This window comes from Dickeya aquatica (genome assembly GCF_900095885.1).
GTDB lineage: Bacteria > Pseudomonadota > Gammaproteobacteria > Enterobacterales > Enterobacteriaceae > Dickeya > Dickeya aquatica.
This window is the reverse complement of sequence record NZ_LT615367.1, coordinates 2,479,625-2,710,310: the sequence shown is the minus strand read 5'-3', so window position 1 is coordinate 2,710,310 and position 230,686 is coordinate 2,479,625. Positions and strand designations below refer to the sequence as shown.

The following is a 230,686-nucleotide window of genomic DNA, read 5'->3' as shown; positions in this document are numbered from 1 at the left end:
ACCGCGGAACGCAGGCCATGCGTCACCCCGGCCAGCAAACCGAGCAGGATGCCCACCAGCGCCGCTCCCAGTGTGACCACCAGCGCCGAGCCAAACGTGGGGGCGGTGCCGTACAGCAACCGACTGAGCAGGTCACGACCCAAATCGTCCGTGCCGAGAAAAAACGACACTTCGCCGTAACGTGACCATGACGGTGGCAACAACTGGTAGCCAAGAAACTGTTGATCGACGGCATACGGTGCCAGCGTACCACCAAGCAGGCATAGCGCCAGCAGCATCAGAAAACCATAAAACCCTACCATCGCCATGCGATCCTGATAGAACACTTGCCAGGTATCGCGCCAGCGGCTGGGAACGGCTTTTTCGCTGTAGAGATTATCGGAGTGCATACCACTCCTTATGTTTAAGCGGGTTGGTCATGGCACCCCAAATATCCGACAAAACGTTAATGGTGATCACCACCGCGCCTACCACCATGACACCGGCGGAAATGGCGGCAAAATCCTGCTGACGCAGCGCGTTGACCAGCCAGCGCCCGATGCCCGGCCAGTTAAAGACCACTTCGGTTATCATCTCAAGCGTCAGCATGGTCGAAAACTGTAACCCAAGCTGGGGGATGATAGGCGGCAGCGCGTTATGCAGTACGTGACGGCGGATGACGGTTGCGCGTGGCAGGCCACGAATGACGGCGGCTTTGATGTAGTTGCGGCTGCCCACCTCTGTGGTGCTGATACGCATCAAACGAATCACTTCCGTGGTGGGGGCAACCGAGAGCACCAGCACCGGCAAAATTAAATGATGCAGGGCGCTGATGATCATTTGTTCCCGGTAAGGAGAATCTGACAGCCAGGCATCGATCAGCGCAAAACCGGTCACCGGCGTGACGGGGTAGAGCAGATCAAAGCGGCCGGATACCGGCAACCAGCCCAAATGCAGTGAGAAAAACAGCGTCATCAGCAGCGCCAGCCAGAAAACCGGTAAAGAGAAGCCCAGCAGCGCCAGCGCGCTGATCACCCGGTCTGCGGCCTTGTGTTGCATGACGCCGGTCGTAATGCCAAGCGGGATGCCCACCATCAGTGAAAGCGAAAACGCCAGCAAACAGAGTTCGACGGTAGCAGGCAGCACTTCACGCAACTGCTCGCTAATTGGCTGGCCATTAATGCTGGAAACACCAAAGTCGCCCTGCAACAGGCTGACAAAATAGAAGCGATAGGCATCCTGCAAGGCGGCACCGTTGAGCGGTGCATGGGGCGTGTAATAGAGCAGGCTAAACCCTATCAACGAGAGTAAAAACAGTGTCACCAACAGTAATAACAGGCGGCGTAACGTAAAAATAATCACGGCTGTTCTCCCTGATTTGGCGTGGTGGCAGGGTCTGATGTTTTCGGTGGCTCCTTGCTACCATCATCACGATACACGCCGGCAAACGAGGCATTGCCAAACGGGCTTAACACCAGTCCTTTCATGTCATAACGATAGGCTTGCATCCGCAGTGATGAGGCCAGCGGCAGCACCGGTAGCTGTTCGGCCAGAATATGGTGGGCGACCCGGTAATATTCCATGCGGCGCGCAAGTTGCTGGGAAGAGAGCGCATCTTGTAGCACTTGATCGAACGTCGGGTCACACCAGTGGGCGTAGTTGGTTTGTGAACGAATCGCGGCACAACTCAGCAGTGGCCGGAACACGCTGTCCGGGTCATTACTGTCGGTGGCCCAGCCTGCCAGCGTCAAATCGTGATTCATTTCCATCAGGCGCGCTTCCTGAAAACGCCCCTCTACCGGCACAATGGTCACCTTGATGCCGACCTGTGCCAGGTCAGCCTGAATCAGTTCGGCGGTTTTCACCGGGCTTGGGTTATACGCTTGCGACGCGCTGGGCACCCACAGTTGCAGCGTTAAATGGGTGATGCCCATTTCTTTGAGCAACCGGCGTGACTTATCCGGGTTGTATTCGGTCACTTGCGCTTCGTTATCGTAAGCCCAGGAGGCGCGAGGTAAAATCGACGCGGCCGTTTCTGCGGTGCCGTAATAAATGGATTGCATCAGCCTGTCATTGTTAATCGCCAGTGCGATGGCATGGCGCAGGCGCGAATCATTCAGCGGTGGTTTGCGCACGTTAAATGCCAGATAGGCCACGTTCATACCGGGTCGCAGGGAAAGCCGCAGGCGTGGGTCATTACGTAAAATCGTCAACTGACTGGCGGCTGGATAGGCCAGCACATCACACTCGCCGGTCAATAATTTCGACAAACGCCCGGTGCCGCCAGTGCCGAGATCAACCACCACCTGTTCCATGCGCGGCTGGCCACGCCAGTACGCATCGTGGCGTTTAAGCCGCACATACTGACCATAGCGGTACTCATCGAGCCGGTACGGGCCGGTTCCCACCGGCTGGCGGTCAAGCAATTCACGCCGGTCCTGGCGGGTTAATTGCCGGGCATATTCCGCTGAGAGCACCGGTGCATAGTGGGTGGCCAGATGCCACAAAAATGAGGCGTCCGGGCTGTTGAGCCGAATTTCGATGCTGTAGTCGCCAAGCTTGCGCAGACTCTGCACGTTATCCGCCAGTTGCAGGCTGTCAAAATAGGGATACTCGCCACCGTTGACATCATGAAACGGATGCTGTTTATCCAGCATGCGTTGGAAGCTAAACAGCACATCGTCGGCATTCAGCATTCGGGTAGGGGTAAACCAGGCCGTTTGCTGAAACGGGACATCACGGCGCAAGGTAAAGCGGTAGGTCGCACCGTTGTCGGTCACTTCCCAGTGCTGCGCCAGTTCCGGCATCAGCCGGTAAGTGTAAGGGTCAACCCCCAAAAGCCGGTCATAAAGCTGAGCCGCCAGGGTGTCTACCATCAACCCGCTGCGTGCCATCTGGGGATTGAAGGTGCTGAACACATCATTCACACAATAAACAAAACCGCTGTGGCGAATGGCTTGCTCAGGCGTGAAGGTAGCAGGCGGTGTGAGCGCCAGCGCCGGTAATGACAGCCCGGCCAGCGCCAGTGCGAGTGTATATTTTCCGAACATACGGTTTTTTTCAGGCAGAGTGCGATACACAGAGTGTACCGCACTCTGCCATTCCGCCCAATTGCTTACGTGTGTCTGCTGTTTTTTTGCTCGCTTTGACACCAGCAAGGCAGCCCGGCCGCGCCCCAATCTGCCGTCATCGCTCCCATACTGGCCGGGCTGAGGTGTTGGTGGTGTTTACATTTGGTAACGCGGTATGTCTTTTTTAGCGTGCAGATGGCAACCTCAGATGCGTTTTTTGAAAAAATCAGGCCTTTTTAAGTTCTTTTATTTTCGATAGTGATCGTTTTTGTGTTATTGAATGTAAGATTTGGCTACTGAGTAAGATTTTTCTTACGTTTTCTCATGGAGTGATGGCATGTCATTGAAAACACGCATCGCATTATTATGCGGTACTACGCTTCTGGGGCTGATTGTGTTGTCGGCGGTGGCGCTCAATACGCTGTATCAGTCGATGATGAAAGAACGCACCCAGCAATTATCGACGCTGGTCGAGCTGGCACAGGCCGCGGCGCAGCAATTCTACGATTTAGAAAAAGCCGGGCAGATGCCATCAGAGCAAGCACAGGCCGAAGCCAAACGGGCGATCGGCAGTTTTCATCAAAACGATCGTTACTTCTTCGTGCGTGGCTATGACAACGATGTAAATTACGTCCATCCCAACCCCAAGCGCGTCGGGATAGTCGATGCCAACGGTGGCCGTGAGGCGGGGGTACGCTACCGGGCGGCGTTACAGGATGTGCGTATTGGGACGGTGACAGCCAAAGGCACGCGGCCCGGTGCAACACAGGAGGTGGAAAAACTCTATGCGGTAGTGAAGTTTGAACCCTGGAACTGGATAATCGGCTATGGCGATTACATTGATGATATCCAGAGCGCATTCTGGCGCAGCGCTTTGTTGCTGCTTTCCCTCGGGGCGGTCTTGTTGTTGGTCATTTCGCTGCTGGTCTGGCAGATGATGCGCACCTTGCTGCGCCAGTTGGGCGGTGAGCCTCAGTATGCGGTGGATGTAGTACAACAGATAGCCGATGGCAATTTAACGGTGAACGTGATGCTGCGCCCGGGCGATCAAAGCAGCATTTTGCATGCCATTCGGCAGATGCGCGATAACCTGTCGGAACTGGTCGGCCAGGTTCGTGGCAGCACCCATGCCATAACCAGCGCTTCGGCGCAAATCGCTTCCGGTAACGAAGACCTTTCAGCCCGCACCGATTCGCAGGCCAGCGCGCTGGCGCAAACGGCGGCGGCAATGGAGCAGTTAACGGCGACGGTGCAACAAAACGCCGATAACGCCCATCAGGCGAACCAGATGGCGCGAACGGCTTCCGATGTCGCCGTGCGCGGTGGCGCGGTGGTGCGTCAGGTTGTAGATACGATGGCCTCAATTGATGCCTCCTCACGTAAAATCGTCGATATCATCAGCGTGATTGATGGTATTGCGTTTCAAACGAATATTCTGGCGCTCAATGCCGCCGTCGAGGCCGCCCGTGCCGGTGAGCAGGGGCGCGGCTTTGCGGTGGTGGCAGGAGAGGTGCGCACGCTGGCCCAGCGCTCGGCTTCCGCCGCGCGGGAAATCAAAAACCTGATTGATGACTCGGTATCGCGTGTCGATGAGGGCACCGACCTGGTGAAACGGGCCGGAGAAACCATGGAAGAGATTGTCAGCAGCGTACAGCGTGTCACCAGCATGATGGTCGAAATCAGTACCGCCAGCAGTGAGCAGGGCAGCGGGATTGCACAAGTTAATCAGGCCGTATCACAAATGGAGCAGAGCACGGAACAAAATGCTGCGCTGGTGATGCAGGCGCTGGCTGCCGCGCGCTCGCTCAATCAGCAATCCGGTGAACTGTCGCACACGGTAAATCGCTTTCAGATTGACGATGCCGCGGCTACTTACTTGCCTGCGGCGGCTGGCTAACCCATGGCAGCATGATGAGCCGTTAGTGCGGCTCATCACGCGCCAGATCGTGTTTTTTGAGCAGCCCGCGAAACTGGTGGTAGGTCACATGCAATGATTCTGCGGCCTTGCGCTGATTAAAGCGCGCCAGCGCCAGTGCGCGCTGCACCCACTCCCGCTCTTGCTGATGCTGCCAGTCGCGCAGGTTAAACGGCAATACCGGCAAGTTATCGTGATGCTCTGGCGCGTTGATCGCAGGCGTTGCCTCTGCCAGTGGTTTGAACGGATTGATGATGATGCGGTCTACCGGCTGCGGGTTATCACCGTGACGGTAGACGGATCGCTCCACCACGTTTTTCAGCTCGCGAATATTTCCCGGCCAGGCGTAATCCCGTAGTACCTGCTCTGCCTGCGGGCTGAAACCGGGAAACAGCGCCAGGCCAAGTTCCCGGCACATTTGCACCGCAAAGTGGTGTGCCAGCAACATGATATCTTGCTGGCGTGCCCGTAGCGGTGGCAGGTTCACCACATCAAACGCCAGCCGGTCTAGCAGGTCAGCACGAAAGCGGCCTTGCGCTGCCAGCGCAGGTAAATCTTCATTGGTTGCGCACACCAGCCGAACATCCACCTGAAGGGATTGCCCGCCGCCAACCCGCTCCAGCACACCGTATTCAATCACGCGCAGCAGTTTTTCCTGCACCAGCATTGGTGCGGTTGCCAGCTCATCTAAAAACAGCGTGCCGCCATCAGCGCGTTCAAAGCGGCCCAGATGGCGTTTTTGTGCCCCGGTAAAAGCCCCGGCTTCATGGCCGAACAATTCCGAATCCAGCAGATTTTCATTGAGTGCGGCGCAGTTAAGCGAAATAAACGGCCCCTGCCAGCGTGGGGATAAGTAGTGTAACCGGCTGGCAATCAACTCTTTACCGGTGCCGCGCTCCCCAATGACCAGCACTGGTTTATTGAGTTGCGCCAGTTGCGAAACCTGCTCAAGCACTTCCAGAAAGCGGTTGGCTTCCCCCAGAAGCGATTCTTGCTCATGCGCCATGATATAGCCCTGTATTTTTCACCATTTATTGGTAAATTTGACCATAGCAAAGGCTTTGGACATTGTACATCTCTGGTTTTATTGTGTTATTTATCATTCACTTAGTCTTTATTTAAATGTTGGCATGGAATTTGATTATGTCTCTGTGTCATCAGACTACCGCTGATGGAGAACGCATCGGGCGTCGCTGACGCCGGAAATGACTGAGGAGTAGAGTATGGGTATTTTTTCCCGTTTTGCCGACATCGTGAACGCCAATATTACCGCTTTGCTGGATAAGGCCGAAGATCCGCAAAAACTGGTACGGCTGATGATTCAGGAAATGGAAGACACACTGGTTGATGTGCGCTCGACATCGGCACGGGCGCTGGCTGAAAAGAAACAGCTGTCGCGCCGTATTGATCAAGCGCGTGCCCAGCAGGAGGAGTGGCAGGAAAAAGCCGAGCTGGCGTTACGCCGCGAGCGCGAAGATCTGGCACGCGCGGCGCTGGTGGAAAAACAGAAACTGACCGAGCTGATTGCGGTACTGGAGCAGGAAGCCGCCGCAGTGGAAGAAACGCTTGACCGAATGAAGCGAGAAATTGGCGAGCTGGAAAATAAGCTGACGGAAACCCGCGCTCGCCAGCAGGCGTTAACCTTGCGCCATCAGGCTGCCAGTTCATCGCGCGATATCCGCCGCCAGTTGGATAGCGGTAAACTTGATGAAGCCATGTCCCGCTTTGAACAGTTTGAACGCCGCATTGATTCGCTGGAAGCCGAAGCGGAAAGCGTTGGCTTGGGTAAACAGAAATCGCTGGATCAGCAGTTTGCTGAACTGAAAGCCCGCGATGAGATTGATGCCCAACTGGCGGCCTTGAAGGCGAAAGTCAAACCGGTTGAGTAATCGCCACGGGCTGTCGTGATGACGGCCCCTGCTGCATCACCATAATAATGAAGGAGAAAAAATGGGTGCTCTGGTAATAACAATGATTCCGCTGACAATTTTTCTGCTATTCGTGGCACCGTTATGGTTATGGCTGCACTACAGCCAGCATCGTAACCGTTCGTCGCAGTGGGATCAGGCGGAGCGGCAGCGGCTTGAGGCATTAACTGAAGAAGCACAGCGCATGCGTGCGCGTATTGATACGCTGGAGCAGATTCTGGATGCGGAGCATCCTAACTGGAGGCAATCCTGATGAGTGCACATGATGAGAAAACCCTCTATCGCCTGCCGGAAGAGGGCATGATCAAAGGGGTGTGCGCCGGGCTGGCGCGTTATTTTGACGTACCAGTCAAACTGGTACGCCTGATTGCCGTGTTATCGATTTTCTTTGGCTTATTTTTAATTACTGCAATTGCCTATATTGTGCTGAGCTTTGTGCTCGACCCCGCGCCACCACAGCCGCAGGGAAGCGCCGCGACAGCCGGGGCCGCCCCCGCTGCACTGCTGGATGAAGCTGATGTGATACTTAAAGCCAGCGAACAGCGCCTGCGTGATATTGAGCGCTATATCACCTCTGATGCCTTTGGCGTGCGCAGTAAATTTCGACAGTTGTAGTACCGAAAGAGAGATTGATGCACGGGGTTTGTGTCTGCACAAATCCCGCTGCTTTAGCGCGCTGGCTGGCCGCCAGGGCGTATCGTCATCTGAGCGTATCCATACCGTGCCTTGCCGGGCAGAGACAGGGCCGGGCGGTAGTCAGCCGCGCTGTTGCCCGGTGTGCCCGGTGAAAACAGGAGTGTCATGGCCTATTCCCTTCCTTTTCATCGCTTACAGCATGAACTGAATGCGCTGGTTAATCGCAGTGCAGATCGCCACTTGCGGCTGGCCGTGACCGGCCTGAGCCGCAGCGGAAAAACGGCATTCATCACCTCGCTGGTCAATCAGTTACTGAATGCCAATCATGGGGCGCGTTTACCGTTGTTTTCGGTGGTGCGTGAAAACCGCCTGCTGGGGGTGCGTCGGGTGCCACAGCAGGATTTGGCCATTCCCCGTTTTGCCTATGATGAAGGGATGACTGCACTTTACGGTGACCCGCCGGCCTGGCCGACGCCGACCCGGGGTGTCAGTGAAATTCGTCTGGCACTACGCTATCGCTCGCGTGACAGCCTGCTGCGCCATTTTCGTGACACGGCGACGTTATATCTGGATATTGTCGATTATCCCGGCGAATGGTTACTGGATTTACCGCTGCTGGAGCAAAACTATGCCGATTGGTCGCGGCAAATGTCCGGGTTATTGCACGGTGAGCGCTTAACGCTGGCGCAGCCCTGGCTAACGCTGTGCGAGGGGCTTGACCCGCTGGCGGCGGCCGATGAAAACCAACTGGCTGCAATATCGCAAGCCTATACCGGGTATCTGTTGCGCTGTAAGCAAGAGGGATTGCATTTTATTCAGCCGGGGCGGTTTGTGCTGCCGGGGGAACTCGCCGGTGCGCCAGTCTTGCAGTTCTTTCCCTGGCCGTGGCCGGATGACAGGCTTGATACGCTACTGGCGCAGGCGGCGGATAACACGCTGTTTGGTATGCTGCGTCGCCGGTTTGATTATTACGGCCAGCAGATTGTCCGGGAGTTTTACCGCCAGCATTTTGTGCGTTTTGACCGCCAGATAGTGCTGGTCGATTGCATGCAACCGCTCAATCGTGGGGTGCATGCCTTCAATGATATGCGCCAGGCGCTGACACAACTGATGCAAAGCTTTCACTACGGCAAACGCACCTTGTTACGGCGTATGTTCTCACCGTGTATCGACAGGCTAATGTTTGCTGCCACTCAATCCGACCATGTTACCGCCGATCAGCATGGCAATCTGGTTTCACTGCTACAGCAACTGGTGCAGGAAGCGTGGCGCAACGTGGCATTTGACGGCATCGACATCAATTGTGCGGGGATAGCCGCCGTACAGGCGACGCAAAACGGCATGGTGTCGCATCAGGGGCAACCGCAGGCGGCGTTGCGAGGCCGACGCTTGTCAGATGGCGAGCCGATAACCCTCTACCCCGGTGATGTGCCAGCGCGCTTGCCGCAGGCGTCATTCTGGCATGAGCAGGGGTTTCATTTTGAACCGTTCCGCCCGCAGGCGATGCAGGTGGATACCCCTTTACCGCATATTCGTCTGGATGCGGTGATGGAGTTTTTGCTGGGAGACAAATTGCGATGAGTGAAACACAGGAGACGAACCACCCCTTGAAGCCGCGCATGACGTTTGATGACACCCCGATTGCCCCCTCGGCTGCCGGTTTACATCCGACGTTAACGTTTGATGAGCATGATGCTGCGCACTTTACGGTGCAGGCCAGCGAGCCAGATAGCAAGCTTAGCGAAGACGATGAAGCCAGTCAGATAGTGACGCAGGCGCTGCGTCCGCGTCGCAGTCTTTGGCGACGCATGTTCGGTCTCGGTCTTGCGTTATTGGCGCTGAGTGTGTGTGCTCAGGGCGCGCGCGCCCTGTATCTGGCCTGGCAACAGCAGGACTGGATAGCGCTGGGGGGCGTTGCCGCTGCATCGCTGATGGTTGCAGCGGGTGTCGGGGCGCTGTTGATTGAATGGCGACGCTTATACCAGTTGCGTCAGCGCGCACAAACCCGCGATCGGGCGTGCGAGCTGCTTGAGAGCCACGGTCATGGCAAGGCGCGCGCGTTTTGCGAGCAACTGGCGCAGCAGGCCGGGCTTGTTGCCGGGCATCCGGCACTATTGCGCTGGCAGGCGGCGCTGCATGAAACCCATAATGACCGCGAGGTGACGATGCTCTATGCCCAATGGGTGCAGCCGGTGTTAGATGCCCGAGCCAGACAAGAGATAAGCCGCTCGGCGGCGCAATCGGCACTGATGATAGCCGTCAGCCCGTTAGCGCTGGTAGATATGGCGTTTATTGCCTGGCGTAACTTGCGACTGGTTAACCGGATAGCGCGGTTGTATGGCATTGAGCTGGGCTATTTTAGCCGTTTGCGCCTGTTTCGGCTGGTGTTACTGAATGTCGCGTTTGCCGGGGCCAGTGAACTGGTGCGGGAAATCGGCATGGATTGGATGTCGCAGGATTTGGCCGCACGCTTGTCAGCCCGTGCAGCACAAGGACTGGGGGTGGGATTGCTCACGGCGCGACTGGGCATTCGCGCCATGGAGTTATGCCGCCCGTTGCCCTGGATTGACGACAAGCCCAGGCTGGGCGATTTTCGCCACGAATTACTGGGCATTATCCGCGCAAAACCCGCGGCAACCGGCAGTGAGTGAGCGCGAACTATGCGAAACCCAGCGCTGTATTGCGGCGAGCGGAACATTTGCCCGCACCATTTTTTGCGCAACAGCAGAGGTTTTTGCCGAATAACACACGGTGTTTTGATATAGCCCGCATTCCTGTGCCTCGAAACATGATGATCTCTACACAGATTCTCTACAATCAAGGATAAGTGCGGCAGATGACATAATGCATCAGTGCTTTAGTCGATGAGCGATACTGCCGATAATCAGGTGATGGAACATCCTTTTTCCCCTTGCTGGAAGGATACTTATGATGCTTCGTGGCAACATCTCTGTGTTAGCGGGTGTACTCAGTGCGCTGATGATGTCCGGCTCTGCCCAGGCGCAATGGGTGATGACCCCTGTCGATGCCCAACGATTCGCCCAGGCCAGTTTCCCTGAATACTTTGATGCGCTGGCGCTCAGTAATGATACGGATATCGCTGCCGATATTCAGCGTAACCTCAACTTTCTGGACAAAGCCTTCCAGAAGCGGGGGTTTAGCACCCAGCAACTGGCTAACGGTGCGCACCCGATGTTGTATGCCGAACTCGGCCCAATGCAGCCCAACCGCCCGACAGTATTGTTTTTGATGCATTTTGATGGTCAGTCGGTGACGGCGTCAGAATGGAGCAGCGATCCGTGGAAGCCGACGCTGAAAATCAAAGATTCGCGCGGTATCTGGATGCCGCAGGGCAATGAAAAATTGCTGCAACCGGGGCTTGACCCGGAATGGCGAGTGTTTGGCCGTTCGGCATCGGATGGCAAGGGCGTTATTCAGCTGTTTTTAACGGCGGTGGATGCGCTGAAAAGCGCGAATACCGCCACCACCGTCAACATAAAAGTGCTGCTGGATTCCGAAGAGGAACGCGGCTCGCCCCATTTAACCGCGGTGATTAATCAAAATGCCGCGCGATTAAAAAACGACGGGGTAGTGATTTTTAACGGGGCCGTGAACACCAACAATAAACCGGTCATCACGTTCGGCTATCGCGGTTCGATACAGGTGGACATGACCGTATTCGGTCCCGATCCGGCGGCACACAGCGGGGCGTTTGGTAATGTGATTATCAATCCGGTGCAGCAGTTATCTTCATTGCTGGCAGGGCTGAAGGATACCAACGGCCGCGTGACGCTGCCGGGTTTTTACGATCGCGTGAAATTGTCTGACGAGGAGCGGGCCCAACTGGCCTCTCAGGCACCAAAACCGGGCACCATCGAAAGCCGTTACGGTGTCACGCAACTGGAGAAAATGGCCGCTAACCCGGTTGAGGCCGTGCAGTACCCTTCGCTGGATGTGATTGGCCTGAGAGCCGGTGACACCGGGCGCAAAGCCATCTACGCCATTCCGTCTACGGCAACGGCCAGCATTAACATTCGTACCGTACCGGAAACCTCGCCGGATTATCTGTATGATTTGATAAAGAAATATGTCATCGCCAACGGTTTTTACATCGTCCGGGCGGATTCACCGTCGTTGCAGGAACGTAATCACAACCCGAAACTGATCTCGCTGAGTATGATGACCTCATCCGGCAGCTCTTTTGCTGTGCGTACCCAGTTAGCTTCGCCGCTGGCAAAGTGGGCGGTTGATGGTGTGAAAGCACCGCTCAAAGGGGAGCCAGAAAAAAATCGGATGCTCGGTGTTTCCCCCCCTATCAACGGCGCACTGGCGGCGCTGAAAAATGCGTTCGCCGTCGTCTCGCTGGTCAATGCCGACAACAATGCCTACGGCAGTGATGAAAATATGCGTATTGGCAACTATGTGGAAGGGATTCGTACCATCGTGTCAATGCTGACCACGCCTTTCCCGGCGGAGGAAAAAGCCAAATAGCGTGCGCAAACGCGCTGGGGTGTCAACATTTGCTGACACCCCACTTCATCCCGTGGCGGTGACAAGGTATGATGCAGCTCTCGTCCCTGCCGCGCCCGTGAAGAAGGTTGTATTGATGCGTCTGGAAGTGTTTTGTGAAGACCGGATTGGTCTGACCCGTGAGCTGCTTGACCTGCTGGTATTGCGCCAGATCGATCTGCGCGGTATCGAAATTGATCCGGCAGGCCGGATCTACCTCAATTTCACTACCCTCGGTTTTGATGAATTCAGTGAACTGATGACGGAAATTCGGCGTATCGCTGGTGTCAGCGATGTGCGCACCGTGGCCTTTATGCCTTCTGAGCGCGAGCATCGGGCGCTGAATGCGTTGCTGGAATCGATGCCAGAGCCGGTATTGTCGCTGGATCTGAAAGGCAAAATTGAACTTATCAACGCCGCCGCGCTGACTCTCTTTGAGATAACCGCAGACAAAGCACGAACGTTATCCATCAGTCAGTTACTCAGCGGTTATAACTTTACCCGCTGGCAGGAATCCGGTGGGCTGGCGGAGACCTCGCGGGTGGTGATTCGTAATCAGGACTTCCTGCTGGAAGTGGTGCCGGTGCATCTGGATGATGATAAAGGCAAATCCACCGTTGCCGGTGCGCTGGTGACGCTGAAATCCGCGGTGCGGATGGGGCGTCAGTTACAGGACACACCGATTAATGATGAACGCGAGTTTGATCATATTGTGGCGGCCAGCCCGCGTTTGCGTCAGGTGGTGGAGCAGGCTCGTAAACTTGCCATGCTGGATGCACCACTGCTGCTGGTCGGCGAAACGGGCACCGGTAAAGATATGCTGGCACGCGCCTGCCATCTGCGCAGCCATCGCGGTAAGAAACCGTTTCTGGCACTGAACTGTGCCGCACTGCCTGATGATGTGATGGAAAGTGAGCTCTATGGCCATGCGCCGGGGCTTATCCTAATGCGCTGGAAGGGAAAAAAGGCTTTTTCGAACAGGCAAATGGTGGGTCGGTATTGCTTGATGAAGTGGGGGAAATGTTCGCCGCAGATGCAAACTAAATTGCTGCGCTTTCTCAATGATGGCACCTTCCGGCGTGTAGGCGAAGAACATGAGGTGCATGTCGATGTGCGCGTTATCTGCGCGACCCAGAAAAATTTGCTGGATCTGGTGCAGCGTGGCCTGTTTCGTGAAGATCTCTACTACCGTCTGAACGTATTGACGCTGTCGTTACCGCCTTTGCGTGAGTGCCCGGCCGATGTTATGCCGCTGGTGGAATTGTTTATCGCCCGTTTTGCTGATGAACAAGGCATTGCCCGGCCGCGTGTTGCGCAGGAAGTCCATAATCTGTTGCCACAGTATGGCTGGCCTGGCAACGTGCGGCAGTTGAAAAACACCGTGTATCGTGCGCTGGCGCAGCTTGATGGTGATGAACTGCGTCTTCACGACATCGACTTACCCGCCTTTCAGCCGGAAGTCGTTACCCACAGCGATGAGTTGCTGGAAGGCTCGCTTGATGACATCAGCAAACGTTTCGAGCGCTCGGTGCTCACCCGTTTGTACCAGGCGTACCCGAGCACCCGCAAGTTAGCCAGGCGACTGGGCGTTTCTCATACGGCCATTGCCAATAAGTTGCGCGAATATGGCCTGAGCGGCCGCAAAGTGAGCGAAGAAGACGAAGCATAATGATTATCGGTGAGACACAGTATCATCGACGGGGCATCACCTATACCGTGCGTTCGGCGCAGCACCGTGATGCGGTATTGCTTTCGCCGCTGCGACTGGCGATTGATGGCGAGACGGAATATCTCGACCGCGAGCCCGGTGAGGCATTCATGAGTGTGGCTGATTTTGAATCGCTGATTGCGACAGACAGCCGCGCGCCGGGAAATTTGTTTTTAGTGGCTGAGGTTGATGGCCAATTGGTCGGGTTTTCGCGTTGTCAGGGCAGCGACCTGCGGCGACTGTCGCATAAAGTGGAGTTTGGCGTGTGTGTACGTCAGGCATTCTGGGGCTATGGGATTGGGCGTGCTTTGCTGGCGCAATCGATAGACTGGGCTCAGGCCAGTCACATTGAAAAAATCGCCCTGAGCGTGCTGGAAACCAACCAGAAAGCCATCGAGGTTTACCAGTCTGCGGGGTTTGAGGTTGAGGGAAGGCTAAAAAACGATAAAAAACTGGCGGATGGCCGCTACTGCGCAACATTGATAATGGGCCGTGGCTGCAAGCCAGCAGCAAAATAGACCGGCCGGGTGATAGCGCTCTAGCCGGGTGTCTGCGGGCAACTACAGGCTTTGGTGCGAGAGTGTATCGCCAGGCGTCAGCGAGTAGAGTGCGGCCGTCACGGGCTGGTCATGAATGATGATTCGGTTACGCAGCAAGCCTTCAAACTGTGCGCCCACTTTCTCTGCCACACGGCGACTGGCGTAGTTCTGTTCAGCGGCGATAATTTCCAGCCGGGTTAACCCCAGCGTACCAAAACCAAACGAGGCGATTTCCCGCACCGCTTCGGTCATCAACCCTTGTTGCTGCGCTGACTGGCGTATCCAGTAACCGATATTTCCGAGACGCTCGGCCCTGTTTATAGCGTTTATGGCAACCGAGCCCAGAAAATGCCCGGCGGTACGATCAACCATCACCAATTCAAAGGAATGACCCTCATGACGTTGTTGGTCGCAATGGGTTATCCACCCTTGTGCGGTATTCAGGTCATAGTCTGCGGCGCACCAGGGCAACCAGCGGCCTACGGAGTCGATGGATTCATGAATGGCTTCATGCAGTGTGATGGCATCAGTGGCAACAAACGGGCGTATACATAAACGGGGTGTCAGTAATGGGAACATGTTTTCTCCTGAAAAAGTCAACAACGGGAACGCAGGCTGATAAACAAGATAGCGCAACCGTTTTGAGTCAGCGGCCATTATTGCGCGCATTGCATACAGATAATACAGAAAATCTACATATTCAAGAGGAGGGGAGATGAGCGCGAAACGCTGGTTAATCGCCGTTGCCGCCTGCCTGGCAGTCAGTGTGGCGGTGCTCGCGGCCCTGATGACCGGGGCGCTGTACTTAAGCCTGCCGCAACAGTCAGGTGAACTGCACCTGCCGGGCCTGCACGACCGTGTCACTATCAGCCGTGATAGCGCCGGGGTGCCGGTAATTCAGGCACAGGACGTGACCACGGTGGCGTTTGCGCTCGGCTTTGTACATGCCCAGGAGCGCTTTTTCCAGATGGATTTGCTACGGCGCAGCGCTGCGGGAGAATTAGCGCAATTAGTTGGCGACGTTGCCCTGCCGCTTGATAAAAAACGGCGGTTATTTTTACTGCGAAAACAGCTTGCCGCGCGCTGGCAGCAACTGCCTGAGATACAACAGCACGTATTACGTCGTTACGCCGAAGGGGTTAATGCTGGGCTGACAAGCCTGAAACTGCGACCTTTTGAGTATCTTTTATTGCGAACCGAGCCGCAGCTCTGGCAGCCGGAAGATACCCTGCTGGTCGTTGGCGCGATGTATTTTGACCTTCAGGATAATCAGCCTGAGCGTGAGTATGCCCGCGGCTGGATAGCACGGCACAGCACGCCGGAGCAGTCCGATTTTTTGCTTCCGGCAGCCAGCGTCTGGGATGCGCCGCTGGCCGGCCAGCCACCCTCTGAGCCACCAGCACCGCTACAGGCACCGCGCTGGTGGCCTGCGTCTGGTCAGGCGCAGTCTGTCGATGACAACGCTCCCGGTGAGGCACTGGCACAAGAGGCTAAAGGCAGTAATGGCTGGCTGGTGAGCGAGCAAGGTAAAGCAATACTGGCCAATGATATGCACCTGGGGTTGCGTTTACCCACCGTGTGGTATCGCGCGCAACTGCGTTACACTGATGACACCGGCCCGGTTGTCGCCACCGGACTGACGCTGCCGGGCGCACCTGCAATAGTCAGTGGCAGTAACGGCACTCTGGCATGGGGGTTTACCAATAGTTATGTCGATACTTTTGACTGGGTGGCATTAAAACCCGGGGAAGGGCAGCGCCGTGAGGTGCAGGAAATCCTGAAGGTGAACCATGCAGACCCGGTGCCGCTAACGGTACAGACCAGCGACTGGGGGCCGGTGGTGGAGACAGAACTGGGGCCGATGGCGATGCATTGGGTGATTCAGTTGCCCGGTGCCATTGACTTGTCGCTGATGTCGCTGGCACACGCCCGTTCAGTCGAGGCGGCGCTGGTCGTTGGCCAGCAGGCGGGGATACCGGCACAGAATCTGCTGGTGGCGGATAATCAGGGCCATATCGGCTGGACGCTGGCAGGCACACTGCCAGACCGGCTCACGCCCGGTGAGCAAAATAGCCTGCCGTTACTCTCCCCACAGGCACGCTGGCGTGAGGCCGCATTACCGGCACAACAGCACCCGCAACTTATCGACCCGCCACAAGGGGTGATTGTGGCGGCTAATAATCGATTACTGTTTGATGAACAGGGTGACAATCTGGGCGATGGCGGTGCCGACCCCGGTGTACGGGCCAGTGCTATTCATCAGGCGCTGGCGCAAACGCAGGCGCTGGGCGTCTCAGAGATGCACCGCATTCAGCTGGATGACCGTGCGTTGCTCATCGCCAGCTGGCGTGACTATGTGCTCGAGTGCGACAGCGCCGAGCCTGTGCAACGTTCTGCCCGTCATCAGGCTATCGTTGCACAATTACAACAATGGCACGGGCAGGCCAGCGCAGACTCCACGGCATACCTGCTTTTAAGTCGCTGGCGTGAAGCACTTTATCAACAGGTGTTTGGTTCCCTTGATAAAGCGCTGGGCCAAACCCAGGTGCAAGCGAGCTACCGTGCCGCTAACCCGCGCTGGGACAGCACGTTACATCAATTGATGATCGACCAGCGCTGGGTGCCTGCTCCGGCGACAAGCTGGTGCCAGTTGGCCTGGCAGCAACTGGAAACCCTCTGGCAGCACAATGATAATGGCCGCCTGCGCTGGGGCGATATGAATCGCAGCCATATTGCCCACCCACTGGCGGCATCGCTGCCCGTGGTGGGGGCCCTATTGCAAGCGCCTTCGGTGCCATTATCCGGTGATAATCATGTGCCCCATGTTAACCGCCCGACGTTTGGCGCATCTGACAGGCTGGTGGTCACACCGGGTGATGAAGCTCACGCCACACTGGCGATGCCCGGCGGGCAGAGCGGCAATCCGTTAAGCGGGTATTGGCTGGCAGAATACAGTGACTGGGTTAATGGGGTGATGCGGCCACTTTTGCCGGGGCAGGCGGTGAGCCAGTTAACCCTGATGCCGGAAGGCCCCATCGGGCATTGAATTAGCCGCATTGGACGCGTACGCAGCAACCGGATGAGTAAGATGAACAATAAAAAAGGAGAGGTACTGAATGTGCCTCTCCTTTTTGCATAACACCCTTTGGTTTGAGTAAAACCTGCGACGACAGCGGGTAGGTGACGTATCTTCGCGCGGTGGGTTTACCCAACCATAACCTCAGCCAGTGTTACCGGGGTTATTTCAGTACCGCCAGCGCGGCATCGTAGTTTGGCTCATTGGTAATTTCGTTAACCAGTTCGCTGTGCAGGACGTTGTCGTTCTCATCCAAAACCACTACGGCACGGGCGGTCAGGCCTTTCAGTGCGCCATCAGCAATTGCCACACCGTAATCTTGCTGGAATGAGGCACCGCGCAGCGTGGAAAGCACCACCACGTTGTTCAGGCCTTCCGCACCGCAAAAACGCGCCTGAGCAAACGGCAGGTCAGCGGAGATGCACAGGACAACGGTGTTCTCAAGTTCGGAGGCTAACTGGTTAAATTTACGCACAGACGCCGCGCACACGCCGGTATCAATGCTTGGGAAAATGTTCAGGACTTTGCGTTTGCCGGCATAGTGGCTCAGTGCCACATCAGACAAGTCTTTGGCCACCAGTGAAAAGGCAGGTGCTTTGCTGCCTGCGGCCGGGAAGGCTCCTGCAACCGGTACCGGATTACCCTGAAAGTGTACATTCGTTGACATGCTTACGTCCTTTATTACAGGTGATTAACATGCTGGCTAGTGTAGGGCAACAAGTGCAACATTGGTATAAAAAATTACTGGCCCGGTGCAGGGTGCGTGAGTAAACGGGTGAATGCTGACAGATAATCTCGATTGGCGCAGTCTGGCGAGATGGCAGGCAGTTCGGCGGTGATACAATGCAGCGCGTTATCCGCACACCAACTGCCAAATGAACCGGGCGTGGCGTAGCCCACCGAGCGAACCAGTGGCAGGGCAAAGGCATCCGCAAGCCAGGCCCCCGGCGCGGACAACAGCGGGTCTTCAATGCACGCCAGCGGCTCATGAAATGAAATCACCCACGGCGGCGACAACTGCGTAATGAGCTGGCATAACGCCTCGGTTTCCGGTTCGCATCCCGGTGTTGCCCCGGTGCCAAGTTGCACATCGCGCACCGGGGTGTCTTCACTCCAGCGATATTGCGTCTCGGTAGCCTGCCAGTTAGCCGCCGGGAAATTGCGATTAAGGTCAACCCCCCAGGCATTAGCGCGGGTGCCGAGCTGACAGCCATCAGGATTGACGGCCAAAATCACATGGTGTGCCTGCGTTTCGGGCCGCAATGTACGTAATGCACATGACAATGCCACGACCGAGGCCGTTTCATCGCCATGTGTCCCGGCGATGATCAACCCGCTGCGCTTACTGGGTTGACTTGCGGCAAACCACAATAACGGCGCGCCCAGCCGGGAGCGGCCATATTCCTGTGGTCTGGTGCAAAATCGGCCCCGTTCCGGGCGCGGGCGATGCGGTGTCTGGTCATGAGTCATGAAATGTCCTGCCTGTAAAAAGCGCTCACCTTGCAATACGGCGGCGGCATAGGGCCGTTGCGTGTGATGATACCAAAAAAATGGCTGGCTTCACGCCGGTGTTACGGGAATTGCGTAGCGCTTCGCAGAGTGCCTTCGTGGTAATGACACTCTCGCGTAGCGCTTCGCAAAGACAGGGCATAGCACTGGTTGAAGAGGCGGATTTGCGACTATGATAATCGCCAGCGTAATGAAAGGTGGCCGAGGTTGTTTTCATCGGTTTATGGGGTCGTACCGGTACGCGCCAGCAGGATATAACGTGTAACCGTTTCTGTTTGAAGGACATCACATGCACTTGGGGTATTTGGGCATTTCTGTACGGGGTATTTCCATCGCTGCAATGGTTTCAGTCACGCTGGCAGCCAGTGCCGCACAGGTTCCCCCGGCGTTGAACTGGCCGCCACACAGACTATCGTGCGGCACATCAAAGATGAACCCGCCTCACTGGACCCGGCCAAAGCCGTGGGCTTACCGGAAATTCAGGTTATTCGGGATTTATTTGAGGGGCTGGTGAATCAGGATGCGCAGGGCAATCCGATGCCTGGCGTGGCCGAGCGCTGGCAAAGCAGTGATAACCGGACTTTTATTTTTACCTTGCGCGCCGATGCCCGCTGGTCAAACGGAGAGCCGGTAACCGCGGGAGACTTTGTTTATAGCTGGCGCAGGCTGGTTAACCCGCAAACTACGTCACCGTTTAGTGGTTTTGCCCGTCTGGCGGGGATTGTCAATGCCGATGAGATTCTGGCGGGAAAATTACCGGTAGATAAACTCGGTGTGGTGGCGGTTGATGACCATACGCTCAAAGTGCAGCTCAGTAATCCGGTGCCGTATTTCATCAACCTGATGGCAAATTTCAGTTTGTATCCGGTACATCAGGCCACGGTTGAAAAATTTGGTAATGACTGGACCAGGCCCGGTAATTTGGTGGGTAATGGCGCTTTTGTACTGCGTGAACGGGTGGTCAATGAGAAACTGGTGCTGACGTCCAACGCTTACTATTGGGATCATGCCAATACCCGCCTGACGCAGGTGACGTTTGTGCCGATTAATCAGGAATCTCACGCTACCAACCGCTATCTTGCGGATGATATTGATATTACAGAGTCATTCCCGAAGAACCAGTACCAGAAGTTGCTGAAAAAACTGCCCGGTCAGGTGTTTACACCAAACCAGCTTGGCACCTATTACTACGCCTTCAACACCCAGCGCGCGCCGACCAGTGATGTGCGGGTACGCAAGGCGCTCTCCTATGCGATTGACCGTACCATCATTGCTGACAAAGTGCTGGGAACCGGGGAGAAACCGGCCTATCGCTTTACCCCGGATGTGACGGCAGGCTTCCCGCCGATGCCTTCGCAACTGCAACAATACTCGCAGGCGGAGCTGGATGCCCAGGCCAAAGCGCTGATGGCCGCCGCCGGATATACCCCGGCAAAACCGCTAAAACTCACGCTGTTGTACAACACGCAAGAGGTGCATCAGAAAATCGCTATCGCCGTGGCATCGATGTGGAAAACCAAGCTTGGCGTAGATGTCCGGCTGGTCAATCAGGAGTGGAAAACCTACATCGACAGCCGTAATACCGGCAATTTTGATGTGATACGCGCATCGTGGATAGGAGATTACAATGAACCCTCAACGTTTTTGTCTCTGTTAACATCTGAACACAGTGGCAATATCGCCCGCTTTCACTCGCCAGATTATGACCGCGTGATGGCGGATACTCGTGGTCAAACTCATCCGAAGATACTGCGTGACGACTACCAGCGTGCCGAGCAAATTCTGGCCGAGCAGGTGCCCATTGCGCCTATCTATCAATACACCAACGGGCGGTTGATCAAACCTTGGGTCAAAGGCTATCCGATAACCAACCCGGAAGATGTGGCTTACAGCCATACACTGTATATCCTGAAGCATTAAGTGCATTAACGCTGGCGGCTATTCTGATTGCATGCATAAACGCAGGCAGTAAGATGGCCGCAGCCAATCTAGCAGGAGAAACGGTGTGAGTGTGATGGAAGGGGGGGCAGTCCGCCATACTGGCGCGGTTTTTGCGTGTCAGTTAGATGGAAAAGGTGGCATTACGCCGCTTTCTGGCAACACGTTGACGGCAACCGCCGATACACCGGCCTGGTTGCATCTGGACTCAACGCAACCGGCCAGTGAACGCTGGCTGCACGAAACCACTTTATTGCCTGATAGCGCGCGCAATGCGCTTTCCGGTGAGAGCGCCCGGCCACGCGTGGTGCGTTTAGGCGAAGGCACGCTGGTGACGCTGCGCAGCATTAATTACAACCCCGATGCCCGGCCAGATGAGTTGGTTGCCATTCGGGTGTTCATTACCGAGCGGTTGATAGTCTCTACCCGGCGGCGCAAAGTGGCGGCGATTGATGAAGTGATGAGTGACCTGAAAGAGGGTAACGGCCCGGCAGACAGCGGTGACTGGATGGTGGCTATCGCAGAGGCGCTGACCGATCACACCAGTGAGTTTATTGATGAACTGCACGAGAAAATAATCGACCTTGAAGACGCCTTGCTGGAGCAGCGCATTCCACCGCGCGGCGAGCTGGCGCTAATTCGCAAGCAACTGATTGTACTGCGCCGTTATATGACGCCGCAGCGTGACATCTTCTCACGCTTGTCCGGCGAGAAATTTAGCTGGATGCGAGATGATGACCGCAGGCGCATGCAGGAAATAGCCGAACGGCTGGGGCGCGGGCTGGAAGATTTGGATGCCAGCATCGCCCGCACGACCGTCATTGCCGATGAAATCACCACGTTAATGGCGGATGCCATGAACCGCCGTACCTATACCATGTCACTGCTGGCGATGATTTTCTTGCCGACCACTTTTTTAACCGGGCTATTTGGCGTGAATCTGGGCGGGATGCCAGGGGCAAACAGCGGCGTGGGGTTTACCGTGTTTTGCCTGTTGTTATTATTGCTGGCAAGCGGAGTTGCCTGGTGGTTAAAACGCAGTAAATGGTTGTGAGGTTTGCATCGTAATTACTGTCTGAGTTGTCACACAATTGCCCGTGTAGCGAAAAACCGCTGCCGATATTGAGCAACATCAACATTTTTGGTCTACGCCTGCGGCACTATCCTTTCCGCAGGTGAATGCAACGTCAAGCGATGGGCGTTGCGCTCCATATTGTCTTACTTCCTTTTTTGAATTACTGCATAGCACAATTAATTCACACCATGCCGACTTCGTTGTCGGCTTTTTTTTGCCTGTTATTTAACCAGTTCCTGACTTGTCGCGCCGAGCTTGTACGGTTGCATGCACTCGCATCAGCCGCCTTGCCGTTGCCTTTTCGCTGACGGGCACGGTAATACTGGCGGCAGGCACCGCCAGTATGCTGCTGTAATGGCCGTTAGCGGATTTCCACCACGTCCAGGCGCTCCAGTGGCCGGGTGTCATCATCGTCATCAGCTTGCCAGCCAACCGGTTGCAGCGGGATCTCTTCGCGATCAAACGCCAAATCGCCGCCGTCTACTACCTCGCTGCCCTGACGGATGGCTTTAAAATCAAATAATCCGGTATCAGACAGGTGTGACGGCACCACATTTTGCATCGCGCTAAACATGGTTTCGATGCGTCCTGGGTAGCGTTTATCCCAGTCGCGCAGCATGTCTTTAATCACCTGGCGTTGCAGGTTCGGTTGCGAACCGCACAGATTACACGGGATTATCGGGAACTGGCGCGCCTCGGCAAAGCGCTCGATATCTTTTTCCCGGCAATACGCCAGCGGGCGGATAACGATGTGCTTACCATCATCGCTCATCAGTTTGGGGGGCATCCCTTTGAGTTTGCCGCCGTAGAACATGTTGAGAAACAGGGTTTGCAAAATGTCATCGCGGTGATGGCCAAGAGCGATTTTGGTGGCACCGAGTTCGGTGGCGGTGCGGTACAGAATGCCACGGCGCAGGCGAGAGCACAGCGAACAGGTGGTTTTCCCAGCGGGGATTTTCTCTTTAACGATGCCGTAGGTGTTTTCTTCGACAATCTTGTATTCCACGCCGATGCCATCGAGATACTGCGGCAGCACATGCTCGGGAAAGCCAGGCTGTTTCTGGTCAAGGTTGACGGCCACCAGCGAGAAATTCACCGGTGCGCTCTGTTGCAGGTTACGCAAAATCTCCAGCATGGTGTAACTGTCTTTGCCGCCAGACAGGCACACCATAATGCGATCGCCTTCTTCAATCATAGTGAAATCGGCAATCGCTTCACCCACGTTGCGGCGCAGGCGTTTTTGTAATTTGTTGAGATTGTATTGCTGCTTAGGTGTAACGGATTGATTTTCTGACATTTTATCCTGTATCTATATCTTAAAAGGGCACTAAAGGGGCAAAACCCATTTTAAACTTAGAGCCGTTGATTCAACATGTTGACCTGATCCCCGCTCATCTCCTCAATCCATCTACCATAGATCTCGAATACCATCTGAGCGTTTTCGTGGCCCATTTGGTTCGCGATGAACGAGGGATTTGCACCGGCTGACAGCAACCAACATGCGTAAGTATGTCGTGTATGGTACGGATTACGGCGTCGAATGCCAGATAGTTTTACGGCGGCGTTCCATGACTGTCCAATAGACGAAAGTGAGTAGTTTTTCTCTTTCCCTTTTTGTTTGCGAGGCTGGAAAACGAAAATGAGGTTCTGTGTTTCAGTTAGACCATATTCCCTGTGATGGTAGATGATTTTTTGCTGCTGCCGATACCCGGTAATGTCTTTTTGCGCGGACAGTGCCTCGATAGCATGACTTAATAGTGAAATTGTGCGAACGCCGGCCCGTGTTTTGGGAGGGCCAAAGTGTCCCAGGGTGGTTAGGTTGCGAGATACATGAATAACGCCCGCGTCCAAATCAATATCTTCCCATGCCAAAGCGCACAATTCACCATGCCTCATTCCCGTGTATACTGCTAATTGCCACAAATTTCTCGCCTGCCCAGACAAGTGACTGATTAACTGCTCAAACTCATGCTTGAGTAAAGGATCTGGGCGTGGTCGGCTTTTCTGTAATTTTTTTATTCCTTCGAATGGTCTTCCCGTAATAAGATCTGAGCGGTAGGCAAATCGCAGTAGGGAGCACAGGAGCGAAATATAATTGTCAACTGTCCGAACGGTTCGGCCTTGTTTATTGCTACGAACGGATTCACTGTAGTATGTCTCGCCATGCAGAAGTTGATAGCGATATGCTAAAATATCGTTTTGGTTGATGCTATTTATTTTAGTATCTGTGCCGATAATCTTTAGCAAGGTATTTATTTGTGAGCCAGTTTTACGCAACGTGTTGGCTGTTAGTTCAATTTCCCTAACTTTGAGCCAAACGTTAGCCAGTTCACCAAAAGTGGATATTTTTCTTGTATCGCAGTCTTTTAATTTTTTTGAATTTGGAAATCTCTTTTGATAATCGAATTCCCCTAAATTTATTTCGCTTACCACTATATTACGCAAGCTTCCGGCCTTTTTTATATTTGCGGGTGTGTTAGACCAGCCGATTAGCACTTCTCTGCATCGCTCACCGTGATACATAAACCAAATGCAGATACTTCCGCTTCTTATTTCAACGCCAGTAGGAAGTTTTGACATGTATGCTCCTTGGTTATGCCTCTTGGATAAGCTGATTTATTGCAGGGTGGTTGTACCATGTGATACCGCGCTGTGTTTTTTCGCCTGAAGGGGATACCCGCTTAAAATGAACGCCCTCGATCCAACATCCCTGGCGGTATCGTTCAATCTGACGCTCATCGAGACCCGTCAGATCTTTTAGTGCATCCTCAACAATCCATTCATGGTTAAAAACAATATTATTTTTGGTCATTGGTCAGTCCTCGGAAAAAGGGCATGCCAAAGACACGCCCTTATTTTGGTCGTTTTATTTGAGTAAGGAAGGGGCTGTGGTTAGTAGAAAATCCAGTTTTCTGTTTCGGCATTATGGCCGAGATTGTATTCAATTTGCGCGGATGAAAAATCCAGCTTTGCCATTTCTTCAACGACTGTGGTGATAATGGCAATGTCCTGCTTTAGCCGCATTAGATGATATCTCTTCCGGCGCAGCAGACTTTCTAGCGCTAATTGCTGTGATGGGAAAGCAAAAGATCGCTCTGCTGATCTTGCAACTTTCTTGATCGCGTATCGCATATATTTCTTTTTCCATCCGTCGAGCCATCGCGCCTTATCCCGATCGATATCGTAATCCTTAGCCCAGTGAGCAGGGCATAGAAAGGCATAGCTATTAGTCTGGTGGAAGGCAATATACTGCTCGGCGATAACTTCAATTCCCGCCGCTTGAACGGTTTCAAAATATCGCCAGTAGACAGGATATCCGTTATGTTCTGTTTTCGATTCTGGGAACGGAACTGACCATGATTGAGGCATGTGTTTCTCCTAAGTTTAGGTAATAAAAAAATCCGCTGATTAGGCAGATCGGTTATTCGCCGTCATTAGTATATTCGAGCCGGTCTATTAAACCTCCCGAGCCTTTAACATGGCATCAGCCATTTCATAACTGTTGTCAGCCCAGCGGTTCATCATATCTTCCATCTCTTCTGGTGCTATCTGCGAAAGCCAGGCTTGCATTGCCTTTGCTGCAAAGTAATCGCGTAACGTCATGCCGGTGAACTGGTAAAGGTAGTTATCTCCAGTCTGATGCATGCCTGCTTGCATACTGATTGGGTTAAATTGTGTTTCAACAGGAAACGCTGGCCCACCTCCTTTTGGCATCATAAATCACCACTCATTTTTATTGTTTGGATCATGTTATTCAGCCCTCCATGAATGGCCGACGATTTCAAAATTATCTCTGCACGGATTATCCAATTTCATGCTGTTACACTGAGCGAATTCAACATCGACGAAACCAGAGATATCCTCTTCGGCTGCTGAAGCTGGAATGTCTAATTCCAGGGTAACGATTATTGTCTTTGTTAAATCGGTCACTCCTTTTCTCCTTTGATAAAACAAACCCAATGCGTATTGCTGCGCTTACCGGATAAGTGGCCAAACGCTGGTTTTTGGTCAGTCAGTGCCAGCACTTCACGGATAGGGATTTGCGTTTCATTCCACTTAAACACCAACACGCCGAGCGGCCGCAGTACCCGGAACGCTTCAGCGAATCCAGTGCGCAGGTCATCACGCCATGTATCCCTGTTCAATGCGCCGTACTTTTTGCGCAGCCAGCCATTCTCTCCGGCGCGTAGCAGATGGGGCGGGTCAAAAACGACCAAAGCAAATTGCGCATTGTTGAAGGGGAGGGCGCGGAAGTCGGCGACAATATCGGGATTTATCTCCAGGCTGCGGCCATCGCAAAGGGTGTGCTGCTCCCGGCGAATGTCTGTGAATACTGCCCGGGCATCGTGGCTATCAAACCAGAACATCCTTGATCCGCAGCACATATCAAGAATAGGGCGTTGGGGTGACATAGACATTTACGGCTCCCAGCAATCAATTTCAGCATCAATGCTGTCGTCAATCTCTTCGATGGTGATCTCGCCAGTCAGAAAGTGGAGCGCCTCTTTGGTGTAGCGCTCACGGTTTTCATCAAAATAACGAGAAAACTCTGGTGTCCAGCCGTATGGATTACCTTGCCCGGCAAAATCGGCCTTGGCGTTGTTTTCTGCCATTTCAGCAACCAGGCAATCAGCGGTGATTTTTCCATTCTCCCGCGCAAACGGCTTGATGTCAGCTTTACACCAGTAAGGGGAAATCTTTGAGTCACCCCATGGTTTCAGGCGAATGCGCCAGCGCCGCTGGCAACGTTTTATCAGGGATTTACTCATCGTTTTCGCTCCATGCCGGCATGATGGTATCAACGGGCAGGCACTGGTATTCAGTGGGCAATTTCTGCGCCCTGATATCCGCCTCGCAATTTTTCCGATCTGGATATACCCAGCCCTGCGGCTCGTATTGGCACGGCTGGAATGTGTAACAGACAAAAAGAAATAGACCGAACAAAGCGGCCTCCTTCGGGTTTCATTGAATCAGGGGGGGATTTACCGCATCACGGTGAGGATGCGGTGATATTGGGATTAATAGTCATTGGGATAGTTGATGTCGTCCGCTTCGTCATCGAGCACCAGCAGGCTATCACCGTAATACAATGCACCTACCATTTTCTCGAAGGTGCTTCTGAACTGAACCGGCTTCTTACCCAGCGCATCGTTAAATTCGAGCTTACCGTTGAAAAGCGAATAAACAGGGCTCCCTTCGTGCATAACAGGATTGTTGTTGCGCCCATCTCGAACGGTCTTCTGATGAAAGCCCAGATAGACCTCGCACTGATGCGCTTTCTCTTTCTGCTCTTTGCTCTGGTAACGATAGGATCTTTCGGAAGCGGGTTCCTTTTCAAACCCGATGTAGAAAAAGCCGTCACGGTCGTCATTAACAACAACCTGCGGGCGTTCCCATCCCTCTTGCTCGGCTTCTTCCTGATACTGTTCAACATAGGCCCGCCACAGGTCAGATGCCTTGATGAACTTCGGCAACTGGTCTTGTTCGATGAAATCCTTCACCAGTTCCTGCATCTGCATTACCAGGCGTTCGCTAACTTCATTGGTCTTCCACTGCTCATCAAGGGCGCGAGCCAGCAGCAGGTTATAGCGCGGCAGGTCAGCGATTTCGGTGATGTTGCCGGGTAATGCCTCTTCGAGAGCCTTCTTCACCGCATCGGGAAATCTCCCCCAGCGGAACGTATCTTCAATGGTTTTTTCATACAGCGCCCGGACGTGCTTATGGATCATGTCACGGAACTCTTCAGATGCTTCAAACTGACGGCAGTGATCATTGATAGCCATCGCCAGACTGGTTGCGTTAACGGAGGGTGCTGCTTCTGTAATATGGGTCATGGGTCAGTCCTCAAATAAAAAAACCGCATAGCGCGGTCAAATGTTGTCAGGCGGATTAAGCCTTTCTGGTAAGTGGGGTATTTGCCGTTTCAATACTGCCGTTTTTCATAAGTTCAGCCATAAGTAGTCATATTCAATGGCAAACTTCGCAACCAGCAGGCCCAGAGCAAAACCGATGGCAAACCCGGCATCAAACGCCCCTGCAATAGAAAAAAACCGTTTCATTCAAAACTCCTTTCCCAGCCGCCCCAAGATCACCGATTTGGATGGCAATGGCAGTTGATGGGCTCGTTGCCATTGCTTGCGTTGTGTTTGGGTTTTTTGGGCCAGCAATTTGCGAACATCACCAACAGGAATGCCGGTATCTTTGGCTATCATGTTTTCATTGATGCCTAGCCGGTGAAGCTGGTACACCGCCAGCATAATGGTTGATGAGTAGTAGCGGCGCGCACCGATGCGTGGCATGGGGGAGGGCATCCGGGTGAACGTATTACCGGTATAGATTGGCTTGGGCTCAGGTTTATACGGTTCGCCCAGTCGAATTGATGACCGCGCCCGCATGCGATGAATAATGACGTTCAGCCAGTTGCAGCGATCGTCTTCCGGTTTATAGAGGACGCCTAAATGCAATTCTTCCATATCAGGCGGCCTCGCTGCGTTTTTGTGCCTGTTCCCAATCCTTCACCAACCCCATGCATTTGGCGTGCACCTGGCGCGCGGTGGCGAGCCCGAACCCTTTCACCTTATCGGCCAGCATTTCCGGTGTGCGGCGCACAATGTCGAATAACGAATAGATGCCAGCGGCGCTGAGGAGATCCAGATACTGCTCTTTCAGTGGCAGCGTGCCGGATAGCACTGATTCGGCCCATTCAGCGCGGCGCACCAGGTGAGGGTGGGTTTCTTCCAGTAGCTCGCGGATGCGTGCTGTGACGGCTTCATTTAGCCCTTCCGGCCAGGCATCCTTGAAACTCTCAATAATGGGATACATCGGGACAGCCCAATCTGTTACAGACACGATCATGCAAATGCCGATGGTGCTACGGATTTCCAGGTGCCAGTCGATACCATTCAGGATTGTTACGTCATATTCAGGGGAGCGGAGCTCCAGCCCCCACTGGAAGGTGTAGAAATAAAACCGCACGCCATTGCTGGCCTGCCAGTAGCGTGGCGCCACGTCGCCGTCGGCACGCCGTAACCGCGCCTGAACATCGACCAGATGCCGGTTTAGCTCGTCGTTGAGTTGCACCATGCCTGAGAGCCGACTTGTCTTGTCGGCCAGTTCTTTTTTTAGTCGGCGGATTTCCGTCAACTGCTGGTCACGCAGTTTCCGGCTGTCGGCCAGCTCCTCTTTAAGGCGCACAAGTTGCGATTTCATGCGCTCTGGATTGAGCGATTTCAACTGATTCCGCTCGTTTGCCAGCATGGCATTATCGGTAAGCGCCAGCTTGTACCTGGCGGTGATGCTGTCACGTTCAGCCATCGCTTCAGCGGCACTCAGTTCAGCGGTTTCGATGCGTTCCTGAATCTGCTTCAGCGCCAACTCTTTGGTGGTTAAGGCGCTACCTGTAGTCTCCAGTCGATCAAGCAAAGCGTTGTATTCGTCAGTCTCCTGGTTGATTTGCTCAATACACAGGGCCTGTGCTTGATTCAGCAGAATTGCGGCGCTCTCTATAGAACGCTGCGCCATGCCGGTGGTTTGGGATGTCGCCAGATCAAGCTGCGCCCGAACAGGGCGCAGGGATGACTCCAACACGTCGGCGACGGTTGTTGTGGTTGTCATAAATAATTTCCTGATGTGATTAGTTGGCGTTAGCCTGAACTGACTGGATGTGTTGCAGCAATGCAGTGCAGATGCGTGAAAAATCGCGCTCGTGATACAGTTTTGCGGATTTGTCCGTAGCGGCATGCATGATGCCAAGACGCGCCAGACCATCAACAGTCAGAGAGACTGGTGCCAGACGGTCGTTGATTTGCCCCAGACGCAACGCAGGTGTTTCATCCGGCTCAATCTGCTTGCTGCTGCTCATTGCTATGCGACACGGTGCCGACGGCGCCATGATTGTCGTGCTTTCCGTTTCGCTGGGGGCTCTTTCTGCTGGCGTTGTTCTGCTTCCAGTCGCGCCGCTTCCTCTCGGCGGATGCGCTCACGTTCCGCTTCCAGTCGGGCTTCTTCCGCTTTTTTGTGTGCATCAATGCGCGCCGTTACCGCCAATTTGAAGTCATCAAATGGCTTGGCAACCAGTTGTTGCAGGTCAGCCAGTAGCGCGCGATAGTCGGCGGCGTTGGTATCCAGCCATGCCAGCTTCGTGCGCAGGTCGGCGGCCTGTTGGTCAGCCGCGATTTTGCCATTCGCCAGTGCGGTGTCTAGCTTGTCCTGAATGCTGGTCATGGTTTTCAGTCCCTTTATCGCACCTGCAAAATCCGGCACAACGATATCAAGGCGGACACCGCTAATTTCGCGCTGTAGTTCAGTGACGTGATCGGCAAATGCCTGACGTGCCGCGACGACTTTCTCCGTGCGCCGGCGTTCTTTCTCACTGGCCAGCAGTTTCTCGGCCATAAGCCGATTGTCGCGCACCAGCCTGGACAGCATATCTTTCTGGCGTTTTGCCTCATCAACACGCTGAATTTGCGCGAGCATCATAGATTCTGCTGCATTCAGTGTTTCCTCTGCCTTTTTCATAGCCTTGATTTGCAAATCAAGATCGGCAAAGTCCTGATCGGTCTGTGGCTCTCTGATCAATTTGTTTTCGATGAAATCGCGCAGAGCCACTTCGAAAATCGTGAAGTTTTCGCGCACCTCAATCTGGCCGTTAACTTGTACCGTCACCGCAGGCAGATCTTGCACCGCCTCGGCCACAACAGTCGGAGCCGGGGTGGGTAACGTGTATTCAGCCAGATCGCGATCGAACTGAGCCCAGCCAGCCCGAATGCGCTCGAACCAATTAGCATCAGGCAGCACTTCCATCCAGACCAGGCGCTCGGGTGTGCCATCAGATACCGTAAAAATGACGCGCTGTGCGCCCGTAACCAGCATGATTTGCTGGCACTGCGGCATGTGGTCGTCGGGGAGCACATTGTTAGACACAGAAGCAGCCAAATCGGTATTCCACTGCTTGTGCTCAAACGCAGTGTCTTCAAGCAATGTCAGGCCGTCGCACGATGCCGATAATTTCCCGCCTCCATCTTCGTCAGAGCAGGTGACAGGATAGAGGTCATCACCAATGATTTTCTCAACCAGCGGGCGGGCAAGTGCCTCAACCTCATGCCCGTAATCAAGAATATTTTTCTTTACCCAGTCGGTGAATGCTTTAGGCGTCCCGGTGTGTTTAATGCGCAGCAACTCAGATCGTGCGACTTTTTTTGACAGCCCCAGCATGGCGGCTGCTTCGCTGGCGCCGTGGTGAGTTAGGCGGAAGGCCGCCCACTCATCAGTGCCCTGGACAAGGTGGTGAATTTTCATTGCCGATCGCTCCCATTGTTTACCCAAGAGGCAATCTCCATGCGCTGCGCGTCGGTGAGTTGCTCTTTTGTCTGAATCATGGCGATCAGGTCATCGGCCGCTTTGCCACCGTCAATGGCCTTGCGCCATCCCGCTTTTTTCTTCTCGAAAGCGGCATCACTGCATATGGGAAGGGCGTTCGCGGAAGAGGTGGTTGAATGAGCCTGTTCAGCTTTATTTTCCATGACGCTTTTCCATGAGGCTTCACCGTCACGAATTGCGCCATAGATACCACGCAGGTTAACCAACTCTGAGGGCGAGCAAGTATCAATGCTGTGGCCTAAAAATTCAGTCAGCTCTGACGCTTTAACGCCGATTTCTGCGAAGGCATCGGCGATACGCTTGCGCTCGGTGTCGGGGTCGCGTGCCGCTTCATCTAATCGGATAGCCTTGATGATGGACTCTGCTTCATCTTGCAGATCGCCAGGGATGATTCGCAGCCCTAGGGTGCGAATGGCTTTTGAGATTTGCGCCGATCGCTTGTTCAGCAGGTCGTCATCGGTGGCGGGAACGGTGTAGACGTTTTTATTGTAGCTATTCTTACGCACGCTAATGTAACTGCCGTCATCGCAGGGCTTTGACCGTTCAACTGTTTTGGTTACGCGCACATCCAATGGATAGGTCAGATTGGATTCCAGGTCGGTCACAGAGACGCGGTGTATCTCTTTGTGGTCATCCTCAAAAATCATACTGGTTTCTACCAATACGTTCGTCATGCAGCGCAGTGCTACCTCAACGAATCGGATGCCCAAACCTTCAACGCCGTTGCCGATGGGTTTACGGTAATACGCGCTTTTGTTGTTGGCAAAGCTGGGGCGTCGGCATTCCTTCAACAGGTCTTGGCGTACTTGATCCCACTGGCGTGGGCGGCGAAGTGCCATGATGTAGCGGGCTTCAACCATCGCCTTCGCTTGTGCTGCCACCGCAGTGGCAGATGTTTCTGGCGCTGCCAGGGTATTGCTGACGCCGCCAAAATCCTGACGTACAGTCAGTGCTTGAGAATCAGTGAAAGTCATGGTCAGTCCTTAATTACAGAATCAATGACAGGGCGGAAAACGCGGCGAGTACGATGATCAAAGGGAACATCACACCGTTCTTCTGCTGCGGGTGGTGGTGAATATTGTGGCTACCGATACCGTGCCGGTATTGGATGTGTTTAACGTAGCGGGTGGTCATGGTATTCTCCTTGCGATCGGATTGGTCTCCGATCAACTGCTGATGACCCTTGTGGTCATTGGTCAGTCCTTAAGGGTTGTGCGGTTTGGTCGCTGCACAACCGGGATAGCCCCGGCGTCAGCTGGGGCTTTTCTCTTTTCAGGCGACAATACTCAGCCCGGATAACTCCATTGCTCGCTCGATCATGGTGACGCGACGGAATATCTCTTCCTGCACATCGAGCAGATAGTTTTCTGTCTGAGGTAATTCGACCATCGCACCAATGGGACGGTCATCGGTGCCAGCGATGTGGCAGCGATTTTTCAGTAATACCTTCATATCACCGATAAGCCGTGCGTTGCGGTGCATATTGGTGATGCGTTCGGTCAGGATTTGCTGTTCTTCCGGGCTTTGCTCCAGCCTGCTCTCGTATTCCTCCAATATTTCTTCAATCATGCGTTGATGGTTGTAATCGTTCATCAGTGCCTCCTTGTAAGTGGCCTCACTCATGCGCCCGCCGGAGCGGACGCAGGGGGAAAAGCTGCTTATTTCTTGTCTTCGTTGATGCGCTGATAGGGGAAGCGATCAGTGTGGGGCTTGATGTTCTTGTAGAAGTGGGAGCCGACAGAATCCGCATCTTTGAATGCGGCGAAATCGTCGGCACTCACATTGCTGTAGTGGTACAGGCTGCCCGGCACGTTATTGCGCCCATTGAAACGAATGGCCAGAGTGCTGGTGGCTGGGTCGTGGCCGATGCTGTGGATCTGGGATGATTTAACGGGGGTCATGTTAATGGTCATTAGTGAGTCCTCTTAGTTTGCGTACATAGTTCATGCAGTAGGTCGGGCTGCATGTTTTCCATTCGTTTTTGTGTTGCATTCTCTGGCTGGGTGGGTAATACGCAACTGTTCCTTGCGGTGTGCGGAATATCAGCGTGTTATTCCCTTCCTCCAGCTCTATGCCGTTTCGGATAAAAAACGCTTTAATGCGTTTATGTGCGCCATCACGGGCTTTACGGCGGTTTTCTTTTAGAAATGGCTTGATATCCCTGAAGTAGTCACCAACATCACCCATCTGCTTTACCCTTGAATTTGGTGCCGCAGAATGGGCAAAAATTGATGGCGATTTTTGTGTCACCATTCGTGCAACGTTGTTCGAGATCGCCATTTTTCTTACGCTTGCGGTAGCGGAAGCGGTAAGAAAGCATGACGCCACAGTAATCACCTTTTTCGAGGATGATTACCCTGTTATCGAAGTCAGATTCATCCACTTCGGCACAATCGCTTGCTGCTGCATCGCGCAATCTTTTATCCATTGCCTTCTTGGTTTCTTGAAAACACTTACAGGCCATTGTCCGCTCCCGATTTGTTCAGTTTTTCCGTTAACTCCGCGATACATTCCTGCGCTGCGCGCTTATAAGCTGCGCCTGCACTACCGCTGCCGTACTTCTCGGTGACACGGTTCTCAAACACATCGAGCGGGCCGAAAAAGCAGCCTGCGGCAATGTTGAAGTTGCCCTGCGTCCAGACCGCGAAGATCGTGCGATTGCTGTAGCCGCAGTTTTTGCGCCAGGAGATATTCTGGATGTGCTCAACATCCAGATAGAGAGATTCGCAGGTAAGGTTATCGGGCAGCGCGGTAATCTGCGTGCCGCTCAAGTCCAGCCCGCCGCCGACGGTAAGGCTATCGGGCAGCGCGGTAATCTGCGTGCCGCTCAAGCGCAGCCAGCTGCCGACGGTAAGGTTATCGGGCAGCGCGGTAATCTGCGTGCCGCTCAAGTCCAGCCAGCTGCCGACGGTAAGGTTATCGGGCAGCGCGGTAATCTGCGTGCCGCTCAAGTCCAGCCAGCTGCCGACGGTAAGGTTATCGGGCAGCGCGGTAATCTGCGTGCCGCTCAAGTCCAGCCCGCTGCCGACGGTAAGGTTATCGGGCAGCGCGGTAATCTGCGTGCCGCTCAAGTCCAGCCCGCCGCCGACGGTAAGGTTATCGGGCAGTGCGGTAATCTGCGTGCCGCTCAAGTCCAGCCCGCCGCCGACGGTAAGGTTATCGGGCAGTGCGGTAATCTGCGTGCCGCTCAAGTCCAGCCAGCTGCCGACGGTAAGGTTATCGGGCAGCGCGGTAATCTGCGTGCCGCTCAAGTCCAGCCCGCTGCCGACGGTAAGGCTATCGGGCAGCGCGGTAATCTGCGTGCCGCTCAAGTCCAGCCAGCTGCCGACGGTAAGGTTATCGGGCAGCGCGGTAATCTCTCGACACCCCTCTAAATCAAGGTGATAAGGGATAGTTACAGAACCGTTAGCATTAACGATGTGTTTAATACCGCGTCTTTTTAGAAGAGAAACGAAGTCAGTCATTGAAATTTTACCTTTTTTCAAGCAATAAAAAGGCCACCCGAAGGTGGCCGGTGTGTTGCCCTGGTGAGGCGTAAAACTCGCTTTTCAGGCGAAAAAAAAGCCCACCGAAGTGAGCTTGATTTAGGTATTTAGTAAACCCCGTGAGGGATGGTGCTACATCCGCGCATTTTCTGGCGACCAATGGCCGTGTAGCCGGTATGTCGTTCAGGATTTTCACTGCTTTCGAGCGCTTTCTTCGGCGCAGGGCAAACCTGCATCTTTTTGCAGCACTCGGCGAGTAGAATAGCCTTGCCCACACGATCGCTTTTGCGTTTGGCGATACGTTGGATTTTTTCCATGCACTGCCTGGTCATGGCGGTGCGACGTTTTTTACGTGGTTTGGTCATTGGTCAGTCCTTAAGGGTTGTGCGGTTTGCTTTGGGGTGTGGTGGCCGGTACTGATATCCGACTCAGGGCTGCGCGCCGCTTTTCATAGCAGATGCCAGTTGCTGCACCCTAGGGGGTCTACCAGCCCGGTTGTTTCCATTCGCCGCGCATCAGCCTGCGCATTCACCACACCCCAAAAAAAACCAGCCACACTCCGCAGTGGCCGCGCCCATGCCCTTGGGTCAGTCATCGCGGTTCGTCTCTGCTCCCCGCTTGCTATAACCAGTACGTGATTGGCCGCCACGTTGCGTACCGGTGCTTCTTTTCTTATTAACCCTCACCAGATGCAAAGCTGGCTCCCTCTGGGGACTCGGAGCGACATCATTACTGTCACATTGGCACAACTTGCCGCAGTCTATCTGCGTTACTACTTCATTTTTGCTATCCTCCTTTGTGTCGGTAACTCACATGTTTAGCCGTAGCCGTCGCACCGGTACATGCAGACCGTTGGTGTGTGCGACTTAACCTGACTGTTAAAGAGCGTATCCGGTTGGGATATGGAGTAGTTTATTGAATACTTAACTTTAGTCAAGTGTATGCTTTTTGATAAACTGAAAATTTCAAATATCATTTTGTTTTTAAATGAAAATTATTCTATGAGCGATATGTGAAATTCATCGAATCTGCGATAAAGAGGGGGGCACCAGCTCGATGAGTGGGCGATAAAAACTATTGAGTAGAGGTATAACAAAGAGGGATTGGGTGCGTTGCAGGAGAGGCTTACCGCAACGAGTTGATCAGTCAGTTCCTTTGATGGATATGGGCCTTGGCAGAAATATCCGGCCTGGCATTAAGAGTTATCCATACAATTTTTACACCATAATGTAAAACCATCAGCCCGGTTCCCATTTTTATAAAAGCTTGTTTTCATTTTTCTTTTTTTACATTTAGGGCAATACTTCATATGTTGAGTATTGCGTGGCGCGCTCAAACATTCATCACACCAGGTTGTATAACCCCCCTCGTGCTTGCTGGATTTCCTGAATTTATCATAGGCAAGATTTCTGCTGCATCGTGGGCAAACTTTCTTACCTGCATTCGCAGATGATTCTGCGCTGACATTATCTGTTGTTACAGGGCGTTGGGTAATGGGTTTTGATGCTGGACGCATAGGGTGAGTGATTGTAATTTTAGGTGCGGCCACTTCCTTCTCCTCTTTCATCTTGCGAGCGAACTCGTCTTCGAGCTGGCTGAGTGTTGAGCGTTTTTCTGTGCTGACCTCAGTAATGGTAGGGATTGGGGCTAATGGGGCTGCTTTCCCATACGGCGCGGCATACTCAGTATGCTCATGTTTGATCGTCTGGGTGCGTTCAATACGGATTTCCCCCGTACTGGTTTTAATAGTGTTGGTTTGCCGAATAACGGTTTCGTCTGTGATTTTGGTCTTTTTTTTGTTTACCAGATAGATAACCGCAGCTGCAATCCCTATTACGATCCAAAAATCCATAATTGATAACCTATTACTTGGTTTGCCTGTCCTTCCTGGTCGTGTTATCCGGGCAATTTAAACTCAGGCAAATCGACGATATTCTACGGTCTGGCCTATCAGCACTTGTGCGACAATGTGGAATTGATCTTCGTCGCCCGCCTCGATAAACCATGGTTTGTATTTTTCGTTATCAGATAGCACGGCCAATTTGTCTTTCATCATTTGCAGCCGCTTGACGTGCAGGGTATTTCCGAACACGAAAACGTAAACTCCGTCACCGTTAAATGCATTAACCGACACATCGACAAATGCCTGGTCGCCGGGATTGATGGTTCCAGCCATGCTATCGCCTGAGATAGTTATCATCTTGATAACCTCAGATATACGACCTCCAAATAACTGGCGTGCTTGCTCTGTCGTGAATTCAACTGCGGTGATGGTTTCGATATAGTCACCGGTGACAATGACACCGGGGCCTGCACTAGCCCTAATATCCATGACATCCACACGATAATGTTCTACAGAATCGCCTGATTTTGATACGTAAGATTTTGACAGCTCCATGTCTAAATAACCGGATGGCATCGCGTAATCACGCTCCAGCCTTCTGGCCGCTTTTTCGCCAAAAGACGCCTTCCCACTTAAAAGCTGGGATATAAAACTTTTCTCTTTTTCGGGGATCGCTCTCTCCGAAAACCATTCTTTGAGGCGAGCACGCCTGATCTCTTTGATATCCATAAAGACATTTTGATTAGTATTCATTAAACAAGCAAACTCTTGACTTTGGTTTAGTGATAACTAAACTCGGCTCTAAACAAAGAAGAGGTTTCCTTCCATGGAGTTAAAAACATACATCAAAAATTTGGAGCGAGGTGGTGCTAAAAAACTGGCAGCCACGCTCGGTATTTCACAATCGCATTTGTCGCAAATTGCCTCTGGGCGCTGTCCGATATCACCAGAACGATGTGTTGATATCGAGGTGGCGACAGCAAAATGCGTGAGCAGACAAGATTTACGCCCCCATGACTGGAGCAGGATATGGCCCGAGTTAATATCTCAATAAACCTGGTTCTGACCAAACCAGAAAAACAGTAACGTTAAGGACTGACCAATGACCACAATACATCGACCTGCCGGTGATACGGCAGGGGCTGCGATCGCGTCCGGTGTTCGCAAGGAATTGCTTTCACGCAAAAAAGTGGGCAAGGCTGGCTTGCCGTTCCACGACGTGCGCGAAGACCAGATCAAAACCCGCTGGACGGAGAGCGAGGCTGCCACCATCAAAAGCGTGGCGGGTGCCATGTCGTCCAATCCTGCCGTTGAAACCAATACCGCAGCGATCCGGGGCTTTCTGGCGATGTTCGCCGAATCACCAGACATGCTCACTCATGTTCACCGCGAACTGATTGCCGCCGGTTTGCCAATCCCCGATTGGTTGCCGCCGTTGCCGGAGAGGGCGCCACGATGAAGCAATCCTACGAAACCCAAATCAGCACCACACAAAGCGTGGATCTTGTCGCCAGCATCGTTGGCGGCAAGCTGGATATCGCCGGGGAAGAAACCCGGCGTCTGGCCATCACAGGGGCTTTGTCTCACGTGACGCGCGCGTTTTATTCGCGTCAGGTGGTGACAGTTGAGTTGAAACGAACGCGGCGGTGAATCATGGAAATAACCAAACCCCTTAATCGCCGCTACCGGGATAAAAACGGCGTGATTGTGCATGTCACAGGGTATGAGCCTGCAACCCAGCGGGTGATTTTCACTCGCCCCGGATATGAGCATCCATGCGCCCGCCCGCTGTGGCAGGTGCAGAAGTATTTCACGAGGCTTGATGTATGAGTAGCAAGCTGCGTTGGCTATTCGTGGATGTATTTCATCCGCAAGATCTAGAGGGACGCCATGAGCAGAATCTTCAACATCGTCAGTGAATTGACGGGGCAACGTAATAGCATCGTTATCCCTAGGCCACTATTGCGGTTCTTTTCGCTCAAGGGCGAACAGCAAGCGGCACAACTGGCTATGGTGCTTGGGCAGTTAATTTACTGGTCTGGTAAATCCAAGCTGGCGGATGGCTGGTTTTACAAAGAGCACGCCAAATTAGGTGAAGAACTTGAGCTTAGTGCACGGCAGGTTCAACGCATTGTGGAAAAGCTGGAGCTTCACATGCCTGGCGTTCTGACAACTGGTACTCACCAGTTACCGAGTGGCAAGACAGTCAAGCACTACCATCTGGATGGTGAGGCACTGATAGGGTTGATTTTCCCTGAGCAAAAAACCATCGATAAACCGGACGAAAACCCACCGACATTGCCGGTTGGGAATTCCGAAGATGGAAATCCGGGAATTCCGAAGATGGAACTGGGCGATTCCGAAGTCGGAATTCCCTATCTCTATGCAGTTAATTACATACAAAGAGATGATCTAACGATCATCTCTAAATATTCGTCTCAGCGTTTTTCGCAAGCGAATGAGGCGACGAAAGCGAAAGCCGATAAGTTTATCTCGCACCACCCAGACGCGGTGATCTTCACGCCAGCAGGGAAAGCATGGGGAACATTCGAAGATGTCAAAGCCGCCGTCTGGATGTACGAAAAAATTCTGACCTTGGACGCTTCAGCGAAAACGCCCAACTGGCCAGAATGGGCTAACACCATCCGCCTGATGCGGCAACAGGACGGGCTTACACACCGGGAAATCTGTGAAGCCTTCCGCTGGGCAAATACGCATGAGTTTTGGCAAAGCAACATCCTCAGCCCCGCAAAGCTGCGGGTGAAATGGGGTGCGCTGAAAATCCAACGTACAAACCAGATCGGTAAGCAACACCGTGAAGAGCTGGATTGGGACAGCACTGATTGGGCTGACGGGCTGGGGGGGCTGATATGAAAGGGATTCAGTCAATCCAACGCCATATCGGTAATCGCAACGGCGCAGCGCTGGCGGCTATGTCGGCACCGCAGCAAAACGCAATCTGCTTTGAACCGGATGCCAATGTACGTCAGCTATTCAACAGCCTGTTTCAGCAACTGCGGGTGATCTTTCCGGCGGTGAACGCGCATATCAAGACGCAAGCCGAACTGGACGAATTGCGCCAGCAGTGGACGCGAGCATTTGCCGAGAACGGTATCAACAGCCCAGCGCTGATCCAGATGGGATTACGGCGAGCGCGCCTGAGTGAAAGCCCATTTCTTCCATCACCAGGCCTGTTTATCGCTTGGTGTCGTGAAGGTGGCTCTCAGCTCGCCGGCCTGCCGGATGTCGATGCGGTGATGGAGGAATTTCAGCGCTATAGCGCCCAACGCGGATTCTACGCCACACCAGAATGCTTCCCTTGGTCGGCGCCGATCATGTTTTGGCTGGTGACGGATATGCGCCGTGTAATGTTGCAGTACAACCACACGACAGGTGAGATGCGCAAAGTGGCAGAACGCCTGCTAAAGCAATGGGAAAAGAAAGTCATGGCGGGGCAGCCAATCCCAGCCCCGAAGACGCAACTTGACGACTTACGACGTCCGCCAACCATAGGGGCCGAGCTGGGCATCGCCACGGCAGAAACTGATGTGAGGGGGCAGGAATTTCTAAATGCGATCCGGGCGCGTTACCCCCGGAGAAACACAACGACCAATGAGGACTGACCAATGACCATGATTTTCAAGAATGCGCTGATTTATCGCCTGACCCGCGATATCGCATTCGATGATCTGAACGACAAACTGGCTGTTTTTACCTTTGCGCCATGTGGCAGCCAGGACAGAGCGAAAACCGGCTGGATATCGCCGCTGGGAGTGGGCTATAGCGAATTAATCCACCAGGCTAACGGGCAGATCCTCCTCACGTTGCAGCGTGAAGAAAAAATCCTGCCTGCGCCAGTGATTGCGCGTGAGCTGGCAGCGAAAATCGACAGTATGGAAACCGTGCAACAGCGTCGCCTGAAAAAAACCGAGAAAGATGCGTTGAAGGATGAAGTTATCCAAACGCTCCTGCCGCGTGCGTTCAGTAAATACCATACCACCCAAATCTGGATTAACGCAGGGGCCGGGTTAATCATCGTTGATGCGGCCAGCGCCAAAAAAGCCGAAGACGCGCTGGCACTGCTGCGCAAGACGCTGGGATCATTGCCTGTTGTGCCCTTGATGCTGGAAACCCCCATTGAGTTGACACTGACGGAGTGGGTACGCTCCGGTGCTGCGCCTGCTGGCTTCGCCTTGCAGGACGAAGCCGAGCTAAAAGCGGTGCTGGAGGACGGCGGTATTCTGCGCAGTAAGCATCAGGATTTGGTCACAGATGAAATCGCCGGGCATATCGAAGCGGGCAAGGTGGTGACTAAGCTGGCACTGGACTGGCAGGAGCGGATCAACTTTGTGCTGGGTGATGACGGTAGCCTGAAGAAACTGAAATTCTCCGATGTTTTACTCGAGCAGAACGACGATATCGACCGGGAAGATACGGCACAGCGATTTGACGCTGATTTCGTACTACTGACGGGGGAATTGTCGGCGCTGATCAACAGTTTGATTGATGCGCTGGGAGGGGAGGCTGACCGTGTGGCACCAGAGCCAGAAAACCACGATTTGCAAGATGATCGGCTTTACCCAGAGGCTGTTCAGTTTGTGCAATCTTCGTGCCGGGCGACAATATCCGGTCTCCAGCGCCATTTCCGCATCGGGTATAACCGTGCGGCGCGCTTGATTGAGGCGATGGAAAGCAAAGGTGTAGTCTCTGCGCCGACGCATGACGGCACACGGACAGTGATCGGGGAGGCGGTGCAATGAATACGCCTATCGTGATTGCCAATATCGCCATTCGTCGCGACACTGATGGCCGTTACAACTTGAATGATCTGCATCGTGCGTCTGGCGGAGAAAAGCGCCACGCCCCAAGCTACTGGCTGGCGAACAAGCAAACCATAGCGCTTATCGCCGAGCTGGAAACTACCGAGATTCCGGTAGTTAGGCTTGAGGGCCGCAACGGTGGCACCTTCGTGTGTCGAGAACTGGTTTATGCCTATGCCATGTGGATTAGCGCGTCATTCAACCTGAGGGTGATCCGCACTTTTGATGCGGCCGCTAATCCGAACCCGACGGCGGAGAATGTCCGTGAGCGAGTTCAGGCGGGGATCATGATCGTAGAGTCTGCCGCCCGAACACTAAACCTATCTAACAGCTCAAAGCTCGGTGCATATCAAAAACTACAATCCATTATCGGCATCAACCTGATGCCTAACTACGCCATTGATGCACCCAGTGACGCGGCGGACGGTTCCAGCCGGACAACAAAAGCGCTTACCGATTTGTTACGCCAGCACGGTTTCACCATGACGGCGGCGATCGCCTATCTGCGGCTTGAGGCGGCGGGAATTGTTGAACGTAAAACACGCTCCAGCACGGGCAAGAAAACCAAATCGTTCTGGTCGCTGACATCACAGGGGCTGCGTTACGGCAAAAATATGACCAGCCCGGCTAACCCGCGCGAGACACAGCCACACTTTTTCGAATCTCGGGCTGATGATCTGTTGGCAATCATTGCGGGGAGGGATGCGGCATGACTGATTTCTCCCAAACCGAGTACGTGCAGGCACTGAATGCTCAGAAAGCTGAAGATGCGCATTTACTGAAAGATGTAGGCGATCAATGGCGTACACCGGATACCCTTTTTTGGGGTATCAATGCCATGTTTGGCCCGCTGGTGCTTGACCTGTTCAGCGACGGGGAAAACTCGAAGTGTCCGGCGTATTACACGGCGGAGGATAACGCGCTGGTGCAGGACTGGTCAGCGCGTCTGGCTGAACTGAACGGCGCAGCGTTTGCTAACCCACCGTACAGCACAGCGAAAATGCATGAGGGTGAGTACATCACCGGTATGCGCCACGTTATGGCCCACACCGCCAAAATGCGGGAACGTGGCGGGCGCTATGTCTTTCTCATCAAATCAGCCACGTCTGAAGTCTGGTGGCCGGAGCACGCCGATCACGTTGCGTTCATTCGCGGGCGTATTGCGTTTGAGGTTCCCGCCTGGTTTAAGCCGAAAGACGATAAGCAAATTCCCAGTAGCGCAGGTTTTGGCGCAGCTATCGCGGTTTTTGATAAAGAATGGCGTGGCCCTTCAGTTAGCTACATTCAGCGGGAAAAACTGCTGGCGACGGGTGACGCGTTCTTGGCACAGATCCGGCGAGAAGCGGGGCGGTTAGTACCTCAGCAGTCGATCATCATTCCAGAGACAGAGAATACTGTCTGGCCATCGGAAGTTAATTTCCTCTTCGAGCAGATCCCGGCAGCGATCACGCTGCCTGCTGGCCTGCAAAACAAACTCCGCAGTCATATCAACCGCCTGAAACTCGAAGGCGTACCGGATTCGGCAATTATCACGACCGCAGAAACATTATCCGTAGCCATGGGAGCAGCAGCATGAAAAATAACAGGGAAATCGTCGTTGATAACTTTGCAGGTGGCGGCGGTGCTTCAACTGGCATTGAGCTTGCGATTGGTCGCAGCGTTGATATCGCGATTAATCACGATCCGAATGCGATTGCGATGCACGCCACGAATCACCCAGACACGCTGCATTACTGCGAATCGGTATTTGATGTTGACCCGGTGGCGGCGACGGCTGGTCGCCCGGTGGGGCTGGCGTGGTTTTCGCCTGACTGCACTCACTTTTCAAAAGCGCGCGGCAGTGCGCCCGTTAAAAAAGAAATTCGGGGACTGGCCTGGGTAGTTCTGCGCTGGGCGCTGGCCGTGCGCCCGCGTGTCATGATGCTTGAAAATGTGGCCGAATTTAAAACCTGGGGGCCCTTGCTTACTGACGCGGACGGCACACGTCAGCCAGACCCCGTGCGATCAGGGGAAACGTTCGCGGCATTCGTCGGCATGCTGTCTGATGGCGTAGCCGCAGATCACCCAGCGTTAGCAGAATGCTGTGAATTCCTTGGAATCACCATTGATAGCGAGCCTGCGCAACGGTTGGTGCGTGGGTTGGGGTATAACGTAGATCACCGCGAATTACGAGCTGACAATTACGGTACGCCGCAGCGTCGGAAGCGGTTTTTTATGGTGATTCGCTGCGATGGTCATCCTATCGTTTGGCCTAAACCTACCCACGGTGATCCGAAATCTCTGGAAGTACAAGCGGGGCAACTGAAACAGTGGCGGATGGCGGCGGACTGTATTGACTGGTCGATTATGTCCACATCAATATTTGAACGGAAAAAATCTTTAGCCACAAATACGTTACGCCGCGTAGCCAAGGGATTGTGGCGCCACGTTCTCACCAATGCCGAACCGTTCATTGTTGGAGCTGGTGGCCCTGAATATTCTGGTAAGCCAGTCGCTATCAATCAGCCTTTCGGCACTATTGCTACTGAAAATCACCGTGCGGTGGTAACGCCATTATTAACACCATTCATCAATGAGCACGCGAATGCGAGCAGTCAGCGTACAATGCCTATTGATGAGTCCATGCGGACGCTCTGTGCTCAAGTAAAAGGTGGCCATTTTTCCGTCGTGGCACCAACGATGATCCCACTGCGTGGAACGAATGAGCACCAACTTTTTGGGCATAGCATAGAGCGCCCATTATCAACAGTAACAGCCAGCGGTGCACACCATGCGCTGATTACCGCCAGCTTTGGAGAATTGTGCGGTACAGGTGCGCGGCGCTGGAGTGATGGTATTCGCTCGCTGAAAACACCACTGAACACGGTTACAGCCAGTGCTGCGCCGAGCGCACTGGCAATGGCGCTATTCGAGCAGGCAAACGGCGGATTCTACGACGGCGACGGACATGCGGCAGACACACCAGTATCTACGCTCACTGCCTCCGGCAGTAATCAACGGCTGGTGACAGCCTATGCGGTCAAGTACTACGGCACTGGAGATAGAGGGCAATCCGCTGACGAACCAATGCACACAATAACGACTAAAGACAGGATAGGGGTTGTTAGTGTGGTGACGGTTCCCGCTGACTGCCTATCGCCGGATCTTCGGGAAAAGGCGCGATGCTGTGCGGAACTACTGCATAAATTCCTTCCAGAGCATTTTTGTGAACTTGTCGAAATGGTGCTGATGGCATACTGCGGCACATGGTATGTACTAGTTGACATTACACTGCGTATGCTCCAACCGCAGGAATTGTATGCGGCCCAAGGGTTTCCTAGTTGGTATGTCATCGACATGGACTATCGCGGCGTGCGGCACACGAAAACAGCCCAAGTCGCACGCTGTGGTAATGCGGTGCCGCCGCAGTTTGCCGAAGCGCTGGTGCGTGCAAATCTGCCAGAAATGTGCGCCGAGCGTGAAGAGGTGGCCGCATGACAACCGCTACCCGCACCAAATCACCTAAGAAGCACAAAACCGAAGCGCTGGGCGTACTGCTGCCCGGCGGTGGTATCAAATACTGTACTGATCATGACCGCGACGTAATGAAAGGGGTGCCAATCGGCACCCCGATCTCGCTCACACCTATCGGCGACCGCCGCAGCATCAAGCATCACCGCAAATTCTGGGCTCTGCTGGATCTGGGGTTTTCGTATTGGGAGCCTGCGTGGTCGTTTGTCAGCGATCGGGAGAAATGGATAGCTCATGAGGTGTCTAAAGAAGTCGCTCAGGAGGCGGGTGATCCTTCTTTGTATGACAACGTTACGAGGATTATTGCTGAAAGAGTTCTGGAGCGGCTAACGGCACAGCTTAAGCGCCGTTTTGATCCCGAAGCAGTTAAAACCAAAGATGCCTACCTGAACCACGTGATGGTAAAGGCTGGATTTTACGACCTGGCACCGAATCCCGACGGCGGCACGCTGAAACAGCGCTGGAGTATCGCGTTTGTGAACATGGGGCAGGAGAAATTCGACAAGGTATATCGAGGTGTATTTGGTGTGATCTGGAATGAGACGTTGAACCAGTATTTTGCTGATGAAGCAGAAATGGAAAACGCCGTTAACCAGTTGATGAATTTTTGAGGACTGACCAATGACCGATAATGTGGATTTTCCAGACGATAGTGACAACGTTTTGCAGTTTACCAGGCGTTTTGATGACAATGCTGACATCAAAGAGATGCGAAATTTTGTTGAGGCACCAAAGCCAGAAGGGCGGACATGTCGCCATGAGCGGGTTGTGGTTTCTGAACATGAGCGTTCAGTCAGTTGCCGCTTGTGCGGCGCAGTGCTGGAACCGTTTGATCACCTGCTGGCTTTGGCGAAGAAAGAAACCCGTATCGAGTGGGAGCTAACCGGGTTACGCCATGAAATAAAGTCGCACAGAGAGGGATTGGAAAAGCTGAAGCGAGAAGAGGCGAATTGTAAAGGGCGACTCCGCAACGCTCAAAATCGCCTCAGTGATATCAACGGGCAGATCCATGCGGCGAATCAGGAACTGCAATTTGTGCTGAAACGGGTCGGTGACATAAGAGCGATCAAGGAGAAAGGCCATGCTTAAGTCCCCGGCCTATCGTTCTAAATCCCTCCGTGATTCTGCTTGTGGGCTTGCCTGTACATTGCAGATCCCAGGAATTTGTAACTGTAACAGAGAAACAACAGTGCTATGCCACTTACCTAGCCTAACGCACGGTATGGCTTATAAGTCGGATGACTTCTTTGCGGTATTCGGCTGTTCCTCTTGCCATGATGTGATTGATGGACGCGTGCCATATGGCTGGCGGCCGGGTGAAAAAGAGGAAACGTATCTGGCCGCGCTGCACGCGACGTGGCGCATCTGGTTTGATGAAAGCCTGCTGGTGGCAAAAGGAGGTCGGTTTGCGTAATTCAATTGACGCTCTGGCGGTGGTTGGCAGCCGGGCAAAACTTGAGATGCATGGTGGTGGCGTGTGTAAGGTTTGTCACCAGCCCGAACTGGAGGAGCAGGCGGCACTTATCCAGTGGGCGAAACTGGCTACCATCAATGGCATTCGCCCTGGTAACTACCTAATCCACATTCCTAATGAGGGAAAGCGCGGGCCAAAAGCGGCGAGAGACGCCAAACGACTGGGGATGAGGTCGGGGGTTCACGATTTATTCCTGGCATTGCCATGTGGTGGATATGCTGGCTTATGGATCGAGATGAAGGCGGCAGGTGGTCGGCCGACGCCGGGGCAATTGGAATGGCAAGAGTTAATGCGCATGGCTGGTTACAGAGCTGAAATTTGCTATGGATTTGATTCCGCACGCAATGAGATAGAACGATATTTGCAGAATATGAAATGTTCTGCTGTTAATCCCTGATTTTGCAACGCTCGTTCATGGTCTATAGAATCAGCCTGTGACAAATAATTGCAGGACTGACCAAATGACCATAGCCATAGAACAACTGATTAAAATGCACGATCCGCGCTGCATGAGTATTGAATCACTCAACGTCGGGCGCGGACGTGCGTCCCTGTCCAAAGATCAAATCTTGGGGGCGCTCGCGACCGCGCAACGCCATAACTCAACAGGCTATGATGTGCTGATGGCGAAATACCGCCACGACAATCAGGCCGAGCAGCGGATCCGTGCCGCAATTACAGATTGGGCAAAGACTCATTCCGATTTAGAGCATGCAGAGAGTGCCTGTCAATTGGCACTTAATATGATGCTGGAGCGTAATTTGCCAGCCCAGATAAATCACATCAGTAAATTGTTGTGCAAATACGGGCCGAGATTTTCGCAGGTGCGCAAGAATATTGATTTGCTGCGTGCTGAAATTAAGCGCCTGGAAAAAGCGCGCAGCCAGGCGAAAACCGCAGATAAGGAATATCATCTGATCGGTCAGCAAATTGTCGCATTGTCAGCAAGGGTCGATGCGGAACGCCAAGGGCTGAAGGCATGGGCCACCCAGCAGGCGATGCGCAGTAATCTCTGCCCCCGGTGCAGCGGTACTGGCCGGACGCATAGACCGGTGATTGCACTCTGTAATGAGTGTGGTGGTGGTGGGCGCATTACGGCAACGTATGAGCACTTGCGGGCGTCGCTGGCTAACATAGGGGCTGTGATAACAACGGGAGAATGGCCGCAGTATTTGGCGCTGGTGAAGCAGTGCTTGCGTTGGTTGTATGTTGAAGAGTCTGGTGCATTGGATATTTTGAAGATGCGGCTTAGAGATGAAATAATTCAGTAAAAATTTTATTTCTTGCAGGGTAAAACATGAAAAAATGGATTCTATCACTGGCATTTTTTTCGATGGCAGTTTGTTAATCCGATGACTAATTGCCTCAACAATTACACAATTCCCAGGATTGCAGAAAAAACGTCACCTAAAGAGATCGTTGATGAAGCTTATGCTGTCTGCAAAAAAGAAGTAAAGACATGGCAGGAAGGGCGACGGGATTTGTCGGAGGAGATGCAGGTTCAGCATAATAAAGAAATGTATGATTTTTACATCAGAATGATCGAAATAAGGCGCAAGGCAACTCATAACCCGAATTGACCTCATCACGCATACGCGCTAAATTTGCGAAAGATACCGGAGTGTGCCTTAAAAAGCTGCTCCGGTTTTTTATTGGTCAGTCCTCAAGCCGCATGGTTCGCCCAGCGGCTTTTTTATTTCAGACAGCGCGCCGACCTCAGGGGAGGTGGAGATCGTGAAGATGCAAAACAATGTTCATACCTGGACGGACTTCTGGGATTTGCTCCGTATGTGGTGGAACGGTGATATGCCGCTCGGCGGCGTACTGTTGTCCATCCTGATTACCGTTCTGCGGGTTGCGTATATGGGCGGTGGCCACAAAAAAATGCTGTTGGAGGCGGCGCTGTGCGGTGCGCTGACGCTGACGGTGATTTCATCACTGGAGTATTTCAGCCTGCCGCGAACGCTCACTGTTGCGATTGGCGGCAGCATTGGCTTTATCGGCGTTGAGCAGATCCGCACGCTGGCGCTGCGCATTCTTGGCAACCGCTTTGGCGGCAATAACCCACAGGCGTAAATACCATGACTCAGAATCCACCACGGCATAAAAATTTATCCGCATTTCTGGATATGCTGGCCTTTTCCGAAGGCACCGCCACCCACCCACTGACGCGTAACCGTGGCTATGACGTGATAGTCACCGGTCTTGATGGCAAACCGGAGATCTTTACTGATTACCACGATCACCCGTTTGCCAATGGCCGCCCGGGAAAAATTTTCAGCAAACAGGGGCTGCGCTCCACTGCTGCCGGGCGCTATCAGCAGCTCTATCGTTATTGGCCGACGTACAAAGCGCAGCTAAAACTGCCAGATTTCAGCCCCGACTCTCAAGACTCGCTGGCGATTCAGTTGATTCGCGAGCGCCGGGCGCTTGATGACGTGATCGCGGGCCGCATTGAGCGTGCCATTGAAGCGTGCAACAACATTTGGGCTTCGTTGCCGGGTGCTGGTTACGGCCAGCGCGAGCATAAGGTTGAGAGACTGATTGCCGCTTATCAGCAAGCCGGTGGGGTATTAGCACAAGATTGATTGCTTTTTGTTCGAAAGTGGTGGCTCTACGTGAAATCTGCGCTGCTCGCCTTCATCAATCCTTTCTGATTTCAACAGGACAATCATGTTAACCACGAAAATGAAAGCGCTGCTGTTATGCGGCGGGTTGGCTGCTGCATTCGGCGCGGGCTGGTATGTGCAGGGGGTGCGCTGGGATGCGGATATTTCGGCCCGGGAAACGGCGGCTGCACAGGAGGCAAGCACCGGGCAGCAGGCCGTCATCGCAACACAGGCGCTGACGTTTCATCGTTTCAACGAAATCGCCAGACAAGCCAACCAGTACGCTATCAACATTAAGGCAAAATCAGATGAGAAACAGATTATTTACCGCACCATCGTCAAGCGCGATCCGGCTAGCCGTCAGTGCGTGTCTGATGATGTGGCTAACAGGCTGCTCGACTACGCGCACAGTCTACGTGCCAGCACAATGCACACCACTGCCAGCGGAGTTGACCCAGCCGGTACTGGTGCCGCTGCCTCCGCCTGCCGATTGACGTATGGGCAGGTGATTTACTGGGTTGATTCGCTGCTGGCAGTAATTGAGCAGGCAAATGGGCAACTGGCTGGGATTCGAAAAACAGAATAAAAGATGTTCTGTAAAAAAAGTAGGGTTTTCTTCGATATTAGATGTGGCAATAATATCTTTCTTAATGGCTTGGACTTAGGCTTATATGGAAATTGATATTGGCAATTTTACACCAGTAGATGGCGTGAACGATAAAGCGGTTTATGCTGAGGCCACCATCTACACAGATCCTGCGCAGGGTGGTGAAAACGTATCTCTGTACCTTCGTCTCCCGTACGACCCAAATTTAACGATAGGAGACTTGCAACGGCTGACAAAATTAGAAGCTATAAAGAAAATGCGAGCTGCGGCTGACTGGCTCTCTGAGACTGAATAGCCAAAAATGCCGGTATTCCGAGTAAACGCCAGCGATACCTAACGTTAGCAAGTAAGATTTAGCAACCATTTCATACGCCTCAGCATCCGCTGGGGCTTTTTTTCGCCCCAACAAAAGGTAAACCCATGACACAGACCAGCGTATTACCACGCTACCGCTGCCATAAAGTTGTTCAGGCAGCGAAAATTATTGATGTGAACCCATTAGATAACGGTAAATCATCGCTCACTCTGGATGGTGATATTTTGCTTTTTGCCGAGCGCGGGTACATCGAAAAACATAACCCACAGCCTGGTGGATATTTTGTTCTCTATGAGGACGGCTACCAAAGCTATTCGCCAGCAGCGGTATTTGAGGCGGGCTATAACAGACTCCCCGAACTCGGCGGCGACGTTGGTGACAACCAGCAGGAGATTGAGAACCGAAACATCGAGCGCGCCGCGCGTGCTGCCCACGAAGTCAATCGGGCGTACTGCGCAGCCCTTGGCGATGATAGCCAACCAGCCTGGGAAGATGCACCCCAATGGCAAAAAGACTCTGCTATTGAAGGCGTGGTATTCCACCTCACAGGTGATCACCCGCCGGAGGCTAGCCATAACAAATGGCTGGAGTTCAAAAAACAGGAAGGCTGGAAATATGGCCCAGTGAAAGACGCAGAGAAAAAAGAGCATCCGTGCTTTGTCCCGTATGAGCAACTTCCCAAAGAGCAGCAGGTGAAGGATTACCTGTTCCGCGCTGTAGTCCACGCATTCAAGTGATTCAGACATTACAGAGCTACTTCCCAGAGGTGGCTCGCTAATGCTCATTCAGTAGGACGTTATGGCGAAGTACGATTGGAAAAAACTGCTGGCCGATTATGCCGCTGCATACTCAGCAACGGGAATATCTCCAGTTGAGTGGTGCGCTCAGAATGAGGTGCCCTATAGCTCGGCGAAGCGTTACATCACGATAAAGGCTGCAACGGATTTCATTGAGCTGAATTCGCAAATTCGCAGTTCGCAAAAAAGTGATTCGCAGATTCGCAAAGAGAAAGGCGCGAATCGCAAAAGCGAGAAAAAGCGCGATGATTCTGGTGATAACGATATGGAGGAATCAGCAGGCACAGACAACAGTGACACTGGCGATTGTCCGCCTGAAACGAAACCGCAACGGGATGCTAGCGGGCGCTTTGCTGAAGGGAACAAGCTGGGTGGGAATTATGGCGTTCCGGCTAATGCGTTCCAGCCTGGCAATCAAATCCCGCGCAAACATTCCGCCTACGCCAAATATCTGGACGCCGATGAACTTTTCGATGCGGCCAAAGAATCCGATCTGCGCGACGAACTCGTATTCACCCGTGCCCGTGCGCTCTCTGTCACCAAGACGTTGAACAAAATCATGGAGGATTTGCACAACGCACCGGATGTTGAAACCCGCATCGAACTATATGACAAGTTGCTCAAAGCTGAGGCGGGGCTGGATCGCAATATTGCCCGCATTGAATCGATTGAGAACAGCCTGAGCCGATTACAACTGGATGCGGTGAATGTGCCACGCCTGAGTGCTGATACGCTGCGCATTAAAGCGGCCACCGCCAAGCTGAAAGCCGAGACCGAGAAGCTGACAGCAGAAAGCAAAGACGTGACGACACCGCTAACTGATGTGGTGCGTGATATTCACGCGATGCCGGATGATGGAATGCTGGCGCAATGACGACACCGCAATATGACGCCGGTTTGGTGGATGACGAACTGGATGGCATGACCGAGGCGCAGCAGCGCCTTTTTATTTTGTCCAAATTGAGCAATCCGTGGTGGCGGCTCAACAATCTGTACAAGATAGAGAACGAAAAGGGCCAGTTGGTCACGTTTCGGATGCGCCCGGCGCAGCGTCGTCTGTTCCAGGCCATGCATTACCGCAACGTCATTCTCAAGGCACGCCAACTGGGTTTTTCCACGGCGATTGATATCTACCTGCTGGATCAGGCACTGTTTAACACCAATCTCAAGTGCGGGATTATTGCGCAGGATAAGACCGCCGCAGGCGAAATCTTTCGTACCAAGATATCGATACCGTTCGACAATCTGCCAGGCTGGCTACGCTCGACGTTCAAAATCACCGAGCGGCGCAGCGGTGCGAATGGCGGTTATATCCTGTTTTCTCACGGCTCCAGCATTCAGGTGGCCACGTCGTTTCGCTCCGGCACCGTCCAGCGGCTGCACATCTCGGAGCATGGGAAGATCTGCGCAAAGTACCCGGCCAAAGCCAAAGAGGTGCGAACCGGTACGCTGAACGCCGTGCATGACGGCTGTATCGTGTTTGACGAATCCACAGCGGAAGGCGTGGGCGGCGATTTTCATACCATGAGCATCCGCGCGCTTGAACTGGCGCAATCCGGTGTCAGTCTGACGATGCAGGATTACAAGTTTCATTTCTATCCGTGGTTTGACGATCCGAAATACGTTGCGCCAGTGCCGAAAGGTGGCCTGCGCCTGAGTAAATACCATCAGGAATACTTTGCTGCGGTTGAAGCAGCAACGCGCGTCACGCTGAGTGATGAGCAAAAGCAGTGGTATATCCGCAAAGAGGTCGAGCAGGGCGAGGAAATGAAGCAAGAGTTTCCTTCCACGCCACAGGAAGCATTTCTGACCTCTGGCCGTCGCGTGTTCCCAGCCATCAACGTGATGAATGCTGAATCTGGCTGCTGCCCGCCGCGTATTGTTTACGATATCGATCCGGTAACGGGCAAACGTGAGAAAGTTCAGGCGTTACGTGCAGGTGGTCAAGATGAGCTGCAACGCACGTTGCTGAATCACCTGCTGGTGTGGGAGTTGCCCGACCCTGACGGGGATTATGCTATCGGTGCTGACGTGGCAGAAGGCCTCGAAAACGGCGACCGATCGTCGTTTGACGTCGTGAAGAAATCCGACGGGGAGCAGGTAGCGCACTGGTTCGGTCATCTGGATGCGGAACTGTTCGCGCAACTGCTGGCACACGTCGGCACGTGGTACAACACCGCCTACGTCGGGCCAGAGCGCAACAACCACGGCCATGCCGTATTGCAGAAACTGCGCGATATCTACCCGCCCCGAGCTATTTACGCCGAGCAGCACCTTGATCGCGATAACGACGATGAGACGCCGAAACTGGGCTGGCTGACGACCAAACAAAGTAAGCCGATTGTCACCGAAGGGCTGAAAACGCTATTGCGTGAAAAGGCCAGCGGCATTCGCTGGGTTGGCACTATCAACGAATTGAACACCTACGTCTATGACGCCAAAGGCAGCATGGGCGCACAAACCGGTTGTTTCGATGATCAGGTGATGAGTTACGCCATTGCGCAAGAGATGCGCGCCCGCATGCCGACCAGACCGAAACTGAAACCTATCGACCGCTCTAAACCCACTCACTGGATGTCACATTGATGAATACAGCCGCTATTGAAGCTGTGGCCGAGCCTCAGCCGCAGGATAACCGCGATCGTTTTACTCAGCGCCAACTGCTGGATATCTCATCGGACATTGACGCACAGCCAGACTGGCGCACCACGGCGAATAAAGCCTGTGCGTATTACGACGGCGATCAGTTGGCACCGGAGCTGGTGGCAAAACTGCGTGAGCGCGGGCAGCCGCTCACCATGCATAACCTGATTGCACCGACCATTGATGGCGTGTTGGGCATGGAAGCCAAGACGCGTACCGATCTGATGGTGATTGCTGACGACCCGGACGAAGAAATGGAGCAACTGGCCGATGCCGTCAACGCCGAGTTCGCTGATGTGTGCCGCCTGGCGAATATGAACAAAGCGCGCTCTGATGCCTATGCCGAGCAGATCAAGGCCGGGTTGGGCTGGGTAGAGGTGCGGCGCAACGGCGATCTGTTTGGTTCCCGCTATAAGGTCGGGACGGTGCACCGCAATGAAGTGTTTTGGGACTGGCACAGTCGGGAAGCGGATTTAAGTGATTGCCGCTGGCTGATGCGCAAACGCTGGCTGGATGTGGATGAGGTGAAGGCAACCTTTCCCGGAATGGCCGAGGTGATTGATTACTCGATCAACGCGTGGCGGGGATTTGTGGATACCGATATTGCCGAAGGGCAAGAATCGGCGCTGATTAGCGCGTATGAGGAATATCAGCAGTGGAGCCGCAAGGATACCGAGTGGGTGTCTTCCAACCGCAAACGCGTCTTGCTTCAGGTGATTTACTACCGCACGTACCAGCAATTACCGGTATTAGAATTGCCGAATGGCCGGATGGTGCAGTATGACAAAAACAACCTCATGCATGCGGTGGCAGTGGCATCCGGGCGCGTGTCAGTGGTGATGTCACGCGTCAGCCGGATACGTGAAGCCTGGTTTGTCGGGCCGCATTCTATTGGGGATCGGCCATGCACGGCACCGCAAGGCATGTTTCCGCTGGTGCCATTTTGGGGGTATCGCAAGGATAAGAGTGGTGCTCCGTATGGTCTGGCCTGCCGTGCTATCCCGGCGCAGGATGAAGTGAATTTTCGCCGCATCAAGCTGACCTGGTTGCTTCAGGCCAAGCGCATCATCAAAGATGCCGATGCGGTCAACATGACAGACCGGCAACTACTCGATGAGGCCGAACGCCCGGACGGGCTGATTACGCTGAACCCCGATCGCAAAAACAAAACGACTGCCGCTGATGCCGTTAATATTCAGCAGGATTTCCAGGTGGCACAGCAGCAGTTTTCGGTGATGCAGGAGAGTATGCGACTGATTCAGGATGGCATGGGGGTGTATTCGGCATTTCTCGGGCAGGACTCCAGCGCGTCCTCTGGTGTAGCGATCAGCAATCTGGTGGAGCAGGGGGCCACGACGCTTGCAGAAATCAACGATAACTATCAGTTTGCTTGTCAGCAGGTGGGGCAATTGCTGCTGTCTTATTTGCTGGAGGATTTGACCCGCCGCCGCAATTACACGGTGGTGGTGAACCGTGATGACCCGCGCCGCCGGCGAGCAGTCACCATCAATCAGGAGTCAGAAAACGGCAACGGTATGACTAATGACGTATCACGTCTGCGTGCGCACATTGCATTGGCTCCGATTCAGCAGACACCGGCCTACAAATCGCAACTGGCGGAACGCATGTCTCAGGTAATTACCGGCTTGCCGCCGCAGGCGCAGGCGACAGTGCTGGATATGTGGGTGGAACTGCTGGACGTGCCGCGCAAAGCCGAGTTCATTGAGCGCATCCGCAGCGCGCTGGGCACGCCAAAATCACCGAATGAAATGACCCCGGAAGAACAGCAGGCCGCACAACAGCAACAGCAATTGCAGGCCCAGCAGCAGGAACTGGCGATGCGGGAAATTGCCGGAAAAGTGGCAAAACTCGAAGCCGAGGCGCAGCGCATTGCCGCCGCCGCCCAGCGCGAGCAGGTGTTAGCGAATAGCCAGCGTTTTGATGATGCCAGAACACAAGCGGAAACCGGCCGCATTCTTCAGGAGATGGAGAGCACGACGCGGGAAATGGATGCGCTGCACGGACAGATAATGCAGACAATTCAGGCACAGATCGACGCGATTGCCGTCTAGATATTGCACTGAGAGGGGATACGCGCTAAATTCGCGAAAGATGCCGGAGCATGCCTTAAAAAGCTGCTCCGGTTTTTTATGCCACAAAATCAGCGCCCGCCATTCGGTGGGCGTTTTTGTTTGTGCGGGTAAGCGCCTTGGTGACAGGGCGCTGATTCGCACAGGCAGCGATACGCCTCAATCCCTCGGATCTATCCGACAAATAGACAGGCAGGAGTCATAAAAGTGGAACTCGATTTAACAGGTAATGAAACCCCGGAAGAATTGGAAGCGTTGCTGGAAAAGATTGGCGAGGTGACTGTCGATGATAAAACGGCACCGGGAAACACGTCAGCGGCAGTCACTGATACTACAGTCACTGGTACTACAGGTGCGCAAACGGCGACAACTCAGGCAGCGGCCAGTCAGCAAAATACGGGCGATAACGGTAGTAACACGCCGACGCCGGGCGTGGCTGTAGGGCAACGAAGTGCGGCTTCAGGTCAGGCGACTGACACAGAGCAAGCGACGGCGGCCAAAATCCTGCTCAGTAAGGACGGCAAACACGCTATTCCTTACGACGTGCTGGAAGCGGAACGCGCTGAAAAGCGTCGTCTTGCGGAAAGCAATCAGCGCACCGCTGCTGAACTGGCAGAAGCCCGGCGCCAGCTTGAGGTGTTCACGCGCCAGATTAACGCCGCCGGTTTGCAGCCCGCGCAATTACCTGAGAAATCGCAGATTACTCAGGAGCAACTTGATGTTTTACGCGAGAGTTTTCCCGATGTTGCTAACGTCATCGATGTACTGGCGCAGAAAGTGGAACACTTGCAAGCCGTGCAACCAGTACCTGCTGCCACGCAATCTAATGAGAGTAATCCTGTGTCAATGGCGCTGGACGCTACACCGGATTTGAAAGCCTGGCAGAGTGATGACCCGGATCGTTTCACGTTGGCAATCCACATCGATGAAACGCTGAAGCACGACCCTGCATGGAAAGACAAGTCATTAACTGAGCGATTCGGCGAAGTCGTGAAGCGCACTCGTGCTGCCTACGGCGAAACGGTTGAGAGTACACCTCAACAGTCCGCGCCAGCAGGACAGCCAGCACAACCGACGCCCGCCGAACTTCAGCAGAAAGCCGCAGATGCGCTGGCAAAGGCAACCGCTGCCGCGCAGCTCCCGGGCTCACCGTCAGATGTCGGCCAGGCTGCAACGCAATCTCCCTCGCTACTGGAGCAAGCCGCTAACGCCAGCCCGGAACAACTGCACGCCATGTTTTCCGGTATGACGGATGCGCAGATTGAGGCGTTACTGGAACAAGCCATCTGACGAACACCGTAATCCTATAGCCCGCCATCGTGCGGGTTTTTCATTTTTAGGGAATCAACATGACAACGATCACTTCATCTCAGGCGAATAAGTTGATGCAGGTTGCGCTGTTTACCGCAGCCAACCGCAATCGCTCGTTCGTCAATATCATGACCGAACAACAGGAGGCACCCAAGGCAGTAACGCCCGATCAAAAAGGCGTGAAGCAAACCAGCTATACCGCGCCGGTGGTGCGTATTACCGATTTGCAAAAGCAAAAAGGTGATGAGGTGGACATGCAAATCGTCCACAAGCTGTCAAAGCTCCCGACCATGGGCGATGAGAAGCTGGCTGGACGTGGTGAAAACCTCGCATTTGCTGACTTCTCACTCAAAATCAATCAGGGCCGCCACCTGGTAGATGCCGGCGGCAAGATGAGCGAGCAACGTTTCAAGCACAACCTGAACAAGACCGCGCGTGTTTTGCTCGGGACTTACTTCAACGATCTGCAAGACCAATGCGCTACGGTTCATCTGGCTGGCGCACGCGGTGATTTCATTGCCGATGACACTATTTTGCCGCTGGCCGGTCACAGTGAATTCGGCAAAATCATGATTAATGATGTGCTGCCGCCAACCTATGACCGCCACTTCTTCGCCGGTGACGCCACCAGCTTCGAAGGGCTGGACGCCGCCGACCTGTTTACGTTAGGTGTGGTCGATAATCTGTCACTGTTTATCGATGAGATGGCGCACCCGATTCAGCCGATCAAAATGTCGAAAGACGAGATGGCGAACGAAGACCCGTATTATGTGCTGAACGTGACGCCGCGCCAGTGGAATGACTGGTACACCTCAACATCTGGTAAGGACTGGCAGGCCATGCTGTCGCGTGCAGTCCAGCGCTCCAAGGGCTTCGATCACCCGCTTTTCAAAGGGGAGTGCGCCATGTGGCGCAACATTCTGGTACGCAAATACACCGGGATGCCTGTCCGTTTCAATACCGGTTCGCAGGTTGCGGTATCCAACAATGACCTGGCGGCAACAGTTGCGCTGAAAGAGGCAAAAACCACCATCGACCGTGCGCTACTGCTGGGCGGTCAGGCGCTGGCGAACGCCTACGGTTCGGGTGAGGACGGCGGGCACTTCGGCTACAACGAAGAGAAGGTGGATCACGGCAACGGCACCGAGGTTTCTATCCGCTGGGTTAACGGGTTGAAAAAAATCCGTTTCAAGCAGAAAGACGGTCGCATCAATGACCACGGCATTATCGTGGTTGACTCTGCGATTACCACGCCTCGCTAACTACTCATTTTTTGGAGAGATGATATGGCAATAATTAAGTCGCCCTCGTTACGTGATGCTATCTATCAGGGGGCCGAAGGGAATTTCTCTATCGCAGAGAGCCAGGTGGTTCTGAAAGCCGCTGCTATCAATGATGTTGTCGAGCTGCTTGAAATGCCGATCGGTATGCGCATTTACGGCGTTGATGTTATCAGTGACGCACTGGGTGCAAACGTAACGCTGGAAATCAAAAGTGGTGACAAAGTGCTTGTTGGCGCGGCGGCACATTCGGCAGCGGTCGCGAAATCAGTCCCCGTGACACCGTATACCACGCAGACTGACCGAGAGAAGGTTATCGCAACCATTGCCGGCGGTGTTGCTACCGGTAGTCTGATTGTCCTCGTCAAATACACCGTTGTTGGTTATTGATGTGTTATCACCAAACCCGCTGCAATGGCGGGTTTTCTGTTTTAAGGAGTGGATTTTATGGATACCATCTCGCTTGTGTACATCGGCAGCAAAGACAAGAAGCGCGACACCATAACCAATAGTCGGCTAATTTTTCCGCGTCTTGTCCCGGTTGATGTTGATAGCGCGATAGCTCACCAGTTGCTCGCGTTTCCTACAGTATGGGTACGGGAGTCAGATGCTGGCGCTGTGCTTAAACAACATGAAGAGGAAGAAGCGCTAAAGACAGCGCGGATGGCCGAAGAGCTGGCGCGGTTGCAAGCTGAGGCTGACGCCAACAGTTGGGTAGTGACGGTCGGGAATGATGATGTTGACCTGGCGAAACTGACCACCGTCCAATTAAAAACACTGGTTGAAGCGGAAGATCTGGATTTGAAACAGGGTGCGCAGGAAAAAGCCGACGCATTCCGTGTTCGTGTTCGTGATGCCATCAAAGCAAAGGCCACAGAATAATGGCAGCGCTTGACGTTTTTCTCCCGTCTGTCCGTAAGCATATTGCCGGCCCGCTGGATATCATGATGCGGCAATCAATACGCGAAGCAGCGATCACCTTTTGCCGGGAATCATTATTCTGCCGTGATATCGTGTTGCTGACGAATGTACAGCCTGGCGTTGCGTATTCACTAACCGGGAGCCCGCTGGTGAAATGCGTCAAGCGTTTACTCATAACCAATCTAAGCAGCCCCGATACACCCAGTGAATTGGATGCCGGTACGGATTTTACGGTGATGTCAGCCAATCATCTGGTATTCAGCCGTGCATATAGCAGTATTTCTGTGCTATTTGCGGTAGAGCCCCGGCGTGATGCTGATGAAGTGCCTGACGCATTAGCTGATGATTATACTGACGTGGTGGCGGCCGGAGCGCTGGAAGACTTGTATATCATGCCGGGCAAACCATGGAGCGATCCACAGCGTGCCGCCTATTTCCGCGCCATTTTTACTGAGGGGTTTCGCCGGGCTTACCGCGATGCTCTTGATAACTCTCCCGTTACCCGCACTCGAAATCCTGTTCGACGACATGAGTTTTACTGATGATCACAATCAATGACGTTATTGGCCGGGCCAATGCCCAGCTTGTTGATACACATTGGCTGCGCTGGTCTAAATCTGAGCTGTTGGATTACTTCAATGATGCGATTAACGCTGTCATTATCATTCGCCCTGATGCTGGCGCATCGGTAGAGGTATTTGCCTGTCAACCGGGAACACGGCAGCAGTTGCCTGATGGCGCGCTTCGTCTTTTAGATGTCATACGTATTGTTGGTGGGCGAGCTATTCAGGTGATTGCGCGCAATATGCTCGACTACCAGTATCCAGACTGGCATACCTTGTCTGGGCCAATTGAGCGCTATTGTTATGATGAGCAAACCCCGCGCACGTTTTATCTGTTCCCCGGTGCCACATCAGGTGTTTCGCTTGAGATTAGCGTATCGCGCCTACCTCAGGCTGCTGCCATTGGTGATTTACGGGCTGATGTTAGCAGGGCATTTCCCCTCGATGAGCTCTATATCAATCCGGTGCTGGAATGGATTCTGTTCCGGGCATACGGCAAAGACAGTGAAAATGGCAACTACGCTATGTTGTCCTCTCAGCATTACCAAACATTTGTCGATCTGCTGGGCGTTAAGGCGCAGACCGATCAGGCAATGGGACAGAAAAAACAGGTGCAATCTGGCGGGGGAGCTCAATGAGCGTATTGATAAGCGGTGTGTTAATTGACCCGGCTGGCATGGTTATCCCTGGCGCTGAAATCACCTTTACCGCTATAACGAATGGGCATTCTGTCCTAAATGGTTTTTCGGCCTCTGCCACGACCAATGGCCGAGGCGAGTACGCCATTTCACTCGAGCTATGTGATTATTCCATCTCAGTTCAGTACGCGGGTAATAACGCCGTTTACGGCTCAGTGTCTATCAACAAGGATACCACGCCGACAACCATTAACGACTTGCTGGAAAAAACGAGGCTGGAGCAAGCCGTTACGCCGCAAATTATTGTCTATTTCCGCGAGATTCAGGCAGATGTTAATCAGAAGCTTTCTGTCGCAGGAAACGCAGCATCATCGGCGGCGAACAGCGCGAATGCATCGGCGGCATCAGCGGCATCAGCATTGCAAGCTGCAAACAATGCAAGTAATGCAGCGGGTATCGCATCCAACGCAGCATCATCGGCAGCCGGTAGTGCAGCAACGGCTCAAAAATCTGCCACGCAGGCTGAGGTGTGGGCAAAAACAATTGATGTGTCGAATTTTGCACAAAAAGATGGCACAGGAATTAATGCTGCCAGTTTTCGCAATAATTTAGGGTTGGGGAATAGCTCAACACGTAATGTGGGGACATCAAGTGGGACGGTTGCTGCTGGTGACGATGCTCGTCTGGGAACAATAGGCGGTCGAAGCGGTGGAGCGGTAATAGGAGAGGTTATCGCCGGTGGCGCATCTCCTGCATCAACCCCAGTGGCGGGAACATACAGCAACGGGGTTGCGGTGGGATCGAGATTTTTATCTGGAGTGTATAGTGACGTGTCATTTTTCATCTATCCGCAGGTTGTTCAGCAAGCAGCGGCGGCGGCAAAGACGGGAATACTCCAACTGAGTCACGACAACACGTATGTGGCCTGGATGTTTAATAGCTCGGGTGTAGCGACTGGCGCATCGTGGTCTCCAACATCTGATGAACGGTTAAAAAATCTGGATGGCCCGATCACCGAGCCACTGCAAAAAATGCGGCGGATGCGCGGCCAGACATGGACATGGAAAACAAACGGCGCGTTCGGTATCGGGATTACTGCACAAGATATTCAGCGCGTATTTCCTGAGGCCGTAATTGAAACAAACGATGTTAAATTACCGAACGGCGATGTTGTGGAGCGGGCTCTATCCCCTGATACGTATGGCGTAGCAGCTGCGCTGCATCACGAGGCGATACTGGCGCTGGCTGACAAAATCAATGAGCAAGAAAGTTTAATTGAAGCGCTATCGGTACGGTTGTCTGAATTGGATGCACGCTAAATTCCCCAAAGATACCAAGCCTCGCCTGACAGCGAGGCTTTTTTGTTTCCTCCTCGCACCAACTCCAGGGCTTTAGCATGGCAACCATTGATATCACAGCGATGCGTGGTGAAATGCCACGCGTTGTCGAACACCTATTGCCTGATGCCAACTCAACGTTAGCGCAAGGCTGCCATTTCAGGCATGGCGTTATCACCCCTATGCTGGATGATGTCGATCAACAGAAGAGTTTCGCCATCAAACCGGAAACGCTCTTTCGTTACCGTGACAATTTTTGGTTTGCCTGGAATAAGGCTGTTGATGTGATACGCAGCCCGGTGGCGAACGATGATTATGGGCGTGTTTATTACACGGATGGTGATTTTCCGAAAGTAACCAGCGCGTTAATTGCCACAAAGGGAAGCGGAAACTATCCCGCCGCATTTTTTCGCCTTGGCATTCCCGCGCCTGCCAATCCGATTACAGTCGGTGCGGTGACACCACCAGCAGGCGTTGGCAGTAATGATCCGAAAGATGATGAAACGCGGTATTACACCGAGACCTATGTAACCGCATACGGCGAAGAAGGGCCGCCGGGCCCCGCATCGGCTGAATTGACGATCGCCTATTCGGGGAGCTCGGTGGAGTTACGGCTACAGCCACCCGGCCAGCAAAACCACAACATCACCAAGCGGCGGATATACCGATCTGCGACGAGTAGCGAGTCGGCTGATTTTTTGCTGGTTGCGGAATTGGATATTGCTGTGGCGACATTCATCGACAACCTGTCTGAATCCCAACTTAGCGCGTCACTGGAAACCTACGGCCATAACATGCCCCCAGATGGCATGATTGGTCTATGTATGATGTCGAACGGCATAGCCGCCGGGTTCATGGGCAATCAGGTGATGTTCAGTGAGGCATATCTACCATACGCATGGAAGGACGCGAACAAGCAAACGACGCGAGATGAGATCGTTGCAATCACGCCAGTGGGCACGACGCTTATCGTGGGTACGAAAGGGATACCGTATGTGTTCTCGGGGATCACGCCATCCAATATCACGTCCAGCCACTCCCTGATCGCGCTGTCCTGTGTATCGCGCAAAAGTATGGTCACAATGGACGGCTTTGCCTTATATGCTTCGCCCAACGGACTGGTTTCAATCAGCGCCGACGGAGCCGCTGCGATCGCCACCGCCAATATCATAGAAGCGAAACAGTGGCGGCAGCGCTTTAACCCGGCGTCTATCCGGGCGTGGCGGGTGGAAAATGAGTATTTTGCCCTGTATGACACGGATTCCGGTGTTGCCGGGTTCATCTTCGACCCGGTAAATATGGATATTCGCTATGTGGCGACATCATTCGATGCAGCCTATAACGATGAATCGGGCGATACGCTTTACATTGTCAAAGGCCGCCAGCTTTATACCTTAAATACGGGCGTGCCGGTGAATTTCCGTTGGCGATCTAAACTGTTCCTTGCGCCATCAAATACCTCATTTTCGTGCCTGCGTGTGATGAGCGATATCCTGCCATCCATCGGTGTAATTCTGTATGCCGATAAGAAAGTGGTGATGCAATTGCCGCCGGGCAGCCTGAGGGAGACATTGCTGAAATTACCGCCAATGCGTGGCAAACGCTGGCAGATTGAAGTGTACGGCAATGCGCAAGTTGACCGCATTACACTGACAACGTCAATGCAGGAGATGCCAGCATGAGCAGCACCAAATTCAGGGCCGGCAGAGACCAGGAGGCGGTTGTTGAAAATATTGAGACGTTAACCGGGCAGCGCGGTGATGGACGAAACCGGGCAGTTACGTATGGTGATTTGGCAGGGCTTGGGCTGGCGAATCTGCGTCAACTGGGTGGCGGCAAAGTCGCATTATCACCAGGCAATGGGCTCGGCGGTTCAGGCTCGGGGGGCGGAGTGCAGAAGCCAACTAAACCGACAGGTTTCAAGGCGACCGGTGGGTTTGCTTATGTCTTGCTTGAATGGGATATGCCGAATTATCGTGGCCGGTCATTAACCGAAATATACCGATCGCCTGATGATAATTTGGCTGACGCGGTGCTCGTTGCCAGCTCGGCAGCTGGTGTATACGGCGACCCGGTAGACCCCGGCTGGAGTGGTTATTACTGGGTTCGCCATGTCAATTCTGAAGGCGACCCCGGCCCATTCAACGATGTTAAAGGGACTCATGCGCAAACGCATCCCGACCCTGCTGTGATTATTGATGTTATTCGCGATCAGTTAAATGCCTCGCCATTGATAGAAAATCTGTCGCGAAGCATGGAAGAAAATAAAGCTGCCGTTCAGACAAACAAAGAAATTATCTCACGAATAGATAAAAACGGGTCGGCCGCATATCAATCACTGTGGAATACCAAAGCACAGGCGGGTGATATAAAGGCGGGTATTGGCATTGTTGCAGGTCGTGATGCGAACGGTAATACAATCAGTCAGGTTGCCGTGGCTGCCAGTCAGTTTTTTATTTTCGACCCTAATAACCCGAATGACAAAAATACATACGCTATTCCGTTCGCTGTCTCAGATGGCAAGGTTGTGATTGATGAGGCAGTGATGCGAACTGCGGTTATAAAAATACTGGCCGCCCAGAGCATTATTGCCGATAGCGTGAGGGCGGGTATTCAAATTGTGTCGCCGTACATTAAAACGGCACGAATAGAGAGTGGTGGTTTTACGGTAGATCCATTGGGAAATGCAACGTTCGGTGAGTTGGTACGTATCTCTGCATCAGGAGAATTGAGCATTCGATCATCTGTAGATGGTCGAGGAATGAATATATCTAATAATGAGATCAGAATTATCGATAAAAATGGTGTCGAAAGAATCACAATCAGTAGCCGTGACAGATAGCGGGAGGAGTGCATTGAATCGTGCGCTGTTGCAACTATCCCGACGAGTAGAGTATGAGTCTGGGGATACTAATTTATTGAGTAATATCCAAAACGCCTGCCGTAAAAAGCAGGCGTTTTGCTTTGGTACGGAGGATACGCGGATTGTCCTCAGGCCCCGTAGCTACCACGGTATTCCGTATGTGGTGGTGTGGTTGGGTGTCAGCACCAAAAAAGATGCGCTGGCGTATTGGCTGCCCCATGTTCAGGAACTCACTCGTATGGTTGGCGGGCGTTGGGCTGAATTCTATACGGTCAGGAAGGGGTTTATCCGGGTGGCGCAGCGGCTGGGTTTTGAGCGGTTGCCAGACGAGTTTGGGCTGATGAAATTCAAAATAGCTGTATGAGGTGATGCATGGGTAAAGGGGGCGGTGGTAGCACCGAAGTTAAAGAGACGACGCAACAGATGGCTGCGGCAGAGGTGGCCAGCAAGCAATGGAATCTTTATCAAAATGAACTGAAGCCTTATGAAAATTTGTTCATGGAGAAAGTGGACTCCCTAAATGACGGGCAGAAGTACGGAAATATCGCAGGGGATGTCAATCTTGGCTATCAGCAGGAATTTGCGCGAACGCGCCGGCAGGCCGCTGACGGCCTGGCATCCGTTGGGGTTGATCCGAGTAGCGGGAAATTTCAGTCGGCACTGAAAGATATTGCCACTGACCAGGTGGCGGGAACGATTGACGCAACTAACCGGGCACAAACCGATCAGCAAAATAAGTATGTTGCTGGGTTGCAGGATGTTCAGGCGATGGGATCGGGGCAGAAGGCCGAAGCATTGCAGGGGTATCAGGGGATCGCGGCGGCATCGCAGCAGAAGGCGATTTCTGATGCACAGAGCGCACTATCTAAACAGCAGGCCAGCAAAGGATTGATTGGTACGGTTGGCGGCGCGCTGGTGAGCAAAGGATTATCCAGTTTTCCGGCAAAAACACCCACAACCACATTAAGTAGTGGTAACTCCAGTGGCGTATTTGGTGTTTCGGATGTGCCTTTTATGAGCTCGAATTTTAGAAATGTAGGTGGTTAATCATGGGCGTAGCGTCAGACACATTCGCAGATATTACGCGCAAACAGTACGACGACTGGATGCAGCGTTACTACCCTCGGCTGCAAGGGTTGATGGAGCTATCAACCAGTGGGCAGTTGATGAATAACCAATTGGCCAGAGCGGATGCCACACAACAGCAGGCGCTAAACACAGCAACAGTCGGTGCAGCCAACCAACAGGCCCGCTATGGCGCAACGCAGCAGAATGGCACGGATAATAGCCTGGGGCTAAAAACAGCGCTGGCAACGGCGGGTGCCAAGAACGGCATTCGGGATGCAGAAACCGATCGGCAGATGAGCATATTAACCGGCGGCTCTACAGGGCTTCGCGAGCTTCTCAAAATCGGGAGTGAAACATAATGGGATATGGACTGATAGATATCGCAGCACAGACGCGCCAGCAAGGTATGCAAGGTATGCAGCAAGCCGCTGAACAGGAACAGCAGCGTGAAGCAGCGAATGAGCAGTTAAAAGCCCAGCAAAAGGCAGCAGCAAACCAAACGAAAGGTGCGATGGCTGGAATGGGGGCGGCGGGTGGTGCGGCTTTAGGTGCGTCATACGGTTCATGGGGTGGCCCAATTGGCATGGGAATTGGGGCCGCCGTTGGTTTAATTGCTGGCTCATTGTTTTCGTAATTGGGGGATTTATGGCGGATGTGCGGGGATTGGCTGATGGTTTTCTGGCCGGGTTTAACACGATGGACGGTGCGCTACAGCGCAGAGAGGAATCAGAGTTACGTCGCTTACAAATGCAACAGCAACAACAGAACGCAGATCGCAGCTTTGGATTGGCGCAACAGCAATTTGATTACGGAAAGGAAACTGATAAACGGAATTTTGACAGGCAGACTGGTCTGGATAAAGAGGATGCGCGCCGTTTTGGATTGAATCAAGCGCTGGAGCAACAGAGACTGGGCATTCAGCGTGCCGGGGTAGGCATACAGGCGCAGGAGCTGAGTCTGCGACGCGATGAACTGACGTACCAGCGAACAGAAAGGGAGCGTCAGCGCCGAATGACCGAGCAAATGCCAACCGTTCAGGCATTCTATGATCGGCTGAAAACCAACAATGGCCAATGGGATGAGGATGCATTACGTCTGGCCGGGCAAATCTCAGATGACAACCCGTACAGCCCCAAACGATTTGTTGGCCCGGACAAAATCCAGACCGTTCGCGACATGAATAAAATCATGCCACAGGTGATGAGCGGGCAGGTGGATTACAATGATCCCAATTCGTCAGTGTGGCTGATAAGGTTCTGGCACCGTACATCAAACGTGGGCTAGGTGAGAAAGACCCCAGCACGGGGAAAACCATTAAGGACAAGGAATTGGCCCATATTGGGCTCACTGAGGATGGAAACGGCATTTTCCTGTCCGTGAATACCAAATTTGATGATGGTTCAGTTTCAAAAATGAAGCCAATGACGCGATATGCCTCATCAGATCCGCAGGATAACGTTGTGGTTATCCCTCTTGATAAGGCTATGGCACAATTCAGAGGTTATGGGCAGATGGTGGGAGCGATAAACAGCGACCCGTCAACGGCGCAATTCATGAATCGTCTGGTAAACGGCAGTTCTAAGCAAGATCGAGCGGAAGCAAAGGAATATCGCACCCAGGCCATTAACTCACAAAAAGAACGTGCGAAAGCACTGGCGAAAGACCCGGATAATGCCTCAACAATTAATACCCAGTTTGACAAGCTGGATGACCAGATTGCTGAGTCATTTGGGCAAAAAACCAAGAATAGAACGGCCCCAGCCTTACAACAATGGGCAGGTAATGATCCCGGCAAAGTGGCGTTTGCGCAGAAAGCGTTATCTGCTGGCGCGTTTACAGGTGATATAAACCCTGCACAACTGGATACGAAATATGCTGAATATCAAAAAGGCGTCTCGGTACCTAATACTCAGAATAACCAGCCAAAAAACAATGACAGCTACACGGCTCAATATTTGCGAGGAATGCAGAAGGTAGAGCAAGGTAATAGGTTTTTTGTAGTATGGTAATTTTTTCAACTTCATAGAGTGGTTAAATGAAAAAGATAGCTTGCTTATTCTTTGCTATATCTGTACTTGCTGGTTGTTCAAATCATGGTCGGGATGATAATCAGGCGTTGAGATTGAATGCGGCATATTCATCTGATTATTATCTTCCACAGAGTGTATCCATCCTTATTGCTGAGTCGAAGGTGTTAAGTGAAACACTTGTTCTTGCTGTTGATTTAAAGCGAATTAACGACATTAGAGGCACATATCGTGCTTCACGACCTAAAGTTACTGTTAATTATAATGTTTCGCCTGTCGATGAGAGCAAGTGCCGTATTACATATAGCGGCACAATTAACTACCTGTCGTCATTAAATATTCACACTTATAATGGGCTCACGACAATTGGGGGTAATGCTATCCAGAACGTTAATATCCCAACCAGAACAGCAGAGGTTCAATATGGAAAGAATGTTGAGTTCGCCTTGGATGAAAATGTTAAGTTGAATCTCTCAGTCGAGAAAGAAACCAAGTAGTTTATTTACGGGGTGGGCACTGGCGGTGCCACTCATTAATGTGCAGATTAATAAAAACATACGTGGCAGTTAAAATTTAATGGCGTTTCTCATAGTGATTTCCTGTTCTGGGATTATAGTATTTCCCGCCTTTATGGGATGAACCATGTCCACCAGCATAATGCCCTCCCTTAGCGAATGATGCAGCGGGGGAAAGTAACACCATTACTATAAGAGAGATGATGATTTTGTTCACAATGTTTTCCTTGAAAATAGTAGCAATGAAATAATTAGTAATAGCCCATTAAATGGGGAAAGAAAAATAGCACCATGCAATATACACATTCATAAATAGATGTGAAGTAATTTTATGGATACGCGTTGGGTTATATAACGTTGTTTTCTGATGTATCTGATTTGTTTATTCTCTGCTCCTAAAACCACATCGTTAACAGACTTCCCACGAGAGCCAATACGCGCTAAATTCCCCAAAGATACCAAGCCTCGCCTAAAAAGCGGGGCTTTTTTTATGCCTGAATTCTGGAGTGACAATGGCCTACGATCCACAGCAGTTACAGCAGCAGCGCCCTGAACAGCAAACGGCGAACAATAACCGGCAGGGACTGAATATTCAGCAACCCGGTGAGCTATCCGATTTCGATCGCCAGTTCTTTTCTCCTGAAAACTGGAACAAAAAGCCGGTCGAAGCCAGCGTGACGCTTGGCGATATTGTGAAAGCGGCAGTCGCCGCGCCACTGGATATGGTGTCTGCCGGTGGCGAGCTGTTCAGAGCAGGCAACCAGCTTCTTGATGATAAAGCAGATGCTCAAGCGCGGGAGTACCAAAAACAATATGGCATTGATGACCAAACCATGGCGGTTATGCGCCAGACTGCGGGAAACCCGTTATCCCGTGCGGGCAGTGCCATTATTCAGGGCGTCGGCAGTCTGGCTGGCGCTGCGTCACAGAAGATCAAAGACTCCTACAGTGACGGAGCAAAAAAAGCGGCCTCTCTGGATTTTGTAAGCGCAGAACGGAACAAGGAAGGCAATATTACCGGGTTGCGTGCCGGAGAAGGGTTGTTCGATAAGGATACCTGGCTAATCAATGCCGTGCCGACCATCGCGCAATTGATTAGCGGTGGGGCTATGTCGAAAGTTGGGGCCAGCGCTGCGCGAGAGATGGCGGAGCGCGCGGCTTTCAATCGTCTCAGCAAATCTATGCCGGAAGAGGCTGCCCGTCAGTTAGCAAAGGAAACGGCTGATCGTGCGGCCGCCGTTGCAGGTAAAAGCACTTTTGTTGGCACCATGGCGGCGTCTGCTCAGGGGCAGGGTGGCATTGACATGCGCAACGAAATCAATGCCCTTTCATTTGACGAACTTACGCAGAGCAAGACATTTCAGCAGGCGTTTTCAGACGTTGATTCTGATCCGCAGTATGCCAGGCTGGATGATACGCAGAAATTGACGCTTGCACGCAACATGGTAGCCGATCGCGCGGCTACGGCGGTGACGGCAGACCCACGACTGCTGGCGGTAAATATCGCCGCCTCCACCCTCGGAGATCACACCCTGCTGTCATTGTTGACGAAGAAAGGGGCAGCCAGTGGCGTGGCATCAGGTGTTGCGGCTGGCGCTCTCTCTGAAGGGGCGACTGAATTTGCTCAGGGTGCAGGGCAGCGCTATGTCCAAAACCAGCAGTTGATCGGCACTGCCGGGCAGAAAATCGACCCGATGAAAGATGTGTTGGAGGTCGGGGCGAACAATGCCGTTGTAGGGGCGGGCATGGGTGGGGCTGCTGGTGCTGTTGGGGGATGCGTGGGCACCACGCCAATCAATCGCCCGATAGCACGGTAGATACACCTGAATGGAAAGCATCATACCAGGAAGGAAATCAGGATAATGGCTCTTCTATCCCGGTAGTGAAAATGGGTGATGATGCGCCCCCACCTGGGTATACCGGTGAATGGCGTGATGGTGGCCCGGTTATCTCCGTAACAGAGGGGCGGAACAACCAGCATTATCACCCTATGAAGAGGCAAGGCAGCGGTATGCAACACAAGATCGTGCTGCCATGCTGCGAGAGTATGCCAGTGCGGATTTGACCAATAACAGTGAATTGAAACGGGCGGCAAGTGAACGACTCGATGAACTGGATCAGCATGAAAAAATTGCTCAAAAGGTAGAGGCATTCAAGCAACAGTCCGATGATGAACTGTTGACGACATACCGCAAATTGAATGAAAACCCTAAGCGCTCTGAGGAAGAACAATTGCAGCATGAGGCTGTACGCACCGTGCTTTCAGAGCGTCTCGGTATTGATGCCAAAGGGAAGCAGCAGCCTGCGCCCCAGCCCCTCCATCAGCAGTCTGCACCTGAAGTGGAGTCGCTGCAATCAGCCACACCAGATAATCAATCACCAAATGGCATTCCCCCTGGGCGTATGGACGCATTCCGTGATACGCCGGCGTATCTGCGCCAAGACTCACGCATTCAGGGGTTCGCTGACGATAGCGATGTCCAGCGCGCGCTGGCAGAGCAACAATACGCGCCAACGGCTGAAGAACTCATTAGCCAACAAATGGGGCAGGGCGATCAGGGATATACGCCAGAGGAGCTGGCCATTATTGAGCAGGCTGAAAAAATCCGGGCAGCACGCACACCTCGACTGCCAGCCCCCGGGCAAACATCTGTTATCGCCATGCCCGGGGAGCTTCACCCGATGATGAGCGATGAACGGGCTGCGGGCAGCGGGCCGCAGTTCGATGCCGGGCGGCAGGTGCGCGGACAGTCTTTTATTCCCGCCGAACGCCCACAGGCGGGCAATGAGGTGGGGCGAGCCAGCCAAACCTATGACAGCGAGACGGTGCCGACACATGCTATTGAGGATAAAGGCATTATTTTTTCTGGTTCACCGACAATTGATGAGGGGCAGACAGCGCAGCCGCCACAATTTACATCTGGGGAAACACGCACTCAGCGCAAGACGCGAGAGTTTACCGAGGCAATGGGGGGCAATAATCAAGCCGCGTTGCCCGACCAGCGCCACCGTGTTGCAGGTGTGCCTGTCGATGCGACAACGGAAGCCTATGCGCGCGGTGAACCTGTCGGTGAATTGAAGTTCTACACGAAAAATCGCCCCTTCACGAGTGAGCCTCTGGCCCGTCACTCAAAGTGGGGGAAAATGCCAGGTGCCACGGTCGAAGAGGTTGAGGGGGGGTATGCGGTACGGCTTCCTGCTCCAGAATATGGACAACAAGGAAAGGCTGCCGGTTTCGGTGAGGAACCGCGTGGCACCACACAGAATAGCGGTAAACCGGCAAAGATTGAGGTGTTTCGTCGTCAGGCCGATGGGCAGGTGTTCTTAGGATATAAAGACAGTACACGGGTATTACCGTTAAAAGCCGGGTTTAAAGACAGCGCAGAGGCGCGGGCCTATCTGAAAGATAACCGTGCCGAGTTGGATGAAAAGCTGGAGAAGCTACGCAAGACCCTCAACGACAACGCCTCCAAAAATGGGGGCGTTGCTGTTTCTGGGGTGGATATTGGCGGGGGCAACATTATTCACGATGGCAGTTTCAGTAGAGACGGACACAAACCAGAAACGGGAATGCTGCGCGACCGGGTGCAACTGGCCTCCGATCTGTTCGTCTCTCACCTGAACGGCGCAGCTAAAATCAAAGTGAAGGCCGTGCAAACGCAGGCCGAAGCGGCAGCTATGATGCCAAATGGTATCCCGGCGGAATTTGGCACTGTGCACGCTATCTATCAGCCAGAACTCAGCCGGGTGATCGTCATCGCCGACAATATTGCAGGCCCGCGTGAGCTGCGCGCCAAGCTGAGCCATGAAATCATCGCCCATCATGGGCTGGCGTCGGTGATTGGTGATGTGGAATATGACCGCATCATGCGGGTGCTGCACCAGACGCGTGAGAGCAAGAACAAAACGATTCAAGAGGTATGGCACCAGGTGGAACGTTCCTACGGCAACGAATCGCTGGAGGAGCAGGCCAATGAATTTCTGGCGCATATGGCAGAGCGCAGCGAGCTCACCGGGCTTGGGGGCATGTGGGATCGCTTTATCTCACTCCTGACCACCGGGCTTCGAAAAGCAGGCGTAATCAGCCATGCCGACATCACGCCGGCGGAAATCCGCAATATCCTGCGCACCATCACTGGCCGCTTTAAGAAAACGGCGATGTATGCCAATGAGAAGCCCGGTACGCGCGAGTTTGAGGATACGTTTTCACGCACTGATGCGCTGTATTCGAAAGCAGACGACACCGATCCGCTTCGACCACTGCCGGAAGAGGCAGAACAGTACCGAACTGAACTGGGTAATGCCATGCGGTCGATGCGGTCTGGGGACATGTCCATCAGGATAGGCAGAACTCCCCCAGTGTTACGTGCTTTGGGCGCGCCGAATCTGGACATGTATATCAATCGCGATACGGTGCGCAAAGCCACTAATGGGGTGAAACATGACGTCCCTTTATCGGTGATCGAACATCTCCCCGAACTCATGCACGATCCCATTACTATATATCGTTCAGCCACACAGGATAATGCTGTCGTTGCGTTGCTCGAAGCAAATGATATGAACGGAAACCCTGTTGTCTCAGCGGTTCATATGAGCGCAGCACAACGGCGTATAGAGGTAAACCGGATCGCGTCGGTTTATGGCACAGAAGAAGGCAAGAAGATCAAAACAATGGAGAGGGAAGGTTTGGTCTTGTATCGTCGCAAAAAAGAAAACCCTGATAACCCTCATTCACAGGGGCTCCAATTGCCCAAGGAGGAGCGTTCTTATCAAGGTTCAGATCAAAATATACTCTCATCCGCCGATATCCGCAAGAACAAGGCCCTGTACTCACGCACCGGCAACCCGGCAATGGATGCAGAAACCAGCCGCAAAATGGGCTTTAACGTTGATAAAGGTTGGTTTGATAAAGCCAAGGACTTCTACCAGATGGCTGCCGACAGCGATCGGACGGAACTGAAACAGTGGTGGCGCGAAACCTTCCGCAAACTGAACACCCGCACCTTTGATGGCCTGGCACCGCTGAAATACGCTGAAGACGCGGCGGGGGATTTTGACGCCAGTGTGTCGGGCTACACCGCCGCTCGCATGGCAGCCGGTGCCGGTGCGGTTTCGGGCGTGGTGTGGGAGCACGGTTTAGTGCGGTACAACAAAAAAGAGGGCGTTACCGAGCGTATCCCGGGAACGGGCAAAGCCGATTCATTGATGGGGATATTCGACGCATTGGGCAACCAGCGTGAAAACTTCCTGAAGTGGATAGCCGGGCACCGCTCTGAACGGCTGATGGCGGAAGGACGCGAAAACAACTTCACGGCAGACGAAATTGCGTACATGAAAACCCTGAATCGGGGTAACGAAGCGTTGTTTGCCGATCAGAAACGCAAATATGATGCCTTTATCAAGTCGATTCTGGATCTGCAACAGGACATGGGGCTGATTGATCCTGAAAGCCGGGTGATGTGGGAGGATGCCTGGTATCTGCCGTATTTCCGAGAAGCCGAGAACGGCGAGGCACACGGCCCCTGGACGACACGCGGCGTGGCCAACCAAAGCAGCACGGTGCGCAAGTTGAAAGGCAGCGAGTTAACTATCAAAGACCCGATTGAAAACCTGTTTAACTATGTGGCGAAATCGGTCGATGCCTCGATGAAAAACGAGGCGATGCGCCGGTCAGTGGTGAATCTGGCGGATACCGGCGTCGTTGAGGTGATCGAGAAACCGAACAAAATAGATTACGAACGCATCGGGAAAAATGTGGTGAAAGTGTACGTCGATGGGCAGGAGCAACTGGTGCAGGTCAATGATCCAGACCTCTATCGCGCGTTCACCATGATTGATATGGAGCGCAGCAATTCCGTGTTCATGAAAGCGGCGCGCCAGGCTAAACGGGTGTTGACCATCGGCACGACGGCGATGCCGGACTTCATTTTGCGCAACTTTATGCGTGACTCCCTGCATTCCTGGGCCATCAATAAAGATGGTTTTCGTGCCGGGATATCCTCGTTGCAGGGGCTACGCAAAGCGCTGGCCACGGATGACACACTGGTGGACATGATGGCCGCTGGCGCTACGTTTGGCGGTGGTTATCTTAACGCTTACGATCCGACAGGGTCGGCAGCCAACATCCGCAAAGTGCTGCGCCGCAAAGGATACAGCGACAGCCAGATGCGTGAATTCGAATCGACGCTGGTACGCAGCGGCAAGGATGTACTGGATAAGCTGGAAACCGCATGGGAGAAATACCGGCATATCAGTGAAGGGGCGGAAAATGCTAACCGCGTGGCCACCTATGATGCTGCATTAAAATCCGGCAAAAGTAAGGCACAGGCGGCGTTTGAAGCGCGCGACTTGATGGACTTCAGCATGATGGGCTCGAGCAAACTGATTATCGGTCTGACCGATGTGGTGCCGTTTCTCAATGCCCGCCTGCAGGGGATGAGCAAACTGGGTAGGGCGATAAAGGACGATCCACGAGAGGTATTGAAGCGAGGGGGTATATCGCTGGTTTGTCTTTAGCTCTTCTGGCGCTGAACTGGGACGATAAGCGCTATAAAGAACTGCCTGACTGGGATAAAGATGCCTATTGGCATTTCTTTTTAGGTGATCAACACGTTCGTTTCCCTAAGCCCTTTGAAATCGGCCTGATGTTTGGCACAACGTCGGAGCGTTTCGTGCGTATGCTGGGCGGTGAAGATTCCCCCGGTAAGTTCGGCAAAGTCATCGCGAGAAATTTTCTTGAAACGATGGCATTCAATCCCATCCCACAGGTGGTGAAGCCGATGGCAGAAGCCTATGTGAATTATGACTTCTTCCGTGGCGGCCCTATCGAGAGCATGGCAGACAGTAACCTGATTGCTGCCGCGCGCTACAATGACCAAACCAGCTTACTGATGCGTGAAATCGGCGCGGCGACCGGGCTGTCTCCCAAGATGCTGGATCATATTGTTCAGGGGTATACCGGCACGCTGGGGGCGTATGTGTTGGGGGCAACCAATATTGTTGCGCGGCAGTTCAGTGATGCCGGCGAAACGCCAGCACTGCGGCTGGATGAATTGCCGGTTATCAAATCGTTTCTGCGCGGCTCTGACCCTGCCAAATCAACGCAATTCGCCGATGATTTCTACCGCATGATGAACCAGGCCAATCAGATTAGCCGCACGATTAATGCCTATCGGGAACAAGGGCGTAAGGATGATGCCAGCACCCTGAAGACAGAAAGTGCCGGGCTGTTATCAAAACGGAAAATGATGACAGAAACACAGAAAGCGGTTCGCCAACTGAATGATCGTATCGAGATGGTGCGTATTGATCGCACGCTATCGGCAGACGAGAAGCGAGAGCGCATTAACCGCATGATGGCCCAGCGAAACACACTCTATCAGCAGGCAGTAGAAAGAGTGAATCCGTATTTTGACCGATAAAGGTGGGGGATTGGCGTGGCAGTTTTTATCATCAGGGATGCGGCGGGTAATATTGTACTGGATCTGTCAAATAGCATTACAAAAACATTGGGATATTTTACGGTTGAACCGGGAATATCTCAGTCCATCACCATCCCGGATCTTTATGGTGGACGACTGTGGGTGTCTGTCTCGGCAGAGCAAATAAAATTCGATATTGGCGTTTGGAGCACACCTCCCTCGGCGGTAATTAACGGGAATACCATCACAGTGGCAACGACCAGGGATGTTCGTTGCTTCTGTGTTTACGGGATTTATTAATAATGGCATTTGTTCGGGTTGTAAACGACAGCGGTATAACGCTGATCGATTCTGAGGTGTTTAATTTATATTTATCTCAGAAAGGGCAACTAACTATGAATTGGGATGTGAATATTGGTGATTGCATGGTTATAACCTATAATGCAAAATCCAATCTCCCGCCACTGCTAGCTATATCCTGTTCTAGTCATCACGCGTCACTGCTTTCGGTTAAGAAAAATGGAAATGTATATACCTATACTATTATTTATGTTGATTCATCATCTGTTAATTCAGCGGTGATTGGTGACTATTATATCTTTGATGTCGGGATATTAACGAGGTCTGGTACAGGTGGGTTAATAATCAGAAATAAGGATGGTTATGTTACGTTTGACAGTGATAATCAATACTTGCGAGTACATTCAGTGGAGAGTTATGCACCATCAGGTTGGGATGAGTTATCTGGGCCAGTGGGTGCAGATTCTGTCAGAGGGTTGCCAATGGGGAGGCGGTTTGCGGCAGTCACGAACAAAGTAGGGTATGTTTACACAGAAAGAATTAATGGCGGTGAAGTTATGTCAACATGGTACTATGACGGGGTGAGAATAGCGAGTATAGGAGGAAATATGTCACGACATATGGAACTCTATCAGCAGTCACTGTATGAAAGTGGCGGAGCTAATCAAACGCGAAATAGCTCCGACTCACAGTATATGATTGTGGATGTTACGGGATACTGATAAACCATTTATTACTGCGGAAATCTGTTCTCACAGTCTGATAAATTTTTGAATTTGCTTCCTTCAACCCATGTATATTTAAATGCATCACCAACCAGATATTCTGGCTGTTTAAAGCCTGCTCTTTTTTCATATATTGGCTGGTCGTATATATGCCTGCCTATTTCTATTTTCCCCCAGCATGTGGGGGGCTTTGGCGGGGTGCATGCTGAGGTTAGTAAAATGACAGGAATCAAGTGAAATAGTTTATTCATATTAGTTACCTTGTGAATTATTATATCACTAATGAAAGTCAGTGTGAGTTGCTGCCGAGAGTTTATCTTATTGTGCTCCTGATGCACATTGCCAGCGTCAGAAGTGCAATAAAACCAATAATCCCCAAAACGATACTTCCATCGCTATTCAAATCCATTCGGCATTTCTTCGCTATCATCAGCGCAGCAGCACCGAACGGAATGGCAAGAGCGGGGTGAATGGTCATCATAATGGCAGTCAGAATGAGGCAAAAAATAAAGATAGTGGATGACATATTTCCTCTTGGTTTAGGGGCAAGTTTAGAGGCAAAAAAAGAGAAAAGGGCAAAAAAAGGGCAATAAATGTGTAGTAAAAGGTATCTCATGGTGGAACTTATAATAAAGCAACATCATGAAATATAAATAAAAATTAAAACTATCAGTTATTTATATTTCAAGATGATACTTGTTGAGATTGTACTGCTGTTTAGGTGTAACAGATTGATTTTCTGACATTTAACGGTAACTCGTGTTCATGGGGCCGGTGCTCCAGCATTGCTGGGGGCTAAGTGTACCATTAAGTGCGTGGCAGGCCACATGGCAAGCGAAAGCTTGGCTACGGTTAACAACAGCGAGGCCTGCGAGAGTGCCTGCCTGCGAGAAAATACAGTGCAGAAATCAGATGAGGGTGATGTATCTGTGAGATTCTCTTCTTAGAGAACGATGTTTTTCATGTGGTTATAGTATGAAATACGCATACTGAAAGCGCGAGTGTCGATAGCCACAAATATCCTGCCAGCGGCCCTTTTTTCCCGCTATCAAACCGGGCTATCACTGCTATGCTGTGGGCGCAGTCAGGGCGGGTGTGACGCACTCAAGCACCTTGTCGCTGGAGACGGGCCTTTATCCGGGTGAATGTGTTGGTGAAAAAGAGAACCATACCCATGAAAAAATTGCTTTTGGCCGTGGTGGCCACGGCGATGTTGTCAGGCTGTTCCGTGTTTAGCACGAAAACGACCAGCCTGAGCAGTACCTTTGTTTCGCCTTACTATTTTTCTTACACCACTGCCCATGTGTTGCAGAAAAACACCAATTGGGTGGAGAACGTGTATTTGTCGGGGAATCCTGCCCGCTGGGATGAAATCCGTGGCACGTACCGTGCGGCGTTGCCGAAAATCACGCTGACTTACCGGGTTGAGCCCTCAAGTAACGGTTATCGGATAACGTATAACGGTGCGGTGAATTATCTGCTGCGGGCGCAGCACGGCGTCGAGAATGGCAAGGATATGGTTGAAGGTGAGAGCGTGCGCCAGTTCCTTATTCCTCAGCGTAGCGTGGAAGTGACGCCCGGTAAAAAAACCTTGCTGACACTCACCGATGATATCAAGGTTGAAGCGTCGCTGGAGCAGAAAGTCGAAATGCATTCGATAGAAGACCGCTAACCGGAATGGGCTAACGGGGATGGTGGCATTGCACCCGCCGAACCCGTCAGCTTCGTGCTTTCGATAGCGGGACAAATATCTTACGACACAGCATGTTTGGAAACTCATAATAAGACTCAGGAGCAGGTGACATCATGACGTTGCCGCAATGGCTGATAACAACAGCCGCAATGATGTTGGTAGCTTGCAGTAGCGAGCCGGTGGACAAAGGGCAAAGTCGCGCCACGGTGACAGCACCGCGCGCCTTCCAAGGGCAGGGAACTCCCGCAGAAGTAAACTGTATGCTGGCTGGCGGGCGCATGGGGTTATCGCGTCAGCTAAGCGGAGCCAGCATTGGCACATGCCTGCTGGCAAACGGCAAGCGCTGTGATGAAACCGCACTGCTGAATGGCCGCTGCCCGGCGGGTTGAGTGACGCAGGCAGGGCCAGCAACGTGCCTAGTGGTGCGTGGTGAATAACCGTTTAGCGGTGGCAACAGGCCACCGCCAACGCCCGTTACCCGGTGACCTGATTAGGGCAGGTTTCGCCTGCCATCAGTTGACGGATATTTTGCAACGTCGTGTGTGAAATGCTGGTCAGCGCCTCTTCGGTCAAAAAGGCCTGATGGCCGGTAAACAGCACATTGTGGCAGGCAGATAAACGGCGGAAAACGTCATCCTGGATCACGTCGTTAGATTTATCGCTAAAGAACAGATCGCGCTCGTTTTCGTAAACATCCATCCCCAGTGAACCAATCTTTTGCTGCTTGAGTGCATCGATGGCCGCCTGCGAATCAATCAGGCCACCGCGGCTGGTATTGACGATCATTACGCCGTTTTTCATGCGCCCGAATGCCTCCCGGTTGAGCAGATGGTGGTTTTCCGGCGTCAGCGGGCAGTGCAGGGAAATGACATCGGCAGCGGCATACAGCGTATTGAGGTCAACATATTGCGCACCCAATTCAAGCGCTTGCGGGTTCGGGTAGGGATCATGTGCCAGCAGTTTCATGCCAAATCCTTTGAGGATGCGCAGCGTAGCGATACCGATTTTACCGGTGCCGATCACCCCGGCGGTGCGCTGGTACATGTTAAAACCAATCAATCCCTCGAGAGAGAAATTGGCGTCGCGGGTGCGCTGATAGGCACGGTGGATGCGCCGGTTCAGGCTCATCATCATGCCAACGGCGTGTTCCGCCACTGCCTCAGGCGAGTAAGCCGGAACCCGCACCACCTGAATACCCAGCTCGCGGGCGGCGTCCAGGTCAACGTTATTAAAGCCAGCACAGCGCAAGGCCAGTATCTTGATGCCGTTGTTTGCCAGTTCGGTGAGCACGTCGCGTCCGGCGTCATCGTTCACAAAGATACAGACAGCATCACACCCTGCTGCCATCTTGACGGTGCGCGGGCTGAGCATGAAATCAAAAAACTCCAGCTCGTAGCCGAACTGTTGGTTTACCTGCTCAAGGTATTTGCGGTCATACTGTTTGGTACTGTAAATTGCCAGCTTCATGATTGTTTCTCCACAGGTATGGTCAGCCACGCTTGCCATCACGGCAAAAACGCGCAGCCCGATTAAGCTAGCAGAAAACCCTAAGCAGACAAACTGTTAGCGTAAATCATCAGAAAATAGGCGCATTGATAGCGAAAAACTTGCGACAGAAGCATGGCTGACAGCCCGGCGGCGGCAAGAGAAGCCGGGCTGTCAGTGGCGGGTTATCGGGATGCGCTAAACACCGAGACCGCCTGCGCCATCGTGGCTATCTGTTGTTGCAGATGATCGGTGGCTGAGTGCGACTGGCTGGCCAGCGCGGTATTTTGGTGAGTCAACTCATCGATACGGGTAACGGCGTCGTTAATCTGCTGCAACCCCTGCGACTGCTCTTTGGTGGCCTGGCTGATATCGTTCATCAGATGCGTCACTTCCTGCACTTTCACCAGAATATTGTTCATCGAGCGGTTGGTGTGTGAAACTTGCTGATCGCCGGTGCGAATGCTGGCCAGCGTGTTGTCGATAAGCCCGGCAATGTCTTTGGCTGAGGCGGCGCTACGTTGCGCCAGCGAGCGCACCTCGCTTGCCACCACCGCAAAGCTTTTCCCCTGTTCACCGGCATGTGCGGCTTCCACCGCCGCATTAATCGCCAGGATGTTGGTCTGGAAGGATAAATTATCCAGCACACTAATGATATCGGTGATGCGCTCACTGGCCCGGGTGATGGCTTCCATGGTGCTGGCCACCTCGCTGACCGCCTGCTCACCGACATTCACCACCTGATTCACATCCTCGGCATATTGCGAGGCACGCAGGGAGGCATCGGCATTCGTTTTAATGGTGGCATTGAGTTGTTCGACGGACGCGGCCGTCTGTTGCAGGCTCTCTTCGGTTTTTTCACAACACTCGGCCAGAATGTGGTTCCCCTGGGCAATTTCACCGCAGGCCCCTTTCAGCTCTTGCAGATTGATATTGACATCATCAACAAAGGTTCGGAAATTCATGCCGGACTGATTAACGGCGCGCATCAGCATGCCGATTTCATCGGCTCGATTCAGCGCGGCCAAACTGTTGGCCTGACCTGAGGCGGAACGCATTGCTTGTGCCAAAACCTGCTCTGTCGGTTTAGCCACATGCAGTACCAATAGCTCACACAGCAGGCCAGCACAGGCCATCAGAGTGGCAAACAGGCTCCAGACCAGTGCGGATTTAGGCAACAAAGCAAAGGCAATGGCCAGCGGCAGTAATCCTAACAGCCCGAAGTAACTGCGGATGCGCCAGCGTAACGCCATGGTTTTGAACATGCTGAGCCATTTTAGCGGCCCGGTATACACCAGCAGGCCGTGGTGAAAAGCCTGGTGCCTGAGCTGGCCTGTGTTGACTTTATCGTACAGCGCCTGCGCCTGGTCGATTTCATCGGCCGTGGCGGCGGTGCGCACCGACATATAGCCTATCAGTTTGCCCTCGCGCTTAAGAGGCGTGGTGCTGGAGCGTACCCAGTAATGGTCGCCATTTTTGCGACGGTTCTTCACCACGCCACACCAGATCTTGCCCGCTTTTAGCGTATTCCACATATCGGCAAAGGCTGACGGCGGCATATCCGGGTGACGGATAATATTGTGTGGCTGATTCATCAACTCTTCCGGCTCATAGCCGCTGACGGTGATGAAATCGGTATTGGCGTAGGTGATGTGACTGTCAGGTGTCGTTACCGACATCAGTTTGGTTCTGGCATCCAGCGAATACTGACGTTGACTGACAGGATAATTTTTACGCATGACGTATCCCTTTTGCGATATTGAAGGGGAGAGCAGGTTCGTATTGTTTGAATAATCAACCAAATCTGATGGTTGTGAATCACAGCGTTATCTGGCGATGTGTAATGCCTGGCATAACAATGGCACCGTGTTTGCCGGTCATCGTGCATCACGCAATGCTGTATTTATGTAAAAATTTTATCACAATCAGGTAATTGGTATGTACGGGTTTTGCGGTGGAATGTGAACTGAATGGTGAACAGGTGTGCAATATTTATTAAATTGCGCACTGAATGGCAACGCGGCGGCAGAAAAATCTTGTTTCAAACATCACGAGTATTGAAGAGAGCGCACGGTTGCTGAGGTGTGCTATTTGAGACGTGCGACTGGAATATTAAACGGGGAAGGCCGAACGGGTTGGTGTTGCGCGGTTATCCTGCGAAAAACAATTCGGCCGCACCCAAGGGGTACGGCCGGAATGTGATCAGCAAGGCGCGATTAGGCTGAAGCCAGACCTGAGATCGATTCCTTGGCTCCCGCCAGCGCTTTCTGCGCCATTTCCGGGCCATAGGCAAGGCCTTCAGCGAACACAAATTCTACGTCGCTGATACCGATAAAGCCCAGGAACAGACGCAGGTAAGGAGCCAGGATATCGCTTGGGGTATCTTTATGGATCCCGCCACGGCTGGTCAGTACGATAGCGCGTTTGCCTTTCACCAGGCCTTCCGGGCCCTGTTCTGTGTAGCGGAAGGTGACGCCCGCACGCGCGATCAGGTCGAAGTAGTTTTTCAACTGAGTCGGGATGTTGAAGTTGTACATCGGTGCGGCCAGTACAACCACGTCATGAGCCTGCAATTCGGCAATCAGCTCGTCAGACAGCGCCTTCGCTTCTTGCTGACGCGGCGTTAGCGCAGCGTCAGACGGGCGCAGCATGCCAACCAGTTCGCCATCCAGCACCGGCAGCGGATTAGCGGCCAGGTCACGTACCGTAATGGTATCGGCAGCGTTAGCCGCCTGCCAGGCAGCGGTAAAGTGATCGGCCAACTGATTAGACTGGGAATAACCTGCCAGAATACTTGATTTCAGAACGAGAACTTTGCTCATTGCCAATTCCTTGTTAAGTGTGACAAAGCGACGACTGTCGCCGGATGAATGCATCATAAGCGCGTTAATGACAACACGATAGTGCAATATTTCGAGTTCTTTGTTCGATTTTATTGAATGATAGAATCGGTCATGGAAATGGGGACGGCGCTTATAGCCTGTGCCAGCAGTGTGATACCATGCCCGCCGCAGAATTTGCGCCGTTTTCCGGTGCCGTGTTGGTTCTGGGTGTCGCGTTATTTGCGATATCGATAAGCAACCGGCACCGACTGCGATACCCGCAGCCCCATCAGGGCGGGTAACGTGCCTGTTGCCAGACGAGTTAAGGAATTGCACCGTGACATCACCTCTTCATGCGTTAGAACCCGAACTGAATGCCCTGATGCTGCGCGACCGCCAGCGTTTGCGCCGCCGTTTACAGGGGGCGATGAAAGTGGGCAACCCCCAGGCACAAGCGGCAATCGCGCAAGAAATCAGCCAGGAGATAGCGCGAGCCCGCGCCTATGTGGCGCAGCGCCAGGCATCACGGCCTGCGATCCATTACCCGGAGTCATTGCCGGTCAGCCAAAAGCGTGAGGAGATTCTGGCGGCAATACGTGACCATCAGGTGGTGATCGTCGCCGGTGAAACCGGATCAGGTAAAACTACCCAGTTGCCGAAAATGTGTCTGGAACTGGGGCGAGGTGTCACCGGGTTGATAGGCCACACCCAGCCGCGGCGGCTGGCGGCCCGCAGCGTGGCCGATCGCATTGCCGCAGAGCTGGAAACCTCGACCGGTAGCACGGTGGGGTATAAGGTGCGTTTTAACGATCAGGTCAGCGAGACGACGCTGGTCAAGCTGATGACCGACGGTATTTTGCTGGCGGAAATCCAGCAAGACCGGCTGTTGATGCAGTACGACACACTTATCATCGATGAGGCCCATGAACGCAGCCTCAATATTGATTTTATTCTCGGTTACTTACGGCAACTGTTGCCAAAACGCCCGGATCTCAAAGTTATCATCACCTCGGCCACCATTGATCCGCAGCGTTTTTCCCGTCATTTCAATCAGGCTCCTGTGATTGAAGTTTCCGGGCGAACCTATCCGGTAGAGGTGCGCTATCGCCCGGTGGTTGATGAGGCGCAAGACAGCGATCGTGACCAGTTGCAGGCCATTTTGGATGCCGTGGATGAACTCTGCCACGAAGGGCCGGGCGACATTCTGGTGTTTATGAGCGGTGAGCGTGAAATTCGTGACACGGCAGATGCGCTCAATAAGCTCGACCTGCCTCACACCGAGGTATTACCGCTCTATGCGCGGCTCTCCAGTCAGGAGCAAAACCGGGTGTTTCACTCCCACCACGGGCGGCGCATTGTGCTGGCGACCAACGTGGCGGAAACCTCGCTGACGGTGCCGGGTATTCGTTATGTGATAGACCCCGGCACGGCGCGCATCAGCCGTTACAGCTATCGCACCAAGGTACAGCGCCTGCCTATCGAGCCGATATCACAAGCCTCGGCCAATCAGCGTAAAGGGCGCTGCGGGCGTGTCGCGGCGGGTATCTGTATTCGCCTGTACTCCGAGCAGGATTTTCTCTCGCGCCCGGCCTTTACTGACCCGGAAATTCTGCGCACCAACCTGGCGTCGGTCATTTTGCAGATGACAGCGCTGGGCCTTGGCGATATTGACGCCTTTCCCTTTGTTGAAGCGCCGGATAAGCGCAACATTCTTGATGGCGTTCGCCTGCTCGAAGAGCTTGGTGCGCTTGAAACCCGCGAGGATGGCCCGTACCGGCTGACGCCGCAGGGGCGGCAACTGGCACAATTGCCCATCGACCCGCGTCTGGCACGTATGGTGCTGGAAGCCCGCCAGACCAGTTGTGTGCGTGAAGCGATGATCATTACCGCTGCGCTGTCGATTCAAGACCCGCGCGAGCGCCCGGCAGAGAAAAAGCAGGCCGCGGAAGAAAAGCACCGTCGCTTTGCCGATAAAGAGTCGGATTTTCAGGCTTTCGTTAATCTGTGGGATTACCTGCAAGCGCAGCAAAAAGCGCTCTCTTCCGGTCAGTTTCGCAAACTGTGCCGCACCGAGTACCTGAATTATCTACGGGTGCGCGAATGGCAGGATATCTACACCCAGTTGCGTCAGGTGGTAAAAGAGCTCGGTTTCCCGGTGAACAGTGAACCGGCGGATTACCGCAGTTTGCACTGCGCACTGCTGACCGGGCTGTTATCACACATCGGACAAAAAGATGTCGAAAAGCAGGAGTTTAGCGGTGCGCGCAATACCCGTTTTGCCCTGTTCCCCGGCTCCGGCTTATTCAAAAAACCGCCCAAGTGGGCGATGGTGGCCGAACTGGTGGAAACCAGCCGCTTGTGGGGGCGCATTGCCGCGCGCATTGAACCGGAGTGGGTGGAGCCGCTGGCCCAGCATCTGGTGAAGCGCAGTTACAGTGAGCCGCACTGGGAGAAAGCGCAGGCGGCGGTGATGGCGCAGGAGAAAGTGACGCTGTATGGCCTGCCGATTGTGGCGGCGCGTAAAGTCAACTACGGCACGATTGACCCGGTAGTATCGCGCGAGCTGTTTATCCGCCATGCGCTGGTGGAAGGTGACTGGCAAACCCGGCATGCGTTTTTGCGCGCCAATCAGGCGCTGCGCCAGGAAGTGGAAGAGCTGGAAAACAAATCGCGCCGTCGTGACATTTTGGTCGATGACGACACGTTATTTGCGTTTTACGATCAACGTATTGGGCAGGATGTGGTGTCCGGGCGTCACTTTGATAGCTGGTGGAAGCAGGCCTCGCAAGCGAACCCTGACCAGCTCAATTTTGAAAAAACCATGCTGATTAAAGACGGTGCACAGCGGGTCAGCGCGCTGGATTACCCGAATTACTGGCAGCAGGGGGAGTTGCGTTTGCGCCTGACTTACCAGTTCGAGCCGGGAGCCGATGCCGATGGCGTGACGGTGCATATTCCGCTGCCGGTACTCAATCAGGTGAAAGAAGAGGGGTTTGAGTGGCAGATCCCGGGGCTGCGAAACGCATTGATAGTGGCGCTGATAAAATCACTGCCCAAACCGGTGCGGCGTAATTTTGTCCCGGCTCCCAACTATGCCGATGCCTGTCTGGCGCGGGTGACGCCGCTGGAAAAACCACTGCTGGATGCGCTGGAGCGGGAATTGCGCCTGATGACCGGCGTGAGCGTTGATCGCGACAGCTGGCAGTGGGATCAGGTGCCGGATCATCTGAAGATGACCTTCCGCGTGGTGGATGATAAGCACCGTGCGCTGCGCGAAGGGAAGAGCCTGCGTGCGCTGAAAGAGCAATTACAGGATAAGGTGCAGCAAACGCTGTCAGCGGTGGCGGATGACGGTATCGAACAGCGTGATTTGCACATCTGGAGTTTTGGCTCGCTGCCGGAGTGCTATGAGCAAAAGCGCGGCGGTTATTCGGTAAAAGCCTACCCGGCATTGGTGGATGAGAAAGACAGCGTAGCCATTCGCCTGTTTGATACGCCGCATCAGCAACAGCAAATGATGTGGCGTGGTCAGCGTCGTTTGCTGCTGCTGAACATTCCATCGCCGATCAAGTACCTGCACGAAAAACTGCCCAACAAAGCCAAACTGGGGTTGTACTTTAACCCGTATGGCAAAGTGCTGGAGTTGATTGATGACTGCATCGCCTGTGGCGTGGATAAACTGATGGCGCAGGCCGGTGGCCCGGCCTGGCAAGAAGCGGATTTTCGCCAGTTGCATGAGCGGGTGCGCGCTGAGCTTAACGAAACCGTGGTGGATATTGCCCGTCAGGTTGAACAGATTCTGACGGCGGTGTTTACCATCAATAAACGTCTTAAAGGCCGGGTGGACATGGCGCTGGCGCTGGCTCTCGGTGATATCAAAAGCCAGATGAACGGGCTGGTGTTTCGCGGTTTTGTGACGGATAACGGCTGGCAACGTCTGCCGGATGTGCTGCGTTACCTGCACGCCATTGAGCGGCGGCTGGATAAGCTTGCACAGGATGTTCACCGCGATCGCGCCCAGATGCTCAAAGTCGGGCAGGTGCAGCAAGCCTGGCAGCAGTGGTTAGGCAAGTTACCGCCGGAGCGGCGTGAAGAGGAAGAGGTGAAAGCCGTCCGCTGGATGATAGAGGAACTGCGAGTGAGCTATTTTGCCCAGCAACTGGGTACGCCTTACCCCATCTCTGATAAACGTATCGTGCAGGCTATGGAGCAGATTGACGGGTAATGCACGGGCGGTTTGCCGCTATCGGCCGGACGTGCGCCGGTAGCGGTCTGCCCTCGTGAGAGTGTGCTATGTCAGGCGGGTATTTACCGCCCGATACCTTTCGACATCGCTTCCAACGAGTGATAAATCGCGCTCACTGCGACAGCGCGGTTGTCGTCTTCGTTGCGCTCGCTGGCATCCGGGGCGGAGCTTTGCACACCAATGAGCACCCAATTTCCGGCCGTTTTCAGCAACAGCGGCGAGCCGCTATCACCGGGTAAGGTGTCACACTGGTGCGCCAATACCGATTCATCTACCCAGCCGGTTATCAGGCAATTCTGATGACGATACAGCTCATCTTGGTGATCTTCAGGATAGCCGGCCTGAGTCACGCGCTGTTCTGCCTGTGCCAGTGCGGCTTTGAGTTCATCCTGCGTTCCCTGCCAAAGCGGTAAGGGGCGAATGCCCGGCGGGGTGTCTTTGAGGTGAATTAAGGCAAAATCCCACGGTGCGGCCTTGGGCGGCACTATCCAGCCCTCGCCATCGGCTTTGAGCATTTTGCCGAGCTTTTTATTCGACAGTGCGCTGATGTGGCTGGTTTCATATTTCCACCCCTGTTCAGTTGCCATAAAACGCAGGGCAACCGGTTTATCCGGCACACCGGGCGGCGTCACAAGACAGTGACCGGCGGTGAGTGCCAGGTGGGGCGAAATCAATGTTGCGGTACACAGATTGCCGCTGGTGGTTTCCAGTTGACCGATTGCCTGCCAGGGCCATTGGGTGGTATCTGCCACCGGGTCACGATCGTCATGATTAAAAAACAGGGTCTGTTTTTCTTGTTCCGTCATGGTTGACGACGGGGCGCTGTCGGCCCAGACGGCAGGGGTTAGCGTGGTTAAGGAGCACAACAGCCAGGCAGATATACGCATGAAGAACGAGCCTTTAAAAAATGAGATACCGCATATTGAGTCATCAATCCGGTATTCACGCAACCTGCCTGAATCAGGCAAAGAAAAGGGCTGGTTTGTCAGGCTCGTGTTGGTCTGATGAATTGAAGACCCGGTTTGGGTGCGCCAGTGCGTGCATCCAGTTACAGGAAAAACACGACTGTGACCAGCGCACAGATGAGCAGGAAGGACAGCACTATTTCGAATGAGTAACGCCGCAGCATTATTCAGTCCCCCATGAAACAAACACCCGGCGAACCGGGTGTTTGATAACGCTAGTGTCATGTCGGCAGAGTGAAACGCGTTCGAGCTACCGCTGAGTCATGACCATTGATGATAAACCGGGTGAATTAAGCGGCTGTCGGAGCAGCTTTTTTCGCTTTTTTCACTTTTTTGTGTTTTTTAGCAGCCTGCGCTTTCTGGGCAGCCGGTTTTTTAGCTTTTTTCACTTTCTTGGTAGCCTGCGCTTTCTGGGCGGCAGGTTTTTTAGCTTTTTTCACTTTCTTGGTGGCCTGTGCTTTCTGGGCAGCCGGTTTTTTAGCTTTTTTCACTTTCTTGGTAGCCTGCGCTTTCTGGGCGGCAGGTTTTTTAGCTTTTTTCACTTTCTTGGTAGCCTGCGCTTTCTGGGCGGCAGGTTTTTTAGCTTTTTTCACTTTCTTGGTGGCCTGTGCTTTCTGGGCAGCCGGTTTTTTAGCTTTTTTCACTTTCTTGGTGGCCTGCGCTTTCTGGGCGGCAGGTTTTTTAGCTTTTTTCACTTTCTTGGTGGCCTGCGCTTTCTGGGCGGCAGGTTTTTTAGCTTTTTTCACTTTCTTGGTGGCCTGCGCTTTCTGAGCGGCAGGTTTTTTGGCTTTTTTAGCTTTTTTCTTTGCCTGAGCTTTTTGTTCAGCCTTTTTCTTCTCTACTTTTTTAACCGGTTTTTTCGCTTCGTCAGCTTTAGCCGGAGCAGCAGCAGTCGTTGCTGCGGCAGGAGCAGCAGCCGGAGCAGTCGTACCCGCTGCGAAAGCGACAGAGGACAGACCCAGAGCCGCACCTGCGATCATCACTAAAAACTTGTTCATCTTAAATTCCTCATTATCCGGTTTAGGTTTCGAACCTTTAGGTGGCCCGATGAATGAAGCATAGGAGAACATAAGCTAGCGATCTGTGAGTGTTTGGTTTCCGCGTGTAACGGATTGTACAGCGCCCTCGGATGTGAGCGTGGCTGCCGGTTTTTGCTCGATAACCGGCCAGCAGAATTGAAAGCGCGCCCCGCCCAACGGGCTGCTATCAACCGAAATCGTGCCGTGGTAAGCGCGGACAATCGCGCAGACAATTGCCAGCCCCAGCCCGCAACCACCGCTGCTGTTTTCTATCCCGGCGGCGAGGCGGATGAAGGGTTCGAACACCGCCTGACGATCTTCCGGCGCGATGCCGGGGCCATCATCTTCGACTTGCAGGCAAGCGGTGCGTTCATCCAGCGTTAACCCGACGCGCAGGCGCTGCTGACAAAAACGCAGCCCGTTATTAACCAGATTATTCAGCACGCGCTCCATCAGCCGCAGGTCTACGTAACCAAAATGGTGATGACTGGCGACATCCAGCTCGATGTGTTTGTCATCATGCACCAGTTGAAAGTCGTCAATCCGTTTTTGCAGCCACTGAGACAGGTCGATGGCATCGAGGTGCAGCGTCACCTGCGGACGGTCAAGGCGAGCGTAGGTCAGCAGTTCATCAATAAGTGCTTCGAGTTGCCCGACATCCCGATTGATGGCTTCCTGTTCGTCATCGCTCAGGTTATCACTCATGGCCAGACGGTAGCGTAACCGTACCAGCGGCGTGCGCAGTTCATGGGCAATATTGTCAATAAGCTGTTTTTTACTGCTGATTAATTGGTTGAGATTATCCGCCATGCGATTGAATGCCACCCCGAGGCGAAACAGGCTGGAGGTGTTGTCAAAATGGGTGCGCTCTTCAAGATGGCCATCACCGAGGCGCTGGGCGGCACTCTCCAGTTGCAGCATGGCTCGCCAGTGCGGGCGCATCCATAAAAACACTGGCAGCGCCAGTGACAAGCCAATCAGCACCAGAAACAGCAAGTTAACCAGTCGAATCTCGTGCAAAAAGAACAGATACGGGATAGGCCCGACGGCCAGTACATAGTGGCTTGCGGGAATGCGCTGAATAAAGGTGTACTCGTCATCCAGCGCGACAATTTCGCCCTGAATCAGCCGCTGCTGCGCCTGATTACTCAGGTGGTACTTGCTGATGGGTTCGATGTGCAGCTTAAAAGAGAGGTTAAGATCCATCTGGTTGATGGTTTTGTGCCACTCGCGCGGCGGGATAGATCGCAGCTCGTTATTAATCAGGTACAGCGAGCTTTTCATCAGGTCATCCATTGACTGACGACCGGCCCGCTCTGCGGTAACTTTGTACACTAGCCCGACCATCAGCGTCATGACCAGAAAGCTTGCAAACAACAACAGAAAGAACTGTACGAACAGTTTTTTCATGGTGTGCGTGTCTCCCAGGCATTGGGGGCAAACAGATATCCCTTGTTGCGTACGGTTTTGATACGCACTGGCTCCAGGGCGTTGTCGTGCAATTTTTTGCGCAGCCGGGAAATCGCCACATCAATACTGCGATCCATCCCGTCGTAGCTGACGCCTCGCAGGGCTTTTAGCAACGCTTCCCGATCCATAATTTGCCCGGCGTGCGTTGCCAGTAGCCAGAGCAAATCAAAATCCGAAGTAGACAGGGCGATATTTTCATCAGCCAGCGTGACATCGCGGTTAACCGGGTCGATACATAGCAAGCCAAAATGCAGTGATTTGTGCACCTGCATCTGGGTTTGTACCGGTTCATGCTTTTCTGCTGCTGGCTGGGGCGTGTTCGCGTACTGGCGAAAATGCAACCGCAGGCGGGCCAGTAACACGGCGGGTGGCGTGGTTTTCAGAATATAGTCATCTGCGCCCATCTCCAGCGATAAAATATGGTTCATATCGCTATCGAGGGACGTCAGCAGCACGATCGGGCCATTGAAGCGGGGGCGCAGTTCACGGCAGAGCGTCATACCGTCTTTACCGGGCAGCATGATGTCCAGCAACACCAGATCCGGTTGTTGTTGGTCGATGAACGCCAGCGCGTTGTCACCGCGTGGCTCAATGCGTACGTCAATATCATGTTTACCCAGATACGCGGCGATAAGTTTGCCTACTTCTGGATCATCTTCAACAAAAACAACTCTATACATGACATTCCACTCAAAACAGACTGCCTGACACATCAGCAGATATTAGCGCATGGCGGCTAAACCATGATTAAAGCATCCACACGGTATAAAGGCTCTGACGCAAGGTGCGCTGGATCGCATTGCCAGCAGAAAAGTCGTTGCTTTCGCCGGATCGCTCTACAATTATCGGTGACACTATACCTTAATAATCCTTTTTACGTTGTAATGGTTAAGATGAAATGGCGTAACACCACATGGTTTGACGCAAAGGAGATAAAGGATGGAAGAGGCTCACTACGGGCCTGCGGGCTCCGTGGAAAGGATATGTATCGACTATACCGCCTACCTTGGCGCATTGTGCCGTAAACGCTGGCGTTTTACGGATGCGCTGTACGGGGTATTGCCTGTTTTCGGCATGGTCACAAAATCCGCTGTGCACCAGCAGGCGACCCGCAATGATAAACTGCATGAGCTGGCAATGCAGGTGCTGTCTACCCAGGCCAGTGATGAAACCAATCTTTCGCGCCTGATAGCACTGGCGCAGCAGCAGGGTGTAACCGAACTGGATATCCGGCTGCCTTATGCGCTCTCTGGCGAGCAATTACAGGCTATCGATACGGCCTGTCGAGATTATACTCTGGCATTAACGCAACAGGCGGAGTACCTGTCTGTACGCCAGACCCCGGCTTTTGCTCACGAGTCACATGGCGGTTAATACCGGCATGTGTGCTGACGATAACTCATCCCATCAGCAACCATCCCGGCGTGCCTGATGGCTGGCTGTCACGGGGTAGCCGCTGTCATTGTATGACCACCGGAGCCGGTAGCGACTCCGGTGCGATTCAGATATCGCGCTCGGCATCGACTTGTGTGTCATTGAGCGCTTGTTCCAGCGTAGCGCAAAACACCAGCCGATTGGCGATGGGCGAAATATTGGCCCGTGCCAGCGTCTTTAACGGCTGGAATGGAATATCGGTAATAATCAGCTGTTTCTCCGCTGGCAGTAATTCGACAAACCGCCGAAAGGCATTGAGCCCGCCTGCATCGAGCACCGAGACGGCATCCCATTGTAAAATCACGGTTGGATAGGGGGCCGCCCGCTCCATTAACTCGCTAAACAGGCGCTCGGCGGCGGCAAAAAACAGCGGCCCATTGATGCGCAGCACCAGACGGTGGTCGGGAAGGGTGCCCGGCAGTTCGCTAAGGCGGGTCATGCGTGCGACGTTACCCATAAACAACAATGAGGCCAATACAATACCCACGGTGATGGCAATCACCATGTCGAACAGCACGGTGAGCGTCATGCACAGCAGGAGCACCAGAATGTCATCGCGCGGCGCGCGGCGCAGAATATCCACCACTTTATGCGCTTCACTCATGTTCCAGGCGACCAGTAACAGCAAAGCAGCCATTGCCGAGAGCGGCAGGTAGGAAAGCCAGGGAGCCAGCACCAGCAACGACAGCAGCACCAGCAGCGCATGAATCACGGCCGCCATCGGCGAGCTGGCCCCGGCGCGCACATTGGCGGCCGAACGGGCGATAGCGGCGGTGGCGGTAATGCCACCGAAAAATGGGGCAATGAGGTTACCGAAACCCTGCCCGAGGAGCTCACTGCTGGGATGATGTTTACGACCGGTCATGCCATCCAGCACCACCGCACACAGCAGTGATTCAATCGCACCGAGCATCGCCATCGAAAACGCCGCAGGCAGCAATTGCGACACGGTGTGCCAGTCGAGCACGGCGGGATGACCATCGGCGGCCGGTAGCTGCCACGGCAGGACAAACTGCGGCAGGATAGCTGGGATCCCTTGCCCACGCGAGCCATCGGCCAGCAGGTAGCTGAACTGGGAACCAATGGTCGCGACGTTGATCTGCACCGATGACAGCGCCGCCATTACGGCGGTTCCTGCCAGCAGCGCGGGCAGGTGCCCTGGCACGCGGATGCCGAATTTTGGCCAGACAATCAGCACCAGCAGCGTGGTCGCACCTATTAATGTGTCACCAGTATTCAGCGTGGGGAGTGCGTTTACCAGTGCCACCACCTTGTCGGTGTAATGTTCAGGCACATGGGCAAGCGTCAGGCCGAAAAAGTCTTTTACCTGCATGGTCGCTATCGTAATGGCAATACCCGAGGTAAAGCCCAGCGTTACCGGTAGCGGAATATACTCAATCAGCCGCCCCAGTCGGCACATGCCCATCAGCAGCAGGAAGACGCCGGAGAGCAGGGTCGCGAGCAGCAGCCCGGAGAGGCCAAATTGCTGAGAGACGGGGTAAAGAATGACTACGAATGCAGCGGTCGGGCCGGATACGCTGTAACGCGAGCCGCCGCTAAGGGCAATCACCAGCCCGGCAATGGCTGACGTATAAAGGCCGTATTGCGGCGGAACGCCACTGGCGATCGCCAGCGCCATGGCCAGCGGAATGGCGATAATCCCGACGGTAATACCGGCAATAACATCATGGATGAAACGAGGCAGCGTGTATTTTTCCCGCCAGCAGGCTTCAATTAGCGCACTGAACGGTCTGATACCGTTAATTCGGTGTGATTTCATGGAAAAACAAGACCAGGCAATGAAAAACAGGCGGGTCGATAGCGGCCCGTCACGGCCAGAGCGAATACCCGCAGCGCGTAGCATCAGGCGGTGAGCCTGTTCAGCCCGGCCAGCGGTACCGTTCAACGCCGATACCATACGCCTGTTTTTCAATGCAGATCCAGCGGTAAATCAAGGGAAAAGCGCTTTTTTACCCCCCAGTTATCGGCGAATGGGCCGATGGTGTGGATAACCACACCGGCCAGCCACTCAGAGCATGATAGTCATCAGATAGGCGACGAATAACGCCAGATGTGCGCTGCCGTTCAGCACATTGGTACGCCCGGTGGAAAATGAGATATGGCACAGCACCAGCACCGTGAGCATCACCACAATGTGCGGCAGGTCGAGTGCAAAATCGAGCGTGCGGCCGGTGAGCGTGGCTATCAGCGTAACGGCGGGCACCGTCAGTGAAATGGTTGCCAGCACCGAGCCGAAAAACAGGTTCATGGCACGTTGTACCTGATTACGCAACACCGCAGTAATCGCGCCCAGTCCTTCGGGTGAGAGAATCAACAGCGCCACCAGAAAGCCGGTGAACTGTGCCGGTGCATGCATCGCTTCCAGTAACCCTTCAAGTTGTGGCGAGTCCATTTTGGTGACGCTGATAACCGCCACCAGATGCACCAGCAGCCAGCCTGCGTGCCAAAGCGAGCTGTGGGCCGAGGGTTTGCCGTGATGCGGGTCGCCGTCATCGCCCTCATCTTCATGCTCATAAACAAACAAGCTTTGGTGTGTTCGCGTCTGAATAAGCAGGAATACGCCGTACATCATGGCGGAAATAAGCGCAATAATAATGGATTGCGTAACAGAAAAATTGCCTTCTGGTAGCGCGGCAGGGAACACCAGCACCAGTACCGTCAGCGGGAAAATGGCCATTAAATACTGCTTGATACCACCCAAATTAACGTATTGGGTGGCGAATTTTCGCCCGCCCAACAGCAGTGCAAAACCCACCAGGCCGCCGCTGACTATCATGATGATGGAGTAGAGCGTATCGCGCATCAGCGTTGGGCCCGCATCACCGGTTGCCATCAGTGCGGAAATCAGGCTGACTTCCAAAATCACGACTGACAGGCTCAGGATAAGTGAGCCATAAGGCTCACCAAGCCGATGGGCCAGCACGTCGGCGTGGCGCACGACGCTAAATGCGCTTGCCAGAATGCCTATTAGCGCCAGCAGGTTGATGCCCAGCATGGCAACCAGTGTGCGGCTGTCGCCCCACAGCGCGAGCACCAGTAGCGCCAGCAGCGGAAACAGCAGAGTGTATTCATGGTGGCGGGTTTTTACCGACTCCGAGGAGATTGGCATGATTGGCGCTCCTTAATCATCGTGGCTGACTGTTGCCTGAATATTCATCGTATTTTGGCAAATGTACTGCCAGAATACCTTTAGTCCTGATTTTTTCATCTGTTAATGCGGGGGTGATTTATCTTTTTCTGGTTTTATGTTTTTTAATTTTTATTTGATTTTATCATTTTGTTTTTTATGATTTATTTTTTATTTCTTTAAGGGTAATTAACGCTTTAAATTGTTTTAATATGTTATTTTTATTGTATTTTTACGGTTTTGGTTATTTTAATCAAACCAAATGTCGATTTTTACAAAATTTGACATTATTGCATCAATATTCGTGCGCCTGACACGGATAGCGGGCGACCGGTCACCTCAGCCCGAGATTATGTATTTCACCTTTCTGGTAAAGATTAGCGATTTTTTGCCGTAGAAATAAGCAATACCTGCGTTGATTACAGGGTTGAATATCGGTCAGAATAAACGCTGACGGTATCGTCAGAGAACGAGCATGTTTTTGGTGAGGGCAGTAGGCAGTGTTGACGCGTGATTTTTTGCAAAAAGCAGATTGTAAAACCTCGTTTGGCAAGATTGATGAATCCTTATTGCTGACCCCTCAGCAACGTGCCGCCTCGCTGGCGTGTACTCTCGCCTCTCGCCCTGATCAAAGCCCTGTGTGGGTATTTGGTTACGGCTCATTAATGTGGAATCCGGTGTTTGATGCAGAAGAGGTGTGCGTGGCCACCCTAACCGGCTGGCATCGCACGTTTTGTTTGCGCCTGACTGCCGGGCGCGGTACACACAGTCAGCCAGGCCGGATGCTGGGCTTAAAGCCTGGGGAGAAACCACCGGGCTGGGCGTACCGGTTGCCGGAGCGCTCCTTGCATGAAGAGCTGGAACTGTTATGGAAGCGTGAAATGCTCACCGGCTGTTACCGCCCGTTATGGTGTGAATTACGGCGACACGGCGGCGAGCCGCTGACTGCGCTGGTGTTTGTCACCAACCCGGATCACCCGCTGCTGGAAGCCGACACCTGTGTTCATAGCATTGCCCCACTCATTGCGCGTGCCAGCGGGCCGCTCGGAACTAATGCACAATACCTGTTTGCGCTGGAGCAAGAGTTGCAGCATTACGGCATGGCGGATGCCAGCCTGACGGAACTGGCGCAGCGGGTGCGGGAGTTGCAGGGTGGTTTTTCCGCCGATTGTCCCTGAAAGGCGCAAGACCGCCAGCAACGGTGGCTGTGTATCGCGCCTGATGTTCAGCGCTCAGAGGTGACTGGCGCTGGTTTGGGGGAGCCTTTCCTGGGCTCACGGCAGTCCGGCTGATACAGCCTTCAGGTGGCGGGCTTTCAAGGCGATTTTTCCTGCTATGCGCAGGTACCGGATAGTGGGTAATACGGTTTCGTTGTCTATACCGGACGACGGGCAGTGGTGATACCATGCTGCCAACGTGTCACGTCCCAGGGTTGCCGTTCTGGCAACAAGGCCTGCGTCAATGAATTTATTTTTCCAACAGCGATGGGGAGCGGTGTTTCGTCCCGGCCGGATGCTGGGTGGTGTGGTGTCATTATGCCTGACGCTGTTCGGCTTGCTGTTTTTTACCTTCCTGCTCACCCATCTGGCACCGATTGACCCGGCACTCCCGGTGGCGGGCGAACACGCCAGTGAGGCAACGTACCAGCAGATTCGTCAACAACTGGGGCTGGATCAATCGTTGTCAGCGCAATTCTGGCATTATCTCAGCGCGTTATTACAGGGCGATTTCGGTGTATCCCGCACCACTGCGCAGCCGGTATTGCAGGATTTACTGCGCACGTTTCCCGCCACCTTTGAACTGGCCAATTGCGCAATCATTATCGGATTCGTCGGGGGAGTAACCCTGGCCTTGATCTCGGCGCTCAAGCCCGGCGGCCTGGTGGATCACCTGATGCGTTTTATTGCGCTGATAGGCTACTCCGTGCCGGTGTTTTGGATAAGTTTACTGTGTCTGTGGCTGTTTTATGCCCGCCTGCACTGGTCTGCGGGGCCGGGACGGGTTGATGATATTTACCAATACAGTGTGGAGTGGCCGACGGGATTTATCCTGCTGGACAGTTGGCGAAGCGGTAATCCGGCGCTGTTGCGCAATGCGCTGGCGCATCTGTGGCTGCCAGCCTGTGTATTGGGCCTGGTCTCAATGGCCGGTATTGCCCGAATGCTGCGCACCGCTATTCTGGAAGAGTGTGGCAAGGAGTATGTGATGCTGGCGCGTGCGCTGGGGGCCAGCCCGCTGCGTATCCTGCTGTTCCATGTTTTGCCAAACATTCATGCGGTGATGATAACCGTGCTCATGCTCTCTTACGCCAGTTTGCTGGAAGGGACTATCCTGGTGGAAACCGTATTTTCCTGGCCGGGGGTCGGGCGTTACCTGACTACCGCGCTCTTTGCTGCCGATATTCCGGCAGTATTGGGTGCAACACTGCTGATTGGTGTCTGTTTCATTGTGCTTAATGCATTGGCGGACGCGTTGATTTTTTTGCTGGATCCCCGAACACGATGAGATATTTGTCGCCGCTGCATCGCACCCGCGCTGCACACCGAACCTGGCATCGGGTGGTGAACGGCCTGAACGTCTGCCTGATGTTGCTGGCGCTGTTGGTGTTGGTGGCTCTCTTCGCGCCCTGGCTTGCTCCGGCTGACCCTTACGTACAAAACGTGATGCACCGGTTGCATCCGCCCGGTGCGTCCTGCTGGCTGGGAACCGATGGTTTTGGCCGTGATGTGCTCTCCAGAGTGATTTATGGTACCCGGCCAGCATTAATGATGGTCACACTGATTTTGGTGATAACCATTCCTGTCGGGTTGGTGGTTGGCATTGGAGCCGGATATCTGGGCGGATGGGTAGACCGGGTCTTGATGCGCCTGACAGATATTGCGCTGGCCCTGCCCGGACTGGTGATTGCGCTGGCCCTGGTTGCGGTGATGGGGTCGGGAATATGGCATTGTGCGCTGGCCCTGGCCTTAACGGCCTGGCCGCAATTTGCCCGACAGGCCCGGGCCGAGGTGATGGCGTTGCGGCGCAGTGATTTTCTGGCCGCTGCCCGTATGCAAGGTATTGATGGATGGCGCTTGATGTATGGGCACGTATTACCATTGTGTTTGCCCGGCGCGCTGACCCGGGCGGCGATGATGCCCGGCAACATGATTCTGGCTGCCGCGGGTCTGGGTTTCCTGGGTGTAGGAGCCCCGCCACCGATGGCTGAATGGGGGGCGATGGTTGCCGATGGCAGCAGCGTGATGTTCGAACAATGGTGGGTGGCTACCGTACCCGGCGTGGCGATTTTTTTCACCAGTTTACTGTTTAACCTGCTGGGCAACGCATTACGTGATCGACTGGACCCGCGCTATGACAAAGGCTGAACCGCTGCTGCTGGAAGTCGAAAACCTGTGTATTTACAGCGATGTGCCTGATGCTGCGCCCCTGGTGTCGGGCTTATCGTTTACGATGCAGCGTGAACGGGTTGCGCTGGTGGGAGAGTCAGGTGCCGGTAAGTCGTTGCTGGCCTGCGCGCTGATGGGGCTGTTGCCGGTTTCATGCCGTATGCAGGCTGACCGGTTGGCGCTTGCCGGGCAGGATGTCATGCAGCTCACCCCCCGGCAGTGGCGGCAGTGGCGGGGACGGCGTATTGCCATGGTGATGCAAGGCCCGAAACAGGCGCTGAATCCGATGCGCACGATAGGCTGGCAGGTTGAGGAGCCACTGCGGTTGCATACTTCGCTGTCCCGGCGCGAGCGGCGCGAGCGTGTGCTGGAGGGGCTCAATGCCGTGGGCCTGACAGGGTCGGGTGACGTCCTGCAATGTTATCCGCACCAGATATCCGGTGGCATGGCGCAGCGTGCCATGCTGGCAATGGCGATGATCACCCGGCCAGATTTATTGATTATTGATGAGCGGACCTTCGCGCTCGATAGAGAAACCCGGGTACAGGTGCTGTCGCTGCTGGATCACCTGCTGCATGAGCATCGTATGGGGTTGCTGTTGATAAGCCACGATCTGCCACTGGTGATGCACCACTGCACCCGAATCATGGTGATGCAGCGAGGGCAGTGGGTGGATGAACTCCCTGCCTCGCAGTTACCGCAAGCCACACACCCCTATACTCAGGCACTGTGGCAATCCCGCCCGGGGGGCATACCCGCGGGCAACCGCTCGGCCCGCAACCGCAAGAGGCGTGGCATGAGTAACGCAATGGCGGTCGTGGTGCAGCAACTGTGTGTGGCGTATGGTGAGCAGAGGGGGCGGCATCAGGTCATAGAGGATGCCAGTTTTAGTCTGGCTCAGGGCGCATGTCTGGGTATTGCCGGGGAGTCAGGCAGCGGGAAATCGTCGCTGCTGTGGACACTGGCGGGATTAAATGCGTACTGGTCAGGTGTGATGACGCTGCTCGGGTGTCGCATTGTGCCCGGAAAGCCCTTTGGCAGCGCGCTGCGTTGTCAGGTACAAATGGTTTTTCAGGAGCCTTATGCGTCACTGCATCCCCGTCACAGCGTTTATAAAACGCTGTGTGAGCCGCTGCGACGGCTAGGAGAGCAGGGCATTAACGGGCAAATCGCGCGACTTGCCGACCCGCTTGGTTTGCCGTTGTCACTGCTGACCCGTTATCCCCATCAGTTATCCGCTGGACAGTGTCAGCGAGTGGCGCTATTGCGCGCGTTATTGCTGCGACCGAAATTGCTGCTGCTTGATGAAGCGACCTCTGCGCTCGACACATTGAGGCAGGCGCAGGTGCTTAATCTGCTGAACGTGCAGCGTGAGCAGGAGGGGTTGACGATTATTCTGGTCAGCCATGATTGCCATGTGGTGCACCACATGTGTGACCAGCTGATTTGGCTGAAAAACGGGCGTGTGCAGCGCCTGTGAGCAAACTTCACTCCGTCACAGCGGCTAAGGCAACATTGGTGGCAGCACCAGGGAGTGTGCCTGCGAAGGCGTCGATATCAGTCAGGATAGACAGGAAAAAGTCATGATGAAGGCATGGGCAGCTATAGCGCTGATAATAACATGGCTGGGGGTCGCACCGGTCAGGGCGGTAACGCCGGATAATACGCTGGTCATTGCCATTTCGCTTAATGGCATTATCAGTTTTGATCCGGCGGAGAGTTTCGAAACCATCAGCAACAGTTGTCTGGACGCGCTTTATCAGGGGCTGGTGAAAAGCGACCGCACGCAGCCGACCGCGCTGGCGGCGGATTTAGCCTTGTCCTGGCATGAAGGGCGCGATCCGCATAGCCTGATTTTTACCCTTGACCCGAACGCCGTGTTTGCCTCCGGTAATCCGGTGCTGGCAGATGATGTTGTCTACTCATTGCGTCGGGCGATAAAACTCAACAAGACACCGGTGTTTATTCTCAATGAACTGGGGTGGCGGGCTGAGAATATCGATGAGCAGGTGCGCAAAATTGACGAGCACCAACTGGAATTGCGCTGGAGCGGCAACCTTGGCAGTGAGCGGGTGCTGTATCTGCTGTCCTCCCCGGTGGCGCGCGTGGTGGACAGCAACGTGCTGCTACAGCATAACCAGGCAGACGACTTTGGGAATGCGTGGCTGAAAACGCATTCAGCTGGCAGCGGCAGCTATCAGATTCGGCACTATCTCCCGCAGCAGGCGCTGTTGCTGGAGAGTAACCCCTATGCCAGCCGTCCGCCCCGGCTGGCACAGGTCATTTTGAAAGATGTCACAGACCCCGGTGTGCGGCGGTTGCTGTTGCTGCAAGGCGACGTGGATATTGCCTATGATTTGGGTGCAGACCCGTTCAGTGCGCTCGAAAATCAGCCGGGAGTGAACGTCAATGTGGCCGAGGGGGCGAAAATTTACTATCTGGGGTTCAACACTCAGGACAGCAGCGCCGCTTTTCTTGGCCATCCGGCATTCTGGCAGGCGGCACGCTGGCTGGTGGATTACACCGGCATCGCCCATCGGTTATTGAAACACCAGTATCAGGTGCAGCAGAATTTCCTGCCGCGGGGTTTCGAGGCGGCAGCCAGAGACAAACCCTTTCATCTTGATGTCGAGAAGGCGAAACGAATTTTGGCACAAGCCGGGATCGCCGCAGGCAGCCGCTTCACCCTGCTGGTGGCGAATCAACCGCCTTATGTGGAAGTTGCTCAGGCACTGCAAGACAGTTTTGCTCAGGCCGATATTCGTATTGATGTACAGGTTGTTGTGGAAAGCGAACTGTGGACACGCATGCGCAGTGGGCGTTTTCAGGCCGTTCTGACCTACTGGGGGCCGGATTATATTGACCCCAACAGCAATGCCAGCGCCTTTGCCTACAATCTGCCTGGGGGCCCGAACACACTGGCAGCCCGCCTGGGCTGGGTCACGCCGGAGCTGAGTCAGCTCACGCGTAAAGCCTCGGCAGAGCGTGACCCGCAGCTGCGCCGGGAACTGTATTTACAGCTCCAGCAGGCAATAAGAGAGAACTCGCCCTTCGTTGTTATGTTGCAGGGAAAGCGGCTGGTTGCGGTGCGTAATCATGTGCTGAATGTGCGCCAGAGTATCGCTAACTCCATGCTCTATTTTGATGAGATAGAGAAAGAGGCTCTCAAATAGAAAAACCGGTAGCTCCGTCAGACCGGTATTATCCCGTCTTCTCACGGAGCCGCAGTGGCGGCTGCGGCCGTTTGCTATCGGGTGTGGCTAAACAACGCACTGTGTTGCTCAAGCCATTTTCGTGTGACTACGGCACCGGTGATACACAGTGCAATCGGCACAATAAAATCTTCCTGAAGGCGCGTAAGCTCCATGATCAGCACCAGGCTGGTCAGCGGCATATTCATTGAGGCGGCCAAAAACGCCGCTGCCCCAATCACTGCGTAGGCACCGGGCGGGTTATGCGCGAAGAGTAGCGACCAGGCGGCTCCTAACACCAGCGCCAGCAAGGCTCCGTTCGCCAGTCCCGGTGTGAGTAAGCCACCGTGAGCCCCTGCGCGCAGGCTACTCCACTGGATAAACACTTTGCAGACCAACACCACCAGCGCCAGAAAGGCCGGAAGCTGGCTGGTAAAACTCAGCTCGGCAGGCCCCTTACCGTTGCCAGCCAGTTGCGGCAGGATAACCACCAGCAGGCCGAGCAGGGCAAAATTAAGCAAATTGGTCAGGATCAGACGGGCGTGCCGGGGAGCCTGCTGACGCGCCTGCCGCGTGATGCGCACAAATGCGGTGGCCGCCAGCCCAAAAATCGGGCTGGTCAGCACCGCCCAGACAAGCAAATCACGCGAGACATTCAGTGTCATCGTCAGGTGATATTGGTATTCATTGCCTAACCCGAAACGCGCGACTAACGCCGCCAGTGCGCAGGTAAACAGCGCCGCCAGGCTGGCTTTGAGATGAAAGCGCGCCAGCATGACTTCAAGCACGAACAGCGCTCCCCCCAGAGGGACATTATAAACCGCTGCCAGCCCGCCGCCGGCCCCACAGGCAATTAACAGCCGGGTGTCCTCTGACGAGAGTTTTAGCCAGTGGCTCAGGCGGCAGGCAGCAAGTGCGCCGAGCTCCCGTGGCGCGACTTCTCGGCCCAGAGGCGACCCCAGCGCCACCGTGATGATTTGCAACAACGCGTGGATAACCGTTTCTGCCAGCGGCATTCGGGGTTTATCTGCCTGCAATGCAGCCGTAATACTGACCCGCTTGCGCCCGTAGCGAGACAGCGCGTACCAGCCGATACCGGCAAGCGCACCACAGCCCAGCAAGGCCAAAAAACGGCGTAAGGGGTGCGCCTGCGTCACGCCCTGTAAAAAGCTCTCGTCGCTGATGACCTGTGTCAGGCTGTAGCCGTAAGCCAGATGCTGTACGGTGTGTAACAACAGCGCCAGCAGCATACCGCCAAGGCCGGACAGGAGCCCGGTGAGAACCAGTGCCGCCAGCATACGTAACGCGCTCACGAGGCGTAAACGCGGGGAGATAATCACATCAGACATAACCATGCGCCTCGAATAAAGAATGTGGTCAGACAGGCATTCAGGTCTGCCGCTAAAGAACCGCAAACGGTGCGAGGCTGTCATGTTACGGATGCTACCTCAACCAAGTGTCTCTAAGCCGCCATCTGCCCGAATAATGCCCGCGCCAGAGCCTGAAACCCTGTCACCAGCAATAGGTATCGTGATTATGTATTGAACTCACCCTGTGGTTTTTTTCGTTTCGGTGCCGCGAACGGCATAGGGGAATGGCTGCTGGGGCCTTACTGATAACAGAAATCCCCGGATAACAAAATAGGGTGGATGAAGGCCGGGCGCGCCCCGTGGTTCTCAGGGCGCATCCCGGCCGGGGCATTATCGAAATACGTGCAACGCTTGTTCCAGACGGTGGGCCTGTTGCTTGAGTTGGTCTGATGCCAGCGCACAGGTGTTGACCTGCGTGGCGTTTTGTTGGGTTATCTGCTCGAGTTCCTCGACGGCCCGGCCGATTTCAGATAAACCGACGGTCTGCTCTTTGGTCGAGTCAGCTATGTGGGCTATCAACTGGCTGACGCTGTTCACCCGCGAGACGATATCCTGTGTGCTATCTCCCGCTTCACGGACATGGCTGGAGCCGTAGCGCACCTGCGCAACGCTTGCTTCAATCAACTGCTTGATTTCACCTGCGGCACTGGCGCTGCGCTGCGCCAGGCTGCGCACTTCACCGGCCACCACGGCGAAGCCTTTACCTTGCTCACCGGCGCGGGCGGCTTCCACGGCGGCGTTCAGGGCCAGAATATTGGTCTGAAACGCAATGTTATCAATGATGGAGGTAATGCCGGCAATTTTCTCCGAACTGGCGACGATGCTGTCCATGGTCTTTTCCATTTCGTTGATGACCTTACCGCCGCTGATGGCGGCATTGCTGGCGGTGGCGGCCTGCTTGCTGGCTTCACTGGTGGTTGTGGTATTGGTCTGTACCGTGGTGTTGATTTCGTTCATCGCCGCCGCCGTCTGTTGCACGTTGGCTGCGGTGCGTTCGGCGTGGCTGTTCATGTCTTCACTGCCGTGAGCCAGCTCATCACTGGCGGAGCGAATACTCAACACCTGCATACTGATATCATCCACCAGCCAGCGGAACATTAACCCTAACTGGCCGATAGAGCGTTGAATCGCGCCAATTTCATCCGCTCTATCTTCATACTGGATGGTGTTAGTGTTACCGGTGGCGATATCCAGCGCCTGCTGTTTGACCCGTTCAATCGGGCTTATCAACTGCCACTCCAGCAGTGCATCAAGCACCAGCATCATGCCCGTCATAAATGCGCTGGAAATGTAGAAATCCGAGTCGAAATCGCCATGAATAGCCCAGAATGTGAAGTAACTGATGAGTGTCGCCAGCACCATAATACCGCGCAGTCGCCAGCGCATGGAGATCAAACGAAAGCGAGAGAAAAGGCCGGTCAGGCCGCGTTTAAACAGCACGCCTTTATGCAATTTGAGTTTACCGCGGGTATCCTCACGCATGGTTTGATACAGCTTTTCCGCCGCCTCAACCTCTTGACGAGCAGGCTGGGTTCGCACCGACATATATCCGGTTGTCCGCCCCTGACGCACGATAGGGACGGCGTTTGCCCGCACCCAATAGTGATCGCCATTTTGGCGGCGGTTCTTCACCAGTGCCGTCCACGGCTCCTGATGTTTTAGCGTCTCCCACATATCACGAAACGCTTCGACGGGCATATCCGGGTGACGGACAAAATTATGTGGCTGACCTTCGATTTCGTCAGGGTGAAAGCCACTGACTTCAATGAATGCATCGTTCGCGTACACAATATGGCTGTTCACGTCAGTAACTGACATGAGTGTCGCATCCTTGTCAAAAATGTATTCCCGCTGTGTGACTGGCTGATTATTACGCATTTCAAGTCCTCTTAAAGATTATTTTAGTCTGGACATCAGGTATTGCGATTTGAAAACAGACAGCACAGTCGTTATTCGTCATCGATTATCGAAAGGGGCGAATACAGCAACATAACCTGTGCTTAATGCAACCACCTCTTTATTGACAGGCATCAACCGGCGAGCGAAATCATTGCTGTGTGTACGCTATGGTGAAACATCCGCCATCATTCGTGCGAATCATTTGCAGCACCAGTAGTGATGAGGCCTTTTTTATTGTGGTTATTTTAAATCTAGCACTTGTATGGGGAATTTCATTTTCAAATCAAAATAACTATTCGCCATCACAATCTTATAATTAAAAAATAACATTTAATAAACACGGCCGGGCGTCACCCGCACGGCATGAGGGTATGTGCTGTCAGGGATGCCGCTAAAACCCATCGGCAATCAAAAAGAGATACTCTTTAAAATGTGACTCTCATCACGAGAAAAACATATATAGCGAAATAATGTTGTGAATAGCTAAATAGTGAAAACCGTGTGACTAAAGGGCGCGTATCTCTTTACGTTAATCTCTGGCCGGTATTTTATTATTTTCGAATAATGCAACGAATAAAGAATAATCAATGAAACATATTAGTATAAATAGTTCTTATCGCGTGCTCTCTGGCGATGCACAATCATCTCAACCGCCGATGTGGCTAAAGCAACTGCCTGCACCTTAATTCATGCAGGCAGAGGTATTCGTGCAAGAGTCTCGGGCATTAACCCAGCATGTGGCGGCGTTTGGCACGGTACATGGCGGTGTCGGCCTGGCGAATGAGCGCATTGGCATCCAGTGGCACCCCTTTAGGCAAAATGGCATGACCGATGCTTGCTGATAAGGTGATGAGCTGATTACGAATGGTAACGGGTTTCTCTATCCGCTCTTTGAGTTTTTGCGTAATGATGCGGATCTCACTCAGCAGGTTGCGCTGTTCGTGGATGATCATCAAGAATTCGTCGCCGGATAAACGGCCGATAAAATCATACGAGCGGGTATGTTTGCGCAACAGTCGGGCAAAGGTTTTAATAACCCGGTCGCCAAAGTCGTGACCAAACCGGTCGTTATAACTTTTGAAGTTATTGATATCAAAAAATAATAATGCCAGTGCGCCGCGCCGTTTCTTACTGGCCTGACGATTAAGATAACTGATTACTGCGCGCCGGTTGGGCAAACCGGTCAGGTGGTCGTGGTTGGCCTCGAAAGCCAGTTGATCGCGCAATACTGTCAGGTGCGTGATGTCGGTAGAAAGAATATAAGTACCTAATTCTAAAGAGGTAGCTGGCACCAGCTCGGTGTGAAAGGTAATCGGGTTACCGTCCGGCATATCAAGGACATGTTCGAATGATAAGGCCTGCTGTTTTTGCCGTGACTCTTCCAGTTTGGGCATAAACAAGCCAAGTTCCTGGGGGCGAAACAGCTCATGAATATCGCGCTCAAAAGGGGGATTATGGCCAGTCAGCTTTTCCAGCAGCTTGCGCAGGTGACGGTTAGCAAACGACAACCGGTTATCCGGTGTGATGCAGGAAATCATCGCCGGGATATTGTCAGTAAGATCCTGAATGAACCGATTACGCTGGCGCAGTTCAGCGGTACGCTGATCCACCCGCTTCTCCAGTTCCTGGCTGAGGTCAAGCAGGGTTTGTTCGGTGGCTTTTTGCTGGCTGAGGTCAGTGAGCGCCAGCAACAGGCCGAATTTACTGCCGTCCGGCTGAAACAGGACAGATATGGAAACCAGAGCCCACAAGTCGCTGCCATCGGCACGAACGTAACGCCGCAGTTGGGTGCTTTCCGACAGGTCGTTGTCGATAAGTAAGCGGTGCTCATGGTTCAAGGTAGGCATGTCATCCGGGTGTACAACGCTTTCCACCGGCAGGGCCAGCAATGTGGCCTCATCGTAACCGAGCATGTCACAAAAAGCCGGATTGAACTTGAGGGGGCGCTGGTCAGGGGCTACCAGCGCCAGGCCAATGGCCGCGCGTGAAAAAATCTGCTGATTGATATAGTCCGACTGATAAAGCTGTTCCTGCGCAATTGCTTCGCGTGCCTGCATCTCCACTTTTTGCAGCCCGGTTTGCACGATGAACGCCAAATCGCTGAGCTGTTGTAGTTCCTCTTCATCGAATGTTCGCGGCTGATCGTGGTACAGACACAGTGCACCAAGCGGCACATCCGTGGTTGAGCGCAGCGGGTAGCTGGCATGAAACCGAATCGCCTGTGGGCCGCTCACCAATGGGTTACTGGCAAAACGTGCATCCAGACGGGTATCAGGAATGACCAGCGGGGTATTGGCCGTGACAGTATGAATACAAAAGGAAAATTCAATGGCCGGTTCCTGGTGGGGGAAATTGGCGCTGGATAAAAACCACTGCCGCTCGTGATTCACCAGCGAAATCACCACGCTGTTAATCTGAAAAAAACGGCGGGTAATGCGCGTGAGCCGCGTCATTTCTTCAGCGGGCTGTGCATCAAAAATAGCCAGCATGCGCTCGAGGATCTGTTGCTGGTTTTCGTTATCGCGATGGCGTGAGGGAATCATGATGAAACCTTACTGATAATAATGATTGGCGGGTGAGCAAATATGCCCAGCCCAATGTGCCGCCATTCCGCAACTGGCTGAAACCCTTCTCCGATGTGGTTCAAAGACTGTTATCGGTAAGTGAGGCCCACAACGTTATTTTTTTTAATAAATTGTGTGAAGGATCACCCTATAGGGCGATGTATCTCAAAATTTCCATTCGGTATTGATTATAGCTATCACCTCAGTTAAGCCAGCAGGCAGCGGCATTTTTTGCCTAATACCGCCTGCCGGGAGGCAGGGGGCACGTCAGGTTCGTTGGTAGGCACAACGCCCCTTTATATAAGTTGCCCTGATATTTCTGTCATCACCTTGCATCATCAGGGCGAACAAGCGGTCATCCGGTGAGGTGGCGTGCTGCTGGCGCAAGTGCTGTAGCGGGGTGGCGGCCCAGTCCAGCACCACAAAATCGGCCGCTTTTCCCGGCAGAAAATTGCCCAGTTGATCATCCAGCGATAAGGCGGCCGCTGCGCCAAGGGTGGCCTGATAAAACCCTTCGCGCGCGGAGAGTTTTTCGCCCTGTAGCTGTTGTACTTTGTAACCATCACTGAGGGTTTGCAGCAGTGACAGGCTGGTGCCCGCCCCCACATCCGTGCCGATGCCAATGCGTATGCCGGCGGCTTTAAGCGCGTGTAGCCGGAACAGGCCGCTGCCTAAAAACAGATTCGAACAGGGGCAAAAGGCCACGGCAGACTGGCTTTGCGCCAGCAGCTCGACTTCATCCCCGTGCAGATGAATGGCATGGGCGAACACGCAGCGGCGTCCCGTCAGGCCGTGGTGGTGATAGACATCAAGGTAGTGACGATGCCCGGGAAACAGCGATTTCACCCAGGCTATTTCGTCCTTATTTTCTGCAAGATGGGTGTGCAGATAAACATCCGGGTACTCCCGCAACAGTTTTCCCGCCAGTGCCAGTTGCTCGTGGCTGGATGTCGCGGCAAAACGCGGCGTGACGGCGTAGTGCAGCCGCCCGCGCCGATGCCATTTTTCTATCAGCGCTTTTGATTGCGCGTAGCTCTGCTCTGGCGTATCGCACAGGTCATCTGGAGCATGGCTATCCATCATCACCTTGCCTGCAATCAGGCACATGTCTTGTGCCTGTGCTGCCTGAAACAGTGCCTCGACCGACTGCGGATGAACCGTGGCAAACACCAGCGCTGTGGTGGTGCCGTGGCGCAGCAGTTCATGGATGAAAAAGTCGGCCCGCTCGCCGGCGTAGTGCGCATCGGCGAATTTACGCTCGGTGGGGAAAGTATAGGTATTCAGCCAGGATAACAATTGCTCACCGTATGAGGCTATCATCTCCAGTTGCGGAAAATGAACGTGGGTATCGATAAAGCCCGGCATCAATAAATGCCCGCGATAGTCAATCATCTCCAGCGAAGCGAGGCGGTGATTGTCCATCTGGCTGTAGGGAAGGGCCTGCTCAATGTAACCATCACAGACAATCAGCAACCCGTCGTCGATAAACTGGGTGGCCTGCGGGTTGTGAAGCGGGTCGGCCGTAAAGTGCAGCAGGCTGGCACGGTAGGCTTGTCGCACGCGGTCTGGCGAGTGCTGCCGGGCAGCGGTAATCGGGTGTGGGAGGGAGTCCATGAGTTATCTCCTGAGTCCGTCTAGATCAAAACGAGGGGGAATACGTCTGATTTTTGAGGGTCGGAAAGGGCACCCTCGTCACGGCAGGATTCATTCCCTTGCGATATGGTGATGCCAGCGCAAGTGACTGAAAATCAGCAAAAGCGTCCTGATACTAAAATCCACCGGCGGCCAACGTCAATAAGAGGTTTTTCTTATCGCAGGCTCAGTAGTGATAAAACACTTTTTGTGTATATCCCGCCGTGTTCATGGCATAAAAAACCCCGCCGGGCGGCGGGGAAAGACGGTCAGAGAAAGTCAAAAAACGCGTGACGCGGAGTGGGAGTCAGTTATGGGCGGCGTTCGCTTTCAACCGGTTCGGTTTTACCTGGCACCATGATGGAGCGGGTAATCGCTTCCATGGTGACAAAGGTATGGCCGCAATTTACGTTAGTGCACTGATGGTAGCGCTCCTTGGTGTTCTCCGATAAATAGCGGCTGGAACGGGCGTGAGCGGCATGACGGCACAGAGGACAATGCATCATTGTTGAAATCACCTTATGTGTACGGGTTAGTGAAACGTCTTACACATATAGTACACTTCAAATTCGAATTTGCAAACTTCAAATTCGAAAAAGGAGTTATTTTTTTACGGGCTTCAAATTAACATCGTAACTGATGGTGTATTCCACTTCCTGAGTGGCAATCTCGAGAGTCAATGAAGTTAAAAAACCCTTTGCATTCAGGTTATGCACCACGGTTTTTATCGACCAAAGTTTTTCGTCAATGATATTTTTAAAGCCTTTCACCCGCACTAGTCCACCGGGTTTAAGCGTGGTTACTCCCTTTGCCAGGTCGACGGAGAGTTTGACCCCTTGCCGCTGTATCTCTCGCCATCGACTCAGTGCTGCTTGCATTGCCTCCTGTTGTGAGGCATAGGTCTGTTGTAGTGCCTGTTGGTTATTCTTGTTACCCGCTGTGTAGTTTGGCTGGTCAGTTGATGCGTTATTCTCCGGTGTTTTCGCCGCCGGATGCACCGTCTCTGTGCGGGGTTCCGCCGCATATTTACGACTGATCTTCACATTATGTGTTTTTGCATCACTGGTGCTGTGCCAATTGGCGACTACGGCACTGGCAAGTGGCCTGTCTGCCAGTTCGAATTCAAACTTATCACCATCACTGCGTTCAAGAGAATAGGGTGTCGGGGTGTCGCCGTGGCTACTGATACCTTTTCCCTCAATGAATAGGATCAACGTATCTTTTTTAACCGTTGCTGTTCCCGAGTGTTTCTTCGCCAGTCGGGAAATGAAAACCACATCGGACTCTCGTGATTGATGTTCACTGATAATCGAAATTTTCGATAGTGATTCATCGATTGAGTAGAACAGGTTATTTCTTTCTGCAATGGTGCGGGCGATATCGCCTAACGTAGTATCATGGTAGGAGGCTTCTATTGGTGTCGTGAATGAACCGCGAAAATCAACGCTATGAGCGGTAATATCCAGGATGGTTGGATAACCAGAATACTTAACCGTATCGACGCAATAGCTTCCCATCAATGTTAATGGTTGATTTTTCCAACCAATGCTGACGATTAACTTTTGGCCTCTTTCCGGTAATAAAAGCCGCCCATCACTATCATCCAGGGTAAGGGTTAATTGGTCAGCCTGAGTGCCAGCATTATCTGTAATAGATAATTTTACTAATCTGTCATGTAATTTAAATTCAGTATGTTCAGCTGGCGAAGCATTGTTTTTTTCATTAGTTGATCTGTCAAGTGTGATTTTGACATCAGGCGCAAGACTGGTGCCGATTCCAATACGATTATTAACAATCATAATGATATTTTACTCACTGAGTCTTTAATGGATGCGAGTGCCGGTGAAACCTTACTGTCATATAACTCTTTAGCCTGGCCGTATAAATCACCAAACATATCGATGAGTGAATCATCGACTCGTTTTAAAGAGAGTGTGAAGTCAATACTACGTGCGCTACCGTTCGAGAATAAATCACTATTAGTGTAATTAAATCCATCGACGATAAACATACCATAAATTTTCCCGCTTCCCTCAATTAAAGGCCAGGCTCGACCAGAATCAGCCATAAATTCCAGGGCAAACATCGATAATTGGCTGGTTATTCCTGAAACTTCTGGGATTATTTTCCCCGATAGGGTAATTGTATCCGTGCCTTTACCTAAATATTGAAATGCAGCTCGATAGCCAAAGCGGTTGTTTTCGGACCATCGATATTTCACATCTCTTTTCAGTGAGGAATATGGCAATGTTTTTAGGTGAAATACAAAGAGCCCTAAAGTTAACATCATGATAGTTGTCCTCTTTATCCTAGTAATTCAGCACTCATCATGCTTTGGCTGTAATCTGTTTTGCTTTGTCTCTGATTCTGTAGAGATTCATCAACGTGTTGTTTAATTTGATCTGGATTGCTCCCCGCAGGCACATGAATCTGAACGTTGTTGTTAATAACGCTATTATCTTGGAAGTTTTTATTATCCCCTGATTTGATTGGCGTATATTTTTGACCGATGGTTTCTGTATCAGGTTTCGATAACTCAGAATTTGCATTCGCGCCATTTTCCCCTTCTTTTTTATCTTTATCATTTCCACCGGAAAAGGTATTCTTTGCTGTATTTTTCAACCATTCTGCGCCATCTAGCATTTTGTTGACTAGCTTGAATGGTGCCATTAATACCTCACCGAGGAATTTTCCAACGTATTCGCCTATCTTTCTCAATTTTTCTAGTTCCTCTTGGGACATTTTTATTGGCGCAATCATCTCTTTGAAATAAGAGACGATACTACCTACGATACCCAGTAAACCATCAAAAATAGATTTGACGCGAGCGAATAGTTCCTCAACAGGGCCTAATGATTGAATGAATCCATTGAATACACTGGAAAGGAAATTTCCAATTGGTTCCCAGTATTTATATATTAAAGCTGCGCCCGCCGCGACTAATGCAATAATACCAATAATGGGAAGGGTAAGTGTTGATAGCGCAGCAGTAATCGCACTGCCAATTGCCATAAATATCGGAGAAAGGAACTCGAAAGCTGCAATAATACCACCAACCCCTTCTGATACTGTACCGACCAGGGTGCCAATTGAACCAATGACACCAAAAACACTTTCACCCACAGATAACACACTGATTATCGTATTGATAATACCTGATGACGACTGACCACAATTCTCAAGGCTGGATTGGCATTGTTGTGCGGCATCACTCAGTTGACGAACGCTATCTACTTGTGGTGCCGGGGTATTATTACCTGCATTACCTGCATTACCTGCATTACCTGCATTACCTGCATTACCTGCATTACCTGCATTACCTGCATTACCTGCATTACCTGCATTACCTGCATTACCTGCATTACCTGTATTACCTGTATTGAGCGCAGCGGTGGGTGCAGCATTGATACCGGTGGCGGCGATAGCGGTACTTTGTTCATGTGAACATATGCAGTTAACGGTAATGACGGGGGTCAGCAAATTAGCCAGTGTCTCTTGAAGAAGGTTTGTTTGATCACCGCTCTGGTTCTCTGTGTTTGCTGATATCGTGCTGATGTATATGTTTTCCTCACTCTGGCTTTGTGTGGCAGGATTTAATATTGCATCAGGTGTGTTGAGAAGGCTGTCTTCGCTTGGGATTGTTAAAGGCGTCACTGGTTGTTGTGCCGGTGTCTCGCGCAACAGATTGAGCATTGACTGCGTTTTATTGATCCCAAGTGCAGCAGATTTTGCTGCGGGATCTACGGTGGATATTGAAGAACGAAACTCTTCAACGGATGTCTGGTTGTGACCCAGCACGGACATCACCGTATTGCTGAGATAGGAAAGTTCAGATCGTAGCAGGGCAATAGCCAGACGAGCCTGCAATGCAGGGACACTGATGGTATCGCTTCCATTTGATGATAATGGTGAGGCTGATGTTACTCTTTCAGCAGGAGATGCATCATCGTCAGCAGGGGGCGTTTGCTGACGGGTTATTGGCTTCGCGAGCGATTCCGCTAGCTGTGAAGATGAAGATTCGCTATTGCTGGTATTGGTATTGGTATTGGTATTGGTATTGGTGCTGTTGGTATAACTCGTTGAGTTAGCGGATGTTACTCCATTAACCTGGGTATTAGCCTCTGGTGAAGGGGTTAACGATGCCTTAGTGCTGGCCTCTGGTGCGAGTGGGGTATCTTTGGCTGGAGCAAATATTTCCCCCAGTTCAGTCACTTTATCCTTCAAGCTTTTGGAGAGTTCAGCCCCTTTTTCGCCGAAATCCTTGACCATCTCACCCGATTTCGCGGTTTGAGAGAGCGTCTTACGCAGCTTTTGTGTAGGACTGCGTTTGGTTGCTACGGGCTTTTCTGTGTCCGGTTCGCCAGATGTTGCATCATCTGGTGCAGTTTCGTCACTTGGCGGATTGTTCTGTTTGGCCGCTTTCATGCGGCGAAGACGTTTTAAGGCCTGATAACGGCGGCCTACTTTTTTGCCTGCATCTGCGGTTTCTTTCGCCTGATCGGCAATGTTTGATATGTCCTCAGCTTGTTTTGTTGCGCCATCAATCAATGAAGCCAGCGCATCCATACGCTGACTGGCGGTACGCTCATCTTCCTGGGTAGAGTCCACACCACTTTGTGCCTGGTATAGCTGACTTCCCATTTGCGCGGCTTTCGCCAACAGGCCACTGAGACTGGAGAGTTTACTCATTGGTTTGTCCACTTCGTTCTAATGCTTTGGCCCGCCAGCGAACGAGCTCTGCCAGGCCCATGGGATAAAGTTCTGATGGCGGCCAGTGGAAAACCACGGCGATGTCCGCCATCAGGTCGTCAACGGTGAGGCCCTTCGGCAACGTTACCGTGCCGAGTTCGGAGCCAAAAAACCGATCACCTTACCGGCGAACAGCAGTAGATCCGACAGATCCAGTGCAGCAACATCGGCCTCGGTAAGAGAAGGGTAGGTCATGCGTGGTAGCACTTTTATCAATGCTTCAACGTCAGCATTTGCCAGCGCAGCCAGGCCGATGCCTCGCAAAGTGCCAGCGGTTGGCTTAATCACAGTAATAGTTTCGAGCAGAGTTTCACCTCGTTTAACCGGGGTGCTCAGGGTTATCACGTTGTCTTGTACAATTGCGTCAGCCGTCATAATAAAAACTCCTGTTTAAGGGGGAAACAGGCCAGCCTTGGCTGGCCAAAAAGGGTGAGATCGATTAGACCGATTACAGGCCGATATTACGGCGGTGCTGTGCCAGACGGTCAACGCCGTTGACTTTTTCAATCATGTTAATGGTGTCGATTTCGATCATTTCGACGCCATCAATAATCAGTTTGTAGTAAGTGCACTGGGTGGAAATTTTCACTTCAGTCTCTTCACCCTGCTTGGACTCGCCACTGTCGATAGACTTGTGACGACCACGCAGTACGATTTCAACGGCAGTGACATCACCGGTGTCATCGCGCTGGTAAGAACCGGCAAAGCGCAACGGAACTGCATCAGCGCCCGGCAGGGCATACTGGCTCCAGAAAGTGGTATCCGGCAGACCGCCCATGCTCCACTCCAGCATCAGTGCTTCATCGTCCAGACCGAAGTCTACCGGTGCGGCGCCATGCATACCGCCGCCACGGTAGTTTTCCAGTTTGCGGGTCAGTTTCGGCAGGGTGACAGAGTGCACCTGGCCCATGTAGCTCATACCGTCGTTGAACAGGTTGAGGTATTTAAGTTTGCGTGGCAGTGCCATGAGTCAGTCGCTCCTTAGCTTTTAACGGATGCGGCCAGGTTCACCAGATACTTGTCGGTGATGCGCTGACGCAGCGTGAGGTTTTCCAGTGGCGGCACCGGGGTATATTCGTAATCGATATACAATTTGCCGGCCTTCAGCGTGTCTTTATCGTTGGCGTTTTCATCGAACCAGCAGTCTGCATCGATGATGTAGCCGTTGGATTTCAGTTCGCGGAATTTGGCTTTAATGCCTTCAACGATGTCACGGATAAGCGTTGCGCTTACCGGTTTGTCCACCGCCCACATGTGGGCTTCGGCCATGGTGTCAGCCAGTACCTGGGCAGTACGGGTGTAGTTTTCAAACAAGAACAGCGGATCGCTGGAGCAGGTGCGGTTGCCCCAGAAGCGGAAACCGTCTTTACGTACCAGCGTGGTGACGCCCGCTTCGTTGAGCAAGTCAGCGTCGCTGCCGATGGTTTGCAGATCCCAGTACACGCTGGCAGAAATGCCGGTGACACCGTTCACGCCGACGTTAGACAGGGTTTTGTGCCAGCCGGTTTCCTGGTCGATTTTGGCACGCAGGCCCAGTGCACGAGCGGTCGCGTATGCGGTGTTACTGGCATTGGCCGCGGTATCCCAGGCGATAAAATCAGGCCAAATCACCATCAGTTCACGCTGGCTGAAGTTGCCACGGTATTTGATGGCATCAGACTGCGTTTTACAGCCATACGCACTGACGTAGCCAAATGCACGCAGTGACTGGCAGATGGAGGCCAGTGCGGTCGCAACTGGCAGTGAGTCCAGACCGGGAACGCCCAGAATCCGAGGTTTCACGCCCGTGACTGCCTGCGCATCCAGCAGCGCTTTCAGGCCGGTATATTTTCCGTTGGCATCGGCACCGCCGATGATGTTGGACACGGTTTCAGCTTCGTTCGCGCCGGTGGCAACGCGCACAACCACCGTTACCGGTTTGGTTTGGTCGCCGATAGCTTGCAGCGCAGCGGCCAGCGTACCGGTTTTACCTGCTTTACCAACGGCGGCCAGTACATCGGTAATCAGTACAGGGGTGTTAAGTGGAAAAGTGGTGGCGTCTGCGTCCGGTGCGGTGCAAACCATACCGACGATCGCCGTTGATACTGTTGAAATGACGCGGGTTCCGTCGTTGATTTCGACGACCTGCGTACCGTGATGATAATCACTCATCAAGAATGTCTCCTGTTGTGGGGTGCGAGTCATAGTGCCTTGTTGCGAAACAGAAGGCATGCGAATGGGGTTTGCTATCCGATGGCACAACAGACATGAACAGTTATTTTTTTTATTTTCAAATAAAACAATGGGTTGTGGTTTTTTTCGGTATCACAGGCGGGGAATACAATAAAAAAACGGATGCCGCGCATCAGGCAACGGCATCCGTGGAGGAGGGGGAAACGCAGAGGTTATCAGGCAGGCATGGCAGGCCAGTCAATGTCCGGTGCGTTTGAGACATCAATCCGGTTTAGCTGAACCCGATAGGTTTTCCAGGCTTTCAGTGCAGCGGTTTCTTGCTCGGTGGCGATATTCAGATCAACCGCATCCTGCAATACGACCAGTTGCTGCTGCGCACGGGCAAGGTACTCACTGCGTTGAGCGCTGGCGGCGTTAACCTGTAGCGCCTGCATGGCCTTGGTATCTGTTTGCCACTGTTCACCTTGCCAGACATCACACTCGGTTTGCGGCACCAACAGTGTCAGGTTATCCGCTAATGCACCCGGTTGAGTGAGGGGAGTGGCCTGACGCGTTTGTTTGTCATAGGCTGTGCGACCACGGTAATCCACCACGCTGTCCCAGCCCAGGCCATCCTGACTGCGCACGATAGCCTGCTCTGGCGTGGCATCCGGCGGTGCATCGGCAAAACTGTGTGCCGGGATACCGACCCCCTCCATCAGGTATTCACGGCTGCTGCCGATATATTCGCGCGTTTGTGGGTCAATGTGGTAGACCTGAAAATACCCGGCATGGGTACTCAGCCCCTGTTCATTAAGTTCGGTGGTATTGCCATTAGGTATTGTCATAATTAGCCTGCTTTGACGATATAGCTAAAGGCGACATTGCGCGGGCGGTTTTCAGCAGCAGTAGGAACGACGCGAGAGGCATCAAAAATGGCAGGTGCCCATGCATTCGCTACATTGCTGTTAGTCCATGACCCGTTATTTTTGGTGTCTTTTACTATTGCCTTGAGGTCGTAATACAGTGCGCCGCTGAAATAGCTTTCATTGAGCGGGCCGTCAGCATCCACCCCGTAATACAGATTGCCTGTGATATTACGAATCGCATCCGTTTGTTCAGATAAGAGCTGACGATCAGCATCTATACTTCGTGCGTCATCCCAGCCACGAATAAACTCACCGCGTAAATCGGGTAATTTTCCGGTGGGGTAGAGTTTCGCCAGCTGTGGATATTTTGCAGTATCAAAGGCCTGGCCATTACATTTCAGCCAGCCTTCCGGCGCGTCTGCCAGCGGCCAGGGTTGCGGCATACCGATAAGATCTTTCAGGCTTTCAACCGGTGTTACCGGGGCTGGCGTCACCGCGTTATCATCCTGACACTTGCAGCAGGCAAGTGATACGGTGCCAATATGGATGTGGTTATCTTTATACAGGCTCTCTTTACCGAGGGTTAAATTGAGCGAGCGAGGGGAGTGGTATTTTTTCATATTTTCTCTCTTGGTTAATTAACCCGACATGGGTGTGTTTTACCTCGCTATTCTTTCGTGAAAATACCTATAACTCATTATAAGGTTGTTGTATCAGGCAGGAGTGACGTTATTTTTAATATCCAAATAAAGGTGATATTTTAGCCGGAAATATAATTTCCGTCTAAATATTCCCCACCGGAAAATATTTATAAATGGTTTTTTCTGATACACCAATAATATTAGCGATTTGCCAGCGAGTGGCACCGTTATCCAGCAGCATTTTGGCCCGTTCAAGGGTTTCAGGCGTCATAATACGCCGCCTGCCGCCAATACGGCCTGCTGCCCTGGCTGCGGCCAGCCCGGCACGGGTGCGCTCGACAATCAGCTCACGTTCCATTTCTGCCAGCGCACTCATCACATGGAAAAAGAAGCGCCCGGCGGGTGTTGAGGTATCAATGGCATCTGTGAGGCTGCGAAAATGAATGCCTCTGGCTTGCAAGTCCGACACCATGGTTATCAAATCACGCACGCTGCGCCCGAGCCGGTCGAGCTTCCAGACGATAAATGTATCTCCGGGTTTGAGTTTGCGCATTGCCCGTTTAAGGCCGGGCCGACGCGCGTGTTTGCCGCTGGCCTGGTCTTCAAAAATCAGCTCACATTTTGCGCTGATTAATGCATTTTTCTGTAATTCAGTATTTTGATCGCTGGTGGAGACCCTGGCATAACCAATCAACATTCTCTAACCTCCTGAAAAAACTGATTGTATTTCTCTGTTTGTGTTCTCGCAAACCTGGGTTTAAGCGATGTATTAAAAACAGGGGATTTGGCCGGTATCCCGTTACCGTGGCCACAGGCAACCCCGCCGCCGGTTGGTTGAAATGTAATGGTCAAGCGTTTGATAAAACCCTTTATCCGAAATTGGCACGGGCCTATCCTGCTGGCGTGCTGCCAGACCTGCGAGGAGAATTTATTCGTGGCTGGGATGATGGGCGCGGTGTGGATGCGGGGCGGGTGTATTATCCGCACAAAAAGCGACCCATTTGCGTACGGCAATGATGGATTACAATGGCTCTGATATACATGGCTCGAACGTTTCTATCGGTATGCCATTTTCAGAGCCAGACAGTATGGCTACAGGTTTTTCTCCCAATAATAGCAAGTGTTATGCTCCCAATTCTTTGGATATAACATCAACGGTATCTGTCGATAATGGCGTTTCTGGCACCTCTAACAATATGGTCTTTAATAGTGACAAACCGAATTGGATCAGCATTCGCCCCCGCAACATCGCCTTTAGCTACATCGTAAAGGCTGCCTGAGTCTTCAGGTGAGTTGAGGTCACAAGGCATACCGATTAGCCTATCAATATTACTCACCCCATACACCATGAGCGCTCCCCATCGTGTATGGGTATTGGCTGAAAGCGAGGTGATATTTTTTGTGGCCCTCGTTATAGTAGCGGCAGGTTGCCCCACGCAGGAGAGACATGATGCTTCCAGAAGAAAAAGCCCTGTTTATGAATGAGATGGGTGATGTCAAACCGCTGAAACCGTCCGTCACCGTTATGCACCTTAAACCCGCCACTGCAAACGCACAGGTGCATCGTGTGCCAGAGCCGGAGCCAGACAATGTTTTGATTACCGGATTTCTCGACCTGTTTTCATGTGATACGCCGCTGGAGTTCAAGCGAGAAGGTGTGCAGCAAGGTGTGGTGGATAAACTGCGCCAGGGAAAATACACGCTGGATGCCAGCCTCAATTTGTTGCGAAAACCGGTTGCAGATTGCAGACAATTGTTATTTACGTTCATGCGACAGGCGCAGCATGATAGTTTACGTAATCTTTTGATTATTCATGGTAAAAGTAGTCGTGATAATGCGCATAACAACGTGGTGCGCAATTATTTGTTCCGCTGGCTGCAACAGTTTGACACGGTGCAGGCGTTTTGCCCGGCACAGCCGTTTCACGGCGGGTCTGGCGCGTGCTATGTGTCGCTGCGAAAATCGGAGCAGGCGAAGCTTGAAAACCGTGAACGACATGCCAGGCGATGTCGCTGATATGCTTAATCGTTGATTGTCTCAACGCGCCCGGCCTGGCCGGGCGTTTACTTAACAGCAGAGGAATACGATACCGTTGCGGCAGTATCAAGCCAGCCCGGTAACAGGCCGTGAGTGATAGCCAAACTGGCCTTTTGCTAAAATCATCAACGCGGTCAACAAGGCAGGGATTGCCAGAACGGCAAACAGCGTGGTTAACCCCCAGCCCATACTGACGACCTGAGCCCCGACAAAAGCACTCATGATAGCGCCCATACGTCCGATGCCATGCATCCAACCTGACCCGGTGGCCCGCGCAGATGTTGGATAATAACGTGCGGATAACGCATTCATGCCTGTGTTTGCGCCGTTGAGGCAAAAGCCGCTGCTAAACGCAACCAGCGCCAGTAACACGAAATAATCATGCGTAACGCCAATCATGGCGGTGGCAACACCGCCTGTGGCATAAATTATTCCCAGGGCCCAATGCGGGTTCACCTTATCCATCAGCCAGCCCGCAAACAGTGAGCCAAACGTGCCACCGGCTTGATACAATGCCGTAATTATCGTTGCCTGGGTGACACTCATTCCTGCGTCTTTGATAACGGTAGGTAACCAGCTTCCCAGCAGATACACCATAAATAAACCCGCAAAAATAGCCGCCCACAGCATAAAACTGCCGAAACGATAAGGACGCGACAGCACCAGTTGCATGGCAAAAGCGGCTTCTTTACGCGTGGCAGGCATCACAAATTGACTATCAGGCAGGCTGGCTCCCGGCGCGACCTTGTTGATAATCGCATGAATTTCGGCAGAAGAGGCGCGTTTGCTGACCAGAAATTGTACTGATTCCGGCAATCTGGCCCATAAAAAAGGCAACAACAGTAAGGGTAATATTCCCCCCATCAGTAATACGGAATGCCAGCCCCAGTTTGGGATCATCCATGAAGCCGCAAAACCGCCGCTTGCCGCGCCAAAGCTGAAGCCGCAAAACACGACCGTGATGATAAAAGAGCGTTTTTTCTCCGGTGCAAATTCGGATACCAGTGTGCCGACGTTCGGCATCGCCGCACCCAGCCCAAGACCGGTCAGAAAACGAAACATCACCATGTGGTGCACATTCTGTGAAAATGCAGCCAGTAGAGTCCACAGACCGAACAACAGCACGCTGGCGATAATAATCATTTTGCGCCCGCGCCAGTCCGCCAGTGGCCCGGAAACCATGGCACCGATAGCCAGGCCAATGAGCGCGGCACTGATAACCACCGCCAGCTCTGCATTACCCGATCCCCAGGCCGCTTTAAGCGACGGGGCGATAAACCCCATAATGGCAATGTCCATGCCATCCAGCGCAATAATACAAAAGCAAAGAAAAATAATCAGTTTCTGGTAAGCCCCGACCGGGCGCAGATTAATCAACTGGCGTACATCAATTGCGCTATCACCTGCCACGCTGTTACTCCCATCAAGCCATCAATGTTCAAAATGGCTTACACTGTAAACAATTATTTCCGATGGGGAAATACTTTGGCTAAATAATTATAGCGAAAGATGTTTCACCGGCATGGGGCCAATGCAACAGAGAGGGGGATATCCGGTGAGAAGGCGAAACCCGTGGCAGGCATGACGAGAGAGAAAAAACAGCCTGAAGGTCAACTCCAGACTGTTGTTCTGACAGAATCAGAGTCCCGAAAAGAGAACGCTATTGTGCAAAGCCGTTCAATGGGAATGGTGGGGTTCGGTAATCCGTGGTGTAAGCCGCATCACCGTAAAATTTGCCATCAGTTGGATTGTAATATGCGCCAGGCTGTGCCGGGTTTTCCTCGCTGATTTCAATCAGATAATAACCTTGTATCGTAAAATTTTCATCGGCAACAAGGGTATTTTCCACATAGTAGCTGCCATTTTTTATCAGGGCGTATTTTTTGATCATTATGAATACTCATGAATAATAACAATGCCATCAGCACCAGCACCTGAGGGTTTGGCTGATGTATTAACTGTACCGCCGGGTGCGCTGCATGTTCCGCCGCCACCAGCTCCTGGCCCCGCGATTGCACCATTACTTCCAGAATCTGCATTACCGGTCATCATGCCATTTCCCGAGAAGTGACTGGCACCGCCATATCCACCTAATTGACCAGACGGCCCCAGATACCCCCAGCCACCATAATGTCCATTTTTTGCCGTAATTAGTACATACCCTGTTTCGGGTGCAAAAATGCCTCTACCTGGATTACCCGGAAAAGATACGGTACTTGGGCCATTAACTGCATAGAACTGCTGTGACAAATAACAAATGTTACCTGTGGCTCCACCTGTAGCAGCTTGCTTACCAAACCAAGAGATCCCACCTGCATTACCATTTGATCCTGTAACGGATGCGCCGCCAGCGCCAATAGTGATCGTAGTGTTTTTGAGGGTGATTTGTTTAAGATCAACTAAAAATTTCAGATAGCCACCGCCACCGCCACCGCCGCCTGAGGCGGTATAGGTGTCGGCATTAACCGTTGGCGCACTGGCACCGCTCGCTCCCCTCCGACCATTTCGACAATGATTTTTTGCGTGCCTGGACTCGAGGTATATTGGCCGGAAGCGGTGTATTTAATGGTCTGTAAATAGCGCCCGGCGAACTTGTCGCTTAAACCCAGGTTTGCGAGAAATGCGGTTTTATCGACGATATCCGCACCGTTTTGCTCTTTAGTCAGCGCGGTATTTTTGACAAACGCGGTTGTGGCCAACTGGGTTGAGTTACTGCTTTTATCGGCGGTTGGCGCAGTAGGCGTGCCGGTCAGTGCGGGGCTAAGCAGTGGCGCATACTGTGGGTGAGGGTTGGTCGCTGCAAGGTGATCGGTGAGTTTGCTGTCGGTATAGGCTTTGACCTCGATAGTTTTATCATCAACATATTTACGCGTTGCCAGCACCACCGCGGGGTCAATTTTTAGCGTGACGGTATCGGCATTGTTGACTATCAAAATCATACGAACGGTTTGCACCCGGCCGGAGCCTTCCTGCATTTGCGGTTTGTACGTTTCCGCACAGTTTGCCACCGCCACCATATCGCCATCGCTGTCATACAGACCAATTTCCCGAATCCACCAGCCGCCCTCGTTTTCAGGGATAACCTGCTCAGCGATGATTTGGTTAGTATTTTTGGGGTCGATACTCAAGGCATTGAGCGGAGCACGGCGTTTTTCATTGACCAGACTGGTCTGGCTGGGTGATGGCGTTGGCAGGCTGCCACCTCCATCACCGATGGCCATCTGCGTAATCGTCAGATGGCCACCTAGCGCGGTGGCATTCGCCAGCTTTGCCGCGCCGGTGTTAGTCAGTAAAGCAAAGTATTTTGTACTCATGCAGATTACTCATATGGTTAACAAGATAGGATGCTGTCAGGCAGCATCAGGAAGCCGGGTTCATGACCGATATTGGCCGCACGGTGAACCGGCTGTGGTTGGGTTTTGTCAGTATGCGTGGGGGATAATCAGTCCGCATCTGTTCGACGTTTATACAGATTCAGGACAACAGGCGGGTTTTATGCGTAAAAAAAGCCAGCGGCGCTGGCTTGTCGGCATACATGGCGTTACCCCCCGCTGACATATAAGTCATCGATAAGGTGTACCGCTCCCCCCGTGAAGGTGTCGCCAGAAACATTAATAGTTTCAGGGAAATAGGGGTAGATGGTGAGTTCATCGCCGCTGTAAGAGCCGGCACCGAGCGAAACGCTGCCGGTGGTATCGAGATTGATGTTCAGCCCCAGTAGCTGGCGGCTGACTGGCTTGGCATCCGCAATCAGGCGCTCAAGCTCCTGAAATGACGCCTCGGTGATACCCGACTCCTGAATACCGATGTCCAGCCTGAAGGTGCCCGGCGCATCACCCGTTTGCCACCACTCTTTGATGCGAATCAGGTAGCCCAACGGTTCGACAACCCGACGAAGTGCTCCGATAGTGCCTTTGTGGCGATGAATGAAAAAAGCATCTTTGATGACTTTTCGCTTGATGGCCTCAGACCAGCTCTCGTCCCAGCGGTCAACGGAGACTGTCCAGGCCAGATACGGTAACAGTTCGACCGGGCAGTTGTCTGGGTTCCAGAGCTGTCGTAGCGGGAGCGGGAGTTGCTCCAGACTGGCTCCGGTGACGGCAACGTTATGTTCCAGCGACGAGGAGCCCGGTGGTAATAAGGGGCTTTTACTCATCCGTTCCCCCAGCGTCAAGGCATAACCGGTGCAGTATGAGGCCTGGGTATTGTCCAGAACGATATCTGCCGCCGGCCGGGTCAGTTCGACACGCTGTACCCCTTCAACATGCAAGGCGGCGTAAATCGCTGAACGGCGAATATCGCGGCCTAAGCGATGCTGACTGCTGACGTAGGTCTGGAGTTTTTTCTCGGCCGCCGCACGGATAGGTTCAGCTTCCGGCCCTGGGTAGAGATAGAGCGTGGCACTGATATCATAAGGCACTATCACTGCGGATTTGACCGTAACCCGGTCAGCGACCGGGCGTACGTCCTCGGCGTTCAGTGCCGTGTTGACGGTCGCAATCAGCGCATCACTGGCAGTACCGTCTTTTTCTCTTGATAACACCGAAACCAGCACCTGAGCCGGGCCCGGGCTGATGACTGAAATATCAGCAACCTGCCCGCTGGCGCTGCGCCCATGAAACTGATAGGCACCGATAGATCCTGCGACACTGAAGCCTTCATAGGCTTGCTGGATGCGCAAACGGAAATCGGTGTCCGATTCCAGCACCGCAGCGGTTGGCGGTAAGGTGCTGGTATCTGCCGGTGTAATAACCAAACGTGTGACGTTAACGTTAGCGCCCAACTGGTCAAGATCGTTGCCCAGGGCGAACGCCAGCATTCCGGCCTTGGCCGCTTCGTTAATGCGCTGGCGCAATAACAGCTCCCGATAGGCATTTTCCTGCAACAGCTTGACCAGTGGCTCTGACTCCAGCGTCAGGGCCCGGGCGATGGCCTCTCGCTCATCGGCGCTATAAAGAGAGAGCAACGTTTCCTTTCGGGTTGCCAGCAGGGTTTCATAATCCAGCGTTTCGACCACGCTGGGGGCGGGTAATTGACTTAAATCGATAATAGGCATGATCTCAACTCACGGGAATAGTTAATGAAAGTGGGCTGCCGCTGTCAGACAGGTAGCCGGAAATATCCACAATCAGCTGGCCGTCATAATGGCTCTCCATGGCAATTGACGTCAGCGTCAGCCGGGGTTCCCATTTCAGCAGTGCCACATAGCAGGCGGCCTGAACCTGTAATTTCAGCGCCGGCGTTTGTGGCTGGTCGATGAGTGTGGAAAGCAATGAGCCGTAATCGCGGCGCATCACCCGGCTGCCCTGTGGGGTTATCAGGATGTCACGCACGCTCTGGCGCAAATTTTCCACTTCGCTTAATTGCATACCGGTATTGCGGTTCATACCGCTGTAAGACGCACGCGTCATAGCGGCCCTCCTGTTGTATCGCCACCACCTTTCACACCACTGTGCTGATGGGTATGTACCACCACGCCGTTCGAGCTGAAACTTCCGCCGGAGTGGGTCACGCTGCCGGTGATGCTGCCACCTTGCTGCACAATCAGCTTGCCGGTACAGACCACTTCTGGTGTATCGAGCCGAATACGTTCGCTGGCCTTGATGGTGACATTACGGGTGGTAACCGAGACCGATTCGGATGCCACCACGGTGGCGGTTTTGATGCCTGTCACGGTCAGCGCGCTGGTGGCGGGTTCATATTCCAGCACTGCGCCGTCAGGAAAGTGGATGTGGCAGGCGTCTGCGGATGTTGATGGCGCGGGGTGCTGCTCGCTGTAAATACCCGGTAAGACGAATGCGCTATTCAGTTCACCTCCAATCGAAAGGATGAGTACCTGTTCACCCACCGACGGTGCCCACCATTCACGGGAACTTCCCGCACGACGAGACAGCCAGTGGAGCCATCCGGTGACGATGCCACCGGTTTGCACGCGGCAACGCGCCTGTTGGGTATCGACATCAGTGATAACGCCAATACGGATCAGGTTGCGCAGTGCGCGCTGGATTTCGGAGAGATATTCGTATGTATTCATGGTTAGAAGCATGCGTTTTCCCACAGGGGCAAACAATATTCCGGTGTTGTGCAGCGCCGGGGACAACCCTTGGCCGCGTGCTCCGGGGTGGAATGCCGGGTGGTCGATAGGTCATGTCGTTGTTAGCGTCAGCATACGGCTGCCTTGCATCGCAACTGACAACGGTAAGATGAAGCCGGTGTGGGCTTAGTTGCTGCGCCACTGGCTGACGAGTTCGCCGCCGATGTACAACGAGGTTGGCCGTGTTACCGGTTCTGGTGGTTGCGGTTCTGGCTCGTAGTTAACACGCAGTGTCTGGTTTTCTTCCCGTACACGATGACGTTCGGTCAATTTCAGTCGCACTGACAAGGAGGAAGAACCGTCCGGGTTGTGGTCGATAGTGAAACTGATACCTTGCTGGCGAATACTGTCACGCGTTAACAATTCGGGCTGGTTCTGGCGCACCCATAACAGCACGGTGACAAACAAGGTATCGGGATTGTCAGTAAAGTTGCTCAGCGTCAGCAGTAGCTGGTAACGGTACTCGAATGACAGTGAAGGTTCCTGTAACGCGGCAATTTCGCCATCCTGAATACGGAATTGAAACTGCGAGCTTAACGCAGGCAATGCTGTTGTCAGCGCGAGTTTAAGACTTTGCGGTTTTTGCATATTGTGGTTCCCGGTGTAATAAAAAGCGGCACAAGCCTGGTGTGTCATGGTCAGGCCGACTGTCGCTATTCCCAGATGTTGATACTTTCCTGTGTGTCGGACACCGTGATATCCGGCAGGATAACGGCGGTGCCATGAGGCAATACCGGGCCGAAGTCAGCCAGGCCGGGATTGGATTGCAGCACCGTTTCGACTACCTCGCGTGTTTGACCGTAATAGCGGTAGCACAGCGCATCGAGGGTGTCGTCCTGATGGGCGTAAACTTTCATACAGAACCCTTATAAACAGCGCTACCCGTCACCGACGGATAACCAGTGAGGCGGTTTCGGTTATCCGTCGGATTGCGGGTATCAGCATGATGATAAAAATAGCCAGACCAGAGTCAGGCGGAATATTCACAGCCGAAAAACAGCGGGCCGGGTTTTATCATCCTGCGGCGTATTGAAGGGCTCGACAATAATGGACAGGTGGCTGACGGATGGCACAACACGATATGCCGCTTTCCAGCGGAAAGGGGAGATAACACGGGAAATGGGCAATGAGAAAAAAGGCGGGAAATAAGCGCAGGATTGTCGGGAGACAACATTTCCGTTGGTGAAAGTCATGCAACGAAATTATCGTCTGTTATTCCCGGCAATCCTGTAACGGTGCTACCGATTTTTATTTATCCTGTCGTTAATTTTAACGTGCAGAAATAGGCGGACAGAAATCCATTTTACATGGGCAGATATCCTTAATTCCGTGTTGCCGTTGCTGTGTAAAAATCATTTTAAAACAGGTTCGCACTGGGTCAGGCATGGTCTTTACATCAATGTATACATATCCTGCTGGGTATTCTTAACCTTTATTCTGTATACCTGGTTGCACTGGTGTGGGTTGCGCGATTTACGTTTGGTGACTGATAGATATCAGTGCCTGGGTATTAGCGCTAAGGTCGCTTTCCTGCAACACAAATTATTTAAGGTATAGTCTGTTAGTGTATAAAAAATTTGCTGCTGTGTATTTGTCTGGCACTGTCGCCACAGAGAATATCCATTCATTCGCCCGGCGTGTTGCGCCAGGGGCCAAAACGTTTCCTTTGGATCATCACTCATCATAATTCCTCACAACAAATGTTGTTCGAACCATGCTTTTAGCCGTTGTCCATCACCGCTGAGCGTCAGAAATTGAAAGTAATCCTCTGTGGTCAGTTCACCGTGAGACAAGTCGGCGATTAACGACATGGCTATCTTCATTTCATCAGGGTTGCATTGTGATATCAAAGACATATCAGCAATTAATCTAATCCTTGACAAGGTCAGGTCTCTGTTTTCAGTCTGTTCCACGGTACCTCTTCCATTGTGAGACTGTATTTATATACAGTATTTTATTCAGTAGTCTTCGTCAACCCATAAGTGCAGAACCTGTGACGCTATCATGCGCTTTTCATCAAAAGCGGATATAGCTTTATTCCTAAATTCATCAAGCAGTTGACCATTAATTTTTACCTGAGCCCCCCGTGCCAGCGCCTCGCGTTCAACGCGCGATGTTTCAATGCCATCACGGCTCAGGCGCGGGCGCAACGAGGCCAGATAATCGCGCTGAGAATAGGTTAAGCGGGCTGAAGGATGACGAGGCGTATCGCTAAATGCACACACAGGTTCCGGTGTGTTTCCACAGTTATTGACAGAACTCCAAGGGCGAGCGGTGTGTGACGGTAATGTCGGTTGGCTATCAGCCTTTTTCGCCACAATGCGCCATTCGTCCGGCCGGGTGGTGAAAAGCCGCTCGCTGCCTGCCTTGGCAGAGCGAATGCCAACAGTGCGTACCTGTGGTTCATCATAAGCATTCAGGCGATCGCTGGTTGCCCGGGCAATCCGTACTGATTGCTGTTTTCGGGAAACGTTGGCTCCGCCCTGTGCCTCAATGTAACCGGCAAAGTCACCCTGGTCGGCGGCCAGCCTCACGGCTTCAGCATGCTCACCTAACTCCTCTTTGATGGAGCGGCTGCGAATGCGTCGGCATTCGCGATAAACGCCAATCCCCGGCAGGCCAATAAAATGGAACTGAGGGATACGCCAGAGCGAAGCCCAGGCGCAGGCGCTGGCAGCCATTTCACGCAGTGGTTTACCGGTTTCATTATCCTTTTCGCCATCCAGCGCGTAGCCGTCAATATTCTTGGCGATATATTTTGCGATGTAAGCCGTTGCGCCGCCGCGATTGATATGCTTGCAGTCGAACTGGCGGCTGGCGTGTGGTGCGAGAGCATTCTTCCCCTGGCTGTAACGCCGCACGATATCGATAACCGATTGCCGCTGTGCCCGCTCGCAGTAAAGCATCAGGTGCCAGTGCGGCGTACCATCGTGATGCGGCTCCACCACGCGTAGCCCGTAAACCTGTAGGGCGTTGTCTTTAAAGGCGGTACGCATTTTCCCCCACTGCCTGACCAGGTAGTGTTGGGCCCATTTTGGGGTAGGGCAGTCAGGTAACCAGCGGGGATTCGGCAATACCTGCCGTTCACCGTGGATGCGTGTCGGGTGGAAGTGGCCGGGCGCGGTGATCGTTATCAGCATACCGATATGATGGTGCTGGATAGCGTAGTGCTCGATACCCGCCAGCATGGTCATTAATTCCATCCGCCGAATCGCCGGGTTGGCAATGCTCGCCATAACGGTATCATGCAAGTCAAGGCGTTCACCACTGCGTACATTTTCCAGCTCACGGCTTTGCAGAAAATCTTGTGTGGCCAGGCGACGAGCATGAATTTCCAGCATCGCCTGACGGCTCAGGCATGGCGTCGCCGCCCGGCTGACCTCGCCACTGGCTATCCACAACGCTTCACGCCAGCGGCTGCGCTGAATTTTTAGCTGGCGCTCCCACCACTTTGCGTTAACCAGCCTGACGAGGCCCGCAAAAGCCTGCTGGAGCGTTAGCGTGCGGCTGTGCAGCCTCTGCCAGTGCAGTGGCGTGACGTGTAAGGCGTGTGCCTGTGTGGCCAGTTGGCTGTAGAGTTGTGACTGGATATCCTCACGCAGTAATGTCGCCTGACCGGCCAGCGGGTGCGCGTCGCAACGGGCGTTATAGGCATCAAGCATGTGTGCGGCAATTCTTGCAGCAAAACGGGTCAGCCGTTTGTCTGGCATCTCGGGCAACTGGTTATAGTCTTCACTTTCGCCAAGCCATGCCGGGCAACGTGCCGTATTCAGTTGGTGTTGGGCGATAACGGTTTCAATGCGCGGTAATAAGCGTCGTGCCACGACTGCCAGCAGGTAGTGAAAGGCGGCATACAGGCCGCGCTGTTGCCGGAGATAGTCAAATCGGCGACGAAAATGTTGGGCCAGAAAGCGTGGTAATTGCGCCAGTCGATACAACACCGCTTGCCCTTGTTGCAGCATCGGTGCTGACACCTGCACGGACTCTGCGGCAATCGCCGGACGTGGCACATTCCAGTCGTAGGCCCAGTGTGGTTCTTCGCGAGCGTTTTGGCGGTCTGACTTGCCGGCATTGAAGTGGGATTGCATGTTATTTGCCAAAAGCGAGTGTGTCATGGTTTGCCGCAGCGTGGGGAATGAAAGCGTGTGAGTGGGTAACTAAAGTCATTAACTGAGCACCGCCGTGGTTAAACAAAAAACGCATCACGCATGGAAAAAGGTAAATACCGCTGCGCCAGGTCGGCTATGGCCCGGCGCAGCCGGTCTGTCACAATGCCGGACGATAGTGACGTTGCTGATGTTCGCGAATTTCCTGACAGGTGACGCAACAAACCACGCCGGGGATGGCCTGACGACGGGCTTCTGGAATCGGTGCATCACAATCCTCACAGACATGGGCGGTGGTGACAGACACGGTTTTGCGCGCCTTGGCAATTTGTGCATCCAGCAATAGCGCCTGCTGTTCCTGAGAGATATCCATGCTGTCGGCCATCAGTGCGTCTCCCACAGGTGGTGGCGGATTTTTTCTGCTTCTTGTTCTAACAAGGCGACCAGCTCGTCGGCAGACAGATTTTCCTGCCCGGCGTGCTGCGCCAGACGCTCCAGATGTTCGCTGTAGCGGCAGGCCAGTGCCTGCTCGGTGTCACGGATTAACAATGTGTGGTTAAGGTTGTTTTTCATACATTTTCCTGTGTCGGAGGTGCGAGTATCCCGGCAGCCTGATGGCCGCCTGTTGCACGCGTTATGTGAATCAAAAATGTGCGGTCACTGCCCCATTGCCGGTAACGTGCGCGCAGAGGCCTCGCTATCCACCGCGTACGGCGTGATACCGCCTGCGGGTTATAGGGATAAGTAGTGTTCAGGCCGGACGCTGGTCAGCACGTCAGGCGCATCGGCAAACAAGCCGTTTAACTCATCCAGGGCTCTGACCAGCGGGCCTGACCAAAGGCAGTCCTGTTCCTCAAGCCGCCTGAGCGGTTGGTCAAACTCCCGTGTGCTGAGGCCAGCATGGAAGAACAGCGTGCGGCGCTCGCTCAGGCGAAGTGCGCGTACTGATGCAAACAGTGACGCTGGCTTTTCATCCGAGCAGAACGCATGGCGAAGCTCGTTCATGGCGTTGACCAGACGCTCGCGCGCCATCTCATCCATTTCATCAAGCTGATAAGTACACCAGCGCTGGTGCAAGGCGGCATGAAAACACAGTGTGCGCCGGTAACGCTCCGATAACTGCTGATAAAAACCCCGAGTCTGCGCCCAGCGTGAATCCGCAAAGTGTTTTCCGATCAGCGCTCGCAAATGTGGCGGTAAAGCCAGCAAGTGATCGGTGGTAAAGGCATAATGGATTTTCATCGGGGCTGACTCATCTTTACCACAGAACGGTTGTGTGGCTGCGGTTTTACGTATTGTGAAATTCGAATTTTCGAAATCAATGTTTGTGTTTCACCATACGCCATCTGTGTGCCACGGTGATGCCCGATAAGCAGACCGCGATGAGCATTGTCCGATAGTTTGGTGTGGCATAACGAAGAATCGCTGAAACTTTTTTTTGCATTTGCAAAATAATTTGACGTTTGCGTACGTATTAACATACCGCGTCTCTTTTTGTGTGGTACGTTGTTGTCGGATATACCGGTTTTTAGGCTGGCAGCAACGTGTTGATGCGCTTTCTCTTGCAAGCCGGAGAAAGCATTAGCGTGAGTGCCGGGTATAGCATAATGCGGCTGTACTCCCGCAGACTGTACGATGTTTGCCAGGGCGGCCTGCGGTGCAGGCGTAGGATTATCCTCAGAAATGAGTGATGGAATTGAAATCTCATCAGACATAAAGCAATATCTCCCCAGGCCAAGGTGTTCTATGGTGTTACATGTGCTGTGTAGACACTATAAAACACGTAACGTGTATATGTAAATACTCGTGAGGTGTTTTTGAATACAAATAGTAGTGCCGTGTCAGCGGCCTCCGTACTTGAGCGGATCATGTCAAGCTATGGAGTTAAAACTCAGAAGGAACTGAGCGAAGTAACCGATATACCGACCAATACCATCAGTAATTGGGTTCAGCGAGGGAGTGTACCGGGTAATATTGTTTTAAAATGTGCCCTTGACACCGGTGCTGATGCGGGGTGGTTAATGACAGGTGAATTCGCAAATGCGAATGTCTCGCCACCTAAAACGCCGCTGCAAGGCAAAGCGTTGTATGAGCAAATTTTGTCTTCCGGGGGTAAAGCGGTGTTACGCCGTATGCTTGATGCGTATGGCTTTAGCACACAAAAAGAGCTGGGCGACCTGTTGGGGATAGCCCCAGGAACCATCAGCACCTGGATCCGGCGCGACTTTTTTCCCGGTGATGTGGTGGTCACTTGTGCGCTGGATACCGGGGTATCGCTGGCCTGGCTGGCAACCGGTAAAGGCACTCCCCGCCAGCATGAATCAGCGCCATCAGCGCCAGATGATGACGCCATCCGGTTAATTCCGCGTTATGTGCTTAAAACCGGCAAGCTACAGTCAGCAGGTGAGTGGAAAGTGGACGCGCAGTTTATTCCGCAAGGCGTGCATACACCACAACTGGTGGAAGGCAGTGCAGCGTGCTGGCTGGTCGATACTGATGTGACCAGCATCAGTAATGGTCGCTGGCTACTGGATATTGATGGTAAAAACGATATCTATGACGTCGCGTTGCTGCCGGGGCGCAGAATGCAGGTTGATGGCGGGGGGTTACAGTTTCAATGCGGTGTGGATGAGGTTACGCCGTGTGGGGTGGTGGTACTGACAATGACGCCCAGCCTCTGAGTTTTCCCTCATGTTCCGCTTCTCTGGCAATATCAGGCATCGTGCCGGGGAAGCGGGTGGCATGTTTGGCATCGATTATCATTCTTGAGCGCGGACAGTAGCGTGATAGTACCGGCGCGCATTTTAGTTGATGTTGCCGGAAAATGTTTTTTATTTTTAGTTTTGTTGCTCATGGTCATAGGTTTTATCACTATATCTTTATATTAAATGGTATTAACCGTTGGCTGAGTTATTTGTTGAAATAACTTGTGATACCCCTCTAACTATTCAGTGTTTATTTTTTCTATTTGTAAACTACATTAAAAAGAGCGCGATACTCCGTGGTGAGTAGTGGCAGGGATAACCCGTGATAGCAAAGGCAAATGTATGCTGCTATCTCTTCTGTGCTGTGCCCGTGTTGTGGTTATGCTGTTCCGTCCCGCTTGGTATTGGGCTGCCCGCATCGGCAGGTTTTGGCTCCTTATCAGCCTTTCCTTCTGACGCTGACTGGCTAATACCGCACGTATATCCGATAGCTGAGGCATGGCAGGAAGATACATTGTCATTTTTTATGATGATATGGCGATATTTTTATCCATCATGGCTGCATGCCCGGAATAACGGCTGCGACTGAATCAAAATAGTCAAAAAACAGGTGGTGCTATGAGTATTTTGGGTGGTAAATACGAGAATATTAAGCTTGGTACAAAATTATCTCTAGGATTTGGATCGGTATTGTTATTGTCATTAATCGTATTAATTTCCGGGATATTCGGATTTCGTAGTGTTGCAAAAAATAATGATAATGCGGCGATAACTAATCAACTGAATGCGACGCTGGCCCAGGCACGCATACTGAGAGTGCAATTCCAGTTCACCCATGATTACAGCTTTATCGATAAAAATGGCGAATTACTGAATCAAATGGAGAGTATTCTCCGGCAGGCTAACGCGATTGGTGGCAGTCAAGCAATCATTAATGATCTGGAGAGCATCAGCCAGGATTTGAAAAACTACCGGGCAACGCGTGAGGCCTTTTTGGCTACCAGCAAAAAGCGTGATGCCGCTGGGCTAAAAATCAGCCAGGAGGAGAGTGAAGGGGTGCTTGCGGCGTTTTACGGCAAATGGAATAAGGCCAACGGCATTCCCGCAGATACGCAAGTGATGCTGTTTCAGTTAGGGCAGAGCATGGCGGATATTCGCGATGTCGCGCATGATTTGCTGTTGGCTCCCTCGGCTAACACACTGGCTATCACATTGAAAAGTATTGATGATGCTGAAAAACTCATCAAGGAAAGAAACGGCCAGCTCACCACTGAGATGCAAGTGTGGCTAAAAAACAGCTGGGATTATTTCCTGCAATATCGCCAGTCTGCACCGGCTTACCTTGCGGCGTTTCAGGAGGAAACCAACGCCGGTCAGGCCATGAGCGCGGCCGCCGATAAACTGAATACCGATGTTGCTGACCTGTTCAATCAACAGCTTGAGAATTCCGCGCAAACGACGCGTTCCTCTGAAGTCAAAATGCTGTTTACCAGCCTGGCGGTTATCCTGCTTGGCATTATCATGGCATGGCGTATCTCGGTACAAATCGTGACGCCGATTAAACTCGGGCTGTCTGTTGCCGAGCGGATAGCCAATGGCGATCTCTCCTCGTCTATCCACACCACGCGCCGTGATGAACTTGGCATGTTGATTACCGCCATGGCCGCCATGAATGACAAATTGCGCACCATGATCCACGACATTCGTGCAGGCGTTGGGCAGGTGGCGTTAGCATCAGCAGAAATTGCTGCCGGTAATGCCGATCTCTCCTCGCGTACCGAACAACAATCTGCCGCGGTGGTGGAAACGGCCGCCAGCATGGAGCAGTTAACCTCAACCGTAAAACAGAATTCGGAAAATGCGCATCATGCATCACAACTGGCATCGGAAGCATCACAAAATGCGATAAAAGGTGGCGATATTGTCAGTAATGTGGTGAAAACCATGGATGAAATATCCGGCAGCTCTAAACGCATTTCGGAAATTACCTCGGTCATTAACAGCATTGCCTTTCAAACCAACATTCTGGCGCTGAATGCCGCGGTAGAGGCTGCGCGTGCGGGGAGCAAGGTCCGTGGGTTTGCCGTGGTGGCCAGTGAAGTGCGTAATCTGGCCCAGCGCAGTTCACAGGCAGCGAAAGAAATTGAGGGGTTGATTCACGAGTCGGTATCCCGGGTTAACACCGGCTCTGCTCTGGTTGATGAGGCCGGTAAAACGATGCAGGATATCGTTCGTTCAGTTACCCATGTGTTTGACATCATGGGAGAAATTGCTTCTGCCTCTGATGAACAAAGCCGTGGGATCTCGCAAATCGCACAGGCGGTGTCTGAGCTTGATACGACGACGCAACAGAATGCGGCACTGGTTGAAGAGTCCTCTTCTGCTGCGAATTCACTGGAGGATCAGGCCCAGCGGCTGGCTCATACCGTATCAGTCTTCCATCTGGGAGATGATCGCCCTTCTCATCACGACCTGCATTCTCATCACGATAAGCACGGTCGCTCTGGCAGCGATGAGGCACCGCTGCTGCTGGCAAAACCCCGCGCAACGCGCAAGCCCGCGCAGAAAAAAGGCGCGCCGCACGGTGCAGGTAAAGCGGCGAAATCGCATTCGGCAGACGATGAGTGGGTAAAATTCTGACGGGCATACCGTCGGCCATTGATTGTCTGGCTACTGCGGCGCATCTATTGCTGTTCGGGCAATGTCGTTATCGTATGACATTGCCCGGTGTGTTGATCAACAGGAGAGTGGCAACACCGTGCGAAAGCGTCGGTGCCCACGGTGGTGATGGATGACGACAGGTCGCGGTTATTGGCGGTCACGGTATTCACGAGCGGGTTGCCAGTCGCCGTGATGAAATTCATCCACCGGAAAACAGCCGCCGTTACGAATTTGTTGCTCCTCCATGGCGCTCAGGCACTGTGGTTCATTAATGTAGGTTCCCGCGACCAGACTCTCGCAGTTACCGCCGAGGTAACAGACAAAAATCACCAGTGCGAACATAACGCCCCCAAGACGTCAACGTGCAGCCTTGCCCTGAGTGAGAGTGTAGCCGAAAAATGTCAGCCGGGGGCCGCCGAGGAGGTTCACCGCGGCCGGTTTACCGGTGTAATAGCCGCGCCATCGCGCACCAGGTCGCGTGGCAGCGTGTTTTTCAGCCGTGCACCAACCGGCTTACTTAACCCCAGCGCGGCCTGATGCCAGGTCAGCAAGACCTCATCGCGCCCGGTGGCGCTTTCTGGATAGAGATCTTTCCCCTGAAACCAGTCAACCACCTGTTGTGTGTTGAGCTCCAGACACGGCGTTTGCCCGCCCACGCCCAGTGCGACCACGGCTTCGTGCTGCCAGCGGTAGCCTTTGGCAATACGCTCGGCCAGTTTGATGCCCATACGTGAAAAACGCATTTTGCCAAGGAGCGGTTGTAACGCGACGGGGAATAGCCAGATTTCATCATCCCGTTGCCAGAGCTGTAACTGCTGTTCGCGCCAGAACAGGCCGCGCTGCTCAGCGGCCTGACGCAGCGGTAATGCTTCTTTCGGCGGGACAGGGGTGAACGGTAGTTTGCCCACTTTATAACGGGGTTCGGGCAAACCGGGAACACTGGCGGTCTTACGTAAACGTGCGACGAAAAACCCTTCACTGTCATAAATTTGCGGGAAAACGTGTAAAAACCCTTCTTCAGTGATCGCCTGAGATGCCTGTGAGAATAAGGCGTCCAGCGGTTCGATGGTGCAGGCCTCGGGAAATTGGTTCAGCAACCAGCGGCAGACATGCTGGTTTTCCTGATGATTGAGTGTGCAGGTCGAGTAAATCAGTACACCGCCGGGTTTCAGGGCGTGAAATGCACTTAAGATCAATTCTCGCTGGGTTGCGGCTATCTCATCGATGCTGTCGGTTGACCAGTGGCTCATGGCTGCCGGGTCTTTGCGAACCACGCCTTCACCGGAGCAGGGCGCATCAAGCAAAATAGCATCGAAGGTATCAGGCAGCGCAGCCCCAAACACCCGGCCATCAAAGTGTGTCAGTGCCGTGTTGCTGACACCGCAACGATGCAGATTGGCATGCAAGACCTTGACCCGGCTGGCTGAGTATTCATTCGCAACAATCAGCCCCCGATTGTGCAGGCGGGCGGCGATTTGCGTAGTTTTGGAGCCTGGCGCGGCCGCCATATCCAGCACCCGCTTCTCTTCAGGCAAGACATCCCCCATAAACAGCGCACTGACGGGCAGCATGGAACTGGCCTCCTGAATGTAAAACAGGCCGCTGAGGTGCTCTAAAGTGTTGCCCAGGCGCAGGGTATCCTCGTGCGTTTGTTGCAGCCAAAACCCCTCGCTACACCACGGGATAGGCTGGAGCGCCCAGCCATAAGGCGCGACCCGTTCGAGAAAGGCCGAGACGCTGATTTTCAATGTATTGACGCGAATGCTGCGCCGTAGCGGGCGCTGGCAGGCGGCGATAAACTCATCCATGGCTAGATGGGCGGGCATGATGGCCTGCATCGTGCTGAGAAATTCGGGCTTGAGGGTGAAGAGGTAGCCTTGGTCACGGCATGGTTTCCGTTACAACAACAATCGAAGCCGGGATTTTATCATATCTGAGTGCGATGAAGGGAGGCCGCTCACCCGCATGGCGCGGGCGAGCGGTGAAGGACTGACAATGTGACGGGTTAGCGCTCTGGCAGCGCAGTGCCCCAGTCACGCCAGCCACCCGGCTCCTCGTTATGCAGCAGGAAGTGTTTACCGGCTAAGGTTGCGGGGGCCAGTGGCGTGGCGGGCGGTGTGGCAAAAGCGATACCACCACGAATGAATTGCTGGAACGTGCCACTTTTGATAACGCCCCCCGTCAGGCCAAATTGCAAGTTGTAGCCTGATGCCAGCCAGAATACCGAGTTGTCGCGCACCAGTTGCGCGTGACGCTTGCTGATACGCAAGGCTACCGATACCCGGTCAGACAGCGGGCCGAGCGTCAGGCCGGTAACGGTGCCGACTTCAATGCCGCGAAACAGTACCGGTGTGCCTATCTGTAATGAGCCGGCCTCAGCGGTGTCCACACTGATATTCAATCCATCCTGATAGCGCGAATCGGAAATGGTGGCTTTTTGCAGTTCGAAATTACGGGTCTGAACGCCGTTACCCGGATCGGCATTGATATAGGGCTGGATCAAGGTTTCCAGATGGTTAACACCCGCGGCGGAAATCTCCGGTGTGACGACGGAAAACCGCGTGCCTGCCCGGGCAAAATGGCGCACGTATTCGGGGTACAGCACCGCTTGTACCCGCACTTCATCACGTTGTTCGGACAGTTTGAGTGATTCAAGCTGGCCGATATCAATGCCCAGATAACGGATTGGCATCCCTGTTGAGAGCTTGCTGGCATCATAAGTGCGCAGCGTAATGCGGCTGCCAACGGCCCGTGCGGCCGTTTCGTTGCTATACAACGGCCGTTTAGCGGTTTGAACATCGGCGGCACCGTCCACATTATCAAAACTGATAGCGCCTTTCAGGGCACGGCTCAGGGGCGAAGCCTGTACGGTCAGGCCCGCGCCGTTGAGCTGCACTTTTGCGCCGCCTTCAGCCCAGAACACGCTGTTTTCACTCAGCAATTTGCGGTATTCGGGACGAATGGCCACATCAATGGTGAACCATTCGGCATCCGGTCGGATGCGGGTGATTTCGCCGACTGGAAATTTGCGATACAGCACCAGTGAACCTTCTTGTATATCCGGCAGGCTGTCGTTTGCAGCGTCAGCGTGGTGGGCAGTGAGGTTCCGGTGACACCGGCACTGGCTTTTTCTTTATCGCTGTAGAGCGGGTAGCGGGATTGTGGTGCGCCGTTGCGGCCGGCAGCACGGTGACCCCACCACTGAGCCACTCCTGAGCGCTGGCCCCCAGAACCTGCACGCCATCGAGCCCCAGTTTGACATTGATCTGACTGCTGGCGATGAACTGGCTGTCCTGATGCAACAAATGGCGATATTGGCTGTCGATGACGGCGATAAAATTCACGCTGGTATCGGTCAGGGTACGGCGTGCTATCTGACCGATTTTCACGCCATGCAACATCACCGGCTGGCCGCTGTCGATGCCGTAACTCTGGCTGGCCGTCAGCTCGATGTGCAGGACACCCGGCTGTTGCAACGCGTGTTGCATGGTGTCGGCTACCACGAAGTGCTGTCTGGCTTCTCCCTCACCGGGGATGAGTGTGAAGGTTGCACCGCCCAGCAGGGCTGGCAGGTTCATTTGTGCCAGCGACAGTTTGGGTGCTGCAAGTTCAATGCGTGTTTGTTCGCGTAACAGCGGCACAACGGATGGGTCAACGATAAGCTCGCCGGTGACGCGCTGATTTTCGCCAAGCGTCAGGCGTTGCAGCGTACCAACCTCAAGCCCCTGATAAAGCAGTGGCGTGCGCCCGGCGTGCAGGCCATCGCCGGAAGGCAAATCCAGGGTTATCTGAACCCCGCGCTGGCTTTGTGCCAAATCAGGGTACAGGTCGTAATTTTGGTCAGCCGGAGCGGCGTCACCGGGTTCGGGCGAGTCAAATGCCACTGCGCCGTTGACCAGTGCTGACAGATTCTGCATGTCGATAGTCGCCCCGTTCAGGCTGACATCGGCTTTCAGACCGGAGACATTCCAAAACCGGCTGTTTGTTTTGACCAGCGTGGTGAAGCGGCGATCGATCAACACATCGATGACGACACCGCGGTGATCCGGGTTGATGCTGTAGTCATACACCTTTCCGACCGGGATTTTGCGAAAATACACCAGTGAACCGGCGTTCAATGAGCCCAGATCATCCGCCCGCAAATGCACCAATAATTCACCGCTGTTAACCCGGTATTTGGGTTGCGTATCTTGCGCGACAAAGTGGCGCACCGGTGAGCCTGAGCCGGGTAACATGCCGATATAGTTACCCCCGACCAGCGCATCGAGCCCGGAAACACCGGCCAGAGAGGCTTTGGGCGTGACGAGCCAGAATTGCGTCGCGCTGCGCAGCGCATCTTTCATATCATTGCGGATGCTGGCGATAACCTGAATGGTGCGCAGGTCATCACCGAGTTTTATGCTGCGCACCGTGCCCACTTCCACACCCTGTAGCGCACCGGGGTACGTCCCGGCACAATGCCATCGGCCGAGACAAAATCAATCGTAATAGTGGCTCCCCGCTCTTGCTGATTGGTATAAAGCAGCCAGCCTGCGATGAGTAAGGCGACCAGTGGCAGCAGCCAAAACGAGAGCCGACGGCGGGTTTTGATTCTGGCTTCGCCGAGGGCGTTGGGTTCTGCATGGCTATTTCACATTACTCCGCATCAATTTTTGTTCCACGTCTGTCGTTATCCCACATCAAGCGGCTATCCAGCCATTCAACAGACAATATTGTCAGTACCACCGCTGCGCCAAAATAGAACGCGGCAGGCCCCATCGTGAAGGCCAGCAACTGGTCACGATTAACCAGCGACATCGTCAGGGCGATAACAAACAAATCCAGCATTGACCAGCGGCCAACCCAGCGCATGGCACGCAGTAACCTCATGCGCACGAGCAGGCCGCGTGGTGTCTGTGCATGAATACTGAGCAGGAGCGAGGCGGTGGCGAGCACTTTGAAAAAAGGCACCAGAATACTGGCAATAAAAACAATCACCGCCACCGGACATTGCCGCTGGCCAGCGACACAATGCCCGACAGTATCGTGTCTTCGCGCCGCACGCCATTGACGTAGATTATCGAAATGGGCAACCAATTCGCGGGATGAGCAAAATAACGGCGGCAAGCAGGGCTGACCAGGATTTTGCAGGCTGTAAGGCCGGCGAGCCGTCAGCGGAACATGGCAGCGCTGACAGCGGCCCTTGCCATCAGGAGCCGAGGTAAAGTGGCATGATAAGCAGACGCGTGCATGGGCAGGCAGCGCTCGCAACGGGCGTTGCGGGTAAAAACGCTGCCACAACTGTTCCGGGTTGAGATGGATAAGGGTCAATAAACTTAACAGCATCACGGCAATAAATGCCAGCAACCCCTGACCGGGAAGCACTTCGGAGAATTCGCGCACCTTTATGGCAGAAACCGCCATGCCGACCAGGTAGACATCGAGCATGACCCACTCTTTAAGACGCGCGAACAATAACAGCGCCGGACGCAGGTTCATCCCTATGCGCGGAGCAAAAAACAGATAGAGCAGAGCCGTTACCAGCGTTAGCGGTGCGCCAATGGTACAGAATGCCACCATGCTGGCGGTAAGCGGGTGCCCTTGACGCGTGATTTGCCAGATGCCTTCCAGCAAGCTGGCACTGATAGAAACGCCAAATAGCCGGATATTGATAAGCGGCTCGGTATAGGCAAATGGCATCAGCACCAGCATGGCAACGGCCATCGCAGCAAGGCGGGCGATAGACCAGTCCCGCCCGCTGGCGACATGAGCGTCACAGCGAGGACAATAGCCATGCTGGCGTTGTAAGTCTGGCAGCGTAAAGTGCGCATCACATTGCGGGCAGCGCCTGCGCTTTGGCGCTATTGCACAGGCTGCATCAACCGCCACGCAAGCCGGGGCGGCGTTATAAATTTTCATATTTCCTGCGGGCAGGTTAACAGGACAGGTATTATCATAGTGTAACTGAATGATGGATGACACAAAATCACTGCTACGCTAGTGCCCTGAGAAACGGATCTGTTCGTCGCGCTGAGGTTGTTAGCGCGATTGTTACAGGGTGTCGGCGTGGTGATATCCGGGGGATATGGTTGGGCTGGCAAGAGAAATCCTGTAGCATCCTTATCCGATTCTCTCTGTCATGATGCGGCGGCCTGAGCTATTGCGCGGGCTGTAAAAATACTTTCTGCCTATTTGCAAAATGAAAAAAAGAACAATTTTATGATGAATTGGTGAACGACCTGTCGGCGCTGATTGCCGAGAAGATCGTTTCATCACGATTTTATCCAACAGCAGTGCGCTGTTGTTTGAGCGTCTGGAAGCGGTGAATTGGGCCGGGTTTTACCTGCTGGAGGGTGACACGCTGTTTTAGGGCCGTTTCAAGGCCGCCCTGCCTGTGTGCGTATTGCAGCAGGAAAAGGCGTTTGTGGGCGCGCCGTGCTGGAAAATCGCGTTCAGCGGTGGGGGATGTCCACGCATTTCCCGGCCATATCGCGTGTGATGCTGCCAGTAATGCCGAAATTGTCCTGCCGATGGTGGTCGATGGCGTACTGGTTGGCGTGCTGGACATTGACAGCACGATTTATGACCGCTTCGATGCAGCCGATGAACAGGGCCTGGAGGCACTGGTAGCGGCGCTGTGTCAGCAATTATCCCAGAGTGATGTGCTGACTTTTATTAATTCTCGTATGTTGCGACAAGGATAACGTGGCAATTGCTGATGGCGTCATTATAATGACGCCTGTTCATGCCTGCGCTGGTTGGCAAACCCGTTGTAATCAGGAAATTTCATGGAAAATCAACCTAAGTTGAACAGCAGTAAAGAAGTGATCGCTTATCTGGCAGAGCGTTTTCCGCTCTGTTTTACGATTGAAGGTGAAGCGCGTCCATTAAAGATTGGCATTTTTCAGGACTTGGTCAACCGAGTATCCGAATCTGAGCACGTCAGTAAAACACAGTTACGGTCAGCACTACGCTTGTATACCTCAAGCTGGCGCTATCTGTATGGCATCAAGTTGGGTGCACAGCGTGTTGATCTCGATGGCAATCCCTGTGGGGAGCTTGAGCAGCAGCATGTCGAACATGCGCGCAAGCAACTGGAAGAAGCGAAAGCCCGGGTGCAGGCACAACGTGCCGAGCAGCAGGCGAAAAGACGTGAATCTGGCGAGGCGGAACCCGCACGTCCACGTCCCGCCGGTAAAGGGGCTGTGCGCCGTGACCGTGAGGGAGCCGCTCACGCTCCGCGTAAACCTCGTCCGGCTTCCCGTACCGCACCGTCTTCGTCTTCCTCACCATCCGTTGCTGAATCCAAACCCCGTCAGCCTAAAGCTGCCCGTGTGGCGAAGCCTGAACACCAGAGTGTGACGGACATTTCCAGCCTGAAAATTGGCCAGGAAATCAAAGTCAGGGCTGGCAAAAACGCCATGGATGCCACTGTGCTTGAGATAGCGAAAGACGGAGTCCGGGTTCAACTGGCTTCCGGTCTGGCGATGATCGTACGCGCAGAACATTTGCAGTTCTGATACGGAGGCCAACCAGGGCATGAACACTTTTGTTAAAGCAACCGTTTTAAGTTTACTGTTGCTCTCCGGGTATGGTGTTGCCAGCGAAACCATCACCCGTGAAGAGCAGATCCCGCTGTTGCAGCCGGAAGCGCAACATTCGACCGTCAGTGAACGTGTGGCATCACGTTTCCTGCGCTCTCATTACCGTCAGTTCATGCTGGATGCGCAGTTCTCCGGCAAGATCTTCGATCGTTATCTCAATATGCTCGATTACAGCCACAATGTGCTGTTGGCTTCCGATGTGGCGCAATTTGCCGATCAGAAAGCGCAATTGGGTGACGATCTGAAAAACGGCAAACTGACCTTGCCGTATACCATGTACAACCTGGCGCAGAAGCGTCGGTTTGAACGTTATCAGTACGCGCTCTCCTTGCTGGAAAAACCGGTCAATGTGAATGGCAGCGATGTCATTGATTTAGATAGGGCCAAAGCGCCCTGGCCACAGAACGCACAAGAGCTGAACGCGCTGTGGGACGCCAAGGTAAAATACGATTGGTTGAGCCTGAAGCTGACCGGAAAGGCCGACGCAGAAATCAAAGAAACGCTCACCAAGCGTTATCAGTTTGCCGTGCGTCGTTTGGCACAGACCAACAGTGAAGACGTATTCCAGATGGTGATGAATGCGTTTGCGCGTGAAATAGACCCGCACACCAGCTACCTGTCACCACGCAATACCGAACAATTCAATACCGAGATGAGCCTGTCGCTTGAAGGCATTGGTGCGGTATTGCAAATGGACGAAGACTACACGGTGATTAACTCGATGGTGCCTGGCGGCCCGGCGGCGAAGAGCAAACGCATTAGCGTGGGCGATCGCATTGTCGGCGTGGGCCAGTCAGGTAAACCGATGGTAGATGTGATTGGCTGGCGTCTGGATGATGTGGTCGCGCTTATCAAGGGGCCGAAAGGCAGCAAGGTGCGCCTGGAGGTGCTGCCCGCCGGTAAAGGTACTAAAACGCAGCAGATTACCCTGACCCGTGAGCGTATCCGCCTTGAGGATCGCGCGGTGAAAATGTCGGTAAAAGAGGCCGGGAAAGATAAAGTTGGCGTGCTGGATATTCCAGGGTTCTATGTCGGGCTGACGGATGATGTGAAAGTCCAGTTGCAGAAACTGGAAAAAGAACATGTCAGCAGCATTATTATTGACCTGCGTGGCAACGGCGGTGGTGCGTTGACAGAGGCGGTTAGCTTGTCCGGGCTGTTTATTCCGAGCGGGCCGGTCGTCCAGGTACGTGATAATAACGGCAAGATCCGTGAAGACAGTGATACCGACGACACGCTCTATTACAAAGGGCCGCTGGTGGTACTGGTCGATCGTTTCAGTGCGTCGGCATCGGAAATCTTTGCCGCTGCAATGCAAGATTATGGCCGGGCGCTGATTGTCGGGGAACCGACGTTTGGTAAGGGCACGGTGCAACAGTACCGCTCAGTCAACCGAATTTATGATCAGATGCTGCGCCCGGAGTGGCCTGCGCTGGGGTCGGTGCAGTACACCATCCAGAAATTCTATCGCATCAATGGCGGCAGTACGCAGCGCAAAGGTGTGACGCCGGATATCATCATGCCGACAGGCAACGAGGTGGTGGATACCGGTGAGAAATTTGAAGACAACGCGTTACCGTGGGACAGCATTAAGCCAGCCAGCTATTCGGTGATGGGAGATGTGAAACCACTGTTGCCGGGACTGCTTGAGCAGCACAATGCCCGTATCGCCAAAGACCCTGAATTCCAGTTCATTCAGCAGGATGTGGCACGCTATCAGGAGATGAAAGAGAAGCGTAACCATGTGTCGCTGAATCTGGCACAGCGCCAGAAGGACAACAACGAAGAGGAAGCGAGCCGGTTGATGCGTATCAACGATCGTTTGAAGCGTCAGGGCAAACCGCCGTTAAAATCACTGGATGATTTGCCGAAGGATTATCAGGACCCTGATGCCTATCTGAGTGAAACGGTGCAAATCGCGCAAGACCTGTCTAAAACCTTGGCTAAGCCTCAGTGAGGATATAACGGTTATGGCGGTCGGCGGCTAATAAAAAGCCCGGTTTGAAATGAAACCGGGCTTTTTTCGTTCAGGCTATTCTCGCCGCAGCCTTATGGCTTAAAGCGGGCGGCGGTCATTACCAGCCGACGCCCAGACCGAGCGTATAGAGTGTGTCGTTGACGTTGCCCTGAACGCTTTCAGTACGGTTGCGCGAAACCTTCATGCTGACGGAAGACCAGTCAGTCACTTTTAAGCGCAGGCCCGCACCGGCTTTGAAGTAGAGGGGCGTGGTGCTGTCAAATGAGCGACCCACCTCACCGTCGGTAAACAGTTCGGTACGTTTACTGAACAGGAAGCGGCTATAGTTCCATTTCAGGCCGCTGGAGTAGAAGTTATCTTCACTGTCATTGCGATAGATGAAGGTCTGGGCGTTGACCAGCGTGGTGACAGAAAATGCCCCCAAATCGTTATCCCAGAACTGATAACCCGGACCAGTACCAAAAGAACGGTTGATCTTGATGTTTTCTACCCAGTCACGTTTGTACTCGTAACGACCCTGCCAGAACCAGTGTTCATCAATGAACTTGTCCAGCGCGTATTCACCCGCTGCATTTTTGGTGCTTTCCACATTGTCTTCTTTGGTCATGTGGTAGCTGGCATCAAGATTATGACGCCATGTACCATGACGCAGACGGGTGTTGAGCGTCACATCACGGTTATCCGTTTCAGTGGAGCTTTTCTTATGGGCCAGGCTCACATCAATGTTGCCTTTCCAGGAGAAATCTTCCACCCAACGGCGTGGCACCACCATCGAGTTAATGTCGGATAACGGCAGCGTTTCCTGCCCGGCGCTGACCTGCTGGCCATCCGTACTGACCGGTTGGGCGACAATCGCGCGTGAATTTTCAGACGCCTTGATAGCCGGGTAGAGTACCCCTTTTTCGTAGCGTTGACCCTGAATCACTAATCCGTGGTCAGTCTGGAAGGTTTTCACTTTGTCCCAGGTGACGGATACGGTGTCAGCGTAATCGGTTTTGATAAACAGTTTGCCGCTATCGAGCAGCGTGATCTGGCCGCTGATTTTGTCGCCGTTGGTTAACCAGACGGTATCTGCATGGCTTGCAGACATGCCAGCAACACTGAGCGTGACGAACAGACTCAGTGACGAAAGAACGTGTTTGGAATGTGTCATGATGTCAGATAAAACTGTGGGTGACTAAAAAGTGAAAGACGCCGTTCAGCGGGGCTGCCGCTGCATCGATATGCCAGTTTTTATTCCGGCGGGGCAAACATTAACAGGAATTGCGTTTTGTCTCTAGGTATAAGTGCGACTGAATTAGAATGGAAATTGTTATAAACGATGTAATTAATGATTTACGGCTATAACGGAGAGGGCTATCACACCAGGGGCATCCGTGCCGTCACCGTTGTGGTTAACTGTCACGCGGTGCTGCGTGATGGTGTAAAGCGTGGCCTCAGAAAACGCGCTGTCAGTGACAGCTTCATGCGCACGACCACATGTTCCTGAAAGAGCATGCACAATACGACCGTGGTTAACAGGAACAGGGCATAACCGGTCATCGAGAGGTTAACGCGCCCTGCCGCGTCAATGAAAGCATCCCAGTGATAAAAACATGACCACGGATCGCCGCGCAGTAGCTGCTCCAGCGTGCGGAACAGGTTAAACAGCGGAACGTGCAGTGCAAAAATCGATAACGAGGCCGCGCCAAGCCGCGTGGCCCAGTTTTTCAGGTGTTCGCTGGCAGGCTCGCGCTGGTCGGCAAATAACCACACCAGTGCGATTTGCGCTGGCAGCAATAGACCATTGTGTAACAGGAAATACCAATAGTGTTCGCCGTGAGTGAACAGCCCGGTTGCCAGTATAAAACAGGTACCGATAAACCCGGCCAGGGCGTTACGCTGCGGCTGGCTCAGCGGCGGGTGCTGACCATCACGGTATTGGCGAAAAAGGGTGTAACTGAGTATTCCGGCCAGGAATTCTGGTAAGCGTAACAAGGGGTTACGCTGTAGCAATCCGGTGTAGGGTGTGCCATACAGGTGATGCCAGATAACCCAAAGCGGGGCCAGCAAATAGAGTGCGAAAATCAGTATTAACCATAATCGTGGGTAACGACTGCGGGCCAGCGGCGGAGCCAGCACAGGGAACAACAGATAAAAGAAAAACAGGGTTGAAACTGACCACAACGGGGCATTGAATGTCAAAAAATAGGGGTTCCAGGCCTGAAGCATTAACAGCTGTAATAAACCGTTTAGGGCCAGCTCGGGGTTATTCATGTAGTGGCGCAATGTTTCGGGTAACACGCTGGGATCATTACTGTCATAAATGACAAAACGGGCGCTGGCGAGCGGGCCGTCAGGGGGAATGGCCAGCCAATGCATGAGGCTGACGACAACAATCGATGACGTCAGGCCGATAAGGTGAATCGGGTACAGGTTGAATAAACGCCTGGCTAAAAAATGCCGCGCCGGCTCCCTGAGCTTGCCATCGCGCAGATAGACATGGCTGAGCAAAAAACCCGAGAGCACAAAGAAGGTGCTGGTGGCAAAGAACCCCATGCTGGTCAGCTCGCTGAGAAACGGGATCGTTTCTCGCTGCGGGTAGACATGTATTGTGTGGTAGATCATCACATAACAGCCGAGCAAAAAGCGCAGCCACTCCAGCCCGATAAACCGTTCTTTGACGTTCACTCTCTTCTCCTCCGGTTTGCGCCTGGTGAAAACGCAGTCAAACTGACATGCCCAACAGCGTCAGTCTGGAACAGGAATGTGGGGAAATATCTGGCGAAATGGCGATAAAGTACGAAAAACCATGAGGGGGTGTTACGCTATCCGTTGCGGTGCAAACTTACGTATGGAAATGTAAGTGGGGAGGCTTTACTGTGGTTTTTAGCATCAAAGGATGACGCAGTGTTTAAGGGCCGGTGACTGCCCTTTTGCGGTTAAAAAATCTTTTCCTGAACCACCCACACGGCGGCTTCTACCCGGGAGCGCAATTTCATTTTTTTCAGCAAATGTTTCACATGCACTTTCACCGTGCTTTCCGTAATATCGAGTTTGCGGGCAATCACTTTATTGGGCAGACCCTGGGCAATCAGCTTGAGAATGTCTTTTTCTCGCGGCGTTAGCAGTTGAATATCGCGCGTATCGCTGCTGCGCGCTTCGCGCAGACTGGCCGCCAGTACCGGTGTCAGTGTGTCACTGAGCACCATTTTTCCGGCTGCTGCCTGATGCAGCGCAACCAGCAGATCTTCCGGCTCCATGTCTTTGAGAAGGTAGCCATCCGCCCCGCCTCTAAAGGCGCTGATGACATCCTCTTCGTGGTTGGAAACGGTAAACACCACAATCCGGCCAGAAAGCGCCGTCTCGCGCAGGCGGGAGAGGGTGGCCAGGCCATTCATGCCGGGCATGTTCAAATCCAGCAGAATCAGGTCAGGGTCAAGCTGTGCGGCCAGTTCAACCCCCTGCGCCCCGTGGCTGGCCTCGCCGACCACACGTAAATCCGGTGCCATACTGAGCAACTGTTTAACACCGTTACGCAGCATAGGGTGGTCGTCAATCAGCAGAACCGTCGCGGTATCATTGCCCGGCAGCGGGGAGGCATCCGGTATGTCCTCAGAGAGGTGGTCAGGCATGGTTTTCTCCTGTTAATTCGTTGGGCTGGCGGTAGTCTGCCTGAAAGCGAACACAGACCTCTGTGCCACCAGACACAAGGCGCTGAATCGTGAGCTCGCCATTCAGGCTACGGGCGCGATCGCGCATGATAATCAGGCCATAGTGATTCAGGCGCGAGGCATCATCACGGATGCCGATGCCGTTATCACGTACCTGCAACTCAATATGCCCTTGATGCTGGCGCAGTGTAATAGTGACGGCGCTGGCCTGCGCGTGCTTATAAATATTGCTCAGGGCTTCACGAATGATTTGCAGTAAATGAATGCCCTGATGGGCCGATACCGACTGCAACGGCAACAGGTATTGCAGCTCGATATTGTAACCAAGGCGTGAGTTGAACTCCGCTACGGTAGCTCGCAGTGCCGCCAGCAAGCCTGATTCTGACAACTGAAGCCGGAACGTGGTGAGCAATTCCCGCAACTGCCGATAGGCGGTGTTAATTTCATCACGCATCGCAGCCAACTGCTGCTGTACCTCTTCGGGCAGTGAGGTGTGTTGCATTTGCAGGCAACTGAGCTGAATTTTCAGGCACGAGAGCGATTGGGCGATAGAGTCGTGTAATTCACGCGCGATGGTTGCCCGCTCCTCCATTAACATCAACTGTTGCCGATGGCTGGACTGCCGCTCCAGCGCCAGCGTACCGGTAAGCTGCTCGAGTAGCGTGTTGAGCAACTGGTGCTGGTCCGGCGTGAGCGATTGCGGGGCAGGCATCCAGGCCAGCACCCGGCCATAGCGCCCCAGCTTATCGTGCAAATCCCAGCTTACCGCTTTCCCTTCTTCACGCTGAGATGGCGTAAGCCGGTGACAAGCTCGCGGGCAGTGATTATCCGGGCAGGTTTGCGGATCGGGCAGATGAGTCAGCCCCGAGGCGGCTAACTGTGGTTGATGATTATCCTCATACAGTTGCAGGCGAATATCATAAAGCGGGATCAGCTCACCGAGCTCATCCAGCACGGGTAACAGGCGGCTGCACAGTGGGGCGCGGGTGTGCAGGCGGCGGCTGGCGCGATAAAGAAATGCCAGCGTCTCGTTTTTTTGTTGTAAATCGGCGGTTTTTTCGGCTACACGGCGCTCCAGCGAACGGTAAATGGCGGATAATTCATCCGACATGGCGTTTAGTGTGTGGGCAAGCGTACTCATTTCATCGTGACCGCGCAGGGTCACGCGCTGTGTAAATTCACCCTGGCCGATGGCTCGGGCCATCGCCATCAGCTTGTGTAACGGGGACAACAATCGGTGGCGCAGATAAAAAAAGGTCAACAGCAAGAGCAGCAGCATGATGCCGATAAATATCCGCTGCACCTGGGTTGCCAGGCGCAGATGCGCTTCGGTTTTCTGGTCGATAGTGAGCACCAGCGCATCCAGTTGATGGACGAAGTCGGCCACGGCAGCGCTGGCGTCACTGGGGTGTGATGCCTGACTCAGGCGGGGTTTGAGCTGTTCTGCCCAGTAGCGCTGTAGCGCTATCAATCCGTCATCCAGTTGTTCGCGTGTTACGGCTTGCTGCAAATCCTCGCTGTAGGCATCTTGCTCCAGCTCTTGCAAATAGTGCGTGTGCTGTCGGTCTAGCGGCAGCAGGGAGAGCAGCCGATAGCTTTGCATCCGCAGGGAGCCAGCCTTGTTGATAGCGTGCGCATTCCCCTGAATCCCCTGCGACATCCAGCTTGACACCGCCATACCCGCGATACCCAGCAAGCCTTGTAGCAGCATTAACAGCACCACCTGATTGACCAGCGAGAGAGGGAACTGAAAGCGTCTGAACATCAAGAAACCGCCTGTACGAAAGAAAATACGTTGGCATAGCCGTAAACTGCCGCAGAAACAGGCCGATAGCGCGCCCTCAGGCCGCGACCCACGCCACCAGGGCATTTTTTCTTATTTTGGTAGACAACCCTATACCCATAAAGGGGTAATCCTGAATTTCCGCGCCCTAAAACCGGCGAGAAGGTATGCGCCGCGTTTCGTGCTAATAATCTGAAATTTAATGATTATTTATTATAAATCTGGCTACTCCTTTGGAAGTGGAGCGCGCGCGTCGGCGGCATTTTACCCGTCAGGGGGTTGATGCACATCAACGTTACCCGGTGCAGACCTTCTAAGGTGGCGCGTGAGAATAGAGCGCTTTTCTGACTGAGGCTTGTTATTTATGACACACTCCACTACTACGCCAGATTCGTCACGACAGACGGTTATCCGGGAATGGCGACCGGAAGAGACACTGTTTTGGCACCAGTCCGGGCGTCACATTGCCCGACGTAATCTTTGGATTTCAATCCCTTGCCTGTTGCTGGCCTTTTGTGTCTGGATGTTATTTAGCACCGTTGCCGTTAACCTGAACAAGGTTGGTTTTCATTTTAGTACCGATCAACTGTTTATGCTGACGGCGCTGCCATCGGTATCTGGTGCGCTGCTGCGCGTACCTTACTCGTTTATCATTCCGCTGGCCGGTGGGCGGCGCTGGACAACATTGAGCACCGTTATCCTGGTCATTCCCTGCGTGTGGCTTGGGTTTGCTGTGCAAAACCCGCAGACGGATTATAACGTCTTCATCATCATCTCCCTGTTGTGCGGGTTTGCCGGTGCTAACTTTGCCTCCAGCATGGCCAATATCAGTTTCTTTTTTCCCAAGGCACAGCAAGGCAGCGCGCTGGGATTAAACGGTGGCTTCGGCAATCTGGGTGTCAGTGTGATGCAACTGCTGGTACCCGTGGTGATTTTCCTGCCGGTGCTGAGTTTTACCGGCAACGGCATCATGCAACCGGATGGCAGCCAGGTGTGGTTACAAAATGCGCCCTGGGTCTGGGTGCCACTGCTGCTTATCGCCTCGGCGGCCGCCTGGTTTGGCATGAACGATCTGTCCACCGCTAAGGCGTCGCTGCGCCAGCAGTTGCCGGTGCTCAAACGCGCACATTTGTGGATCCTCAGCGTGCTGTATCTATCGGCGTTCGGCTCGTTTATCGGCTTTTCCGCCGGGTTTGCCATGCTGTCAAAAACCCAGTTCCCGGATGTGATTGTTTTGCACTATGCCTTCTTTGGCCCGTTGTTGGGCGCACTGGCAAGGCCGGTAGGTGGCATGCTGTCAGACCGGTTTGGCGGTGTGAAGGTCACGCTCATCACCTTTATGTTGATGGCGGTGTTCTCTCTGCTGCTGTTTACGGCACTGCCGGGAGAAAATCAACCGGGGTCTTTCCTGCTGTTCTTTGGCATTTTCATGCTGCTGTTTTTAACCGCCGGGCTGGGCAGCGGCTCGACGTTTCAGATGATTGCGGTGATTTTCCGCGGCCTGACCCTTGCCCGTGTCACCGCAGCCGGTGGCAGTGACGCGCAAGCACAGCGCATGGCCGTGACCGATACGGCGGCGGCGCTGGGCTTTATTTCGGCGATAGGGGCTATCGGGGGGTTCTTCATTCCCAAAGCCTTTGGCACCTCACTGGCGCTGACCGGTTCACCGGCCGGGGCGATGAAAATTTTTGTGCTGTTTTATGTCGCCTGCGTGCTGATTACCTGGCTGTGCTACGGGCGTAACGCACGCGGCTAAGTCAGTGTCTCGGCAGTGGCGATAACCAGACAACTCCAGCAACTAATGCTGGCAACAAGGCCGTGCTGGCAATGCACACGGCCTTGTTGTCATCTCATCATTAACTTAATTGCTGCTTTAAAAATAACCGAATGACTCCCAGTTTAAGCATAAGCAGGTCGTTTCTGGCTGTTTTCTCTGGCCGATGGCAATACGGCGGTGCTCTTTCAGGCGGGCAAAACAGCGTTCAACGACGTTACGTTTTTGTACCACCGGATATTGAGTTTTCTCAGTTTATCCCGGCTGGCCTTTTCATTTGACCTGAATGGAATAGCGGATTTTAGTCCTTTTTTCAGATAATAACGCAGAGACTGACTCGAATACCTCTTATCGGCCAACGCTGTGTTTTATGCGATCCGGTTACTATGAGAACCGCTATGGTCAAAGTTATATAATAGGCAGTATGGTGAAAAAACATGAGTTAATTTGTATTCAAATTTCGTTTCCATTCATTTAACCTAACATTGAATTGTTTCCACCTATAGCCATATTCATTTTGCCTCTAAGCTATATAGAAATCATTAATTTAAATTGACTCTGACTTTTTTATATGAATTTTTAAATTTCTTAACCATACATGGCTACTGGAGGATATATGCATACTGTAAATGACATTCGTGATGGGTTTTATGCAGCAAGGAATACATTACCCGACCATGCAATAAAACCTTATGAGCTGGAAGTAAAGATATTTGATCCTACTACGCTTGCTTATAGCTTTATTGATCAAAATGGAACATTCCCTTCCCATGACATGGGGACTATTTACAATCGGTTCTCATCTGGTGCGGACAATTTCCAATCTTCATGTGGACAAGTAACTTCCTATTTGCGAGATCAGATTATTACAGGGGAATGGAAAATAATATTTGACAACAAACAAGGGAAGTCCGGAGCCATTCTGAGCAAAGAGGAATGCCTTAAGTGGTTAATAAATAATGTACTTAATAAAGACGGTTATTATGGGGTTTGTCTTGGCTGTCATAGTTTTACATTGGTCATTTTCAATAGTGATATAAAGATATATCAAGGGTATATGGCAGTTGGTGTCACAGGATACAACCTTACAACTGATATTCAACGTGATCAAAAGTTTACCTGTGTGAAATTTATAGAGCATCTTACGAAAGTGATGATTGGAGATGATAAAGAAAATCGTTTGGCTGCTAAGGAGCTATTCTACGGTACATGTTCCCCTTCAGCAAATTGTGAGAATATAAATAATGCGAACCTTCAAGTACACCAATTTTTAGGTAGCTTTCCAACGGTAGATGATATAAGGGATCGGTTTGTTGCGGCTTCGAAGATAAATGAAGCAATGTGGTATAAGGTAAGTACTTGGAAGGTTTCAGATGCAGCCACAGCAAAGCCTGGAGCAATACAAGTGAGCAACAGGCTATGGACTCCAGATTCCCATGGTCTCTGTCAAGTGTGCAATGCTGCGGTCAGTAAATGGCATAGACATCACTGCCGAATTTGTGCAAAACTGATTTGCGATACGTGTACCAGAGAAAAAAATGTTAGAGTATCCGCTGATAATGGTAATCAGGGATTACAGAAAGTGTGTATTACTTGTGCCAATTTCTATCCATAATAATTTAATAGTAATTATTTATTAATAAGAACAACTGGTTATAGGCAGTATCAAGTATTTTTGATGCAAGTCAGGCTGTTCTTATTTCTTTTAACAGCAAATCATTATGGTTGAAATGAAAATATTTCCCACCATAAAAATATTAGCTCCGACCTGATCTGGCAGTTGCCGGTTATTTATACAGGTATCTGTCAGATTACATCTGGTTTAAATTCTTCTCAGTCCAGATGCGCTTTCTATCAAGTAATGTTTCCATTCACATCTTGGTACGATGACCTTTCCTACCTGAACGCTGATGTATTGATAGCTGACGTATTTACAACCCGGCGCATGAGCCTACTACCTCCAAATAGTCACCGGGGGTAAGTATCGGCTCACCTGATCGTTGCATATCAATAAATTTCCTTTTTTATCAGTTTATTAGATTGTTTTTTTCGGATAATCCTTTGGTGGTATTTCTGCCGTTGCCGTCCGGCGCGGGCCCGGGCTTGCTTGATCGCTGTCAAGTTCAGGCTCCCTTCTGCTGGCTACGCTACGCCCCAGTGAGCAACCCGTCGGGTGTATTTCATAACGACAGGAGCCGTCAGGCTCCGCAGCAGGAGAGTCCGGATGAGCAAATTTCTTGACCGGTTACGTTATTTCAAACAGGTGGCCGAGCCGTTTTCCGGCGATCACGGTCAGACGCTGAATACTAATCGTGACTGGGAGGATGGCTACCGTAGCCGCTGGCAACATGACAAAGTGGTGCGTTCGACGCATGGCGTCAACTGTACCGGTTCGTGCAGCTGGAAGATTTACGTCAAAAACGGGCTGGTCACTTGGGAGACGCAGCAAACCGATTACCCGCGCACCCGACCGGATCTGCCAAACCATGAACCGCGCGGCTGCCCACGCGGTGCCAGCTATTCCTGGTATCTCTACAGTGCCAATCGCCTGAAATACCCGATGATGCGCAAGCGCCTGATGAAACTGTGGCGTGAAGCGCGTCGGCACCATGCCGACCCGGTCGATGCCTGGGCGTCGATTGTTGGCGATACCAATAAAACCAAAGAATATAAACAAGTGCGTGGTCGCGGTGGTTTTGTCCGTGCCGACTGGCAGGAAGTGAATGAGCTGATTGCTGCTGCTAACGTCTACACCGCCAAAACCTTCGGCCCCGACCGGATTATTGGCTTTTCGCCGATCCCGGCGATGTCGATGGTGTCCTATGCGGCCGGTGCCCGTTACCTGTCGCTGCTGGGCGGGGTGTGCCTGAGCTTTTACGACTGGTATTGCGACCTGCCGCCCGCCTCACCGCAAACCTGGGGCGAGCAAACCGACGTGCCGGAATCGGCCGACTGGTATAACTCGTCGTACATTATCGCCTGGGGCTCTAACGTCCCGCAGACCCGTACCCCTGACGCGCATTTCTTTGCTGAAGTGCGTTACAAAGGCACTAAAACGGTCGCCATTACCCCGGATTACGCCGAAATCGCCAAACTGTGCGATCAGTGGCTGAACCCGAAACAGGGCACCGACAGCGCGCTGGCGCTGGCAATGGGCCACGTTATCCTCAACGAGTTCCATCTCAGGCAGCCGCGTCAGTATTTTACCGATTACGTGCGCCGCTATACCGACATGCCGATGCTGGTGCTGCTGGAGCCGCGTGCCGACGGCAGCTATGCCGCCGGACGTTTACTGCGCGCTGCTGACCTGGTGGGCAATCTGGGCGAGGAAAACAACCCGGAATGGAAAACCATCGCCATTGATGAAACCACCGGCGAGCTGGTGGCACCGCAGGGTTCTATCGGTTATCGCTGGGGCGAACAGGGTAAATGGAACCTGGAAGCGCGTGAAGGCGGAAGCCAGCGCGAAGTGAACCTGCAACTGAGCTTGCTGGGCCACCATGACGAGGTGGTATCCGTCGGCTTCCCCTATTTTGGCGGGGCGGCCAGTGAACATTTTGCCAGTGTCGCACTTGATGAGGTACTGCTGCATCAGTTGCCGGTGAAACACCTGACGCTGGCCGATGGGCAGCAAGGGTTAGTCACCAGCGTTTTTGACCTGACACTCGCCAACTACGGTGTGGATCGCTGCCTGAATGACGAACAATGCGCCAGCGATTACGATCAGGTGAAAGCCTATACCCCGGCGTGGGCCGAGCAAATAACCGGTGTGTCACGGCAGAACATTATTCGTATTGCGCGCGAATTTGCCGACAACGCCGACAAAACCCATGGCCGGTCGATGATCATCGTCGGTGCCGGGATGAACCACTGGTATCACCTCGACATGAACTACCGTGGCATCATCAATATGCTGATCTTCTGCGGCTGTGTCGGGCAGAGCGGTGGCGGCTGGGCGCACTATGTTGGCCAGGAGAAACTGCGCCCGCAAACCGGCTGGTTACCGCTGGCGTTCGGGCTGGACTGGCAGCGTCCGCCGCGCCACATGAACAGCACCTCGTTTTTCTATAACCACTCCAGCCAGTGGCGTTATGAAACCGTCGCGCCGCAAGAGTTCTTGTCACCGCTGGCAGACTCATCACGTTTTAGCGGCAGCCTGATTGACTTTAACGTGCGCGCCGAGCGCATGGGCTGGCTGCCATCCGCGCCGCAACTGGGGGCCAACCCGCTGCATATCGCCGGGCAGGCCGCCGCCGCTGGCATGTCGCCGCAGGAGTTCACCGTGGCGGAGCTGAAAACCGGTCGTCTGCGTTTTGCTGCCGAACAACCGGACAACCCGCAAAACTTTCCGCGTAACCTGTTTATCTGGCGCTCCAACCTGCTGGGTTCTTCCGGTAAGGGCCATGAGTACATGCTTAAGTACCTGCTGGGCACCGAACACGGTATTCAGGGGCAAGATTTAGGCGAGCAGGGTGCCGTGACGCCGGAAGAAGTGGAATGGCGCGCACAAGGCGGTGAAGGCAAACTGGATCTGGTGGTGACGCTGGATTTCCGTATGTCCAGTACCTGTCTCTATTCCGACATCGTGTTGCCGACCGCTACCTGGTATGAAAAAGACGACATGAACACCTCGGACATGCATCCGTTCATTCATCCGTTGTCGGCAGCGGTTGACCCGGCCTGGGAGTCGAAAACCGACTGGGACATCTATAAAGGGCTGGCGAAAACCTTCTCCCGCGTGTGTCAGGGCCACCTTGGGGTCGAAACCGATGTGGTGACACTGCCCATCCAGCACGACTCCGCCGCCGAACTGGCGCAGCCGCTGGGCGTGAAAGACTGGAAAAAAGGCGAGTGTGACCTGATTCCGGGGAAAACCGCGCCGCACATTATGGTGGTGGAGCGCGACTACCCGAACCTGTATGCCCGCTTTACCTCACTTGGCCCGTTGCTGGATAAACTCGGCAACGGCGGTAAAGGCATTAGCTGGAATACCCAAAACGAAGTGGATTTCCTCAAACGCCTGAACCGCGTGCAGGAAGCGGGCGCGGCAGCCGGTCGCCCAAGAATCGACAGCGCCATCGATGCTGCCGAAGTGATTTTGTCGCTGGCACCGGAAACCAACGGCCAGGTAGCGGTGAAAGCCTGGGAAGCGTTGGGCAAGGTCACCGGGCGCGATCACACCCATCTGGCGCACCCGAAAGAAGACGAGAAAATCCGCTTCCGCGATATTCAGGCGCAGCCGCGCAAAATCATCTCCAGCCCCACCTGGTCTGGCCTTGAAGATGAGCATGTCTCTTACAACGCCTGCTACACCAACGTGCATGAGCTGATCCCGTGGCGCACCCTCTCCGGTCGCCAGCAACTGTATCAGGATCATGAGTGGATGCGGGCCTTCGGCGAAAGCCTGCTGGTGTACCGCCCGCCGGTGGATACCCGCGCGGCACAACCGTTGCTGAACAACAAGCCCAACGGCAACCCGGAAAAAGCGCTCAACTTCCTGACGCCGCATCAGAAGTGGGGGATTCACTCCACCTACAGCGACAACCTGCTGATGCTGACACTGGGGCGCGGCGGGCCAATTGTCTGGCTGAGCGAAGACGACGCCCGTGAACTGAATATTGCCGACAACGACTGGGTGGAAGTGTTCAACGCCAACGGTGCGCTGACGGCACGTGCGGTGGTGAGCCAGCGTATTCCCGCCGGGATGACCATGATGTACCACGCGCAGGAGCGCTTGGTAAACCTGCCGGGCTCGGAAATTACCGGCCAGCGCGGTGGTATCCATAACTCGGTGACGCGCGTTTGCCCGAAACCGACCCATATGATTGGCGGTTACGCTCAACTGGCTTACGGCTTTAACTATTACGGCACCGTCGGTTCTAACCGCGATGAGTTTGTGGTGGTTCGCAAAATGAACCGCATCGACTGGCTGGATGAGGACAGCCATGACGACCTGTCTTCCCATGTGCAACCTCATCTGCAGGAGAAAGCCTGATGAAAATTCGTTCACAAGTCGGCATGGTGCTGAATCTGGATAAATGCATTGGCTGCCACACCTGTTCGGTGACCTGTAAAAACGTCTGGACCAGCCGCGAAGGGGTGGAGTACGCCTGGTTCAACAACGTGGAAACCAAACCGGGCACCGGCTACCCGCATGCCTGGGAAGATCAGGAAAAATGGAAAGGCGGCTGGATTCGTAAGATCAACGGTCGACTGGAGCCACGCATGGGCAACCGTGTTGGGGTGCTGTCGAAGATTTTCGCCAACCCGGATGTGCCGGCGCTGGATGACTACTACGAGCCGTTTGACTACGACTACGCACACCTGCAACGTGCTGGCGAAAGCCGGCATCAGCCAGTGGCTCGCCCGCGTTCGCTGATAACCGGCCAGCGCATGGAGAAGATCGAAAACGGTCCGAACTGGGAAGACGATCTGGGTGGCGAGTTCAGCAAACGTTCGCAGGACAAGAACTTTGACGACATGCAGAAAGACATGTACGGACAGTTCGAAAACACCTTCATGATGTACTTACCGCGACTGTGCGAGCACTGCCTTAACCCGGCGTGTGTCGCCACCTGTCCGAGTGGGGCGATTTACAAACGGGCGGAAGACGGCATTGTGCTGATCGATCAGGATAAATGCCGTGGCTGGCGCATGTGCCTGACCGGCTGCCCGTACAAGAAAATCTATTTCAACTGGAAGAGCGGCAAATCGGAAAAATGTATTTTCTGCTATCCGCGCATCGAATCCGGTATGCCGACGCTGTGCTCGGAAACCTGCGTGGGCCGTATCCGCTATCTGGGTGTACTGCTCTACGATGCCGACCGCATTGAACAGGCGGCCTCCACAGAGAGTGAAACCGACCTGTATGGCCGCCAGTTAGACATTTTCCTCGACCCGCATGACCCCGAGGTGATTGCACAGGCGCAGCGTGATGGCATTGCGCTCAGTGTCATTGAAGCCGCACAGCAGTCGCCGGTGTACAAACTGGCGGTGGAATGGCAACTGGCGCTGCCGCTGCACCCGGAATACCGCACACTGCCGATGGTATGGTACGTGCCGCCGTTGTCACCGATTCAGTCAGCGGCCGATGCGGGCAATCTGGCGCACAGCGGGGTGCTGCCGGACGTCGAGAGCCTGCGTATTCCGGTGCAATATCTGGCCAACCTGCTGACGGCGGGCGATACCCGCCCGGTGCTGCGTGCATTGCGGCGCATGCTGGCGATGCGTCATTACAAACGGGCGCAGACTGTCGAGCAGATAACCGATATCAGTGCGCTGGAGCAAGTGGGGCTGACGCAGTCTCAGGCTGAGGAGATGTACCGTTATCTGGCGATCGCCAACTATGAAGATCGCTTCGTGGTGCCGTCCAGCCACCGTGAACTGGCGCGTGAAGCTTTCCCGCAAGCGCATGGCTGCGGCTTTAGCTTCGGCGATGGCTGCCACGGCAGCGATTCCTCGTTCAACCTGTTCAACAGCCGCCGTATCGACGCCATCGACGTCACCAGCAAAACCCAGACCATGAGCGAGCGGCACATGCAGGAGAACCAGTCATGATCAGCCTTCGCGTTATCGCCCGGCTGCTGGAGTACCCGGATGCGGAGCTGTGGCAGCAGCGTCAGGACATGCTGGACGCGCTGGAGCAGGCCGACGAGCTGCCGCTGCGCCAAAGCGCGCAGTTGTTGCAGTTCATCGGCGATTTTTATCAGGGTGACCTGCTGGATAGGCAGGCGCGCTACAGCGAGCTGTTTGATCGCGGTCGTGCGCTGTCGTTGCTGCTATTTGAACACGTCCACGGTGAGTCGCGCGACCGTGGTCAGGCGATGGTGGACTTGCTGGCGCAGTACCGTGAGGTCGGGCTGGCGCTGAACTGCCGCGAGCTGCCGGACTTCCTGCCGCTGTATCTGGAGTATTTGACGCTGCGTGAGCCGCAGGCGGCGTGTGATGGGTTGCGTGATATCGCGCCGATCATGACGCTGCTGGCCGAACGCCTGCGCCAGCGCGACAGTGACTATGCGCTATTGCTGGAGTTGCTGCTGACGCTTGCTGCCTGTGCGCCATCAAACGAGGCGGTGGCGGTGAAAGTGGCGCAAGAAACCCGCGACGATACGCCGCAGGCGCTGGATGCCGTGTGGGAAGAGGAGCAGGTGCGTTTTCTGGCTGATGCCGGTTGCGCGCCCGCGCAGCAGACGCGCCATCAGCGCCGGTTTGCCGACGCCGCGACACCACATTATCTGAACCTTGACGCGTCACCGGTCAAAGGAGAGTGTTGATGCATTACCTCAATCTGTTTTTATTCGATATCTACCCTTACATTGCCGGTGCGGTTTTTCTGGCAGGCAGTTGGCTGCGTTATGACTACGGTCAGTACAGCTGGCGCGCTGGTTCCAGTCAGATGCTCGATAAGAAAGGCATGCGACTGGCGTCAAACCTGTTTCATCTGGGCATTCTCGGCGTGCTGGGCGGCCACTTTCTCGGCATGATGACGCCACACTGGATGTACGAGTCGTTTTTGCCGCTGGAGGTGAAACAGAAGATGGCGATGTTCGGTGGTGGTGCCTGCGGCATGTTAACGCTGGTCGGCGGTATCTTGCTGTTAAGACGTCGGCTGACCAATCCGCGCGTTCGCGCCACGTCCAGCACCGGCGATATCTTGATTTTGACCTTGCTGGTGATTCAGGCAGCGTTAGGGCTGTTGACCATCCCGTTTTCCGCGCAGCATATGGACGGCAGCGAAATGATGAAGCTGGTGAACTGGGCGCAGGCGGTGGTGACATTCCGCGGCGGCGCATCGGCTTATCTGGATGACGTGGCCTTTATTTTCCAGGTGCATCTGGTATTGGGCATGACGCTGTTCCTGCTGTTCCCATTCTGCCGTCTGGTGCATGTCTGGAGTGCGCCGGTTGAATACCTGACCCGCCGTTACCAGTTGGTGAGAAACCGCCGTTAGCGCTTTCGCTCCAGCCACGGGCTGCGCCTGGTGGCTGGGGTGACAACAGATTATCCCTGTCTGTTTCCCCTTTCCTCTATATGTGAATATCTTCACACTTTCCGTGCATGGTGACAGATTAATGACATACTTATTTGTCATTGCTCATACTTTTTTATACCGATTGATGTATAGCAACAAAATCGGTTTAGCACCCCGGCGCAGAGAGTAAGAGAAGTTTGCTTTTGGTCAATTTTGCCCGGAAATGTCAATGCTAGGATGGCTTCAGGTTAACACTCTGTGATAGAGGGATGGTGAACAATGAGCAGCATATTTTATATTCCGGCATTAAACCTGATGGGTGAAGGGGCGTTAGAAGAAGCCGTTCGTCAAATTCAGTTACAGGGGTTTAAACATGCCCTGATCGTCACGGATGGCGTCTTGAATAAAATAGGGGTTGCCGCCTCCGTCCAGACATTACTGGCTAAATACCAGGTAGAAAGCGCCATTTATGATGGTGTCCAGCCTAACCCGACCGTGGCCAATGTGGACGCCGGGCTTGCCATACTGAAAGCGAACAACAGCGATTGTATCGTCTCGCTGGGCGGCGGTTCTTCGCACGACTGTGCCAAAGGGATTGCACTGCTGGCCACCAACGGCGGTCAAATTGCTGATTATGAAGGCGTGGATGTCTCTGCCAAACCGCAGTTACCGCTGATCGGTATCAACACCACCGCGGGTACGGCATCGGAGATGACCCGTTTCTGTATCATTACTGATGAAGTGCGCCATGTAAAAATGGCCATCGTGGATAAAAACGTCACACCGGTGATGTCTGTCAACGATCCGGCGCTGATGGTCGGTATGCCAGCCTCTCTGACCGCCGCTACCGGGATGGATGCGCTGACCCACGCCATTGAAGCCTATGTGTCAACGGCCGCTAACCCGATTACTGACGCGGTGGCGATTAAAGCCATTGAACTGATCCGTGATCATCTGCGTGATGCGGTGAAAGACGGTAAAAACATGGTGGCGCGTGAGCAAATGGCCTATGCCCAGTTCATGGCGGGCATGGCATTTAATAACGCCTCGCTGGGTTATGTGCATGCGATGGCGCACCAGCTGGGCGGCTTCTACAACCTGCCACATGGGGTGTGCAACGCCGTACTGCTGCCGCACGTTGAGCGTTATAACGCTACCGTTGCAGCACCGCGCCTGAAAGACGTTGCCGTCGCATTGGGTGTAGATGTTGCCGCGCTGAACGACCAGCAGGCAGCGGAAGCGGCGATTCAGGCCATCAGCCAACTGGCGAGTGATGTCGGCATTCCGGCAGGCCTGAAAGATCTGGGCGTGAAAGAAGAAGACTTCAATATTCTGGCCGATAACGCGCTGAAGGATGCGTGCGGGTTGACCAACCCGAAAAAAGCCACTCACGCGGAAATCGTCGGAATTTTTGCCGCCGCGTTCTGATGGTGATTGGAATAATATTAAAAGCCCCTGGCCTGATGGTCGGGGGCTTTTTACTATGCCTTTGTATATTTAAATCTAAAAGCATTTGCATCTGGATCGAGAGGCTTAATTTTTCCATCCCCGCGAAGCTTTTGTAATGCCTTTTTAACCTTTTGCATATCATCCTCACCACTAAGCTGCCGAGCCAACTTATTAGTCAGATGTCCATCTGGATTATCATAAAAATACTTCATAATAACATCTTCTATAGAAGCTATGGTTTGATGTTTTACAGTTACAATAAAATTATTACCTCTCTCTTCGAATTCAGGTGCAACTAACCCCGCCTTCCTAAGTTCATTCTTAGCCGTATCGAGGCCTTCACCTATATCATGATTCACAGGATTTGGTAGTCTATGAAGCAAACGCACTAAATTCGGATTACGAGAAAATCGTTCTTCATATAAATTTTCAATCGTCATATATCCCGGTAATCTTCCAGGGCTTAAAACTTCGATACGATTATCGTAAACTTTTACGTGAACATCATCATTCAAACTGTAATCACGGTGAATAACCGCATTTACCAATATTTCTTTTAATGCATCGGCTGGATAACTCAGTTTTACAAGATTATCACCATCTTTGAATGATGCGCCATCTACGTACTCCTTCACTTTTCCAATAGTCTTAATAATGACACTCTCAAGAGGACCATCAATTGTTACAGGATCTTCTTGTAACTGTTCACGCTTGTATTCTGTTTCTGTCGTTCTAAGTCGGTATATTTTAACAGCACATCGAGTATCTAAACTACCTTGCGGCTCTTCATCAAATAGCAAAACACAACCCACGTTCGGTCTTAAATCGCCTTCTTTTTTTGTTAATAACCTATTTTTTCTGAGGAAAATTTCAGGTGCCTGTGTTGTGTTTATTCTTTCGAGATAATTACAATAATGTTCACTATCTAAAATATCTTGTGTTTCTACTACATCAACGGCTCTTTTCTCATAAGGTTCAGCCCCTTTAGAATATGATAATTGAGTAATCCTCTCACCTTTTATTTTCACCTTCTGAGCATTAGTTCTTAAAAAACAATCCCCAGATGCCGTGTAATGAACTTTGGGGCTTTTTGGAATATCTATATGAAGAATTAAGTCATTTTTAGCTGTTCTAAGGTAGTCAATTTCAACATTTTCAACAACTGGATGAGTACTTTCTAAAAGAGTAGCTATAATTGCATTAGCATCTTCTGGCTCGCTGAATCCTGAGATACGTTCTCGATCAGAACTTGCATCTTCTATGCCTACATAAATATTTCCGCCGTCAGCATTTGCAAACGCAACAAAAGTTTCTTGCAATTTACTTGGTGAAATATCCTTACTTTTGAAATCATTAAAATGGTCTTCAACTGTAGCCAATAATGCTTCGATCTCTTTCTCTGTTATATTAATGGTTTGATACATCTATAGCACCTCCACGCAATCATTTGATTTAATTTATCATTGTTAATCTTTTTAGCAAACAGACTGAACTTGAGCCTGCTCCTACCCACGTAACGCAGGCAGGTCAGTGCCAACAGAGAACGCCGGTAGTAGTATGAAGCGTGGTCTGGCTACCGTAAAACTGTTTTTTGATGTCGAGGACGTTAGTGCATTCGGTGTGTCCAGTGCGCTGCTGCCAGTAGCAAGAAGACAGAAGGTTGGTGGGGTGTTTTTGAACGATTAATCACGCAGAAGGACATTCAAAGTATGCTGAAAATACTGGGAAAAAAGACGTCAATCAATGTGCGTAAAGTGCTCTGGACCTGCGAAGAAGTGGGGCTGGATTATGTGCAGGAGGATTACGGTAGCGGATTTGCCTCGACGCAAACCGATGCCTTTCGTGCCATGAATCCGAACGCCATGGTGCCGGTGTTGATTGACGATGAATTCGTGCTGTGGGAATCGAATTCGATTTGTCGCTATCTGGCGCGTAAAGCCGGGCGCGATGACCTGCTTCCCCGCGAGCCGCGGGCCTGTGCCAACGTTGAGCACTGGATGGACTGGCAGGCGACCGAATTTAATAACGCTTGGCGTTATGTGTTCCCGGCTCTGGCGCGCAAGAACCCCGCCTACAACGACCAGAATGCGATTGAGGAGGGTATTAACGCGTGGAACCACTGTGTGGGTATTCTGGAACAACAGCTCCAGCGCACCGGTGCATGGGCGGCAGGTGAGACGTTTACGTTGGCGGATGTGGTGCTTGGGCTGTCGGTGAATCGCTGGAAAATGACACCGTTTGCCCACCCCGACGTGCCTGCCATTGACGCGTGGTTTATGCGCTTGAATCAGCGGCCAGCATTTTTGCATCATGGCAATAATGGTATGGTCTAAAAAAATTGGGTTGACGGCATCAGACAAATTCGCCGCTTTTCATCCGTAATCTTGTCATGAGTAATATGACTCAGTCCGCTTGGTGGTTCAGGTTATGTGGCGATTGTTCAGATCGCCACACGGACTGAGTTTTTAATGATCAACAATGTAGCAGCGTTATTTAGCCGAAAGCTCTTTGCGCACGATGTCTGCGCCTGCACTTAACGCATTGAGCTTGCCGGTGGCGACCCGACGAGATAACGGGGCCATACCACAGTTGGTCGAAGGATAGAGCTTGTCGGCATCGACAAACTGAAGGGCTTTTCGTAGCGTATTGGCGACGTCTTCTGGTGTTTCAATGGTATTGGTTGCCACATCAATGGCCCCGACCATGACTTTTTTACCGCGAATCAGTTCCAGCAGATCCATTGGCACACGCGAGTTATGGCATTCCAGCGAGATGATATCGATATTAGACGTCTGCAATTTGGGGAACGCTTCTTCATATTGCCGCCACTCTGACCCCAGCGTTTTTTTCCAGTCGGTATTGGCCTTGATGCCATAGCCATAGCAAATATGTACAGCCGTTTCGCATTTCAGCCCTTCAATGGCTCTTTCTAATGCGGCGATCCCCCAGTCATTCACCTCATCAAAGAAAACATTAAATGCCGGCTCATCAAACTGGATAATATCAACACCCGCCGCCTCTAATTCTTTCGCTTCCTGATTGAGGATTTTGGCAAATTCCCAGGCGAGTTTTTCACGGCTTTTATAGTGGTTATCATAGAGTGTATCAATCATCGTCATCGGCCCAGGCAAGGCCCATTTAATCGGCTGTCGGGTGAGTTGACGCAAGAATTTGGCATCTTCAACAAACACAGGTTTTTGACGCGCTACGGCCCCGACAACCGTCGGTACGCTCGCGTCATAGCGATTACGAATTTTAACGACTTCACGTTTCTCAAAATCCACGCCGCTCAGGTGTTCAATAAAGGTGGTGACAAAATGTTGGCGTGTTTGTTCGCCATCACTGACAATATCAATGCCTGCACGCAGTTGATCAAACAGCGACAAACTTAAAGCATCTTTTTTCCCTTCAATTAATTCTTCGTTTTGTAATTTCCAGGGAGACCACAATTTCTCCGGCTCGGCGAGCCAGGAGGGTTTGGGTAAACTGCCCGCAGTTGAGGTAGGTAGCAATATTTTCATAGCAGGTGACCTTATAATTTTGGGTGAATCAACGCGCGTAATGGGCAGACCATTGTTCAAGAATAGGCTGGTACGGTTTGATGAAGTGCTCTTCAGCAAATTTCCCTTGTTTAATCGCCAGCTGGCTGCGCTCTTCCCGGTCATAAACAATCTTTGTTAATGAATGATCCTGATGATTTAAATCGGGTTGATAGTATTGCCCGGCGGCGGAATTAGCATTGTAAATCTCAGGGCGGTAAATTTTCTGGAATGTTTCCATCGTGCTGATGGTACTGATTAGCTCAAGATCGGTGTAATCACTCAGTAAGTCACCCGAAAAATAAAATGCCAAAGGCGCAACGCTATGTTGCGGCATAAAATAGCGAACCTGTAAGCCCATTTTTGCGAAATATTGTTCGGTCAAAGAAGAACCGTTGGGCTGGTATTCTATGCCCAAGACCGGATGCTGATTCCCCGTGCGATGATAGGTATCTTTACTGGAAACACTCAAGCATATTACCGGTGCCTTGCTAAAGTTATCTTTATATTCTTGTGAGTTCACAAAATGTTTAAATATATTGCCATGCAAAACGCCAAAATTATCTGGGACGCTAAATTCGGCATGCTGCTTGTTATGCTCTAACAACAACACACTAAAATCATAATCTCGTACATAAGAAGAGAAGTTGTTGCCGACAATCCCTTCGATACGCTGGTTGGTTTTTTTATCGACAATATTGGTTTTTAATATTTCAATTGCCGGAAAGGTGCCGTCATTATTGGCAAGATGCAGGTCAACAGAAATGATTTCAAGCTCGACAGCATAACGATCGCCTTTGGGATTATCCCAATGCGCCAGCGTATTGAAGCGATTATCGATCATCACTAAGGTGTTGCGTAAGTTCTCCTGACGACGCTCTCCTCTGGCCAAATTCGCAAAGTTGGTCGTAATACGCGTGCTTTCGGAAGGGTTATAGTGCTCATCAAAGCGACTGCTCTTAATCGTAAATGTAAAATGTTTATTCATTGTGTTCTTTTATCCTGATGCCTGATATGAAAACCCGGTTAATACATTGATATAAAATGACTTTATTTTATCACTCGGTGGTCTTCATGTTGCCGGTAAGTTAATTTTTCATATCCTATGTCAGAGCGGGGGGGGATGAAAGAGACTTAATTTCATTACAACATGAGCCATATTCATGGTCAGGTATACGGTCTGCTCAGGAACGGGGGGCAGGTGCCCCAGCGGCATACAAGGCCCATCATGAGCCTTGCCTTTGGCGGGGTAACACTGATTATTCCGGCACTGCGTCTCGCCGCTGAATACCGACACCATGCCGCATGTTGTCGTTACATCGTATACCCCGGTTTTTTGGTCAGATTGTCCCGCTCCGGGCCGATTTCGATATCGTAAACCGTCTCTTTCCAGCGCTCTGGCTGGACTTCGGTTAACGCCACCGAGATGGACTTGTCTTCTGCGTTCAGGTACTTCTTGAGCAGTTCACTGATTTCGTTTGCCAAATCCTGTTTAACGGTTTCCGGCAGATTGCGGGGAAAATACTTGATGGCGACATGTGGCATGGTGGAATCACTCCCTTAATCAATGCGATGGCTTGCGAGTCTGTGCGCTCTTGCACGCAGGCAACTCGCATAAGAGTGGCTATATTGGCAGACGCTGTACCGGTTCGTCATCTGCCAACTGTGCGCTGCCATCTGGTGCGATAGGTTTAATGGGTTGTGAGCGCATCGAGTGCACGCAGGTGCTCGGGCAGCCAGGAGAGCCGCACTTCGCTGCCAGACTGCCAGTTCGGGTTAACCTCGCTGGCAGGCAGTTTCACCATAAACTGTGGTTGCCCGGCCACCTCCGTCATCATGCGCACATGGTCGCCCAGATAAATAAATTGCTGGATACGGGCGCTGACTTGCTGTGCGCCATCCGGCAGTACGCTGGCGTTAACGCGCACGCGCTCCGGGCGAATACACAGGTGAATTTTGCGGCCAGGGGAGCTTGGCCGAACCTTGAGCGCCCGCAGCAGGGTGCCGTCATCCAGTTCAGCCTGATAATAGTCGCCTTCGCTGCCAGCGTGCGTGGCAATCAGCGTGTTATTTTCACCGATAAACTGCGCCACAAAGGCGTTCTGCGGGCGTTCGTAAATGTCATTCGGGCTGTCCATCTGTTGAATAATGCCGTCATTGAACACGGCAACCCGGTCAGACATGGTCATGGCTTCGCTTTGGTCATGGGTGACATAGACCACAGTGAGCTCCAGCGCCCGGTGCAGCGCTTTGATCTCCAGTTGCATATGCTCACGCAGCTGTTTATCCAGCGCGCCCAGCGGCTCATCCATCAACACCAGCCGGGGTTCAAACACCAGCGCGCGCGCCAGCGCCACCCGCTGTTGCTGGCCGCCGGACATTTGTGCCGGATAGCGGTCAGCCAGATTGGTTAATTTCACCCGGTCGAGTACCCGGTCAACTTTTTCTTTAATATCGCTACGGTTCATGCGGCGGATAGCCAGCGGGAAAGCGAGGTTTTCCGCTACGGTCATATGAGGAAACAGCGCATAGTTTTGAAACACCATGCCAATGCCGCGCTGATGAGGTGGCAGGTTATGCAGCGGCGTATCACGCAGCAGAATTTCACCCTGTGTAGGGGTTTCGAACCCGGCCAGCATCATCAGGCTGGTGGTTTTGCCCGAACCCGATGGGCCAAGCATCGTCAGAAATTCCCCTTCCTGAATATCCAGATTCAGGTTTTTGACCACCAGGCGATCGCCATCGTAGGTTTTTTGAATATTTTTGAAGCTAACGTAGGTTTTCATTCTTCCCTTCTCTTACCGGGTTAGGGCCTGGTTGTGCTTTTTCTTGATGACTAAGCTTATGCATAACTCATGCCTGATAATGAATTGAGAAGCATAATTTATTATTTCGCGGTGAAAAGATGGCCCCGTCAGCGGCGCTTGACGGGAAAGTTTCCGGCTGAATGGCTGGCTCAGGCACGGCCTGAAAAGTGTGCAAATGCCGTTTCTGGCCAATGTGGCAGTCGTGAGAAATGGTAATGGAAAAACGCGCGGAAAAACCCGCTTGCTGCAAAATGGTGAGTGCGTGTTAATAAAATGGTCACTGATGGTGCGTTTTGGTGCTAAGGGCAACCGCATCGCATCCGTTGCCCTGCGAGAGTGCAATTCCGTTCTCAGGGCAACCGGGTGGCGGTTTCTGGCGCGTGCAGGCAGGCCAGAATGACGTTGAATGCCAGCGCCATTTCATGCTCTTCAACACAGGCATACCCGAGCAGCAAACCACGTTCTGGAACCGGGCGCAGATAGTAGCTGGAAAGGGGTTTGACCATCACGCCGCGCTGCACAATGCGGGCGGCGAGCAGCACATCATCTACCATTTCCGGCAGCTTTAAAATCAGGTGCAGCCCGGCATTGCTGTTGTAGCCAAGGTAGTCTTGGCCGAGATGCTGCACAATCAGTTCACTGAGCAGCGCGCGTCGGCGCGCGTAGAGCAAGCGCATACGCCGGATGTGGGCGGCATAGTGCCCTTCACCAATGAATTGGCTTAGCGTCAGTTGTGTCAGCCAGTGGCCGCCGCGATACAGCTCGGCGTGGGCCACTTTCAGCTCTCGCGCCAGCGGAGGCGGCAGCACCATGTAGCTGACCCGTAACCCCGGATAGAGCGTCTTGCTAAATGTACCGATATAAATAACCGGCGGCTGGGTTTGCAGGCCTTGTAGCGCCGGGATCGGGCTGCCGGAGAAGCGAAATTCACTGTCATAATCATCTTCGATTATCCAGCCATTGTGCTCTTGTGCCAGCGCCAGCAGACGCTGACGGCGCGCAAGGCTCATCACCGCACCCAGCGGGTACTGGTGCGACGGCGTCACGCAAATCAGCCTGGGGGCGGCGCTGGCATCAACCTGCTCCGGTGGCACCATGCCTTGCTCATCAACGCTGACAGGGGACACGCGCAGCCCGTTGATGGTCAGCACATTGCGCATTCCCCAATAGCATGGGTCTTCAATCCAGGCCACATCGCCGGGGTTGCACAGCATTTTCGACAGCAGATCCATCGCCTGATGGGTGCCTTCGGTTATCAGAATCTGCTCGGCAGTACAGGTAACGGAGCGGGCGACGCGCAGGTAGTCTACCAGCGATTGCTGGAGTTCCGGGCAGCCGCCCATCGGTGAGTAAGACAACTGTTCCGGTTTCACACGCCGGGCGAGCCGGGTTTGCAGCCGCCGCCACAGCGCATGGGGGAAGCTGTTGATATCGGGAATGCCCGGCATAAACGCCCCCCACTGGCGTGCCGATGCCCCGGCGTACCCCAGCAGGTGTTTTCCCCGGCGTGATAACTCCTGTGCGGCCGGGCGCACCGGTAACGGTGTTTCAGTGCGCACATCCGGCAGACGAGGGTCGGGCAATTGCTCGGTAACGTAGCTGCCGCTGCCGGTGCGGGTTTCGATGTAACCTTCCGCCAGCAGTTGCTCAAACGCCGCCATCACGGTATTGCGAGACAGTGAAAGCTGCTGCGCCAGGTCACGCGAGGAGGGCAGGCGCTGGCCGGGGCTGATATCTCCGGCCAGAATCGCCAGCCGGATGCTGTCGTAAAGGCGCTTGTTCAGCGTGCCTTCCTGCTGTTGCTCCAGCCCTTGTAACAGTAAATCGGTCAGAAGTGAGCGCAAAGTGGATCCTTCAAATATTAAAAACTGGCTCTGGATTATAGAGCCATGCAAAGGATAAATAACAGCATCAGACGGTCATCGTCAGCCCAGTCGGGTGGTGTTTCATCGAATCGGAGCCGAATTATGAGTAATAGCGAACTGAATCAACGTCGTATCGCCGCCACGCCGCGTGGTGTGGGGGTCATGTGTGACTTTTTTGCCGAGAAGGCGCAGAACGCTACGCTGTGGGATGTGGAAGGGCGCGAGTATACCGATTTTGCCGCCGGGATAGCGGTGCTCAATACCGGCCACCGTCATCCGAAATTGCTGGCGGCGGTGCGTGAGCAACTGGAAAAATTCACCCATACCGCTTATCAGATTGTGCCTTATGGCAGTTATGTGGCGCTGGCCGAGCGCCTGAATGCGCTGGCACCGATTGACGGTACAGCGAAGACGGCCTTTTTCACCACCGGTGCCGAAGCGGTAGAAAACGCGGTGAAAATCGCCCGCGCCTACACCAAGCGCCCCGGTGTTATCGCCTTTGGCTCGGCGTTTCATGGCCGCACGCTGCTGACGTTAACCCTGACCGGCAAAGTGGCCCCTTACTCCACCGGTTTTGGCCCGTTCCCCGGCTCTATTTTCCATGCGCTTTATCCGAACGCCCAGCATGGTGTGTCGGTTGAGCAGTCGCTGGAGAGCATCGAGCGCCTGTTGCACACCGATATTGCCGCCGATCAGGTAGCCGCCATTTTGCTTGAGCCGATTCAGGGCGAAGGCGGCTTTAACGTGGCACCTCCCGAGTTTATCGCGGGCGTGCGTCAGCTGTGTGACAAGTACGGCATGTTGCTGATAGCCGATGAGGTTCAGACCGGGTTTGCCCGCACCGGCAAAGTCTTTGCGATGGAGTATTACGACGACAAGGCTGACCTGATTACGATGGCGAAAAGTCTGGGCGGCGGCTTCCCGATTTCCGGCGTCGTTGGCCGTGCCGAGGTGATGGATGCCCCAGGGCCTGGCGGGCTGGGCGGCACCTATGCGGGTAACCCGCTGGCGGTGGCGTCGGCACTGGCGGTGCTGGATGTGATTGAAGAAGAACAACTGTGCCAGCGCGCCCAGCGGCTTGGCGCTACACTGGTGGAGACGCTGGAGCGCCTGAAAGCGGGCAACCCGGCAATAGCCGATATCCGTGCGCGCGGCTCGATGGTGGCGGTGGAGTTTAACGATCCGCAAACCGGCAAACCGAGCGCCGAGATAACCAAACACTATCAGCAGGCAGCGCTACAACAGGGGCTGCTGCTACTGACCTGTGGCACTTACGGCAACGTGATCCGCTTTTTGTATCCGTTGACGATCCCAGATGCCCAGTTCAGCCAGGCGCTGGCTGTGCTGAGTGCTGTTCTGGCGAAGTAAACTGCCACCGGGGTCGTGAGGATAAAGGGTCGTTATGCAACTGAAAAATAAAGCGTTATTCCGCCAGCAATGTTTAATTGGCGGTGAGTGGCAGGACAGCCTGAACGGCGAGTGCCTGAATGTCAACAACCCGGCAACCGGTGAGGTGTTGGGCTCGGTTCCGCTGGTGACTGCCCAGCAAACGCAGCAGGCGATTGCAGCCGCACAGGCTGCACAGCGGGAGTGGAGCCAGCGTACCGGCAAAGAGCGTGCGGTGCTGATGCAGGCCTGGGCGGCGTTAATTCGTGAGAACCAGAGCGATCTGGCGGCGTTGCTGACGGCTGAGCAGGGTAAGCCGCTGGCGGAGGCCAGCGGTGAAATCACCTACGCTACCTCGTTTATCGACTGGTTTGCCGAAGAAGCCAAACGGGTGGAAGGCAGTGTGTTGCAGTCGCCTCAGGCGAACCAGCGCCTGCTGGTGATTAAACAAGGCATCGGCGTGTGTGCGGCGATCACGCCGTGGAACTTCCCGGCGGCGATGATCACCCGTAAAGCGGCACCGGCGTTGGCTGCCGGGTGCGCCATGATAGTCAAACCGGCGGAGCAAACGCCGTTTACCGCGCTGGCACTGGCGGAACTGGCGGTGCAGGCGGGAATTCCGGCTGGCGTGTTACAGGTGGTGACCGGCGATGCGCCCTCAGTCGGAAAAATTCTGTGCGACAGCCCGGTGGTGCGCAAACTGAGCTTTACCGGCTCGACCGAAGTCGGGCGTATTTTGATGGCGCAAAGCGCGCCAACGGTGAAAAAGCTGTCACTGGAACTCGGCGGTAACGCGCCGTTTATCGTGTTTGACGATGCCTGTGTCGAGCAGGCGGTAAAAGGGATTTTAGCCTCCAAGTTTCGTAACAGCGGCCAAACCTGCGTGTGCGCTAACCGCATCTACGTGCAACGGGGCATTTACCCGGCACTGGCGGCGCGGCTGGTGGAAGAGGTGGAGAAACTGCGGGTGGGTGATGGTACTGAGCCCGGCGTCACCCAGGGGCCGTTGATTGACCACGAGGCAATTGCCAAAGTGCAGCAGCACATCAGCGATGCGCTGGAAAAAGGTGCCGAACTGCTGACGGGCGGAGACGTGCACCCGCTGGGCGGAACCTTCTTTAGGCCAACGGTCATCGGCGGTGTCACACAGTCGATGCGCGTTGCCCGCGAAGAGACATTTGGCCCGGTGGCACCCCTGTTCCCGTTCGAGGATGAACAGCAGGTTATCGCGATGGCCAACGACACCGAATTTGGCCTGGCGGCGTATGTGTATACCCGCGATGCGCAGCGCCAGTGGCGGGTGCCGGAAGCGCTGGAATACGGCATGGTTGGCGTGAATACCGGGCTGATTTCTAACGAAGTGGCCCGTTTGGCGGTGTGAAGCAGTCGGGGCTGGGGCGTGAAGGGTCGCGCTTTGGTATCGAGGAATATCTGGAGATGAAATATCTCTGCGTTGATCTGACCCCGTCAGCCTGACTTTCCCCGGTGCGGGGCGCATCGCTGCCCTGCACCATGAATCACCGTGGTGCGGTCATCTCACCGGCTGCACCATAACAAGGCGAATCTGCCTGCCTCCGCAGTGGTCTTTATTCCCGGCGTTGCGCCTTTTGCGCAGCGTGGTATCGCCACGGCTCCGTTCTGGTCATTTTTATGGGAGGGTATAGAAACTGGCACGAAAACTGCTTGTATAAAGATGTGTATGTATCAAAAAAATTAAAGCGTTTTTACCCGTGTGGCATTGCGTCGATTTACTCTCTTCAGGAGCCAGACTATGTTGAAAAAATTTGCATTATCCGCACTGTTGGTGGCGATAGCCTCCCCAGCCTTGGCTGACAATCTGACGGTCATCTCCTTTGGCGGCACCAATAAAGACGCGCAGGATAAAGCGTTTTATAAACCGTTTCAGGCTGCCGGAAAGGGCACGGTGGAAGCGGGTGAATATAACGGCGAAATGGCCCGCATCCGTGCGATGGTGCAGACCGGGCAGATAGGCTGGGATGTGGTGGAAGTCGAGGGGCCGGAGTTACTGCGCGGCTGTAACGAAGGGCTATTCGAAACGCTGGACTGGAACAAGCTTGGCACGCAGGCCGATTTCGTCAAAGGCGCGGTTTCCGAGTGCGGGGCCGGGATTTTTGTCTGGTCAACGGTGCTGACCTATAACGCCAACAAGTTGCAGCAAGCGCCGAAAAGCTGGGCGGATTTCTGGGATGTGAAAAACTTCCCCGGTAAACGCGCGCTGCGTAAAAGCGCCAAGTTTACGCTGGAAATTGCCCTGCTGGCGGATGGCGTAAAACGCGAGGACGTCTACAAGGTATTGGCGACCCGGGCGGGCGTCGAGCAGGCATTTAAGAAGCTGGATCAAATTAAGTCGAATATTCAGTGGTGGGAATCGGGCGCACAGCCGTTGCAGTGGCTGGTGGCGGGCGATGTCGTGATGACGTCTGCCTATAACGGCCGCGTGGCGGTGGCGCAGAAAGAGAAACCGGGTATCAATATTGTCTGGAAAGACGGCCTGTACGATCTCGATAGCTGGGCGATTGTCAAAGGCTCGAAACACAAGGCGCTGGCCGAGCAGTTTATTACGTTTGCCAATCAGCCGGAAAACCAGAAAGTGTTTGCCGAGAACATTGCCTATGGCCCGACTAACACCAAAACCACCGCGCTGTTGTCGCCTGCTGTAAGCGCCAACCTGCCGACCGCGCCGGATAACCTGGCACAGTCAGTACAAGTGGATACCGAGTTCTGGATCGATCACGGCGAAGAGCTGGAACAGCGCTTTAATGCCTGGGCCGCCCAGAAGTAATTGATTTAACCGGTATACCATAAGGAGATATGCCCTATGACCCAGAACGCCACGTTGACGACAGCGACCGAACAACAGTCTGTGAGCCTGAAACAGCAGTTGCGTCAGGCGCAGGCCCGCTATCAGAAACGTTCACTACTGCTGATAGCCCCGCTGTTTTTGTTCATTTTGGTCAGCTTTCTGTTTCCGATATTGTCGATTCTGGGCAAAAGCGTCTCTAACCCTGATTTGCGCCTCAGCATGCCTGCCACCATTGAGGCGATGCGGCAATGGTCAGGCAAGTCGATACCGGATGAGGCAGTATTTCAGGCATTGGTACGCGACCTGCGCAATGCGCGTAACACCGGGCAGGTCGCGACCATCACTAAACGTCTGGGGTATGAAGACGGCCAATACCGCACGCTGATTACCCGCACGCTGCGCGCACTGCCGTCAGATGAACAGCCCGATCTGCGGGCCACGCTGATTGCCGCACAGCCGCTGTGGGGCGAGCTGACCACCTGGAAAACGCTGGACAGGGCTTCACGGCCATTTACCAGTTATTACCTGCTGGCGGTGTTTGACCATAAAGTTGACCCGCAAACCGACAGCGTGGTGGCACAACCGGCTGATCAGGCGCTGTATGTCGATGTCTTGTTGCGCACGCTGGTGATGGCTGCTGTGGTGACGCTATTGTGTGTGGTTTTGGGCTATCCGCTGGCCTACTGGCTGGCAAAACAGCCGGATAACCGAGCCAATCTCTTGATGATTCTGGTGCTGTTGCCTTTCTGGACATCGCTGATTGTGCGCACCGCCAGCTGGATTGTGTTACTCCAGTCCGGCGGGCTGATTAACCATGCGCTGCTGGGCATAGGGATTATCGATCAACCGCTGGTGATGGTGTTTAACCGCATCGGGGTCTACATCTCCATGACCCACATTCTGCTGCCATTTTTTGTGTTGCCGCTGTATGCGGTGATGAAAGGCATTTCGCCGGGCTATGTGCGGGCGGCCATCTCGCTGGGTGCACATCCGTTTATCGCTTTCTGGAAGGTGTATGTGCCGCAGACTTACGCTGGTGTTACCGCCGGTGCGTTGCTGGTGTTCATGATGGCCATTGGCTATTACATCACGCCTGCGTTGCTGGGCGGGCCGGGCGATCAGATGATCAGTTATTTCGTGGCGTTCTTTACCAACACCACCATGAACTGGGGAATGGCGGCGGCGTTGGGAACACAATTGCTGGTGATTGTGGTGCTGCTGTATGTGTTCTATATCCGTGTCACGCGTACCAACGCGGAAGCGGCGGCGCGTTAAGCGAAGGAGTCAGCGATGAAACCGATGAAAGAGATGAGACAACAGGGTTCGCAACTGCTGCGGCTGTGGAATGCCGCCTTTAACCTGTATGGCGCAGCAATGCTGCTGTTTTTAGTCGTGCCGGTATTGGTGATTGTGCCGTTGTCATTTAACGCCGGTTCGTTCCTCAGTTACCCGCTGGCCGGTTTTTCCCTGCGCTGGTATCGGGAGTTTTTCCACTCCAGTGAATGGCTCAGTGCGCTTGGCAACAGCCTGCTGATTGCGCCGCTGGCGACATTACTGGCCACTGCGCTGGGGGTGCTGGCATCGGTCGGACTGGTGCGCGGCGAGTTTCGCGGCAAATCATTGGTGATGGCGGTACTGATTTCGCCGATGATTGCGCCAGTGGTGATCGTCGCCGTGGGGATGTTCTTCTTCTTCGCTAAACTGTCGCTGCTCAACAGCTATGTTGGGCTGGTGCTGGCTCATGCGGTGCTGGGTGTGCCCTTTGTGGTGATAACCGTCACGGCCGTGCTGAAAAATTATGACCAGAACCTGAGCCGCGCGGCAGCGAGCCTGGGTGCACCACCGCTGTTGACCTTTCGCAAGGTCACATTGCCGCTGATTGCGCCCGGCGTATTTTCGGGGGCATTGTTTGCCTTTGCCACCTCGTTTGATGAAGTCATCGTGACGCTGTTTTTGGCCAGCCCACGCCAGCGCACCTTGCCGTTACAGATGTTTGCCGGTATTCGTGAAAACCTCGACCCGACGATTGCTGCTGCCGCAACCATGATGGTGGCCGCAGCGCTGCTGTTACTGGTGGTGATGGAAGTGTTGCGCCGGCGCGCTGAAAAACTCCGCGGTGCTACCAGATAATCTGTCCTGTCATATCAACGTCACGCTCTTCACGACGCCCCTGCTGGTTTCAGCCGGGGCGTTTGTCTTTTCTAAGCGTCGCTCAGACACCTGCCCGAGGTGACGGCCTTGCTGCGAGGGGGCACATGAGTACGGGTAATAAGGGTAAGCCTGACAAAACAAAGGCTGACCGAAGTCAGCCTCTCAATGGGGATACACCGTTAACAGCAACAACAGCGACTAAATGCTTAACGGCCAAACAGATCACGACGTTTCGGGCGAAACGGCTGGGCAATCAGAACCAGTGCGGCAACCAGCAGATAAGCCCCGAAGATAACAATCATCCACTGAGGCATCTCAAGCTTCATGAAGCTCCATTGCCGCTCGGCGCAATCGCCAGTGGCTGTAAAAATAGCGGGCAGCCATTTATCTAACGGCAACCAGGACGGAAAGCTGGCAAAAAAGTCGCAGGTGACAAACGGCGAAGGATGCAACTGGATATTCGTGTGCTTGATTGCCAGCGCCAGCCCTTCCCAGGCACTGTAGATCCAAAGCCCGATGGCGGCATAGCGCAGTATGCTTGCCGGAGCCATCGCACCGACCAGACCAGCCAGCATGACACCATAAAGCGCGGTACGTTGATAGATGCACAATACACAGGGTTTGAGGTTCATGACGTACTGAAAATAGAGCGCGACCAATTCAAAGATCAATGCGGTAAACGCCATCAGAAGCCAGGCACCCCGGCCACGGGAGCAACGGTTCAAAAATCGCAACATAAAAAATATTCCATGCTAAAAACGATAGTATGGGCAGTGATAACCGTGCTCACTGCCCTCATTGAATCTCTGAGTGGGATGAACTGACCGTCTCCCAGATATCTGTTGCACACTGGCAGAAGGTGCATACTGCCTGTGCGGAGATTCTGCTGTGTTAACAAATACCCTGTTGTTTTTAACGCGTCGTCTGCGGGACTGCCAGCCTGTGACAAAATCCGCCTCTACTATACACGATTTACGTTGGGTTATGCCTGTTTGATTCATCAACGGCGGGTGATATTCGATGCGTGCTGACAGGCGGAGATTCTCCCGTCTGCCGGGGCGGGTTTATCTGCGTTGGGCTAAAACGACCCGATAAATAACCATAAGATAAATCATTATATTGCGTTATTACTGGCGGTGCGTTGCCCCTGTTATGCAATAAAGCATGTTGCATAACAATCGCGTCAAACGGAAAATCCCTGTTTCTGATTAGGATAAAGAAAATGAGACGATGTCGGAGCCGTATTGTCATAACCATTTACTAAAAATCAGAACGGCGAGATGACATTTTCACGAACAAAACTTCAATATCATCGTCATGGTGATGACCTACTTGATCTTGACTGGTCATGCCAGTGAAAATAGCGCTCAGTAAAGTCATTTTGGCAGTGGATAAACGCGGATGTTCGCAGACAAGACGGTCGTGGATATGACATGCCGGGGTGGCAAGCGGGGCGTGGTGCCTGTGGTGATGCCGTTTTGGCTGCCGGTGTTTACGCGACGTCAGAAAATGAATGAAGGGATAATTCGGGATCGTTAGTAGGTAATATTTTCTGCGTTAATATTAATTTATTTTAACAATGTCGATATGCCTGGAGGAATTTATCGTGAGACACCGTATATATTTGCGTTTGTCTGACAGGAATTGTCTTTAGTCACAGTTTTTATGTCGAATTGAGATTTTCAGGTCCTGCTATGCTATGTGATGTAGGGGTCGTTTGGTATGATGATGTTGACTTTCACTAGTTAACATCGCTACGGAATATAAACTTATGGTTATAAAGGCGCAAAGTCCGGCGGGATTCGCGGAAGAATATATTATTGAAAGTATATGGAATAATCGTTTTCCTCCTGGCTCTATTCTGCCCGCAGAACGAGAGCTTTCAGAACTCATTGGGGTGACACGCACAACCTTGCGTGAGGTGTTGCAGCGTCTGTCCCGTGATGGCTGGCTAACGATTCAGCATGGAAAACCGACCAAAATCAATAACTTTTGGGAGACATCCGGGCTGAATATTCTTGAGACGCTGGCGCGTCTTGATCACGACAGCGTGCCGCAGTTAATTGACAACCTGCTGGCGGTGCGTACCAATATCTCTGGCATTTTTATCCGCACGGCTATTCGCCTGCATCCGGCTAAATGCGTTGAGATACTTAAATTGGCTGAATCAGTTTCTGATGCAACTGATGCGTATGCCGAGCTGGATTACAATATTTTCCGCGGGCTGGCATTTGCCTCGGGTAATCCTATTTACGGGCTTATCATCAATGGTCTTAAGGGACTGTATATTCGGGTGGGGCGTTATTACTTCTCCAATCAGGAAGCCCGTAAGACTGCACAGGCGTTTTATCAACGTCTGGCATCGTTAAGCCGCGACGGTTTGTATGAGCAGGTGCCTGATGCCGTACGCCAGTATGGTAAAGAGAGCGGGGCGCTGTGGCACAGCATGCAAAACGCCATCCCGCGTGATTTAGCGGAAGGCCGGGGTTAAGGGGCTTTCTCCGTCAGAACATCGCATAGGAACGGGAAGCCGGAGTGCAACCCGTTTTTTTATGCTTATCTTTTACGTGTCAGGGTGAAGGCGGCGTCAACAGGTAACGCCACCAGGATCGGTGATTACAGCGTATTATTACGTGGCGGGCAGCGATCGATCAGTTCTGTACTGCCATCATCATTGACCTGTTCGAGTGTGACATCAAACCCCCACAGGCGATAAACGTGTTTCATCACCTCATGGCTGCTTTTATCCAGCGGCGCACGATTTTGTGGCACATAGCGCAGTGTCAGTGAGCGGTTCCCGCGTAAATCCACATTCCAGACCTGAATATTCGGTTCTATCTGGCTGAGGTTGTATTGTGCAGAGAGCTCCTGGCGAATTTTGCGATAGCCTTTTTCATCATGAATGGCCGCGATTTCCAGATAGTTGTTGCGATCGTCATCCAGCACGGTGAAGAGCCGGAAGTCTCGCATCACCTTGGGAGATAAAAACTGGCTGATAAAGCTTTCATCTTTGAAGTTTTGCATGGCAAAGTGCAAGGTATCGAGCCAGTCTTTACCAGCAATATCGGGGAACCAGTAGCGATCTTCCTCGGTTGGTTGCTGACAAATCCGTTTGATGTCCTGAAACATCGCGAATCCCAGCGCATAGGGGTTTATGCCGTTGTAATAGGGGCTGTTGTAGGGCGGCTGGTAGACCACATTGGTGTGGCTGTGCAGAAACTCCAGCATAAAACGATCGGTTAACTTACCTTCGTCATACAGGTGATTCAAAATCGTGTAGTGCCAGAATGTCGCCCACCCTTCGTTCATGACCTGAGTCTGTTTTTGCGGGTAAAAATACTGGCTGATTTTACGCACAATACGCAGTATTTCTCGCTGCCACGGCTCTAACAGCGGTGCGTTTTTTTCCATGAAATAGAGCAGGTTTTCCTGTGGCTCCAGCGGGAAGCGGCGTGCTTTTTCCGGTGACATTTCCTGCTCGCGGCGAGGCAGTGTACGCCAGAGCTCATTGACCTGGCTTTGCAGGTAAGCCTCACGGCTCTTCTGACGCAGTTTCTCCTCTTCCAGTGAGATTTTTTGCGGGCGTTTATAACGATCTACGCCGTAGTTCATCAGCGCATGACAGGAGTCGAGCAGCTTCTCTACCTCGACTACGCCGTGCCGCTCTTCACATTGGGCAATGTACTGGCGGGCAAACAGCAGATAATCAACGATAGAGCTGGCATCCGTCCAACTGCGAAACAGGTAGTTACCTTTGAAAAACGAGTTATGCCCGTAGCAGGCATGAGCCATCACCAGTGCCTGCATCGGCATGGTGTTCTCTTCCATCAAATAAGCGATACACGGATTGGAGTTAATCACAATCTCATAGGCCAGCCCCTGCTGACCATGCTTATAGCGCTGCTCGGTTTCAATGAATTTTTTGCCAAATGACCAGTGGGCGTAATTAATCGGCATGCCGATACTGGAATAGGCATCCATCATCTGCTCAGAGGTGATCACCTCAATCTGGTGAGGATACGTATCCAGTCGGTAGTGCTTCGCGACGCGATTAATTTCATCCAGATAAATGTGCAACAGATCGAACGTCCAGTCTGGTCCGTCACTCAGGCGTTGTGGGTTTGTTACCCGCTCATCAGTCGATATCACCATCAGCGCACCCCTTACTTATGACTGCCGCCACCTCATTGCGACGACATAGTTAATCGTAGCTTACTTTGGGAAAAGTGGTGTGAAATCGGTAGCTTGGATGGCGCTTTTCGCTCGCAGAGGCCTCAATGCGCGGTGGCGAAAGCCGCCTGTTACCTGCGTTTATCCTACGTTGCTGTGTCAGTCATCTCATAATAAATAAAAGCTATATCTGCAACAGATGACAATTCAATGCCGCATGATAGAGTAGTCTTTTATTTTGGTGTTCAAGCTATTATGCAGCATATTTCGCGGTATTGACGGGAAAACAGGGGAGAACAGCGATAATGAAGGTGGTTGTTTTAGGGAGTGGTATTATCGGCGTCAGTACTGCCTGGTATTTGGCCTGCGCCGGACATGACGTCACCGTGATTGATCGCCAGGCCGAGGTGGCTCAGGAAACCAGTGCGGCCAACGCCGGGCAAATTTCACCCGGTTACTCAGCCCCCTGGGCTGCGCCCGGGATCCCGCTTAAAGCCGTTAAGTGGCTGTTTCAGCGCCACGCACCGTTGGCGATTCGCCCTGACTTCACCGCCACCCAGTTACGCTGGATGTGGCAGATGCTACTGAACTGCGACAGCGCCCACTATCGTGTCAATAAAGCCCGTATGGTGAGGCTGGCCGAATACAGCCGCGATTGTTTGCAGGCGCTGCGTGCTGAAACCGGCATCGCGTACGAAGGCCGTCAGGGGGGAACACTGCAACTGTTTCGCACCCGCCAGCAATATGAGAATGCCTATCGGGATATCGCCGTACTAAAAGACGCCGGTGTGCCTTATGAGCTGCTGGAGGCCGCGCAACTGGCAACGGTGGAGCCGGCGCTGGCGCGGGTGCGTGATAAACTGGCCGGGGGGCTGCGTCTGCCCCATGATGAAACCGGCGATTGCCAGCTTTTTACCCAACAGTTGGCGAAAATGGCGCAGCAGGCGGGGGTTGTCTTTCGCTTCAACACGCAGGTGCAACACCTGGATGTCAGTGCGGATGCGGTCAATGCGGTGTACTGTCAGGGGGAGAAAATCACCGCCGACGCTTATGTGATGGCGTGTGGCTCCTATTCCCGTGGCTTACTGGAAACGTGGTTTGATATTCCGGTCTACCCGTTAAAAGGTTATTCGCTGACTATCCCGCTGACCAGTGATGCCGATGCGCCGGTCTCAACCGTGCTTGATGAAACTTACAAAGTGGCCATCACCCGCTTTGATAAGCGAATTCGGGTTGGGGGGATGGCCGAAATTGCCGGTTTTGATCTGTCCCTTAACCTAAAACGCCGCGCCACGCTGGAAAGGGTGGTGCGCGATTTGTATCCCGAATGCGGGCCAATTGAGCAGGCAACGTTCTGGACCGGTTTACGCCCGATGACCCCGGACGGCACACCGCTGGTTGGGCGTTCACCGTTAAAAAATCTCTATCTCAATACCGGGCATGGCACGCTGGGCTGGACGATGGGCTGCGGCTCCGGTCGGTTGCTGGCGGATATTCTTTCCGGCAACGAGCCGGATATTGAATATCAGGATCTCTCTTATTCCCGCTATGCCTGACGTTTTTACGCTCAGGGCAGCAGGCGTCAGGCCTGCCTGCCCTGAGCGCCTGCCCGCGATGCTGCTTTTGCATTATCCTGTTGTTTTCGCATCCATTCTTGTTGTTTCCACTCTTTTTCTGCTGCCCGGCAGGGGATAACGCTATTTCCCCGTGCTCAGACACTGCCTTTATCTTCATCTCCCTTGACATGCGTCAAGGGACAGGTTGCCGATAGTAATATGATTGATAATCGTTATTACTTGCTTTGATGCGCTCATGCGCACAATCAGTGAAGGAATAGGGTATGGCTCTGAGTCTGCAAACGTTGCTTGATCTCCCGCTTAACGTGAATGCGGTTGTCGCGCGTATCCGCTCAGGCGGCGAGCATCAACAGCGGCTGACCGAACTGGGTATTCGTGTCGGCGGGCAAGTTCGCGTTATCCAGCGTGACGCCAATCAACCTTTGATGCTGGCGGCGGGCGATAGCCGCGTGGCGATCAACTGGGAAATGGGCAAACAGGTATGGGTGCACGCGCAATCGGATCAGTAAGCGCGCGCCGGCATAAAAACAGTGGCAGAGGTGAGGCAGCAATGACGCTGGAAGCATTGGCAGTTGGCACACAGTGGCGTGTTTTAGGGTTTCAGAAAGGATCGGCAGACTACCGCAAGCGCCTGTTAGCGCTTGGCGTGACACCGGGCGTGGAGTTTTCTGTCGCCCGTGTTGCGCCATTGGGGGATCCGATAGAGTTACGTTTGCGTGGCGCATCAATCAGCGTGCGCAAAGGCGAAGCACAGATTTTGATTCTGGAAAAATGTTAATCCAGGCGAGTAAGGATTTTTTATGAGTACGCAATCCGTTATTGGGGTGGTGGGCAACCCGAACTGTGGCAAAACGACGTTATTTAACGTCCTGACCGGTGGCAAACAAACGGTCGGTAACTGGCCGGGTGTCACGGTAGAGAAAAAAGTGGGCAGCTACCGCTACCAGCAGCAACAGATAACGCTGGTGGATTTACCGGGAGTGTATTCACTTAACCCGTCGTCAGAAAGCTCCGAAGATGAGCGGGTAGCTCGGGATTATATTTTGTCTGGTGAAGCCGGGCTGGTGCTGAACATTGTTGATGCGGCGAATCTGGAACGTAATTTGTACCTGACGGCGCAACTGCTGGATATGAATGTGCCGATGGTCGTGGCCGTCAACATGATGGACATTGCGGCTGCCCGTAAGCTCGATATTGATATTCATGGCCTGTCCCAACGATTGGGCTGCCCGGTGGTGGCGATTACTGCCAGCCAGAAAAAAGGCATCGATGATTTGTTGCAGGTTTGTCAGTCGGCACTGGCACAGCCTGTACTCCCCAGCGTGTCTATTCCTTATGATGAACCACTCAGTCAGGCGGCTCAGGCGATGGCCAGACAACTGGTGGCCGCACAACTGGCTGGCGCACCGGTTATCCGCAATCCGCACTGGCTGGCGCTGCAATTGCTGGAAGGGGATGTGACGGTGCGCAACCAACTCAGTGCCGAGTCACTGAAGATGGCTGATGAGCAGATTGCCCGGCTGGTTGCGCATTATGATGATGAGCTGGACATCTTTCTGGCGGATGCGCGTTATCAGTTTGTCGCCGCAGTCGCTCGTGCGGTGATTACCCGCCGTGGTGAAGCCTCGGCCACCATGACGGATAAAATCGACCGTATCGTACTGCACCGTTTTTTGGGTATCCCTATCTTTTTGCTGGTGATGTATTTGATGTTCGTCTTCACCATCAATATCGGCAGTGCGTTTACCGACTTTTTTGACAAGCTGTTTGGTGCCCTGCTGGTGGAAGGGTTTGGCGAGCTGTTGCTGGCGCTGAATGTTCCCGAATGGCTGAAAACGCTGCTGGCAGACGGTGTCGGGGGCGGTATCCAGACGGTATCGACATTTATTCCGGTGATCGGCTGTTTGTATCTGTTTTTGTCCTGGCTGGAGGATTCCGGTTACATGGCGCGTGCAGCATTTGTCATGGACAGGTTCATGCGCAGCATCGGTCTGCCGGGTAAGGCGTTCGTGCCGCTGATTGTCGGCTTCGGCTGTAATGTGCCAGCGGTGATGGCAACCCGTACCATGGAGCGCCACAGTGACCGGGTTGTCACTGTGATGATGGCACCGTTTATGTCTTGCGGGGCGCGCCTGCCGGTCTATGTGCTGTTTGCCTCGGCGCTGTTTGTCGAAGGCGGGCAGAATCTGGTATTTGGCTTGTATCTGGTCGGTATCGCTGCCGCCATCGCCACGGGGTTCTTGCTGAAAAACACAGCCCTGAAAGGGGAAGCGTCGGCGTTTGTTATGGAGATCCCACCCTATCACTTACCCAGTCTGCGCAGTGTGCTGATTCGTACCTGGGAGCGGTTGAAGGGCTTCTTGCTGCGCGCCGGGCGGCTGATTGTGGTGGTGGTGACGGTGCTGGGTTTCCTCAATTCCATGGGAACGGACGGCTCATTTGGCAACCAGAACACGCAGAAGTCGGTGTTATCAGCCGTCGGGCAGGCGATAGTTCCGGTATTCAAACCGCTTGGTATTCGTCAGGAAAACTGGCCTGCGGCTGTCGGTGTGTTCACCGGGATTTTTGCCAAGGAAGCGGTGGTCGGTACGCTGGATTCGCTTTATGGCGCGATGGCAGCATCACAAGAGGGGCGGGCTAAAGCGGAGGAAAAAACCTTCAGCCTGATAGGCAGTGTGCAAGACGCGCTGGCGACGATCCCTGAAAATCTGGGCAAGCTGGGGGGGGCAGTGCTTAACCCGCTGGGTATTAACGTCGGGGATTTGAGCGATACCGCTAGCGTGGCGAAAGACAACAAATTCTCATCGCTGACCGTTATCAGTCAGTTATTTGACGGGCAACTGGGAGCCTTCAGTTACCTGCTGTATGTGCCTTGTGTGGCGGCGGTTTCGGCCATCTGGCGTGAAGTGGGGACGGCCTGGACGCTATTTTGCGCTGGCTGGACTATTCAGGTGGGCTATAGCACGGCGGTCGTTGTCTATCAGATAGGGCGTTTTGCCGAGCATCCGCTGTATTCATCCTGTGCATTAGCGGGTGTTGGGCGCTGACAGTGCTGATGCTGCGGCACAATGGGCTGCGGCGTCAACGCGTGGTTATCGGTGAAGTGAAACGCTGATGCGGTAAAACGACAACAACGGGGCGGCCCGCCCGCCCCGCAGAGGAGGAGCCATGACGTTACTGGAACTGCGTGATTTTGTCCGAGAACGGAAAAAGGTGTCGCTCAGTGAAGTCAGCCAGGCGTTTAAGGTCGAACCCGGTGTGGCGCAAGCGATGCTGGCAGTCTGGGTGCAAAAAGGCAAAGTCTGTTTTCATGAGGGTGAGGCTGCACCGAAATGTGGTGGCTGCTGTGGCTGTGATAAACGCCTGGGGCAGTATTATGAATGGCTGTAGCCCCCGGTTTGGGGCCTCGGTCGGTTCACCGGCTGATTAATGCGTGTGGGGATGCCCTATCCGCGGCCAGGGCCTGTGATTTGCCATGTGTCGCCGCCCTGTTTTCTCCTGAGTCTTTCATCTTACATACGCAGGCGCATGGCTCGTTAAGGTAGCCCGGCTTCTGCGTCCTGTCGTAATGCTAATGATGTGTTAAGTCATTGTGGCGAATAATTTATGGTGCATTCCGGGGTAGCGTTTGCCGCGTGCGGGTTGTGGCAAGCCTTATCGAAAATGCCCTGCGCTGAAACCCAATAAAAACTGACCTGACGCAATAACTGGTGTTTATACCCTCTACATAATGAAACACAGGGTCCATCTGAGGGGGATGATGGAAAAATTACTCGATCGTTTTTTGAATTACGTTGCGTTTGATACCCAGTCTAAAGCCGGGGTCAGGCAAGTGCCCAGTACCGAAGGGCAGATGAAGCTGGCGCAAGCGCTACAGCAGGAATTGACCGAACTGGGTTTTACTCAGGTGACGCTCAGTAAACATGGCTGCGTGGCCTCTTTGCCCGCCAATGTGGCCTGGCCGGTTCCAGCCATCGGGTTTATTGCCCATATGGATACGTCGCCCGATTTTAGCGGTAAACACGTTAATCCGCAGATTGTGGAGAACTATCGCGGGGGCGATATTGCTCTGGGCGTGGGCGATGAAGTGCTCTCGCCGGTGATGTTTCCGGTGCTGCATCATTTGCTGGGGCAGACACTGATTACAACCGAGGGTAAAACGCTGCTGGGAGCAGATGGTAAAGCGGGTATCGCTGAGATAATCACTGCGCTTGTTCGGTTAAAGAAACGGCAGATCCCGCATGGTGATATCCGTCTCGCTTTCACGCCGGATGAAGAGGTAGGTAAAGGCGCTCAACACTTTGATGTGGCAGCGTTTAATGCTGAGTGGGCGTATACCGTGGATGGCGGGGGCGTGGGTGAGCTGGAGTATGAGAACTTCAATGCCGCCTCGGTCGTGGTAAAAATCGTGGGAAACAATGTTCACCCCGGCGCGGCCAAAGGGGTGATGGTCAATGCATTATCACTGGCCACCCGTATTCCGGCTGAGGAAGTGCCGGAGCATACCGAGGGGTATCAGGGCTTTTACCATCTGCACAGCGCCAAAGGGACGGTGGAGCGCGCGGAGTTACACTACAGCATTCGTGATTTTGAGCGTGAGGGTTTTGAACAACGGAAGAAAACGTTGTTAAACATTGCGGAGAAGGTTGGCAAGGGATTACATCCTGATTGCTATATCGAGGTAACGATAACGGATAGTTATTACAATATGCGCGATCAGGTAGAACAGCATCCGCATGTCATTGCCCTGGCGCAACAGGCGATGCGGGATTGCGGTATTACGCCGGTGATGCAGCCAATCCGTGGCGGCACCGATGGTGCACAGCTCTCGTTTCAGGGGCTGCCTTGCCCGAATTTGTTTACCGGCGGATATAATGCGCACGGTAAACATGAGTTTGTGACGCACGAAGGGATGGAAAGCGCGGTGTCGGTGATTATGCGTATTGCTGAGCTCACCGCGGTACGAGCCAGAGACCAGCAGGCCCGCCATAACACGGTAGCGGCAAAAGCCTGATAAAGCCTTTGGAATATTGTCGCAGACGTGCTCAGGGAGAGGCTGATATCTCGCTTTTCCCTGAGCACGGGCTAAACATGAAGCATCATGTGCGGCGGTGTTCTGGCCGTTATGCGGTTTGACCGCGCGATTTCCGGTCTGGCGCTAGCGTGGTTCAGTCGGCAAAGTACCAGTAACCGCTATTGACCAACGCTGTTAACTGGGCGAGAAACGAGGGGTCGTCCAGTGCGGCACCTAACAGCCCGGCCCCCAGTTCTTCATACTGTGCCAGCGCGTTCATGGCCTGTGGTTGCTGGCTGCCGAGCCGCTCGCCGTTAACAAAACAGTCATCACCAATACGCAAGACGCGCAAGCCACCAAGACGGCACAGTGTTTCACCTTGTTGCAGCAGTTCATAAAGTTCGCCTGGCTGGTAGGGTGGCTGTGGCGGTGCTAAATCCAGTTCATGGCGTGACTGAGAGATAAACTCGCCGAACCACTGGCCAAAGGCTGCTTTATCCTGCACTAAGTCCAGCATCAATTGATGCAGATTATCCAGCTCCTGCGGCAAAATGTCGGCAGGATGCGAGCGAGGGACGATGTCAGGGTCACTGTAGCGCTGCCCACCCATCTCGCGTGCCAGCACGTTATCGGCAAAACCACTGACCAGCTCGCGGGCACTGGGTGCGCGAAAACCGACAGAATAATTGAGCGAGTTTTCCAGCGAGTAGCCTTCATGGGGAAACGCCGGGGGAATGTAGAGAATATCGCCCGGCTCCAGCTCTTCATCAATGATGGCCTCGAACGGCTCAACCTGTAGTAAATCCGGGTGCGGGCAGTGCTGCTTTATCGGGATTTTGTCACCGACTCGCCAGCGGCGGCGACCTGTCCCTGAATAATAAACATCGTATTGATCCAGATGGGGGCCGACACCCCCACCGGGCACGGAAAACGAAATCATCAAATCGTCAATACGCCAGTCAGGCAACTGGCGGAAAGGGTGCATCAGCGCGGCTGAGGGTTCATGCCAGTGATCGACTGCCTGTACCAGCAGTGACCAGTTGCTCTCGCCCAAATGGTCGAAGCTGTCGAACGGGCCGTGGCTGACATTCCAGCGCCCGTCCAGATGGCTGACCAGCCGGCTGTCCACCTCGTTTTCCATCGCCAGCCCGGCCAGTTCGTCGGGGCTTATCGGGTCAATGAAAGCGCGAAATCCACCTTTGATGACCACCGGGCGTTTTTGCCAGTGGCGGGCCATAAAATCAGGCCAGTCGAGATTGAGTTGGTAGTCCATAGCGAGTTTCCGGTAACGAGAGGCTGGCGGCGATTATAACCAAGTCGTGGCAGCACCGCTTGTGCATTTGCAGGCATCGGCGTTCAGGTAATGACCATCATATCGCGTCTTTGTGTGATGACGATTCAGCCCTCACTCTGCCCAAGATGCTGTAGGCCGAAAATAGCTTCCACCTTGAGCTGACTGCTGCCGATGACGATTTCCCCTTGATACTGTTCGATAATCTCTGCGGCGACGGCCAGGCCGATACCCTGGCCGGGGCGCAGGGTATCGGCGCGTTGTCCCCGCTGAAAAATAACTTCCCGCTTGCTGTCAGGGATGCCGGGCCCATCATCTTCAATAATCAAATGCAGTTTTTGCCCGGAATACAGGGCGCTGATTTCGACAAATTCAAGGCAGTATTTACACGCGTTATCCAGAATATTGCCCATCACTTCCATGAAATCATTTTTCTCGCCAATAAACGTCAGCTCGGGGGCAATGTCCATGGTCAGTACCACGCCTTTACGCTGATACACTTTGTTTAGCGCAGAGCACAACGCATCAAGCTGGGCGGGTACGGAATGGACTTCACGTATCATGCTCAGGTGATCGTTACACTGGCTCGATGCAGGTAATAGCAATTTGCTGTGAAATGCGGCTAATTGCGTCAGCATAATCGGTTCGGCCTGCTCAATGGTTAACTCTTTACCGCTACGCAGCGAGCGCAGCGTGGTCTGTAGCACCGCCAGCGGCGTTTTCAGGCTGTGTGTGAGGTCAGTCAAAGTCGTGCGGTATTTATGATAGCGCTGGCGCTCATTACTGAGCAGGGTATTGAGGTTGCGTACCAGGCTGTTGAGCTCCTGCGGTGGGTATTCGTTGAGGTGCTCGCGTGAACCCTGTTCGAGTTCACTGATCTGTGTACTAATCCTTGATAGGGCGCAGTGCGCAGCCAGCCACAATAGTGGCAGAACCAGTACCAGATGCGCGATAAACACGTAGCGAAACCACTCCCAGACAATGTCGGCTTGCTGTAGTTCCTGAGGTATTCGGTCTACCACGACGATAACCATTTGTGGCAGGCGCTCTGATTCGGGTACACATTCAACTGCAATAGAGTGGGTAAACGGTGTTTTGTCTTCGCGAACTATAGGCGTGCAGCTTATCAAGCATTTGAGGGGTACTGCCTTGCATACCGCATTGCTGATAGTGCTGTCCGCATCCAGCTCGTGGTAATCCGTTTTCTCAAGCCACTCGGGTTTTATCTGTGATTCCAGTTCCGGCACGGCCCGTTCACGCCATAATAACTTGCCGTTTTTATCATAAATAAACACCAGCGTCGGGTAATTGATGTCGATTTCTGGCGGCGTGGCAATGGTGAGCTGGTTTTCGCGCCACTGGGCGAGGCTGTAAACCAGGTTGCTTTCACCCCGTAACAGGCGAAATGACGTTTTATCAAAACTGACACTGTAACCGACCACGGCAACAATGCCGTAAGAGAGCGTTAATGCCAGCACAACGGCTGCTGTCGCAATCAAAAAGCGAAAGCGCAGTGAAAGAGGAGGAGCCTTTTTCACCCTGAATTACCCTTGTGTCATGTAGCGGCTGTGGTGGCTAAACATCAAAACGATATCCCTGGCCGCGAACGGTGGTAATCACATCATGAGAATCCGCTGCCTGGAGCTTTTTGCGCAAGCGCCCCATCAGTACATCAATCGTATGACTTTCACGCAATTCGGCCATCGGGTAGAGTTGCAGCATCAATGACTCTTTGCTCACCACCTTGCCATTATTGCGGATAAGCGTTTCGATAATGGTGTACTCAAACGCCGTCAGTTTTACCGGCTCGCTGTTGACCAATAACTCACGCCGCGACAGATCCACTTCGAACGGCGGCAGGCTGATAATTTGAGACGCCAGCCCACTGTTGCGGCGCATCAGTGCCTGCATCCGCGCAATGACTTCTTCAATGTGGAATGGCTTGGTGACGTAATCATCGGCACCGGCTTCCAGTACGGCAACTTTTTCCTGCCAGCTTTCTCTGGCTGTCAGTACCAGAATCGGCAGTTTGATTTGATGTGCGCGCCAGCGGCGGATAAGGCTGGTGCCGTCTTCCTGTGGCAATCCCAGATCGACAATCGCGATATCGGGCGCATGCTCCTGCAGGAAGTAGTCGGCCTCCTTCGCCTCTGCCGCCGCATCAACCTGATGCCCCATTTCATTGAGCTGCACAGTCAGGTGATGGCGTAGCAGAACATTATCTTCAACAACAAGAATGCGCATGACGTTTTCCTCGGTCATAGGTTTCGTGGAGGGGCAAACCTAAGTCAATACACTATTATCGGCGGGGTCGTCAGCATTATCCACAGTGGGTTTCAACTGGGGCTAAACAGCAAGGCAGGAAATAGTCCGGGCGGTTGAGGGTTAACCGCCCGGCAGGTTGAGATTAAAGTTCGTCAACCATTTTAATGGCCCGGCCAATATAGTTAGCCGGCGTGAGGGCTTTCAGGCGAACCTTTTCATCATCCGGCAGTGCCAGGCTATCAATAAACGCTTTCATCCCTTCGGCATCCACACGCTTACCGCGGGTCAACTCTTTCAGTTTTTCATACGGCTTTTCGATGCCATAGCGGCGCATTACGGTCTGGATAGGTTCAGCCAGCACTTCCCAGTTGTTGTCCAGCTCATCAAGCAGATGGTCACGGTTGACTTCCAGTTTGCTGATGCCTTTTAGCGTGGCCTGATAAGCAATGACCGCATACCCTACGCCCACGCCGAGATTGCGCAGTACTGTTGAGTCAGTTAAATCACGCTGCCAGCGCGATACCGGCAGTTTACTCGCCAGATGGGCCAGAACTGCGTTCGACAAGCCGAGATTACCCTCAGAGTTTTCGAAGTCTATCGGGTTGACTTTATGCGGCATGGTCGACGAGCCGATTTCGCCGGCAATGGTTTTTTGTTTGAAGTGGTTCAGTGCGACATAGCCCCAAACATCACGGTCGAAATCAAGCAGGATGGTATTAAACCGGGCGATGCAGTCAAACAGTTCGGCAATGTAGTCGTGCGGTTCAATCTGCGTGGTGTACGGGTTCCACTGAATGCCCAGCGAGGTGACAAAGCTTTCGCTGAACTGGTGCCAGTCAACTGCCGGATAAGCCACCATATGGGCGTTATAGTTCCCCACCGCACCGTTGATCTTGCCCAGAATCTCGACGTTCTGTAACTGACGGAACTGGCGCTCCATGCGGTAGACGACGTTAGCGAACTCTTTTCCGATGGTGGACGGTGTCGCCGGTTGTCCGTGGGTACGGGACAGCAGCGGAATATCACGGTATTGCTGTGACAGGTGTTTGATGGCATCAATAATATTGCGCCAGAACGGTAAAACAACGTCGCGGCGCGCTGTTTCGAGCATCAATGCGTGTGACAGGTTGTTAATGTCTTCAGATGTACAGGCGAAATGGATAAATTCGCTCACCGCCTGTAAGGCGGGCAGGGCAGCGACTTTTTCCTTGAGAAAATACTCCACCGCTTTGACATCATGGTTGGTGGTGCGCTCAATGGTTTTGATGCGTGCCGCGTCTTCTTCGTTGAATTCAGCGACGATCTTGTCAAGGAAAGCGTTTGCGTCAGCATCAAAAGCAGGAACTTCCTTGATTTCTGCACAGGCGGCCAGTTTTTGCAGCCAACGTACTTCAACCTGCACGCGAAATTTCAGCAAGCCGTATTCGCTGAAAATAGCGCGCAACATGCTGACTTTATCGCCGTAGCGTCCATCAATGGGGGAAACGGCGGTCAGTGAGGATAATTCCATCGCAAGCAACTCCTGGGATTGTGTTCGAAAAAGAATGTCATAGTCATGGCATTATCTCACGATGGCGGCTGAACCGGAATAAGCGGTTGCCGCCAGCGGGAACAGTGCCATGCCGATCAGGCATGGCAACGGGACAGCATGTCTTGTGCGTGGCGCACCAGCTTGCTGCGGGAGAACATCAGTTGCAGGCGGCTGCCGCCAACCTGTTGCCAGAGCACCGCAGCACGAATGCCTGCCAGCAGTACCGCCCGGACTTTGGCCTGAATGTGGGCGTTTTTCAGCACCTCTTGTGCCCCGGTTACTTGTATACGTGGGCCGAGCTTGCTGATTACATCCACATAAATCCCTGCCAGTACATTAATAAAGGTATCGGATAACAAGTCATAATGTTCGAGCTGGCGATCTAACTGGCTGATACGAGAACCCAGTTCGTTGAGGGCATCACGGTTATTGTGCAAACGTCGCTCAAGCACCATCAGGCTGAAGGTATAACGCGATAATTCGGCACCAAGACCTTCACGGGATGAGTTCAGGATGCCTAGCAACGTTTCCAGACCGATTTTCAGATTTCCTTCGCTATTGCCAAAAACATCCAGCGTATTGGCTGGATTGATATTCAGGATGCTTTGCAGTGAGGTTGCCAGCGCATCCGTATTGCAATTCCCCTGATGAGCCAACTGTTGCACTAACTGAGCAGACTGGCAGACACCCGCCATAGCCAGCGTAATTTCATCATAGTTTTTAGCCACAATAGCTCCTGTCGACATCATCTGGCTGGGCGTGAAAGCGGGAAAGAGGGGCAGGTTCACCGCACAAAAAATAGCGGGCTGACGAGTTCTCCGCCATTGCGTATCCACACCATATAAAGATGGCCGATGATGCCATAAAAACAGTGATGAACCCAGCATAAGGCCGGTAAAAACCGGCCTGTGGTGTAAAATCGACGGTAATAGGCGCTGATGGCGACAACTCTCGACGTGCTGACGCATGCTGTGCTCACATTAAGCCAGACCCGCATCAAAACATCACACCCTTGAAAATGAGCAGTGACGCCGGATGGCACAGGGGCGGGTTGTTATTGTTTTCGCATTACAGCGATGCGCTCAGGCGTTCTTCAATGATACCGCCACCAAGACAGACCTCATCTAAATAAAAGACCGCTGACTGGCCTGGAGTAACAGCCGCGACTGGCGCGTCAAAACGGACGTCAATGCGGTCTTCATCAAGCGGCGTGATAGTACAAGGGATATCGGCCTGACGGTAACGGGTTTTGACTGTGCAACGCAGCGGGCTGGTCAGCGGCATGCGATCTACCCAGTGCAATTGTTGTGCTATTAAACCGGTGGACATCAGGCGAGGGTGCTCGTGGCCTTGCGCCACATACAGTATGTTATTGGCAACATCTTTATCGACCACGTACCACGGATCGTCCCCGCCTTCTTTCACGCCACCAATTCCCAGCCCCTTACGCTGACCCAGCGTGTGGTACATCAACCCCTGATGTTGCCCCATGACCTTGCTGTCATCGACCGATAGAATCGGGCCCGGCTGGGCGGGCAGATAGCGGGCCAGAAAATCGCGGAATTTACGCTCGCCGATAAAGCAGATGCCGGTTGAGTCCTTTTTGCGCGCGGTCGCCAGATCGAGGTGTTCTGCAATCGCCCGTACTTGCGGTTTCTCCAGTTCTCCCACCGGAAACAGGCTCTGCGCCAGTTGCTGATGACTCAGGGTGTACAAAAAATAGCTCTGGTCTTTGTTGCTATCCATACCGCGCAACAGGCGGCTTTTCCCTTGCACATCGTGGCGGCGTACATAATGCCCGGTGGCAATATAGTCTGCGCCCAGATCCTCAGCCGCGAACTCCAGAAATGCTTTAAACTTGATTTCCTTATTGCACAGAATATCCGGGTTTGGCGTGCGACCCGCGCGGTATTCCGCCAGGAAATGTTCAAATACATTGTCCCAGTATTCAGCAGCGAAGTTAACGGTATGTAGCTCAATACCCAGTTTGTCGCAGACAGCCTGTGCATCTGCGAGGTCGGTGGCGGCAGAACAATACTCCGTGTCGTCATCTTCCTCCCAGTTTTTCATAAACAGGCCTTCAACCTGATACCCTTGCTGTTGCAACAGGTAAGCGGATACTGATGAATCCACACCGCCGGACATGCCGACAATGACTTTTTTCTGGCTGTTATCTGACATGGATATCTCGCGAACGTAATGATGTGGTGTAAAGCGTGTTAGAGCAAAAAACAGGCGTAGCAGGGTAGCATAATTGCCACGCGCGCGCATCACCGCCCCTTGTGTTGGCCTGAAAACCGGTCAGGCTGGATCGGGAAAAGGCCAGTTGAACGCAGCCAGAATCGCTAATGGATAGCGTTGGCCCTGCTGGTAACACCTCAGACTGGCGGCAACCAGGGGGGAACGCAGGCAGTCGGCTTGCAGAATTTCTTCAGGCGTTAACCAATGACAGCAGATAATGTCACTGTCGTGTGGCGTGGTGGGCAGCCGTTCGGGCAGGTCGATAACGAAGCTGAAACGCAAAAACGGCGTCTTGTCGGGGGCTATCCACTGGTGTAGCTGAAGAAAGCTCTGTGGTGTCAGGCGCAGACCGGTTTCTTCAAACAGTTCCCGCTGTGCGGCCTGTAATAATGTCTCATCGGCTTCGAGATGACCTGCGGGCTGATTCCATAAACGACGGTGGTTAATCTCTTCTTCAACCACCAGAAAATGGCCTTCTGCCTGCACCACACAGGCGACGGTCACATGCGGTTTAAACATTTTCTATCTCTCTCCATTCGCCGGGCTTGAGCCCTTCCAGCGTTTGATTGGCCATACTGTAACGAATCAGGCGTAAAGTGGGGTAACCAATATGGGCCGTCATACGTCGTACCTGGCGGTTACGGCCTTCATGAAGTGTAATTTTCAGCCAACTCACCGGAATGTTCTTTCGTTCACGAATCGGTGGCTGACGTGGCCATATCCAGGCGGGTTCATCGACAAGTTCAACACCGGCAGGCAGTGTCGGCCCATCATTAAGTACCAGCCCGGAACGGAAGGCGTGTAGCGCTTCCTCATCGGGAACACCTTCTACCTGTGCGTAGTAAATTTTGGCGGTTTTACGGCCGGGTTGAGTCAATCGCGCTTGCAGCGGCCCGTCATTGGTCAGGATCATCAATCCTTCACTATCGCGATCTAAACGTCCGGCAGCGTAGATGTGACGAAAAGGTACATAGTCTTTCAGCGTGGTGCGCCCGGTTTCATCGGTAAACTGGGAAAGTACATCGAAAGGTTTATTGAACAACACGATGCATACTTTTGCCGCCGTTACGGATCGGTTTTTTGTGGGGCGAGAGCTGAATCGTTTAAGTCGGTGATTTTTAACAGGGAATTTATTCATGTTATTACTGGCTGTGAATGACAAAACCATTATACTCGAAATGGTTTATGATTGGCTCAGGCTAAATATTCAAGTAGTATTGACACGCATCTTACAAGTCATTAACAAAAATGGCGCTCGAAGGAGAGGTTAATGGAAAGTAAAGTAGTTGTACCGGCAGAAGGGCAGAAGATCACGGTTGATGCGCAAGGCAAACTGGTTGTGCCGGATAATCCGATCATTCCGTTCATTGAAGGTGATGGTATCGGTGTTGACGTGACGCCTGCCATGATTAAGGTCGTGGATGCCGCAGTGAACAAAGCCTATCAGGGCAAGCGCAACATTTCCTGGATGGAAATTTACACCGGTGAAAAATCAACTCAGGTGTATGGTCAGGATGTCTGGCTGCCGGATGAAACGCTGGATCTTATTCGTGAATACCGTGTTGCTATCAAAGGCCCATTGACGACGCCAGTCGGCGGCGGCATCCGCTCTTTGAACGTGGCTTTGCGTCAGCAACTGGACTTGTATGTGTGCTTACGCCCGGTTCGTTATTATGAAGGCACGCCAAGCCCGGTGAAACAGCCTGAGCTGACGGATATGGTTATCTTCCGTGAAAATGCTGAAGATATCTATGCCGGTATCGAATGGAAAGCGGGCTCACCGGAAGCCGATAAAGTCATCAAGTTCCTGCAAGATGAAATGGGCGTGAAGAAAATCCGTTTCCCACAGCAATGTGGTATCGGTATCAAGCCTTGCTCTGAAGAAGGCACGAAGCGTCTGGTGCGTGCGGCTATCGAATACGCTATCACAAACGATCGCGATTCCGTTACGCTGGTGCACAAAGGCAATATCATGAAGTTCACCGAAGGCGCGTTCAAAGACTGGGGATACCAGTTGGCGCGTGAAGAGTTTGGTGGTGAACTGATTGACGGCGGGCCGTGGGTGAACATCAAGAACCCGAATACGGGCAAAGACATCATTGTTAAAGATGTGATTGCTGATGCCTTCTTGCAGCAGATTCTGCTGCGCCCGGCCGAGTATGATGTTATTGCCTGTATGAACCTGAATGGTGATTACATCTCCGATGCACTGGCTGCACAGGTAGGTGGTATTGGTATCGCCCCTGGTGCCAACATTGGTGATGAGTGTGCCCTGTTTGAGGCCACCCATGGCACTGCGCCAAAATACGCAGGCCAGGATAAGGTGAACCCTGGTTCAGTTATCCTGTCTGCTGAAATGATGCTGCGTCACCTGCAATGGTTTGAAGCTGCTGATTTGATAGTCAAAGGCATGGAAGGCGCGATTAAAAACAAAACCGTGACCTATGACTTTGAACGCCTGATGGACGGAGCAACACTGCGTAAATGTAGTGAGTTTGCCCAGGACATCATCAGCAACATGTAACGATTGTTTGCCCTGAAACCTCATGGTGTTGCTTCATACCATGAGGTTTGTTTTACCCATCCCTTCGCGAGCTGCATACCTGGGGCTCTGCGACTCTCTTCTCAATCGTCAATGCCAGAACCCCATACCTCGTCTTGCCGTTTTGTCTTTTTATACTATTTTTACTTCGCTCATCATGAATACGCCATTAGCGTCGGGATGTTGAGTGTTACTGCATGGAACAATTAAGGCATGGCTCGGTTATGTCTGCGATGCTGATAAATTCATCGCCGGATTAAGACGAGATTATCGATTGATATAATACAGATAAGTTAACTGTTATTTGGGTTTAAACAGTTTTTCTGCATTAAAGAAAAGTTTTTTAACTGTTATTAAAAAATCTTACTGAACTATTGGTTATAAAATAGCGAGCGGAAGAACAATTTTATAGTAATAGGTTATCAACTTTGCTTTGATGATTGGGAATAACGATCTATTAAGATAATTAACCACTTATCAGTGACTGTATTCCTGATAAAAATTAGGGAAACATGGAAAATCTTGGTTTCAGGTCTTCCTCCTTGCCCGCATTTTGCTATTCTGTTGATGCTACCCGATAATTTGCATGATAAAGATGTAGTCCCTGAAGTGGGGAAGAGACTGAGCAAAGAGGGATAGTAGCCCGTTATCGTTTTAAATTTAATCGAAAGAGATCGATGGATTTTATTCGTCGATGATTTTTTTTGCGTGAAAAGTTACGGTAAGTGCATCACGACAACCGGCTACAATTTTTTCTGACAGAAAAAACAATGGATAATGTGAGGGGAATCCCCATGAGTCGAGCCCCAGCCAATAAAGATGAGAAAAGCCGACTGGCTGCATTGAGCGAGTATGGCATCAGCAAACCCCTGTCTGATCCCGGCTTCGATAGTCTGATCAATCTGGCGGCCAACGTTTTCAACGTTCCTATTGTGCTGATCTCACTGGTGGAAGCCGAACGGCAGTTGTTTGCAGCCAGCGTTGGTTTGTCAGTCTGTGAAACCTCACGAGACGAATCGTTCTGCTCGCATGCTATCCTCAAAAAACGCATCATGGTCATCCCTGATGCACGTAAGGATCCGCGTTTTAAAGATAATCCGCTGGTAACTGGCGAGCCTAATATCCGTTTTTATGCGGGGATTCCACTGCGTACACCAAGCGGTTTTCCGATAGGTACGCTTTGTATTATTGACAATAAGCCACGGGCATCGTTGAGCGCCCGTGATGCCCACAATTTGCAAGATTTTGCAGCACTGGTCATGGATAAGCTGGAAATGCGGCGTTTGGCGCTCGCTCGCCGTGCCAGCCAGTCACGTTTCGAAAGTATTGCTGAGTCCTCGCCGGACGCTATCTTATGCGTTAATGACAAAGGCACTATCACCTTCTGGAATGAATCAGCAGAGAAAATGCTTGAGTACACCCGCGAGCAAATCGTAGGAGAGCATATCAGTATCATTGTGCCCGATATGTTTGTGGTGCAGTTACATCATCTGGCAACCGATAAAACGGCGATGTTCAAGGGAAGTTCTATCGAACTGGAAACCAGGACCATGCTAGGTACGCTGATATCCACCGAGTTAACGGTGTCGATGTGGCAAGATAATAACCAGACACGTTATGGGATTATTTTGCGTGATATCACGGAAAGGCAGCGATACGAAGAACGTTTGTTCTTACAAGCACATCGTGACCCGCTGACGGGCCTTGCGAACCGAACCCTGCTAACCTCCACGCTTGAACAGCTTCTGAAAAGTGGCGAACCCACGGCCATCATGGCAATTGATTTGGATGGCTTTAAGGATATTAACGACAGCCTTGGTCATTCCAGTGGTGATGAAATTCTGGCCAGTGTGGCAAAGCGCTTGCAGGCTAATGTCGGTGCAGGTGATATGGTTGCCCGGATGGGCGGGGACGAATTTGCCATACTGTTACCCAAACAGGATAGCGAAGAGCGGGTTGCGAGGCTGGCTGAAAAAATCATTCATGATGTTTCGCAGGCCGTATTGGTCGGCGATAAGCAAATTAATACCAGTGCCAGTATCGGCCTGGTGATGTATCCCGCACATGGAATAACGGTACAGGATTTGCTAACTAGTGCGGATCTGGCGTTATATCAGGCAAAAGCCGATGGCCGTAACTGCTATCGCTTTTTTACTCGTGAACTCCGGGAAGTGTTCCAGGCGCGTCATGCTTTCCAACTGGAATTTATTCGTGCTTACGAACAAGAAGAGTTCGAAGTGTTTTATCAGCCTCAGGTGAGCCTGATTAATAGCAAAGTTGTTGGCGCAGAAGCGTTGTTACGCTGGCGTCATCCTTATAAAGGTTTGCTGGGGCCGGCGGCCTTTATGTTTGCTCTGGAACGCGGCCCTTGGGCTGAACGTATCGGTGATTGGGTGGTGCGCTCTGCCTGTCAACAGGCAGCGAAGTGGTGCAAAGCGGGCGCGACGAATTTTCGTATCAGTATCAATCTGTTTGCCGCTCAGTTCCGATCGGGCATGTTGGCGCAAAAAATTCAGGATGTACTGACTCAAACCGGATTATCACCCAGCGCACTGGAGCTGGAAATTACAGAGAACATCATTCTGCGGCATGATGAGAATATGATGAAACCGCTCAATGAGTTGCGCAGCAATGGTGTGGGAATTGCATTTGATGACTATGGTACAGGTTATGCTTCGCTCAGTATGCTGAAACACTACCCGGTTACCCGGCTGAAAATTGATCAGACCTTTGTTCGGGCAATGTGCGAGTCAGCACCGGATGCGGCGATTGTTCGGGCAATCTTGTATCTGGGAAAAAGTTTTGACCTGGATGTGATCGCTGAAGGTGTCGAAACACAAGAACAATGCGAGCGGTTACTCAACAAAGGGTGTGAGCAGGCTCAGGGGTATCTGTTTGGCCGTCCTATGCCAGCAAGCGAGTTTGAACAATTATTGGGTTTGAACGATAACGACGAACATTAAATTTATAGCCCGCATTAGAAGCGCTAATGATGCGGCCCTACGCGTTGAGCACATGGATGTTTTGCTCATGGCCGCTGGCTCATTATGTGTTGACCAAACCTGCCACTTTTTGTGTCTGCGTGACATGATGCAGATAAGCCAATAGCTGTTACATTAATTATTATCTAATGACATAACCGCTGCCTCGAGTGCAATTTTTCTCACCGGACTGATTAGCTTTTTATAGGCGTTGCTCATCAATGTTTAAATATTAACGGTTACACCGTTTGATGAGGGCGGCAGTTGGCGTGCCTTGCATGATAAAAAGTGTAAAGTTGTGTTAATTTAGTAACGTGGAGGTTATGAGGGCTTGAAAATGGTAATGCAATCCATACGATGTGGATGTTGCAATTACGTTGATTGCTTTTGCTGAAAGAGGAAATCTTAATCATATGATGCGTATCGCGCTTTTCCTGCTCACCAACCTGGCCGTTATGTTGGTATTCGGGCTGGTGCTCAGCCTGACCGGAGTTCAGCACAACAGCATGATGGGCTTAATTATCATGGCTGGTTTGTTTGGCTTTGGTGGTTCAATTGTTTCACTGCTGATGTCGAAGTGGATGGCGTTGCGTTCCGTCGGCGGTGAGGTGATTGAGCAACCGCGTAATGAAACCGAACGCTGGCTGTTAGATACTGTGCGCATGCAATCACAGCAAGTAGGCATTGCCATGCCGCAGGTCGCGATTTATCACGCTCCTGATATTAATGCATTTGCTACAGGCGCTCGTCGTGACAGTTCACTTGTTGCTGTCAGCACCGGGCTACTGCAAAGTATGAGCCGTGATGAAGCAGAGGCGGTTATTGCTCATGAAATTAGTCATATTGCGAATGGCGATATGGTAACTATGACGCTGGTACAAGGGGTGGTGAACACCTTCGTTATCTTCATCTCGCGTATTATTGCACAAATCGCAACCAGTTTTCTCTCTGGCAACCGTGATGACAACGAGGAAAGTGGTAACGGCAACCCACTGGTTTATATGGCTATTTCTATGGTTCTTGAACTGGTGTTTGGTATTCTGGCCAGCATTATTACGATGTGGTTCTCTCGTTACCGCGAGTTTCATGCGGACGCCGGGTCAGCCAGACTGGTTGGTCGTGAGAAAATGATTGCGGCGCTTCAACGCTTGAAAACCAGCTACGAGCCGCAGGAAGCCGGCAGTATGATGGCATTTTGCATTAATGGTAAATCGAAGTCGCTCAGCGAAATGTTCATGTCTCATCCTCCGCTCGATAAGCGTATTGATGCGCTGCGTACGGGTGAATACCTCAAATAATCATCCTGATATCTACCATTCAAAGGCCCGTTCGGGCCTTTGTTTTTTGCGTCTTTTGGTATCTGGTCAGCAGCATGTGCAAAATCAATTTCAGATAAAATAATCTTGTGCCAGCGCAAACAGTCAGTGAAAAACGATGGAATGTTTTATAAAATAAAACCACGATCACGGAAAAATGAAACATTGTTTCTACAATGCCGGTATAACAAAGGCGTTTCGCCGGGATGAAAAGTTATCTTTACATCTGGTGACGTCTGATTTTTCACGATAAGCGCTAAGGATTTACAGATGGCCAAAGGTAAAAAGCTCTCTTTCACGTTCCATACATACCAGGATTCCGTTACTGGCACCGAAGTGGTGCGTCTCACTCCTCCTGATGTCATCTGCCACCGCACCTATTTCTATCAGAAGTGTTTTTCCAATGATGGCAGCAAGCTGTTATTCGGTGGTGCGTTCGATGGCCCATGGAACTATTACCTGTTAGATCTGAAAACTCAGCAGGCAACGCAATTAACAGAAGGAACGGGTGACAATACGTTTGGTGGCTTCCTCTCTCCTGATGATGATGCGCTTTACTACGTGAAAAACGTGCGTAATTTAATGCGTGTTGATCTGAATACGCTTGAAGAAACCAATATCTATCAGGTGCCTGATGACTGGGTTGGATACGGTACCTGGGTGGCTAACTCTGACTGTACCAAAATGGTCGGTATCGAAATTAAGAAAGAGGATTGGCAACCACTGACTGACTGGAAAAAATTTCAGGAGTTTTATTTCACCAATCCGTGTTGCCGTTTGATTCGCATTGATCTGAAAACGGGCGAAGCAACGACCATTTTGCAGGAAAAACAGTGGCTGGGGCACCCTATCTATCGTCCGGGTGATGACAACACGGTTGCCTTCTGTCATGAAGGTCCACACGATCTGGTTGATGCTCGCATGTGGTTCATCAATGAAGACGGTTCCAATATGCGCAAAGTGAAAGAGCATGCGCCGGGTGAAAGCTGTACGCACGAATTCTGGGTTCCAGATGGTTCCGCTCTGGCTTACGTCTCTTACCTTAAAGGCAGCACAAACCGCTTTATTTGTAGCGTTGACCCCGTTACGCTCGAAAATCGTCAGTTGACGGAGATGCCGCCGTGCTCACACCTGATGAGTAACCATGATGGCTCGCTGATGGTCGGTGATGGCTGTAATGCACCCGTTGATGTGAAAGACAATGGCGGATACAAGATAGAGAACGACCCCTTCTTGTATGTTTTCAATATGAAAAGTGGTAAGCACTTCCAGGTTGCCCAGCACAACACCTCATGGGAAGTGCTGGAAGGCGATCGCCAGGTAACGCATCCCCATCCGTCCTTTACGCCTGATGATAAACAAATTCTGTTTACATCCGATGTTGATGGCAAACCTGCTCTGTATCTGGCCAACGTGCCTGACTCCGTGTGGCAGTAGTCATCCCTATAGCCGTACCCGCGAGGGGCGGCTTTTTTGTTTTTATGATCAAATGATGATTAGCCAGGCTGCGTTACAGGGAACAGCACGTAGTGGATTTGCTGGTGGTAGCAATGCCTGATTGCCATATTCAAAGCGTTCCCTTTATACTAAAACAACAGTTCTATTTTTTTTAAAACAAAAAAAACTTCGTAGGGTAACCACAAAAATGGCTATTGCAGATTTAGATAAGCAACCCGATTCCGTGTCATCTGTCTTAAAGGTCTTTGGTATTTTGCAGGCATTAGGCGAAGAGCGTGAGATTGGTATTACCGAACTTTCACAGCGTGTAATGATGTCTAAAAGTACCGTTTATCGTTTCCTTCAAACAATGAAATCTTTGGGCTATGTTGCCCAGGAAGGTGAATCAGAGAAGTACTCTCTGACGCTGAAATTGTTTGAGCTTGGTGCCAAAGCGCTACAAAACGTCGATTTGATTCGTAGTGCAGATATTCAAATGCGCGAGCTGTCGGCGCTGACGCGCGAGACAATCCATCTGGGTGCGTTGGATGAAGATAGTATTGTGTACATTCACAAGATTGATTCTATGTACAATCTGCGCATGTATTCACGTATTGGCCGTCGCAATCCGCTACACAGTACCGCGATTGGGAAAGTGCTATTAGCTTGGCGCGATCGCGAAGAAGTTAAAGAAATCCTCACTGAGGTTGAGTTTAAACGGAGTACACCAAAAACCATTGGTGGAACAGAAGAGTTACTGCCTCAGCTCGATTTGGTTCGCCAGCAGGGATACGGTGAAGATAATGAAGAGCAGGAAGAGGGGCTTCGTTGTATCGCTGTGCCGGTATTTGATCGTTTTGGGGTGGTTATTGCGGGGTTGAGTATCTCGTTTCCGACGATTCGCTTCTCGGAAGAGAACAAAGATGAATATGTGGCCATGTTGCACACTGCTGCACGCAATATTTCCGATCAAATGGGATACCATGATTACCCATTCTGAACATGGACTTGCTATAAAGAGCCTGTCTTAATGACGGGCTTTTTTATAAAAAGAGCATAACTATAGCCTGATAAACGCCTTGGTATCGAATTATCTGGTTCGTCAGTGTTAGAATGCGCGGCTAAGTCAGGTTGAGTACGGATTTTGAACATGAGTAGTTTTGTTTCAAACATGCTGGAAGTGGTTTTTGTTGCGCTGATTGTGTTGCTGATCATTTTGGTCTGGTTTTTCATCAATCGAGCCAGTGTGCGGGCTAATGAGCAGATTCGTTTGCTGCACGACATCGTCGAGCAGCAGAAACAGCAAATTGCATTACTGCAATCACTGGTGCCATCTGCTGAAACACAACCTGAAGAGCAAGCTCAAGCTATTGCCGAACCGGCGCATGAACCTGTCGACACCGAGGTGAATGCGCTATTTAAAGATATGATCCCAGAGCGCTGATTGGCATGTATAGCCGGTCATTGCTTGGGTAAGCCTGCTGGCTATATTTGCCCGGTGTTCTTGATAGTGTTGCATTTCTCTTGCATGTATGACGGGTAGCATCATGATAAGCATGGTGCTACTCTACGCCATCAGCGGAAAGGGGCATGCGTTAAGACGTCATCGCTTCTGATTTTCTGCCTGAAAACAGGGGGAACTGATTTAACAATTGTGGGTTAAATCCTTTTCCACCGACCATTTCAATTGAACGAGATTATCTTTTGCATGTGATCTTTCGTGTGGGTCACCACTGCAAATAAGGGAATTAACATGCCTGTTATTACGCTTCCTGATGGCAGCCAGCGTCACTATGACCATGCTGTCTCTGCGCTTGACGTCGCACTTGATATCGGCCCAGGGCTTGCTAAAGCCTGTATCGCCGGGCGAGTCAATGGTGAGTTGGTCGATGCCTGTGACCCGATAGCGTCCGATGCTCAATTATCGATCATTACTGCCAAAGATGACGACGGAATGGAGATTATCCGCCATTCCTGTGCGCATCTTTTAGGGCATGCCATCAAGCAGCTATGGCCGGATACCAAAATGGCGATCGGGCCGGTTATCGACAACGGTTTTTATTACGATGTGGATCTGGATCATACCTTGACGCAAGACGATCTGGATTTGTTAGAAAAGCGGATGCATGCGCTGGCTGATAAAGACTACGACGTTATCAAGAAAAAAGTCAGCTGGCAGGAAGCGCGAGATGTGTTTGTCGCGCGCGATGAGAATTATAAAGTCGCGATTCTGGATGAAAACATCGGCCGTGATGATAGCCCAGGGCTTTATCATCACGAAGAATATATCGACATGTGCCGTGGCCCGCATGTGCCGAATATGCGTTTCTGTCATCATTTTAAATTGCAGAAAACGTCCGGTGCTTACTGGCGTGGCGACAGCAAAAACAAAATGTTGCAGCGTATTTATGGGACGGCGTGGGCTGATAAGAAGCAACTGGGTGCTTACTTGCTGCGTCTTGAAGAAGCGGCTAAACGCGATCACCGCAAAATAGGCAAGCAATTAGATTTATACCACATGCAGGAAGAAGCACCGGGTATGGTGTTCTGGCATAACGATGGCTGGACGATTTTCCGCGAGCTGGAAGCGTTTGTACGTATGAAGCTTAAAGAATATCAATACCAGGAAGTCAAAGGCCCTTTCATGATGGACCGGGTGCTGTGGGAAAAGACAGGCCACTGGGAAAACTACAAAGAGGCCATGTTCACGACATCATCAGAAAACCGTGAATATTGTATTAAACCGATGAACTGCCCGGGTCATGTGCAAATCTTCAATCAGGGGTTGAAGTCCTACCGCGATTTGCCATTACGCATGGCTGAGTTTGGTAGTTGCCACCGTAATGAACCATCAGGCTCGTTGCATGGGTTGATGCGTGTACGTGGCTTTACGCAGGATGATGCCCACATTTTCTGTACCGAAGAGCAGGTTCGCACTGAAGTGAACAGCTGCATCCGAATGGTGTACGACATGTACAGCACCTTCGGTTTTGAGAAAATCGTGGTGAAACTCTCTACCCGGCCTGAAAAACGTATCGGCAGTGATGAACTGTGGGATCGAGCAGAGGAAGACCTCGCTGCTGCCTTGACGGAGAACGATATACCGTTCGAGTACCAACCAGGTGAAGGGGCATTTTACGGCCCGAAAATCGAGTTTACGCTACACGATTGTTTGGATCGCGCCTGGCAATGTGGTACGGTGCAACTCGACTTCTCCCTGCCGGGTCGCCTGAGTGCGTCCTATGTGGGCGAGAGTAATGAACGTCAGGTTCCGGTGATGATCCATCGCGCTATTTTAGGGTCGATGGAGCGTTTTATTGGTATTCTGACCGAAGAGTTCGCCGGTTTCTTCCCAACCTGGCTAGCTCCGGTGCAGGCGGTGGTGATGAATATTACTGATGGTCAGTCAGAATATGTCACCGAATTGACAAGAAAATTGCAAGATGCGGGTATTCGTGTCAAAGCGGACTTGAGAAATGAGAAGATAGGCTTTAAAATCCGCGAGCACACTTTACGGCGTGTTCCTTATATGCTTGTTTGTGGTGATAAAGAGGTTGAGGCAGGCAAAGTGGCTGTCCGTACCCGCCGAGGCAAGGATTTGGGAAGTCTAGACGTCAGTGAAGTAATCACGAAGCTGCAAGAAGAGATTCGCAGCCGTAGTCTTCATCAGTTGGAGGAATAAGGTATTAAAGGCGGAAAACGAGTTCAACCAGCGCGTCCTAATCGCATCAACAGAGAAATTCGCGCACAAGAGGTACGTCTGACGGGTGTTGATGGCGAGCAGATCGGTATTGTGAGCCTGAATGAAGCGTTAGAGAAAGCTGAGGAAGCAGGTGTTGATTTAGTTGAAATTAGCCCGAACGCCGAGCCGCCGGTTTGCCGAATCATGGATTACGGCAAGTTCCTCTATGAGAAGAGTAAGGCCACCAAAGAACAGAAGAAGAAGCAAAAAGTTATTCAGGTCAAGGAAATCAAATTCCGGCCTGGTACCGATGATGGCGACTATCAGGTCAAACTGCGCAACCTGATTCGCTTTCTGGAAGATGGTGATAAAGCCAAGATCACGCTGCGTTTTCGTGGCCGTGAAATGGCGCACCAGCAGATTGGTATCGAAATGCTTAACCGCATTCGTGATGATCTGAGTGAATTATCTGTCGTTGAATCGTTCCCTACCAAGATCGAAGGACGTCAGATGATTATGGTGCTGGCACCGAAGAAGAAACAGTAAGGCATCCAAGTAATTCTTACTGCACGGTTTTTGTACCGTGTAGTAAGGGTTCGCCTTATCTGATTCATTGTTTAACAATGCGAAGTGGAAATAACAATGCCAAAGATTAAAACAGTACGTGGCGCCGCTAAACGCTTCAAAAAAACCGCCAGCGGCGGTTTCAAGCGTAAGCATGCTAACCTGCGTCATATTCTGACCAAAAAAGCGACTAAGCGTAAACGTCATCTGCGTCCCAAAGCCATGGTTTCCAAAGGAGATCTGGGCCTGGTAGCAGCATGTCTGCCTTACGCATAAGTAACCTTTTTTTAATCCAGAATAAGACTTTAGGAGAGAGCATATGGCTCGCGTAAAACGTGGTGTGGTTGCTCGTGCACGTCACAAAAAGATCCTGAAACAAGCGAAAGGTTACTACGGTGCCCGTTCGCGCGTTTATCGTGTTGCCTTCCAGGCAGTAATCAAAGCTGGTCAGTATGCTTACCGCGACCGTCGTCAGCGTAAGCGTCAGTTCCGCCAGCTGTGGATTGCACGTATCAATGCAGCAGCCCGCCAGAATGGCTTGTCTTACAGCAAATTCATCAACGGCCTGAAAAAAGCCTCTGTAGAAATTGACCGTAAGATTCTGGCTGACATCGCCGTGTTCGACAAAGTGGCCTTTAGCGCACTGGTTGAAAAAGCGAAATCAGCTCTGGCGTAAGCCAGTTGAAAGAGGGAGCTTGTCTCCCTCTTTTCGTCTTTAGTGTCAGTTGACATCTTATAACGTCCTGTGATTAGTGGATGAAAAGCTTTCAGAGCAAGCAAGATTGGTATATTGTCAACGGGTTAGACTGTAATCAGCCAGACAACAATAAGGTAACGCAAGTATGTGCACTGCTATTTTCCGTTTCTTTTTTTACTTTAGCGCCTGAACATCGGGGGCTTTGCGCGTAAGAAAAGAAACGAAAAGTAGCGCCTAAGCCTCCCTCGTGGAGGCTTTTTTATTGGACTAATGCCTGCCGAAAAGGCGTTTGGCGTAACTGATAACCGTATCTTTCCAATCATGATTGTCGGCCGTACAGGCAGAAGAAGAGGAATGCAATGCAACATCTCGCAGAACTGGTTGCCCAAGCCAGAACAGCCATAGAACAAGCCGGGGACGTTAGTGCACTAGAGACAGTGCGCGTCGAGTTTCTGGGCAAAAAAGGTCACTTAACCCTACAGATGACCTCGCTGCGCGAACTGCCTGCTGAAGAGCGTCCTGCCGCAGGAGCCGTCATCAATCAGGCGAAGCAGGACGTGCAGGAGGCCCTGAACACACGTAAACAATCGCTGGAAAGCGCGGAACTGAATGCGCGTCTGGCGGCAGAAACCATAGATGTTTCTTTACCTGGAAGAACGATTGAAAATGGTGGTTTGCATCCAATTACCCGCACCATTGATCGCATAGAAACCTTCTTTGGCGAGCTGGGCTTTTCTGTGGCGTCAGGCCCGGAAATCGAAGATGACTACCATAATTTCGATGCACTGAATATTCCAGGCCATCATCCGGCTCGCGCCGATCATGATACGTTTTGGTTCGACGCAACACGTTTGCTGCGTACTCAGACTTCCGGTGTGCAGATTCGCACCATGAAGCAACAGCAACCGCCAATACGTATTATCGCGCCAGGGCGTGTCTACCGTAATGATTACGATCAGACGCATACTCCAATGTTCCACCAGATGGAAGGGTTGATCGTCGATAAAAACATCAGCTTTACCAACCTGAAAGGGACGCTGCATGATTTTTTGCGCAACTTCTTTGAGGAAGATTTGCAGGTGCGTTTTCGTCCGTCCTATTTCCCTTTCACCGAACCTTCAGCAGAGGTGGATGTCATGGGGAAAAATGGCAAATGGCTGGAAGTATTGGGTTGCGGCATGGTGCACCCGAACGTGTTGCGTAACGTGGGTATCGACCCGGAAGTTTACTCCGGTTTTGCCTTCGGTATGGGTATGGAGCGCCTGACCATGCTGCGCTATGGCGTGACGGATTTGCGCGCTTTCTTTGAAAACGATTTACGCTTCCTCAAACAGTTTAAATAAGGCAGGAATATCAAGATGAAATTCAGTGAACTCTGGTTACGGGAATGGGTTAACCCAGCTATCAGCAGCGAAGCCTTATCTGAACAAATTACCATGGCGGGCCTTGAAGTCGATGGCGTTGAGCCGGTGGCGGGCGCGTTTCATGGTGTGGTGGTTGGGGAAGTGGTGCAGTGTGCCCAGCATCCTAATGCGGACAAACTGCGTGTTACCAAAGTTGATGTCGGTGGTGAGCGCCTGCTGGATATCGTGTGCGGCGCACCGAACTGCCGTCAGGGGCTCAGAGTGGCGGTCGCGACAGTAGGTGCAGTATTGCCGGGTGATTTTAAAATCAAGGCAGCGAAATTGCGCGGTGAACCTTCTGAAGGGATGCTGTGTTCGTTTTCCGAGCTGGGCATTAGCGATGATCACAATGGCATTATCGAATTACCCGCGGATGCGCCGCTGGGAACGGATATCCGTGAATACCTGAAACTTGATGACAATACGATTGAAATCAGTGTAACGCCTAACCGAGCTGACTGCTTGGGGATTATGGGTATTGCTCGTGATGTGGCGGTGCTAAATAGCCTGCCGCTGAATGCACCGGCCATTGAGACGGTGGCAGCAACCATTGATGAACGTTTTCCGATTCGTGTTGATGCGCCACAGGCATGCCCGCGTTATCTGGGACGCGTGGTGAAAGGGATTAACGTTAAGGCAGCGACACCGTTGTGGATGCGCGAGAAGCTGCGTCGGTGTGGCATCCGCTCTATCGATCCGGTGGTGGATGTCACCAACTATGTATTGCTGGAACTCGGCCAGCCGATGCACGCTTTTGACCTTGAGCGTCTTGAAGGCGGCATTGTGGTGCGTATGGCCAAAGAAGGGGAAACACTGCGCCTGCTTGATGGTAACGAAGCAACCCTGAGTGCAGACACGCTAGTGATTGCCGATCATCAAAAGGCATTGGCAATGGGCGGTATTTTTGGTGGTGAGCATTCTGGCGTGAATCACGAAACGCAGAATGTGTTGCTCGAGTGTGCCTATTTTAATCCGCTGTCTATCACCGGTCGGGCGCGCCGTTATGGCCTGCATACTGATGCCTCTCATCGCTATGAGCGTGGTGTAGACTCAACGTTGCAGTGTCAGGCAATGGAACGGGCAACCCGCCTGTTGTTGGATATTTGTGGTGGTGAAGCAGGCCCGGTGGTGGATGTGACCAATGATGTACATCTGCCGGCTCTGCCAACGATAACTCTGCGTCGTACCAAGCTTGATAGCCTGATAGGTCACGTTGTTGCGGATGATAAAGTCAGCGATATCCTGCATCGCCTGGGATGCCAGGTGACAAAAACAGCCGAAGGGTGGCAGGCGAGCGCGCCAGGCTGGCGTTTTGACTTGGCGATTGAGGAAGATTTGGTTGAAGAAGTCGCCCGTATTTACGGTTATGACAATATTCCGAACATTCCGACTCAAGCTCCGCTTAAAATGACACAGCATCGTGAGGCAAGCTTGTCACTTAAGCGTGTGAAAACGTTGCTGGTTGACCACGGTTTTCAGGAGGCCATCACATACAGTTTCGTGGATCCGAAAGTACAATCATTGATTCATCCGGGTGAAGAGGCGCTGATTCTGCCAAGCCCGATATCGGTGGAAATGTCTGCTATGCGCTTGTCGCTCTGGAGTGGGTTGCTGTCTGCGGTGGTGTACAACCAAAATCGCCAGCAAAGTCGCCTGCGCCTGTTTGAAAGCGGCCTGCGTTTTGTCCCGGATGCCACGGCAGACTTAGGCGTTCGACAGGAAACCATGCTGGCAGGGGTCATCACGGGAACACGCTATGAAGAGCATTGGAATCTGGCTCGTCAGGCTGTTGACTTCTATGACCTAAAAGGTGACCTGGAAGCTGTACTGGCGTTAACCGGGAAGCTATCGGCAGTAGAGTTCCGTGGTGAAGCCCATCCGGCATTACATCCAGGGCAGAGTGCTGCGATTTATCTGGCGGGTGAACGCATTGGGTTCATTGGGGTTGTTCACCCGGAGCTTGAGCGCAAGCTCGATTTGAATGGTCGTACCGTGGTGTTCGAGGTGCTGTGGGAAGCGTTGGCTGCACGCGCCCTTCCTGTGGCAGAAGAGGTCTCTCGTTTCCCGGCTAACCGTCGTGACATCGCTGTTGTCGTGGCTGAAAATGTGCCTGCGGGCGATATTTTGTCCGAGTGCAAGAAAGTTGGCGCAAATCAGTTAGTTGGCGTAAACTTATTTGACGTGTACCGAGGTAAGGGCGTAGCCGAAGGGTATAAGAGTCTGGCTATCAGTCTGGTATTGCAGGATACCGCTCGTACACTGGCAGAAGAGGAAATTGCCGCTACCGTTGCGCAATGTGTAGCAGCACTAAAACAGCGATTCCAAGCATCCTTGAGGGATTAACCTATGGCGCTTACTAAAGCTGAAATGTCTGAATACCTGTTTGAAAAGCTTGGGCTCAGCAAACGGGATGCCAAAGAGCTCGTCGAGTTGTTTTTCGAAGAAGTTCGTCGGGCTTTGGAGAATGGTGAGCAGGTCAAATTGTCGGGGTTTGGCAATTTTGATTTGCGAGACAAGAACCAGCGCCCGGGGCGTAACCCGAAAACCGGTGAAGATATTCCGATTACGGCGCGCCGCGTAGTGACGTTTCGACCAGGGCAGAAGTTGAAAAGCAGGGTAGAAAACGCGTCACCCAAAGTGTCCTGATTTAACAAAAAGGCCGCTCCCGCGGCCTTTTTTTATACGCTGCTGCCTTGAGTTGGCTGGGGGCAGTTCCCTATCACTGTGGCTAAGAGTCGCGTTTGTGTGCCCAGAATTGTCTGGAAATCATGGGCGACAATTTGAGTCATCATGTTTCGCTATACGCTGGCGTACGGCTCTGGCAGGGGCTGGTTTGCGGTCATCTAACAGGTGGCGAACCGCCAAAATCGGGTGATGAATTAACATTCTGGGCCCGGCCCAGCGCATCACGGCTTTGATAGCTTCACGCTTCGCAGGTTGATAACAGTGTACCGGACATTGCTTACAGGCCGGTTTCTCCTCGCCGTAGATACATTTCGTTAGCCGGTTAAACGCATAGTCACGCAGAGTGACGTAATAGGTCACATCATCGGCTGGTGCCGGAAAAGCCCGCTCATAGAGTTTCAGCATGGCCTGAACAGTGCGCATTTCCCGTTGAATACGTTTGCCAGAAGGACGAGTCATTATTCATTACGCGCCAATAAACAGGGTTTAAATTATATTTTATATGCAACTTTTGGTTGGAACTTTGCGCTGGCGCGGATTAATCGATCGTTCGCGTGGCCAGCCAGCAGAGCAACGAGCCTCCTGTTACCATCACTACCCCCTGCCAGAATGCTGCTCCGGGAAGAGTGTGCAACCACAGTGCGGCTATCAGTGTGGTGAGTATTGGCGTGAAATAGGAGGCGGTTGCCAGGAGTGCCAGATTACCTTGCTGGATGCCGAAGTCCCAGGCCGCATAAGCCAGCGCGGTAGCGCTGCCGATAAACAGCAATTCCAGCCCGGTTCGTAATGAGAAAACCAGCGGTATTGATGCGCTGACCAGGTACTGCAACCAGAGAATGGCCGCGACGATACTGAAGAAAAGCGCGATTGCGCTTTTTCCTGCGCCAAAGCGGCGGGAAATATTGCAGTAGAGTGCCCAGACTAATGCTGCTATCAGCGCCATGCCGTAGGCCGGTGGGTTAGCGCTGATATTTTGCCACATTAACGCGGCAGACCAGGCTCCATCGCCTTTTAATATCCACAAAATACCGGTGACAGAGAGTGCTAAACCGGGCCACAGTCCCAGGCGGCTTTTTTGCTGATTGATAAACAGTGAAAACAATATCGTCAGGCAGGGCCATAAATAGTTCACCATCCCCAGTTCCATCGCCTGCGCTCGGTTTTGAGCCAGACCAATCGATAGTGAAAAGCAAATTTCATAACTGACAAACAATACACCGCCGAGTAACAGGTAAACTTTATCGTGTGAGCGCAGTGACACGCGGTGACCAAAAAGAAACAGGCAGAGTGCGCTGGTGGTGTAAATCATCGCGGCACCGCCGAGGGCTCCCAATGATTCGCTCAGGCTGCGGATGAGGCCGACGGATGTACTCCACAGTGCAATTGCCAGTAGCCCCGCAAGCGTCGCGCGGTGAAGCGTCATGATGTCCCCGGTAAGTGAAATGAGGGTGTCTTTGTCACACCATAAAACGTGCGGGCGCTGATGCCTTCACCCGCACATTGGCTGGCGCTATCAGCGCCAGAAGTCATCAAAAACCGTAACCGGTGGGCGGCGCTTGTGCTCGGTTTTGCGATACCAGCTTTCAATGATGGCTACATCTAACGGCTCAAGCGATTTTCCTTCCAGATAGTCATCGATTTTCTCGTAGGTAATGCCTAATGCCATCTCATCGGGTAGCGCGGGGCGATTATCTTCGAGATCCGCTGTGGGGGCCTTGGTATAAAGATGAGAAGGGCAACCCAGTAGCGCCAGCAGCGCTTTGCCCTGGCGCTTGTTAAGCCGGAATATCGGGTTGATATCGGTTCCGCCATCGCCGTACTTGGTGAAAAAGCCCGTTACCGCCTCGGCAGCATGGTCGGTGCCAACAACCAGGCCGGCGTTCATACCTGCAATGCTGTACTGGGCTTTCATACGCTCGCGGGCTTTCTCGTTACCTTTGATGAAATCTGACAATTCAATACCTATATCGCGCAGTGTCGCTTCGCTGGCATCGACGGCAGGCTTGATATTTACCGTCAGGACGCGATCGGGCTGGATAAAGGCAATCGCATCCTGGCAATCCTGCTCGTCCGCCTGCACGCCGTAAGGCAACCTGACCGCAATGAACTGATAATCTGTTTTTCCGGTTTCGGCCCGTAGTTCGGTGATAGCTGTCTGGCAAAGTTTGCCGGTCAGTGTTGAGTCCTGACCGCCGCTAATACCCAGCACCAGGCTTTTGACGAACGGGTGTGCTTTCAGATAATGCTTTAAAAAATCCACACTCACCCGAATTTCGTGTGCCGGGTCAATGGTGCTTTTCACACCGAGTGCTGCAATGATTTCTCGCTGTAGTGACATGTCGCCCTCTCCTGAAATGGTTGATGTGACAGAATAATTATTCACATCGCCAGAGACTAAAGTTAATTCCGGCTGGGCAAAAGAACAAGCGAAAGCAGGGGATTTACAGCGAAGCGGGGGCTTTTTCACCAGCTATCAGCCAGTTAGGCTGCCTGGGTGGATAAGAAAGAACGTGAATGTCTATTCCTGACAAACACTATCCATGCCACAGCGAAGGCCGGGCATGGATGAGCGTGTCGATGTGTGGATCAGCGAGATGTTAATGCCGCTTGATCATCTTGATCGAATACGGCTTTGTCTGTCTGTTTAAGCAATTGACTGGTCACGGTGCCAGCTGTCATCGAGCCACTGACGTTAAGTGCAGTACGTCCCATATCAATCAGCGGCTCAATCGAGATCAACAGTGCCACCAGCGTGACGGGCAATCCCATCGCCGGTAGCACTATCAGCGCTGCGAAGGTGGCTCCACCGCCAACACCGGCGACACCCGCAGAGCTTATCGTAACAATACCGGCGAGGGTGGCTATCCATAGTGGGTCAAGAGGGTTTATCCCCACGGTTGGCGCAACCATGACGGCCAGCATGGCAGGGTAAAGACCGGCACACCCATTTTGCCCGATGGTTGTACCAAACGAGGCCGCGAAACTGGCAATTGACTCCGGTACGCCAATGCGGCGCGTTTGCGCTTCGATATTCAGTGGAATAGTCGCCGCGCTTGAGCGGCTGGTAAACGCGAAGCTCAGTACGGGCCAAATCTTGCGATAAAAACGCACCGGGTTAATGCCGGTCAAGGCTAACAGCACGGCATGGACACCAAACATCAGGGCCAGGCCAAGGTAGGAGGCAACCACAAATCCGCCAAGTTTCAGGATATCTTGCAGATTGGAGCTGGCGACCATTTTGGTCATGAGTGCCATGACACCATAGGGTGTCAGGCGCATCACCAGACGTACCAGCTTCATGACCCAGGATTGGAGCGTTTCGATGGCGCTTAAGACCTGTTGGCCTTTCTCGGCGTGCTCTTTTTGTAGCTGCAAAGCGGCGACACCCAGAAAAGCTGCGAAAATAACCACGCTGATAATCGAGGTGGGATTAGCACCGGTCAAATCGGCAAACGGATTTTTAGGGATAAATGACAACAGCAACTGAGGCACGTTTAAGTCGGCGACTTTGCCAATGTAGCTGGTCTGAAGGGTGGACAGGCGTGCGTTTTCCTGTGCTCCTTGCACCAGGCCTGATGCAGTAAGACCGAACAGGTTTGTGACAACAATACCGATCAGCGCGGCGATGAAGGTTGTCAGCAGTAGGGTTCCCAGTGACAGCAGGCTGATTTTTCCCAGGGAAGAGGCGTTATGTAAGCGGGCGACCGAGTTAAGAATCGATACGAACACCAGCGGCATGACGATCATCTGCAACAACTGCACATACCCGTTGCCAACGATGTTGAACCAGGCAATCGATTGTTTTATAACCAGATTGTCATCACCATAAACCAGGTGCAAGGCCAGACCAAATAGCACCCCGATGACCAGCCCAAGCAATACATTGCGCGACAGGCTGCCGTTTCGTTGACTGCCATACCCTAAGGCGATGAGCAGTACAGCAAAAATAACCACATTTATTATCAGCGGAAAATTCATCCCACTTCTCCTGTTTTGATGATAACGGCCAACACAGCATGACCGGCGCGTAGAATAGCAGGTCTTTTATGCCGATGTTATAGGGATGGGGAACATTGACCTATGAGAATGGAATAACAAAAGGGCAGTCAATCACGGCAGCAGTAACTGGCGCAACTGCCATCCCCACTGGTGTACTCGCTTTACGGGTTCACTGCGAGACCAGGTTTCGAGCGGTTGCTGAGGTTGCCATAACATAAAGATTATCAGACCAAGACACAGTACTCGCTCAAACTGGTTGCCTTTATTGCTATTGAGTAACGGTAGGCGAAAACGCCAGCGGCAAGGCCATAACAGTGGTACACCCGCAGTGGTCAGCATATCGGCCGCAATATGGCTGAGATACCCGACAATCATGGCGTGATAAACATCTGCGGGTAATGGCCAGTCAGCGGGAAGCCGGGTGCGAATAACATATACGCCAGCCAGAATGGCCAGCAGGCTGTGGGTGAAACCCCGGTGGCCACATAGCCTGGACACAGGAACCGAAATCCATTTCAAACGCTGGCCGAGCACTGAACTGGGGTGGTCAATGTCAGGCAAGAGCGCGGTGAGCAGGGCCGCAGGAATGATATGCCACCAGTCTCCCGTTGCCAGTGCGGGGGATAATTCTGCTTTTTTAGCGAAGATAGCGCTGGCAACAGCAAACAGGAGATGGCCTTCCGCAGTCATGAACTTTCTCAAAAAAAACTGTCATTTTATACAGTATAAAAGATTGTCATGGGCTGCGAAAGGGATGACAGTGTAACGTATTATGTTTTATCTGTTTGATTACTTGAACGTTTATCCAGTTGTAGCGATTTTATCCAGCTATCGACGAGCAAAGGCCAGTGTGCGGCAGGTAATCCGACCGTGCCACGGATACCAAAGCCATGTTTTCCCTGAGCAAACAGGTGAATTTCCGCCGGAACATGATGGGCTCTTAATGCGGCCAGCATGACCAGGCTGTTATCAACGACAACCGAAGGATCGTCGATGGCATGAGCCAGGAAGGTGGGCGGTGTTTGTTCCGTTACCTGTTTTTCTGCCGAATAACGCTCAATTTGTACACTATCGGGATGCGCGCCAATTAATGCGTTGCGTGAACCTGCATGAGCGATGGCCTCTTGCATAGAAATAACCGGGTACATCAAAACCATGAAGTCGGGGCGTGCATTGACTTTATCGATATCATCCTGTGGCGAATATACCGTGCGACCAAAGCCCGTTCCCAGGCTGGCGGCAACATGCCCACCGGCGGAGAAGCCCATAATACCAATGCGTTGCGGGTCAATATGCCATTGCGTAGCCTGGGCGCGCAGGGTGCGAATGGCCCGCTGTGCATCCGCCAGTGGTGCATCTGCACCTTCCTGATGACCTTCACCGGGCATGCGATACGTCATCACAAATAAGGTGTAGCCCTGTTGATTGAAAAAGGGGGCGAGATCGCTTCCCTCTTTATCCAGTACCACGCGTTGATAAGAGCCACCAGGTGTAACCAGCAGTGCAATCCCATTGGGTTTTTCAGGCAGATAAACCGTGATTTCCGGGCGGCGTATACCGGTTACGGCGCGATCGGGCAGGGAAGGGTCTTTACTGCGTTCAGTGGTCATCTGCTGGACGGAAGAGGTTATTGCGCCGGGCGCATCGCCTTGCGGCCAGACAGGAAAAGTCATTTCGGCATGCGCAACCTGACTAACCGATAACGCGAAGAGAGTTGCTAATATCCTTTTTTGACGCATATTTCTACGCATAATATTCCACTCGCTGGTTCATTATTGATATCCATAACAGGCGAGGGGGACGCATAGGTTTTTTCACGCGATCCCCCTCGCTGGTGATAGCAGAAATCATACTCTTTTGGTGAAGCGTGCGTAAAAGGGCATATAGCTTAAATTGAGAAGCGGATCGTTTTTTTACTGCTGAGAGGATGGCGGGTATTATTCTCGTTTTACCTTTTATGGGATTAAGCCGAAAAAAGCGTCATTTCTGGCGATGCGGAGGTTATGTCATCATGAGTATGTGAGGAATAAAAAAAAGGTAAACATCTTATCGAAGAGAATAAAATGTTTACCCAAAGTGGCGAATAATATCAATCCCGGCAAGGGACATGGACACAGAAATTTTAACGACGAATTGATGGATTGGTTAATCTCCGTCAGGTATTAACCCAGATGTTCATATTATCATATTGCCGACAACATGTTCACCCATTTTGGCACCTTATTTCAGGTGCCACGGACAGTGCAAAATTAGAAGCTGTATTGCAAGCCAACGCGATAGCGGGTTTGGCGTTCGTCGGTGTTTTTATTACCGGGGACGTTACCAATTGCCATATATGGCTTCCAGTTTTTATCAATTTTATATGCAAGTTTGACATCGTGCTCAAACTTGTAGTTTTCTTTATCGGACTGGAAGTATTCAGAACCAGCCTTGGTTGAGTGTTTATAATCCAGTTCATACTCGACAGAGTAATCTTTCAAGAAATTATAGGCAATATTTGCCGTCAGGTTATAACCGCTTTCACTGGTATCTTTGGCTACACCATTAGTGACCACGTTAATATTGCCACTCATGCGTTTAAAATAAGGGCGATAACGTAGTGAAGCAGAGAGATCTTCGGTAATGTTTACTTTTCCACGCAGATATGGACGATAGTTATTTGCATTACTATCTGATTCTAAAGATAAACCTGGTTCAATCGAGAACATATCATTAATTTTATACACGTAGCTGGCAACGACTTCGGTTCCATTACTGACTTGTTCATGAAATGGTTTGTTTGGGTTGTTATCCCTGCCGGATTGGGCCCATTTGACTTCGGAAGATAATCCAAAACCATTAGCAAAACGATGAGAAATTAACAGCCGGTCTTTATGTCCAACTTTAGCGTTATCCGTCATTTCATGGCGGTAGTCGATGGATACAGCCAGAGCATTAACGCTAACCAGAGAGGCAATAGCCAGAGATAATAATTTAATCTTCATTGTGCTTTCCCTACATACATATAGATAAAGAAAAAATAAAAACAAATCGATGTGTTCTTATTGAACAAGTTCTATTTTATGGATTATTTAAATTTGTTTTGTGATCTTGATCCTCTGAATTCACAATAAATTCAAAATGATTTCAAATTGTGACCATGATCGACAGAGTACGTCATTATGTTTCATTTTTAATAAAAAAGCCCCGCTGTTAGACGGGGCTTGAAATAAACAACAAGCTAAGGTTTATATTTTTACTTATTCTTTCATGGCGCGTTTCAAAATACGGTCAGCCTGACGCTGGAAGTATTTTGCCGTTTCTTCAACAGATTTCTGGCCATAATCGATGTACTGAATAGCGTCACCGAACAGCGCAACAATCTGCGGGTCATCAAAATAAGGCGATGTTTTGGCTTCATGTGGTAAGGACAACGCCAGATTCAAACCCGCCACGGACGGATCGCTATCTTTAATAACGCCGGCTGAACGTAACTGTGTGACGGCTGACTTGCTTAATGGTACACCACGCTCCAGCCCGAGCGCATCAACCCCTTCTTTGCTGTTGAGCAGGTAATTGATCAACATAGCGGCTTCTTTCGGATGTTTACTGGATTTACCGATAGAAAGCATCTGTGCCGGTTTAAAGAACAGGCCTGCTTCTTTCGCGCCCGCCAGCATTGGGTAAGCGCCCAGTTCCAGTTTAGCGGGTGGTTGCAGGTTATCGGAGTACTTGGTGATGGTGGAGTTCCACATATAAGTGCCACCCCAGTCACCCGCAATCCAGGGCTTCATTTCATACATGTTGCTCTTGCCGAAAGACGCATAGTATTTCGTCGATGGCATAACATGTGCGTCAACCAGTTTTTTGTAAGTCTGGAAGAATTCAACCCACTGTTCGTCGGTATAGGAGAATTTTTTATTTTTCTCATCCACCGCCGGGATATTGTACTTCTGTATCATGTAAGAATTCAGCAGCGCCAGTGAGTCCTGATGCTCCAGCACCAGCGGGTAGAACTGGTCACCCAATTTTTCTTTGAAGACTTTACCGGCGTTCTGTAATTCATCCCAGTTTTTCGGGTAGCTTAAACCGGCTTTTTTCCAGGTCTCGGTGTTGAAATAAAACACGCGAGCGGTTACAGAAATCGGAATGCCGTTCAGTTTGCCATCAACAGTAGTACCTTGCAGTTCTTTGGCATCAAACTGACTGAGGTCCAGCACATCTTTCACTTTGTTCAGGTCATAAAAACCGTCGCCCGTTCTGGAGAAAATCGGCAACCAGTTCCAGTTTGTCTGCATTACATCCGGCTCAGTGTTACCGGCAATCTGCGTGGTCAGACGGGAAAGGTGGCCATCCCAGCCGGTGTATTCCGCTTTTACCTTGATATTCGGGTACTTTTTCTGGAATTCTTCAATGGCTTTCAGTGTTACCTGGTGGCGGCCATTCCCACCCCACCATGACATACGCAGATCAACCTGCTCTTCAGCAAAGGCGGAATGCGCCATCAGAGCCAGAGATGAAGCAATTAACGCGCGTAGGATTACTTTTTTCATCGGTTTACTCCTGTTAAAGAGAAATATTTTGTTCTGTTTTTGCATCAAAGATATGGCACTTATCCATATCAAACTGGAAATACACTTGGCGGTTCAGTCCATTATTGATAATCGCGCGTGCCTCATCCGAAGGCATACGGCTGGTTAATTCAAAGTCGTTTACTTTGATATACATGAAAAACTCGTGACCCATATTTTCAGCACGTACCAGTTCACCCTGGAAATGGTCGCCGTCAAAGGGGGTTTCCGATACCGTGACATATTCCGGGCGCACGCCAAAACAAATTTCTTTGCCAACATAATCACGAACTTTATCCTGCTTGCCTTGATTCAGGCTCATGGCGTATTGCCCAATTTGCAGGTGAATTTGTCCATTTTCTTGCAGCAATTTACCCGCTTTGATGTTCATTTCCGGTGCACCGATGAAACCGGCGACGAACATATTTTTCGGGAAGTGGTACAGATTATCTGGTGTATCCACCTGCATGATATGACCGAGCTTCATCACACAAATACGGTCACCCATGGTCATGGCTTCGGTCTGGTCATGTGTGACATAAACGCTGGTTGCCGGGTGGCCGCTTTTCTTCAACTGCTTGTGCAGGTCAGAAATACGGATACGCATTGAAGCACGCAGTTTAGCATCCAGGTTAGACAACGGTTCGTCGAACAGGAAGACATCGGGTTTTTTCACAATCGCGCGGCCTACTGCCACACGCTGTGCCTGGCCACCCGACAACTGGCGTGGCAGGCGATCCATCAGTTCGTCCAGCTCCAGAATCTTGGCGGCTTCGTTAACCTGGGCATCAATTTTTTCTTTCGGCATTTTGCTCAGTTTCAGGCCAAACGCCAGGTTTTCACGCACGGTCATGTGCGGGTAGAGCGCATAGTTCTGGAACACCATGGCAATACCGCGATCCTTCGGCGCGAGGTTGTTTACAATTTTCTCGCCGATACGGACTTCACCACCGCTGATGGTTTCCAGACCTGCCAGCATACGCAAGGTCGTGGATTTGGCACAGCCAGACGGGCCGACAATGACCATGAACTCGCCGTCTTTGATAGTCAGGTTGATACCGTGTACGGCTTTGAAACCGTTGGAGTAGACTTTTTCCAGTTTGTTGAAAATGACTTCAGCCATGATAAATCCTCAATTAACCTTTAATTCCGCTGCTGGTAACGCCCTGAACGAAGTAGCGCTGCGCCATGAAGAAGATGATGATGGACGGCAGAATGGAGATACTCGCCATTGCCAGAATTTCGTTCCACGGTGCGCCTTCTGTAACGTCGATAGACATTTTCAGAGCCAGCGCAATCGGGTATTTATCCACGCTGTAAACATAAATCAGCGGGCCGATAAAGTCGTTCATTGACCACATGAACTGGAACAGAGCGACCGAAATGATGGCCGGTTTCAAAATAGGGACAACCACATACCACAGCACCTGCCAGGAGTTACAGCCGTCAATCTGTGCGGCTTCTTCCATGTCGCGCGGTACACCACGCAGGAACTGGATCAGCATGAAGACGAAGAACCCTTGTGTTGCAAACGCGACCGGCACATACAGTGGCAGATAACTGTTCAGCATGCCCATTTCACGGAACATGATGTATTGCGGGATCAGCAATACGGTACTGGGTAACAGCATGGTGGCGATAAGCGTGGCGAACCAGAAGTTCTTCCACGGAATTTCGAACCGTGCAAAGCCATAAGCAACGATAGTGGAGGAAATTACCGTCAACAGCACTTTCGGGATCACATACTTGAAGGTGTTAATCATGTAGTGACCGAAGTTGTACTCCGTACCGGTTTTCCAGCCGTTAATAAAACCATCCCAGGTGATGTGTGTTGGCCACAGGCTCAACGTCGTAAAAATCTCATGGTTCGGCTTAAACGATGCCGAAAACATCCAGGCCAGCGGATAGAGCATCAGAACGCCGACAGCCAGCAGAATGGTGTAACGGATGCCTGCGTTAATTCTTTCACGACGTAACGTGCGGCGAACTTCTGCCGCAGCGATATCCTGCGCAGACAACGGGGAATGAATATCAGCCATTTTTTCCTCCTTTATCGGCGGAATAGAACACCCAGTATTTAGATGACTTGAAGGAGATAGCCGCGAAAATAGACACGACCAGGAACAGCACCCAAGCCAGTGCAGCACCATAACCCATATCGAAATACTTAAACGCAGTATCGTAAATGTAGAGTGAGAACAGATAAGTGTAGTGGGTTGGGCCACCACCGGTAATCACGTAGGGGGCGGTAAATTCCTGGAACGCCTGCGTGGTTTGCATGATGAAGTTAAAGAAAATCACCGGTGTTATCAGTGGCACAGTCACTTTCATGAACATCTGCCATTTTGATGCACCATCGATCATGGCCGCTTCGTACTGCGATTGTGGTACGTTTTGCAGTGCAGCCAGGAAAATCACCATCGCTGAACCAAACTGCCAGACACGCAACAGGGTAACGGACATCAGAGCCAGTGCCGGTTCACCTAACCAGTTAACCGGGTCAAGGCCGAATACACCGATAAAGCTATTCAGCAGGCCGTCAATGGCGAACAGTGCGCGCCACAATACCGCAATGGCCACACTACTGCCGAGAATGGACGGCACGTAATAGGCGGTACGAAAGAAACCGATTCCCCGCAATTTGAAGTTCAGCACGAAAGCGATCAACAGTGCGAAAATCAGTTTTAATGGAATGGTTAAAAAGACATATGCAAAGGTAACTCCCATGGATTTCCAGAAAAGGTCGTCCTCCATAAACATCCGGTGATAGTTTTCTAAACCGGTGAATGTGGGTGGACTCATTAAATCATACTCAGTAAAACTGAGTACAAACGATGAAAGAAAGGGGAAAGCCGTAAAAACTATCAACCCTATTATATAGGGGGAGATATAAGCGAGCCCCAGCATTCTGTTTTCATTCATAATGCCTACCTACCTACTTTTGTAATGGTGAATCTTTAAAATAAAATCAGCCGATTGATTTTTCCGGGTAAATGAATTCGGTATCGTAGATCACGCGATTTTCGCCATTCATTCGATAGTCTCCATGAATATATCCCCCTTGGGTTAACACGGTGGGGATCTCTGCCCATTTATTTCTACAGGCAGCGATAATTGTCAGTAAAATCACCGGGAACGGATCATCAAGACGCACGTAGCGATGATGTTCAGAACGCACAAATAGGCCATGATGGAAATAACGCTTAAACAGGATCTCTGCCATCTGCCAGGCATATTCTGCCCATTGGGCTGATTGTTTGGCCTCAGCCAGTTCGATGATGGCCAGCAACAGGAATGGCGATGCTGACTGATGGATTCCCTGTTTTTCAAGCCGGGTCAACATGGTGGTGATAAGCGTATCAAGTTCATCATCACCGCTCAGTACCCAGGCGCGTACCAGCGGCAGCAGATAATCGCCTTCCAGTGGGAACGGTTTCAAAACCGTACCGGCTTTACCGTAATAGCCATCGCGCACAAAACGGTAGCCAGTCATGTCTTGGCCGTCATTCCACATCGGGCGCAGGCTGTTGCTGTCAACATCATAGGCGAACTGATAGTAGCTTTTCAGACCGCTAATCACCCATGTCAGGATGTCGGCATCCGGCTGGTGACGCAGGATATCGAGCATGGCCAGCGGGCTGTCTATCAGCAGCGGGCGCATGTCACGAAACAGAACATTCGCTTCGCGGGCAATAGCACCAAATTCGGGGCCAAACTGACGCGCTGCGCGATCGCCGAACCAGGATTGCGTCTGGTTGTCATCTGCGGGTACCGGCTGGCGCTGAAGTGGTGAGCTGAATTGGTATACCGGCATCCCGGTTTCAGGATTACGTGCCAGTACATATTGGCGGTAGAGGTGTTTTCCCCATGCCGCCGCGCTGGCATCACCGGTATAGCGTGCATAAACAAAGGCCGCATAGATAAGATCAGTGCCTGCATTGACGAACGTCAACCCTTTGGTGAGCGGCAGTTCTGGCCACTTCGACGGGTCGACGACATCATGATGCGGGTGCAAAAAGACGCTTGGATCACGAGGTTTGGCGTAATCGCCGTGGCGGCCTAAATCCAGGCAATCCCAGTCTTCAACATGCGCATTCCAGAAGCCCTGAATAAAATGCGCAGTTTTTTGTGCATCGACCTGATACAAGAAATCGTAATAGGGCAGGTGATGTTTTAATTCATGAACCAGGGATTTAGATTCCGGCCCTTCACTGGCTAACGAGTCCAGATTAATAAAACGATGGCCACCCCAGTAAAAAAGGCCACTATTCTCATCAACAAAATGATTTAAAAAATATTCACTCTGCGATACGGCATGCTGGCGATATTTTTCTGTTTCTGTGACCGCGCTCATAGATATTAGCAAGCGAAGCCAATTTTGCTGGCTGGCAAAATTAGCTATCGGTGCATCATGACCATCAGGAAATTTCCACACCACCGGCAGCAGGGTTTTTATTTCAAACCCATCCGCTAACAGGGGCGTCGGATTCACGGTGCTATGACCATATTGCTGGATCTTTTCAATATGGCTGTTTACGGCACAGAGCCATTGGTCAATTTGCGATTTTCTGCTGGTGTTCAAATCGGTAAAAATACTCATGGAGTACCTTCTTACAGAACTGAGCGAAACAGTTCCTTATAAATAGAAACATTGTTTTGATTGATTATATTGCGCAATTTCCGTATCCGTCATGCGATGATTATCGAAAGTGTGATCAGAGTCGGAACGTTGTTTTGAAAATTTTTTTTGGACGTTTGGGAAACAGTATGGAAGAGGTGGGTGACAATTAACGTACTGATAGATAAAAGAAAGGCACAATTGATAATTGTGCCTTCGATCACAAAAGTTTTTATAATAAGACTTTTGTAAAAACTTAGCGTGCCAGCCAGCCGCCATCAACGGCAATGGTGTAACCGTTTATATAGTCAGAAGCGCTGGAAGCCAGGAACACGGCCGGGCCCTGCAAATCCTGCGGCAGACCCCAGCGACCCGCCGGGATGCGGTCAAGGATTTCTTTACTGCGATCCTGATCGGCACGCAACTGCTGGGTGTTGTTCGTCGCCATGTAGCCGGGGGCGATGGCGTTAACGTTGATATTGTGCTTCGCCCATTCGTTAGCCAACAGACGAGTGATCCCCATCACTGCGCTCTTCGATGCAGTGTAAGAAGGAACCCGGATACCACCCTGGAAAGAGAGCATGGAGGCGATGTTAATGATTTTGCCGCCGTGACCTTGCTTGATGAACTGACGGGCAACGGTCTGAGACATGAAGAATACGCTCTTGATGTTCAGGTTCATGACATCATCCCAGTTCTTTTCGCTGAACTCGATGGCATCTTCACGACGGATAATACCGGCGTTGTTAACCAGAATATCCACTTTACCGAATTCTGCGACGGCTTTTTCCACCAGTGAAGCATGGACGGAGATATCACTCATGTCAGCGGTCAGGCTGAGGAAGCGGCGACCCAGGGCGGTGACTTTTTCGATGGTTTCTTTTGGCTCGACGATGTTAACGCCGACGATATCACAGCCTGCCTCGGCCAGACCAACCGCCATCCCCTGACCCAGACCGGTATCACAACCGGTGATCAGTGCCACTTTGCCCTGTAAATTGAATGTCTCTAAAATCATAGCTTAATCTCTCTGTAAACGACGTGTTTTGTCGTGAGCTTGTTACTGTAGGGAAATACCGGTTTATACCCGTCACATTTCAAGTTGTCGGTGTGTTGGTCACGTTCTGTCATTTCATTCACTGGGTTTAGTCAGTAACTGAGATGGTTGGCGCGCCGTCTTCCAGCAACCCGGAATTTATCAGGTAGCTGTTAGCGCAGTTCGCTAACTTTGACGTGATCCATGTCTGAAAAAACCTGGTTCTCGCCAACCATACCCCAGATAAAGGTGTAGCATTTTGTGCCTACACCGGAATGAATTGACCAGCTCGGTGAAATCACCGCCTGCTCGTTATGCACCACAATATGGCGGGTTTCCTGTGGTTGCCCCATCATGTGAAACACCGCCGTTTCGGCATCCATGTCAAAATAGAAATACACTTCCATGCGGCGCTCATGAGTATGGCACGGCATGGTATTCCAAAGGTTGCCCGGAGCCAGTTTGGTCAGGCCCATAGAGAGCTGACAGGTAGGCAGAACCTCTGGAACTAAATATTTGTTAATCGTCCGGCGATTACTGGTTGCGTCGTCACCCAGCGTTTGTGGCGATGCCTGCGCGGCAGTGATTTTACGCGTCGGATACGAGGTATGTGCAGGGGCACTATTGTAGTAAAACTTTGCGGGCCGTGTCGGGTCTACGCTGGCAAACTGAACGTCGCGGGCACCTTTACCAATATAGATAGCTTCTTCGTTATCGATTTCATAGTGCTCGCCATCGACGCTCACTACACCTGCACCGCCGATATTGATAGCACCCAGTTCACGACGTTCAAGAAAATAGCTCACGCCCAACTGTTTACCGATATCGTCACCGAGAGTAAGTACCTGGTGAACAGGCATGACACCGCCGACAATGATCCTGTCAATGTGGCTGTAGGTCATGGTGCTGGTGTCCGCATCAAAAACCCGTTCAATCAGAAACTCGCGCCGCAGGCCAGCAGTGTCGAGCTGACGGGCGTGGTCACTGTGAATACTCTGACGGACTTGCATGATTGCTCCTCGCTTTCAGATTAACGTCAGGCGGCAGGCCTGACAGGAAAGCGCCGGGCGGAACAGATTACGTTGCGTGGCAGTGACAATGTCGCCTGAACCTTCTTGCCCGGCTCTTTCATGTTATGGCGCGATAATAGTGTGGTTGAGATGTGAATTCAATAAAAATGAAATAATGTTTTATTTATTTCTTGAGAGGCGTCATGGTTTTGCTTATTTTATGTTTCATCTGTTGCCGATGTTACTAGAATAGCGGCATTTACCCTTTGTGTTACCTTGTTCACATAAAGGTGGCACGCTGAACTATCTTGAGGAGAAAGCATGAGAAGGTACTTTATTGACGATGAGACACCGTGGGAAGAACTGGGCGGTGGCATTAAACGTAAAATCATCACCTGGAGTGATGAGCTGATGATGGTCTGCGTCCATTTCGCTAAAGGCGCTATCGGTACGCCGCACACGCATGATATTCACGATCAAATCGCCTATGTCGCAGCGGGTAGCTTCGAAGTGGTTATCGAAGGCGAAAAACGCATTTTGAAGACCGGTGATGCTTACATGGCCGTGAAAAATGAAATGCACGGTGTGGTGTCGCTGGAAGAGGGCAGTGTCCTAATCGATACCTTCTCACCGAAACGCGCTGACTTTCTGTAAGCCGTGCACAGTACCGGTTGAATAACCGGTACTATTTTTCCTGTGCGTTGTTATTCCATTCACATACTGTGTTTCTATTGCGCCGCTGTGTGCGGATACCCCTTCGGCAGTAAAGAAAACGTTGACTCTGTTAAAACCTGAAGTACCCTGCTAACGGGTTTTATGTGTCCGCCCTTTTTTCTCATAAATCAGGGGGAACGTCACGTACAAGGGGAACTCATGACGTATCAACAGGCTGGCCTTTTTGCCGTAGTCAAACGTATCACGGGATGGGTCGTCTTTCTTCCGGCTTTATTATCCACCATGATTTCGCTGGCCAACTTGGTTCACACCTTTACCGAGAAAAAACAAGGTATTAATGGCGTAATACAGGATTTTCTTCACCTGGTTGTGGAAGTGCTACGGTTCAATACATCATTTCTGGATGTCTTCTGGTACAACTCACCCGTGCCTGATTTTTCCCGGCTGTCTGCCGCTGCCACCATCATGTTCTGGTTTATTTATTTGTTGATGTTTGTCGGGCTGGCGTTGCAGGTTTCCGGTGCCCGTTTATCCCGTCAGGTCAGGCATATTCGGGAAGGGCTTGAAGATCAACTGATTCTGGAAAAAATGAAGGGTGAGGATGGTTACTCGCGTGAAGAACTGGAATCACGGGTTGTGTTGCCCCGACACACCATTGTGCTGCAATTTTTCCCACTCTATATTCTGCCGGTGCTGGTTGCTGTTGTGGGGTATATGGTGCTCAAAGTATTGGGTATTGTAACCTGAATGGGGGCGGTGAAGCCCCGGTTGTTTCAGGTCACGCGATTACACTAACTGATGTTCTATGGCGTGTTGGGCGGCCACCACATGTTTACCGCCAAATAAATTGGCGCGATTAAGCAGAACGTAAATCTGATAAAGTGGCTGGCGCTCAAGGAAATCGCTTTCCAATGGCCAGACGCTTTGATAGCCGTCGTAAATCTGTGCAGGCAGATGAGGATGTAATGGCAACATCGCCAGATCACACTCTCTGTCACCCCAATAACAGGCCGGATCAAGCAAATAGCAGCCCTGTGCGGAGTTAACATAATTATCTGACCACAGATCGCCGTGCAACAGCGAAGGTTGTGGCTGATGGCCGCTCAGGCGTTGCTCTACACATTTGATAAGCGTATCTATATCCCCAAAATGCAGCCCTTTTTCTGCCGCTAACTGTAGTTGCCAGCCGATACGTTGTTCGGCAAAAAAAACCGGCCAGTGACGTTGCCAGGTATTCGGTTGGGGAGTGGTAGAGAGGTCGTTGTCAAAATCAAGGCCGAACTGGGGCTGTTCGCTCCATTGATGCAGATAAGCCAAACGCTGGCCTAACTGCCAGGCATCATGCGTTGTCATCGGTTTGGCGGTGACGTACTCCAGTAATAAAAAACTGGCGTTACGATGGCTACCAACGCCATACAGCCTGGGCACGCGCACCGTTTTACTGCGAGCCAGTAATTCTAGCTGTTCAGCCTCGGCCCGGAATTTATCCAGCCATTCACGGCCATCACATTTGATAAAGACATCATGATGCCCATAACGCAAATACCAGGCGCTATGGACTTCACCACCGGGTAATTCCCGGCGTTCCCGGATGTCCCCTGGGCCGAGATGTTCTTCCAACAGTTGGCTGATGGTCTGCCACATAGCTCACCTCCCGTTGATGTTGTCGAACTATCATTACGTTAGCGATATATGCAGTAAAAAAACGGAACCTGGCGCACAGCGAGAATGCGTTGGCCTGCCGTAAAGCAAAAACGGTCAAAAAATCAGTTAAAGACACCATAACCTGCGTTGGCTGAGTTGTCACGGCGGGAACGCTATCGGGTGCGATATTACGCTGTGTTGACCAATGCAAGTTCACCAGAGTTCTCTTTCTTGCCGCCTTCCTGCCACGCGAATTATTTAGGATATATACGTTTTTGAGATGACGTGATCCAGCTTAATTTCTGCCAGAGGTAAAACGTGACCAAAGTAACGTCAGAATTTTTGCGGCAGAGATATAAAGAAATAGAACGCCGTGACTATAGTGATATATCAAGGTCTGCTCCTGACCGGCAGAGGTCAGGGAAATCGTCACTAATTTTTTCGGTAAAAAAACAGAAATGAAAGTGCAACAAGAGTGACAGGAAATTGTGACTTAATCATTTTTTGCAGAAACAATTCCATCAGGATTATAAAGGCCGCTCAATTATCCTGGTCCTGGCCAGTCATGATGGTATTCATAGATAGTTTCGCCAGGTAATTGATAGCTGCATTACCTTGTTATAGAAGGTTTTTTCTTATCACTAAGACAAAAAATAAAGTTGTGTCACAAATTTAGATATCACAACTTGAAGGATAAGTAAAAATCAGCCTGGCGGCCGTAATATCATTTTGTTATGGCAAGGTGCGGTATGGTATAGCGCTCAGCCAATATCGGGTTATCTTAACTTGCACAATCAAAATAGCATGCACATAATCAATCTATTGGATAAGCGAGCAAGGTCAACCTTTGAGGTGTCTATATATCAAGCAACCGTGGTTGCAGGATATTAATGATACATTAAGGGTTCTAATTTGTGCGACGTATCCATCACTGGCAAAAAATGGCTTGCCAAGAATAAAAGAGTATGTAATAACGCATCTGGGTAAAACGAGGTACAGTTCTGTATATGAATGGCATTTTCAGTAAAGAAGTCTTGAGTACAAACGTTAGCGTTGAATACCACTTCTCTGCCGATCCTTATTTTAGTGCCTCAAACAGTAACGACTCTGGTTTTTCTGTATGACGCCTGTGCGCGGTTTAAACTATTAAAGGAAACTTTGAAATGGCAAAGATTAAAGGTCAGGTTAAGTGGTTCAACGAGTCTAAAGGTTTTGGTTTTATTACTCCGGCTG

Annotated in this window: 218 protein-coding genes, 8 pseudogenes and 1 other annotated feature (2 of these 227 cut by a window edge); of the genes and pseudogenes, 111 read left to right on the top strand and 115 right to left on the bottom strand. The window is 52.5% G+C overall.

Annotated features, from left to right (window positions below):
- The 3 genes in view from sapC to sapA are tightly spaced (each overlapping or abutting the next) and all read right to left on the bottom strand, a layout consistent with a single transcriptional unit that may run on beyond the window.
- Window positions 1-389: the 5' end (the start) of a putrescine export ABC transporter permease SapC gene (gene sapC, locus DAQ1742_RS12235; protein ID WP_035341342.1), read on the bottom strand. The gene continues 505 nt to the left of window position 1, outside the view; the window shows 389 of its 894 coding nt (coding positions 1-389); the start codon lies at window positions 387-389; its stop codon lies beyond the left edge, outside the window.
- Complete coding sequence (gene sapB, locus DAQ1742_RS12230) at window positions 376-1,341, bottom strand: putrescine export ABC transporter permease SapB (RefSeq protein ID WP_035341344.1); 966 nt, start codon at window positions 1,339-1,341, stop codon at window positions 376-378. The genes sapC and sapB overlap by 14 nt, the downstream gene beginning before the upstream one ends.
- Window positions 1,338-3,029 (bottom strand): ABC transporter substrate-binding protein SapA, encoded by a 1,692-nt coding sequence (sapA, locus tag DAQ1742_RS12225; RefSeq protein WP_067487438.1) that lies wholly within the window; start codon window positions 3,027-3,029, stop codon window positions 1,338-1,340. Before sapA ends, sapB begins: the two co-directional genes overlap by 4 nt.
- Window positions 3,030-3,387: 358 nt before the next feature.
- On the opposite strand from sapA, the gene DAQ1742_RS12220 reads away from it, so the two are divergent.
- The gene (locus DAQ1742_RS12220) at window positions 3,388-4,947 is read left to right on the top strand and encodes a methyl-accepting chemotaxis protein (RefSeq protein ID WP_035341351.1); all 1,560 of its coding nucleotides are present in this window, start codon (window positions 3,388-3,390) and stop codon (window positions 4,945-4,947) included.
- A 22-nt stretch (window positions 4,948-4,969) separates the two neighbouring features.
- Here the strand turns inward: DAQ1742_RS12220 and pspF are convergent, their stop codons facing one another.
- Window positions 4,970-5,971, bottom strand: a complete 1,002-nt coding sequence (gene pspF / locus DAQ1742_RS12215) for a phage shock protein operon transcriptional activator (RefSeq protein ID WP_035341353.1) — start codon at window positions 5,969-5,971, stop codon at window positions 4,970-4,972.
- A 217-nt stretch (window positions 5,972-6,188) separates the two neighbouring features.
- On the opposite strand from pspF, the gene pspA reads away from it, so the two are divergent.
- From pspA to pspC, 3 genes are all read left to right on the top strand, one after another.
- Entirely contained in the window at window positions 6,189-6,854 is a 666-nt protein-coding gene (gene pspA, locus DAQ1742_RS12210) for a phage shock protein PspA (protein WP_035341355.1), read from the top strand.
- 61 nt (window positions 6,855-6,915) lie between these two features.
- Window positions 6,916-7,146 (top strand): envelope stress response membrane protein PspB, encoded by a 231-nt coding sequence (gene pspB, locus DAQ1742_RS12205; RefSeq protein ID WP_035341356.1) that lies wholly within the window; start codon window positions 6,916-6,918, stop codon window positions 7,144-7,146.
- The gene (pspC, locus tag DAQ1742_RS12200; protein ID WP_035341358.1) at window positions 7,146-7,508 is read left to right on the top strand and encodes an envelope stress response membrane protein PspC; all 363 of its coding nucleotides are present in this window, start codon (window positions 7,146-7,148) and stop codon (window positions 7,506-7,508) included. The genes pspB and pspC overlap by 1 nt, the downstream gene beginning before the upstream one ends.
- Before the next feature lie 53 nt (window positions 7,509-7,561).
- Here the strand turns inward: pspC and DAQ1742_RS20725 are convergent, their stop codons facing one another.
- On the bottom strand, window positions 7,562-7,696 hold the full coding sequence (locus DAQ1742_RS20725; protein ID WP_255342517.1) for a hypothetical protein: 135 nt from the start codon (window positions 7,694-7,696) through the stop codon (window positions 7,562-7,564).
- On the opposite strand from DAQ1742_RS20725, the gene DAQ1742_RS12195 reads away from it, so the two are divergent.
- The 5 genes from DAQ1742_RS12195 (at window position 7,695) to DAQ1742_RS12175 (ending at window position 14,264) form a co-directional block, all read left to right on the top strand.
- On the top strand, window positions 7,695-9,110 hold the full coding sequence (locus DAQ1742_RS12195) for a YcjX family GTP-binding protein (protein WP_035341360.1): 1,416 nt from the start codon (window positions 7,695-7,697) through the stop codon (window positions 9,108-9,110). The two genes, DAQ1742_RS20725 and DAQ1742_RS12195, sit on opposite strands and share 2 nt — an antisense overlap.
- Window positions 9,107-10,180: a TIGR01620 family protein gene (locus DAQ1742_RS12190; protein WP_035341364.1), complete on the top strand. Its 1,074-nt coding sequence runs from the start codon at window positions 9,107-9,109 to the stop codon at window positions 10,178-10,180. The genes DAQ1742_RS12195 and DAQ1742_RS12190 overlap by 4 nt, the downstream gene beginning before the upstream one ends.
- Before the next feature lie 280 nt (window positions 10,181-10,460).
- Window positions 10,461-12,020: a M20/M25/M40 family metallo-hydrolase gene (locus tag DAQ1742_RS12185; protein WP_035345902.1), complete on the top strand. Its 1,560-nt coding sequence runs from the start codon at window positions 10,461-10,463 to the stop codon at window positions 12,018-12,020.
- 115 nt (window positions 12,021-12,135) lie between these two features.
- Window positions 12,136-13,707 (top strand): transcriptional regulator TyrR, encoded by a 1,572-nt coding sequence (tyrR, locus tag DAQ1742_RS12180; protein ID WP_232046481.1) that lies wholly within the window; start codon window positions 12,136-12,138, stop codon window positions 13,705-13,707.
- Window positions 13,707-14,264, top strand: a complete 558-nt coding sequence (locus tag DAQ1742_RS12175; protein ID WP_067486700.1) for a GNAT family N-acetyltransferase — start codon at window positions 13,707-13,709, stop codon at window positions 14,262-14,264. Before tyrR ends, DAQ1742_RS12175 begins: the two co-directional genes overlap by 1 nt.
- A 42-nt stretch (window positions 14,265-14,306) precedes the next feature.
- On the opposite strand, the gene DAQ1742_RS12170 is transcribed toward DAQ1742_RS12175, so the two are convergent.
- Entirely contained in the window at window positions 14,307-14,864 is a 558-nt protein-coding gene (locus tag DAQ1742_RS12170; protein ID WP_035341369.1) for a GNAT family N-acetyltransferase, read from the bottom strand.
- Between the two features lie 136 nt (window positions 14,865-15,000).
- On the opposite strand from DAQ1742_RS12170, the gene DAQ1742_RS12165 reads away from it, so the two are divergent.
- Entirely contained in the window at window positions 15,001-17,331 is a 2,331-nt protein-coding gene (locus tag DAQ1742_RS12165) for a penicillin acylase family protein (protein WP_067486703.1), read from the top strand.
- A 193-nt stretch (window positions 17,332-17,524) separates the two neighbouring features.
- Here the strand turns inward: DAQ1742_RS12165 and tpx are convergent, their stop codons facing one another.
- Window positions 17,525-18,028, bottom strand: a complete 504-nt coding sequence (gene tpx / locus DAQ1742_RS12160) for a thiol peroxidase (protein WP_035341375.1) — start codon at window positions 18,026-18,028, stop codon at window positions 17,525-17,527.
- 74 nt (window positions 18,029-18,102) lie between these two features.
- Window positions 18,103-18,831 (bottom strand): murein tripeptide amidase MpaA, encoded by a 729-nt coding sequence (mpaA, locus tag DAQ1742_RS12155; RefSeq protein ID WP_035341378.1) that lies wholly within the window; start codon window positions 18,829-18,831, stop codon window positions 18,103-18,105.
- A 328-nt stretch (window positions 18,832-19,159) separates the two neighbouring features.
- On the opposite strand from mpaA, the pseudogene DAQ1742_RS12150 reads away from it, so the two are divergent.
- A pseudogene (locus DAQ1742_RS12150) lies at window positions 19,160-20,790 on the top strand (ABC transporter substrate-binding protein).
- Between the two features lie 85 nt (window positions 20,791-20,875).
- Window positions 20,876-21,862 (top strand): zinc transporter ZntB, encoded by a 987-nt coding sequence (gene zntB / locus DAQ1742_RS12145; RefSeq protein ID WP_067486706.1) that lies wholly within the window; start codon window positions 20,876-20,878, stop codon window positions 21,860-21,862.
- Between the two features lie 382 nt (window positions 21,863-22,244).
- Here the strand turns inward: zntB and ttcA are convergent, their stop codons facing one another.
- The 23 genes from ttcA to DAQ1742_RS12030 form a co-directional block, all read right to left on the bottom strand.
- Window positions 22,245-23,180 (bottom strand): tRNA 2-thiocytidine(32) synthetase TtcA, encoded by a 936-nt coding sequence (ttcA, locus tag DAQ1742_RS12140; protein ID WP_035341384.1) that lies wholly within the window; start codon window positions 23,178-23,180, stop codon window positions 22,245-22,247.
- 56 nt (window positions 23,181-23,236) lie between these two features.
- Entirely contained in the window at window positions 23,237-24,463 is a 1,227-nt protein-coding gene (locus DAQ1742_RS12135; protein WP_067486709.1) for an Arm DNA-binding domain-containing protein, read from the bottom strand.
- Window positions 24,464-24,476: 13 nt separating this feature from the next.
- Window positions 24,477-24,695 carry an excisionase family protein gene (gene xisR / locus DAQ1742_RS12130; protein WP_067486712.1) on the bottom strand — a complete coding sequence of 73 codons (219 nt, stop codon included), beginning with the start codon at window positions 24,693-24,695 and terminating at the stop codon, window positions 24,477-24,479.
- A gap of 80 nt (window positions 24,696-24,775) precedes the next feature.
- The gene (locus DAQ1742_RS12125; protein ID WP_067486715.1) at window positions 24,776-25,252 is read right to left on the bottom strand and encodes a hypothetical protein; all 477 of its coding nucleotides are present in this window, start codon (window positions 25,250-25,252) and stop codon (window positions 24,776-24,778) included.
- A gap of 87 nt (window positions 25,253-25,339) precedes the next feature.
- Complete coding sequence (locus tag DAQ1742_RS12120) at window positions 25,340-25,600, bottom strand: hypothetical protein (protein WP_067486718.1); 261 nt, start codon at window positions 25,598-25,600, stop codon at window positions 25,340-25,342.
- A gap of 33 nt (window positions 25,601-25,633) precedes the next feature.
- On the bottom strand, window positions 25,634-25,813 hold the full coding sequence (locus DAQ1742_RS12115) for a hypothetical protein (RefSeq protein ID WP_067486721.1): 180 nt from the start codon (window positions 25,811-25,813) through the stop codon (window positions 25,634-25,636).
- On the bottom strand, window positions 25,810-26,295 hold the full coding sequence (locus DAQ1742_RS12110) for a class I SAM-dependent methyltransferase (RefSeq protein ID WP_067487441.1): 486 nt from the start codon (window positions 26,293-26,295) through the stop codon (window positions 25,810-25,812). Before DAQ1742_RS12110 ends, DAQ1742_RS12115 begins: the two co-directional genes overlap by 4 nt.
- A gap of 6 nt (window positions 26,296-26,301) precedes the next feature.
- Window positions 26,302-26,652, bottom strand: a complete 351-nt coding sequence (locus tag DAQ1742_RS12105; protein ID WP_067486725.1) for a hypothetical protein — start codon at window positions 26,650-26,652, stop codon at window positions 26,302-26,304.
- A 249-nt stretch (window positions 26,653-26,901) separates the two neighbouring features.
- Window positions 26,902-27,717: a hypothetical protein gene (locus DAQ1742_RS12100; protein ID WP_067486731.1), complete on the bottom strand. Its 816-nt coding sequence runs from the start codon at window positions 27,715-27,717 to the stop codon at window positions 26,902-26,904.
- 225 nt (window positions 27,718-27,942) lie between these two features.
- The gene (locus DAQ1742_RS12095; protein WP_067486734.1) at window positions 27,943-28,356 is read right to left on the bottom strand and encodes a hypothetical protein; all 414 of its coding nucleotides are present in this window, start codon (window positions 28,354-28,356) and stop codon (window positions 27,943-27,945) included.
- A gap of 1 nt (window position 28,357) precedes the next feature.
- The gene (locus DAQ1742_RS12090) at window positions 28,358-29,497 is read right to left on the bottom strand and encodes a hypothetical protein (RefSeq protein ID WP_067486737.1); all 1,140 of its coding nucleotides are present in this window, start codon (window positions 29,495-29,497) and stop codon (window positions 28,358-28,360) included.
- A gap of 19 nt (window positions 29,498-29,516) precedes the next feature.
- Window positions 29,517-29,744, bottom strand: a complete 228-nt coding sequence (locus DAQ1742_RS12085) for a hypothetical protein (protein ID WP_180706134.1) — start codon at window positions 29,742-29,744, stop codon at window positions 29,517-29,519.
- A gap of 2 nt (window positions 29,745-29,746) precedes the next feature.
- Entirely contained in the window at window positions 29,747-31,207 is a 1,461-nt protein-coding gene (locus DAQ1742_RS12080) for a YqaJ viral recombinase family protein (protein WP_180706133.1), read from the bottom strand.
- Window positions 31,177-32,235 carry a hypothetical protein gene (locus DAQ1742_RS12075; RefSeq protein WP_067486743.1) on the bottom strand — a complete coding sequence of 353 codons (1,059 nt, stop codon included), beginning with the start codon at window positions 32,233-32,235 and terminating at the stop codon, window positions 31,177-31,179. Before DAQ1742_RS12075 ends, DAQ1742_RS12080 begins: the two co-directional genes overlap by 31 nt.
- A 13-nt stretch (window positions 32,236-32,248) precedes the next feature.
- Window positions 32,249-32,395 (bottom strand): hypothetical protein, encoded by a 147-nt coding sequence (locus DAQ1742_RS12070; RefSeq protein WP_158513810.1) that lies wholly within the window; start codon window positions 32,393-32,395, stop codon window positions 32,249-32,251.
- A 138-nt stretch (window positions 32,396-32,533) separates the two neighbouring features.
- Window positions 32,534-32,854, bottom strand: coding sequence for a hypothetical protein (locus tag DAQ1742_RS12065; RefSeq protein ID WP_067486746.1), 321 nt, complete (start codon window positions 32,852-32,854; stop codon window positions 32,534-32,536).
- A gap of 65 nt (window positions 32,855-32,919) precedes the next feature.
- Window positions 32,920-33,162, bottom strand: coding sequence for a KTSC domain-containing protein (locus tag DAQ1742_RS12060; protein ID WP_232046478.1), 243 nt, complete (start codon window positions 33,160-33,162; stop codon window positions 32,920-32,922).
- Between the two features lies 1 nt (window position 33,163).
- Entirely contained in the window at window positions 33,164-33,448 is a 285-nt protein-coding gene (locus DAQ1742_RS12055; RefSeq protein WP_067486751.1) for a hypothetical protein, read from the bottom strand.
- A complete protein-coding gene (locus DAQ1742_RS12050) occupies window positions 33,441-33,725 on the bottom strand; it encodes a hypothetical protein (protein WP_083961016.1) in 285 nt (94 codons plus the stop codon). The genes DAQ1742_RS12055 and DAQ1742_RS12050 overlap by 8 nt, the downstream gene beginning before the upstream one ends.
- On the bottom strand, window positions 33,715-34,725 hold the full coding sequence (locus DAQ1742_RS12045) for a leucine-rich repeat domain-containing protein (RefSeq protein ID WP_180706132.1): 1,011 nt from the start codon (window positions 34,723-34,725) through the stop codon (window positions 33,715-33,717). Before DAQ1742_RS12045 ends, DAQ1742_RS12050 begins: the two co-directional genes overlap by 11 nt.
- Before the next feature lie 128 nt (window positions 34,726-34,853).
- Entirely contained in the window at window positions 34,854-35,111 is a 258-nt protein-coding gene (locus tag DAQ1742_RS12040) for a hypothetical protein (RefSeq protein ID WP_067486754.1), read from the bottom strand.
- An 830-nt stretch (window positions 35,112-35,941) separates the two neighbouring features.
- The gene (locus tag DAQ1742_RS12035; RefSeq protein WP_067486757.1) at window positions 35,942-36,598 is read right to left on the bottom strand and encodes a hypothetical protein; all 657 of its coding nucleotides are present in this window, start codon (window positions 36,596-36,598) and stop codon (window positions 35,942-35,944) included.
- A gap of 63 nt (window positions 36,599-36,661) precedes the next feature.
- Entirely contained in the window at window positions 36,662-37,342 is a 681-nt protein-coding gene (locus DAQ1742_RS12030) for a S24 family peptidase (RefSeq protein ID WP_232046476.1), read from the bottom strand.
- Between the two features lie 73 nt (window positions 37,343-37,415).
- Here DAQ1742_RS12030 and DAQ1742_RS12025 point away from each other — a divergent pair, with 73 nt between their 5' ends.
- The 45 genes and pseudogenes from DAQ1742_RS12025 to DAQ1742_RS11805 all read left to right on the top strand — a co-directional run bounded on the left by DAQ1742_RS12025 (window position 37,416) and on the right by DAQ1742_RS11805 (window position 76,421).
- Complete coding sequence (locus tag DAQ1742_RS12025; RefSeq protein WP_074384639.1) at window positions 37,416-37,643, top strand: transcriptional regulator; 228 nt, start codon at window positions 37,416-37,418, stop codon at window positions 37,641-37,643.
- Between the two features lie 48 nt (window positions 37,644-37,691).
- Window positions 37,692-38,048 carry a hypothetical protein gene (locus DAQ1742_RS12020; protein WP_067486760.1) on the top strand — a complete coding sequence of 119 codons (357 nt, stop codon included), beginning with the start codon at window positions 37,692-37,694 and terminating at the stop codon, window positions 38,046-38,048.
- On the top strand, window positions 38,045-38,239 hold the full coding sequence (locus DAQ1742_RS12015; protein WP_067486763.1) for a hypothetical protein: 195 nt from the start codon (window positions 38,045-38,047) through the stop codon (window positions 38,237-38,239). Before DAQ1742_RS12020 ends, DAQ1742_RS12015 begins: the two co-directional genes overlap by 4 nt.
- A gap of 3 nt (window positions 38,240-38,242) precedes the next feature.
- The gene (locus DAQ1742_RS12010) at window positions 38,243-38,419 is read left to right on the top strand and encodes a DUF4222 domain-containing protein (protein WP_074384640.1); all 177 of its coding nucleotides are present in this window, start codon (window positions 38,243-38,245) and stop codon (window positions 38,417-38,419) included.
- A 60-nt stretch (window positions 38,420-38,479) separates the two neighbouring features.
- Entirely contained in the window at window positions 38,480-39,463 is a 984-nt protein-coding gene (locus tag DAQ1742_RS12005; RefSeq protein ID WP_067486766.1) for a hypothetical protein, read from the top strand.
- Window positions 39,460-40,212, top strand: coding sequence for a replication protein P (locus tag DAQ1742_RS12000; RefSeq protein ID WP_067486769.1), 753 nt, complete (start codon window positions 39,460-39,462; stop codon window positions 40,210-40,212). The genes DAQ1742_RS12005 and DAQ1742_RS12000 overlap by 4 nt, the downstream gene beginning before the upstream one ends.
- A gap of 9 nt (window positions 40,213-40,221) precedes the next feature.
- A pseudogene (gene rdgC, locus DAQ1742_RS11995) lies at window positions 40,222-41,115 on the top strand (recombination-associated protein RdgC); the annotation flags it as partial.
- 6 nt (window positions 41,116-41,121) lie between these two features.
- Entirely contained in the window at window positions 41,122-41,349 is a 228-nt protein-coding gene (locus DAQ1742_RS20615) for a DNA translocase FtsK (protein WP_269472550.1), read from the top strand.
- Window positions 41,346-42,122 carry a KilA-N domain-containing protein gene (locus tag DAQ1742_RS11990; RefSeq protein ID WP_067486773.1) on the top strand — a complete coding sequence of 259 codons (777 nt, stop codon included), beginning with the start codon at window positions 41,346-41,348 and terminating at the stop codon, window positions 42,120-42,122. Before DAQ1742_RS20615 ends, DAQ1742_RS11990 begins: the two co-directional genes overlap by 4 nt.
- On the top strand, window positions 42,119-42,985 hold the full coding sequence (locus DAQ1742_RS11985) for a phage N-6-adenine-methyltransferase (RefSeq protein ID WP_067486777.1): 867 nt from the start codon (window positions 42,119-42,121) through the stop codon (window positions 42,983-42,985). The genes DAQ1742_RS11990 and DAQ1742_RS11985 overlap by 4 nt, the downstream gene beginning before the upstream one ends.
- Window positions 42,982-44,886 carry a DNA cytosine methyltransferase gene (locus DAQ1742_RS11980; protein ID WP_067486780.1) on the top strand — a complete coding sequence of 635 codons (1,905 nt, stop codon included), beginning with the start codon at window positions 42,982-42,984 and terminating at the stop codon, window positions 44,884-44,886. The genes DAQ1742_RS11985 and DAQ1742_RS11980 overlap by 4 nt, the downstream gene beginning before the upstream one ends.
- Window positions 44,883-45,530, top strand: coding sequence for a DUF1367 family protein (locus DAQ1742_RS11975; protein WP_067486783.1), 648 nt, complete (start codon window positions 44,883-44,885; stop codon window positions 45,528-45,530). Before DAQ1742_RS11980 ends, DAQ1742_RS11975 begins: the two co-directional genes overlap by 4 nt.
- A gap of 10 nt (window positions 45,531-45,540) precedes the next feature.
- The gene (locus tag DAQ1742_RS11970; protein WP_067486786.1) at window positions 45,541-46,008 is read left to right on the top strand and encodes a hypothetical protein; all 468 of its coding nucleotides are present in this window, start codon (window positions 45,541-45,543) and stop codon (window positions 46,006-46,008) included.
- On the top strand, window positions 46,001-46,333 hold the full coding sequence (locus DAQ1742_RS11965) for a nuclease domain-containing protein (RefSeq protein ID WP_067486788.1): 333 nt from the start codon (window positions 46,001-46,003) through the stop codon (window positions 46,331-46,333). Before DAQ1742_RS11970 ends, DAQ1742_RS11965 begins: the two co-directional genes overlap by 8 nt.
- Entirely contained in the window at window positions 46,326-46,790 is a 465-nt protein-coding gene (locus DAQ1742_RS11960) for a VRR-NUC domain-containing protein (RefSeq protein WP_067486791.1), read from the top strand. Before DAQ1742_RS11965 ends, DAQ1742_RS11960 begins: the two co-directional genes overlap by 8 nt.
- A gap of 64 nt (window positions 46,791-46,854) precedes the next feature.
- Window positions 46,855-47,664 (top strand): TIGR02642 family protein, encoded by an 810-nt coding sequence (locus tag DAQ1742_RS11955; protein WP_067486794.1) that lies wholly within the window; start codon window positions 46,855-46,857, stop codon window positions 47,662-47,664.
- A 463-nt stretch (window positions 47,665-48,127) separates the two neighbouring features.
- On the top strand, window positions 48,128-48,469 hold the full coding sequence (locus DAQ1742_RS11950; protein WP_067486800.1) for a phage holin, lambda family: 342 nt from the start codon (window positions 48,128-48,130) through the stop codon (window positions 48,467-48,469).
- Window positions 48,470-48,474: 5 nt separating this feature from the next.
- Complete coding sequence (locus DAQ1742_RS11945) at window positions 48,475-48,981, top strand: glycoside hydrolase family 24 protein (protein WP_067486813.1); 507 nt, start codon at window positions 48,475-48,477, stop codon at window positions 48,979-48,981.
- A gap of 85 nt (window positions 48,982-49,066) precedes the next feature.
- The gene (locus DAQ1742_RS11940; protein ID WP_074384641.1) at window positions 49,067-49,588 is read left to right on the top strand and encodes a hypothetical protein; all 522 of its coding nucleotides are present in this window, start codon (window positions 49,067-49,069) and stop codon (window positions 49,586-49,588) included.
- Window positions 49,589-49,673: 85 nt separating this feature from the next.
- Window positions 49,674-49,904 carry a hypothetical protein gene (locus tag DAQ1742_RS11935; RefSeq protein ID WP_067486816.1) on the top strand — a complete coding sequence of 77 codons (231 nt, stop codon included), beginning with the start codon at window positions 49,674-49,676 and terminating at the stop codon, window positions 49,902-49,904.
- Window positions 49,905-50,029: 125 nt separating this feature from the next.
- Window positions 50,030-50,662, top strand: coding sequence for a RyR domain-containing protein (locus DAQ1742_RS20410; RefSeq protein WP_197731759.1), 633 nt, complete (start codon window positions 50,030-50,032; stop codon window positions 50,660-50,662).
- 61 nt (window positions 50,663-50,723) lie between these two features.
- Window positions 50,724-51,596 (top strand): hypothetical protein, encoded by an 873-nt coding sequence (locus tag DAQ1742_RS20610; RefSeq protein WP_067486819.1) that lies wholly within the window; start codon window positions 50,724-50,726, stop codon window positions 51,594-51,596.
- A gap of 47 nt (window positions 51,597-51,643) precedes the next feature.
- The gene (locus tag DAQ1742_RS11920) at window positions 51,644-53,308 is read left to right on the top strand and encodes a terminase (RefSeq protein WP_180706335.1); all 1,665 of its coding nucleotides are present in this window, start codon (window positions 51,644-51,646) and stop codon (window positions 53,306-53,308) included.
- Entirely contained in the window at window positions 53,308-55,437 is a 2,130-nt protein-coding gene (locus DAQ1742_RS11915) for a portal protein (protein ID WP_067486825.1), read from the top strand. The genes DAQ1742_RS11920 and DAQ1742_RS11915 overlap by 1 nt, the downstream gene beginning before the upstream one ends.
- Before the next feature lie 225 nt (window positions 55,438-55,662).
- On the top strand, window positions 55,663-56,745 hold the full coding sequence (locus DAQ1742_RS11910; protein ID WP_067486827.1) for a hypothetical protein: 1,083 nt from the start codon (window positions 55,663-55,665) through the stop codon (window positions 56,743-56,745).
- 59 nt (window positions 56,746-56,804) lie between these two features.
- Entirely contained in the window at window positions 56,805-58,028 is a 1,224-nt protein-coding gene (locus DAQ1742_RS11905) for a N4-gp56 family major capsid protein (RefSeq protein WP_067486830.1), read from the top strand.
- A gap of 24 nt (window positions 58,029-58,052) precedes the next feature.
- Entirely contained in the window at window positions 58,053-58,436 is a 384-nt protein-coding gene (locus tag DAQ1742_RS11900; RefSeq protein WP_067486833.1) for a hypothetical protein, read from the top strand.
- A gap of 57 nt (window positions 58,437-58,493) precedes the next feature.
- Window positions 58,494-58,928, top strand: a complete 435-nt coding sequence (locus tag DAQ1742_RS11895) for a hypothetical protein (protein ID WP_067486836.1) — start codon at window positions 58,494-58,496, stop codon at window positions 58,926-58,928.
- Window positions 58,928-59,509, top strand: a complete 582-nt coding sequence (locus tag DAQ1742_RS11890; protein ID WP_067486839.1) for a hypothetical protein — start codon at window positions 58,928-58,930, stop codon at window positions 59,507-59,509. Before DAQ1742_RS11895 ends, DAQ1742_RS11890 begins: the two co-directional genes overlap by 1 nt.
- Window positions 59,509-60,168 (top strand): phage adaptor protein, encoded by a 660-nt coding sequence (locus DAQ1742_RS11885; protein WP_067486842.1) that lies wholly within the window; start codon window positions 59,509-59,511, stop codon window positions 60,166-60,168. Before DAQ1742_RS11890 ends, DAQ1742_RS11885 begins: the two co-directional genes overlap by 1 nt.
- Window positions 60,165-61,487, top strand: coding sequence for a prophage tail fiber N-terminal domain-containing protein (locus DAQ1742_RS11880; RefSeq protein WP_083961020.1), 1,323 nt, complete (start codon window positions 60,165-60,167; stop codon window positions 61,485-61,487). Before DAQ1742_RS11885 ends, DAQ1742_RS11880 begins: the two co-directional genes overlap by 4 nt.
- Window positions 61,488-61,564: 77 nt before the next feature.
- Window positions 61,565-63,187, top strand: a complete 1,623-nt coding sequence (locus tag DAQ1742_RS11875) for a hypothetical protein (RefSeq protein ID WP_067486846.1) — start codon at window positions 61,565-61,567, stop codon at window positions 63,185-63,187.
- Complete coding sequence (locus DAQ1742_RS11870; protein ID WP_067486849.1) at window positions 63,184-64,347, top strand: phage tail tip fiber protein; 1,164 nt, start codon at window positions 63,184-63,186, stop codon at window positions 64,345-64,347. The genes DAQ1742_RS11875 and DAQ1742_RS11870 overlap by 4 nt, the downstream gene beginning before the upstream one ends.
- A gap of 76 nt (window positions 64,348-64,423) precedes the next feature.
- Entirely contained in the window at window positions 64,424-64,732 is a 309-nt protein-coding gene (locus DAQ1742_RS11865; RefSeq protein WP_232046473.1) for a hypothetical protein, read from the top strand.
- Between the two features lie 8 nt (window positions 64,733-64,740).
- The gene (locus DAQ1742_RS11860) at window positions 64,741-65,415 is read left to right on the top strand and encodes a hypothetical protein (protein WP_067486854.1); all 675 of its coding nucleotides are present in this window, start codon (window positions 64,741-64,743) and stop codon (window positions 65,413-65,415) included.
- 2 nt (window positions 65,416-65,417) lie between these two features.
- The gene (locus tag DAQ1742_RS11855; RefSeq protein ID WP_067486857.1) at window positions 65,418-65,795 is read left to right on the top strand and encodes a hypothetical protein; all 378 of its coding nucleotides are present in this window, start codon (window positions 65,418-65,420) and stop codon (window positions 65,793-65,795) included.
- A complete protein-coding gene (locus DAQ1742_RS11850; RefSeq protein ID WP_067486860.1) occupies window positions 65,795-66,070 on the top strand; it encodes a bacteriocin in 276 nt (91 codons plus the stop codon). Before DAQ1742_RS11855 ends, DAQ1742_RS11850 begins: the two co-directional genes overlap by 1 nt.
- 11 nt (window positions 66,071-66,081) lie before the next feature.
- Window positions 66,082-66,720, top strand: a complete 639-nt coding sequence (locus tag DAQ1742_RS11845; RefSeq protein WP_180706131.1) for a hypothetical protein — start codon at window positions 66,082-66,084, stop codon at window positions 66,718-66,720.
- Window positions 66,678-67,445: a hypothetical protein gene (locus DAQ1742_RS11840; protein WP_180706130.1), complete on the top strand. Its 768-nt coding sequence runs from the start codon at window positions 66,678-66,680 to the stop codon at window positions 67,443-67,445. The genes DAQ1742_RS11845 and DAQ1742_RS11840 overlap by 43 nt, the downstream gene beginning before the upstream one ends.
- A gap of 26 nt (window positions 67,446-67,471) precedes the next feature.
- Window positions 67,472-67,960, top strand: a complete 489-nt coding sequence (locus tag DAQ1742_RS11835; protein ID WP_145916173.1) for a hypothetical protein — start codon at window positions 67,472-67,474, stop codon at window positions 67,958-67,960.
- A 530-nt stretch (window positions 67,961-68,490) separates the two neighbouring features.
- Window positions 68,491-69,795 (top strand): hypothetical protein, encoded by a 1,305-nt coding sequence (locus DAQ1742_RS11830; RefSeq protein ID WP_180706129.1) that lies wholly within the window; start codon window positions 68,491-68,493, stop codon window positions 69,793-69,795.
- A gap of 217 nt (window positions 69,796-70,012) precedes the next feature.
- On the top strand, window positions 70,013-74,494 hold the full coding sequence (locus DAQ1742_RS20400; RefSeq protein ID WP_197731758.1) for a MuF-C-terminal domain-containing protein: 4,482 nt from the start codon (window positions 70,013-70,015) through the stop codon (window positions 74,492-74,494).
- A complete protein-coding gene (locus DAQ1742_RS20395; RefSeq protein ID WP_232046470.1) occupies window positions 74,485-75,399 on the top strand; it encodes an LPD38 domain-containing protein in 915 nt (304 codons plus the stop codon). The genes DAQ1742_RS20400 and DAQ1742_RS20395 overlap by 10 nt, the downstream gene beginning before the upstream one ends.
- Before the next feature lie 15 nt (window positions 75,400-75,414).
- Window positions 75,415-75,699, top strand: coding sequence for a hypothetical protein (locus DAQ1742_RS11810; RefSeq protein ID WP_145916174.1), 285 nt, complete (start codon window positions 75,415-75,417; stop codon window positions 75,697-75,699).
- Between the two features lie 2 nt (window positions 75,700-75,701).
- The gene (locus DAQ1742_RS11805; RefSeq protein ID WP_145916175.1) at window positions 75,702-76,421 is read left to right on the top strand and encodes a hypothetical protein; all 720 of its coding nucleotides are present in this window, start codon (window positions 75,702-75,704) and stop codon (window positions 76,419-76,421) included.
- Between the two features lie 11 nt (window positions 76,422-76,432).
- Here the strand turns inward: DAQ1742_RS11805 and cor are convergent, their stop codons facing one another.
- Both cor and DAQ1742_RS11795 read right to left on the bottom strand, forming a co-directional pair.
- Complete coding sequence (gene cor, locus DAQ1742_RS11800) at window positions 76,433-76,675, bottom strand: phage exclusion lipoprotein Cor (RefSeq protein WP_145916176.1); 243 nt, start codon at window positions 76,673-76,675, stop codon at window positions 76,433-76,435.
- Window positions 76,676-76,737: 62 nt separating this feature from the next.
- On the bottom strand, window positions 76,738-76,950 hold the full coding sequence (locus DAQ1742_RS11795) for a hypothetical protein (protein WP_067486869.1): 213 nt from the start codon (window positions 76,948-76,950) through the stop codon (window positions 76,738-76,740).
- Between the two features lie 648 nt (window positions 76,951-77,598).
- On the opposite strand from DAQ1742_RS11795, the gene DAQ1742_RS11790 reads away from it, so the two are divergent.
- Window positions 77,599-78,096, top strand: coding sequence for a membrane lipoprotein lipid attachment site-containing protein (locus DAQ1742_RS11790; protein WP_035341387.1), 498 nt, complete (start codon window positions 77,599-77,601; stop codon window positions 78,094-78,096).
- Window positions 78,097-78,230: 134 nt separating this feature from the next.
- Window positions 78,231-78,506, top strand: coding sequence for a putative hemolysin (locus tag DAQ1742_RS11785; RefSeq protein ID WP_035341390.1), 276 nt, complete (start codon window positions 78,231-78,233; stop codon window positions 78,504-78,506).
- An 85-nt stretch (window positions 78,507-78,591) separates the two neighbouring features.
- On the opposite strand, the gene DAQ1742_RS11780 is transcribed toward DAQ1742_RS11785, so the two are convergent.
- The 3 genes from DAQ1742_RS11780 to DAQ1742_RS11770 form a co-directional block, all read right to left on the bottom strand.
- Complete coding sequence (locus DAQ1742_RS11780) at window positions 78,592-79,584, bottom strand: 2-hydroxyacid dehydrogenase (RefSeq protein WP_035341393.1); 993 nt, start codon at window positions 79,582-79,584, stop codon at window positions 78,592-78,594.
- A 203-nt stretch (window positions 79,585-79,787) separates the two neighbouring features.
- Window positions 79,788-81,341 (bottom strand): methyl-accepting chemotaxis protein, encoded by a 1,554-nt coding sequence (locus DAQ1742_RS11775; RefSeq protein WP_035341396.1) that lies wholly within the window; start codon window positions 81,339-81,341, stop codon window positions 79,788-79,790.
- 477 nt (window positions 81,342-81,818) lie between these two features.
- Window positions 81,819-82,424 (bottom strand): FMN-dependent NADH-azoreductase, encoded by a 606-nt coding sequence (locus DAQ1742_RS11770; protein ID WP_035341398.1) that lies wholly within the window; start codon window positions 82,422-82,424, stop codon window positions 81,819-81,821.
- Window positions 82,425-82,761: 337 nt separating this feature from the next.
- Here DAQ1742_RS11770 and hrpA point away from each other — a divergent pair, with 337 nt between their 5' ends.
- Window positions 82,762-86,649, top strand: coding sequence for an ATP-dependent RNA helicase HrpA (hrpA, locus tag DAQ1742_RS11765; RefSeq protein ID WP_071604070.1), 3,888 nt, complete (start codon window positions 82,762-82,764; stop codon window positions 86,647-86,649).
- Between the two features lie 83 nt (window positions 86,650-86,732).
- Here hrpA and DAQ1742_RS11760 read toward each other — a convergent pair whose 3' ends face one another.
- The 5 genes from DAQ1742_RS11760 to rstA all read right to left on the bottom strand — a co-directional run bounded on the left by DAQ1742_RS11760 (window position 86,733) and on the right by rstA (window position 90,804).
- Entirely contained in the window at window positions 86,733-87,557 is an 825-nt protein-coding gene (locus DAQ1742_RS11760) for a trypsin-like serine peptidase (RefSeq protein ID WP_035341401.1), read from the bottom strand.
- 161 nt (window positions 87,558-87,718) lie between these two features.
- Entirely contained in the window at window positions 87,719-87,799 is an 81-nt protein-coding gene (gene ydgU / locus DAQ1742_RS20965; protein WP_456298327.1) for a small membrane protein YdgU, read from the bottom strand.
- Window positions 87,800-87,925: 126 nt separating this feature from the next.
- The gene (gene asr, locus DAQ1742_RS11755; protein ID WP_232046467.1) at window positions 87,926-88,705 is read right to left on the bottom strand and encodes an acid resistance repetitive basic protein Asr; all 780 of its coding nucleotides are present in this window, start codon (window positions 88,703-88,705) and stop codon (window positions 87,926-87,928) included.
- Window positions 88,706-88,708: 3 nt separating this feature from the next.
- Window positions 88,709-90,064: a two-component system sensor histidine kinase RstB gene (gene rstB, locus DAQ1742_RS11750; protein ID WP_180706128.1), complete on the bottom strand. Its 1,356-nt coding sequence runs from the start codon at window positions 90,062-90,064 to the stop codon at window positions 88,709-88,711.
- A complete protein-coding gene (rstA, locus tag DAQ1742_RS11745) occupies window positions 90,061-90,804 on the bottom strand; it encodes a two-component system response regulator RstA (protein ID WP_035341407.1) in 744 nt (247 codons plus the stop codon). The genes rstB and rstA overlap by 4 nt, the downstream gene beginning before the upstream one ends.
- 259 nt (window positions 90,805-91,063) lie before the next feature.
- Between rstA and DAQ1742_RS11740 the strand changes: the two genes are divergently transcribed.
- Window positions 91,064-91,498 (top strand): hypothetical protein, encoded by a 435-nt coding sequence (locus DAQ1742_RS11740; protein WP_035341410.1) that lies wholly within the window; start codon window positions 91,064-91,066, stop codon window positions 91,496-91,498.
- Window positions 91,499-91,625: 127 nt separating this feature from the next.
- Here DAQ1742_RS11740 and dauA read toward each other — a convergent pair whose 3' ends face one another.
- A complete protein-coding gene (dauA, locus tag DAQ1742_RS11735; protein WP_035345910.1) occupies window positions 91,626-93,338 on the bottom strand; it encodes a C4-dicarboxylic acid transporter DauA in 1,713 nt (570 codons plus the stop codon).
- Between the two features lie 249 nt (window positions 93,339-93,587).
- The gene (gene chaA / locus DAQ1742_RS11730; protein WP_035341413.1) at window positions 93,588-94,688 is read right to left on the bottom strand and encodes a sodium-potassium/proton antiporter ChaA; all 1,101 of its coding nucleotides are present in this window, start codon (window positions 94,686-94,688) and stop codon (window positions 93,588-93,590) included.
- A 518-nt stretch (window positions 94,689-95,206) separates the two neighbouring features.
- Here chaA and DAQ1742_RS11725 point away from each other — a divergent pair.
- The 5 genes from DAQ1742_RS11725 (at window position 95,207) to DAQ1742_RS11700 (ending at window position 101,265) form a co-directional block, all read left to right on the top strand.
- On the top strand, window positions 95,207-95,884 hold the full coding sequence (locus tag DAQ1742_RS11725) for a gamma-glutamylcyclotransferase (protein ID WP_180706127.1): 678 nt from the start codon (window positions 95,207-95,209) through the stop codon (window positions 95,882-95,884).
- 283 nt (window positions 95,885-96,167) lie between these two features.
- Window positions 96,168-97,211: an ABC transporter permease gene (locus tag DAQ1742_RS11720; RefSeq protein WP_067486875.1), complete on the top strand. Its 1,044-nt coding sequence runs from the start codon at window positions 96,168-96,170 to the stop codon at window positions 97,209-97,211.
- The gene (locus DAQ1742_RS11715) at window positions 97,208-98,071 is read left to right on the top strand and encodes an ABC transporter permease (RefSeq protein ID WP_035341419.1); all 864 of its coding nucleotides are present in this window, start codon (window positions 97,208-97,210) and stop codon (window positions 98,069-98,071) included. Before DAQ1742_RS11720 ends, DAQ1742_RS11715 begins: the two co-directional genes overlap by 4 nt.
- On the top strand, window positions 98,058-99,572 hold the full coding sequence (locus DAQ1742_RS20605; protein ID WP_232046465.1) for an ATP-binding cassette domain-containing protein: 1,515 nt from the start codon (window positions 98,058-98,060) through the stop codon (window positions 99,570-99,572). Before DAQ1742_RS11715 ends, DAQ1742_RS20605 begins: the two co-directional genes overlap by 14 nt.
- A gap of 106 nt (window positions 99,573-99,678) precedes the next feature.
- Window positions 99,679-101,265 (top strand): ABC transporter substrate-binding protein, encoded by a 1,587-nt coding sequence (locus DAQ1742_RS11700; RefSeq protein ID WP_035345912.1) that lies wholly within the window; start codon window positions 99,679-99,681, stop codon window positions 101,263-101,265.
- 74 nt (window positions 101,266-101,339) lie between these two features.
- Here DAQ1742_RS11700 and DAQ1742_RS11695 read toward each other — a convergent pair whose 3' ends face one another.
- The 15 genes from DAQ1742_RS11695 to DAQ1742_RS11625 all read right to left on the bottom strand — a co-directional run bounded on the left by DAQ1742_RS11695 (window position 101,340) and on the right by DAQ1742_RS11625 (window position 117,855).
- Window positions 101,340-102,632 (bottom strand): chloride channel protein, encoded by a 1,293-nt coding sequence (locus DAQ1742_RS11695; protein ID WP_035341427.1) that lies wholly within the window; start codon window positions 102,630-102,632, stop codon window positions 101,340-101,342.
- Window positions 102,633-102,983: 351 nt separating this feature from the next.
- Window positions 102,984-104,531 (bottom strand): methyl-accepting chemotaxis protein, encoded by a 1,548-nt coding sequence (locus DAQ1742_RS11690; RefSeq protein WP_035341430.1) that lies wholly within the window; start codon window positions 104,529-104,531, stop codon window positions 102,984-102,986.
- A 746-nt stretch (window positions 104,532-105,277) separates the two neighbouring features.
- Complete coding sequence (locus tag DAQ1742_RS11685; RefSeq protein ID WP_067486878.1) at window positions 105,278-107,095, bottom strand: sensor domain-containing diguanylate cyclase; 1,818 nt, start codon at window positions 107,093-107,095, stop codon at window positions 105,278-105,280.
- 288 nt (window positions 107,096-107,383) lie between these two features.
- Window positions 107,384-108,730: a guanine deaminase gene (gene guaD / locus DAQ1742_RS11680; protein WP_083961022.1), complete on the bottom strand. Its 1,347-nt coding sequence runs from the start codon at window positions 108,728-108,730 to the stop codon at window positions 107,384-107,386.
- A gap of 329 nt (window positions 108,731-109,059) precedes the next feature.
- Window positions 109,060-109,254 carry an ogr/Delta-like zinc finger family protein gene (locus DAQ1742_RS11675; protein ID WP_035341441.1) on the bottom strand — a complete coding sequence of 65 codons (195 nt, stop codon included), beginning with the start codon at window positions 109,252-109,254 and terminating at the stop codon, window positions 109,060-109,062.
- Between the two features lie 96 nt (window positions 109,255-109,350).
- Window positions 109,351-110,547: a contractile injection system protein, VgrG/Pvc8 family gene (locus tag DAQ1742_RS11670; protein ID WP_035341443.1), complete on the bottom strand. Its 1,197-nt coding sequence runs from the start codon at window positions 110,545-110,547 to the stop codon at window positions 109,351-109,353.
- Complete coding sequence (locus tag DAQ1742_RS11665) at window positions 110,544-111,038, bottom strand: phage tail protein (RefSeq protein WP_035341446.1); 495 nt, start codon at window positions 111,036-111,038, stop codon at window positions 110,544-110,546. Before DAQ1742_RS11665 ends, DAQ1742_RS11670 begins: the two co-directional genes overlap by 4 nt.
- Before the next feature lie 14 nt (window positions 111,039-111,052).
- Complete coding sequence (locus DAQ1742_RS11660) at window positions 111,053-113,437, bottom strand: MFS transporter (RefSeq protein ID WP_067486881.1); 2,385 nt, start codon at window positions 113,435-113,437, stop codon at window positions 111,053-111,055.
- Window positions 113,430-113,549, bottom strand: coding sequence for a GpE family phage tail protein (locus DAQ1742_RS11655; protein WP_071604122.1), 120 nt, complete (start codon window positions 113,547-113,549; stop codon window positions 113,430-113,432). The genes DAQ1742_RS11660 and DAQ1742_RS11655 overlap by 8 nt, the downstream gene beginning before the upstream one ends.
- A 32-nt stretch (window positions 113,550-113,581) precedes the next feature.
- Window positions 113,582-113,872 carry a phage tail assembly protein gene (locus DAQ1742_RS11650; protein WP_035341450.1) on the bottom strand — a complete coding sequence of 97 codons (291 nt, stop codon included), beginning with the start codon at window positions 113,870-113,872 and terminating at the stop codon, window positions 113,582-113,584.
- 73 nt (window positions 113,873-113,945) lie between these two features.
- Entirely contained in the window at window positions 113,946-114,464 is a 519-nt protein-coding gene (locus DAQ1742_RS11645) for a phage major tail tube protein (RefSeq protein WP_035341452.1), read from the bottom strand.
- A 14-nt stretch (window positions 114,465-114,478) separates the two neighbouring features.
- Entirely contained in the window at window positions 114,479-115,648 is a 1,170-nt protein-coding gene (locus tag DAQ1742_RS11640; RefSeq protein WP_035341454.1) for a phage tail sheath protein, read from the bottom strand.
- Between the two features lie 236 nt (window positions 115,649-115,884).
- Window positions 115,885-116,496 carry a tail fiber assembly protein gene (locus tag DAQ1742_RS11635; RefSeq protein ID WP_035341456.1) on the bottom strand — a complete coding sequence of 204 codons (612 nt, stop codon included), beginning with the start codon at window positions 116,494-116,496 and terminating at the stop codon, window positions 115,885-115,887.
- 2 nt (window positions 116,497-116,498) lie between these two features.
- Window positions 116,499-117,137, bottom strand: a complete 639-nt coding sequence (locus DAQ1742_RS11630) for a phage tail protein (protein WP_035341458.1) — start codon at window positions 117,135-117,137, stop codon at window positions 116,499-116,501.
- A gap of 163 nt (window positions 117,138-117,300) precedes the next feature.
- Window positions 117,301-117,855, bottom strand: coding sequence for a recombinase family protein (locus DAQ1742_RS11625; protein WP_035341460.1), 555 nt, complete (start codon window positions 117,853-117,855; stop codon window positions 117,301-117,303).
- On the opposite strand from DAQ1742_RS11625, the gene DAQ1742_RS20885 reads away from it, so the two are divergent.
- Complete coding sequence (locus DAQ1742_RS20885) at window positions 117,792-118,175, top strand: phage tail protein (RefSeq protein ID WP_408609408.1); 384 nt, start codon at window positions 117,792-117,794, stop codon at window positions 118,173-118,175. The two genes, DAQ1742_RS11625 and DAQ1742_RS20885, sit on opposite strands and share 64 nt — an antisense overlap.
- A 134-nt stretch (window positions 118,176-118,309) precedes the next feature.
- Here DAQ1742_RS20885 and DAQ1742_RS20595 read toward each other — a convergent pair whose 3' ends face one another.
- Window positions 118,310-118,495 (bottom strand): hypothetical protein, encoded by a 186-nt coding sequence (locus DAQ1742_RS20595; protein WP_232046462.1) that lies wholly within the window; start codon window positions 118,493-118,495, stop codon window positions 118,310-118,312.
- Window positions 118,496-118,608: 113 nt separating this feature from the next.
- Between DAQ1742_RS20595 and smrA the strand changes: the two genes are divergently transcribed.
- Complete coding sequence (gene smrA, locus DAQ1742_RS11615) at window positions 118,609-119,175, top strand: DNA endonuclease SmrA (protein WP_035345916.1); 567 nt, start codon at window positions 118,609-118,611, stop codon at window positions 119,173-119,175.
- Between the two features lie 87 nt (window positions 119,176-119,262).
- On the opposite strand, the gene DAQ1742_RS11610 is transcribed toward smrA, so the two are convergent.
- The 16 genes and pseudogenes from DAQ1742_RS11610 to DAQ1742_RS11545 all read right to left on the bottom strand — a co-directional run bounded on the left by DAQ1742_RS11610 (window position 119,263) and on the right by DAQ1742_RS11545 (window position 131,111).
- Window positions 119,263-120,606, bottom strand: a complete 1,344-nt coding sequence (locus DAQ1742_RS11610; RefSeq protein ID WP_180706126.1) for an MFS transporter — start codon at window positions 120,604-120,606, stop codon at window positions 119,263-119,265.
- Window positions 120,607-120,856: 250 nt separating this feature from the next.
- Window positions 120,857-121,087, bottom strand: coding sequence for a hypothetical protein (locus DAQ1742_RS11605; RefSeq protein ID WP_067486886.1), 231 nt, complete (start codon window positions 121,085-121,087; stop codon window positions 120,857-120,859).
- Window positions 121,087-121,740 (bottom strand): glycine-rich domain-containing protein, encoded by a 654-nt coding sequence (locus DAQ1742_RS20960; RefSeq protein ID WP_456298326.1) that lies wholly within the window; start codon window positions 121,738-121,740, stop codon window positions 121,087-121,089. Before DAQ1742_RS20960 ends, DAQ1742_RS11605 begins: the two co-directional genes overlap by 1 nt.
- A gap of 50 nt (window positions 121,741-121,790) precedes the next feature.
- Window positions 121,791-122,510, bottom strand: a pseudogene (locus tag DAQ1742_RS20585) (phage tail protein); the annotation flags it as partial.
- Between the two features lie 227 nt (window positions 122,511-122,737).
- On the bottom strand, window positions 122,738-123,352 hold the full coding sequence (locus DAQ1742_RS20580) for a phage tail protein I (protein ID WP_067486889.1): 615 nt from the start codon (window positions 123,350-123,352) through the stop codon (window positions 122,738-122,740).
- A pseudogene (locus tag DAQ1742_RS20575) lies at window positions 123,345-124,252 on the bottom strand (baseplate assembly protein). Before DAQ1742_RS20575 ends, DAQ1742_RS20580 begins: the two are co-directional and overlap by 8 nt.
- A 4-nt stretch (window positions 124,253-124,256) precedes the next feature.
- A complete protein-coding gene (locus tag DAQ1742_RS11590) occupies window positions 124,257-124,607 on the bottom strand; it encodes a GPW/gp25 family protein (protein WP_035341468.1) in 351 nt (116 codons plus the stop codon).
- Window positions 124,604-125,230: a phage baseplate assembly protein V gene (locus DAQ1742_RS11585; RefSeq protein WP_035345922.1), complete on the bottom strand. Its 627-nt coding sequence runs from the start codon at window positions 125,228-125,230 to the stop codon at window positions 124,604-124,606. Before DAQ1742_RS11585 ends, DAQ1742_RS11590 begins: the two co-directional genes overlap by 4 nt.
- Before the next feature lie 186 nt (window positions 125,231-125,416).
- Complete coding sequence (locus DAQ1742_RS11580) at window positions 125,417-125,878, bottom strand: phage tail protein (RefSeq protein ID WP_035341470.1); 462 nt, start codon at window positions 125,876-125,878, stop codon at window positions 125,417-125,419.
- Between the two features lie 65 nt (window positions 125,879-125,943).
- Window positions 125,944-126,147 (bottom strand): tail protein X, encoded by a 204-nt coding sequence (locus DAQ1742_RS11575; RefSeq protein WP_035341472.1) that lies wholly within the window; start codon window positions 126,145-126,147, stop codon window positions 125,944-125,946.
- Between the two features lie 834 nt (window positions 126,148-126,981).
- Window positions 126,982-127,203, bottom strand: coding sequence for a hypothetical protein (locus tag DAQ1742_RS11570; RefSeq protein ID WP_035341474.1), 222 nt, complete (start codon window positions 127,201-127,203; stop codon window positions 126,982-126,984).
- A 45-nt stretch (window positions 127,204-127,248) separates the two neighbouring features.
- The gene (locus DAQ1742_RS11565; protein WP_408609407.1) at window positions 127,249-129,405 is read right to left on the bottom strand and encodes a replication endonuclease; all 2,157 of its coding nucleotides are present in this window, start codon (window positions 129,403-129,405) and stop codon (window positions 127,249-127,251) included.
- A 151-nt stretch (window positions 129,406-129,556) separates the two neighbouring features.
- The gene (locus DAQ1742_RS11560; protein ID WP_035341477.1) at window positions 129,557-129,781 is read right to left on the bottom strand and encodes a TraR/DksA family transcriptional regulator; all 225 of its coding nucleotides are present in this window, start codon (window positions 129,779-129,781) and stop codon (window positions 129,557-129,559) included.
- Window positions 129,781-129,969 carry a DUF2732 family protein gene (locus DAQ1742_RS11555; RefSeq protein WP_035341480.1) on the bottom strand — a complete coding sequence of 63 codons (189 nt, stop codon included), beginning with the start codon at window positions 129,967-129,969 and terminating at the stop codon, window positions 129,781-129,783. The genes DAQ1742_RS11560 and DAQ1742_RS11555 overlap by 1 nt, the downstream gene beginning before the upstream one ends.
- Before the next feature lie 159 nt (window positions 129,970-130,128).
- Entirely contained in the window at window positions 130,129-130,638 is a 510-nt protein-coding gene (locus DAQ1742_RS11550; RefSeq protein WP_035341483.1) for a hypothetical protein, read from the bottom strand.
- Window positions 130,635-131,111: a hypothetical protein gene (locus DAQ1742_RS11545; RefSeq protein ID WP_035341485.1), complete on the bottom strand. Its 477-nt coding sequence runs from the start codon at window positions 131,109-131,111 to the stop codon at window positions 130,635-130,637. The genes DAQ1742_RS11550 and DAQ1742_RS11545 overlap by 4 nt, the downstream gene beginning before the upstream one ends.
- A gap of 123 nt (window positions 131,112-131,234) precedes the next feature.
- Between DAQ1742_RS11545 and DAQ1742_RS11540 the strand changes: the two genes are divergently transcribed.
- Together DAQ1742_RS11540 and DAQ1742_RS11535 are read left to right on the top strand one after the other, a co-directional pair.
- Entirely contained in the window at window positions 131,235-132,077 is an 843-nt protein-coding gene (locus DAQ1742_RS11540; RefSeq protein WP_035341487.1) for a phage repressor protein CI, read from the top strand.
- A gap of 642 nt (window positions 132,078-132,719) precedes the next feature.
- Window positions 132,720-134,741, top strand: a complete 2,022-nt coding sequence (locus DAQ1742_RS11535; RefSeq protein ID WP_180706122.1) for a methyl-accepting chemotaxis protein — start codon at window positions 132,720-132,722, stop codon at window positions 134,739-134,741.
- Between the two features lie 168 nt (window positions 134,742-134,909).
- Here the strand turns inward: DAQ1742_RS11535 and DAQ1742_RS11530 are convergent, their stop codons facing one another.
- The 4 genes and pseudogenes from DAQ1742_RS11530 to yebS all read right to left on the bottom strand — a co-directional run bounded on the left by DAQ1742_RS11530 (window position 134,910) and on the right by yebS (window position 140,660).
- Window positions 134,910-135,104, bottom strand: a complete 195-nt coding sequence (locus DAQ1742_RS11530; RefSeq protein WP_035341489.1) for a YdfD/YebW family protein — start codon at window positions 135,102-135,104, stop codon at window positions 134,910-134,912.
- An 83-nt stretch (window positions 135,105-135,187) separates the two neighbouring features.
- Window positions 135,188-136,624, bottom strand: a pseudogene (gene rsmF / locus DAQ1742_RS11525) (16S rRNA (cytosine(1407)-C(5))-methyltransferase RsmF); the annotation flags it as partial.
- A gap of 143 nt (window positions 136,625-136,767) precedes the next feature.
- A pseudogene (locus tag DAQ1742_RS11520) lies at window positions 136,768-139,353 on the bottom strand (MlaD family protein).
- Window positions 139,354-139,397: 44 nt separating this feature from the next.
- The gene (gene yebS, locus DAQ1742_RS11515; RefSeq protein WP_232046457.1) at window positions 139,398-140,660 is read right to left on the bottom strand and encodes a membrane integrity lipid transport subunit YebS; all 1,263 of its coding nucleotides are present in this window, start codon (window positions 140,658-140,660) and stop codon (window positions 139,398-139,400) included.
- Window positions 140,661-141,163: 503 nt separating this feature from the next.
- On the opposite strand from yebS, the gene DAQ1742_RS20815 reads away from it, so the two are divergent.
- The 3 genes from DAQ1742_RS20815 to prc all read left to right on the top strand — a co-directional run bounded on the left by DAQ1742_RS20815 (window position 141,164) and on the right by prc (window position 144,302).
- The gene (locus tag DAQ1742_RS20815) at window positions 141,164-141,445 is read left to right on the top strand and encodes a GAF domain-containing protein (RefSeq protein WP_331886701.1); all 282 of its coding nucleotides are present in this window, start codon (window positions 141,164-141,166) and stop codon (window positions 141,443-141,445) included.
- Window positions 141,446-141,529: 84 nt separating this feature from the next.
- The gene (gene proQ / locus DAQ1742_RS11505; protein WP_035341497.1) at window positions 141,530-142,261 is read left to right on the top strand and encodes an RNA chaperone ProQ; all 732 of its coding nucleotides are present in this window, start codon (window positions 141,530-141,532) and stop codon (window positions 142,259-142,261) included.
- A 19-nt stretch (window positions 142,262-142,280) separates the two neighbouring features.
- Complete coding sequence (gene prc, locus DAQ1742_RS11500) at window positions 142,281-144,302, top strand: carboxy terminal-processing peptidase (protein WP_067486898.1); 2,022 nt, start codon at window positions 142,281-142,283, stop codon at window positions 144,300-144,302.
- Between the two features lie 118 nt (window positions 144,303-144,420).
- Here the strand turns inward: prc and DAQ1742_RS11495 are convergent, their stop codons facing one another.
- From DAQ1742_RS11495 to narX, 4 genes are all read right to left on the bottom strand, one after another.
- Window positions 144,421-145,476, bottom strand: a complete 1,056-nt coding sequence (locus tag DAQ1742_RS11495; RefSeq protein ID WP_035341504.1) for a DUF481 domain-containing protein — start codon at window positions 145,474-145,476, stop codon at window positions 144,421-144,423.
- A 248-nt stretch (window positions 145,477-145,724) separates the two neighbouring features.
- Entirely contained in the window at window positions 145,725-146,993 is a 1,269-nt protein-coding gene (locus DAQ1742_RS11490) for an acyltransferase family protein (RefSeq protein ID WP_035341506.1), read from the bottom strand.
- 251 nt (window positions 146,994-147,244) lie between these two features.
- The gene (gene narL, locus DAQ1742_RS11485) at window positions 147,245-147,937 is read right to left on the bottom strand and encodes a two-component system response regulator NarL (RefSeq protein WP_051124037.1); all 693 of its coding nucleotides are present in this window, start codon (window positions 147,935-147,937) and stop codon (window positions 147,245-147,247) included.
- Window positions 147,930-149,741 carry a nitrate/nitrite two-component system sensor histidine kinase NarX gene (gene narX, locus DAQ1742_RS11480; RefSeq protein WP_035341507.1) on the bottom strand — a complete coding sequence of 604 codons (1,812 nt, stop codon included), beginning with the start codon at window positions 149,739-149,741 and terminating at the stop codon, window positions 147,930-147,932. Before narX ends, narL begins: the two co-directional genes overlap by 8 nt.
- Window positions 149,742-150,123: 382 nt before the next feature.
- Between narX and DAQ1742_RS11475 the strand changes: the two genes are divergently transcribed.
- Complete coding sequence (locus tag DAQ1742_RS11475; protein ID WP_035341509.1) at window positions 150,124-151,515, top strand: NarK family nitrate/nitrite MFS transporter; 1,392 nt, start codon at window positions 150,124-150,126, stop codon at window positions 151,513-151,515.
- A 100-nt stretch (window positions 151,516-151,615) separates the two neighbouring features.
- Here DAQ1742_RS11475 and DAQ1742_RS20955 read toward each other — a convergent pair.
- A pseudogene (locus DAQ1742_RS20955) lies at window positions 151,616-151,892 on the bottom strand (IS5 family transposase); the annotation flags it as partial.
- 257 nt (window positions 151,893-152,149) lie between these two features.
- On the opposite strand from DAQ1742_RS20955, the gene DAQ1742_RS11470 reads away from it, so the two are divergent.
- The 6 genes from DAQ1742_RS11470 (at window position 152,150) to yiaY (ending at window position 161,932) form a co-directional block, all read left to right on the top strand.
- Window positions 152,150-153,148 carry an FYVE zinc finger domain-containing protein gene (locus DAQ1742_RS11470; protein ID WP_035341511.1) on the top strand — a complete coding sequence of 333 codons (999 nt, stop codon included), beginning with the start codon at window positions 152,150-152,152 and terminating at the stop codon, window positions 153,146-153,148.
- A gap of 609 nt (window positions 153,149-153,757) precedes the next feature.
- Window positions 153,758-157,528, top strand: a complete 3,771-nt coding sequence (locus tag DAQ1742_RS11465) for a nitrate reductase subunit alpha (protein ID WP_035341513.1) — start codon at window positions 153,758-153,760, stop codon at window positions 157,526-157,528.
- Window positions 157,528-159,090, top strand: coding sequence for a nitrate reductase subunit beta (gene narH, locus DAQ1742_RS11460; protein ID WP_035341515.1), 1,563 nt, complete (start codon window positions 157,528-157,530; stop codon window positions 159,088-159,090). The genes DAQ1742_RS11465 and narH overlap by 1 nt, the downstream gene beginning before the upstream one ends.
- Window positions 159,087-159,806: a nitrate reductase molybdenum cofactor assembly chaperone gene (gene narJ, locus DAQ1742_RS11455; protein ID WP_035341518.1), complete on the top strand. Its 720-nt coding sequence runs from the start codon at window positions 159,087-159,089 to the stop codon at window positions 159,804-159,806. The genes narH and narJ overlap by 4 nt, the downstream gene beginning before the upstream one ends.
- On the top strand, window positions 159,806-160,483 hold the full coding sequence (gene narI / locus DAQ1742_RS11450) for a respiratory nitrate reductase subunit gamma (protein ID WP_035341520.1): 678 nt from the start codon (window positions 159,806-159,808) through the stop codon (window positions 160,481-160,483). The genes narJ and narI overlap by 1 nt, the downstream gene beginning before the upstream one ends.
- A 300-nt stretch (window positions 160,484-160,783) precedes the next feature.
- Complete coding sequence (yiaY, locus tag DAQ1742_RS11445) at window positions 160,784-161,932, top strand: L-threonine dehydrogenase (protein ID WP_035341522.1); 1,149 nt, start codon at window positions 160,784-160,786, stop codon at window positions 161,930-161,932.
- 53 nt (window positions 161,933-161,985) lie between these two features.
- On the opposite strand, the gene DAQ1742_RS11440 is transcribed toward yiaY, so the two are convergent.
- Window positions 161,986-163,377: an ATP-binding protein gene (locus DAQ1742_RS11440; protein ID WP_035341524.1), complete on the bottom strand. Its 1,392-nt coding sequence runs from the start codon at window positions 163,375-163,377 to the stop codon at window positions 161,986-161,988.
- A 285-nt stretch (window positions 163,378-163,662) separates the two neighbouring features.
- On the opposite strand from DAQ1742_RS11440, the gene DAQ1742_RS11435 reads away from it, so the two are divergent.
- Window positions 163,663-164,286 (top strand): glutathione S-transferase family protein, encoded by a 624-nt coding sequence (locus tag DAQ1742_RS11435; RefSeq protein WP_035341526.1) that lies wholly within the window; start codon window positions 163,663-163,665, stop codon window positions 164,284-164,286.
- 156 nt (window positions 164,287-164,442) lie between these two features.
- On the opposite strand, the gene DAQ1742_RS11430 is transcribed toward DAQ1742_RS11435, so the two are convergent.
- From DAQ1742_RS11430 to pdxR, 5 genes are all read right to left on the bottom strand, one after another.
- The gene (locus tag DAQ1742_RS11430) at window positions 164,443-165,474 is read right to left on the bottom strand and encodes a methionine synthase (RefSeq protein WP_035341528.1); all 1,032 of its coding nucleotides are present in this window, start codon (window positions 165,472-165,474) and stop codon (window positions 164,443-164,445) included.
- Window positions 165,475-165,502: 28 nt separating this feature from the next.
- Window positions 165,503-166,480: a DUF1852 domain-containing protein gene (locus DAQ1742_RS11425; RefSeq protein WP_035341530.1), complete on the bottom strand. Its 978-nt coding sequence runs from the start codon at window positions 166,478-166,480 to the stop codon at window positions 165,503-165,505.
- Between the two features lie 326 nt (window positions 166,481-166,806).
- The gene (gene pptA, locus DAQ1742_RS11420; protein WP_035341532.1) at window positions 166,807-167,037 is read right to left on the bottom strand and encodes a tautomerase PptA; all 231 of its coding nucleotides are present in this window, start codon (window positions 167,035-167,037) and stop codon (window positions 166,807-166,809) included.
- Window positions 167,038-167,183: 146 nt separating this feature from the next.
- On the bottom strand, window positions 167,184-168,278 hold the full coding sequence (locus DAQ1742_RS11415) for an ABC transporter ATP-binding protein (protein WP_035341534.1): 1,095 nt from the start codon (window positions 168,276-168,278) through the stop codon (window positions 167,184-167,186).
- 371 nt (window positions 168,279-168,649) lie between these two features.
- The gene (pdxR, locus tag DAQ1742_RS11410) at window positions 168,650-170,143 is read right to left on the bottom strand and encodes a MocR-like pyridoxine biosynthesis transcription factor PdxR (protein ID WP_035341536.1); all 1,494 of its coding nucleotides are present in this window, start codon (window positions 170,141-170,143) and stop codon (window positions 168,650-168,652) included.
- A 123-nt stretch (window positions 170,144-170,266) separates the two neighbouring features.
- On the opposite strand from pdxR, the gene DAQ1742_RS11405 reads away from it, so the two are divergent.
- The 5 genes and pseudogenes from DAQ1742_RS11405 to DAQ1742_RS11385 all read left to right on the top strand — a co-directional run bounded on the left by DAQ1742_RS11405 (window position 170,267) and on the right by DAQ1742_RS11385 (window position 176,504).
- Window positions 170,267-171,532 (top strand): 4-aminobutyrate--2-oxoglutarate transaminase, encoded by a 1,266-nt coding sequence (locus DAQ1742_RS11405; protein WP_035341538.1) that lies wholly within the window; start codon window positions 170,267-170,269, stop codon window positions 171,530-171,532.
- A gap of 34 nt (window positions 171,533-171,566) precedes the next feature.
- Window positions 171,567-173,026: pseudogene (locus tag DAQ1742_RS11400) on the top strand (NAD-dependent succinate-semialdehyde dehydrogenase).
- A gap of 295 nt (window positions 173,027-173,321) precedes the next feature.
- A complete protein-coding gene (locus tag DAQ1742_RS11395; RefSeq protein ID WP_180706120.1) occupies window positions 173,322-174,353 on the top strand; it encodes an ABC transporter substrate-binding protein in 1,032 nt (343 codons plus the stop codon).
- A 36-nt stretch (window positions 174,354-174,389) separates the two neighbouring features.
- Window positions 174,390-175,649 (top strand): ABC transporter permease, encoded by a 1,260-nt coding sequence (locus tag DAQ1742_RS11390; RefSeq protein WP_035341544.1) that lies wholly within the window; start codon window positions 174,390-174,392, stop codon window positions 175,647-175,649.
- 33 nt (window positions 175,650-175,682) lie between these two features.
- The gene (locus tag DAQ1742_RS11385; protein ID WP_035345930.1) at window positions 175,683-176,504 is read left to right on the top strand and encodes an ABC transporter permease; all 822 of its coding nucleotides are present in this window, start codon (window positions 175,683-175,685) and stop codon (window positions 176,502-176,504) included.
- Window positions 176,505-176,731: 227 nt separating this feature from the next.
- Here the strand turns inward: DAQ1742_RS11385 and dsbB are convergent, their stop codons facing one another.
- On the bottom strand, window positions 176,732-177,262 hold the full coding sequence (gene dsbB / locus DAQ1742_RS11380; protein WP_035341546.1) for a disulfide bond formation protein DsbB: 531 nt from the start codon (window positions 177,260-177,262) through the stop codon (window positions 176,732-176,734).
- Between the two features lie 1,034 nt (window positions 177,263-178,296).
- On the opposite strand from dsbB, the gene fadR reads away from it, so the two are divergent.
- Complete coding sequence (gene fadR / locus DAQ1742_RS11375; protein ID WP_035341548.1) at window positions 178,297-179,016, top strand: fatty acid metabolism transcriptional regulator FadR; 720 nt, start codon at window positions 178,297-178,299, stop codon at window positions 179,014-179,016.
- Window positions 179,017-179,141: 125 nt separating this feature from the next.
- On the opposite strand, the gene DAQ1742_RS11370 is transcribed toward fadR, so the two are convergent.
- On the bottom strand, window positions 179,142-180,677 hold the full coding sequence (locus DAQ1742_RS11370) for a SpoVR family protein (protein WP_035341550.1): 1,536 nt from the start codon (window positions 180,675-180,677) through the stop codon (window positions 179,142-179,144).
- A gap of 323 nt (window positions 180,678-181,000) precedes the next feature.
- Here DAQ1742_RS11370 and DAQ1742_RS11365 point away from each other — a divergent pair, with 323 nt between their 5' ends.
- The 6 genes from DAQ1742_RS11365 (at window position 181,001) to pepT (ending at window position 187,286) form a co-directional block, all read left to right on the top strand.
- The gene (locus DAQ1742_RS11365) at window positions 181,001-182,251 is read left to right on the top strand and encodes a D-amino acid dehydrogenase (protein ID WP_035341553.1); all 1,251 of its coding nucleotides are present in this window, start codon (window positions 181,001-181,003) and stop codon (window positions 182,249-182,251) included.
- A gap of 284 nt (window positions 182,252-182,535) precedes the next feature.
- Window positions 182,536-182,781: a FeoA family protein gene (locus tag DAQ1742_RS11360; protein ID WP_035341555.1), complete on the top strand. Its 246-nt coding sequence runs from the start codon at window positions 182,536-182,538 to the stop codon at window positions 182,779-182,781.
- Between the two features lie 41 nt (window positions 182,782-182,822).
- Window positions 182,823-183,050 (top strand): FeoA family protein, encoded by a 228-nt coding sequence (locus DAQ1742_RS11355; protein WP_035341557.1) that lies wholly within the window; start codon window positions 182,823-182,825, stop codon window positions 183,048-183,050.
- A 22-nt stretch (window positions 183,051-183,072) separates the two neighbouring features.
- Window positions 183,073-185,319 carry a Fe(2+) transporter permease subunit FeoB gene (gene feoB / locus DAQ1742_RS11350; RefSeq protein WP_232046455.1) on the top strand — a complete coding sequence of 749 codons (2,247 nt, stop codon included), beginning with the start codon at window positions 183,073-183,075 and terminating at the stop codon, window positions 185,317-185,319.
- 121 nt (window positions 185,320-185,440) lie between these two features.
- On the top strand, window positions 185,441-185,662 hold the full coding sequence (locus DAQ1742_RS11345; protein ID WP_035341561.1) for a FeoC-like transcriptional regulator: 222 nt from the start codon (window positions 185,441-185,443) through the stop codon (window positions 185,660-185,662).
- A 370-nt stretch (window positions 185,663-186,032) separates the two neighbouring features.
- A complete protein-coding gene (gene pepT / locus DAQ1742_RS11340; RefSeq protein ID WP_180706332.1) occupies window positions 186,033-187,286 on the top strand; it encodes a peptidase T in 1,254 nt (417 codons plus the stop codon).
- 154 nt (window positions 187,287-187,440) lie between these two features.
- Here the strand turns inward: pepT and DAQ1742_RS11335 are convergent, their stop codons facing one another.
- The 8 genes from DAQ1742_RS11335 to rluE form a co-directional block, all read right to left on the bottom strand.
- The gene (locus tag DAQ1742_RS11335; protein WP_180706119.1) at window positions 187,441-188,559 is read right to left on the bottom strand and encodes a ribosomal protein uL16 3-hydroxylase; all 1,119 of its coding nucleotides are present in this window, start codon (window positions 188,557-188,559) and stop codon (window positions 187,441-187,443) included.
- Between the two features lie 125 nt (window positions 188,560-188,684).
- On the bottom strand, window positions 188,685-190,115 hold the full coding sequence (gene phoQ / locus DAQ1742_RS11330; RefSeq protein ID WP_180706118.1) for a two-component system sensor histidine kinase PhoQ: 1,431 nt from the start codon (window positions 190,113-190,115) through the stop codon (window positions 188,685-188,687).
- A 37-nt stretch (window positions 190,116-190,152) separates the two neighbouring features.
- On the bottom strand, window positions 190,153-190,821 hold the full coding sequence (phoP, locus tag DAQ1742_RS11325) for a two-component system response regulator PhoP (protein ID WP_180706117.1): 669 nt from the start codon (window positions 190,819-190,821) through the stop codon (window positions 190,153-190,155).
- Between the two features lie 163 nt (window positions 190,822-190,984).
- Window positions 190,985-192,352, bottom strand: coding sequence for an adenylosuccinate lyase (gene purB, locus DAQ1742_RS11320; protein WP_035341568.1), 1,368 nt, complete (start codon window positions 192,350-192,352; stop codon window positions 190,985-190,987).
- Between the two features lie 116 nt (window positions 192,353-192,468).
- Entirely contained in the window at window positions 192,469-193,101 is a 633-nt protein-coding gene (gene hflD, locus DAQ1742_RS11315; protein ID WP_035341570.1) for a high frequency lysogenization protein HflD, read from the bottom strand.
- 340 nt (window positions 193,102-193,441) lie between these two features.
- On the bottom strand, window positions 193,442-194,554 hold the full coding sequence (mnmA, locus tag DAQ1742_RS11310) for a tRNA 2-thiouridine(34) synthase MnmA (protein ID WP_035345932.1): 1,113 nt from the start codon (window positions 194,552-194,554) through the stop codon (window positions 193,442-193,444).
- 120 nt (window positions 194,555-194,674) lie between these two features.
- Complete coding sequence (locus DAQ1742_RS11305) at window positions 194,675-195,133, bottom strand: NUDIX hydrolase (protein WP_035341572.1); 459 nt, start codon at window positions 195,131-195,133, stop codon at window positions 194,675-194,677.
- Complete coding sequence (gene rluE, locus DAQ1742_RS11300) at window positions 195,126-195,782, bottom strand: 23S rRNA pseudouridine(2457) synthase RluE (RefSeq protein ID WP_035341574.1); 657 nt, start codon at window positions 195,780-195,782, stop codon at window positions 195,126-195,128. The genes DAQ1742_RS11305 and rluE overlap by 8 nt, the downstream gene beginning before the upstream one ends.
- 102 nt (window positions 195,783-195,884) lie before the next feature.
- Between rluE and icd the strand changes: the two genes are divergently transcribed.
- The 14 genes from icd (at window position 195,885) to ihfA (ending at window position 211,882) form a co-directional block, all read left to right on the top strand.
- The gene (gene icd / locus DAQ1742_RS11295) at window positions 195,885-197,138 is read left to right on the top strand and encodes an NADP-dependent isocitrate dehydrogenase (RefSeq protein ID WP_035341576.1); all 1,254 of its coding nucleotides are present in this window, start codon (window positions 195,885-195,887) and stop codon (window positions 197,136-197,138) included.
- 812 nt (window positions 197,139-197,950) lie between these two features.
- Window positions 197,951-200,119: a sensor domain-containing phosphodiesterase gene (locus tag DAQ1742_RS11290; protein WP_035341578.1), complete on the top strand. Its 2,169-nt coding sequence runs from the start codon at window positions 197,951-197,953 to the stop codon at window positions 200,117-200,119.
- A 431-nt stretch (window positions 200,120-200,550) separates the two neighbouring features.
- Complete coding sequence (gene htpX, locus DAQ1742_RS11285) at window positions 200,551-201,435, top strand: protease HtpX (protein WP_035341580.1); 885 nt, start codon at window positions 200,551-200,553, stop codon at window positions 201,433-201,435.
- Window positions 201,436-201,723: 288 nt separating this feature from the next.
- Entirely contained in the window at window positions 201,724-202,890 is a 1,167-nt protein-coding gene (gene ogl, locus DAQ1742_RS11280) for an oligogalacturonate lyase (RefSeq protein WP_035341582.1), read from the top strand.
- Window positions 202,891-203,098: 208 nt separating this feature from the next.
- The gene (gene kdgR, locus DAQ1742_RS11275; protein ID WP_067486907.1) at window positions 203,099-203,890 is read left to right on the top strand and encodes a DNA-binding transcriptional regulator KdgR; all 792 of its coding nucleotides are present in this window, start codon (window positions 203,099-203,101) and stop codon (window positions 203,888-203,890) included.
- A gap of 171 nt (window positions 203,891-204,061) precedes the next feature.
- Complete coding sequence (locus DAQ1742_RS11270) at window positions 204,062-204,334, top strand: YebO family protein (protein WP_371327843.1); 273 nt, start codon at window positions 204,062-204,064, stop codon at window positions 204,332-204,334.
- Between the two features lie 309 nt (window positions 204,335-204,643).
- A complete protein-coding gene (gene thrS / locus DAQ1742_RS11265; RefSeq protein ID WP_035341590.1) occupies window positions 204,644-206,572 on the top strand; it encodes a threonine--tRNA ligase in 1,929 nt (642 codons plus the stop codon).
- A 3-nt stretch (window positions 206,573-206,575) separates the two neighbouring features.
- Window positions 206,576-207,118, top strand: coding sequence for a translation initiation factor IF-3 (gene infC / locus DAQ1742_RS11260; protein WP_071604073.1), 543 nt, complete (start codon window positions 206,576-206,578; stop codon window positions 207,116-207,118).
- Between the two features lie 96 nt (window positions 207,119-207,214).
- On the top strand, window positions 207,215-207,412 hold the full coding sequence (gene rpmI, locus DAQ1742_RS11255; protein ID WP_012769670.1) for a 50S ribosomal protein L35: 198 nt from the start codon (window positions 207,215-207,217) through the stop codon (window positions 207,410-207,412).
- Window positions 207,413-207,455: 43 nt separating this feature from the next.
- Window positions 207,456-207,812: a 50S ribosomal protein L20 gene (rplT, locus tag DAQ1742_RS11250; RefSeq protein ID WP_012769671.1), complete on the top strand. Its 357-nt coding sequence runs from the start codon at window positions 207,456-207,458 to the stop codon at window positions 207,810-207,812.
- Between the two features lie 160 nt (window positions 207,813-207,972).
- Window positions 207,973-208,097, top strand: a sequence feature (Phe leader region).
- Window positions 207,979-208,023: a pheST operon leader peptide PheM gene (pheM, locus tag DAQ1742_RS11245; protein WP_145916237.1), complete on the top strand. Its 45-nt coding sequence runs from the start codon at window positions 207,979-207,981 to the stop codon at window positions 208,021-208,023. Its footprint overlaps the feature before it by 45 nt.
- 95 nt (window positions 208,098-208,192) lie before the next feature.
- Complete coding sequence (pheS, locus tag DAQ1742_RS11240; protein WP_035341594.1) at window positions 208,193-209,176, top strand: phenylalanine--tRNA ligase subunit alpha; 984 nt, start codon at window positions 208,193-208,195, stop codon at window positions 209,174-209,176.
- Window positions 209,177-209,191: 15 nt separating this feature from the next.
- Window positions 209,192-211,579: a phenylalanine--tRNA ligase subunit beta gene (gene pheT / locus DAQ1742_RS11235; protein WP_035341596.1), complete on the top strand. Its 2,388-nt coding sequence runs from the start codon at window positions 209,192-209,194 to the stop codon at window positions 211,577-211,579.
- Between the two features lie 3 nt (window positions 211,580-211,582).
- Window positions 211,583-211,882, top strand: a complete 300-nt coding sequence (gene ihfA / locus DAQ1742_RS11230) for an integration host factor subunit alpha (RefSeq protein ID WP_035341598.1) — start codon at window positions 211,583-211,585, stop codon at window positions 211,880-211,882.
- A 120-nt stretch (window positions 211,883-212,002) separates the two neighbouring features.
- On the opposite strand, the gene DAQ1742_RS11225 is transcribed toward ihfA, so the two are convergent.
- The 14 genes from DAQ1742_RS11225 to kduI all read right to left on the bottom strand — a co-directional run bounded on the left by DAQ1742_RS11225 (window position 212,003) and on the right by kduI (window position 227,134).
- Window positions 212,003-212,380: a nitrous oxide-stimulated promoter family protein gene (locus DAQ1742_RS11225; protein WP_035341600.1), complete on the bottom strand. Its 378-nt coding sequence runs from the start codon at window positions 212,378-212,380 to the stop codon at window positions 212,003-212,005.
- A gap of 79 nt (window positions 212,381-212,459) precedes the next feature.
- Window positions 212,460-213,344 carry an aromatic amino acid DMT transporter YddG gene (yddG, locus tag DAQ1742_RS11220; protein ID WP_035341602.1) on the bottom strand — a complete coding sequence of 295 codons (885 nt, stop codon included), beginning with the start codon at window positions 213,342-213,344 and terminating at the stop codon, window positions 212,460-212,462.
- A gap of 90 nt (window positions 213,345-213,434) precedes the next feature.
- Window positions 213,435-214,259 carry an ammonia-dependent NAD(+) synthetase gene (nadE, locus tag DAQ1742_RS11215; RefSeq protein ID WP_035341604.1) on the bottom strand — a complete coding sequence of 275 codons (825 nt, stop codon included), beginning with the start codon at window positions 214,257-214,259 and terminating at the stop codon, window positions 213,435-213,437.
- Between the two features lie 248 nt (window positions 214,260-214,507).
- The gene (locus DAQ1742_RS11210) at window positions 214,508-215,899 is read right to left on the bottom strand and encodes an L-cystine transporter (RefSeq protein ID WP_035341606.1); all 1,392 of its coding nucleotides are present in this window, start codon (window positions 215,897-215,899) and stop codon (window positions 214,508-214,510) included.
- Window positions 215,900-216,031: 132 nt separating this feature from the next.
- Window positions 216,032-216,610, bottom strand: a complete 579-nt coding sequence (locus DAQ1742_RS11205) for a metal-dependent hydrolase (protein WP_067486910.1) — start codon at window positions 216,608-216,610, stop codon at window positions 216,032-216,034.
- 80 nt (window positions 216,611-216,690) lie between these two features.
- Entirely contained in the window at window positions 216,691-217,659 is a 969-nt protein-coding gene (gene paeX / locus DAQ1742_RS11200; RefSeq protein WP_035341608.1) for a pectin acetylesterase PaeX, read from the bottom strand.
- A gap of 510 nt (window positions 217,660-218,169) precedes the next feature.
- Complete coding sequence (locus tag DAQ1742_RS11195; protein ID WP_035341610.1) at window positions 218,170-218,904, bottom strand: oligogalacturonate-specific porin KdgM family protein; 735 nt, start codon at window positions 218,902-218,904, stop codon at window positions 218,170-218,172.
- A gap of 255 nt (window positions 218,905-219,159) precedes the next feature.
- Window positions 219,160-220,452 (bottom strand): ABC transporter substrate-binding protein, encoded by a 1,293-nt coding sequence (locus DAQ1742_RS11190; RefSeq protein WP_035341612.1) that lies wholly within the window; start codon window positions 220,450-220,452, stop codon window positions 219,160-219,162.
- A gap of 13 nt (window positions 220,453-220,465) precedes the next feature.
- On the bottom strand, window positions 220,466-221,593 hold the full coding sequence (locus DAQ1742_RS11185) for an ABC transporter ATP-binding protein (protein WP_035341614.1): 1,128 nt from the start codon (window positions 221,591-221,593) through the stop codon (window positions 220,466-220,468).
- Window positions 221,594-221,606: 13 nt separating this feature from the next.
- The gene (locus DAQ1742_RS11180; RefSeq protein ID WP_035341616.1) at window positions 221,607-222,509 is read right to left on the bottom strand and encodes a carbohydrate ABC transporter permease; all 903 of its coding nucleotides are present in this window, start codon (window positions 222,507-222,509) and stop codon (window positions 221,607-221,609) included.
- Window positions 222,502-223,392 carry a carbohydrate ABC transporter permease gene (locus DAQ1742_RS11175; RefSeq protein ID WP_035341618.1) on the bottom strand — a complete coding sequence of 297 codons (891 nt, stop codon included), beginning with the start codon at window positions 223,390-223,392 and terminating at the stop codon, window positions 222,502-222,504. Before DAQ1742_RS11175 ends, DAQ1742_RS11180 begins: the two co-directional genes overlap by 8 nt.
- A 46-nt stretch (window positions 223,393-223,438) precedes the next feature.
- On the bottom strand, window positions 223,439-225,070 hold the full coding sequence (gene pelW / locus DAQ1742_RS11170) for a pectate disaccharide-lyase PelW (protein ID WP_035341620.1): 1,632 nt from the start codon (window positions 225,068-225,070) through the stop codon (window positions 223,439-223,441).
- Between the two features lie 274 nt (window positions 225,071-225,344).
- On the bottom strand, window positions 225,345-226,106 hold the full coding sequence (kduD, locus tag DAQ1742_RS11165; RefSeq protein ID WP_035341622.1) for a 2-dehydro-3-deoxy-D-gluconate 5-dehydrogenase KduD: 762 nt from the start codon (window positions 226,104-226,106) through the stop codon (window positions 225,345-225,347).
- Between the two features lie 191 nt (window positions 226,107-226,297).
- Window positions 226,298-227,134: a 5-dehydro-4-deoxy-D-glucuronate isomerase gene (gene kduI / locus DAQ1742_RS11160; protein ID WP_035341624.1), complete on the bottom strand. Its 837-nt coding sequence runs from the start codon at window positions 227,132-227,134 to the stop codon at window positions 226,298-226,300.
- A gap of 321 nt (window positions 227,135-227,455) precedes the next feature.
- Here kduI and DAQ1742_RS11155 point away from each other — a divergent pair, with 321 nt between their 5' ends.
- Together DAQ1742_RS11155 and DAQ1742_RS11150 are read left to right on the top strand one after the other, a co-directional pair.
- Window positions 227,456-227,788 carry a cupin domain-containing protein gene (locus DAQ1742_RS11155; protein WP_035341626.1) on the top strand — a complete coding sequence of 111 codons (333 nt, stop codon included), beginning with the start codon at window positions 227,456-227,458 and terminating at the stop codon, window positions 227,786-227,788.
- Between the two features lie 219 nt (window positions 227,789-228,007).
- Entirely contained in the window at window positions 228,008-228,556 is a 549-nt protein-coding gene (locus DAQ1742_RS11150) for a YniB family protein (RefSeq protein ID WP_035341628.1), read from the top strand.
- A 39-nt stretch (window positions 228,557-228,595) separates the two neighbouring features.
- On the opposite strand, the gene DAQ1742_RS11145 is transcribed toward DAQ1742_RS11150, so the two are convergent.
- Entirely contained in the window at window positions 228,596-229,453 is an 858-nt protein-coding gene (locus DAQ1742_RS11145) for a fructosamine kinase family protein (RefSeq protein ID WP_035341630.1), read from the bottom strand.
- Window positions 229,454-230,460: 1,007 nt separating this feature from the next.
- Here DAQ1742_RS11145 and DAQ1742_RS11140 point away from each other — a divergent pair.
- Together DAQ1742_RS11140 and cspE are read left to right on the top strand one after the other, a co-directional pair.
- Window positions 230,461-230,577, top strand: a complete 117-nt coding sequence (locus DAQ1742_RS11140; RefSeq protein WP_071604074.1) for a DUF2627 domain-containing protein — start codon at window positions 230,461-230,463, stop codon at window positions 230,575-230,577.
- A 39-nt stretch (window positions 230,578-230,616) separates the two neighbouring features.
- On the top strand, window positions 230,617-230,686 hold the 5' end (the start) of the coding sequence (cspE, locus tag DAQ1742_RS11135; protein WP_012769694.1) for a transcription antiterminator/RNA stability regulator CspE. The gene runs 140 nt beyond the window's last position; 70 of the gene's 210 nt are visible here — the first part of the coding sequence; its start codon is at window positions 230,617-230,619; its stop codon lies off the right edge, out of view.

Coding starts and splice junctions, on each gene's coding strand:
- proQ (WP_035341497.1), top strand. CDS start 141,530: ATGGAAAATCAACCTAAGTTGAACAGCAGTAAAGAAGTGATCGCTTAT.
- DAQ1742_RS11585 (WP_035345922.1), bottom strand. CDS start 125,230: ATGAATACATACGAATATCTCTCCGAAATCCAGCGCGCACTGCGCAAC.
- DAQ1742_RS11475 (WP_035341509.1), top strand. CDS start 150,124: ATGACACACTCCACTACTACGCCAGATTCGTCACGACAGACGGTTATC.
- DAQ1742_RS11415 (WP_035341534.1), bottom strand. CDS start 168,278: ATGAAAACCTACGTTAGCTTCAAAAATATTCAAAAAACCTACGATGGC.
- DAQ1742_RS11155 (WP_035341626.1), top strand. CDS start 227,456: ATGAGAAGGTACTTTATTGACGATGAGACACCGTGGGAAGAACTGGGC.
- rstB (WP_180706128.1), bottom strand. CDS start 90,064: ATGAAAAAACTGTTCGTACAGTTCTTTCTGTTGTTGTTTGCAAGCTTT.
- DAQ1742_RS11855 (WP_067486857.1), top strand. CDS start 65,418: ATGGGCGTAGCGTCAGACACATTCGCAGATATTACGCGCAAACAGTAC.
- DAQ1742_RS11560 (WP_035341477.1), bottom strand. CDS start 129,781: ATGGCCGACAGCATGGATATCTCTCAGGAACAGCAGGCGCTATTGCTG.
- DAQ1742_RS11630 (WP_035341458.1), bottom strand. CDS start 117,137: ATGAAAAAATACCACTCCCCTCGCTCGCTCAATTTAACCCTCGGTAAA.
- DAQ1742_RS12005 (WP_067486766.1), top strand. CDS start 38,480: ATGAGCAGAATCTTCAACATCGTCAGTGAATTGACGGGGCAACGTAAT.
- yiaY (WP_035341522.1), top strand. CDS start 160,784: ATGAGCAGCATATTTTATATTCCGGCATTAAACCTGATGGGTGAAGGG.
- DAQ1742_RS11290 (WP_035341578.1), top strand. CDS start 197,951: ATGAGTCGAGCCCCAGCCAATAAAGATGAGAAAAGCCGACTGGCTGCA.
- DAQ1742_RS12055 (WP_067486751.1), bottom strand. CDS start 33,448: ATGGGTGATGTTGGTGACTACTTCAGGGATATCAAGCCATTTCTAAAA.
- DAQ1742_RS12165 (WP_067486703.1), top strand. CDS start 15,001: ATGAGCGCGAAACGCTGGTTAATCGCCGTTGCCGCCTGCCTGGCAGTC.
- yddG (WP_035341602.1), bottom strand. CDS start 213,344: ATGACGCTTCACCGCGCGACGCTTGCGGGGCTACTGGCAATTGCACTG.
- ogl (WP_035341582.1), top strand. CDS start 201,724: ATGGCCAAAGGTAAAAAGCTCTCTTTCACGTTCCATACATACCAGGAT.
- DAQ1742_RS11785 (WP_035341390.1), top strand. CDS start 78,231: ATGACGTTGCCGCAATGGCTGATAACAACAGCCGCAATGATGTTGGTA.
- DAQ1742_RS12040 (WP_067486754.1), bottom strand. CDS start 35,111: ATGACCAAACCACGTAAAAAACGTCGCACCGCCATGACCAGGCAGTGC.
- DAQ1742_RS11690 (WP_035341430.1), bottom strand. CDS start 104,531: ATGCGTAATAATCAGCCAGTCACACAGCGGGAATACATTTTTGACAAG.
- fadR (WP_035341548.1), top strand. CDS start 178,297: ATGGTTATAAAGGCGCAAAGTCCGGCGGGATTCGCGGAAGAATATATT.
- DAQ1742_RS11720 (WP_067486875.1), top strand. CDS start 96,168: ATGAATTTATTTTTCCAACAGCGATGGGGAGCGGTGTTTCGTCCCGGC.
- DAQ1742_RS20885 (WP_408609408.1), top strand. CDS start 117,792: ATGCATTTTTCTGTAATTCAGTATTTTGATCGCTGGTGGAGACCCTGG.
- DAQ1742_RS12070 (WP_158513810.1), bottom strand. CDS start 32,395: ATGACCACCCGCTACGTTAAACACATCCAATACCGGCACGGTATCGGT.
- DAQ1742_RS11370 (WP_035341550.1), bottom strand. CDS start 180,677: ATGGTGATATCGACTGATGAGCGGGTAACAAACCCACAACGCCTGAGT.
- DAQ1742_RS12010 (WP_074384640.1), top strand. CDS start 38,243: ATGGAAATAACCAAACCCCTTAATCGCCGCTACCGGGATAAAAACGGC.
- DAQ1742_RS12025 (WP_074384639.1), top strand. CDS start 37,416: ATGGAGTTAAAAACATACATCAAAAATTTGGAGCGAGGTGGTGCTAAA.
- mnmA (WP_035345932.1), bottom strand. CDS start 194,554: ATGTCAGATAACAGCCAGAAAAAAGTCATTGTCGGCATGTCCGGCGGT.
- DAQ1742_RS11790 (WP_035341387.1), top strand. CDS start 77,599: ATGAAAAAATTGCTTTTGGCCGTGGTGGCCACGGCGATGTTGTCAGGC.
- DAQ1742_RS11850 (WP_067486860.1), top strand. CDS start 65,795: ATGGGATATGGACTGATAGATATCGCAGCACAGACGCGCCAGCAAGGT.
- DAQ1742_RS20580 (WP_067486889.1), bottom strand. CDS start 123,352: ATGAGTAAAAGCCCCTTATTACCACCGGGCTCCTCGTCGCTGGAACAT.
- DAQ1742_RS12065 (WP_067486746.1), bottom strand. CDS start 32,854: ATGAACGATTACAACCATCAACGCATGATTGAAGAAATATTGGAGGAA.
- DAQ1742_RS11635 (WP_035341456.1), bottom strand. CDS start 116,496: ATGACAATACCTAATGGCAATACCACCGAACTTAATGAACAGGGGCTG.
- tpx (WP_035341375.1), bottom strand. CDS start 18,028: ATGTCAACGAATGTACACTTTCAGGGTAATCCGGTACCGGTTGCAGGA.
- DAQ1742_RS11700 (WP_035345912.1), top strand. CDS start 99,679: ATGAAGGCATGGGCAGCTATAGCGCTGATAATAACATGGCTGGGGGTC.
- ihfA (WP_035341598.1), top strand. CDS start 211,583: ATGGCGCTTACTAAAGCTGAAATGTCTGAATACCTGTTTGAAAAGCTT.
- DAQ1742_RS11875 (WP_067486846.1), top strand. CDS start 61,565: ATGGCAACCATTGATATCACAGCGATGCGTGGTGAAATGCCACGCGTT.
- DAQ1742_RS11795 (WP_067486869.1), bottom strand. CDS start 76,950: ATGTCATCCACTATCTTTATTTTTTGCCTCATTCTGACTGCCATTATG.
- DAQ1742_RS11845 (WP_180706131.1), top strand. CDS start 66,082: ATGGCGGATGTGCGGGGATTGGCTGATGGTTTTCTGGCCGGGTTTAAC.
- pheT (WP_035341596.1), top strand. CDS start 209,192: ATGAAATTCAGTGAACTCTGGTTACGGGAATGGGTTAACCCAGCTATC.
- DAQ1742_RS11430 (WP_035341528.1), bottom strand. CDS start 165,474: ATGAAAATATTGCTACCTACCTCAACTGCGGGCAGTTTACCCAAACCC.
- DAQ1742_RS12125 (WP_067486715.1), bottom strand. CDS start 25,252: ATGCCTCAATCATGGTCAGTTCCGTTCCCAGAATCGAAAACAGAACAT.
- rluE (WP_035341574.1), bottom strand. CDS start 195,782: ATGGTTTTGTCATTCACAGCCAGTAATAACATGAATAAATTCCCTGTT.
- DAQ1742_RS11640 (WP_035341454.1), bottom strand. CDS start 115,648: ATGAGTGATTATCATCACGGTACGCAGGTCGTCGAAATCAACGACGGA.
- nadE (WP_035341604.1), bottom strand. CDS start 214,259: ATGTCACTACAGCGAGAAATCATTGCAGCACTCGGTGTGAAAAGCACC.
- DAQ1742_RS11935 (WP_067486816.1), top strand. CDS start 49,674: ATGGAAATTGATATTGGCAATTTTACACCAGTAGATGGCGTGAACGAT.
- DAQ1742_RS11190 (WP_035341612.1), bottom strand. CDS start 220,452: ATGAAAAAAGTAATCCTACGCGCGTTAATTGCTTCATCTCTGGCTCTG.
- purB (WP_035341568.1), bottom strand. CDS start 192,352: ATGGAATTATCCTCACTGACCGCCGTTTCCCCCATTGATGGACGCTAC.
- DAQ1742_RS12170 (WP_035341369.1), bottom strand. CDS start 14,864: ATGTTCCCATTACTGACACCCCGTTTATGTATACGCCCGTTTGTTGCC.
- DAQ1742_RS11175 (WP_035341618.1), bottom strand. CDS start 223,392: ATGAATGAAAACAGAATGCTGGGGCTCGCTTATATCTCCCCCTATATA.
- DAQ1742_RS11830 (WP_180706129.1), top strand. CDS start 68,491: ATGGCCTACGATCCACAGCAGTTACAGCAGCAGCGCCCTGAACAGCAA.
- DAQ1742_RS11835 (WP_145916173.1), top strand. CDS start 67,472: ATGAAAAAGATAGCTTGCTTATTCTTTGCTATATCTGTACTTGCTGGT.
- DAQ1742_RS11880 (WP_083961020.1), top strand. CDS start 60,165: ATGAGCGTATTGATAAGCGGTGTGTTAATTGACCCGGCTGGCATGGTT.
- DAQ1742_RS11625 (WP_035341460.1), bottom strand. CDS start 117,855: ATGTTGATTGGTTATGCCAGGGTCTCCACCAGCGATCAAAATACTGAA.
- dauA (WP_035345910.1), bottom strand. CDS start 93,338: ATGAAATCACACCGAATTAACGGTATCAGACCGTTCAGTGCGCTAATT.
- DAQ1742_RS11425 (WP_035341530.1), bottom strand. CDS start 166,480: ATGAATAAACATTTTACATTTACGATTAAGAGCAGTCGCTTTGATGAG.
- pspB (WP_035341356.1), top strand. CDS start 6,916: ATGGGTGCTCTGGTAATAACAATGATTCCGCTGACAATTTTTCTGCTA.
- sapA (WP_067487438.1), bottom strand. CDS start 3,029: ATGTTCGGAAAATATACACTCGCACTGGCGCTGGCCGGGCTGTCATTA.
- pspA (WP_035341355.1), top strand. CDS start 6,189: ATGGGTATTTTTTCCCGTTTTGCCGACATCGTGAACGCCAATATTACC.
- rplT (WP_012769671.1), top strand. CDS start 207,456: ATGGCTCGCGTAAAACGTGGTGTGGTTGCTCGTGCACGTCACAAAAAG.
- DAQ1742_RS11580 (WP_035341470.1), bottom strand. CDS start 125,878: ATGCAAAAACCGCAAAGTCTTAAACTCGCGCTGACAACAGCATTGCCT.
- rpmI (WP_012769670.1), top strand. CDS start 207,215: ATGCCAAAGATTAAAACAGTACGTGGCGCCGCTAAACGCTTCAAAAAA.
- DAQ1742_RS12120 (WP_067486718.1), bottom strand. CDS start 25,600: ATGATGCCAAAAGGAGGTGGGCCAGCGTTTCCTGTTGAAACACAATTT.
- DAQ1742_RS11225 (WP_035341600.1), bottom strand. CDS start 212,380: ATGACTCGTCCTTCTGGCAAACGTATTCAACGGGAAATGCGCACTGTT.
- DAQ1742_RS11305 (WP_035341572.1), bottom strand. CDS start 195,133: ATGTTTAAACCGCATGTGACCGTCGCCTGTGTGGTGCAGGCAGAAGGC.
- DAQ1742_RS11990 (WP_067486773.1), top strand. CDS start 41,346: ATGAATACGCCTATCGTGATTGCCAATATCGCCATTCGTCGCGACACT.
- ttcA (WP_035341384.1), bottom strand. CDS start 23,180: ATGTCAGAAAATCAATCCGTTACACCTAAGCAGCAATACAATCTCAAC.
- DAQ1742_RS12095 (WP_067486734.1), bottom strand. CDS start 28,356: ATGGAAGAATTGCATTTAGGCGTCCTCTATAAACCGGAAGACGATCGC.
- DAQ1742_RS11575 (WP_035341472.1), bottom strand. CDS start 126,147: ATGAAAGTTTACGCCCATCAGGACGACACCCTCGATGCGCTGTGCTAC.
- DAQ1742_RS20725 (WP_255342517.1), bottom strand. CDS start 7,696: ATGACACTCCTGTTTTCACCGGGCACACCGGGCAACAGCGCGGCTGAC.
- DAQ1742_RS12050 (WP_083961016.1), bottom strand. CDS start 33,725: ATGGCCTGTAAGTGTTTTCAAGAAACCAAGAAGGCAATGGATAAAAGA.
- DAQ1742_RS11390 (WP_035341544.1), top strand. CDS start 174,390: ATGACCCAGAACGCCACGTTGACGACAGCGACCGAACAACAGTCTGTG.
- DAQ1742_RS20400 (WP_197731758.1), top strand. CDS start 70,013: ATGCTGCGAGAGTATGCCAGTGCGGATTTGACCAATAACAGTGAATTG.
- DAQ1742_RS12030 (WP_232046476.1), bottom strand. CDS start 37,342: ATGAATACTAATCAAAATGTCTTTATGGATATCAAAGAGATCAGGCGT.
- DAQ1742_RS11530 (WP_035341489.1), bottom strand. CDS start 135,104: ATGTTCGCACTGGTGATTTTTGTCTGTTACCTCGGCGGTAACTGCGAG.
- thrS (WP_035341590.1), top strand. CDS start 204,644: ATGCCTGTTATTACGCTTCCTGATGGCAGCCAGCGTCACTATGACCAT.
- DAQ1742_RS11150 (WP_035341628.1), top strand. CDS start 228,008: ATGACGTATCAACAGGCTGGCCTTTTTGCCGTAGTCAAACGTATCACG.
- DAQ1742_RS11900 (WP_067486833.1), top strand. CDS start 58,053: ATGGCAATAATTAAGTCGCCCTCGTTACGTGATGCTATCTATCAGGGG.
- DAQ1742_RS11590 (WP_035341468.1), bottom strand. CDS start 124,607: ATGACGCGTGCGTCTTACAGCGGTATGAACCGCAATACCGGTATGCAA.
- DAQ1742_RS11920 (WP_180706335.1), top strand. CDS start 51,644: ATGACCGAGGCGCAGCAGCGCCTTTTTATTTTGTCCAAATTGAGCAAT.
- DAQ1742_RS11270 (WP_371327843.1), top strand. CDS start 204,062: ATGCTGGAAGTGGTTTTTGTTGCGCTGATTGTGTTGCTGATCATTTTG.
- DAQ1742_RS11895 (WP_067486836.1), top strand. CDS start 58,494: ATGGATACCATCTCGCTTGTGTACATCGGCAGCAAAGACAAGAAGCGC.
- DAQ1742_RS11555 (WP_035341480.1), bottom strand. CDS start 129,969: ATGAAAAACAACCTTAACCACACATTGTTAATCCGTGACACCGAGCAG.
- chaA (WP_035341413.1), bottom strand. CDS start 94,688: ATGCCAATCTCCTCGGAGTCGGTAAAAACCCGCCACCATGAATACACT.
- DAQ1742_RS11335 (WP_180706119.1), bottom strand. CDS start 188,559: ATGGACTACCAACTCAATCTCGACTGGCCTGATTTTATGGCCCGCCAC.
- DAQ1742_RS11180 (WP_035341616.1), bottom strand. CDS start 222,509: ATGGCTGATATTCATTCCCCGTTGTCTGCGCAGGATATCGCTGCGGCA.
- DAQ1742_RS11550 (WP_035341483.1), bottom strand. CDS start 130,638: ATGAAAATCCATTATGCCTTTACCACCGATCACTTGCTGGCTTTACCG.
- DAQ1742_RS11360 (WP_035341555.1), top strand. CDS start 182,536: ATGGCTCTGAGTCTGCAAACGTTGCTTGATCTCCCGCTTAACGTGAAT.
- pheS (WP_035341594.1), top strand. CDS start 208,193: ATGCAACATCTCGCAGAACTGGTTGCCCAAGCCAGAACAGCCATAGAA.
- DAQ1742_RS11740 (WP_035341410.1), top strand. CDS start 91,064: ATGGAAGAGGCTCACTACGGGCCTGCGGGCTCCGTGGAAAGGATATGT.
- DAQ1742_RS11355 (WP_035341557.1), top strand. CDS start 182,823: ATGACGCTGGAAGCATTGGCAGTTGGCACACAGTGGCGTGTTTTAGGG.
- DAQ1742_RS12175 (WP_067486700.1), top strand. CDS start 13,707: ATGATTATCGGTGAGACACAGTATCATCGACGGGGCATCACCTATACC.
- kdgR (WP_067486907.1), top strand. CDS start 203,099: ATGGCTATTGCAGATTTAGATAAGCAACCCGATTCCGTGTCATCTGTC.
- narX (WP_035341507.1), bottom strand. CDS start 149,741: ATGTTCAGACGCTTTCAGTTCCCTCTCTCGCTGGTCAATCAGGTGGTG.
- DAQ1742_RS11675 (WP_035341441.1), bottom strand. CDS start 109,254: ATGATGCATTGTCCTCTGTGCCGTCATGCCGCTCACGCCCGTTCCAGC.
- asr (WP_232046467.1), bottom strand. CDS start 88,705: ATGTTCTCCTATGCTTCATTCATCGGGCCACCTAAAGGTTCGAAACCT.
- DAQ1742_RS11195 (WP_035341610.1), bottom strand. CDS start 218,904: ATGAAGATTAAATTATTATCTCTGGCTATTGCCTCTCTGGTTAGCGTT.
- narH (WP_035341515.1), top strand. CDS start 157,528: ATGAAAATTCGTTCACAAGTCGGCATGGTGCTGAATCTGGATAAATGC.
- pspC (WP_035341358.1), top strand. CDS start 7,146: ATGAGTGCACATGATGAGAAAACCCTCTATCGCCTGCCGGAAGAGGGC.
- DAQ1742_RS11365 (WP_035341553.1), top strand. CDS start 181,001: ATGAAGGTGGTTGTTTTAGGGAGTGGTATTATCGGCGTCAGTACTGCC.
- DAQ1742_RS11405 (WP_035341538.1), top strand. CDS start 170,267: ATGAGTAATAGCGAACTGAATCAACGTCGTATCGCCGCCACGCCGCGT.
- DAQ1742_RS11885 (WP_067486842.1), top strand. CDS start 59,509: ATGATCACAATCAATGACGTTATTGGCCGGGCCAATGCCCAGCTTGTT.
- DAQ1742_RS11650 (WP_035341450.1), bottom strand. CDS start 113,872: ATGACGGCTGACGCAATTGTACAAGACAACGTGATAACCCTGAGCACC.
- DAQ1742_RS12220 (WP_035341351.1), top strand. CDS start 3,388: ATGTCATTGAAAACACGCATCGCATTATTATGCGGTACTACGCTTCTG.
- paeX (WP_035341608.1), bottom strand. CDS start 217,659: ATGCGTCAAAAAAGGATATTAGCAACTCTCTTCGCGTTATCGGTTAGT.
- cor (WP_145916176.1), bottom strand. CDS start 76,675: ATGAATAAACTATTTCACTTGATTCCTGTCATTTTACTAACCTCAGCA.
- DAQ1742_RS12110 (WP_067487441.1), bottom strand. CDS start 26,295: ATGTCACCCCAACGCCCTATTCTTGATATGTGCTGCGGATCAAGGATG.
- DAQ1742_RS12185 (WP_035345902.1), top strand. CDS start 10,461: ATGCTTCGTGGCAACATCTCTGTGTTAGCGGGTGTACTCAGTGCGCTG.
- DAQ1742_RS11205 (WP_067486910.1), bottom strand. CDS start 216,610: ATGACTGCGGAAGGCCATCTCCTGTTTGCTGTTGCCAGCGCTATCTTC.
- xisR (WP_067486712.1), bottom strand. CDS start 24,695: ATGACCAAAAATAATATTGTTTTTAACCATGAATGGATTGTTGAGGAT.
- DAQ1742_RS12020 (WP_067486760.1), top strand. CDS start 37,692: ATGACCACAATACATCGACCTGCCGGTGATACGGCAGGGGCTGCGATC.
- feoB (WP_232046455.1), top strand. CDS start 183,073: ATGAGTACGCAATCCGTTATTGGGGTGGTGGGCAACCCGAACTGTGGC.
- DAQ1742_RS11685 (WP_067486878.1), bottom strand. CDS start 107,095: ATGATTCCCTCACGCCATCGCGATAACGAAAACCAGCAACAGATCCTC.
- DAQ1742_RS11965 (WP_067486788.1), top strand. CDS start 46,001: ATGCTTAAGTCCCCGGCCTATCGTTCTAAATCCCTCCGTGATTCTGCT.
- DAQ1742_RS11860 (WP_067486854.1), top strand. CDS start 64,741: ATGGGTAAAGGGGGCGGTGGTAGCACCGAAGTTAAAGAGACGACGCAA.
- rstA (WP_035341407.1), bottom strand. CDS start 90,804: ATGTATAGAGTTGTTTTTGTTGAAGATGATCCAGAAGTAGGCAAACTT.
- DAQ1742_RS12075 (WP_067486743.1), bottom strand. CDS start 32,235: ATGACTTTCACTGATTCTCAAGCACTGACTGTACGTCAGGATTTTGGC.
- smrA (WP_035345916.1), top strand. CDS start 118,609: ATGCTTCCAGAAGAAAAAGCCCTGTTTATGAATGAGATGGGTGATGTC.
- DAQ1742_RS11535 (WP_180706122.1), top strand. CDS start 132,720: ATGAGTATTTTGGGTGGTAAATACGAGAATATTAAGCTTGGTACAAAA.
- narJ (WP_035341518.1), top strand. CDS start 159,087: ATGATCAGCCTTCGCGTTATCGCCCGGCTGCTGGAGTACCCGGATGCG.
- DAQ1742_RS11975 (WP_067486783.1), top strand. CDS start 44,883: ATGACAACCGCTACCCGCACCAAATCACCTAAGAAGCACAAAACCGAA.
- DAQ1742_RS11565 (WP_408609407.1), bottom strand. CDS start 129,405: ATGACACACTCGCTTTTGGCAAATAACATGCAATCCCACTTCAATGCC.
- DAQ1742_RS11695 (WP_035341427.1), bottom strand. CDS start 102,632: ATGTCTGATGTGATTATCTCCCCGCGTTTACGCCTCGTGAGCGCGTTA.
- pelW (WP_035341620.1), bottom strand. CDS start 225,070: ATGAGTATTTTTACCGATTTGAACACCAGCAGAAAATCGCAAATTGAC.
- DAQ1742_RS11145 (WP_035341630.1), bottom strand. CDS start 229,453: ATGTGGCAGACCATCAGCCAACTGTTGGAAGAACATCTCGGCCCAGGG.
- tyrR (WP_232046481.1), top strand. CDS start 12,136: ATGCGTCTGGAAGTGTTTTGTGAAGACCGGATTGGTCTGACCCGTGAG.
- DAQ1742_RS12045 (WP_180706132.1), bottom strand. CDS start 34,725: ATGACTGACTTCGTTTCTCTTCTAAAAAGACGCGGTATTAAACACATC.
- DAQ1742_RS11890 (WP_067486839.1), top strand. CDS start 58,928: ATGGCAGCGCTTGACGTTTTTCTCCCGTCTGTCCGTAAGCATATTGCC.
- DAQ1742_RS12190 (WP_035341364.1), top strand. CDS start 9,107: ATGAGTGAAACACAGGAGACGAACCACCCCTTGAAGCCGCGCATGACG.
- pspF (WP_035341353.1), bottom strand. CDS start 5,971: ATGGCGCATGAGCAAGAATCGCTTCTGGGGGAAGCCAACCGCTTTCTG.
- DAQ1742_RS11905 (WP_067486830.1), top strand. CDS start 56,805: ATGACAACGATCACTTCATCTCAGGCGAATAAGTTGATGCAGGTTGCG.
- DAQ1742_RS12100 (WP_067486731.1), bottom strand. CDS start 27,717: ATGACCCATATTACAGAAGCAGCACCCTCCGTTAACGCAACCAGTCTG.
- narI (WP_035341520.1), top strand. CDS start 159,806: ATGCATTACCTCAATCTGTTTTTATTCGATATCTACCCTTACATTGCC.
- narL (WP_051124037.1), bottom strand. CDS start 147,937: ATGCCTGACCACCTCTCTGAGGACATACCGGATGCCTCCCCGCTGCCG.
- DAQ1742_RS11760 (WP_035341401.1), bottom strand. CDS start 87,557: ATGCGTATATCTGCCTGGCTGTTGTGCTCCTTAACCACGCTAACCCCT.
- DAQ1742_RS11870 (WP_067486849.1), top strand. CDS start 63,184: ATGAGCAGCACCAAATTCAGGGCCGGCAGAGACCAGGAGGCGGTTGTT.
- DAQ1742_RS11805 (WP_145916175.1), top strand. CDS start 75,702: ATGGCATTTGTTCGGGTTGTAAACGACAGCGGTATAACGCTGATCGAT.
- DAQ1742_RS11660 (WP_067486881.1), bottom strand. CDS start 113,437: ATGAGTAAACTCTCCAGTCTCAGTGGCCTGTTGGCGAAAGCCGCGCAA.
- ydgU (WP_456298327.1), bottom strand. CDS start 87,799: ATGCTGCGGCGTTACTCATTCGAAATAGTGCTGTCCTTCCTGCTCATC.
- mpaA (WP_035341378.1), bottom strand. CDS start 18,831: ATGACTCATGACCAGACACCGCATCGCCCGCGCCCGGAACGGGGCCGA.
- DAQ1742_RS12090 (WP_067486737.1), bottom strand. CDS start 29,497: ATGACAACCACAACAACCGTCGCCGACGTGTTGGAGTCATCCCTGCGC.
- DAQ1742_RS11470 (WP_035341511.1), top strand. CDS start 152,150: ATGCATACTGTAAATGACATTCGTGATGGGTTTTATGCAGCAAGGAAT.
- DAQ1742_RS11780 (WP_035341393.1), bottom strand. CDS start 79,584: ATGAAGCTGGCAATTTACAGTACCAAACAGTATGACCGCAAATACCTT.
- icd (WP_035341576.1), top strand. CDS start 195,885: ATGGAAAGTAAAGTAGTTGTACCGGCAGAAGGGCAGAAGATCACGGTT.
- DAQ1742_RS11435 (WP_035341526.1), top strand. CDS start 163,663: ATGCTGAAAATACTGGGAAAAAAGACGTCAATCAATGTGCGTAAAGTG.
- DAQ1742_RS11955 (WP_067486794.1), top strand. CDS start 46,855: ATGACCATAGCCATAGAACAACTGATTAAAATGCACGATCCGCGCTGC.
- DAQ1742_RS11775 (WP_035341396.1), bottom strand. CDS start 81,341: ATGCGTAAAAATTATCCTGTCAGTCAACGTCAGTATTCGCTGGATGCC.
- DAQ1742_RS11940 (WP_074384641.1), top strand. CDS start 49,067: ATGTTAACCACGAAAATGAAAGCGCTGCTGTTATGCGGCGGGTTGGCT.
- DAQ1742_RS11440 (WP_035341524.1), bottom strand. CDS start 163,377: ATGTATCAAACCATTAATATAACAGAGAAAGAGATCGAAGCATTATTG.
- DAQ1742_RS11210 (WP_035341606.1), bottom strand. CDS start 215,899: ATGAATTTTCCGCTGATAATAAATGTGGTTATTTTTGCTGTACTGCTC.
- DAQ1742_RS11185 (WP_035341614.1), bottom strand. CDS start 221,593: ATGGCTGAAGTCATTTTCAACAAACTGGAAAAAGTCTACTCCAACGGT.
- DAQ1742_RS11970 (WP_067486786.1), top strand. CDS start 45,541: ATGACCGATAATGTGGATTTTCCAGACGATAGTGACAACGTTTTGCAG.
- dsbB (WP_035341546.1), bottom strand. CDS start 177,262: ATGTTGCGATTTTTGAACCGTTGCTCCCGTGGCCGGGGTGCCTGGCTT.
- DAQ1742_RS12085 (WP_180706134.1), bottom strand. CDS start 29,744: ATGAGCAGCAGCAAGCAGATTGAGCCGGATGAAACACCTGCGTTGCGT.
- DAQ1742_RS11645 (WP_035341452.1), bottom strand. CDS start 114,464: ATGGCACTGCCACGCAAACTTAAATACCTCAACCTGTTCAACGACGGT.
- DAQ1742_RS11670 (WP_035341443.1), bottom strand. CDS start 110,547: ATGATTGTTAATAATCGTATTGGAATCGGCACCAGTCTTGCGCCTGAT.
- yebS (WP_232046457.1), bottom strand. CDS start 140,660: ATGAAAATTTATAACGCCGCCCCGGCTTGCGTGGCGGTTGATGCAGCC.
- DAQ1742_RS11715 (WP_035341419.1), top strand. CDS start 97,208: ATGAGATATTTGTCGCCGCTGCATCGCACCCGCGCTGCACACCGAACC.
- DAQ1742_RS12015 (WP_067486763.1), top strand. CDS start 38,045: ATGAAGCAATCCTACGAAACCCAAATCAGCACCACACAAAGCGTGGAT.
- htpX (WP_035341580.1), top strand. CDS start 200,551: ATGATGCGTATCGCGCTTTTCCTGCTCACCAACCTGGCCGTTATGTTG.
- prc (WP_067486898.1), top strand. CDS start 142,281: ATGAACACTTTTGTTAAAGCAACCGTTTTAAGTTTACTGTTGCTCTCC.
- DAQ1742_RS11345 (WP_035341561.1), top strand. CDS start 185,441: ATGACGTTACTGGAACTGCGTGATTTTGTCCGAGAACGGAAAAAGGTG.
- DAQ1742_RS12105 (WP_067486725.1), bottom strand. CDS start 26,652: ATGAGTAAATCCCTGATAAAACGTTGCCAGCGGCGCTGGCGCATTCGC.
- DAQ1742_RS11985 (WP_067486777.1), top strand. CDS start 42,119: ATGACTGATTTCTCCCAAACCGAGTACGTGCAGGCACTGAATGCTCAG.
- DAQ1742_RS12195 (WP_035341360.1), top strand. CDS start 7,695: ATGGCCTATTCCCTTCCTTTTCATCGCTTACAGCATGAACTGAATGCG.
- DAQ1742_RS11770 (WP_035341398.1), bottom strand. CDS start 82,424: ATGAGCAAAGTTCTCGTTCTGAAATCAAGTATTCTGGCAGGTTATTCC.
- DAQ1742_RS11545 (WP_035341485.1), bottom strand. CDS start 131,111: ATGTCTGATGAGATTTCAATTCCATCACTCATTTCTGAGGATAATCCT.
- DAQ1742_RS11495 (WP_035341504.1), bottom strand. CDS start 145,476: ATGACACATTCCAAACACGTTCTTTCGTCACTGAGTCTGTTCGTCACG.
- guaD (WP_083961022.1), bottom strand. CDS start 108,730: ATGGACTCCCTCCCACACCCGATTACCGCTGCCCGGCAGCACTCGCCA.
- DAQ1742_RS12035 (WP_067486757.1), bottom strand. CDS start 36,598: ATGGATTTTTGGATCGTAATAGGGATTGCAGCTGCGGTTATCTATCTG.
- DAQ1742_RS11605 (WP_067486886.1), bottom strand. CDS start 121,087: ATGATCAAAAAATACGCCCTGATAAAAAATGGCAGCTACTATGTGGAA.
- DAQ1742_RS12000 (WP_067486769.1), top strand. CDS start 39,460: ATGAAAGGGATTCAGTCAATCCAACGCCATATCGGTAATCGCAACGGC.
- pepT (WP_180706332.1), top strand. CDS start 186,033: ATGGAAAAATTACTCGATCGTTTTTTGAATTACGTTGCGTTTGATACC.
- DAQ1742_RS11980 (WP_067486780.1), top strand. CDS start 42,982: ATGAAAAATAACAGGGAAATCGTCGTTGATAACTTTGCAGGTGGCGGC.
- DAQ1742_RS11395 (WP_180706120.1), top strand. CDS start 173,322: ATGTTGAAAAAATTTGCATTATCCGCACTGTTGGTGGCGATAGCCTCC.
- pptA (WP_035341532.1), bottom strand. CDS start 167,037: ATGCCACATGTCGCCATCAAGTATTTTCCCCGCAATCTGCCGGAAACC.
- DAQ1742_RS11945 (WP_067486813.1), top strand. CDS start 48,475: ATGACTCAGAATCCACCACGGCATAAAAATTTATCCGCATTTCTGGAT.
- DAQ1742_RS12060 (WP_232046478.1), bottom strand. CDS start 33,162: ATGACCCCCGTTAAATCATCCCAGATCCACAGCATCGGCCACGACCCA.
- DAQ1742_RS20410 (WP_197731759.1), top strand. CDS start 50,030: ATGACACAGACCAGCGTATTACCACGCTACCGCTGCCATAAAGTTGTT.
- kduD (WP_035341622.1), bottom strand. CDS start 226,106: ATGATTTTAGAGACATTCAATTTACAGGGCAAAGTGGCACTGATCACC.
- DAQ1742_RS11140 (WP_071604074.1), top strand. CDS start 230,461: ATGAATGGCATTTTCAGTAAAGAAGTCTTGAGTACAAACGTTAGCGTT.
- DAQ1742_RS11385 (WP_035345930.1), top strand. CDS start 175,683: ATGAGACAACAGGGTTCGCAACTGCTGCGGCTGTGGAATGCCGCCTTT.
- phoP (WP_180706117.1), bottom strand. CDS start 190,821: ATGCGCATTCTTGTTGTTGAAGATAATGTTCTGCTACGCCATCACCTG.
- kduI (WP_035341624.1), bottom strand. CDS start 227,134: ATGCAAGTCCGTCAGAGTATTCACAGTGACCACGCCCGTCAGCTCGAC.
- DAQ1742_RS11465 (WP_035341513.1), top strand. CDS start 153,758: ATGAGCAAATTTCTTGACCGGTTACGTTATTTCAAACAGGTGGCCGAG.
- DAQ1742_RS12135 (WP_067486709.1), bottom strand. CDS start 24,463: ATGTCAAAACTTCCTACTGGCGTTGAAATAAGAAGCGGAAGTATCTGC.
- DAQ1742_RS20610 (WP_067486819.1), top strand. CDS start 50,724: ATGGCGAAGTACGATTGGAAAAAACTGCTGGCCGATTATGCCGCTGCA.
- DAQ1742_RS11665 (WP_035341446.1), bottom strand. CDS start 111,038: ATGATGTTAACTTTAGGGCTCTTTGTATTTCACCTAAAAACATTGCCA.
- DAQ1742_RS20605 (WP_232046465.1), top strand. CDS start 98,058: ATGACAAAGGCTGAACCGCTGCTGCTGGAAGTCGAAAACCTGTGTATT.
- DAQ1742_RS11655 (WP_071604122.1), bottom strand. CDS start 113,549: ATGGCGGACATCGCCGTGGTTTTCCACTGGCCGCCATCAGAACTTTAT.
- DAQ1742_RS11915 (WP_067486825.1), top strand. CDS start 53,308: ATGAATACAGCCGCTATTGAAGCTGTGGCCGAGCCTCAGCCGCAGGAT.